Annotated in this window: 172 protein-coding genes, 2 tRNA genes and 2 pseudogenes (2 of these 176 running past the window's edge); 71 read left to right on the top strand and 105 right to left on the bottom strand. The window is 53.4% G+C overall.

Annotation, left to right across the window (positions count from 1 at the left end; translation table 11 throughout):
- Positions 1-646 carry the 3' end of a DUF349 domain-containing protein gene (locus tag HMPREF1323_RS05525; RefSeq protein WP_009432968.1) on the top strand. 1,151 nt of this gene lie to the left of the window's left edge, so 646 of the gene's 1,797 nt are visible here — the last part of the coding sequence; its start codon lies off the left edge, out of view; its stop codon occupies positions 644-646.
- Between the two features lie 81 nt (positions 647-727).
- Positions 728-1,069: a DUF6122 family protein gene (locus tag HMPREF1323_RS05520; protein ID WP_009432976.1), complete on the top strand. Its 342-nt coding sequence runs from the start codon at positions 728-730 to the stop codon at positions 1,067-1,069.
- An 80-nt stretch (positions 1,070-1,149) separates the two neighbouring features.
- Here the strand turns inward: HMPREF1323_RS05520 and HMPREF1323_RS05515 are convergent, their stop codons facing one another.
- From HMPREF1323_RS05515 to HMPREF1323_RS05455, 13 genes are all read right to left on the bottom strand, one after another.
- Entirely contained in the window at positions 1,150-2,571 is a 1,422-nt protein-coding gene (locus HMPREF1323_RS05515; RefSeq protein ID WP_009433065.1) for a Gfo/Idh/MocA family protein, read from the bottom strand.
- Between the two features lie 27 nt (positions 2,572-2,598).
- Entirely contained in the window at positions 2,599-4,185 is a 1,587-nt protein-coding gene (locus HMPREF1323_RS05510; protein ID WP_009433138.1) for a peptide chain release factor 3, read from the bottom strand.
- A gap of 10 nt (positions 4,186-4,195) precedes the next feature.
- The gene (locus tag HMPREF1323_RS05505; protein ID WP_009432879.1) at positions 4,196-4,753 is read right to left on the bottom strand and encodes a DUF4924 family protein; all 558 of its coding nucleotides are present in this window, start codon (positions 4,751-4,753) and stop codon (positions 4,196-4,198) included.
- Between the two features lie 12 nt (positions 4,754-4,765).
- Positions 4,766-6,022, bottom strand: a complete 1,257-nt coding sequence (locus HMPREF1323_RS05500) for an alkaline phosphatase family protein (protein WP_044124078.1) — start codon at positions 6,020-6,022, stop codon at positions 4,766-4,768.
- 1,010 nt (positions 6,023-7,032) lie between these two features.
- Complete coding sequence (locus tag HMPREF1323_RS05495; RefSeq protein WP_009433024.1) at positions 7,033-8,394, bottom strand: dihydroorotase; 1,362 nt, start codon at positions 8,392-8,394, stop codon at positions 7,033-7,035.
- A gap of 17 nt (positions 8,395-8,411) precedes the next feature.
- Positions 8,412-9,104, bottom strand: a complete 693-nt coding sequence (locus HMPREF1323_RS09000; RefSeq protein ID WP_009433188.1) for a CPBP family intramembrane glutamic endopeptidase — start codon at positions 9,102-9,104, stop codon at positions 8,412-8,414.
- The gene (locus tag HMPREF1323_RS05485) at positions 9,101-10,030 is read right to left on the bottom strand and encodes a helix-turn-helix transcriptional regulator (RefSeq protein ID WP_009433118.1); all 930 of its coding nucleotides are present in this window, start codon (positions 10,028-10,030) and stop codon (positions 9,101-9,103) included. Before HMPREF1323_RS05485 ends, HMPREF1323_RS09000 begins: the two co-directional genes overlap by 4 nt.
- Before the next feature lie 48 nt (positions 10,031-10,078).
- Complete coding sequence (locus HMPREF1323_RS05480; RefSeq protein WP_009751908.1) at positions 10,079-10,621, bottom strand: ribosome maturation factor RimM; 543 nt, start codon at positions 10,619-10,621, stop codon at positions 10,079-10,081.
- Positions 10,622-10,624: 3 nt separating this feature from the next.
- Positions 10,625-11,935, bottom strand: coding sequence for a UDP-N-acetylglucosamine 1-carboxyvinyltransferase (murA, locus tag HMPREF1323_RS05475; RefSeq protein WP_009433229.1), 1,311 nt, complete (start codon positions 11,933-11,935; stop codon positions 10,625-10,627).
- Between the two features lie 28 nt (positions 11,936-11,963).
- Positions 11,964-12,572, bottom strand: a complete 609-nt coding sequence (locus HMPREF1323_RS05470; RefSeq protein WP_044124076.1) for a DUF4290 domain-containing protein — start codon at positions 12,570-12,572, stop codon at positions 11,964-11,966.
- Positions 12,573-12,585: 13 nt separating this feature from the next.
- Positions 12,586-13,932: a glucose-6-phosphate isomerase gene (locus HMPREF1323_RS05465; RefSeq protein WP_009751915.1), complete on the bottom strand. Its 1,347-nt coding sequence runs from the start codon at positions 13,930-13,932 to the stop codon at positions 12,586-12,588.
- A gap of 269 nt (positions 13,933-14,201) precedes the next feature.
- Positions 14,202-15,872, bottom strand: coding sequence for an AMP-binding protein (locus HMPREF1323_RS05460; protein WP_009432977.1), 1,671 nt, complete (start codon positions 15,870-15,872; stop codon positions 14,202-14,204).
- Between the two features lie 190 nt (positions 15,873-16,062).
- Positions 16,063-17,529, bottom strand: a complete 1,467-nt coding sequence (locus tag HMPREF1323_RS05455) for a DUF3078 domain-containing protein (RefSeq protein ID WP_232203989.1) — start codon at positions 17,527-17,529, stop codon at positions 16,063-16,065.
- A gap of 489 nt (positions 17,530-18,018) precedes the next feature.
- Here HMPREF1323_RS05455 and HMPREF1323_RS05450 point away from each other — a divergent pair, with 489 nt between their 5' ends.
- Together HMPREF1323_RS05450 and HMPREF1323_RS05445 are read left to right on the top strand one after the other, a co-directional pair.
- Complete coding sequence (locus HMPREF1323_RS05450; RefSeq protein WP_009433152.1) at positions 18,019-18,546, top strand: gamma carbonic anhydrase family protein; 528 nt, start codon at positions 18,019-18,021, stop codon at positions 18,544-18,546.
- Positions 18,547-18,575: 29 nt separating this feature from the next.
- The gene (locus HMPREF1323_RS05445) at positions 18,576-19,994 is read left to right on the top strand and encodes a C1 family peptidase (protein WP_009433107.1); all 1,419 of its coding nucleotides are present in this window, start codon (positions 18,576-18,578) and stop codon (positions 19,992-19,994) included.
- A gap of 86 nt (positions 19,995-20,080) precedes the next feature.
- Here the strand turns inward: HMPREF1323_RS05445 and HMPREF1323_RS05440 are convergent, their stop codons facing one another.
- From HMPREF1323_RS05440 to HMPREF1323_RS05420, 5 genes are read right to left on the bottom strand one after another with little or no spacing between them, the layout of a single operon-like run.
- Positions 20,081-21,376, bottom strand: a complete 1,296-nt coding sequence (locus tag HMPREF1323_RS05440; protein ID WP_009433168.1) for a 3-phosphoshikimate 1-carboxyvinyltransferase — start codon at positions 21,374-21,376, stop codon at positions 20,081-20,083.
- Positions 21,373-21,873 (bottom strand): GAF domain-containing protein, encoded by a 501-nt coding sequence (locus HMPREF1323_RS05435; protein ID WP_009433180.1) that lies wholly within the window; start codon positions 21,871-21,873, stop codon positions 21,373-21,375. The genes HMPREF1323_RS05440 and HMPREF1323_RS05435 overlap by 4 nt, the downstream gene beginning before the upstream one ends.
- Positions 21,874-21,907: 34 nt before the next feature.
- On the bottom strand, positions 21,908-23,104 hold the full coding sequence (locus HMPREF1323_RS05430; RefSeq protein WP_009433125.1) for a sensor histidine kinase: 1,197 nt from the start codon (positions 23,102-23,104) through the stop codon (positions 21,908-21,910).
- A gap of 21 nt (positions 23,105-23,125) precedes the next feature.
- Positions 23,126-24,256, bottom strand: coding sequence for a DUF2891 domain-containing protein (locus HMPREF1323_RS05425; protein WP_009432991.1), 1,131 nt, complete (start codon positions 24,254-24,256; stop codon positions 23,126-23,128).
- Between the two features lie 13 nt (positions 24,257-24,269).
- Positions 24,270-25,028: a polyprenol monophosphomannose synthase gene (locus tag HMPREF1323_RS05420; protein ID WP_009433205.1), complete on the bottom strand. Its 759-nt coding sequence runs from the start codon at positions 25,026-25,028 to the stop codon at positions 24,270-24,272.
- A gap of 1,110 nt (positions 25,029-26,138) precedes the next feature.
- Here HMPREF1323_RS05420 and HMPREF1323_RS05415 point away from each other — a divergent pair.
- Positions 26,139-27,998, top strand: a complete 1,860-nt coding sequence (locus HMPREF1323_RS05415) for a 2-oxoacid:acceptor oxidoreductase subunit alpha (RefSeq protein ID WP_044124073.1) — start codon at positions 26,139-26,141, stop codon at positions 27,996-27,998.
- A 4-nt stretch (positions 27,999-28,002) separates the two neighbouring features.
- Complete coding sequence (locus tag HMPREF1323_RS05410; protein WP_009432890.1) at positions 28,003-29,037, top strand: 2-oxoacid:ferredoxin oxidoreductase subunit beta; 1,035 nt, start codon at positions 28,003-28,005, stop codon at positions 29,035-29,037.
- Between the two features lie 86 nt (positions 29,038-29,123).
- Here HMPREF1323_RS05410 and gldN read toward each other — a convergent pair whose 3' ends face one another.
- The 11 genes from gldN to HMPREF1323_RS05355 all read right to left on the bottom strand — a co-directional run bounded on the left by gldN (position 29,124) and on the right by HMPREF1323_RS05355 (position 41,775).
- Positions 29,124-30,140, bottom strand: coding sequence for a type IX secretion system ring protein PorN/GldN (gldN, locus tag HMPREF1323_RS05405; protein ID WP_009433172.1), 1,017 nt, complete (start codon positions 30,138-30,140; stop codon positions 29,124-29,126).
- Between the two features lie 27 nt (positions 30,141-30,167).
- Positions 30,168-31,715, bottom strand: coding sequence for a type IX secretion system motor protein PorM/GldM (gene gldM / locus HMPREF1323_RS05400; RefSeq protein ID WP_009433069.1), 1,548 nt, complete (start codon positions 31,713-31,715; stop codon positions 30,168-30,170).
- Positions 31,716-31,726: 11 nt separating this feature from the next.
- Positions 31,727-32,365, bottom strand: coding sequence for a type IX secretion system motor protein PorL/GldL (gene gldL, locus HMPREF1323_RS05395; protein ID WP_009433195.1), 639 nt, complete (start codon positions 32,363-32,365; stop codon positions 31,727-31,729).
- Between the two features lie 32 nt (positions 32,366-32,397).
- Positions 32,398-33,831 (bottom strand): type IX secretion system lipoprotein PorK/GldK, encoded by a 1,434-nt coding sequence (locus tag HMPREF1323_RS05390; protein WP_009433212.1) that lies wholly within the window; start codon positions 33,829-33,831, stop codon positions 32,398-32,400.
- Positions 33,832-33,848: 17 nt separating this feature from the next.
- Positions 33,849-34,796, bottom strand: coding sequence for a type IX secretion system membrane protein PorP/SprF (locus HMPREF1323_RS09105; RefSeq protein ID WP_083845362.1), 948 nt, complete (start codon positions 34,794-34,796; stop codon positions 33,849-33,851).
- Positions 34,797-34,825: 29 nt separating this feature from the next.
- A complete protein-coding gene (locus tag HMPREF1323_RS05380) occupies positions 34,826-35,047 on the bottom strand; it encodes a DUF2795 domain-containing protein (RefSeq protein WP_005467333.1) in 222 nt (73 codons plus the stop codon).
- Between the two features lie 465 nt (positions 35,048-35,512).
- On the bottom strand, positions 35,513-37,054 hold the full coding sequence (locus HMPREF1323_RS05375; protein ID WP_009751912.1) for a YifB family Mg chelatase-like AAA ATPase: 1,542 nt from the start codon (positions 37,052-37,054) through the stop codon (positions 35,513-35,515).
- A gap of 48 nt (positions 37,055-37,102) precedes the next feature.
- A complete protein-coding gene (locus HMPREF1323_RS05370; protein ID WP_009751909.1) occupies positions 37,103-37,804 on the bottom strand; it encodes a hypothetical protein in 702 nt (233 codons plus the stop codon).
- Positions 37,791-39,899 (bottom strand): GDSL-type esterase/lipase family protein, encoded by a 2,109-nt coding sequence (locus tag HMPREF1323_RS05365; RefSeq protein WP_009433139.1) that lies wholly within the window; start codon positions 39,897-39,899, stop codon positions 37,791-37,793. The genes HMPREF1323_RS05370 and HMPREF1323_RS05365 overlap by 14 nt, the downstream gene beginning before the upstream one ends.
- A 16-nt stretch (positions 39,900-39,915) precedes the next feature.
- Complete coding sequence (locus HMPREF1323_RS05360) at positions 39,916-40,524, bottom strand: DUF4294 domain-containing protein (RefSeq protein ID WP_009432901.1); 609 nt, start codon at positions 40,522-40,524, stop codon at positions 39,916-39,918.
- A gap of 24 nt (positions 40,525-40,548) precedes the next feature.
- Complete coding sequence (locus tag HMPREF1323_RS05355) at positions 40,549-41,775, bottom strand: L-serine ammonia-lyase, iron-sulfur-dependent, subunit alpha (protein WP_009432927.1); 1,227 nt, start codon at positions 41,773-41,775, stop codon at positions 40,549-40,551.
- Between the two features lie 1,124 nt (positions 41,776-42,899).
- On the opposite strand from HMPREF1323_RS05355, the gene htpG reads away from it, so the two are divergent.
- From htpG to dut, 6 genes are all read left to right on the top strand, one after another.
- The gene (htpG, locus tag HMPREF1323_RS05350; protein WP_009433224.1) at positions 42,900-44,957 is read left to right on the top strand and encodes a molecular chaperone HtpG; all 2,058 of its coding nucleotides are present in this window, start codon (positions 42,900-42,902) and stop codon (positions 44,955-44,957) included.
- Between the two features lie 139 nt (positions 44,958-45,096).
- Positions 45,097-45,807, top strand: coding sequence for a transporter (locus tag HMPREF1323_RS05345; protein WP_009433066.1), 711 nt, complete (start codon positions 45,097-45,099; stop codon positions 45,805-45,807).
- Between the two features lie 135 nt (positions 45,808-45,942).
- Complete coding sequence (gcvH, locus tag HMPREF1323_RS05340) at positions 45,943-46,323, top strand: glycine cleavage system protein GcvH (protein ID WP_009433119.1); 381 nt, start codon at positions 45,943-45,945, stop codon at positions 46,321-46,323.
- Positions 46,324-46,325: 2 nt separating this feature from the next.
- Positions 46,326-46,838: a 5-(carboxyamino)imidazole ribonucleotide mutase gene (purE, locus tag HMPREF1323_RS05335; RefSeq protein ID WP_009433103.1), complete on the top strand. Its 513-nt coding sequence runs from the start codon at positions 46,326-46,328 to the stop codon at positions 46,836-46,838.
- Between the two features lie 81 nt (positions 46,839-46,919).
- On the top strand, positions 46,920-48,716 hold the full coding sequence (gene ispG / locus HMPREF1323_RS05330; RefSeq protein ID WP_009433030.1) for a (E)-4-hydroxy-3-methylbut-2-enyl-diphosphate synthase: 1,797 nt from the start codon (positions 46,920-46,922) through the stop codon (positions 48,714-48,716).
- Positions 48,717-48,766: 50 nt separating this feature from the next.
- Complete coding sequence (dut, locus tag HMPREF1323_RS05325; RefSeq protein WP_009432908.1) at positions 48,767-49,204, top strand: dUTP diphosphatase; 438 nt, start codon at positions 48,767-48,769, stop codon at positions 49,202-49,204.
- 85 nt (positions 49,205-49,289) lie between these two features.
- Here dut and HMPREF1323_RS05320 read toward each other — a convergent pair whose 3' ends face one another.
- The 10 genes from HMPREF1323_RS05320 to argS all read right to left on the bottom strand — a co-directional run bounded on the left by HMPREF1323_RS05320 (position 49,290) and on the right by argS (position 65,705).
- A complete protein-coding gene (locus HMPREF1323_RS05320; protein WP_009432962.1) occupies positions 49,290-50,189 on the bottom strand; it encodes a DNA/RNA non-specific endonuclease in 900 nt (299 codons plus the stop codon).
- A 766-nt stretch (positions 50,190-50,955) separates the two neighbouring features.
- The gene (gene ppdK / locus HMPREF1323_RS05315; protein WP_009433174.1) at positions 50,956-53,676 is read right to left on the bottom strand and encodes a pyruvate, phosphate dikinase; all 2,721 of its coding nucleotides are present in this window, start codon (positions 53,674-53,676) and stop codon (positions 50,956-50,958) included.
- A 300-nt stretch (positions 53,677-53,976) separates the two neighbouring features.
- Positions 53,977-54,582: a riboflavin synthase gene (locus HMPREF1323_RS05310; RefSeq protein ID WP_009433081.1), complete on the bottom strand. Its 606-nt coding sequence runs from the start codon at positions 54,580-54,582 to the stop codon at positions 53,977-53,979.
- Between the two features lie 342 nt (positions 54,583-54,924).
- A tRNA-Pro gene (locus HMPREF1323_RS05305) sits at positions 54,925-54,997 on the bottom strand.
- Between the two features lie 74 nt (positions 54,998-55,071).
- Entirely contained in the window at positions 55,072-56,568 is a 1,497-nt protein-coding gene (gene gltA, locus HMPREF1323_RS05300; RefSeq protein ID WP_009433044.1) for an NADPH-dependent glutamate synthase, read from the bottom strand.
- Between the two features lie 204 nt (positions 56,569-56,772).
- Positions 56,773-58,026 carry an acetate/propionate family kinase gene (locus tag HMPREF1323_RS05295; RefSeq protein ID WP_009751910.1) on the bottom strand — a complete coding sequence of 418 codons (1,254 nt, stop codon included), beginning with the start codon at positions 58,024-58,026 and terminating at the stop codon, positions 56,773-56,775.
- Positions 58,027-58,057: 31 nt separating this feature from the next.
- Positions 58,058-59,074 (bottom strand): phosphate acetyltransferase, encoded by a 1,017-nt coding sequence (pta, locus tag HMPREF1323_RS05290; protein WP_009433101.1) that lies wholly within the window; start codon positions 59,072-59,074, stop codon positions 58,058-58,060.
- Between the two features lie 457 nt (positions 59,075-59,531).
- Complete coding sequence (locus HMPREF1323_RS05285; protein WP_009432993.1) at positions 59,532-61,505, bottom strand: fructose-1,6-bisphosphatase; 1,974 nt, start codon at positions 61,503-61,505, stop codon at positions 59,532-59,534.
- A 27-nt stretch (positions 61,506-61,532) separates the two neighbouring features.
- A complete protein-coding gene (locus HMPREF1323_RS05280; protein WP_009433207.1) occupies positions 61,533-63,779 on the bottom strand; it encodes a RelA/SpoT family protein in 2,247 nt (748 codons plus the stop codon).
- A 135-nt stretch (positions 63,780-63,914) separates the two neighbouring features.
- Complete coding sequence (gene argS, locus HMPREF1323_RS05275) at positions 63,915-65,705, bottom strand: arginine--tRNA ligase (RefSeq protein WP_009751900.1); 1,791 nt, start codon at positions 65,703-65,705, stop codon at positions 63,915-63,917.
- Between the two features lie 1,045 nt (positions 65,706-66,750).
- Between argS and HMPREF1323_RS05270 the strand changes: the two genes are divergently transcribed.
- The 6 genes from HMPREF1323_RS05270 (at position 66,751) to HMPREF1323_RS05245 (ending at position 73,092) form a co-directional block, all read left to right on the top strand.
- Positions 66,751-67,167 (top strand): DUF2141 domain-containing protein, encoded by a 417-nt coding sequence (locus HMPREF1323_RS05270; protein WP_009433234.1) that lies wholly within the window; start codon positions 66,751-66,753, stop codon positions 67,165-67,167.
- A gap of 36 nt (positions 67,168-67,203) precedes the next feature.
- Positions 67,204-69,336 (top strand): TonB-dependent receptor, encoded by a 2,133-nt coding sequence (locus HMPREF1323_RS05265; protein WP_009433011.1) that lies wholly within the window; start codon positions 67,204-67,206, stop codon positions 69,334-69,336.
- Positions 69,337-69,375: 39 nt separating this feature from the next.
- Positions 69,376-69,825, top strand: coding sequence for a DUF2141 domain-containing protein (locus HMPREF1323_RS05260; protein WP_198004370.1), 450 nt, complete (start codon positions 69,376-69,378; stop codon positions 69,823-69,825).
- A 496-nt stretch (positions 69,826-70,321) separates the two neighbouring features.
- Complete coding sequence (locus tag HMPREF1323_RS05255; protein WP_009432940.1) at positions 70,322-70,969, top strand: hypothetical protein; 648 nt, start codon at positions 70,322-70,324, stop codon at positions 70,967-70,969.
- A gap of 6 nt (positions 70,970-70,975) precedes the next feature.
- Positions 70,976-71,614 carry a hypothetical protein gene (locus HMPREF1323_RS05250; protein ID WP_009433215.1) on the top strand — a complete coding sequence of 213 codons (639 nt, stop codon included), beginning with the start codon at positions 70,976-70,978 and terminating at the stop codon, positions 71,612-71,614.
- Positions 71,615-71,652: 38 nt separating this feature from the next.
- The gene (locus HMPREF1323_RS05245; protein WP_009433086.1) at positions 71,653-73,092 is read left to right on the top strand and encodes a putative lipoprotein; all 1,440 of its coding nucleotides are present in this window, start codon (positions 71,653-71,655) and stop codon (positions 73,090-73,092) included.
- A gap of 77 nt (positions 73,093-73,169) precedes the next feature.
- Here the strand turns inward: HMPREF1323_RS05245 and HMPREF1323_RS05240 are convergent, their stop codons facing one another.
- Positions 73,170-74,354: a hypothetical protein gene (locus HMPREF1323_RS05240; RefSeq protein ID WP_044124065.1), complete on the bottom strand. Its 1,185-nt coding sequence runs from the start codon at positions 74,352-74,354 to the stop codon at positions 73,170-73,172.
- Positions 74,355-74,404: 50 nt separating this feature from the next.
- Entirely contained in the window at positions 74,405-76,342 is a 1,938-nt protein-coding gene (locus HMPREF1323_RS05235) for a TonB-dependent receptor plug domain-containing protein (RefSeq protein ID WP_009432875.1), read from the bottom strand.
- 602 nt (positions 76,343-76,944) lie between these two features.
- On the opposite strand from HMPREF1323_RS05235, the gene gnd reads away from it, so the two are divergent.
- From gnd to pgl, 3 genes are read left to right on the top strand one after another with little or no spacing between them, the layout of a single operon-like run.
- Positions 76,945-78,414 carry a decarboxylating NADP(+)-dependent phosphogluconate dehydrogenase gene (gene gnd, locus HMPREF1323_RS05230; protein ID WP_009433167.1) on the top strand — a complete coding sequence of 490 codons (1,470 nt, stop codon included), beginning with the start codon at positions 76,945-76,947 and terminating at the stop codon, positions 78,412-78,414.
- A 13-nt stretch (positions 78,415-78,427) separates the two neighbouring features.
- Positions 78,428-79,993 carry a glucose-6-phosphate dehydrogenase gene (gene zwf / locus HMPREF1323_RS05225; protein ID WP_232203988.1) on the top strand — a complete coding sequence of 522 codons (1,566 nt, stop codon included), beginning with the start codon at positions 78,428-78,430 and terminating at the stop codon, positions 79,991-79,993.
- Positions 79,990-80,700 carry a 6-phosphogluconolactonase gene (gene pgl, locus HMPREF1323_RS05220; RefSeq protein WP_009432947.1) on the top strand — a complete coding sequence of 237 codons (711 nt, stop codon included), beginning with the start codon at positions 79,990-79,992 and terminating at the stop codon, positions 80,698-80,700. The genes zwf and pgl overlap by 4 nt, the downstream gene beginning before the upstream one ends.
- Before the next feature lie 101 nt (positions 80,701-80,801).
- Here the strand turns inward: pgl and HMPREF1323_RS05215 are convergent, their stop codons facing one another.
- The 17 genes and pseudogenes from HMPREF1323_RS05215 to HMPREF1323_RS05135 all read right to left on the bottom strand — a co-directional run bounded on the left by HMPREF1323_RS05215 (position 80,802) and on the right by HMPREF1323_RS05135 (position 104,807).
- The gene (locus HMPREF1323_RS05215; RefSeq protein ID WP_009433085.1) at positions 80,802-82,058 is read right to left on the bottom strand and encodes an ABC transporter permease; all 1,257 of its coding nucleotides are present in this window, start codon (positions 82,056-82,058) and stop codon (positions 80,802-80,804) included.
- Positions 82,059-83,249 carry an AI-2E family transporter gene (locus HMPREF1323_RS05210; protein ID WP_044124063.1) on the bottom strand — a complete coding sequence of 397 codons (1,191 nt, stop codon included), beginning with the start codon at positions 83,247-83,249 and terminating at the stop codon, positions 82,059-82,061.
- Between the two features lie 51 nt (positions 83,250-83,300).
- A complete protein-coding gene (gene rpiB, locus HMPREF1323_RS05205) occupies positions 83,301-83,738 on the bottom strand; it encodes a ribose 5-phosphate isomerase B (RefSeq protein WP_009433071.1) in 438 nt (145 codons plus the stop codon).
- A 30-nt stretch (positions 83,739-83,768) separates the two neighbouring features.
- Entirely contained in the window at positions 83,769-85,805 is a 2,037-nt protein-coding gene (locus HMPREF1323_RS05200) for a transketolase family protein (protein WP_009433013.1), read from the bottom strand.
- Positions 85,806-86,579: 774 nt separating this feature from the next.
- Positions 86,580-88,493: a DNA mismatch repair endonuclease MutL gene (gene mutL, locus HMPREF1323_RS05195; RefSeq protein ID WP_009432904.1), complete on the bottom strand. Its 1,914-nt coding sequence runs from the start codon at positions 88,491-88,493 to the stop codon at positions 86,580-86,582.
- On the bottom strand, positions 88,490-88,741 hold the full coding sequence (locus HMPREF1323_RS08995) for a hypothetical protein (protein ID WP_009433228.1): 252 nt from the start codon (positions 88,739-88,741) through the stop codon (positions 88,490-88,492). The genes mutL and HMPREF1323_RS08995 overlap by 4 nt, the downstream gene beginning before the upstream one ends.
- A 29-nt stretch (positions 88,742-88,770) precedes the next feature.
- Positions 88,771-90,762, bottom strand: a complete 1,992-nt coding sequence (locus HMPREF1323_RS05185; protein ID WP_009433004.1) for an OstA-like protein — start codon at positions 90,760-90,762, stop codon at positions 88,771-88,773.
- The gene (locus tag HMPREF1323_RS05180) at positions 90,763-92,163 is read right to left on the bottom strand and encodes a peptidylprolyl isomerase (RefSeq protein WP_009433200.1); all 1,401 of its coding nucleotides are present in this window, start codon (positions 92,161-92,163) and stop codon (positions 90,763-90,765) included. It abuts the gene before it with no gap.
- Between the two features lie 42 nt (positions 92,164-92,205).
- Positions 92,206-94,388, bottom strand: a pseudogene (recQ, locus tag HMPREF1323_RS05175) (DNA helicase RecQ).
- Between the two features lie 116 nt (positions 94,389-94,504).
- The gene (gene clpX / locus HMPREF1323_RS05170; RefSeq protein ID WP_009433054.1) at positions 94,505-95,755 is read right to left on the bottom strand and encodes an ATP-dependent Clp protease ATP-binding subunit ClpX; all 1,251 of its coding nucleotides are present in this window, start codon (positions 95,753-95,755) and stop codon (positions 94,505-94,507) included.
- On the bottom strand, positions 95,756-96,424 hold the full coding sequence (gene clpP, locus HMPREF1323_RS05165; RefSeq protein WP_009433051.1) for an ATP-dependent Clp endopeptidase proteolytic subunit ClpP: 669 nt from the start codon (positions 96,422-96,424) through the stop codon (positions 95,756-95,758).
- Positions 96,425-97,325: 901 nt separating this feature from the next.
- Positions 97,326-98,777 carry a TrkH family potassium uptake protein gene (locus tag HMPREF1323_RS05160; protein WP_009433144.1) on the bottom strand — a complete coding sequence of 484 codons (1,452 nt, stop codon included), beginning with the start codon at positions 98,775-98,777 and terminating at the stop codon, positions 97,326-97,328.
- Between the two features lie 21 nt (positions 98,778-98,798).
- Positions 98,799-100,151 (bottom strand): Trk system potassium transporter TrkA, encoded by a 1,353-nt coding sequence (gene trkA / locus HMPREF1323_RS05155; RefSeq protein WP_044124061.1) that lies wholly within the window; start codon positions 100,149-100,151, stop codon positions 98,799-98,801.
- 7 nt (positions 100,152-100,158) lie between these two features.
- Entirely contained in the window at positions 100,159-102,087 is a 1,929-nt protein-coding gene (gene dxs, locus HMPREF1323_RS05150; protein WP_009432895.1) for a 1-deoxy-D-xylulose-5-phosphate synthase, read from the bottom strand.
- A 13-nt stretch (positions 102,088-102,100) separates the two neighbouring features.
- The gene (gene hisS / locus HMPREF1323_RS05145) at positions 102,101-103,468 is read right to left on the bottom strand and encodes a histidine--tRNA ligase (RefSeq protein ID WP_044124059.1); all 1,368 of its coding nucleotides are present in this window, start codon (positions 103,466-103,468) and stop codon (positions 102,101-102,103) included.
- 41 nt (positions 103,469-103,509) lie between these two features.
- Positions 103,510-103,998, bottom strand: coding sequence for a dihydrofolate reductase (locus HMPREF1323_RS05140; RefSeq protein ID WP_044114727.1), 489 nt, complete (start codon positions 103,996-103,998; stop codon positions 103,510-103,512).
- 14 nt (positions 103,999-104,012) lie between these two features.
- Positions 104,013-104,807: a thymidylate synthase gene (locus HMPREF1323_RS05135; RefSeq protein ID WP_009433199.1), complete on the bottom strand. Its 795-nt coding sequence runs from the start codon at positions 104,805-104,807 to the stop codon at positions 104,013-104,015.
- A gap of 979 nt (positions 104,808-105,786) precedes the next feature.
- Here HMPREF1323_RS05135 and HMPREF1323_RS05130 point away from each other — a divergent pair.
- Positions 105,787-106,476: an outer membrane beta-barrel protein gene (locus HMPREF1323_RS05130; RefSeq protein ID WP_009433177.1), complete on the top strand. Its 690-nt coding sequence runs from the start codon at positions 105,787-105,789 to the stop codon at positions 106,474-106,476.
- A 100-nt stretch (positions 106,477-106,576) separates the two neighbouring features.
- On the opposite strand, the gene HMPREF1323_RS05125 is transcribed toward HMPREF1323_RS05130, so the two are convergent.
- The 14 genes from HMPREF1323_RS05125 to HMPREF1323_RS05060 all read right to left on the bottom strand — a co-directional run bounded on the left by HMPREF1323_RS05125 (position 106,577) and on the right by HMPREF1323_RS05060 (position 123,152).
- On the bottom strand, positions 106,577-108,361 hold the full coding sequence (locus HMPREF1323_RS05125; RefSeq protein WP_009432944.1) for an aminopeptidase P family protein: 1,785 nt from the start codon (positions 108,359-108,361) through the stop codon (positions 106,577-106,579).
- 34 nt (positions 108,362-108,395) lie between these two features.
- On the bottom strand, positions 108,396-109,940 hold the full coding sequence (locus tag HMPREF1323_RS05120) for a DUF4301 family protein (RefSeq protein ID WP_009751907.1): 1,545 nt from the start codon (positions 109,938-109,940) through the stop codon (positions 108,396-108,398).
- Positions 109,941-109,966: 26 nt separating this feature from the next.
- Positions 109,967-110,299, bottom strand: coding sequence for a translation initiation factor (locus tag HMPREF1323_RS05115; RefSeq protein ID WP_009433102.1), 333 nt, complete (start codon positions 110,297-110,299; stop codon positions 109,967-109,969).
- 5 nt (positions 110,300-110,304) lie between these two features.
- Positions 110,305-110,778: a pantetheine-phosphate adenylyltransferase gene (coaD, locus tag HMPREF1323_RS05110; protein ID WP_044124120.1), complete on the bottom strand. Its 474-nt coding sequence runs from the start codon at positions 110,776-110,778 to the stop codon at positions 110,305-110,307.
- Between the two features lie 18 nt (positions 110,779-110,796).
- Positions 110,797-111,963, bottom strand: a complete 1,167-nt coding sequence (locus HMPREF1323_RS05105; protein ID WP_009433056.1) for a M24 family metallopeptidase — start codon at positions 111,961-111,963, stop codon at positions 110,797-110,799.
- 25 nt (positions 111,964-111,988) lie between these two features.
- Positions 111,989-113,572, bottom strand: a complete 1,584-nt coding sequence (gene dnaB / locus HMPREF1323_RS05100) for a replicative DNA helicase (protein ID WP_009433182.1) — start codon at positions 113,570-113,572, stop codon at positions 111,989-111,991.
- A gap of 17 nt (positions 113,573-113,589) precedes the next feature.
- On the bottom strand, positions 113,590-115,377 hold the full coding sequence (gene lepA / locus HMPREF1323_RS05095) for a translation elongation factor 4 (protein ID WP_009433093.1): 1,788 nt from the start codon (positions 115,375-115,377) through the stop codon (positions 113,590-113,592).
- 611 nt (positions 115,378-115,988) lie between these two features.
- Entirely contained in the window at positions 115,989-118,577 is a 2,589-nt protein-coding gene (locus HMPREF1323_RS05090) for an endonuclease MutS2 (protein ID WP_009433112.1), read from the bottom strand.
- 76 nt (positions 118,578-118,653) lie between these two features.
- Positions 118,654-119,235, bottom strand: a complete 582-nt coding sequence (locus HMPREF1323_RS05085) for a flavin reductase family protein (RefSeq protein WP_044124058.1) — start codon at positions 119,233-119,235, stop codon at positions 118,654-118,656.
- Positions 119,232-119,699 carry an aspartate carbamoyltransferase regulatory subunit gene (locus tag HMPREF1323_RS05080; RefSeq protein ID WP_044124056.1) on the bottom strand — a complete coding sequence of 156 codons (468 nt, stop codon included), beginning with the start codon at positions 119,697-119,699 and terminating at the stop codon, positions 119,232-119,234. Before HMPREF1323_RS05080 ends, HMPREF1323_RS05085 begins: the two co-directional genes overlap by 4 nt.
- 29 nt (positions 119,700-119,728) lie before the next feature.
- Positions 119,729-120,643 carry an aspartate carbamoyltransferase gene (gene pyrB / locus HMPREF1323_RS05075; protein ID WP_009433063.1) on the bottom strand — a complete coding sequence of 305 codons (915 nt, stop codon included), beginning with the start codon at positions 120,641-120,643 and terminating at the stop codon, positions 119,729-119,731.
- 295 nt (positions 120,644-120,938) lie between these two features.
- Positions 120,939-121,865: a dihydroorotate dehydrogenase gene (locus tag HMPREF1323_RS05070; protein WP_009433123.1), complete on the bottom strand. Its 927-nt coding sequence runs from the start codon at positions 121,863-121,865 to the stop codon at positions 120,939-120,941.
- A gap of 2 nt (positions 121,866-121,867) precedes the next feature.
- Positions 121,868-122,644, bottom strand: a complete 777-nt coding sequence (locus HMPREF1323_RS05065; protein ID WP_009432950.1) for a dihydroorotate dehydrogenase electron transfer subunit — start codon at positions 122,642-122,644, stop codon at positions 121,868-121,870.
- Between the two features lie 70 nt (positions 122,645-122,714).
- Entirely contained in the window at positions 122,715-123,152 is a 438-nt protein-coding gene (locus tag HMPREF1323_RS05060; protein WP_044124055.1) for a helix-turn-helix domain-containing protein, read from the bottom strand.
- 1,331 nt (positions 123,153-124,483) lie between these two features.
- Between HMPREF1323_RS05060 and HMPREF1323_RS05055 the strand changes: the two genes are divergently transcribed.
- Together HMPREF1323_RS05055 and HMPREF1323_RS05050 are read left to right on the top strand one after the other, a co-directional pair.
- Positions 124,484-125,200: a DUF4476 domain-containing protein gene (locus HMPREF1323_RS05055; protein WP_009432957.1), complete on the top strand. Its 717-nt coding sequence runs from the start codon at positions 124,484-124,486 to the stop codon at positions 125,198-125,200.
- 115 nt (positions 125,201-125,315) lie between these two features.
- Complete coding sequence (locus HMPREF1323_RS05050; RefSeq protein WP_009751922.1) at positions 125,316-126,740, top strand: DUF4476 domain-containing protein; 1,425 nt, start codon at positions 125,316-125,318, stop codon at positions 126,738-126,740.
- Positions 126,741-126,840: 100 nt separating this feature from the next.
- Here the strand turns inward: HMPREF1323_RS05050 and HMPREF1323_RS05045 are convergent, their stop codons facing one another.
- The 10 genes from HMPREF1323_RS05045 to HMPREF1323_RS05000 form a co-directional block, all read right to left on the bottom strand.
- A complete protein-coding gene (locus tag HMPREF1323_RS05045) occupies positions 126,841-127,335 on the bottom strand; it encodes a GNAT family acetyltransferase (RefSeq protein ID WP_009433074.1) in 495 nt (164 codons plus the stop codon).
- A gap of 85 nt (positions 127,336-127,420) precedes the next feature.
- Positions 127,421-127,879, bottom strand: a complete 459-nt coding sequence (locus HMPREF1323_RS05040; protein ID WP_009432996.1) for an ATP synthase subunit C — start codon at positions 127,877-127,879, stop codon at positions 127,421-127,423.
- A gap of 38 nt (positions 127,880-127,917) precedes the next feature.
- Positions 127,918-129,735 (bottom strand): V-type ATP synthase subunit I, encoded by a 1,818-nt coding sequence (locus tag HMPREF1323_RS05035; RefSeq protein WP_009433020.1) that lies wholly within the window; start codon positions 129,733-129,735, stop codon positions 127,918-127,920.
- An 8-nt stretch (positions 129,736-129,743) separates the two neighbouring features.
- On the bottom strand, positions 129,744-130,367 hold the full coding sequence (locus HMPREF1323_RS05030; RefSeq protein WP_009432881.1) for a V-type ATP synthase subunit D: 624 nt from the start codon (positions 130,365-130,367) through the stop codon (positions 129,744-129,746).
- A 22-nt stretch (positions 130,368-130,389) separates the two neighbouring features.
- Complete coding sequence (locus HMPREF1323_RS05025) at positions 130,390-131,019, bottom strand: Type 1 glutamine amidotransferase-like domain-containing protein (RefSeq protein WP_044114413.1); 630 nt, start codon at positions 131,017-131,019, stop codon at positions 130,390-130,392.
- A gap of 106 nt (positions 131,020-131,125) precedes the next feature.
- Positions 131,126-132,448: a V-type ATP synthase subunit B gene (locus HMPREF1323_RS05020; RefSeq protein ID WP_044124052.1), complete on the bottom strand. Its 1,323-nt coding sequence runs from the start codon at positions 132,446-132,448 to the stop codon at positions 131,126-131,128.
- A 7-nt stretch (positions 132,449-132,455) separates the two neighbouring features.
- Positions 132,456-134,213 (bottom strand): V-type ATP synthase subunit A, encoded by a 1,758-nt coding sequence (locus tag HMPREF1323_RS05015; RefSeq protein ID WP_009433218.1) that lies wholly within the window; start codon positions 134,211-134,213, stop codon positions 132,456-132,458.
- 83 nt (positions 134,214-134,296) lie between these two features.
- Positions 134,297-135,277: a DUF2764 family protein gene (locus HMPREF1323_RS05010; RefSeq protein ID WP_009433194.1), complete on the bottom strand. Its 981-nt coding sequence runs from the start codon at positions 135,275-135,277 to the stop codon at positions 134,297-134,299.
- Positions 135,278-135,305: 28 nt separating this feature from the next.
- Positions 135,306-135,896, bottom strand: a complete 591-nt coding sequence (locus HMPREF1323_RS05005) for a hypothetical protein (protein ID WP_009433042.1) — start codon at positions 135,894-135,896, stop codon at positions 135,306-135,308.
- A gap of 309 nt (positions 135,897-136,205) precedes the next feature.
- Positions 136,206-138,362 carry a S46 family peptidase gene (locus tag HMPREF1323_RS05000; RefSeq protein WP_009432933.1) on the bottom strand — a complete coding sequence of 719 codons (2,157 nt, stop codon included), beginning with the start codon at positions 138,360-138,362 and terminating at the stop codon, positions 136,206-136,208.
- A gap of 926 nt (positions 138,363-139,288) precedes the next feature.
- Between HMPREF1323_RS05000 and HMPREF1323_RS04995 the strand changes: the two genes are divergently transcribed.
- From HMPREF1323_RS04995 to tilS, 11 genes are all read left to right on the top strand, one after another.
- The gene (locus tag HMPREF1323_RS04995) at positions 139,289-141,346 is read left to right on the top strand and encodes a M13 family metallopeptidase (protein ID WP_009433221.1); all 2,058 of its coding nucleotides are present in this window, start codon (positions 139,289-139,291) and stop codon (positions 141,344-141,346) included.
- Positions 141,347-141,481: 135 nt separating this feature from the next.
- Positions 141,482-142,063, top strand: coding sequence for a chromate transporter (locus HMPREF1323_RS04990; protein WP_009433096.1), 582 nt, complete (start codon positions 141,482-141,484; stop codon positions 142,061-142,063).
- Entirely contained in the window at positions 142,060-142,647 is a 588-nt protein-coding gene (locus HMPREF1323_RS04985; protein ID WP_009433179.1) for a chromate transporter, read from the top strand. The genes HMPREF1323_RS04990 and HMPREF1323_RS04985 overlap by 4 nt, the downstream gene beginning before the upstream one ends.
- A gap of 25 nt (positions 142,648-142,672) precedes the next feature.
- The gene (murI, locus tag HMPREF1323_RS04980; protein WP_009433070.1) at positions 142,673-143,515 is read left to right on the top strand and encodes a glutamate racemase; all 843 of its coding nucleotides are present in this window, start codon (positions 142,673-142,675) and stop codon (positions 143,513-143,515) included.
- Positions 143,516-144,709 (top strand): exo-beta-N-acetylmuramidase NamZ family protein, encoded by a 1,194-nt coding sequence (locus tag HMPREF1323_RS04975; protein ID WP_009751920.1) that lies wholly within the window; start codon positions 143,516-143,518, stop codon positions 144,707-144,709. It abuts the gene before it with no gap.
- 422 nt (positions 144,710-145,131) lie between these two features.
- Positions 145,132-146,127, top strand: a complete 996-nt coding sequence (locus HMPREF1323_RS04970; protein WP_009432942.1) for a D-alanine--D-alanine ligase — start codon at positions 145,132-145,134, stop codon at positions 146,125-146,127.
- Positions 146,128-146,151: 24 nt separating this feature from the next.
- Positions 146,152-147,333 (top strand): 1-acyl-sn-glycerol-3-phosphate acyltransferase, encoded by a 1,182-nt coding sequence (locus tag HMPREF1323_RS04965; protein WP_009433043.1) that lies wholly within the window; start codon positions 146,152-146,154, stop codon positions 147,331-147,333.
- A 1-nt stretch (position 147,334) separates the two neighbouring features.
- Positions 147,335-148,894 carry a PepSY-associated TM helix domain-containing protein gene (locus HMPREF1323_RS04960; RefSeq protein ID WP_009433197.1) on the top strand — a complete coding sequence of 520 codons (1,560 nt, stop codon included), beginning with the start codon at positions 147,335-147,337 and terminating at the stop codon, positions 148,892-148,894.
- Complete coding sequence (locus HMPREF1323_RS04955) at positions 148,894-150,000, top strand: Nif3-like dinuclear metal center hexameric protein (protein WP_009432972.1); 1,107 nt, start codon at positions 148,894-148,896, stop codon at positions 149,998-150,000. The genes HMPREF1323_RS04960 and HMPREF1323_RS04955 overlap by 1 nt, the downstream gene beginning before the upstream one ends.
- Positions 150,000-150,863, top strand: a complete 864-nt coding sequence (locus HMPREF1323_RS04950; RefSeq protein WP_009432994.1) for a zinc ribbon domain-containing protein — start codon at positions 150,000-150,002, stop codon at positions 150,861-150,863. Before HMPREF1323_RS04955 ends, HMPREF1323_RS04950 begins: the two co-directional genes overlap by 1 nt.
- Before the next feature lie 8 nt (positions 150,864-150,871).
- A complete protein-coding gene (gene tilS, locus HMPREF1323_RS04945) occupies positions 150,872-152,233 on the top strand; it encodes a tRNA lysidine(34) synthetase TilS (protein ID WP_009432885.1) in 1,362 nt (453 codons plus the stop codon).
- A gap of 78 nt (positions 152,234-152,311) precedes the next feature.
- Here the strand turns inward: tilS and HMPREF1323_RS04940 are convergent, their stop codons facing one another.
- Together HMPREF1323_RS04940 and HMPREF1323_RS04935 are read right to left on the bottom strand one after the other, a co-directional pair.
- Positions 152,312-153,058 (bottom strand): WGR domain-containing protein, encoded by a 747-nt coding sequence (locus HMPREF1323_RS04940; RefSeq protein WP_188807462.1) that lies wholly within the window; start codon positions 153,056-153,058, stop codon positions 152,312-152,314.
- Positions 153,059-153,346: 288 nt separating this feature from the next.
- The gene (locus tag HMPREF1323_RS04935; RefSeq protein WP_009751906.1) at positions 153,347-154,651 is read right to left on the bottom strand and encodes an acetyl-CoA hydrolase/transferase family protein; all 1,305 of its coding nucleotides are present in this window, start codon (positions 154,649-154,651) and stop codon (positions 153,347-153,349) included.
- 425 nt (positions 154,652-155,076) lie between these two features.
- On the opposite strand from HMPREF1323_RS04935, the gene HMPREF1323_RS04930 reads away from it, so the two are divergent.
- The 9 genes from HMPREF1323_RS04930 (at position 155,077) to HMPREF1323_RS04890 (ending at position 167,704) form a co-directional block, all read left to right on the top strand.
- Positions 155,077-155,790, top strand: coding sequence for a hypothetical protein (locus HMPREF1323_RS04930; protein ID WP_009433037.1), 714 nt, complete (start codon positions 155,077-155,079; stop codon positions 155,788-155,790).
- Positions 155,787-158,102 carry a TonB-dependent receptor gene (locus HMPREF1323_RS04925; RefSeq protein WP_009433140.1) on the top strand — a complete coding sequence of 772 codons (2,316 nt, stop codon included), beginning with the start codon at positions 155,787-155,789 and terminating at the stop codon, positions 158,100-158,102. Before HMPREF1323_RS04930 ends, HMPREF1323_RS04925 begins: the two co-directional genes overlap by 4 nt.
- A 560-nt stretch (positions 158,103-158,662) precedes the next feature.
- Complete coding sequence (locus HMPREF1323_RS04920) at positions 158,663-161,413, top strand: TonB-dependent receptor (protein ID WP_044124048.1); 2,751 nt, start codon at positions 158,663-158,665, stop codon at positions 161,411-161,413.
- 190 nt (positions 161,414-161,603) lie between these two features.
- Positions 161,604-162,056, top strand: a complete 453-nt coding sequence (gene tsaE, locus HMPREF1323_RS04915) for a tRNA (adenosine(37)-N6)-threonylcarbamoyltransferase complex ATPase subunit type 1 TsaE (protein ID WP_009433075.1) — start codon at positions 161,604-161,606, stop codon at positions 162,054-162,056.
- Complete coding sequence (locus tag HMPREF1323_RS04910) at positions 162,056-162,646, top strand: thymidine kinase (protein ID WP_009433191.1); 591 nt, start codon at positions 162,056-162,058, stop codon at positions 162,644-162,646. The genes tsaE and HMPREF1323_RS04910 overlap by 1 nt, the downstream gene beginning before the upstream one ends.
- 13 nt (positions 162,647-162,659) lie before the next feature.
- On the top strand, positions 162,660-163,523 hold the full coding sequence (locus HMPREF1323_RS04905) for a 5'-nucleotidase, lipoprotein e(P4) family (RefSeq protein WP_009433016.1): 864 nt from the start codon (positions 162,660-162,662) through the stop codon (positions 163,521-163,523).
- Between the two features lie 44 nt (positions 163,524-163,567).
- Positions 163,568-164,893, top strand: a complete 1,326-nt coding sequence (locus tag HMPREF1323_RS04900) for an L-cysteine desulfidase family protein (protein ID WP_009432880.1) — start codon at positions 163,568-163,570, stop codon at positions 164,891-164,893.
- Positions 164,894-164,958: 65 nt separating this feature from the next.
- Positions 164,959-167,007, top strand: coding sequence for an Ig-like domain-containing protein (locus HMPREF1323_RS04895; protein ID WP_156795203.1), 2,049 nt, complete (start codon positions 164,959-164,961; stop codon positions 167,005-167,007).
- Positions 167,008-167,383: 376 nt separating this feature from the next.
- Positions 167,384-167,704 carry a hypothetical protein gene (locus HMPREF1323_RS04890; RefSeq protein ID WP_052312357.1) on the top strand — a complete coding sequence of 107 codons (321 nt, stop codon included), beginning with the start codon at positions 167,384-167,386 and terminating at the stop codon, positions 167,702-167,704.
- A 103-nt stretch (positions 167,705-167,807) separates the two neighbouring features.
- Here the strand turns inward: HMPREF1323_RS04890 and HMPREF1323_RS04885 are convergent, their stop codons facing one another.
- Positions 167,808-169,754 carry a DNA topoisomerase IV subunit B gene (locus HMPREF1323_RS04885; RefSeq protein ID WP_009432877.1) on the bottom strand — a complete coding sequence of 649 codons (1,947 nt, stop codon included), beginning with the start codon at positions 169,752-169,754 and terminating at the stop codon, positions 167,808-167,810.
- A 907-nt stretch (positions 169,755-170,661) separates the two neighbouring features.
- On the opposite strand from HMPREF1323_RS04885, the gene HMPREF1323_RS04880 reads away from it, so the two are divergent.
- Positions 170,662-170,734 (top strand) — tRNA-Lys (locus HMPREF1323_RS04880).
- Between the two features lie 105 nt (positions 170,735-170,839).
- Here the strand turns inward: HMPREF1323_RS04880 and HMPREF1323_RS04875 are convergent.
- The 5 genes from HMPREF1323_RS04875 to HMPREF1323_RS04860 form a co-directional block, all read right to left on the bottom strand.
- Positions 170,840-171,355 (bottom strand): pyridoxamine 5'-phosphate oxidase family protein, encoded by a 516-nt coding sequence (locus HMPREF1323_RS04875; RefSeq protein WP_044124112.1) that lies wholly within the window; start codon positions 171,353-171,355, stop codon positions 170,840-170,842.
- A 281-nt stretch (positions 171,356-171,636) separates the two neighbouring features.
- On the bottom strand, positions 171,637-172,107 hold the full coding sequence (locus HMPREF1323_RS09190) for a hypothetical protein (RefSeq protein ID WP_156795202.1): 471 nt from the start codon (positions 172,105-172,107) through the stop codon (positions 171,637-171,639).
- Positions 172,104-172,274, bottom strand: a complete 171-nt coding sequence (locus HMPREF1323_RS09185) for a hypothetical protein (RefSeq protein ID WP_156795201.1) — start codon at positions 172,272-172,274, stop codon at positions 172,104-172,106. Before HMPREF1323_RS09185 ends, HMPREF1323_RS09190 begins: the two co-directional genes overlap by 4 nt.
- Entirely contained in the window at positions 172,240-172,722 is a 483-nt protein-coding gene (locus HMPREF1323_RS04865) for a hypothetical protein (RefSeq protein WP_044124045.1), read from the bottom strand. Before HMPREF1323_RS04865 ends, HMPREF1323_RS09185 begins: the two co-directional genes overlap by 35 nt.
- Positions 172,723-172,730: 8 nt before the next feature.
- Positions 172,731-173,537 carry a hypothetical protein gene (locus HMPREF1323_RS04860; protein ID WP_044124043.1) on the bottom strand — a complete coding sequence of 269 codons (807 nt, stop codon included), beginning with the start codon at positions 173,535-173,537 and terminating at the stop codon, positions 172,731-172,733.
- Positions 173,538-173,739: 202 nt separating this feature from the next.
- Between HMPREF1323_RS04860 and HMPREF1323_RS04855 the strand changes: the two genes are divergently transcribed.
- Positions 173,740-173,934: a hypothetical protein gene (locus HMPREF1323_RS04855; protein ID WP_044124042.1), complete on the top strand. Its 195-nt coding sequence runs from the start codon at positions 173,740-173,742 to the stop codon at positions 173,932-173,934.
- A 92-nt stretch (positions 173,935-174,026) separates the two neighbouring features.
- On the opposite strand, the gene HMPREF1323_RS08990 is transcribed toward HMPREF1323_RS04855, so the two are convergent.
- Positions 174,027-174,425: a hypothetical protein gene (locus HMPREF1323_RS08990; RefSeq protein WP_009433120.1), complete on the bottom strand. Its 399-nt coding sequence runs from the start codon at positions 174,423-174,425 to the stop codon at positions 174,027-174,029.
- A gap of 332 nt (positions 174,426-174,757) precedes the next feature.
- Between HMPREF1323_RS08990 and HMPREF1323_RS09235 the strand changes: the two genes are divergently transcribed.
- Complete coding sequence (locus HMPREF1323_RS09235; protein ID WP_009433185.1) at positions 174,758-174,961, top strand: hypothetical protein; 204 nt, start codon at positions 174,758-174,760, stop codon at positions 174,959-174,961.
- Positions 174,962-175,007: 46 nt separating this feature from the next.
- On the opposite strand, the pseudogene HMPREF1323_RS09285 reads toward HMPREF1323_RS09235, so the two are convergent.
- The 13 genes and pseudogenes from HMPREF1323_RS09285 to pflB all read right to left on the bottom strand — a co-directional run.
- Positions 175,008-175,130, bottom strand: a pseudogene (locus tag HMPREF1323_RS09285) (pyridoxamine 5'-phosphate oxidase family protein); the annotation flags it as partial.
- Between the two features lie 84 nt (positions 175,131-175,214).
- Complete coding sequence (locus HMPREF1323_RS04840; RefSeq protein ID WP_009751914.1) at positions 175,215-180,911, bottom strand: DUF4011 domain-containing protein; 5,697 nt, start codon at positions 180,909-180,911, stop codon at positions 175,215-175,217.
- Positions 180,912-181,438: 527 nt separating this feature from the next.
- Positions 181,439-183,160: a dihydrolipoyl dehydrogenase gene (lpdA, locus tag HMPREF1323_RS04835; RefSeq protein WP_009432894.1), complete on the bottom strand. Its 1,722-nt coding sequence runs from the start codon at positions 183,158-183,160 to the stop codon at positions 181,439-181,441.
- A 39-nt stretch (positions 183,161-183,199) separates the two neighbouring features.
- Entirely contained in the window at positions 183,200-184,318 is a 1,119-nt protein-coding gene (locus HMPREF1323_RS04830) for a dihydrolipoamide acetyltransferase (RefSeq protein WP_009433010.1), read from the bottom strand.
- Positions 184,319-184,402: 84 nt separating this feature from the next.
- Positions 184,403-185,407, bottom strand: coding sequence for an alpha-ketoacid dehydrogenase subunit beta (locus HMPREF1323_RS04825; protein WP_009433142.1), 1,005 nt, complete (start codon positions 185,405-185,407; stop codon positions 184,403-184,405).
- Between the two features lie 42 nt (positions 185,408-185,449).
- Entirely contained in the window at positions 185,450-186,418 is a 969-nt protein-coding gene (locus HMPREF1323_RS04820; protein WP_009432961.1) for a thiamine pyrophosphate-dependent dehydrogenase E1 component subunit alpha, read from the bottom strand.
- A gap of 1,040 nt (positions 186,419-187,458) precedes the next feature.
- Positions 187,459-187,863: a DUF5606 family protein gene (locus tag HMPREF1323_RS04815; RefSeq protein WP_009432905.1), complete on the bottom strand. Its 405-nt coding sequence runs from the start codon at positions 187,861-187,863 to the stop codon at positions 187,459-187,461.
- An 87-nt stretch (positions 187,864-187,950) separates the two neighbouring features.
- On the bottom strand, positions 187,951-188,595 hold the full coding sequence (gene coaE, locus HMPREF1323_RS04810; RefSeq protein ID WP_009433133.1) for a dephospho-CoA kinase: 645 nt from the start codon (positions 188,593-188,595) through the stop codon (positions 187,951-187,953).
- Positions 188,573-189,595 (bottom strand): CdaR family protein, encoded by a 1,023-nt coding sequence (locus HMPREF1323_RS04805; RefSeq protein WP_009433036.1) that lies wholly within the window; start codon positions 189,593-189,595, stop codon positions 188,573-188,575. Before HMPREF1323_RS04805 ends, coaE begins: the two co-directional genes overlap by 23 nt.
- Positions 189,596-189,701: 106 nt before the next feature.
- Positions 189,702-190,016, bottom strand: a complete 315-nt coding sequence (gene yajC, locus HMPREF1323_RS04800; RefSeq protein WP_009432931.1) for a preprotein translocase subunit YajC — start codon at positions 190,014-190,016, stop codon at positions 189,702-189,704.
- 48 nt (positions 190,017-190,064) lie between these two features.
- Positions 190,065-191,117 (bottom strand): transcription antitermination factor NusB, encoded by a 1,053-nt coding sequence (gene nusB / locus HMPREF1323_RS04795; protein WP_009433105.1) that lies wholly within the window; start codon positions 191,115-191,117, stop codon positions 190,065-190,067.
- Between the two features lie 525 nt (positions 191,118-191,642).
- Positions 191,643-192,371 (bottom strand): pyruvate formate-lyase-activating protein, encoded by a 729-nt coding sequence (gene pflA / locus HMPREF1323_RS04790; RefSeq protein WP_009433190.1) that lies wholly within the window; start codon positions 192,369-192,371, stop codon positions 191,643-191,645.
- Between the two features lie 86 nt (positions 192,372-192,457).
- Positions 192,458-194,692 (bottom strand): formate C-acetyltransferase, encoded by a 2,235-nt coding sequence (pflB, locus tag HMPREF1323_RS04785; RefSeq protein WP_009432876.1) that lies wholly within the window; start codon positions 194,690-194,692, stop codon positions 192,458-192,460.
- 1,001 nt (positions 194,693-195,693) lie between these two features.
- On the opposite strand from pflB, the gene feoB reads away from it, so the two are divergent.
- Genes feoB through HMPREF1323_RS04765 form a run of 4 tightly spaced genes read left to right on the top strand, consistent with a single transcriptional unit; the run spans position 195,694 to position 201,708 of the window.
- Complete coding sequence (gene feoB / locus HMPREF1323_RS04780; RefSeq protein ID WP_009433012.1) at positions 195,694-198,228, top strand: ferrous iron transport protein B; 2,535 nt, start codon at positions 195,694-195,696, stop codon at positions 198,226-198,228.
- Positions 198,229-198,239: 11 nt separating this feature from the next.
- Positions 198,240-198,383, top strand: a complete 144-nt coding sequence (locus HMPREF1323_RS04775; RefSeq protein WP_009432997.1) for a FeoB-associated Cys-rich membrane protein — start codon at positions 198,240-198,242, stop codon at positions 198,381-198,383.
- Positions 198,384-198,424: 41 nt separating this feature from the next.
- Positions 198,425-199,399 carry a calcium/sodium antiporter gene (locus tag HMPREF1323_RS04770; RefSeq protein ID WP_009433114.1) on the top strand — a complete coding sequence of 325 codons (975 nt, stop codon included), beginning with the start codon at positions 198,425-198,427 and terminating at the stop codon, positions 199,397-199,399.
- 29 nt (positions 199,400-199,428) lie between these two features.
- A complete protein-coding gene (locus HMPREF1323_RS04765) occupies positions 199,429-201,708 on the top strand; it encodes a RelA/SpoT family protein (RefSeq protein WP_009433104.1) in 2,280 nt (759 codons plus the stop codon).
- 99 nt (positions 201,709-201,807) lie between these two features.
- On the opposite strand, the gene HMPREF1323_RS04760 is transcribed toward HMPREF1323_RS04765, so the two are convergent.
- The gene (locus HMPREF1323_RS04760; RefSeq protein WP_009433227.1) at positions 201,808-202,731 is read right to left on the bottom strand and encodes a magnesium transporter CorA family protein; all 924 of its coding nucleotides are present in this window, start codon (positions 202,729-202,731) and stop codon (positions 201,808-201,810) included.
- A gap of 1,408 nt (positions 202,732-204,139) precedes the next feature.
- On the opposite strand from HMPREF1323_RS04760, the gene HMPREF1323_RS04755 reads away from it, so the two are divergent.
- The 20 genes from HMPREF1323_RS04755 to HMPREF1323_RS04660 all read left to right on the top strand — a co-directional run.
- Positions 204,140-205,042, top strand: a complete 903-nt coding sequence (locus HMPREF1323_RS04755; protein WP_009432912.1) for a DUF4919 domain-containing protein — start codon at positions 204,140-204,142, stop codon at positions 205,040-205,042.
- Positions 205,043-205,138: 96 nt separating this feature from the next.
- On the top strand, positions 205,139-206,836 hold the full coding sequence (gene recJ, locus HMPREF1323_RS04750; protein WP_232203987.1) for a single-stranded-DNA-specific exonuclease RecJ: 1,698 nt from the start codon (positions 205,139-205,141) through the stop codon (positions 206,834-206,836).
- Between the two features lie 18 nt (positions 206,837-206,854).
- A complete protein-coding gene (locus HMPREF1323_RS04745) occupies positions 206,855-208,939 on the top strand; it encodes a RecQ family ATP-dependent DNA helicase (RefSeq protein ID WP_009432965.1) in 2,085 nt (694 codons plus the stop codon).
- Between the two features lie 47 nt (positions 208,940-208,986).
- Positions 208,987-209,640: an MBL fold metallo-hydrolase gene (locus HMPREF1323_RS04740; RefSeq protein WP_009751924.1), complete on the top strand. Its 654-nt coding sequence runs from the start codon at positions 208,987-208,989 to the stop codon at positions 209,638-209,640.
- A gap of 169 nt (positions 209,641-209,809) precedes the next feature.
- Entirely contained in the window at positions 209,810-211,024 is a 1,215-nt protein-coding gene (locus HMPREF1323_RS04735) for a C1 family peptidase (protein WP_009433116.1), read from the top strand.
- Positions 211,025-211,443: 419 nt separating this feature from the next.
- A complete protein-coding gene (locus tag HMPREF1323_RS04730; protein ID WP_009432953.1) occupies positions 211,444-212,337 on the top strand; it encodes a sirohydrochlorin cobaltochelatase in 894 nt (297 codons plus the stop codon).
- 44 nt (positions 212,338-212,381) lie between these two features.
- Positions 212,382-213,422, top strand: coding sequence for an energy-coupling factor ABC transporter permease (locus HMPREF1323_RS04725; protein WP_009432951.1), 1,041 nt, complete (start codon positions 212,382-212,384; stop codon positions 213,420-213,422).
- Complete coding sequence (locus HMPREF1323_RS08985) at positions 213,422-215,497, top strand: ATP-binding cassette domain-containing protein (RefSeq protein ID WP_009433079.1); 2,076 nt, start codon at positions 213,422-213,424, stop codon at positions 215,495-215,497. The genes HMPREF1323_RS04725 and HMPREF1323_RS08985 overlap by 1 nt, the downstream gene beginning before the upstream one ends.
- On the top strand, positions 215,481-216,752 hold the full coding sequence (hemA, locus tag HMPREF1323_RS04715; RefSeq protein ID WP_009432995.1) for a glutamyl-tRNA reductase: 1,272 nt from the start codon (positions 215,481-215,483) through the stop codon (positions 216,750-216,752). Before HMPREF1323_RS08985 ends, hemA begins: the two co-directional genes overlap by 17 nt.
- Positions 216,742-217,638 carry a hydroxymethylbilane synthase gene (gene hemC, locus HMPREF1323_RS04710; RefSeq protein ID WP_009432897.1) on the top strand — a complete coding sequence of 299 codons (897 nt, stop codon included), beginning with the start codon at positions 216,742-216,744 and terminating at the stop codon, positions 217,636-217,638. Before hemA ends, hemC begins: the two co-directional genes overlap by 11 nt.
- Positions 217,635-219,140, top strand: coding sequence for a uroporphyrinogen-III C-methyltransferase (gene cobA / locus HMPREF1323_RS04705; protein ID WP_009432939.1), 1,506 nt, complete (start codon positions 217,635-217,637; stop codon positions 219,138-219,140). Before hemC ends, cobA begins: the two co-directional genes overlap by 4 nt.
- A gap of 557 nt (positions 219,141-219,697) precedes the next feature.
- Positions 219,698-220,990, top strand: coding sequence for an adenylosuccinate synthase (locus HMPREF1323_RS04700; protein WP_009751905.1), 1,293 nt, complete (start codon positions 219,698-219,700; stop codon positions 220,988-220,990).
- A 10-nt stretch (positions 220,991-221,000) separates the two neighbouring features.
- Positions 221,001-222,308 (top strand): bifunctional folylpolyglutamate synthase/dihydrofolate synthase, encoded by a 1,308-nt coding sequence (locus tag HMPREF1323_RS04695; protein ID WP_009433151.1) that lies wholly within the window; start codon positions 221,001-221,003, stop codon positions 222,306-222,308.
- 17 nt (positions 222,309-222,325) lie between these two features.
- Positions 222,326-223,738 carry an MFS transporter gene (locus tag HMPREF1323_RS04690; RefSeq protein WP_009433059.1) on the top strand — a complete coding sequence of 471 codons (1,413 nt, stop codon included), beginning with the start codon at positions 222,326-222,328 and terminating at the stop codon, positions 223,736-223,738.
- Positions 223,739-224,663: 925 nt separating this feature from the next.
- Complete coding sequence (locus HMPREF1323_RS04685; protein ID WP_009432990.1) at positions 224,664-225,791, top strand: GNAT family N-acetyltransferase; 1,128 nt, start codon at positions 224,664-224,666, stop codon at positions 225,789-225,791.
- 5 nt (positions 225,792-225,796) lie between these two features.
- Positions 225,797-226,147 carry an aspartate 1-decarboxylase gene (panD, locus tag HMPREF1323_RS04680; protein ID WP_009432887.1) on the top strand — a complete coding sequence of 117 codons (351 nt, stop codon included), beginning with the start codon at positions 225,797-225,799 and terminating at the stop codon, positions 226,145-226,147.
- Between the two features lie 2 nt (positions 226,148-226,149).
- Positions 226,150-227,499 (top strand): signal recognition particle protein, encoded by a 1,350-nt coding sequence (gene ffh, locus HMPREF1323_RS04675; RefSeq protein WP_009433214.1) that lies wholly within the window; start codon positions 226,150-226,152, stop codon positions 227,497-227,499.
- Between the two features lie 152 nt (positions 227,500-227,651).
- Entirely contained in the window at positions 227,652-229,961 is a 2,310-nt protein-coding gene (locus HMPREF1323_RS04670) for a GH92 family glycosyl hydrolase (RefSeq protein ID WP_009433135.1), read from the top strand.
- Positions 229,962-230,141: 180 nt separating this feature from the next.
- Positions 230,142-230,435 carry an HU family DNA-binding protein gene (locus HMPREF1323_RS04665; protein WP_009433000.1) on the top strand — a complete coding sequence of 98 codons (294 nt, stop codon included), beginning with the start codon at positions 230,142-230,144 and terminating at the stop codon, positions 230,433-230,435.
- 98 nt (positions 230,436-230,533) lie between these two features.
- Positions 230,534-230,686 carry the 5' portion of a GNAT family N-acetyltransferase gene (locus HMPREF1323_RS04660; RefSeq protein ID WP_009433092.1) on the top strand. It continues 141 nt past the right edge of the window, so only the first 153 of its 294 coding nucleotides appear in the window; its start codon is at positions 230,534-230,536; its stop codon lies off the right edge, out of view.

Here is a 230,686-nt window from a genome sequence, read left to right as displayed (position 1 = left end):
GGCTCTCCAAAAGGAATGGCAGGAGCTCGGTGCCGTATCTCCTAAGTACAGCCAGAAGATCTGGGAAGAGTTCCGTGCCAGCTTCGACTATTTCTTCGATCGTAAGAAGAAGGAAGCTCCCCGCCGAGACAAGGCTTACAGCGAAGCTCGCAAGAGCCTGGCTGTAAAGCGTGAGATCATCAAGGAACTTACGGCTATCAATGAAGGCGAAGTACCAGAGAATCTCCGCGACCTGCTCAATAGCTACAACGAACGCTGGAAGCAGGCTGGCTTCGTCCCCAACAAGGATCGTGAGGCTATCAATGCAGCTTATCGTGAGCTGCTCGATGCTCTGCATGGCAAGCTACGCCGTCATCGTGAGGAGCGTCGTCTCTCGGGCTATAGCGCTTCGCTGAGTAATCTCGAGGGTAAGGGGGCCACGCTGCAGAGCGAGCACAGCCGTATGCAGCGTCATCTGGACCGTCTGCGTAGCGAGCTCCAGACCTATGAGAGTAACCTGACTCGCCTCAACATCAGTAGTAAGTCGGGCTCTTCGCTCCTCTCCGAGATAGAGCGTAAGCGCGATGCTCTCGTAGCAGACATCCATCTGACGGAGCAGAAGATTGCCCTCCTCGTAGAAAAGGAAAAGGCAGGCGAAGAGGCTTAGTCCCTTCCTCCTCTCGCTTCATAGCGACTCCCCAGGGACCCCATGATGGCGTGCCTGGGGAGTCTTTTATCTCCCACTCCTATGCTCGCTCGCACACTCGTGCACTATGGTCTGCACTTCGTCTTTCCGCTGGTGATAGCGCTGCTCTGGCCGCGTCGTCGCTGGACGGTGGTGTATCTCCTGCTTCTATCGACGATGCTGATCGACGTAGACCACCTCTTGGCACGCCCGATCTTTGACCCGAATCGCTGTAGTGTCGGGACACATCTCCTGCACTCCTATCCGATGGTAGGGCTCTATGTGGTGATGCTCTTCCTGCCCTATGAGCGCTGGGGATGGCCTTGGTGGCTACGTGTCCTGGCAGTCGGCTTGACCTTGCATATCCTCACTGACTGGCAGGACTTTTACCTGTGGTTGCACTGAGGTATTGATATAAAGAGAGCGCCCCGATAAGCGATAGGCTTATCGGGGCGCTCTGTCTTTAGGGGAAAGTATTCGAAGGACTACTTAGCGAAGTGCAGCTGAAGGCCCTTGATACGCTTCCAAGCTCCACGAGTGAAGTCGGGGAAGGCAACAGGTGCAGACTGGTGCTCCAGAGAGAGACGAGTCAGGTCACCGATGACAGACCATTCAGCGAGGTCATAGACGTCCATATCGAGGGGCAGACCATTGCGCATGCAGTAGATCAGACGATAGTCCATGATGAAGTCCATACCGCCGTGACCACCGACCTTCTTAGCCTTCTCAGCGATCTCCTTCTGGATGGGGTGCTGGTACTTCTTCATCAGCTCATCTCTGGTAGCATCGCTGACGTAGTCGTGGCTCTTGAGGTCTTCGTGGTTAGGTACAGCCTTGAGGTTCTGCTCCGTGGGGCGGAGAGCATAGCCTTCGTTGGGGTACTTGTTAGCGAAGCCGTCGGTACCGATGACTTGATACATACGGTCGTATGGGCGGTAAGAAGCTACGTTGTGCTCGAGGTAGATCGTCTTGCCAAGAGCTGTCTTGATGAGCGTCTGAGTCATCTCACCATTCTTGACTACGGGATTCTCTACTCCGAGTTCCTTCTTCATGAAGCGGGGGATAGAGGTGGCAGGTACGTCCATAGAGGTGAGGTACTCCATGCGGTCGCCACGGTGGATATTGAGTACCCAGCAAGCTGGGCCAAGGCCGTGTGTCGCATAGACATCACCGCGATTCTCCTGATTGAACTTCAGGCGCCAGTTGCCTTCGTAGTACTTCCAGAAGGGCTCGAGGTTGTGGATGTAGGCACCCTTGGCGCTGAGGACGTCACCGAAGAGGCCCTGCTGAGCCATGTTGAGCGTGGTGAGCTCGAAGAAGTCATAGACGCAGTTCTCGAGCATCATGCAGTGACGCTGCGTGCGCTCTGCCGTGTTGATGACGTCCCAAGCTTCCTTGAGGGTCGTCACAGCTGGTACTTCACAAGCGACGTGCTTGCCCTTCTGCATAGCATAGATCATCATAGGGGCGTGACGTGCCCAGTCGGTAGCGATGTAGACCAGGTCGATGTCGGGGCGGTCACAGAGCTGCTTCCATGCGTCTTCGCTGCCGCTGTAAGTAGCTGCTTCGGGTAAGCCAGCCTTCTTGAGGATGGCCTGGCTCTTCTCGACACGGTCGGGATGAAGGTCACAGAGCGCCTTGATCTCTACGCCCTCGATCTGGGTGAAGCGCTCGACGGCACCTGGGCCACGCATACCCAGCCCGATGAAGCCGACGCGAACGACGGGCATCGGAGCATGACGGAGTCCGAGTACATCTCGCTGCCCAGCGGGGCGCTTAGGGATAGCGGTCTCGAGTAGGTAGCTCTTAGCGGGCTGCTTACTCTTTGCCTTCCCCTGGGCGCTTACGGCACCCACCGAGAGGATCGTAGCCAGGAGTAGGGAGGCTACTTGCTTGATTGCTTTCATGTAATTGTGTAGAATTAAAATATGGTATTATTTACCGAATTCGGAGGTGAAGTGGAAGCGTATCTTGGGGAAGTCCTGCTGCGCCATCGTCAGTACATAGCCCGAGTCGGCCAGATAGACATCACGTCCGACGAGATCCTTCGCCATGAACTGTGACTTACGCTTCTTGAAGTTCTCCAGCTCTGCGGGATCATCGCTTTCGATCCAGCATGCCTTATAGAGGCTTATAGGCTCCCAGCGACAGGCGGCGCCATACTCGTGGAGGAGGCGGTACTGGATGACTTCGAACTGGAGCTGGCCGACCGTGCCAATGATCTTACGACCGTTGAACTGATTGACGAAGAGCTGTGCTACACCCTCGCCCATGAGCTGGTCGATACCCTTGGCCAGCTGCTTGGTCTTCATCGGATCTTGGTTCTCGATGTACTTGAAGAGCTCGGGGGAGAAGCTGGGGAGACCCTTGAAGTGAAGCTCCTCGCCAGCCGTGATGGTATCACCGATGCGGAAGTTCCCCGTGTCAGGTAGACCGATGATATCACCTGCGAAGGCCTCTTCTACCGTCTCCTTACGCTGGGCCATGAAGGCCGTTGGGCTACTGAACTTCAAACTCTTACCGAGGCGTACGTGCTTGTAGCTCGCATTACGCTCGAAGCGACCAGAGCAGATCTTGATGAAGGCGATACAGCTACGGTGGTTGGGGTCCATGTTTGCATGGATCTTGAAGACAAAGCCTGTGAAGGCAGGTTCGTAGGGCGATACCTCACGTTCCTCTGCCTTGACGGGGCGGGGAGATGGCGCGATCTCTACGAAGCAGTTGAGGAGCTCTTGCACCCCGAAGTTGTTGAGTGCCGAGCCAAAGAATACAGGAGCGATATCGCCCGACAGATATTCCTCGCGGTCAAACTCGGGGTATACGCCATCGACGAGCTCCAGATCCATACGGAGCTTCTCTGCCTGCTCGGGTGTGATGTGCTGCTCGAGTTCGGAGGAGTTGAGGTCCGTGATCGTGACGCTCTCGGTGATGCGCTGCTTGTCAGGCGTGAAGAGATTGAGTGCCCCCTCGTGGATGTTGTAGACGCCACGGAAGCGCTGACCCATGTCGATGGGCCAAGAGAGAGGGCGTACACGTATCTGCAGCTCCTTCTCGATCTCATCAAGTAGGTCAAAAGGATCCTGTCCCTCGCGGTCCATCTTATTGATGAAGACCATCACGGGCGTCTTGCGCATACGGCACACCTCCATGAGACGGCGGGTCTGGGTCTCTACCCCCTTAGCTCCGTCGATGACGATGATGACGCTATCGACAGCGGTGAGGGTACGGAAGGTATCTTCAGCGAAGTCCTGGTGACCAGGGGTATCCAAGATGTTGATCTTGTAGCCAGCGTACTCGAATCCCATAACGGAGGTCGCTACGGAGATACCACGCTGCTTCTCTATCTCCATCCAGTCACTCGTCGCGGTCTTCTTGATCTTGTTGCTCTTGACGGCACCTGCTACGTGGATAGCCCCCCCGAAGAGAAGGAGTTTCTCGGTGAGGGTCGTCTTACCGGCGTCAGGGTGACTGATGATAGCGAAGGTACGTCGCTGGTCGATCTCTTTCTTATATTCGTTCATGTAGGGGGATCTAATTATGAGTAGTGTCTTCGGCCTCGATGCCCTCTTGCTCCATCTTGTAGCGGTGGGCAAGCATAGCGAGGAAGGCGCTGATCTGCTTCATTGACTTCTTGGTCTCCTCGCTGACCTCCTTGTGCTGGAGGCTGAGGGTGATATAGCCGTAGAGGGCATTAAAGCAAGTCTCGAGGTCGCTCTCCTCTGCTCCGTTATTCTTGCCTCGGAGCTGGATGAGAGCTGGGAGTATCTGCAGGTGCAGTCCCGAGTAGACGATGTCATTGGGATTGCTGATGAGGCGGCGGTGAAGCTCCTCGAGCTGCATCAGTACGATACGGTTGACGTCAAGGTGACCCGCCTGTACCTTGCCCTCGGTGCGCATCATCTCGATGAGCTCAAGGTACCATGAGCGGATCTCAGCGCGCTTCTCCTCGTCGACGTCGTAGCGGGGGAGGAGGAGCTGCTCGACTCCCTCAGGGGAGACACCTGCAGCACGGATGAGATCCTCTACCTGCCACATATAGAGTAGGTATTCTGCGATATTCTCTTTGCGCTTCTTCTGTGCAATGATCATAGGGGAGAGCGGCTACTTCTTCTTGAGGAGTGATGAGGCGAGGGCTTCGTCTGCATCATGTGCGCCAGGCTGGAGGCCGAGGATACGGCAGACGAGGGGGTAGAGGGTGATATTGGGGATGGGCTTGGAGACCTTGCGACCAGGCTGGAAGTCTGGGCCGACAGCCTTGAAGATAGCATACATCTCAGGATTCTTATTGTCGAAGCCATGTCCAGCATGGAGGAAGTCCTTGGGGATGCCTTGAGGACGGAAGAAGATCTGCGTGCCGAGGTCTGCGATGAGTACCAGCTCACCGATGCGGGGGCTGCTACCGAAGTGCAGGCGAGCGGGTAGCTCACTCTTGCGGTAGACCGATATGTGGGGTACCTTCTTCAAGATCTTATATGCCGTCTCGGTATAGCCCTTCTTGGGATAGAGGTGAGTGAAGGGCCCCGTAGCGACATGCTCAAAGCTATCAATAGGGAGGTAGTCTGCGAGATTGACCGCCTTGCTGCGGTCGAAGAACTGCATCCCATGGTCAGAGACGAGGATGAAGTCTACCTGCTGATGGATGGGGAGCTTGGCGAGCCCCTTTCGGAAGTAGCCGATGACTGAGTCCATCTTCTCTACCATACGAAGGGTCTTAGGAGACTCAGGGCCGTTGTGGTGGCCTGTATGGTCGGGCTCTTCGATATACCACATGACCAGATGTGGACGCTCTGCCGTAGGGAGATTCAGCCAGCTAAGTACCGAGTCAGCACGATCTGTGTAGGGTACTTTGTCATTGAACTTCTTCCAGCGGTCGGGGTGATGTCCCCCGACGGGAGTCTCACTACCGACCCAGAAGAAGCTGGCGGACTTCACTCCGTGGCGACGCGCTACATTCCACAGTGGCTCGCCCTTGTAGAAGGCGGGATCTGCTACGGCCTTGCGGTCGCCGAGTCGATAGCGTGCACCACGCTCGTCCCAGAACTCATTGCCGACGAGTCCATGATTATTGGGATAAAGCCCCGTAGCCATCGAGTAGTGGTTGGGGAAGGTCAGTGTGGGATAGGAGGGGCGGAAGCGACCAGCAAGCCCTTCACGATCCATAGCATCGAGGTTGGGGGTAGCGCAACGCCCCTGGTAGTCGGGGCGGAAGCCATCAAGCGAGAGGATGACCACATAGCGGTCTTGGCGTGGGGTGCGTTGACTAAGAGCAGCGGTATGTTGTCTGGTCGTACCGCAGCCAGTGATGGCAGTAGCGGTAAGGGCCGTAGCGCAGAGGAGCGCACAGAGACTCGACTTCATCGGAGTGGGTAGATCTATTTCGTAAGCGTGAAAAATGCTCCTTGTCGACCGAGAAGGAGGGCAAGGAGACCTATCGTTGTCTTTACTACAAAGTTAATGAAAAAGCCCCTTTGTGCGATGCCTCTTCGTTACGTGAGTGTCGTGATTAAATATCAGGATGAGTCTCCTCCTATTTCTCTCGGTTATAGGGTCGTGATCCCCCTGGGCGGAGCAGTCGCTTAGTGCGACTTTGGCGGGGCTGTATAGGGTCCTGGAATATAGTCTATTAGAGTGGGGGAATGTGAAGAAGTACTGGTTGATATTCCCCTTTCAGAGACTGTTGCCGCGAGTCCTGTCCTCTATTTAGAGTTTAGAGTGCTAAGGTATCGCACACCCAGCTCCCCGATATGCCTCTCCGAAGTGATACACAAGCCCTTCGCCTTATCGCGAGTATTCCTCTTATCCAACGGAGGGAAAAGTGCCCTTCTCGTGAAGGAAGAAGCGCCTTCAAATAGTGGTTTTTCCGCATCTACGCACGTAGTCTTAAAGCCCAGGCACGTCAATCCAAATATCCACGTACGTAGATATTAGAGCCACGTACGTAGTCTACACTTATCTGCCACTCGTCCACAACTTTTATCTCTACGCGGAGCAACAACTCTAATATAGGTCACTTCACAAAGCTATATAGCTTCGCACCGAAAGCTATATAGGAATCAGTCCAAAGCTATATAGTTTTCTTCGCCATCCTATATAGCTCTGCCCACGCACCCATATACCTCTTATGAGACCATTGCACAAGCCCATCTCTTCATTACTCGTACCTTCTTGCCTCGAAAATCAGAGTCTTTAGGCTGAGAAGTTCGAAGGAGGAAAGTGCAAGCTGTGAAGAGATGGTCTTGCGCAATGGTCTCCTTTCAATCGTTTTTCTCTCAGTGTAGGTTAGGATCCATAAAGTATAGCCCCTTCCCCGAAGGCTGATGGCACTTCGGAGAAGGGGCTACACGTGTGGTAAAGAGAAGGGTGTCGGGCTATGGACGCGAGTAGAGGAGTGGAGCTACCGATGGGCGTACTTCGCTGAGTACTCCTGCGCGATAGGCACAGTCACCATTGATATAGGTAGCCTCCACTCGGTGACCGAAGGTATGCCCTTCGAAGGGGGACCAACCGCAGAGGGAGATGATGCTCTCGGTCTTGACGGGTGTCTTGCCCTCGGGATCGATGAGGACGAGGTCGGCATAGTAGCCTTCACGCAGGTAGCCACGCTTCTCGATAGCGAAGAGCTCGGCAGGGCGGTGGGCCATCTTCTCCACGACCAGTTCCTTTGTAAATACGCCTTCGCGGGCCATGTCAAGCATAGAGATGAGTGCATACTGCGTGAGCGGGCCGCCACTGGCTGCTGTGAGGCAGTTGCCTTCCTTCTCGGAGAGGAGGTGTGGCGCATGGTCGGTGGCTACGATGTCTACGAGTCCCGAGCGAACGGCTGCACGAAGCGCCTCACGATCTCTGAGGGTCTTGACAGCTGGATTCCACTTGATGCGGTTGCCTAAGCGATCGTAGTCGGCATCGGTGAAGATGAGGTGGTGCACACAGGCCTCGGCTGTGATCTTCTTTTCGGTAAGTGGGAGATCATTGCGGAAGAGAGAGAGCTCACGCTCCGTCGAGACGTGGAGGATGTGCAGGCGGCTATCAAGGCGTGTCGCCAGCTCGACGGCTTCACTCGAGGAGCGATAGCATGCCTCTTCGCTACGGATGAGAGGGTGGTAGTGTACATCGAGCTTCTCTTCGCCTACAGTGGCGAGGTAGTGCTCGCGGTTAGCACGGATGATCTCTTCCTTCTCGCAGTGCGTGGCGATGATGAGGTCGGTCTCAGAGAAGATACGCTCAAGGGTCTTCTTGTCATCGACAAGCATATTACCCGTCGATGAGCCGAGGAAAAGCTTGAGTCCAGGGGTACGACGTGCATCAATTCGCTGGATCTCATCGGCATTATCATTACTCCCCCCGAAGAAGAAGGAGTAGTTGGCCCACGAGGTCTCGGCGGCACGCTGCATCTTCCATTCCCAGGCCTCGAGGCTGGTCGTAGGAGGCTTGGTATTGGGCATCTCCATGAAGGAGGTCGTGCCACCAGCGACAGCGGCACGGCTCTCACTCTCTATCGTGGCCTTGTGTGTGAGCCCAGGCTCGCGGAAGTGCACCTGATCATCGATGCAGCCTGGTAGGAGCCAGAGGCCTTCTGCGGGGATTACTTCGTCGACTTCACTGAGGAGGCCTTCGGGGAAGCTGTTCTCTCCCTCGTATATGCGCTCGATGAGAGTCCCCGAGGTCAAGAGAGAAGCGGTGAAGGAGCGGCCTTCGTTGATGAGAGTAGCGTTGCGGAAGAGTCGTTTCATTGTAGTATTCTGTGAGATTAAAGGATGGAGAGGAGAGCTAATGTATTGTTGAGAAAGTGGAGGAGTATCGGGAGACGGAGGTTGTGTGAGTCCACTGCGAGGTAGCCGAGCATCAGTCCTAAGAGCATGCGGCTGGGAAAGCCCACGATAGCTCCATGGAAGAGGGCGAAGATCCCTGCTGAGAGGATGATCGGAAGCCAGCGCTTGTGCGGGAGGACACGCTGTAGTGTGCCCTGGAGAAGGCCTCGGAAGAAGAACTCTTCGGTGATGGCTGGGACAACTGCCATCGTGAGGAAGAGTAGGGGGCGAGATCCCTCTCCACTGCTGAGAAGCTGTAGTAGCCGAGCCTCGACAGCATCCTGTACAGGGTAGCCAAGCTTCTGAGCAAGGGCTATAATCCCCATATAGAGGAGCTGAGCAAGAAGAAGTACAAGGAGAGAGAGCCCGAGGATGGTGAAGCTATGCTTAGGCTTTCGGTACTTGGCTGGTCGCGGTTGGGAGATCCTGCTCCAAGCAGCTTTCCCCGAGGGAAGGAAGAAGGTAGGAAGCAAAAAGATGCACAGCGAGATCACAGTACTCGTGATCAGCTGTGCATCTACTGATGGGGTCGGGAGGAGTGTCCCCCCGAGAAGCATGAGTCCAGGAGTGAAGAGACCTAATGAGATGAGTATCCATGCAGCGAGTGCTGCAAGCTCAGTCTGTGGCTTCATTCCTCGAGATCTTCGGCAGTATCGTCTTGATGTAATCCTTGTCCTCGGCGAATCTTCAGCGGGGAGAGACCGAACATACGACGGCAGAACGCTGACAGGTAGCCAGGTGAGGAGAAGTAATAGCGCTCAGAGATCTCCGTCAGAGATAGGTTGCTATCGACTAGATCCTTGTACACATGGCGGGCGCGCTGCTGGAGAAGCCACTTCAGTGGAGAGACACCGAATTCATCGTCGAACATACGCGTCAGCGTCGCAGGGGGTACGCCGAGCTTGCTGGCGAGATCCTCCACATTGCGACACGAGAGGTGATGCTTGAAGACCTGACAGCTGAAGCCTGAGCGCTTGCAGTGGAAGCCTCGAAGGAATTCCTCTTGGACGCGGCGAGCATAGTTCATGCGTAGCAGGAGGAAGAGTTCTTGAAGCTTTACGTCAAAGAGGCGCAGGTCAGAGAGGGAGTATTGTAAGTACTCTATGATGGCACATGTCCAGAGGTCAATACCATGGGACATAGGGAGCACCGTGAGATCCTTCCCCTTATGCGAATCGGGGAGCTGGAAGCTCTTCTTCTTTGGACGCTCTGGGCACTGACGAGCACAGAGATGTACGCTGGGGAGGAAGTGGAAGGTAATGCATGAAGTCTCTCCCTCGGCCACGATATTGAGGAGGGTACCCATCGGGACGAAGATTATGCTCTTCGCTGCGAAGTGCTGAGACTCCTGCTCCCCATTCATGTAGGTAGTGATCTTCCCAGAGAGGAGGAAGATGAGGTAATAGTTGCCCTGACTCTTCAGATAGAGGTGCTCTCCATCGCCTAATTGCTTGTGCTGCGGGATGGAGATGAGGGCTGCTGACTGGTGCTTGAAGACCGAGTTGCCAGTGAATAAAGGCTCTTCGTCAAACCGAGGAGAGGCTACTGTCGGACGCATAAAATAATGGGTTGCAAAGGGTGCAAGGTAATGGATGCAGGGCTGATATTATAGCTCAAGTAGTCCTGCCGGGATATGTAGGTAGAGGCGGTGCCCCTGGAGGTCAAGGCGCTCAATGAGCTCCTCGGAGATAGGGAGGATAAGCTCCTCGCCAGCAGTCGTCTCGACTCGCAGTAGAGTATTGATTGTCGATTCGTCGATCTCTACAGCACGCCCTAGACAGCTTTGTGTAGAGGCATCGTAGAGGTCAAAGCCGACAAAGTGCTGGAGGTCGAAGATGTCCTCGACATCTTCCTCTCCAGAGAGGTAGTCACGATCCAGCCAAATGGGACGTCCTGTGAGGGCGTCTGCGTCGTCCTTCGTCGTGATACCAGAGAAGGTGATGAGGTCAATATCCTCCCCTTTGGTGCGACGCTTTAGCACACGGTAGGGGATGAGCAGACCTTGCTCCTCCAGCATTAAAAAGGGTGAGGTGTCAGCTCCCTCCCATAGACCTGAGAGGTCTACGGAGAGCTTGGCTGACACTTCACCTTGCGTACCATGGGCACGGCCCAAGGTACCTATATGCTCGAAGTCTTCCTTACGCAGCATAGATTAGAGGCGGGAGATACGGGCTCCAAGAGCATTCAGGCGGGCTGCGATGTCTTGATAGCCACGGTCGATCTGCTCAATATTATTGATCGTGCTGGTACCCTCTGCACTCATCGCTGCGATGAGCAGGGCGATACCTGCGCGGATGTCAGGAGAGGTCATCTTCGTAGCGCGTAGCTGGTGCGACTGACCGAGACCGATGACGACGGCACGGTGGGGGTCACAGAGCATAATCTGAGCGCCCATATCGATGAGCTTATCTACGAAGAAGAGGCGGCTCTCAAACATCTTCTGATGGATGAGTACGCTACCCTTGGCCTGGGTGGCTGTGACGAGGAAGACGCTCAGGAGGTCTGGCGTCAGCCCAGGCCATGGAGCATCTGCTATGGTCAGGATAGAGCCGTCCATGAAGGTGTCGATCTCGTAGCCGTTGGGGTGGCGGGGGACGAAGAGGTCATCGCCCTGCTCCTCGATCGTGATACCCAGACGGCGGAAGGACTGTGGGATAATGCCGAGGTCAGGGATGCTGACGTTGGTGATGCGCAGCTCCGAGTTCGTCATAGCTGCCATACCGATGAAGCTACCGATCTCGATCATGTCGGGGAGCATAGTATGCTCTGCGCCATGGAGCTCCTTCACGCCCTGGATCGTGAGGCGGTTGGAGCCGATACCTTCGATCTGTGCACCCATACGCACCAGGAGCTTGGAGAGCTGCTGGAGGTAAGGCTCGCAAGCTGCGTTGTAGATCGTCGTCGTCCCTTCGGCAAGAGCTGCTGCCATGAGGATGTTCGCCGTACCCGTGACGGAGGCTTCATCAAGGAGCATATACTTCCCCTGAAGCTTCTTAGCCTCGAGGATGTAGCTCTTCTTGTCGGAGTCATAGACACAGCTAGCACCGAGCTCCTGGAAGCCGATGAGATGCGTATCTAGACGGCGACGGCCGATCTTGTCGCCCCCAGGCTTGGGGAAGATAGCGTAGCCAAAGCGCCCAAGCAGAGCCCCAGCCATGAGGATGGATCCGCGCAGTGCTCGTGAGCGACTGAGGAACTCCTCACTGTGTAGATAGTCGATGTTGACTTCGTCAGCCTGGAAGGTATAGCTACCCTCGTCATTGAGGCGCGTCACCTTCACGCCGATGTGGCGCAGCAGGTCGATGAGGTTGTTTACATCGAGGATGTTGGGGATGTTGTGGATCGTCACGATCTCAGGGGTGAGGAGGACAGCGGAGATGATCTGGAGCGCTTCGTTCTTTGCGCCTTGGGGACGGATGCTACCCTGCAGGGAATAGCCGCCTTCAATTACGTAGGATGCCATGTAGTAGTGAGTGGTACCGGAGCTTGAATTATTTCTTCTTGGCCTTCTTGCTGTTGAGAGGCTTCTGGAGCTTACCTGGTTTGTCTATTGTGTTGGGGTTGATGTTGAGCTTGCAGTTCTCTGGAGTGAGGAGGATCTGACCATCGGAGAGCTCGAAGAGGTCCTTGAAGATCTTGATGTCCTCGACGTTCCCTTGATTCCACGTCATGTAGTCGCGCTTCATCTGCAGTGCGATGAAGTACTCCGCTGCAGCACGCTCGGGGCCCATCTCCATAGCGCATACACGCTGGATCATGCCCTCGATGAAGTGACCATAGTAGCGGTATTTGATGAAGTGGCCTGGGTACTCGGGCTTCTGTGTCTCGTGCTGGATCGCCTCCTTGGTGATGGTTCCCTCGGGGTAGTCGACGTCGAGCTCGAAGTCGGCCATGATAGCGAGGTGATCCCAGTAGATGGTCTCCTTATCGATGCCTGCACCCTTCTCGGGTACGATGGCCTCCATGGAGCGTATGATACTGCGGGCACAAGCATTCCGCTCCTCACGCTCCTTGATCGTCTTACAGTGGGCTACCATATTTTGGATATGGCGGCCGTATTCGGGCAGAATGATGGTGGGCAGTTGATTGTTATATTCCATGTAGTGTGGAGTGTTACTTCAGACGAGCCTTGATAGCCTCGGTCTCTGCCTCGAAGCCAGGCTTCTCAAGTAGAGCGAACATATTCTTCTTGTAGGCTTCGACACCGGGTTGGTTGAAGGGATTGACCTCAAGCATGTAGCCACTGATACCGACGGCCTTCTCGAAGAAGTAGAAGAGCTGCCCGATGTAGTAGGCATCCAGCTTGGGGAGTACGATGCGGATGTTGGGGACACCACCATCGATATGTGCTACGCGTACACCGAGCTCAGCCATCTTATTGACCTCATCGACACGCTTGCCGGCGAGGTAGTTCAGGCCATCAAGGTTGGCTTCGTCTGACTCGATGCGTAGGGTAGTGTTGGGCTCAGCGATGCTGACGATCGTCTCGAAGATAGAGCGCTCGCCCTCCTGGATCCACTGCCCCATGGAGTGCAGGTCAGCAGAGAAGTCTACCGAGGCATTGAATATACCCTTATGGTCCTTCCCTTCGCTCTCACCATAGAGCTGCTTCCACCATTCTCCGATGTAGTGAAGGCGGGGATGGAAGTTACCGAGGATCTCGATCTTCTTACCAGCCTGATAGAGGCTGTTGCGAGCTGCAGCGTAGAGTGCGGAGGGGTTCTCTGCAAAGGGGACGGACTCATCGACAAGTGCCTTCATCTCGCGAGCACCGCGGACGAGCTCACGGATATCGAAGCCAGCTACGGCGATGGGAAGCAGACCGACGGGGGTCAGTACAGAGAAGCGACCACCGATGTCGTCGGGGATGATGAAGGTCTTATAGCCCTCCTTGTCTGCGAGGGTACGCAGGGCGCCACGCGCCTTGTCGGTGACGGCGATGATGCGCTTGCGAGCTTCTTCGCGTCCTACCTGCTCTTCGAGGAGTGCCTTGAGGATGCGGAAGGCGATAGCGGGCTCAGTCGTCGTACCGCTCTTGGAGATATTGATCAGACCGAAGCGCTTGTCTCGGAGGAAGGCTACGAGCTCACTGAGGTAGTCCTCACCGATGTTGTGCCCAGCGAAGATCACCTGAGGAGCGGTGTGCTTCGTCTGATAGGCTTCAAAGGATGGGGTGAGTGCTTCGATGACAGCGCGTGCACCGAGGTAACTCCCACCGATGCCGATGCTCACGACATAGTCGCAGCGCTCTTGCAGTCCACGGGCAGCTTCTTCGATGGATGAGAGTTGCTCTTCGCTGATCTCACAGGGAAGGTTGATCCACCCTAAGAAGTCATTACCCAGCCCTGTGCCAGCGTGGAGCTGCTGTTGGTACTGGTTACTCTTTTCTTCCCATGCTTGGACACTCTGGGGTGTGACAGCGGTGTAGATCCCGGAGAGATCTAATGTAAGCGTCTTCATTGTCTCTATGCTTAATTCTATGTATTCACAATTTTGTGTATCGCCGAGGCCTACTTGACGTGAGCTCGCGATGTCTCCTTCTCGTTGTGCCCATGACCTAAGTGGCGGGGACAACATGGATTTATGCAAAGATATGAAAAAGCCACTAAATTACACAGTTGCGTGGTCTATTTCCTGCATGAAAGAAGCACCTCCCATGCCCAGTCCTTAGACCAAGTATGGGAGGGGCGATTATCTCACCTCCGAGGTGGGAGCGGTGGATGCTACTCCTACTTATATAGGTAGCGGCGAATGCTCTGCTTGGGAGTCTTCTCGAAGGGCTCGGTGCGCAGCTCGAAGCGCTGGATCTTCTCATAGCTACCGACCTGCTGGTTGAGAGCAGCACGCTGGCTCTGGATAGCCTCCCATGCTTCGTCCAGCGTGATGCCTGCCTGCTCGATGAGCTGCATATTGAGGACGATGAGTGCCTCCAGCTTCCCGTCGCGCATCAGTACGAGGCTTTCCTGCACGTAGGGAAGCATGCCGATCTTAGCCTCCAGCTCTTCGGGGTAGATATTCTGTCCGTTGCTTCCGAGGAGCATAGCCTTGGAGCGACCACGGATGTAGAGGAAGTGGTCGCTATCCATCGTCCCGAGGTCCCCCGTGCGCATCCAGCCATCTTCGGTGAAGAGTGCTGCCGTCTGCTCGGGGTTCTTGTAGTAGCCCATGCAGACATTCTCCCCACGCACCTGGATCTCACCGATCTCTGAGGCGGTGGCAGAGGGTGTCTGCTCGTCATTGAGAGGAGCGATACGTGCCTCCATATAGGGCTCGAGCACACGACCACAGGAGCGTAGACGCCATTCCTCAGCTTCGATGAAGGAGATGAGTGGAGCACACTCGGTCATACCATAGCCCACGGTGATGGGGAAGCCAATGCGCTTGAGGAATTCGCCGACCTCGGGGTTGAGGGCTGCACCCCCGACGATCACCTGGCGGAATGCTCCGCCAAGGCCTTCGGAGAGCTGCTCGCGGATCTTGCGATAGACCACATTGCGCAGGATGGGTAGGGAGAGCATGAAGCGTACCTTGCGGCTCTTGAGTATGGGCTGAAGCGTATTTTGATAGATCTTCTCCAGGACGAGCGGTACAGATATGATGACCGTGGGGCGCACCTTCTTGAAGGCTACACCGAGGATCTTGGGCGAAGGGATCTTACCCAGCACGACGACATGGGTACCCGAAGCCATTGCAAGGAAGAGGTTGATCATGCAGCTGTAGACGTGTGCCATCGGGAGGAAGCACAGCAGGGTCTCCTTAGCGCGGATGATATTTCGCTCGATGCAGAAGGCGAGGTTCCCTGCGAAGTTATTGCCCGAGAGCATAACCCCCTTGCTGAAGCCCGTCGTACCGGAGGTGTAGTTCAGTACGACAAGCTCTTCATTCGGGGTGTGGTAGTAGCTGACATCCTCGGGGCGCATACCTGTGGGGTACTGTGCCTTGTGGTTGGCCTTGGCATCGGCGAACTGCTGTACAGCTTGGGGTGTGCCGTGAAGGATATGCCCCTCTTGGAAGTCCAGGATCGTAGATACTAAGGGGATGCCCTCTAGGCGCATGTTGCTCCACAGATTGGCATTGATCGCTAAGAGCTTCGACTCGGAGTGGTCGATGATCTGCATCGCATCAGCAGGAGGGAAGTCCTGTAGGATGGGTACGATCACCGCTCCATAGGTGATGACGGCTATGAAGAAGATGGCCCATTCAGCAGAGTCCTTGCCCATGAGAGCGACCTTGTCGCCACGCTGTAGTCCTTGGAGTCGGAAGAATTGGTGCCACTCGTCTATGGCTTCGGTCATCTGTCCGTAGGTATAGGTCTGTCCTTCGTAATTGGACATCGCGGGCAGATCCCAGTGTTTCTGAAAGCTATCTTCGAAGAAGGATATTAAGTTCTTTGCTATCATTTTTTTGAGTGGGGTGAGTCCCCCTGTTCTGGTAAACCTTTGGGCAAAGGTACGGCTTTTTGCTTAGTCTTGCACACTTCTTCTTATTGTGAGCATGTATAAGAGAGTAGCCCTCCCCATCACTGCTAAGCAAGATGATGGGGAGGGCTACTTGGTATGGTGTGGAGGAAGTCTTGTGGAGGACTCCAGCTCAGAGGCGGTAGTTGAAGCCGAAGCTCAGGAGCTCATTGTACTGGAGGTGCTTATTCCATCCTGATGCGGGACGCACGGCATCGTCGTATCGGAGGTTGAGATTGAGGCGCGTGGAGAAGAAGCGCGTCAGCGCCATATCAAGCGTGTTCTCCCACTCGGCTTCGACCTGCTGGTAGGAGGTGTTGAAGTAGAGTCGTGAGGTCCAGGTGAGGTTCATATTCACGCGCCACTGCCAGTTCGCACGGATCGTGGAGCCGATGCGCTGATACCAGAGCTTGTCGGGGCTCAGGCCGTGACGCCCTAAGTCAATGTGGCTATCCTTTGTCGCGCGGAAGGTGTAGGAGAGTGGAGCGACGTTGATCGAGAGGTCGAAGGAGCGGCCATAGACTCTTGTGGACTTCATCGAGTAGTCATACTTCATCCCGAGCCCCACGTTGATCGTGTACGGAGCGAGGAAGTCGGACTGCAGGCTGCGCATATTCTCCAGATAGGAGTGGAGGAGCTGCGTGCGGAGCTCAGCGTCGATGGTATAGTACATCTTGTTCCAAGCCTTCAGACCGTAGTTGGAGCGCAGGCGCAAGAGGTCATCTGCGATGCGGTAGCGATGCACGCTATCCTTCTCGGCACTGTAGACGTTCAGCTTGCTCTCTATCTCGTTGGTCCACTGGACACGCTCGGTGACGTAGCGTAGCCCGAAGTACGTCCTCATAAAGAGGTTGAGGTTGGAGGCACCGCCCTTGTACCAGTTGTCCGATACGTGATTCTGTGAGAACTGTATGCTACTCTCCAGTGCGGGGATCCAGTGGCGCTGCTGTAGGACTGACAGGCTGAGATCCTGGGGCAGCTGTATACCCAGCGTGGGGGTCTCCTTGGTGTATTCGGAGAGGGCACGTTCGGCGGATTCGAAGCTGGGACGTGTCAGCACGAGGGTCTTGGGCTTCGAGCTGAACACTCGTCCACTGATACCATCTCCCGAGGGCAGGATATGCGCGAGCATACGCTGGCGGAGTCCGTAGCTGTAGCTATTGAGCCCCGAGAGGTCAATAGGAAGGTGCTCTAAGGTCGGGCCAGATGTCGAGGGGAGGAAGCTCAGCTCAGGGGCTGAAAGCTCAAGGCCGGTGCCCGAGACGGGAGAGAAGTCAAGCAGGCTCTTCGTCTTCTTCTTCCTCAGAGTGGGGCTGATGAAGGGGAGGGTAGACTGGTAGGGGTTGGTCCCTCCCGCCTGATAGTACTGCAGGAGCTGCTGAGAGAGACTGGGGGCTACGGCGAGAAGCTCCAGGAGGAGAGGCGAAGAGACGGGAGTAGGGGTATAGTAGTCCGTCCCTTGAGCCACGAGGCTGTCCAGGGCGAAGGCTTGGAGGGCGACCTCGTCGGTCGTAGGCTGTACCTGCTGTGCTGCCAGTCGGGGAGCCGCGAGGCTCATACTACTGAGGGTGAGGAGGAGTACGTGTCGTCGTATAAGCATTGTCTTCGTAGCATTGTCGCTCTTCATCGAGCGCTACAAAGGTAGTATAATAAGATGGGGTTATATTGCAGTGAGGGCATATCTCCTATGAGGGGCTCGCTATTCCCCTTGACGGAGCGTTACTTCTCTCCCTGGGTAAAGCTTTATCTCTTCTTGCTGGAAGCTCGCAAGCTATAGTTCAAGAGCTTTGTCTATGTACGAAGTCTTAAGAACTACGTGCATGGATAATAGGCATCTCGTGCGTAGACTTTAAGACTACGTACATGGATTGAAGTATTTCCTAGTACCTCCTATAGAATATCTCCCAGGGAGGGAGAGAACGCGCTGCGCAGTTGATACTCTTCCTTGCGGTGATAGTTAAAGGAATACTTCTCTGTAATTCCGTTGTGGCGGGTCGGGGATAAGGAGCCCTGTGTGAGCTTTGTGAGATCTATCCTTTGCCCCAGGGATTCATTATCTTTGCGTAGCTAAGCAATAACAATAAGCATCATGGCATTCATACAGACTGTACGAGGCATCGCGCCTCAGATCGGTGAGGACTGCTTCCTCGCTGTCAACGCTACCATCGTCGGAGATGTCGTCCTCGGGAAGGGCTGCAGTATCTGGTTCAACTCCGTCCTCCGCGGTGACGTCAATTCCATCCGCATCGGCAACAACGTCAATATCCAGGACGGCTCCGTCCTACACACCCTCTATCAGAAGTCCACCATCGAGATCGGCGACAATGTCTCTGTCGGGCACAATGTCACGCTCCACGGCTGCCATATCCGTGACTACGCCCTCATCGGTATGGGATCCGTCGTGATGGATGATGTCGTCGTCGGCGAAGGGGCTATCGTAGCTGCAGGCTCGGTCGTCCTATCCAAGACCATCATCGAGCCCTACACCCTGTGGGCTGGTGTACCAGCTAAGCTCGTCAAGAAGGTCTCCCCCGAGCAAGGGCGTGAGCTGAACGAGCGCATTGCCAACAATTACCAGATGTACGCCTCGTGGTTCGATAAGGAAGAGAACCCCTAACCTCGCATACTTCATATATAATAAGACCTATGAAATCAGTCCTAACGACTTCATTAGCGCTTCTCCTTAGCTTTGGTGCCTCTACGGCTGTGCTTCATGCCCAGAGTTCCAAGGACGGTGCTATCACCCCCAAGCTCCTCGAAGAGCTTCGTCAGAGTGAGCCTAAGTCCTCTACCGAGAAGGCACTCCACAACGCCATCGCCGTACAAGGGATGCAGGACTTCTTCATCAACAATCAGCGTCCACGCTCGATCGAAGATAAGTTCTCCGTCGAGGTCCAGAGCTCTGGTATCACCGACCAGAAACAGAGCGGACGCTGCTGGCTCTTCACGGGGCTCAATGTCCTGCGCGCTCAGCTGATGACTCGCGAGAAGTCGGGTACGTTCTTCTTCTCGCAGAGCTACTCCTTCTTCTGGGACCAGCTTGAGAAGTCCAATCTCTTCCTCGAGGGGATCATCGAGACACGTAAGCTCCCTATCAATGATGCGAAAGTAGAGTGGCTCTTCAAGAACCCCATCAATGACGGTGGCCAGTTCACGGGGATCTCCGACAACCTCTATAAGTATGGTGTCGTACCTGCTGAGGTCATGCCCGAGACCGCCTCGAGTAGCAATACCAAGCTGCTGGGTAAGATGCTCGCACGCACGCTCCGTCAGACGGGGATCCAGCTACGTAAGGCTTCCGAGAAGGGCGAATCACTCGCTCAGCTTCGCAAGCGTAAGGAGGACGGTCTGAAGAAGGTCTACCGCCTCCTGAGCCTCAACCTCGGCGTCCCTCCCACTTCCTTCACCTATACGCTGAAGGATAAGGACGGCAAGGCGATCTCTACCGAGACCTATACGCCTCAGTCCTTCTATGAGCGCTTCGTCGGTGCTGACCTCCGTGGCCAATTCGTCATGCTGATGAATGATCCCTCTCGCCCTTACTACAAGGTCTATGAGATCGAGTACGACCGTCACGCCTATGATGGGAAGAACTGGACGTATGTCAACCTCCCCATGGACGAGATCAAGCAGATGGCTATCGCTTCGCTCAAGGACAATACGATGATGTACTACTCCTGCGACGTCGGCCGTGAGCTGGATCGCTCTCAGGGTATCGCTGCTCTTGATAACTACGATTACGCTTCGCTCCTCGGCTATCCCTTCGACATGGACAAGGCTGAGCGCATCCAGACCTTCGACAGTGGCTCGACGCACGCCATGACTCTCAAGGCTGTTGACCTCGATGCTTCGGGTAAGCCCGTGAAGTGGAAGGTCGAGAATAGCTGGGGTGAGAAGACGGGTGTCAAGGGCCATATCATCATGACAGATGCGTGGTTCGATGCCTACACCTTCCGTCTTGTAGTGAACAAGAAGTACGCTACGCAGAAGGTGCTTGACCTCTTGAAGACGAAGCCCGTACAGCTCCCCGCTTGGGACCCTATGTTCGCTCCTGATGCTCCCTAAGCTCTCGCACGAACATAACATATAAAGCAGCGCCCCCTTAGCCACGAGCTAAGGGGGCGCTGCTTTGTTTGTCTTGCTCGCTTCCTCTATTCGGTCTGCTGTATGATGCAGGGAGCGACTTCCTGCCAAAAGCCTGGGAAGCTCTTGGCTACCACTTCGGGCTCTTGCATCCGAAGCTTAGGGACGCGAAGCGCAAGTAGTGTGAGTGCCATGGCTATACGATGGTCGCCATGTGGTGATAGCGTCGGTGTCGAGCCGTGAGCGATGAGCGGTGTCTTGCCGTCCCAGCTGAGGCTATCGGGGCCAAGGGTGAGCTTGACACCGAGCTTCGCCAGCTCGTCAGCAAGCGCTTGGAGGCGGTCGGACTCCTTGATACGAAGATGAGCTACTCCCGAGAGCGTGAAGGCTTCACCTCGACCGACGAGTGCAGCGACGACGGCAGGGACGAGATCGGGGCAGTCGCTCATGTGCGCTGTGAAGTGCGCACGCTTGGCTTCCTCTACGTTATGGGTGATGCGTATCCCTGCTTCGGTCTTCTCGGTATGAACACCCAGCTGCTCAAAGAGCTGTACAAGATAGGCCGCATCCCCTTGCAGGGAGGGGAGTGCGAGTCCCGAGAGTTCGATGGTAGAGCCTACGGGCAAGAGGCTGAGGAGTGCATAGGCATAGGATGCTGCACTCCAGTCTGCTTCGTAGCCTTGATCATGGGGCGATGTACTACAGCTATCCTCTTCCATCTTCCCTCGATAGCGGAAGAGCCCGCTGGACGCTTCCTCCCAGATGAAGCCTTGCTCTCGGAGCTGGGCTATGGTCATCAGCGCATAGGGGCGAGAGGCAAGGCCATAGCGCCGTGTGTCGACCTCAAAGCCTGTGGAAAGCCTTGGCGCAAGAAGTAGGAGGGCACTCAGATACTGAGAGCTGGAAGAAGCATCCAGCTCACAGCCCTGCCAAGCGAAGGTGCTGGACTCGATGAGTAGCGGGGGATAGCCTTCATAGTTTAGGTAGGTGATCTTCGCACCTTGGCTGCGTAGGGCTTCTACCAGAGGAGCGATCGGTCGCTCATGCTGGCGTCCCGTACCATAGAGCCTCACGGGGCGCTGGGCGGTGAGTGCAAGATAAGCGCAGACGAAGCGCATCGCCGTGCCTGACTCTGAGACATTGATCTCCTCCGCTCCCTCTTGGTAAGTACGGAGCGCAGCGTGAAGAGCTAAGATATCCAGTGGAGTACCTTCGGCAAAGTTGAAGTGCGGGAGCTTGCCACGAAGCGCGTCAAGTAGGAGGGCTCTTGCCCAAAGGCTCTTCGAGGGCGGTAGTGTCCAGCAAAGGTGTAGGGGGGCTGCTGGATCTCGGTAGGAGCGTGTGAGGGATGAAGTGGACTTCACTGCTTCGCCTTGGAGAATAGGGGAGCCAGGAGCAGAGCGATCTGCTCAAGGGCGGGGCGATCTACTTCCTCCGAGAAGTCCGAGAGCTGATCACTATCGATATCCAAGACGCCCACGATCTCTCCTGCGGTATCTCTCAGCGGTACGACGATCTCGGAGCGAGACGCAGAGGAGCAGGCGATATGCCCAGGGAAGGCATCTACATCGGGGACGACAAGCGTCTTCCCCGTCTGCCAGCTCGCACCACAGACCCCTCGACCTCGTGCGATACGTGTGCAAGCAATATCTCCTTGGAATGGCCCAAGCACCAGCTCATCTCCCTCCACCAAGTAGAAGCCGACCCAGAAGAAGTCGAAGGCCCAGCGCAGTGCTGCGGCTGTATTGGCAAGATTTGCGATGAGATTAGTCTCCCGACAAGTGAGGCTTTGTAGTTGGGGATAGAGCTCTTGATAGCGTTCTTCTCGAGAAGTTGCTTGGAGGTGGAGTTGCTCTGCCATCGTTGCTTCGTAATAATGGTGTCAGGGGTAGTGGCTACTCCATCTCGCGACGGAGCTCGATACGGAAGGTCGTGCCTACTCCCAGCTCAGAGTGCTTGACATAGATGTGCCCGCGGTGATAATCCTCGACGATACGGCGTGCCAGAGAGAGACCGAGCCCCCACCCACGCTGACGAGTCGTCACCCCAGGGCGGAAGATATTGCGGTGCATCCCTCTGGGGATGCCTCTACCCGTGTCGGTGACATCAATGTAGACCCACTGATCTTTGAGTATGTACTGGAGCGTGATCTTCCCCTTACCCTCCATAGCATCGACGGCGTTCTTGATGAGATTCTCGAAGACCCATGCCATCAGCGGCTCACTGAGCTTCACAACGATAGCTTCGTCCAGTGATGTAGGAGGGATGAGCTCTACCTGAGGAGAGATACGTGGCTGCATGTAGTGGATGGCACGCAAGACGACCTCTTGTAGGTCAGCCGACTTGAGGTTGGGAGACGAACCGATCTTCTGAAAGCGGTCAGCGATGATACCGAGGCGCTCGATATCCTTCTCCATTTCGTTGGTGACCATCTCTTCGGTCCCCGTGCTCTCAAGGTACTGCTTCCATGCCATGAGCGACGAGGTAGGAGTACCCAGCTGATGCGCTGTCTCACGAGCCAGTCCCTCCCAGATGCGGTTCTGGTCTGACTTCTTCAAGCTAACGAGAGCCACGATAGCGACACCAAGGAAGAGGAAGAAGACAGCGAGCTGAATGTAGGGGAAGATGTGTAGCTGCTGGAGGACCTTACTATCGGAATAGTAGAGGTAGAGCGGATCGGTAAGCCCCTCCATGACGATAGGAGGGTAGCCTGTGCGGAAGGCCGCCAGCTTCTGATAGAGGAATTTCTCCGTATCCTCCTTTGGTAGCTCAATATTATTGTAGCTGATGATGCGCCCCTCCTTGTCCGTGATGATGGTCGGGATAGAAGGGTTGGACTGGAGGATACGCGAGAGGTAGATGAGGGTGGTGTTGATATCGTTCGTCGTGGTGGCCTGAGTTGCATTAGCCCAGATCTCCATATTCAGACGCTCAGCCTCTGCCATACGAGTGACCAAGCGGTCTGATGCCCAGAGGGAGACGATGATGAAGATGATCGATGCGATGATCATCCCCGTGCGGACGTTGCTGTGTCTATTGAGCCATGCGCCTCCGCCGTGGGCCCACTGCTCTCCTATCTTACTGATGCGCATGGGTAGGGCGTATCCTTGAGCTTAGTGCTTGATCTTATTGGCCTTCATCACCTCCTCTGCATAGCGGGCAAAAGTCGCCAGCCAGTGGTCACCACCATAGTCAGAGCGGAAGATCTGATCCATCCCGTGGACATACATCTGAGCTGACGCACGAGCGAAGCGTGCCTTGAGAGGATGCCCCTGGGGCAGGTAGCCAGAGATGCGAGCCATCGTCCAAGCACGAGTATATGCAAGACCCACCAGATGCACGATGGTGTAGTCGGTGAGGTCGCTGACGACGGGCTTTTCGCAGAGGCGGTTGATGCCCTGTGGCGTGAAGTAAGTCGAGAGCCAGCGTACATACTCTCGCTGGGGGAGTACACGCGTCATCAGGTCTGCTACCATCAGCGTAGGGGAGAAGAAGTCAGTAGCATTAGGCTCCCATTCGGCTGGTGCCTTCTTGTCGCCGAGGTGGAGCTGACGCGCTTTGGCGATGAGGGCCTGCTCGAACTCCTTGTCGCCACGAGCACGGGCAAAGTCAATAGCAAAGGCGAGTGCAAAGGCGGAGTTGGAGTGTGTGCCGATGCGGTTGGGGTAGGTCATCTTAGTCAGGTAGGCCTTCCACTTTGCGACGATCTTGTCCGAGAGGATATCGACATGAGTAGCCCAGCTCTTAGCCTTCTCTTGCAGAGCCTTATCTGCACTATGCTCAGCGAGGTGATGTAGCTGTTCGCTGAGCTTTATAAGCCATGCCCAGCCATAGGTACGCTCATAGTTGCCCGAGAGCTTACGGTCAAAGTAAGCCGCTTCTCCACGCATCTTCTCCTCAGTGAAGTGCTCATCAAAGGCTGCGATGATCTCGCCTCGCGCAGAGATGTCGGGGTAAGTCGATAGGATCTCGGCGAGCATCCAATGGCTATGTACTGAGCTGTGCCAGTCAAAGGAGCCATAGAAAGCTGGGTGCAGGTCACGTGGAGTGAGGCGAGCATCGAGGCTGTCGAGGATATTGTGACTCGTCTTATTCGGATACTCCACGAAGATGTTCTTCAGGGGCATCTTGATGAGGCGGAGTAGCTGATCCTCGGGTGCCTGCTGTGCCATGCTGAGGGCGGGAAGGGCACAAGCCGTGAGGAGTACAAGCAGAGATCGCTTGCAAGCCTTGTGGAGCTGCATAGTGTATGGGGGGTTAGGCGTTGGTGCTGTGAGTATTCTTGTTGGGGAAGCCCTTGAAGCAGTGCCAGTAGCGGAGCTTGAAGACCCCGAGGAAAGCCTCCTTGAAGATCGAGGTATTCATCTTCGAAGTCCCCAGCACGCGATCCTCGAAGGTAATGGGTACCTCCTTGATCTTGAAGCCAAGACAGTAGGCGGTGTACTTCATCTCGATCTGGAAGGCATAGCCCTTGAAGTGTACTTCGGGAAGGACCATCGTCTCGAGTACTCGGCGACGATAGCAGACGAAGCCAGCCGTCGAGTCCTTGACAGGCATGAAGGTGATGAGGCGCACGTAGAGCGAAGCCCCATAGCTCATGAGGATGCGATCCAGCGGCCAGTTCTTCACACGGCCACCACGGGTATAGCGTGAACCAACGGCTACATCTGCTCCTCCTTCGGCACATGCCTTATAGAGCTCCAGTAGCTTCATCGGAGGGTGGCTGAAGTCACAGTCCATCTCGAAGACATACTCGTAGTCGTGCTGTAGTGACCACTGGAATCCAGCGATGTAGGCTGTGCCGAGCCCGAGCTTGCCCGAGCGCTCCAGGAGATGTACCCGCCCAGGATATTCTGCTTGCTTCTCTCTGACGATGGCTGCGGTGCCGTCGGGCGATCCATCATCGACGATGAGCAGGTGGAAGGGCTGGGGGAGTGCGAGTACGGTGTCGATCATCTGAGCGATGTTCTCCCGCTCGTTGTAGGTGGGTATAATGACTATGCTATCGCTATTCATATTAATATATGGGGATCGACTTCCTGCTGAGGTGGAGTCCAATTCCGAGCCTTTTGGTCGATGTCCAAGGCAAAGATACCAAGATTTGGTTAGTCTTGGACTGAAAAAGTACGATGGACTTGAGGTGATCCTATGATGAAGGCCGCTGTATTTGCGGAGGTCGTTTGATGCGTCGCTATTGAGTGGTGCTTCAAACCAATAGAGGTCTACGATCAAAGCAGTATTGGTGCAAGGGGCAAACCAATAGTGGTATGAGGGGTAAACCCGTATGAGACTGTTGCCGAGAGTACTGCCCTCTATTGTGTGTGCTACGACATCGCACGCCCAGCTCCCCGACATATCTCTCTGAAGTGCTACACAAGCCCTTCGCCTTATCGCGCGTATTCCTCTTATTCAGCGGAGGGAAAAGTGTCCTTCTCGTGAAGGAAAAAGTGCCTTCACGTAGTGGTTTCCCTCTGTCTATGCACGTAGTCTTAAAGACCAGGCACGTAAATCTAAATATCCCCGTACGTAGATATTAGATCCACGTACGTAGCCCAAACTTATCTGCCACTCGTCCACAACTTTTATCCCTACGTGGAGTAACGACCTAATATAGCTCTAGCCACGTACTCATATAGGTTCGCCCGCTGACCACTATTGGTTAGAAACAGACCTCAATAATAGGGGAGGGTATCCCTTATGAATCGGGGCTTAAAGCCTGAAGAAAAGAGGGATTTAATGAGCCAATGTATAGTGAGCTGTCGCTAATTTAATGACCTATTTTCCTCACTTACAGTCCCTGCTTTAAGGAGTTTAAGAACTATTGGAGGCTGCTTTCTAATAGGGATGCCCGAAGCTCTCTGCTGGCTACTCAGTCAGTAGCTGCTATCGCCTTGTGAAGGAGGGGATGCATCCCCTATGCTTATGAAAATAGTTAATTAAGTAGGGGTTTGGTGGGGTGTACTTTATTCGTTAGCTTTGCTTTGCATTTGCAGAACAAAATAAGCAATGGCAGCGCGGCATGTCCTCTATCACTAACGGTACTATTCCTCACCAGAAGACACAACCTCCCATGGGTGGCTTTGGCCGTGCTAACATACGTATTATATAATTTGTAGTAGTAAAGCTATGGACGAACAGAAAGCGGTCAAAACCCTTAAAGACATCGTGATCCGCTTCTCCGGTGACTCGGGGGACGGTATGCAGCTCACAGGGACGATCTTCTCTGACCTCTCCGCCATGACGGGGAACACCATCTCGACACTCCCCGACTTCCCCGCTGAGATCCGCGCCCCACAGGGTACCCTGAGTGGTGTATCTGGATATCAAGTCCAGATCGGCTCTCGCTCGGTACGTACTCCAGGTGAGAATGCGGATATTCTTGTGGCGATGAATCCTGCCGCTCTTAAGGTTAGTGTTAAATACCTTAAGAAGGACTCGATCATCATCATCGACACAGACTCCTTCTCCGCCAACGACCTGCGTAAGGCTGAGTTCCTGACTGAAGATCCCTTCGAAGAACTCGGACTGAAGACTCAGCAGGTCATCCCTGCTCCGATCTCTTCGATCGTGAAGGAAGGTCTTAAGGACTTTGGCCTCGACGCTAAGTCTGCCCTCCGATGCAAGAACATGTTTGCTCTTGGGCTCATCTGCTGGATCTGTGATCGTCCTCTTGGCCCCGCAGAGCAGTTCCTTGACCGTAAGTTCGGTAAGAAGCCTCAGCTCCGTGATGCTAACATCGCATCGCTGAACCACGGCTTTGACTTCGGTGCTAATACCCACGCTTCTGCCAGCATCTTCCGCATCGAAACGCAGAAGCCTGTACCAGGTCGCTACCTCGATATCAATGGTAACAAGGCTACAGCTTACGGGCTGATCGCCGCTTCTGAGCAAGCTGGTCTCGAACTCTTCCTCGGTAGCTATCCTATCACTCCTGCTACGGATATCCTGCATGAGCTCGCTAAGCACAAGGCTCTTGGGGTGAAGACCGTCCAGGCAGAAGACGAAATCGCTGGTATCTGTACCGCTATCGGTGCTTCGTTTGCTGGTGACCTCGCTGTGACGACTACCTCTGGTCCTGGTCTTGCCCTGAAGAGTGAAGCTATTGGTCTGGCTGTGATGGCTGAGCTTCCTCTGGTCATCATCGACGTACAGCGTGGTGGTCCTTCGACAGGTCTTCCTACGAAGAGTGAGCAGACCGACCTGATGCAGGCACTCTATGGCCGCAACGGTGAAGCTCCTATCCCCGTCCTCGCTGCGACGACACCTGATACTTGCTTCCTCTATGCCTACTGGGCTGCTAAGATCGCCGTTGAGCATATGACCCCAGTTATCCTACTTACGGATACCTTCGTCGCTAACGGTTCTTCTGCTTGGCGAATCCCCGACCTCCACGAGTTGCCTACTATCGAGCCTAACTACGTATCTAAGCTCCCCGAAGGTGCTGCTGAAGGCTGGCGTCCGTACTTCCGCAACCCCGAAACAAAGGTTCGCTACTGGGCTGTACCTGGTACCCCAGGCTTTGAGCACCGTCTCGGTGGTCTTGAAAAGAACTTCATAACCAGTGCTATCAGCACGGACGCTGCTAACCATGCCCTCATGGTCAAGACTCGTCAGGAGAAGATTGACTACATCTCTAATGAGCTCCCTCTCCTTGAGGTCGAAGGCGATCAGGATGCCGATACGCTGATCGTCGGTTGGGGCGGTACCTACGGGCACCTCTACGAAGCTTCCCATAAGGTACGTGAGCAGGGCTACAAGATCGCTCATGCCCACTTCGCTTTCATCAACCCTCTGCCTAAGAATACGGAGGAGGTACTGCGCCGTTACAAGAAGGTCATCGTCGCTGAGCAGAATACGGGTATGTTCGCTCGTCACCTGCGTGGTCTGATCGACAACTTCGTGCCTCATCAGTACAACGAGGTGACTGGCCAGCCCTTCAGCCTCTCTCACTTAGTCGAAGAATTCATCAAACTTATCGAAGAATAGCCCTATGGAAACGAATGTAAACCCAGTGAAGTTAGACGCTAAGAGCTTCAAGAGCGACCAGTACGTACGCTGGTGTCCTGGCTGTGGTGACCATGGTGTCTTGGCTACTCTCCAGAAGTCTATGGCCGAGGTGGGTATCTCGACCGAGCAGACGGCAGTCATCTCGGGTATCGGCTGCTCCTCACGTCTGCCCTACTATGTGAACGCCTACGGCTTCCACACGATCCACGGGCGTGCTGCAGCTATCGCTACCGGTCTGAAGACCGCTCGCCCCGACCTCTGTGTATGGATCGCTACGGGTGATGGTGATAGCCTCGCTATCGGTGGTAACCACTTCATCCACGCTATCCGTCGTAATGTAGACCTTAATTTTATCCTCTTCAACAACCGTATCTATGGTCTGACGAAGGGTCAGTATTCACCTACCTCTGAGCGTGGCTTCGTATCAAAGAGCTCGCCCTTCGGTACGGTCGAGGACCCCTTCATTCCGGCGGAGCTTTGCTTCGGTGCACGCGGTCGCTTCTTCGCTCGCTCACTGGATATCGATATGAAGCTCCTCGGGCAGTGTATGGTAGCAAGTGCTCAGCACAAGGGTGCCGCTGTCGTCGAAGTCCTGGTGAACTGTGTGATCTTCAATGACGGTGTGCATAAGGGCGTAGCTCAGCGTGATACGCGTGAAGATCGCTCCATCGTACTTCGCCATGGCGAGAAGATGATCTTCGGTAAGGAGAAGAATAAGGGTATTGTCCTTGATGGCCTTCGCCTAAAGGTCGTGACCATCGGCGAAGATGGCTACACGCTGGATGATGTCCTGACGCACGATGCTCACGAAGTCGATCCTACCCTCCACACGATGCTGGCGATGATGGGTACGAGCGATGATATGCCTGTGGCCTTCGGTATTATCCGTGACGTCGAGGATATTTGCTATGACCAGGCTGTCACGCAGCAGATCGAGGAGGTCCGTGCTCAGAAGCCCGGTATCCGTAAGCTTGAAGATGTCCTGATGAAGGACGCCTATTGGGAAGTAAAGGAATAAGCTACTAAGGCTTATCCTCCGCTATAAGACAGCGCCCCCTCTCCATCGTGGAGAGGGGGCGCTGTCGCTTTATATGTGGGATAGGCTTAGTAGCCTCTACCTCGCGCTGAGCGAGTGATAGGCGTCGAGGATGACTTACTGGTAGAGCTGGCACTGCTATCTGAGGTAGGCTGGCTCTTGGACTTAGGCTTGTTCCCCTTCTTGGGAGACTGCTTCGGCTGATGTAGCGTGCTGTCGGAGATATAGAGCTGCGCCTGGAAGTCTGATAGCTCTCGCTCGATGCGCTCTTGCGCTTTCTTCTGGGCTTCAGGGCTCTGGTACTCTTGGGATAGCGTACGCCCACGTAGGTTCTCCGTCTTGACTATCTCCCCCTTGTAGAGTCCCAAGCGTAAGAAATCAAAGAGCGTACCTCGATAGGCGCTGTTTCCCTCACTTAGTGGGATGAGCCCACTTTGTAGGTAAGGAGCCAGGTCACTGTACTTAACCCAGAATAGGGGGAGGCGTAGCTCTCCATAGTCGCCTACACCTGAGAGGATGGGGCATAGGGCTTCTACTTGCGTTGAGTAGGTAGAGGTCCCTTCATCGAAGATATGTGCTTCCTTGATGTAGTAGCCCTTGACTTCGCTGGATGGGATGCTTTGAGGATCCCCTTTGATATAGCTGATGTGGAAGCGCTCTATGAAATCTTCGAAACTTAGGCGATGTGCCTCATCGAAGCGCTCGGGACCATCAAGGTATTCATATACTGGGAGTCTGCCAGCAGTATAGAGCTGGAAGATCTGTGCGAAGAGGTTTGCCTCTCGCTCAGTAGCTATTTCGGGGCTATAAAGCGGAGCATTAGCAGGCTGCATAAGGTCAAGAGCTCGGTAGATCCCTCGGCGCCAGGCGACCTGATCTGTCGTGATGGTGTCGGAGGATAGGAAGTCCTTAGCGCGCTCAGTGAGCCCATGATTCGTGGCTTGCTCTACGGCTTTCTTTTTCTCTCGTCGCTCCGTCTGCTGAGTACCCTTGCGTACGATAGGGGTACGAGGTGTATCTTGAGCAGAGAGCCCAAGTGAGGAGAGAAGAAGGGATGAGAGGAATATAGTGGTTGTTCGCTTCATTGCTTTCGTAAGATAGGTGGCTTTGGTCTATGCGATGACAAGCTCAAGAGAGGGAAGACGACGCTCGATGCCATCAGGGCCTCGAGCGATGATGTCTGTGATGAAGAGACGACGTCCGTGGGGGGTATTTTGGATGAGGCGTATCTGTCGGTCGGAGAAGTTTGCCCCTTGAGAGGATTCGGGGAGCGCATTGCCCAGAGCATCGAAGGCTAAGAGCTGGAAGCGCAGTACGCTGTAGTTGATATCAAGGAAGGAGTCATCAAGGGCTGCGCGGACACCGCCTGAAGCAAGTAGGGAGCTCTTAGCTATTCGCCCTCCCTTGAATCGGGTGCTTCCGCTCCCCATGCTGATACTGAGATAGGGCATCGGGTCGGGGAGGCTACGTACTCGGAGCTTCGTCTGAGCTACGGGCTGGCTCTTCCCTCCGATGTTGGCTGTCACGGATATGATGACTTCGCTCCCCGCCTTTGTTGGATGAGCGATCCATAGATCTCCCTTTCGGATGAGGCTGCCCGAGGAGCTGGTCGCTGTGATATCTTGGAGTGGAATACCTGGTACAGCTATTTGAATGGGGTTGTCAATCCCTGCATAGAGGACGTTCATCATTGTAGGGGCGATGGTGGCTGTTGGCTCGATCACCGTGTAGCTACTCTCAAAGGGGCTGCGTACGATCGTCCCATCATTCAGCTCAGCCTCTATATGTCCTTTGATCGGGAAGGTGCCGGTCGATGGTGTCGCTAAGCTAACCCTTCCAGCTGAAGAGGAGGGCAAGGCATTCCCTTGGAGATAGATTTTTGGGTGCTTCGTCGTGTCAATGCTGCTGAGTACGATGGCGGCTTGGTAAGGGACGCCGCGTAGGATAATACGGCTGTCTGGGATGACTTGGGCAGTGAGTTTATTGGAGCGATAGTCCGAGGCTCCTATGTTGCGTAGCAGTTCGCTGAGTGTCTCGCCCTCGACATAGCGTAGACTATTCTGCAGCTGGGTTAGCTGAGTGATAGCGGCTATGGCTGGCATGCTCTCAAAGCACTCTTCTTCCCAAGTCTTCCCTTCTCGCCCCTCAGGAGTACTAAGGCGAGAGAGAATCTTACCCTCTGAGTTGGAAGACTTCAGTAGGCTCCCTACCCAGGAGGTATAGCTATTGAGATGCTTGCGGAGCTCCTTCCCCTTGGGATGAATAGGGGCAAGTAATACGACAGAGGCTGCTGATAGATTGTCTCGATGCTGTAGGGAATCGGGGTATGCACCGTGCCCATCAGCTTCGATGGCAATGGCTTCCTTCAACTGCTGGAGGTGCTGATAGAGTGAGTCCGTGCGTCGCTGTAGCTCTTGACTCTGCTCGTAGTACACGCTTGCCTTCGCGGGATTGGTGCTGAAGGCGGCTTGCATGTCCGAGGCCAAGCGCCCATTCTGAGCCTCACTGGCCTCTGTCGCTTGGCGCAGCTCTCCCTCCACTTTGCTGAAGCCATCGAGTACCTCAGGTGATACATTGAGTGCCATCATTGCGATGAAGACAATGTACATGAGGTTGATCATGCGCTGTCTATTAGGATTGCTACCTGTGCCTACTGCCATGCTGAGGAGGGTTACTTCGTGTGAGTCGGTTCGTCAGCCCCTGAGGAGAGTGAGCTGTTAGGGGTATTCATATTCACCGTCAAGGCCTGTAGCATGCGCGCATAGGCTGCATTGAGTTGCTCCAGCTGGCTGATGAGGCGCTCATTCTGTTGGCGGAAGGTCGAGCTATCCTTAGCACCAGCCTCGTACATGGCATGCATGTGCTGTAGGTCTGTGCTGATTCGTTCGATGGTCTCCAGCTGAGCTCTGAGTTCCTTGATTTGGCGCGCATAGACGGCATTGAGCTCAGTGATATTGCTTGTCAAGGTATCGGTATCTCCCTGCCCTTGCTGTGGAAGGTCTGTGGACGTGACTACCAGTTGGTGCTGCTGATGGAGTATAGCTGAAGATAGATATGCTTTGTCGGAAGATTCCGCCTCCTTGCTACCTGTCTCTGGGCGTTCAAATCCCGAGATGAAGAAGACTGCAAACTCAGTGAGCATGCTCACAAGGAGGATCTCATCACCATAGCGTATGTGAAGGAGCTTGAAGAGCGCGCCTAAGATGACGAAGGCAGCTCCCCAGGAGTAGAAGTAGTTGAGTATACGCTTCCCTCGCTGGCTGGCGAGGAAGCGCTCAAGACGACGTATAGGGCTAAGGCGCTTGGACATAGGTGGGTGACTTAACACAAAATAGGAGCTAACTACTTACTGAACTCGACAGCCGAGCGTACACAGCGGAAGCCTATGTAGGAGTGTGCTGCATTCTGTGGAGCCTTCGTGCGATTATTGGCGCGTATATAGCGGGCTATATCCTTCCACGAGCCGCCCTTGATGACCTTGAGGGTGCGGTCAATACTATCCTTATAGTCTGCTTGATAGGATAGCTCGGGGTTCACATCATTTATGAGCTTGAGTCCTGCAGGAGTCCAGGTCGTACTGGTCCATTCGGCCACATTACCAGCCATGTCAAAGAGCCCAAAGTCATTGGGTGGGTAGGAGGATACGCGTGCCGTGATCAGATGCTTGTCTGCCGTGTAGTCACCGTCGCCAGGCTTGAAGTTGCCCACGAAGCATCCGTCACATGAGCGTACCTCGGCATTGCCCCAGGGGTAGCTGATGCTTGAGTTACCCATTCGTGCGGCATATTCCCATTCGGCTTCGGTCGGGAGGCGGAATTCCTCTACGATCTGACCCTCGGGGAGCTTGAGGCCCTTCTTGTAGGAGATGGTGCGCCAAGCGCAGTAGGCCTGCGCTTGCTCCCAAGTAACTCCCACGACAGGATAGTCATTATACCCTGGATGGCTGAAGTACTTGGTGGTGTAAATGGCATTAGTTGACTGGGGAAAATCATTGACCCAGACGGTCTCGTCGGGAAGGACGGGTACGATATAGGTACTGAGAAAGTCGTACTCGCTACGCAGCGGACGGGTGAGCGTCTCGCGGACGATCTTGCCAGAGGTGTCTATGTAAGCCGTGTCCTTGGAGATGAGGACGGTCTCGGGTCGCTTCTTCTCCCATTGTGGATTGCCCTGTGCTTCGCGTAGCTGATTACGCCATAGGGCTGCCGCACGATGGTCATAGCGCTCGTAGCGGTAGTAGAGCTGCGTAGGATCCAGCTTCTTCTCTCCTGTGACAGGATTGGTGTAGTAGATACTTTGCAGGGCACGTAGCTCCTCCTCTGTAGCTCGCTTCTCCGAGGGAATAGGGCGGCTCCAGTCCAGATGAGGTGTGGTGGGCTCTCCGTCTTTGTCTTCTGTGATCTTGTAGCTCTCGTCACCACCATAGGCCGGGTCTGCTAAGCGCTCACGTAGTATCGAGTCTCGTACGTAATATACGAATTGGCGATACTGCGCATTCGTCACCTCGGTACGATCCATCCAAAAGGCTTCGACTGATATGCCTCGGCTCACGGCAGGCGTTCCCCAGAGACTGTCAGCCTTAGCTTCTCCAAGAAGTACATGTCCGCGGGGGATATGCACCATCCCATGCGGAGCTGGCTCATTCCACGATGCTAAGCGAGCGGTAGCTACTCCTCCCATGGATGTGGGATGTGAGGAGCCACAGGAGCAGACTGCAGAGCATAGGATGAAGGCGGTACTAAATTGGGTAAGTCGAAGTGGTAGGGGATGGGTCATGAGTATTGTGTCATTTCTCAGAGCAGCCGAATACTCTTGTATCGGGGCTCTGTGTGCTTAGTCCTCCCATGAGGGAGTGTATAGCCGAGGAGTAGCTCGTGGTAAAAGCTACTTGATCGGGTGGAACGCTCGACTTGATAGCCTAGGGATAGCTCTCCGAGGCGAAGGCGGGTGTGAAGACCAAGAGCTTCGCCTTGGCGATAGGAGCTACCGAGGGCAATGCGAGCGTGGTACCATAGCGTACCTCGTACCTCCGATCGCCACTTCTCATCTTGGCTATAAGAGCCCCAGATGGCAGGGATAAAGGCCCAAGCTACAGCGGAGCCTATGTGGTAGCTAAGTGTGGCACTGTAGAGCGGAGGCAGCTGCGCTATATAGCGTTCACCGATGCGAGTGTGCACTCCGAAGAGGTCAGTCACAGCAATACCCGCAGAGAGGCGCTCTCCATAGTACTGTAGGCCTAAGCTAAGACCGAGTGCCTTGCCCTCGCTCTTTGTCGTAGGGAGCTCACTATTGGTGATACCTTCTTCAAGGGCTTTCTTCCCATCGAAGGTAAGACGGTGCAGCGCACCTTCCACACCTAATTGTAGGCGCTTCCCCTCGGATAAGGGTAGGCAAGCGCTCCCTCGTAGGGAGAAGGTCGAATGCTCCCACAGGTCTTGCTGGTGGTGTAGGAGCTGAGCTCCCACTACATGGCGCCCACCGAGGAGTTCCAGAGGTAGGTCTGTAAGGAGTAGGTAGTAGCTGTGTCGATGGTCTTCTCTTCCCCACAGGCCTGCTATTTGTCCTGTACCCAGAGGGGCTAAGGCTGCAGGATTGTAGTAGCCTAAAGCTTCATCCCACTGGCGAACTAAAGGGCGTGACTGGGATGCGACTGGCTGCGCTAAGAATAAAAGAAGGGCAAGACAACCCACGAGACCGAGGTCTCTACCCCTACGACCATAGGTGAAGGTTGTCTTGCCCATCGGATTTATAGCCTCCGAAGTGAGGCTCACTAATATTCTTCTTCGTCGAAGAAGAAGTCTTCCTTACTTGGGTAGTCGGGCCAGATATCTTCGATGGATTCGTATAGCTCGCCCTCATCCTCCATTTCCTGGAGGTTCTCAATGACTTCGATGGGGGCGCCAGAGCGCTGGGCGTAGTCGATGAGTTCGTCACGGCTTGCGGGCCATGGTGCATCTTCGAGCTTGGATGCCAGTTCTAATGTCCAGTACATAGCTGATTGGTTTGTGTATAAGTCGTTATGTGCTTAGCGAATATCAGCCGCAAAAATACGAATTATTCATTAGGTAGCCTATGGATTAGGCTACGATACCAAAATACTAACTATTCCGCTGCTTCCCACCGTGATTTTACTCTACCTCCACTCACATTATCAGGTGTTTCGACCTCAGAGAGCACACGGTTGGGTACCCCTCTATATTGCGGTAAGTGAAGCTCGTCGGGAGTGATCTGATGAAGGGGGAAATCAACCAGTACTGGTCAGCGAGCGAACCAGTACTGGTCACCTATGCCTACCAGTACTGGTCGAAGTCGTGACCAGTACTGCTCCGCGCAGTGATCAGTACTACTTCGTTTTTATAGGTATAGAGCTTCGGAGTAGCTCTCTCTCTATGAGACTACTCTGATGGCTTGAGAGGAATGGCGGTAAAAGTTCGTGAGGGTGGAGGAGGTGCTGGAGCTACCGCTGCCCCCAAGAGGCGCGGTCAAGACTGCGGTAGTGAATGGCCTCGGCGATGTGCTCCTTGCGGATCTCTTCGGAGCCAGCAAGGTCAGCGATAGTACGAGCTACCTTGAGGATGCGGTCGTAGGCACGTGCCGACAGATCCAATCGCTCCATAGCGAGACGGAGCTTCTCCAGCCCTTCGGCATCGGGGCGAGCAAAGAGCTGCATAAGCCGTGGCGTCATCTGCGCATTGCAGTGTACCTCGGGATAGGGGGCGAAGCGGCGAGTCTGTATCTCACGTGCGGCTAAGACACGCTCTCGGATGCACTCACTACTCTCTGAGGGGCGGGCATCGGAGAGCTTCTCAAAGTCCACGGGGACGATCTCTACCTGCAGGTCGATACGGTCAAGCAGAGGGCCTGATACCTTCCCCAGATAGCGTTGCACTTGCTGTGGGGTGCATTCGCAGGCGTGGGTCGGGTGGTTGTAGTAGCCGCAAGGGCACGGATTCATCGCTGCTACCAGCATGAAGCTGGCGGGGTAGTCTACGGTATAGCGAGCTCGAGCTACTGTCACGACACGCTCCTCCAGTGGCTGACGCATGACCTCTAAGACATTGCGGCTGAACTCCGGAAGCTCGTCTAAGAAAAGCACTCCATTGTGTGCCAAGCTAATCTCTCCAGGCTGGGGATTGCTCCCACCACCGACCAGTGCGACGGGCGAAATGGAGTGGTGTGGGGCACGGAAGGGGCGTGTCGTCATCAAGGTGACGTCCTTACCCAGTTTCCCTGCTACCGAATAGATCTTCGTTGTCTCAAGGCTTTCACCGAGCGTGAAGGGCGGAAGGATGCTGGGCAGTCGCTTTGCCATCATAGACTTTCCGCTCCCTGGGGCACCAATCATCAGGAGGTTGTGACCGCCAGCTGCCGCGACTTCGAGTGCTCGCTTCACGGTTTCTTGTCCCTTGACCTCGGAGAAGTCAAAGGTCTCGCTCTCTATCCCTCGATAGAATTCTCCACGTGTGTCGACCTCGACGATGGGGAGAGTCGCCTCTCCTGTCAGCATCCCGATGACATCGCGCAGGGTGCGGGCAGCATGCACCTCAAGCTTATTGACGACGGCAGCCTCCCGAGCATTGGCTTCGGGAAGAATGAAGCCGCGGTAGCCTTCACTACGGGCTTGGATGGCTATGGGTAGGGCTCCATGGATAGGGCGAACCGCTCCATCGAGGGAGAGTTCGCCCATGATCATATAGTGCTCAAGTAGGTCGGAGGGGATCTGTCCGTCAGCAGCTAAGAGTCCGATCGCAAGAGGTAGGTCATAGGCTGCCCCCTCTTTGCGTAGGTCAGCAGGGCTCATATTGATGACAATGCGCTTCCCAGGGAACTTGTATCCGCTACTCTCGATGGCCGAGATGATGCGGTCTTGACTCTCCTTGATAGCCGTGTCGGGGAGGCCGACAAGCTGGAAGTAAGAGCCACGAGTACAGCTTACCTCTATCGTCACCGTACGAGCTTGGATGCTCTGTAGGGCTGCAGCGTAGGTCTTGACAAGCATGGTGGTATAGATGTTGGGTAGGGGAATGGTGTTTGTGTTGCGGTGAGGTCAGTGCCGCTTGATTCGCCCTAAGGTATCGATCTGGAAGCGCACGGGTCGGTCGTTCCCTTGTACGCCGTACTCCCTTCGCAGTCGAGAGACTAAGCCTAAGCTATCAGAGAAAGCGATACCTCGTAGACTGTCACGGCGGAATTGACCTCGGGCTGCGCTATCAGACGGCGTAGGGTAGAGGATGACGAACTGGAGGCTGTCGGGACGAGCCTTGGCTTGCAGCCCCTCCTGCTCTCGGCGGGTGAGGCTTTTCAATCCCTCAGGCGAAGCAAATACAAGCTCAACGCTGTGATGCGCATAGAGCTCGGAGATTCTGTGGGACTTTCCCTGCAGGTCAACCCCTTCAAAGGGAAGGACGCTCGTGAGCCTTGTCGTGTCGACCTGCATCGTCGTCACTTCCTTCCATGTCTTCCCCTGAAGCATATAGTAATGTACGCGCGTAGCACCGTCATGTGAGAAGATGACCGAGTGGAAGCGTGCGGTGTCGGGCGAGAGGTGGATCGTCGGATCGAAGTGAAGTAGAGTGTCGGTCTGCTGTCCCTCGTGTCCTAAGTAGGTTACCCAAGCGATGGTGTCGCTGGGGGCTAACTTATCCAGCTTGATCGTAAGCTCAGGGTTGGACGAAGAGCAGGAGTATAGACCAGCTAAGAGGCTGGTAGCCGTGAGGGCAAGTAGAGAGCGTAGCTTATTGAGCGTCATGAGCATTGGTCTTGAGGTCAATGGTGAAGGTGCTTACGGGGAGACCCGTAGCGCCCGTGAGGTTAGCATCTGAGTAAGGACGCCATGCGTAGCGTAGACGCCAGAGGTCTTTCCCTCGGAGTGTAGGAGGGAGCTGGAGCGTGACTGTTGCACCCTCCAGAGAGCCCGTGAGTGGATGAGTCTTCCCGTCGTAGGTGAGGACTTCGAAGCCTCTCAGCTCTTTCGCATCGGATGTGCGTAGCTCTGAGGTGCCTGCAAACGTGAGTTGAAGTACTTGCGCTTCCTGGCTTACACTGAGTAGCTCGGGGCTACGTGCTTCGAGGGAGCGGTAGCCGTATTGTCCAGAGAGAGCGAGCAGTGCCAAGCGATGTCCTATGGGATACTTAATGGTAGGGTGGACATCCGCCTTGTCTCCGTGGTCCATTGAGACAACCATATCTATTCCTTGACTTGGCCGAGCAAGGCGTCGCTGGCTATCGCGGAAGGCGGGCCAAGAAGGGCGGTTGATCGAGGAGAGCTGGACATAATAGAAGGGGAGGGTAGCACCGAAGGTCTTACGCCAACTATTGACAAGCAGAGGGAAGAGTTGCTGATGTGCCTCGATGTTATGAGCGTTGGACTCTCCTTGATACCAGATAACCCCTCGGAATGTGTAGCTGGAGAGTGGACGGATCCCCGTATCGTAGAGATAAGTCGGAGCGTAGGGGTGGCGCGCAAGAGGTGTGTCTCGTGCTTGGAGGTTCTGCCCAGCGCGCTCACGTACCCATGGCATGATGAAGTCATTCTTCCTCCATTGGCGCAGGATCGCAGGGAGCTCCTGCTCAAGCGTGGCGCGGTCAATCCACGCCTCCGTGGGAGAGCCACCGATGGCATTGACTACGATACCGATGGGTATCTGGAGGCTATCTCTCAGCTCACGAGCGAAGTGATAGGCGATCGCTGAGATGTTGGTCTTGGATGGACGGGCTCCTTCCCAGGTAGCAGGGCGGTAGTAGCGGAGCTGATCCAGTGAGTCTAAGAAGCTCACAGGCCAAGCTGTGGCAGTCGTCTCGTGGGCGGGCTGCATGTTGTAGATGCGCAGCATGCTGTCAGGCTGTATGGGACGATGCTCCTTATCCGTACTTTGACTGAGCATGAAAGCCATGTTGGACTGCCCAGAGCAGAGCCACACTTCCCCTACATAGACGTTGCTAAGCTTGATCTTTCGCTTACTCTGTGGTGTACTTACCTCAAGGCTATAGGGCCCGCCAGCTGATTGAGCTGGGAGTGTGATAGCCCAAGAGCCGAGATGATTAGCCTTCGCCTTCCCGCTCCAGCCATGGAAGGAGAGCGTGACAAGTTCCCCTGCATTAGCTTTCCCTCGGATGGTCAGTGGACGCTGGCGCTGCAGGACCATCCCATCAGAATAGATGGCTGGGAGCTGTAGTCCTCCGAAGTCACCCGAGATAGCTTGGTAGGCAGTCTCTGCGAGGAAGTGCATGCCAGCTGCTACGGGGTGCACTGCATCGGGGAAGTAATGAGGGTAGGGATAGAGTGGCGTGTGGAAGTCAATAAGCTCAACATCTGCACTCTTAGCCACCTGCTCAATGGCTTGCTGTATCTGCAGCTGCCAGTCTCGAGTACCCGACTCGAAGCGCGGGTGCTCCACACCAATGGGTGTCGTACGAGCGATGAGGATACGTACCTGTGGATTGACGGCGCGTAGGGTATCGATGAGATGGTGATAATCGGGGATGAACTCATCCTGATAGTTCGGCCAATTGCGAGGATCCGTGTCATTGACCCCGAGATGAATCACGGCGATGTCTGGGCGGAAAGCCAGAGCCTTCTTGTACTCCTCCTGCTGGAAGTAGGGGCGATGCCCCGGAGCGAGCAGTGTCGCTCCGGACTTTCCGAAGTTCTCTACCAGGTACTTTGCCCCCAGCTTCTGCTGCAGGAGGACGGGGTAGGCTTCGTGCTCACGGTCTGCGAGTCCATAGCCGTAGGTGATGCTATTGCCGATGCAGGCTACGCGGATAGGGCCTTTGGACTTCGCAGAAGTGGTGAAGCTGAGGCCTAAGAAGAGGGATAGGTAAAGGCCGTATTTAATTCTCATGCTGAATTGCTTGTCGTCAGAGTATGCGCTGATCGTAGAGGCGGACGATACGTTCGGTGAGTGCATCGTCGGGATCTGTCTGGGGACGGTAAGTGGCCTTCAGGCTGGCACCTGTGATACGGGCAAAGACCTGCCAAGTCCAAGCCTTGAAGCCCCCGAGGAAGGCTTGGACGAGCTCATAGCCCGTCATGCCGCACTGTCGGTTGATTAGCTTGATGAGGAGCTTCCCCTGGTTGAGGGTCAGGTCCTTCATCTTAGGTTCCATATCTTCCTTGAGTTCCTTCTCGACTCGCTTGAGGTGGGGCTCTTGCTCCTTCTCGGGCAGGGTCTGCATATATTCGTAGGTCTCGATGATCGTGGCCGCTACGTATTTGGCGTAGGGATAGACCTTCTTGACATCACGTATGCGCCGCCAGAGCTGCCGTCGCTCCTCGATGGTGAGGGGACGGACAGTACGATTGGCGGAGATATATACCTCGGTAAACTGGATCACCAAAAGGCTGTCATTGACAGCCCGACTCACTGAGTCTGTGCGAGGAGCTTGTCCATGAAGCTCCATACTCACTCCACCGAGAGCGAGGAGAAGTGAAGTTGATAGGCTGAGGATGACAGAGCGAGGCGACATAGTGAACTCTTTAGGTAGTGGTTATTACCAGGGGCGAGGAGGCTTCTTGGCTGAGTATTCAGTAGCGAGACCACCAGCAGAAGTCTCTCTGTAGAGGCTGGGAAGATCATGCCCCGTCTTGCGCATCACCTCGACGACCTGGTCGAAGCTCACGCGATGACGCCCATCGCTGAAGGTCCCATAGGTGTTGGCATCTAAGGCACGAGCAGCAGCGAAGGCATTACGCTCAATGCAGGGGATCTGGACGAGTCCGCATACAGGATCGCAGGTGAGGCCTAAGTGATGCTCCAGCGCCATCTCTGCAGAGTACTCGATCTGGAGGTTGGAGCCACCGAAGAGCTGGCTGGCGGCAGCGGCTCCCATAGCACAGGCTACGCCGATCTCACCCTGGCATCCGACTTCTGCGCCCGAGATGGAGGCATTGGTGCGTACTACATTTGCGAAGAGGCCTGCGGTAGCTAAGGCACGCAGGATACTTTGCTCGGGGAAGTTGCGGCTCGTCTTGAGGTGATAGAGTACCGCGGGGACTACACCACAGCTCCCACAAGTCGGCGCCGTAGCGACACGTCCGCCTGATGCATTGTGCTCGCTGACAGCGAGCGCATAGGCATAGACGAGGCCTCTATTCTTGATACTGGCAGAGCCGTAGCCCTCGGCCTTGACCTTGTAGAGAGCAGCTTTGCGTCGCAGACCCAAGCCTCCAGGGAGGACACCTTCTGCATTTAGTCCCGAATGGATGGCTTGCTGCATGACGTCCCAAATCTTGGCCAGATAGTCCCAGATCTCAGGGCCCTCGTAGTGCTCTACATACTCCCAGTAGGTCGTATCTTCCTCATGCAGGCGGTGCATGATATCTACGATACGGCTATCAGGATAGATGGTCGCAGAGCGCTGCTCGTTGAAGTCTTCATTGGCGAGCGTCCCACCACCGATGCTGAAGACTGTATAGGTGTCGAGGAGCTTGCCCGCATCATCAAAGCCCTCGAACTTCATCCCATTAGGGTGGAAGGGGAGGATGATATCAGGTTTCCACAGAATCTCCGTGGGGGCTACAGGCGTCAGTGTCTCGAGGATAGCAGCATCAGTCATGTGCCCCTTGCCTGTAGCCGCCAGGCTCCCATAGAGCGTGACGTCGTAGCGCTTGGCTTGAGGACAACGGTCTCTGAACTGCTCGGCGGCACGTCGCGGCCCCATGGTGTGGCTACTGCTGGGGCCACTCCCGATACGGAATATCTGCTTGATTGTCTCCATTAAAATTATAATCAGGCTCCACTGCGGAGCAGGGAGCTGGTGACGAGTGCTTAGTACGCACGCTATCCCAAAGATACAAAATCTTATACCTCGGCCTGTTTCACTCACCGGACTCCTATCATAACGCTCTAAATCGTCTATAGAGTCTACCCAGATTTGCTTCTAAGAATGAGCACCTTCCCAAGCAGATTGGGGTGGGCTTATCTAAGTTTTAGGTGCGTAGTGGTAAGTGGTTGGTAGATTGGATTGTATGGAGATGGAGTTTGTGCCACTATTAATGGTGGGTATGAAGCGTTATTGGTTCGTACCCAAACGAATAGTAGTTCGGTATACAAACCAATATTGCTTTGCATTCATTCCTATATTGGAGACGGTTGCCTATAGTCCCGCCCTCTATTTAGAGTGCTAAGGCATCGTATGCTAAGTCCCCCGATATACCTCTCCGAAGTGATACATGAGCCCTTCGCTTTATCGCGCCTATTCCTCTTATCCAGCGGAGGGAAAAGAACCATTCTCGTGAAGAAAAAAGCGCCTTCCTGTAGTGGCTTTTCCCCATCTACGTACGTAGTCTTAAAGACCAGGCATGTAAATCCAAATATCCACGTACGTAGATATTAGAGCCACGTATGTAGTCCAAACTTATCTGCCACTCGTCCACAATTTTTATCCCTATGCGGAGCAACAACCTAATATAGGTCTCTTCACAAAGCTATATAGGAATCAGTGCAAAGCTATATAGTAATCAGTATGAAGCTATATAGTAATCGGTGCAAAGCTATATAGTAATCAGTGCAAAGTTATATAGGAATTAGTACAAAGCTATATAGCTTTCTTCGCCATCCTATATAGCTCTACCCACGCACCCATATGCCTATATGTGAAATCATTGCGCAAGCTGTGAAGAGATGGACTTGCGCAATGGTTTCTTGAGGTGCCGTGCAATGGTCCCATATTGGATCATACTATGCGCATATCACAGAATGCCCCCTACACATGATTTGCATATCAATTCGTTTGTGAGGGAGAGCCTGCCATATTGGCGTAGAGTAGAGGTGTGGCATCCTCTTTGAATAAGGGAAGGCACTAACACGTATATCCATCATACAAGATAAACTATAGACTCTATGAGTAAGCAAGGTAAGATTGGGGTGACGAGTGAGAACATCTTCCCCGTCATCAAGAAGTTCCTCTACAGTGAACATGATATTTTCCTTCGTGAGCTGGTATCCAATGCCGTAGATGCTTCGCAGAAGCTGCGTGCGCTGGCCTCGGCAGGCGAGTTCAAGGGTGAGCTGGGCGACTTGAAGGTCTCCGTTAGCTTCGATGCTGATGCTAAGACGATCACTGTCAGTGACCGTGGTATCGGTATGACTGCTGAGGAGGTCGAGAAGTACATCAATCAGATAGCCTTCTCTGGGGCAGAGGAGTTCCTCGATAAGTATAAGGACGACAAGGTGGCTATCATTGGTCACTTTGGTTTGGGCTTCTACTCGTCCTTCATGGTGTCTTCGCGCGTCGAGATACAGTCGCTCTCTTATCGTGAGGGTGCAGAGCCTATCCACTGGAGCTGCGAAGGTAACCCAGAATACATCCTGGAGAAGGGGAGTCGTACGGAGCGAGGAACGGATATCATCCTGCATATTGACAGCGAGAGTGAAGAATTCCTCAGCAAGGATCGCCTCTCAACACTCCTCAATAAGTACTGCAAATTCCTCCCTGTGCCCATCGTCTTTGGGAAGAAGCAGGAGTGGAAGGATGGTGCCTATGTCGATACCGACGAGGATAACCAGATCAATGATGTACACCCCGCTTGGACCAAGAAGCCCTCGGAGCTAAAGGATGAGGACTATATTTCCTTCTACCACCAGCTCTATCCTCAGACCTTTGAAGAGCCTCTTTTCTGGATCCACCTCAATGTAGACTATCCCTTCAATCTTACGGGGATCCTCTACTTCCCCAAGGTGAAGAATCAGATGGAGCTGCAGCGCAATAAGATCCAGCTCTATGCTAACCAAGTCTTCGTCACGGAAGACGTAGAAGGGATCGTCCCTGAGTACTTGACTCTGCTGCATGGGGTCATCGACTCTCCAGATATCCCGCTGAACGTCTCGCGCTCTTATCTGCAGAGTGATGCTCAGGTCAAGAAGATCTCCAATCATATCTCCAAGAAAGTAGCTGATCGACTTGATGAACTCTTCCGTAATGAGCGTAGCCTATTCGAAGAGAAGTGGGAGAGCCTAAAGGTCTTCGTACAGTATGGGATGCTCTCCGATGAGAAGTTCTACGATAGAGCCGTGAAGTTTGACCTCGTCACTGATATCGACGGGAAGCACTTCACCCTTGACGAATACCGTACCCTTACCGAAGGGGAGCAAACTGATAAGGAAGGTCAGCTCGTATGGCTCTATACGAATGACCGCAACAGTCAATATACAGCTATCGAGCGTGCTAAGGCTAAGGGCTACTCTGTCCTCCTCTTAGATGGTCCTCTGGATGTCCATGCGGTATCTCAGCTGGAGCAGAAGCTCGAGAAGACACACTTCGTACGAGTAGACTCTGACTCTATCGATAAGCTTATCGCTAAGGATGAGCAGCGTGCTGTCAGTCTCTCCGATGTAGAGCAGAAGGCCTTGAAGGCTCTCTTTGAGGGGCGCCTGCCTCGTGAGGAGAAGCGCAACTATAGCGTGAGCCTCGAAGCCCTTGGCGCTGATGCTGATGCCGTGTTGATCACGCAAGGGGAGTTCATGCGCCGTATGCAGGAGATGGCTCGTCTGCAGCCAGGTATGAACTTCTATGGTGAGCTTCCCGAAGGCTACAATGTGGTACTCAATACTGAGCATCCATTGATCCAGCGTCTCCTTGCTTCGGAGAAGGAAGTTGTTGAGCCTAAGCTCTCGACACTGCGCGCTGAGCTTCAGGAGCAAAGTGAGCTTGTCGAAGCTGCTCGCACGGTGCAGTCAGCTAAGAAGCCCGAAGAGGTGAGTGTGGCCGAACGTGAGGAGCTTGATGCTCTGACGAGTAAGCAAGCCGAACTCGAAGGGAAGATTTCTGAGGAGATCAAAAAGTTCGGTGCAGAAGAGCTCCTCGTGGGGCAGCTCGTTGACCTTGCGCTCCTTGGTAATGGCCTACTCTCAGGTGAGGCACTTGCTGCCTTCATCCGCCGTAGTCAGCAGCTCCTGTAGTAGACGAAGGTATATCACAAGGTAATTAAGAGGCTGTGCCTCCGGTATTCAGACCACATTGAGGTCGGATGCTGGAGGCACAGCCTTCTTCATTATAGTAGTCGTATCTTTGCGCTCATACATTACTATTTTACATAATATGCGCTACCTCTATACATCACTCCGCCGCTGGAGTTTCTCTTTATTGACTTGCTCTCTACTGGCTGGCTCTCTCTCAGCACAGACGGATAATGAAGTGCAGCCCGACCGTCCTGACCATAGTGAAGGAACAAGTGTACTACGCCCACGAAGCTTGCAAATAGAGTGGGGGATAGGGGCTTCCTCAGGTCATCATAACATGGGGCTAATGCTTCGCTATGGACTTGTACCTGATCTTGAACTTCGCTTAGAAGGTCTACTGCAGCGTCCTCATCGCGGGGCAGTGCAGGTCTCAGATCTCACGCTCAGCTCCAAGCTCGCTCTCTTCTCTGGTGATGGCTGGATCCCAGCCATGACGCTTGTCGGCTATCTGAACTACGCCCCTCAAGAGGAGACCCGCAGAGTGACGGGAGATCTTACACTTGCTCTTGAGCAGGAACTGGTATCGGGCCTTTCCCTTACCTGTAATATTGGCTCAGCTGAGGGGATGCGTCGCCTCTCTATGACCGCAGAGTTAGGCTATAACTTCACAGATCGGCTAAGCTCCTTCGTGGAGTACTATGGGGTCTTTGGCCCTGCAGAGCATGGATGTGACTTAGGGCTAAGCTATGCCGTGACGAAGGATTTCCTTGTAGACCTCTCTTGCGGTAGGACTTTTTTCGCCAGCGGAGCGGTGAACTATGCCTCCCTCGGAGCCACCTACAGACTGTAGTTTGGAGCAAGTAAAAATGGGGTGAGTGAAAACTTTTCGGCACGTTTCGTAAGCTCCGATATGTTGATTATCTTTGCTCCATAAAGCAAATAAGCTATTTCGTATCAACTAACTTTATAACCCCCAAGAAAGAACATGAACATTCCACAGGAACTGCGGTACACCAAGGACCACGAATGGGCACGCCTCGAAGGTGATGTTGTCTATGTAGGTATCACGGACTACGCTCAGGGTGAGCTCGGCGAAATCGTCTATGTAGACGTCACGACCGAAGGTGAAAGCCTCAGCGCAGAAGAAGTCTTTGGTTCTATCGAAGCTGTAAAGACGGTATCTGACCTCCTCCTCCCTATCGAAGGGGAAATCCTCGAAGTCAACAGCGAGCTCGAAGACAGCCCTGAGCTAGTCAACAGCGATCCCTATGGTAAGGGGTGGCTCGTCAAGATCAAGCCCGCTAACGCTGACGACGTAGAAGGTCTGCTCAGCGCTGACGACTATAAGGCTCTCATCGCAGGATAAAGATGCAAGCATCCCCACTGGTCAGCATCATCATGGGCAGTACCTCCGATCTGCCCATCATGGAGAAAGCTGCCGCTCGTCTCGATGCCCTCGGCATTCCCTTTGAGATGCTCGCACTCTCTGCTCACCGCACACCTCGTGAGGTAGAGGAGTTCGCCACTACGGCTAAGGAGCGTGGCGTCAAGGTAATCATCGGTGCTGCTGGTATGGCTGCCCATCTCTGTGGTGTCATCGCTTCGATGACTTCCATTCCAGTGATCGGTGTGCCTATCAAGGCTTCCCTGGAGGGCGTTGATGCTCTCTACTCTATGGTGCAGATGCCTCCAGGTATCCCCGTAGCGACCGTGGGAATTAATGCGGCAGAGAATGCTGCACTCCTGGCCGTACAGATGATGGCTACCTCTGATGAAGAGCTCTATCGTAGACTCGAAGCCTACAAGGAGTCGCTCAAGGAGAAGGTCGTCAAGGCTAATCGAGAGCTTGCAGAGGTCAAGTTCGAGCACAAGACGAACTAACCCCCGCATACACATGTTGTAAACCCAGGAGGTGGAAGCACTTCCTGGGTTTACTTTTGCATTATTGTGTAAGACTTATTCATGGCAGAGAATCATCCCTCTCATACTACATCCGCTGAGCCTTGTCTCTATCACAGACGCCGTGCAGCGTTGGTTCATATTGGCGATACGCCTCTTGGCGGTGACTATCCTGTACGCGTCCAGTCAATGGCGACGGCTTCGACTCTGGATACGGAGGCTGCTGTCGCTCAAGCAGAGCGCATCATCTCCGCGGGTGCGGAGTACCTACGCTATACTGCACAGGACAAACGTGTGGCTACTAACCTCGGTGTGATCCATAAAGAGCTCCGCGCTCGTGGTATCACGACGCCCTTGGTAGCTGATATTCACTTCAACCCAACGGCAGCTGATACGGCACTGGAGTATGTAGAGAAGGTGCGCGTCAATCCTGGTAACTACGTCGATAGTAAGGGTACGACCGAGTGGAATGATGAGGTCTATCGTGCCATGCATGAGAAGGTACGCGAGCGATTCGGAGCATTCGTCGAGCGTGCCAAGACGCTGAAGCGTGCGATACGTATCGGTGTCAATCATGGCTCGCTCTCGGAGCGTATGGTGATGCTCTATGGCGATACGCCCGAGGGGATGGTACAGAGTTGCTTGGAATATCTGGATGTCTGTCGTGAGCATGACTTCCATGATATCGTCATCTCGATGAAGTCCTCCAATACTGTCGTGATGACTGCGGCAGTTCGTCTGCTTGTCGCTCGCCTTGATGAATTAGGTTACCCTGCTTATCCCTTGCACCTCGGTGTGACAGAGGCTGGTGAAGGCGAAGACGGTCGTATCAAAAGTGCTGTCGGTATCGGTTCGCTCCTGGCTGATGGTATCGGAGATACGATCCGTGTCTCCCTCAGCGAAGAGCCCGAGTGTGAGATCCCCGTGGCTCGTGCTCTTGTGGACTACATCGCACCTCGTGAGCATGTCGCGCTTTCAGTGGACGGATCGCTTCTTCCTTCATGGAAGGAGTACCGCGAGTTAGCTCAAGATGCTCGCAAGAATACGACTTCTCTCGGAGCCCTCGCTGGTGGGAGCAACCTGCCCTTAGTGCTCTATCCGACGGAGAAGCCTTTAGATCTCTCCACCTTTACTCAGCGTCCCGATGCCATTCTCTCGGGCGAAGGACAGCTTCAGCTCACAGGTGGCACGCCTATCGTAGGAGTCTCCGTGAAGAGCATTGCTACGGACGAACTTACAGCTGAGCGTCTTGCTGAGCTTGCTGCTGTGCCTCAGACACTGCTCCTCCTTGAGAGCCGTGGCGATAATCCCGTCGCGGACTGGCGCTGGGGCTTCACGCAGCTTCGCCGTGCAGGTGTCAATTGCCCCATTCTACTTCGTCGTCGCTACGAGACCACTGATCTGGAGCTCTTCCGCCTCTATGCAGCTGCCGACTGCGGTAGCATCTTCCTCGATGGCTGGGGTAATGGCCTTTGCCTCGAAGCTCCTCACCTCCCTGCCGAAGAGATCATCAAGACCGAGCTGGGCATCCTACAGGCAGCCCGCCTTCGTATGAGCAAGACGGAGTTCATCAGCTGTCCTGGCTGTGGCCGTACGCTCTACAATCTGCAGAATACCATCGCTGAGATCAAGGCCGCTACCTCACACCTCAAGGGGCTCAAGGTCGGTATCATGGGCTGTATCGTCAATGGCCCTGGCGAAATGGCCGATGCGGACTACGGATATGTAGGTGCTGCGCCTGGCAAGATCGACCTCTACAAGGGACAAGAATGTATCAAGAAGGGTGTACCTCAAGCTCAAGCCGTCGAGCATCTCATCGACCTCATCAAGGAAGGTGGCGACTGGAAGGACCCCGAATAAGGTAGTCCCCTTCGCCTTCATCTCTCATCCCCATCATTTATATCTCTCCTATGCGTGTCAAGCTGATCAATAAGTCTAAGCATCCTGCTCCTCACTACGCCACATCTGGTGCTGCAGGTATGGACATCCGTGCTAATCTCTCGGAGCCAATGGTATTGGAGCCTCTCGGGCGCTGCCTTATTCCCACGGGTCTTTTCCTTGAGATCCCTGACGGCTACGAAGCGCAGATCCGCCCTCGTAGTGGACTTGCGCTGAAGCATGGTATTACCCTGCCCAATAGCCCTGGGACTATCGACTCGGATTATCGTGGTGAGCTGAAGATCCTTATGATCAATCTCTCCAAGGAGCCCTTTACGTTCAACGACGGCGAGCGCATCGCTCAGATGGTCATAGTCCGTCATGAGGTCGTGGAGTGGGAGTTGGTCACGGAGCTTAATGAGAACACCGATCGCGGCACTGGCGGTTTTGGCCACACGGGCCGCGATTAGTTCGCCCGCCCTCACATCAAAGATCAAGCCCCGGCTTCCTAATGGAGGTCGGGGCTTTCTCGTACCAATTCAAAGAGGGTGGAGCTTATTGCTTCCACCACAAACGTCTCGAAGCTGCGGAATGTGGGTCCGTCGTCTCTACAGCTTGCTCGATGTCATCCGGCAGGTGATAGAAGAAATCCAGTCCAGTGAACTGCTCCAGCTCACGAATCGAGAGCGTCAGCCCGTCGATGCGCTCACCCTTGCCGTAGTTTCTGTGTTCGGTGAGGAAGGCAATGCCTTCGTACGTCTTACCCTTCTTCATCAGAAGCGCCATCCAGTAGTAGCGGGGGACGACCATCTTACCCTTGATGCGCTCGGCCTCGACCTGATCATCGCGGATCGTCCCACCCTTGGCGACGTAGAGCCTATCGCAGAAGGCGCGGTCACGTGCCCATTCTTGGACGCGATTCTCCAAGCGGTGCCAGATGCCGGCATTATGAGTCTGGAGCTGCGGGCTCATATTCGTGTAGTAGAAGGTCTGTTCGTTGGCTGCCTGCGAGAAGGTGCGGTCTTCAGAGGCTACCAAGTGTCCGCGGCTGTAGCCACTTCGGCGGAAGAAGTTGGACGTATCATACGCCGCGGGGATCTTAGGATCCCAGCTCCACGCGTCACTACGGCGCACGTTGTCTTCTGCCGTCGCAGCGTCGAAAGAGAATGCAACCCAGCGCGAGTGGAGCTTCGTGACGTCGTACTCGAGCGAGTAGTTTACCTTCCCCGAAGCTCGGTGCGTGACGAAGTAGTTATTGTTGCCCCCAGCCAATCTTGGTAGCTCAAGCAGGGTCGTATCCCCATTGATGATCTCGTCCTCGATAGCACCCTGAGGCGAATAGCTTGGGAGGGCTTGGGCTGAAGCCTGCTCTGCGGGCGCCGCTTCCTTGGTCATCTGCTTGTAGACCAAGATGCCTAAGGCGGCGACAGCGATGAGTAGGGTTAGTTTCTTCATTGAAGGGAGAGGTCTTGCTTTAAATCCGCTGCAAAGGTAGTGACTTCGTTCCTTTCCTTCCAAGCTTTCCCTGCTTCGGATCGGGGAGGAAGTCATGGAGCATCTGATGGGAGAAATAAAAGAAGCCTAACCGCAAGGGACCGTCGTCCACTTGATGTTAGGCTTCGACCGTTTAAGAGCTCGTCTGCTTCACAGCTTCGTGTCCCGTTGGCCTTCTCTCGAAGGCGCTCAGGCTATAGCCTGCGATGTGGACGAGAAATGGTGCTCTCTCTCCGAGATGGAGAGGTTGTTTGTCTGTACTGCAAAGGTACAAAAATGGCCTATATATACCTAATAGAGGGGAGAATTCCGTTGCTTTAGCTACCTACTTATTCCGATTCGGGAGCCTTGCTGGGTAGAATTGCTGGCGAAGTAGAGGGAGGTACCGTCGTGAGGAATATACCTTTCTGTCGTGAGGAATATACCTTTCTGCTGTGAGGAATATTCCTTTCTGTCGTGAGGAATATTCCTCGTCGTCGTAAGGTATATACCTTTTGATCGAAAGGTATATACTATTCGCCCGAAGGGTATATACCTTTTTGCCGAAGGGTATATACTATTTGCCTCAAGGGTATATACCCTTCTGCAGGATGGTATATTCCTTTTTCGCGGGGACTTCCTCCGAGCCCAGATCAAGATAGGGGAGAAGACGCAGAAAGGGCTCTCCCTTTCCTTTCGGAGGAGGGAGAGCCCTTGGTGTAAAGTGCAGTGAATGCGGGGCAGAAGCCTATTCGATAGCGGCTTGGGCTGCGGAGAGCCGCGCGATGGGGACACGGAAGGGCGAGCAGCTGACGTAGCTGAGGCCGATGTGATGACAGAACTTCACCGAGTGAGGATCGCCACCGTGTTCGCCGCAGATACCGCAGGGCAGGTCGGGGCGTGTGCTACGTCCGCGTTCGACAGCCATACGGATGAGCTGGCCCACACCTTCTTGGTCGAGCTCCTGGAAGGGGTCTACGCTCAGGATCTTCTTATCGAGATAGACGGGCAGGAAGCTGGCGATGTCGTCGCGGCTATAGCCGAAGGTCATCTGCGTGAGGTCATTGGTCCCGAAGCTGAAGTACTCGGCGTGGCGAGCGATCTGGTCTGCCGTGAGCGCTGCACGAGGGATCTCGATCATTGTACCGACGCGGAAGTGGAGTTCAACTCCCTCTTCGGCGAAGAGCTGACGAGCCGTGTCGCGGATGACCTTCTCCTGCTCATCAAATTCATTGACGATCCCGATCAGAGGGATCATGATCTCGGGCTGTGGGTCATAGCCTTCCTTCTTGAGCTGAATAGCGGCCGAGAGGATGGCACGCGTCTGCATCACCGTGATCTCAGGGTAGGTGTTGCCGAGACGACAGCCACGATGCCCGAGCATGGGGTTGTGTTCGCTCAGCGAATTGACGCGGCGCTGGATCTCTTGTACCGAGATACCCATCTCATCAGCCATAATCTGCTGACCAGCCAAATCGTGGGGGACGAACTCGTGAAGTGGTGGGTCAAGGAGACGCACGTTCACAGGGCAACCGTCCATTGACTTGAGGATGCCGTAGAAGTCTTGCTTCTGGTAGGGGAGGAGCTTAGCCAAGGCCTTTTCACGACCTTCCTTCGTGTCCGCCAAGATCATTTCGCGCATGGCTTTGATCTTCTCGTTCTCGAAGAACATGTGCTCTGTGCGGCAAAGACCAATACCAACGGCGCCGAAGCTACGGGCAATAGCGGCATCGTGTGGAGTATCTGCGTTCGTGCGGACGACGAGCTTCGTGTACTTTTCACAGAGGGTCATCAGCTCGGCAAAGTCACCTGTGAGCTCTGCAGGCTGTGTCTTGACCAGACCCTGATAGACTTCGCCAGTGCTACCATTGAGCGAGAGGTAGTCGCCTTCCTTGAGTACCACGCCGTCGATCTCTACCGTGCGGTGCTTGTAGTCAATGTTGATGGCGCCTGCTCCAGATACACAGCACTTCCCCATGCCGCGAGCCACGACGGCAGCATGCGAAGTCATCCCGCCACGTGCGGTAAGGATCCCTTCGGCGGCTGACATCCCAGCGAGGTCTTCGGGGGAAGTCTCGATGCGAACCATGATCACACGGCGACCATCGTCATGCCAGCGAGTAGCGTCGTCGGCGAAGAATACGATCTGACCAGAAGCTGCTCCTGGCGAAGCGGGAAGTCCATGCGTGAGGACCTTAGCTTGGCTCTTGGCGACGGGATCAAATACGGGGTGTAGGAGTTCATCGAGCTTGTGGGGCTCACAGCGCAGGAGAGCAGTCTTCTCATCAATGACTCCGTCGCGAAGGAGGTCCATAGCGATCTTGACCATCGCAGTACCGGTGCGCTTCCCATTACGGGTCTGCAGGAACCACAGCTTGCCGTCCTGTACGGTGAACTCCATGTCCTGCATGTCCTTGTAGTGGGCTTCGAGGCGCTGCTGTAGCATATCGAGCTCGGCATAGATCTCGGGCATAGCTTCTTCCATAGAGGGATAGAGGCTGGCACGCACCTCTTCGCTGATGCCCTGCTGGTGTGCCCAGTCGAGAGAGCCAGCCTTCGTGATCTGCTGAGGAGTACGGATACCGGCTACCACGTCTTCACCCTGAGCGTTGACGAGGTATTCGCCGTTGAAGACATTTTCACCCGTACCAGCATTTCGGCTAAAGCAAACCCCCGTAGCAGAGGTGTCGCCCATGTTGCCGAATACCATAGCTTGGACGTTGACAGCTGTCCCCCATTCAGCAGGGATACCTTCCATCTTGCGATAGAGGATAGCGCGCTCGTTCATCCAGCTATCGAAGACGGCGCAGATAGCACCCCAGAGCTGCTCCATAGGATCAGTGGGGAAGTCCTTGCCTGTGCGGCGCTTGATCTCTTGCTTGAAGAGTACGACCAGGCTCTTGAGTTCGTCGACGTTCAGCTCATTGTCCAGGCGGACGCCACGCTGAGCTTTGACGCGGTCGATGATTTCTTCGAAGGGGGCGATATCTTCCTTCGTCTCGGGCTTCATGCCGAGGACGACATCACCATACATCTGTACGAAGCGGCGGTAGCTATCGTAGGCGAAGCGGGGATTGCCTGTCTTCTTCGCAAGACCTTCGACGACGGTGTCATTGAGCCCAAGGTTGAGGATGGTATCCATCATACCTGGCATGGAGGCGCGAGCACCAGAGCGGACAGATACAAGGAGTGGGTTGGTGGGATCGCCAAAGGTAGCTCCCATGAGGCCTTCGATATGATGCACAGCGCGCATCACTTCGTCTGAGAGAAGGGAGATAAGTGTGTCCTTTCCACGGGCGAAATACTCATTACAGGTCTCGGTCGTGATCGTGAAGCCAGGAGGTACTGGTACCCCGATACGATTCATTTCGGCGAGGTTGGCGCCTTTGCCTCCGAGGAGGTTTCTCATGTCTGCAGCACCTTCGGCGAGGCCGTTCCCGAAGGTATAGACTCTTTTGTTGTCTCTCATTGTTAGCAAGTGTTATGCGTTGGTTATGCTAATCCATAGGCAAATGTATTGATTATTATGGATAATCCCAGCGGTGTGACTGAATTTCTTAAATGTAGATGCCGAATTGATTGCTCTTTTATTAAGTACGGGCTTGAGATAGGTGGTGTAATTGCTGGGTTTTGGTCGGATATGTGCTGTCTTTCATAAATAATATGATATGATGTAAAAGGAAGCACCCTCATCTTCTACCCAAGGAGGATAGAGGATGAGGGTGCTTATGGGATAGAGTGTAGCTCGGGCGGGGGAGCTATTGAGAGCTTATAGAGCGTATTCGTTCATCTTGCAGAGGTACTTCCCGACGATGTCGAACTCTAAGTTCACCACCGTGCCGACCTGTATGTGCTTGAAGTTCGTATGCTCGTGTGTGTAGGGGATGATAGCGACGCCGAAGGAGGTCTTCTCCGAGTTGCACACGGTGAGGCTCACGCCATTGACCGTTATTGAGCCCTTCTCAACCGTGATATAGCCCTTGCGAGCAAGCTCTGCATCCGTCTGGTGCTCGAAGCGATAGAGCCAGCTGCCATCAGCTTCTTCGACTGAGGTGCAGATGGCGGTCATATCGACGTGGCCCTGGACGATGTGCCCATCAAGGCGACCTCCGAGGAGCATGCTTCGCTCCAGGTTCACAAGGTCTCCGACAGAGAGCTTACCGAGGTTAGAGCGGTCCAGTGTCTCTTGGATGGCGGTCACGGTGTAGGTGTGCTCGTCATGAGCTACGACTGTGAGGCATACCCCGTTGTGAGCGACGCTTTGGTCGATCTTAAGTTCGCTGGCAAAGGGGCAGGAGAGTGTGAGATGAAGGTTTTCGCCTTCGCGTCGGAGAGCGACGACCTCGCCGCAAGCTTCTACGATACCTGAAAACATAGTCTGTATATGATGAGTGTTAGCTGTCGTGAGAATTGACGCTACAAAGATAAGACAACTCCCTTAGCCAGCCTCTCTATTGAGGTGATGACCTCTATATGTATAGGAGAGTGGTGTGATCCTATATTGGTCGTTGGGTAAACCTATATTGGTCGCCATGACAACCTATATTGGTCACGACGCTGACCAATATAGATTCACCTCGCGACCAATACTGCTTTTACGAGGTATCCTAAGAAAGCACCTGAATCCTTACCGTCAAGAGGCTGAGGAAGGCAATAGAGAGGAAACAATAAAGGCAGTAGTCACGACTGACCACTGCCTTTATCTTGATCTTCTTAGTCGGGATGAGAAGACTCGAACTTCCGACCTCCACGTCCCGAACGTGGCGCGCTACCAACTGTGCTACATCCCGAATACGCTCATCGACTTCCCGCTGAGGCGCTGCAAAGTTAGATAAATAATCAGTACGATGAACTGTGGAAAGGCCTATACAAGCGCTCCCTCCTCGATACGACCAGAGAGCTTCTGGTGCATTGCCGTAGCTGCTCGGCGACCGTCTCCCATGGCGAGGATGACCGTAGCGGCACCGCGGACGATATCACCACCTGCATAGACATCGGGCATCGAGGTCTTCTTTCCCTCGTCTACGACGATATTGCCCCACTTGTTGACCTCCAGCTCAGGCATTGACTTCGTGACTAAGGTACTTGCGGAGTAGCCGATACAGATGATGACCTCATCGACGGGGACTGTGATGATCTCCCCAGTGGCGACAGGGCGACGTCGGCCACTCTCGTCTGGTGCTCCCAGTTCCATACGCTCCAGGCGCATCGCAGTGACGTGACCAGACTCATCCCCAAGATACTCCACGGGATTGTGTAGGTTGAAGAACTCTGTACCTTCTTCACGTGCATGCTTGATCTCTTCTGCACGGGCGGGCATCTCTTCTTCGCTGCGACGATAGACGATGGTAGCCTGCTTGGCATCGAGACGAATGGCAGTACGTACGGCATCAATAGCGGTATTCCCACCGCCGATGACAGCCACACGCTTCCCACGTAGGGAGGGGAGTGCTTCGGCAAGCTCCTCGGGGGACATGAGATTGTACTTAGCCAGATACTCGCTGGCGGTATAGACCCCCTTGAGGTCTTCACCTGGTATACCCATGTAGTTGGCGACACCAACGCCAGTTGCGATGAAAATGCCATCCATTCCTTGGGCCTTGAGATCCTCATAGGTAATAGTCTTGCCTACGATCGTATCCGTCTGGAAGGTGACACCGAGGTCGCGCATCTTGTCCAGCTCATCCTCGATGATACTATTGGGCAGACAGAACTCTGGGATCCCATAGCGCAGGACGCCCCCGAGCTGGCTCTCGGCCTCGTAGACGGTCACATCATAGCCCCACTTAGCCATGTCGGTAGCGAAAGATAGACCAGCTGGGCCGCTACCAACGACAGCGATACGTCCCAGCTTGGGCTTATCTGAGTGCTTGGGCTTGGTAGAGTGATCTCGATGGATGCGCTCGTAGTCGGCGACATAGCGCTCCAGGTTGCCGATGGAGACAGCTTCTTTCTTGAGGCTGAGGGTGTAGATACACTGGCTCTCGCACTGCTTCTCCTGTGGACAGACACGACCACAGACTGCGGGGAGTGAGCTGGTCTCACGGATGATACCAACGGCCTCAAGCATCTCACCTTTCTCGATGAGCTTGATGAAGGAGGGGATATGAATACCGACAGGGCAACCCTCGACACAGCCAGGATTGGGGCAGTCTAAGCAACGGCGGGCCTCAGCCATCGCTTCTTCGCGTGTGTAGCCGAGGCTTACTTCTTCATGGAATGAGGTGATACGCTCCGCTATAGGGAGCTCGGACATCTTCGTACGCTCGTAGGCGATACGCTCTTTATTGGGATGGGCTTTGCGTAGCTCTGTGCGCCAGTCCTGACTACGCCGCTCCTTGATTAGCTCTTGCTTGGTCATTGTATCGGGTGATCTTGTACCGTGTTACCTCGCTATAAGTGATAAAATGTTGGAGCAAAGATAAGCAAAGATGAAGAGGAGGGAAAGAGCTTATCCATACGAAACAAGTGAGGCCAAGATCTCAGTCAGAGCATAGCTCCTCGAGATCTTGGCCTCATGATGTATGCGATCGGGTGGGGTAAAGCACCCGATGAAGGGTGTACTCTACTTATTGAGGATATCGTAGGTATCGCGAGCGATCATGTACTCTTCGTCGGTAGCGACGACGACGACCTTGACACGGCTGTCTGCAGCACTGATGACCTGGCTCTTGCCACCATAGGTGACTTCGTTGATAGACTCGTCAAGCTTGATGCCGAGGAATTCCAGCCCTTGGCAGACCTCGGTACGCATAGCAGCGCGGTTCTCACCGACACCAGCGGTGAAGACGAGGAGGTCGATGCCACCCAGAGCAGCAGCATAAGCCCCTACATACTTCTTGATGCGATAGGCATGCATAGAGAGAGCCAGGCGGTCACGCTCAGAGCCTTCTTCTGCAGCCTTGGCGACGTCACGCATGTCTGAGCCCTGCGTGCTGATACCAGCGACACCGCTCTTCTTCGTCAGCAGGAAGGTCAGGTCTTCCAGATCAAGGTGGGTCTTACCTGGGGTAGCCTTCTTGAGGAAGGGTGCGAGGAACTCAGGATCGTAGTCCTTCTTATTCATCAGGTACTCGATGACACCGCTGTCGATGTCACCAGCACGAGTACCCATCATAAGGCCTTCGCTGGGGGTCAAGCCCATCGAGGTGTCGATACTCTTCCCGTTGAGTACAGCTGCCATAGAAGCCCCACTGCCGATGTGAGCCGTGACGATCTTGCATGAAGCACGATCCAGCCCTGCGATCTCAGCCCCCTTTGCACTGACATAGTCGTGACTCGTGCCGTGGAAACCATAGCGGCGGATGCGGTACTTGTCATAGAATTCGTAGGGGAGCCCATACATATAGGCATGCTCGGGCATCGTCTGGTGGAAGGCCGTGTCAAATACCCCTACCTGAGGCGTATTGGGGAGTACCTTCGTCACAGCTTCGATACCGAGGATGTTGGCTGGGTTGTGAAGCGGAGCAAGCTGTGCGCACTCATGGAGCATATCTACTACCTCTGGGGTGATACGTACGCTCTGAGCAAAGCGCTCTGCACCGTGTACGAGGCGGTGACCGATGGCGTCGATCTCATCGAAGGACTCTACGAAGTGCTCTTCTTTGAGAATGTCGAGGATAATCTCTACGCCGCGTGTGTGGTTAGGAATGTCAAGGTGGCGCTCAATCTTCTTTCCTTCGGGGTTACGGAAGGTGATGAAGGAGTCGTTGATCCCTACGCGCTCTTCGTTCCCCGAGGTCAAGACCTTGTAGTTGGGGAGCTCAATGAGGGCGAACTTCAGGGAGGAGCTGCCACAGTTGAGGACCAGGATTTTCATAAGGTGTTGTATTATATGGTAAGGTGTGAGCTTATCCTTTCTTTGCCTTGAGGGCGATTGACTGGTTGGCTGTGATAGCTGCCATCTTATAGATATCATCTACCGAAGCCCCACGACTGAGGTCGTTGACTGGGGCAGCCATCCCCTGAAGGACAGGACCGACAGCTTCGGCACCAGCGAGGCGCTGGACGAGTTTGTAGCCAATGTTCCCAGCTTCGAGGGTGGGGAAGATGAGTACGTTAGCCTTACCTGCAACGGGGCTGTCTGGAGCCTTGAGCGAAGCCACCTTCGAGACGAGAGCAGCGTCAAGCTGGAGCTCACCATCAAGCTGGAGCTCAGGGGCCATCTCCTTGGCGATGCGCGTAGCTTCGACGACCTTGTCTACCAGCTCGTGCTTAGCGCTCCCCTTCGTCGAGAAGCTGAGCATAGCGATGCGAGGCTCTACGTTAGCGATAGCGCGAGCAGACTCAGCTGAGGATACAGCGATCTGAGCCAGCTCCTCAGCGGTAGGATTGGGCATGACAGCGCAGTCAGCAAAGAGCAGAAGCCCGTTTTCGCCATAGGTGTTGTTGGGGAGGAACATCATGAAGATACCGCTGACACAGCTGATGCCTGGGGTCGTCTTGACGATCTGCAGTGCTGGACGAAGCACGTCGCCAGTCGCATTGATAGCCCCTGCGAGTTCACCATCAGCATCCCCAGCCTTGATCATCAGACAGCCGAGGTAGAGAGGATCTTCGACGAGGACGGCAGCCTGCTCTTCGGTAAGGCCCTTCTTGCGGCGGAGGTCCAGCAGAAGGTCGATGTAGGCCTGCTTCTTTTCGTGGTTCTTAGGATCGAGGAGGTTTGCCTTATCGATGTTGTGCAGACCCAATTCTTGGGCGTGCGAACGGATGGCGCTGGGATCCCCGATGAGGGTTAGGCGGACAACACCTTCTGCGAGGAGGCGGTCAGCAGCCTTGAGTGTTCTTTCTTCGGTTCCTTCAGGGAAGACAATATGTTGAGGATTAGCCTTAGCCCTGCTGATAATGTCTTGGATCAAGTCCATAGTGATGGTAGATTTGATATTTGAGTATTCTGTATATCCCCAAAGTTACGGATTATCTTGCTTTATTGTGCAAGGCGCTCGAAGTCACGGCTCCACGCTTTGCTCTCCCAACTCTCAAGACACTCTTTCTAGCAGGACTGTTCGCTCTATTATGAATGCCAATATCGTCACCGCAATATGCTCTTTCTTAGTGGGAAAAGTGGGATTTGGCGACGCTTGTTTGGTAGCTCGATTTTGTGACCAGTACTGGTCCACATTCCAAGCAGTACTGGTACACACCTTCTACTTGTACTGGTTCGCGTTCTGACCAGTACTGCTTCGCTTGGTGACCAGTACTGGTTCGTTTTATGCTTCTCAAAGCCTTTGCAGGACCACTACCTGAAGAAAAAGAACTCCCCCGATAGATCGCTGGACCTATCGGGGGAGTTCCTTGTGGTAATGAGAGTGGGGCTGGATTTTACTCGCGCTCCTTGATCAGACCATGACGGTAGGCGTGGAGGAGCTTCTTGAGCTCTTCGATCTGATCTTCAAGGATGAGCCCCTGGTCAGTGTCTCGTACAAGGATGCGGTCTGTGGAGTAGGCCTTGACGACAGAGGTGCTGGAGATATCCTCCATGTGCTCAATGGCTTCGCGGGTCGAGCTGAAGGGCTCGTGCTTGACCAGATGAAGGCCCTGTGAATTGAAGATCAAGGTATAGCCTGCGATACCCGTGCTGGACTGGTAAGCTCGGCTGAAGCCGCCATCGATGAGCATAATCTTACCACCAGCCTGTACGGGATGCTCGCCCTTGACTTCGCGGACGGGGACATGACCATTGATGATATGAGACTCGGTGCTCTTTAGGTCGAACTCTTCGAGGATCATATCACAGACCTGCTCCTCAGTGCGGTAGACATAGTAGTAGCCCTTCTCTTCGTGGTGCGTAGCCTTATCGGCGATGAAGTAGCGCTCGAAGGTCGTCATCGCAGACTTATCAAAGAGAGGTGAATCGGGGCCACACCATAGGTACCACATATAGTCGACTGCCTCCTTGTGCTCGGGGTGATCGGCCGATGACCAGTGTGACTGGCGTACAAACTCATCGATGCGGTCGAGGAGAGCACGGCCAGAGAAGGCACGACCACGAATCTTGACCTTACGGAAGGTGCGGTCCTCATTGAGGGGGACGGAGGCATGGAAGAGGAGGTTATGGTTGCACGTGAGGTACATGCTCCCCTTCTTGAAGAGGAAGTTGATGTGGCGGAGAAGCTTCTCGCTGTGACGGAAGGAGTGCAGGAGCTTGGCTACGACATCAGCCTCAGCCTCGGTGAGCTTGTAGGGGTCGTTGGGATCAATAGTGGGGAAGAAGGTATCCTTGAGGGGATAGGTCTCTCCATTGGGGAGGGTAATCGTCCCTTCTGCTTGGTTGATGCGGTGCAGAAGGTCACGATCCTCCATCCCATACTCGGGGTGACGCGCAATGATCTGATGCTCGAGCTTGAACTGTATGATGGCGATCGCCTTGTGCATCTGCCCCATGAGGAGAATGCTCTTCTCATCATAGGTCTCATCAGCATCGCCGAGCTTTGGTGTGAAGGGTGTACAGGGGTCCTTGCCATAGACCTCCATAGCGAAGCGCGCCAGAGGAAGCATGTTGATCCCGTAGCCATTCTCCAGCGTGGAGAGGTTGGCATAGCGTAGGGCGATACGGATCGCGTTGGCCATGCTGGCGGTGTTCCCGACAGCTGCACCCATCCAGAGCATATCGTGGTTACCCCACTGGATGTCGACATTGTGGTAGGTCAGGAGCTTGTCCATGATGAACTGGGCACCAGGACCTCGGTCAAAGACGTCTCCGACGATATGCAGGCGGTCGATGGCCAAACGCTGGATCGTCTCGCAGATTGCGATGATGAAGTCGTCGGCCTGCCCCGTATCGATGATCGTGTCAAGGATAGCTCCCACGTAAGCTGACTTCTTGGGATTCATGCTATCCTCATGAGTGAGTTCCTGAGTGATGTAGCTGTACTGCGCGGGAAGAGCCTTGCGTACCTTGGAACGCGTGTACTTTTCGCTGACGCACTGCAGGACCTTGATGAGCTGATTGAGCGTGACCTTGTACCAGTCTTTACGGAGGTGATGCTGCTGACCGAGTCGCTCGAGACTTTCCTTAGGGTAGTAGATGAGCGTGCAGAGCTGACGGAGCTCCTGCTCACGGATTTGTCCGAGGAAGAGGTTCTCTACTTTGATGCGAATCGTACCCGAAGCGTTCTTCAGTACGTGGATGAAGGCTTCATATTCACCGTGGATGTCGGCGAGGAAGTGCTCGGTACCCTTAGGTAGGTTGAGGATAGCACTTAGGTTGATGATCTCAGCGGCGGCAGAGGCTGCACTGGGGTATTGCTTGGAGAGCAACCCGAGGTACTTGAGTTCACGTTCTGTGATATTCATAGTGATGATAAGTGTTGGGGGTGATTATTATAGGCGGGAGGCGAGCTCGGCATGCTTGACGCCAGAGGCACTGCGTATCTTCTTGATGAGTACGGTCAGGGCTTCACGACGCTCGACATAGAGTACAAAGGAGCCGTGGAAGAGGCCGTCCTTCGACTGGATCGAGTAGCTGCGGAGCTTGACTCCCGATTCTTTACGAATGAGAGATGTGATATTGGTGGCGATGGAGAGCTCGTCTCGTCCGACGACTTCGATGGAGGCGACCTGCGAGCTACCGCTTTCACCATTCCACTTAGCACAGATGATCTTGTGCGGAGAGTGGGCGAACATATCGGGTGCATTGGGGCAGTTCATACGGTGCACCTTGATGCCGCGGGTCGTCACAAGCCCGAAGACCTCGTCTCCATAGAGGGGACGGCAGCACTGGGCGAGGCTATAAGCAACTCCTGTGAGCCCTCTGTCGAGTATCAGTACCTCGGAGGTGTTGATCTGATTGGATTCGCTCTCGCTCTCTTGATAGGTGAAGTCTTCGGCAGAGCGAGCGGAGCCAATGGAGGGCTGCGCCTCAATGAGCGAAACGGCAGCCAGCTCCTGCTCATAGAGGTTGAGGAACTCCTGCACATCGACCTTACTGTGTGTTAGGTCGCGGTAGAAGTCGGAGAGCGTCTTGTAGCCTTTACGCAGGGTGATGCGTATGAAGGCGGCTTCATCGAAGGGGAGCTTTCGGTTCTTGATGCGGCGCTGGATCATCTCCTTGGCGACACCGATACCTGCTTCTTCCTCAGCACGGAGCAGCTGACGAATCTTAGCTTTTGCCTTGGGGCTTACGACGATGGAGAGCCACCCGGGCTTAGGGGACTGCTGTGGAGAGGTGAGGATCTCTACATTATCTCCATTCTTGAGCTGATGCCGTAGTGAGACGTTCTTCCCGTTGACCTTCCCAGATATCGCACGAGCTCCTACTCGGCTATGGATGGTGAAGGCGAAGTCAAGTAGGGTAGCACCTTGGGGGAGCTTCATGATCTCTCCCTTCGGGGTGAAGACATAGATCTCCTGTGCCTTGAGTGTAAGGAGGGAAGACTCCAGAGTTTGGCGCTTCTCCTCTTCGCCCGTAGCATCGTCACGTACGGTCTCCAGTGCTTCGCGTACGGAGGCGAGGAAGTCATCCAGACCACCTTCACTGCGGATGCCCTTGTAGCGCCAGTGGGCAGCGACGCCTTGCTCGGCGATGGCATCCATGCGCTTGGAGCGTATCTGTACCTCTACCCAGCGGTTCTCCGGTCCGAGTACGGTCGTATGCAGGCTCTCGTACCCATTGCTCTTGGGGATGGAGATCCAGTCCTTGAGTCGCTCGGGGTTCGGGCGATACATGTCGGTGACGATCGAGTAGATCTGCCAGCATACCTGACGCTCGCGCTCGGGTGGGACGTCCACGATGATGCGGATAGCAAAGACATCATAGATATCCTCGAAGGGGAGCTTCTTCAGCTTGTTGCTGATTGAGCTGACACTCTTCACGCGTCCCTTCATCTCAAATGAGACATCCTGGAGGTCTCTTAGCAAGGTCTCCCGTACGATGCGGATGAATTCGGCGATATAGGCATCACGTGCATCCTTCGTCTCACGTAGCTTGCGGGTGATGAAGCCGTAGATCTTCGGCTGCAGGTACATGAGGCAGAGGTCCTCCATCTCGCCCTTGATCTTATACAGCCCGAGGCGGTGGGCGATAGGGGCATAGAGGAAGGACACTTCGGATGCCAGCTCCTTACGATCCTCAGCTCGACGGATCATCGAGGCATGACGTAGGAGGTAGAGGCGGTAGGCGATGATGATGAGCACCACGCGCATATCCTCTGCCATCGAGATCAGCAGGTTGTGGAAGTTCTCCGAGCTGATGGTCTCCTTGCGCATATAGAGCTCGGAGGTGCGGACGAGTAGCTGCAATAAGCGCAGTACCTCTTCGCCGCAGACGCTCTTGATCTCATTGGGTGAGATGCGCCCAGCGGAGAAGGGTATATATAGGAGTACAGCGAGGATCGAATGGACATTGAGCCCGAGCTCTCGGTGGATGAGGCAGGCGACCTCCAGCTGTACGATGAAGTTGGGGATGGTGTGTATCTCCTCAGCCTCTGAGACAAAGGCTCCCTGCTCGAGGGCCTCGGCCAGCCACGTCCGTACCTGCAGGCGGCATGCTCTGTCCAGACGAGGCTGGAGGAGGCCGAGAAGGTAGCGGCTGGTACGGTAAATCTGTTGCTCTTGGGCGGGACTAAACATACGTTACTCTGCTGCGGAGTGTGATAAAAACTTCGTTTGCCGAAAGGTACGAAATAAACCTATACGAGTGGAGGCTACCCTGCTATGGCAAGATAGCCTCCATCAATGGTGGGACCCTTAGATGTGGATATGAGGCTACATACGCTCGGGCATCTCGATACCCAGGAGGGAGAAGCCAGAGGCGATCGTACGAGCGACGACTTCGGAGAGTGCGAGGCGGAAGGCACGCAGCTCTTTGTTCTCCTCCTTGAGGATGGAGAACTCGTGATAGAACTGATTATACTCCTTCACGAGGTCGTAGACGTAGTTCGCGATGACAGCAGGACTATAGGTGCGAGCTGCTTCCTCTACGACGTCTGCATATTCGGCGACCTTAGCAATGAGCTCCTGCTCCTTGGCGGAGATGGTAAGCCCAGCGAAGGTAGCGGGGAGAGCGATACCCAGCTCCTCTGCCTTACGAAGGAGGCTGCGAATACGAGCGTAGGTGTACTGGATAAAGGAGCCTGTGTTCCCGTTGAAGTCAATACTCTCCTTGGGGTTGAAGGTCATGTTCTTGCGAGGGTCAACCTTGAGGATGAAGTACTTCAGCGAGCCCAGGCCTACGCGGCGAGCGACTTCGGCAGCTTCTTCAGCGGGCATATCCTTGCCCTTACCTTGCTCTTCTGCGATGGCACGGGCCGTAGCGACCATCTCGTCCATGAGGTCATCGGCATCGACGACCGTACCTTCACGGCTCTTCATCTTGCCGTCGGGGAGCTCGACCATACCATAGCTGAAGTGCACGAGCCCCTTACCGAAGGCATAGCCCAGGCGATCAAGTAGGAGAGAGAGCACCTTGAAGTGATACTCCTGTTCATTACCTACGACATAGACCATCTTATCAATGGGGTGCCTGTCGAAGCGCATCTTCGCCGTACCGATATCCTGTGTGATGTATACCGAAGTACCATCAGAGCGGAGGAGGATCTTGCGGTCAAGGCCTTCGTCTGTGAAGTCAGCCCAAACGGAGCCGTCAGGGTCCTGGACGAACTTGCCTTCCTTCAGCCCACGCAAGACTTCTTCCTTACCGAGGAGGTAAGTCTCCGACTCGTAGTAGATCTCGTCGAAGCTAACGCCCATGCGCTTGTAGGTCTCGTCGAAGCCAGCATAGACCCAGGAGTTCATCGTGCTCCAGAGGCTGCGGATCTCTTCATCGCCATCCTCCCAGCGGCGGAGCATAGCGCGAGCGTCAGCCATCAGAGGAGAAGCTGCTTCAGCTTCTTCCTTGGTCTTGCCTTCGTTCATAAGAGCCGTAAGCTCGGCCTTGTAGTGCTTGTCAAAGAGAACGTAGAAGTCGCCGATCAAGTGGTCACCCTTTTTCCCCGTGCTCTCGGGCGTTGCGCCGTTACCCCAGCGCTGCCAAGCGAGCATGGACTTACAGATGTGGATCCCGCGGTCGTTGACGATATTGGTCTTGAAGACGCGGTTGCCTGATGCCTCAAGGATACGTGCGATGCTATACCCGAGGAGGTTGTTACGCACGTGCCCGAGGTGTAGAGGCTTATTCGTGTTGGGCGAGGAATACTCGACCATGACGAAGGGGGCATCTGCCGTAGCTTGCTTATGTCCAAAGGTCTTATCACTGCGGATCGCATTGAAGTCCTCGACCCAAGCAGCAGGTGCGATGCTTAGATTGAGGAAGCCCTTGACGATCTGAATGCCCTCAACGAGGCTGCAATGATCCTGAAGATAGGCACCGATTTCTTGTGCCGTAGCTTCGGGGTTCTTGCGGGAAATCTTGAGGAGGGGGAAGGCTACTAAGGTCCACTGACCCTCAAATTCACTGCGGGTCTTTTGGAATTGGAGTTGCTCGGGCGTAGGCATCTGCCCGTATAGAGCCTGCACAGCTTCAGCCGTCGCCTGCTGCAGGGACTGTATGATCGACATAAGCGGTAGATATATTTGTGATAAGTGGTGGGGATAGTCGCGAGAGGTGCGCCGGTAGATCCCCGCTTTATAGAGGTACAAAGGTAGTATTAATTAAGTGTTTGCTGATGGATAGAGCTTCTCCTTATTCAAAATCCAAGTGGCAGCTAAGGCTGGTGTGTATAGAGGAAGATATCTCCATTGCACTCCCCTCTGTGGAAGCTTATCCTCTTTTGCTGGGCTGGGGAGGTCATAGACATCCTGTCTACATTCTCTCTTTGTGGGGGCAAAAAGAATGCTGACGGAGGCTCAGGTAGGCTTGATAAACGAATATCTTAGAGGAATGGGGGAATCATGTGCAAACGGATACTTTATTATGAAGTGTGTTCAGAAGCCTTGCCATCTTTCTTAAGAAGATAGTATGAGCCTATATAGGTCCGCTATGTGACCTATATGGATGTGTGGGGAGAGCTATATAGGATGGTGAAGAAAGCTATATAGCTCTGCACTGATTACTATATAGCTCTGCACCGATTACTATATAGTTTTGCACTGATTACTATATAGCTTCGTGAAGTGATGACCTATATTAGGTTATTTCTCCGCGCAGGGATAAAAGTTGTGGACGAGTAGCAGATAAGTTTGGGCTACGTGCGTGGCTCTAGTATCTACGTACGTGGATATTTGGATTTACGTGCCTGGTCTTTAAGACTACGTGCGTAGATAGAGAAAAACCACTACGTAAAGGCACTTTTTCCTTCATGAGAATGACACTTTTTTCCTCCGCTGGCTAAGAGGAATATTCGCGATAAAGCGAAGGGCTTGTGTATCACTTCGGCGAGGTATATCGGGGCGCTGGGCGTGCGATACCTTATTGGTTTGTACACGGAACAGCTACTGCTCGGATGGCAACCGAATACTACTGTATATCTGACCTCTATAGCTTCACTCCACTGCTCTTAAAGAAGGAGATTACGTGCAGTGGTTTTTCTTTACCTTTGGATATGTGATAAGCTCTCTATCATTTTGATTTTATGAGGGCTGACTTCTCCTTAAAGCATCCTCTATGAACCGAACTTATATCGCGCTGCTCTTTACAATCTTCTTCTCGGTCACGGCACTCTGCGCTCAGTCCCATCGATTGACGCTCGATGTCGTGGGTATGAAGGAGAAGAAAGGCAACCTCCTTATCTCCGTATATGACTCTGCGGAGGACTACCTCAAGAAGCCTGTCAAGATGCTGACTACTCCTGCCGATGCCTTGACGAAGCGTGTTGTCCTCGAGCTGGAGTCTGGTACCTATGCTGTCGTCATCTATCAGGATCTGAATAGCAATGGGAAGGTGGATCGCAACTTCTTCCGTCTGCCGACTGAACCCTGTGGCTTCAGCCGTGATGCGCGACCTAAGATGGGGCCTCCCCGCTACAAGCCAGCTTCCTTCACTCTTAGCGAAGACACTGAGATGAGTATCAAGCTGAGGTAGTCATCAAGCCAGCAAGCTTCTTAATACCATCAGCACATGTATAGAAGCGTCATCCTACAGCTCCTCTTCCTTCTCGTCTGCAGTGTGCCTCTGCAAGCACAGGAGGCGCATGAACTCCAAGGGAGAGTCCTGAATAGCTCGGATAATCCAATCGCAAAGGTGCAGATCCTTGATCAAGCGACAGGGCTACTGCTCACCGAGACGGGGAAGGGTGGGGAATTTCAGCTCAGCCTCCCCGATAGTGTAGAGCGTGTCTCGCTGCTCTTCCTCGCCGAAGGCTATCAGTCGAAGGTGATGCTCCTTCGCCCTTCATCCCAGATCTATCGGATCATCCTCTTTGAGGCGCAGCGGTCGATCGAGGGAGTTACCGTCTCTCGCCGAAGGCTTCTGCCGATCTCGGGCTATGCTCCACTTACCTCCCGCTTCACGACCTTGGATATACTCATGACGCCACGAGCCCTCGGTGATATCCTCGGTGGGCTGATGGAGGATCCCGATGCTCAGAGCTCCGATACTGATGGGCGACTCAGTCTGCAGGGCGGTGCTCCCCATGAGAGCCAGGTCTATATCGATGGCTTGCGTCTACCTAACCCCTATAGCCTTAGCTCCAAGAATTCATCGGTGCGAAGCCTCCTCTCACCAAGCGAATGCAAGGAGATAAACCTACTCTCGGGTGGCTACTCTGCTTCGATGGGACAGGCGCTCTCAGGGGTGATCCAGATCCTCTCTCGAGATACGAAGGATGTCAAGCCTGGGAGCCTCATAAGTCTTAGTAATATAGGACCTAGCTTCACATGGGCTCTGGGAGCACCTTCCTCCTCTACGAAGGTGGAGCTCTCAGCCAGCTATACCGACCTCTCCCTCTATGATCGGATCATGCCGAGCGCCTATCCTTATACTCGGAGCTTCTATAGTCCTTCCCTCACCGCTTCCCTCTGGCATGATCTTCCTCAAGCGATGCTCAAGGCCCAGCTGAGCTATACAGGGATGGGCATCGACTATAGGCCTAATGCCTCTATGCCTACATTCAATAGCCGCCTTCGCGAAGATCGCTACTATGGGCGTCTGACCTATGTGCGAAGCCTAAGCACAGCGTGCCAGCTGGAGGTAGGTGCCCATACTCAGTACTCCGACTTCTCGGGCTCATCCCTGGTATCGCCACAGGACCAAGTCCTTGATCATGATCTCTATGCCGAAGCCCGCCTTGCTCTGAAGTACAGCGGTGAACCCTTCTCCATCCTCGGCGGACTTGACTACAGCTGGAGAGATTTCCGTGAGACCTACGAACTCACAGGAGATCGCCACCAGCTGAACTTCACCAATCATCTACCCGTGTCCTTCCTTGAGGTTAGCTACCTCCACCGTGGCCTAAGCGTCAGCGCAGGGCTTCGCGGTGAGTATGCGAGCGTCCTCAGTGTATGGAGTCTCTCCCCTCGCCTCTATGCAGGCTACAGACTTGGCAAACACGTCTTCTCCGCTTCGTGGGGGCGCTACACCCAGCTTCCCGAGAAGGAGATCCTCCGCTTTATGCCAGCGCTCAAGAGTAGCCGATCGGAGGTCTCCCAGCTCTCTTATAGCTATGGTGATAAGACGCCCCTTCTACAGTTCTCCCTCTTCTATAAGAGCTACCAACACCTCACCCGCACTCTGTCAGTGGGCTATCCCAAGCACTTCGATGACCAAGGGGGAGGGGAGAGCTATGGGCTTACCCTCTTTCATAAGGGGAGCCTTGGAGCTATCGCTTATTCGACCTCCTACTCCTATACCCAGGCTCGGATTAGCTATGATCGCTACCTCCATCCACTGGCCCCCAGCTACGTAAGTCCTCATACCTTCCGCCTCACGACTAAGTACTGGTCGGGGGCGCTGAGGAGTCTCTTTGGTTGTAGCTACTATATAGATGCGGGGACGAAGGGATATAGCTATGATCTCACACCTATTCAGCTCCCGAGGCGCTCTCGACTCGACCTCTCTTGGAGCTACCTCCCCTCCCAGAAAGTGCTTCTTCACATGGGCTGTACTAATGTCCTTGGGACGACAAACTACTGGGGTATCGAGCCTGATCCACTTACCCCTACAGAGGGGACACGTATCTCGACACCCTCCTCACGCTTCTTCTACATCGGTTGCTTCATCACCCTCTCGGGGAAGCAGAAGAAAACCCCTTAATGATCACCCTATCCACCTCACTTTAATTCTCTTATGATCATGCGACACCTTAGACACCTCCTGCCCCTCCTAACTCTTGCTCTGGGGCTCCTCTCTCCTTCGCTCAAGGCTCAAGACACAGCAGAGAAGAAGACTCCACCTACTCACCCTCTGACACTCACTGTCGACGGGATCACCGAGCCCAAGGGAGAGCTCCTCATCGCTATCTATAGTTCTGCGGAGAGCTATCCCCAGAATCCCTACAAGACGGCTATGGCAAAGGTCGACTCTCTCACTAAGACGGTCCTCATTGACCTCCCCGAGGGCTCCTATGGTATCAGTCTTTTCCAAGACGTCAATGGGAATAAGACCCTTGACTTCAATGGCTATATCCCCTCTGAGAAGTATGGCTTCAGCAATAATGCACCTGCTGACTATGGTCTCCCGAGCTTCAAGGATATTCTCTTCACCTTCAAGGTTGGAGATATCCAGTATATAACTCTGAGATAGCTTGAGCCTACACAAAAGAGCCCCCTTTGCCCGTGTGGTGAAGGGGGCTCTTTTCGTTTCAGCATACCAAGAGGGTGTGCTTTATCGTGAATCCTTTGGGCTTGTAGAATAGATGCTCCATATTCGTCTGGAGATAAGGCCTATATAGGGAGGGGAAACGAACCAGTACTGGTCACCAAAGCAAGCTGTACTGGTTGGCGCGCTGACCAGTACTCATTACATTATGCGACCAGTACTGGTTGATTTGAGGTGTCGCTATAAGTCCCAGCTATCCTCTATGGTAACTATCTTGTGTGTAGTGCGATAAGTGATGAGCATCTCCTGCTGCTCTATCAGTGATATTGCGAGAGAGCGATGGAGGGATGCTTATGTATGGTGAAGGTGCGGGCTGGGCGGTCGGGAAACGCCTCGGAATACGTATATTTGTTCCTCAAAGGACTGGCCGCTCAGAGGCTGGTCGCAGTATCTTGCTTCGCTTAGTACTACCATATTATATATGCAGTATCCTCTTCCCCACTTTGAGCATCTTGCCGCCCTGCGTCAGGCTTGGCAGCTCCTCAAGCAGAATAAGTCCCTCTATCGCTATCCCATCATCATCAGCCTTCTCACGCTGGGATCGCTGGGGTATATGCTCTTCTCTGGTCATACTTCATCCTCTTCTCTGGCTTCTTATCTTCCGCTGGTCGTCGGGACTTTGAATGGGATCTTGACTTACCTCTTCCTTATGCGGGTGGTGAAGTTCTTCGCAGGCGAAGCCTATCCCTCACATACTCGTGTTGCCCGCCTCAAGCACTTTGCAGGCTTCGTCCTTCTGGCGATACTCTTTGGCTTGGGGGCTGGTGTGGGCTTGCTGCTCTTCTTTGTGCCAGGCTTTTACTTCCTGAATCGCTGCTTCTTAGCACCTATGCTTTACCTCGATGGTAAGGCGGGTATCTTTGCCTCCTTCTGCGAGTCGTGGACGCGCACGAAGGGGCACTTCTACACGCTCCTCGGTGCACTTGGTATCGTGCTTCTTCTTGCAGCAGTGAATGCCGTGACACTGCAGCTGGCCACGGTCATCATCCTGCCTGTCGCGACTCTCTACCTCTTCATCCTCTACCGTTATCTGCAGGAGATCCCGCAGGATAAGATACCTGCTCTCTAAGCTGAGATGAAGTCTCCTATCACGCTTCGTGGGGTCGTCCGACGCCTACAATACTCCAAGCGCCTACTCATCAACCGCCGTGGGGACGGCGTTCATTCCCCTTTTGCCTTCCACTTCATCACTCGAGTCGTACGAAATCGTCGTCCGTACTACTGCTTTGAAGAGCTTCGTGGCGAGGTAAAGCGACGTAGAAAGGATGCGAAGACTTGTCCTCCTATCCATCGAGCGCGTACGCTGGAGCTACTCTTCCGTACGGCTCACGAGCTGGAGGCAAAGAACATCCTCGTCGTGACCTCTCAGCCTACGACGAGCCTATTACCCGATTATCTCCGCCATACGGGTTATACCGAAGCGATCTATGTGCTTTCGGTGGACGAACTGCAAGGCGTGAGCCTTCCCTACTGTGATCTTCTGATCTGCGAATACCTGCCCGAACGGGAAGTATTGGAGCAGCTTCTCAGTCAATGTATCTCCACCTCCCCGACACTTGCAGTCGCATTCTATACGCCCAGCCCTCGCTGGCGTCGCTTCGTCAGTGGCCTTGATAAGCAAGTCGCTCCACGCCTCATACTTGACCTGATGGATCTCTGCCTGTACTTCTATGACAAGCGCTTGACTCCATCTCGATACAAGGGGGTGTACTAAGCTGCCATCTACTCACACAACTTATCCTATTCACTTCGATGAAACAACTAACTTACCTCCTTTGCTTTGCTTTAGGGACGCTCTCCAGCTGTGGCGCTTCTGCTGCTCGTACAGCTCCTGAGCCCGAGAAGGCTCAGCCATCAGTTACTCCAAGTACTCCGACTGTACGCGCCAGCGATGAGACCGTGCAGAAGTACTTCGCCTCGACTCTCTCTGGCAGAGAGGAGGCTTTGCCTGTCTCTTCCCTCTCACTTGAGGATATCAAGAAGGCGCGTACGCAGGTATGGCGCCTCTGGGCTGAAGCGAATAAGTCTCTATCTGAGGATAAGCTACCAGCACTCACGCCCCTCTCTAAGCAGAGTGTAGCTCATAGCTGGTTACTAACTCCAGAGATGTATAATGGGGAAAGCTTTAAGGCCGTGATGCCTTTCTACTACGGCTCGAAGGGAGATAAGCCCGAAGCTGGCTATCCGCTCTATCTCTATCTACACGGATCGGGGGAGAAGAAGGGGGAATGGTCTACAGGTTTGGCGTTGGCTCTTTCTTTTCAGGACAGCCCCTCCGCCTACTTCATCCCACAGATACCTAATGGCGAAGGCGTAGCAGATGGTCAACTCTATCGCTGGTGGCAGAAGTCGAAGCTCGAAGCATGGGAGAAACTCCTGCGTCAAGCCTTCCTTTCTGATCAGATTGATCCGAAGCGCGTCTACTTCTTTGGGATATCTGAGGGGGGATATGGCTCACAGCGCTTAGCTTCATATTATCCCGATTACCTCGCTGCTGCTGGACCTATGGCCGGTGGTGAACCTCTTATCAATGCGCCGGTAGAGAACCTCCAGCACGTAGCTTTCTCACTTCGCACGGGATACAATGATACTCAGTTCCACCGCAGCGAATTGACGGGCTACACGCGTGATGCACTTCAAAGCTTAGCTGCACAATATCCTAGCTACTACAAGCACTTCATCGACATCATCCCGAAGTATGGTCACGCTATACCTTATCAGTATACGACGCCCTACCTCTCGCAGCACGTGCGCACTCCTCAGCCAAAGCAAGTGAACTGGGAAGACTATCCCATCGACGGGCTCTACCGTAAGGGATGCTATAATCTTGCACCACTCAAGCGCCCTAAAGATAAGGAGCGCATTTACTATCAGGAGACTATCATGGGGAATACCGTAGATCTGAAGATCAACACGGTGAAGTACGTAGAGAAGAAGGTCAGTGACTGGTATACAAGCTTCCATCTCGTCCTGCTTTATGATAAGGTCTATGAGCCAGCTAAGGGAGGGAAGCTTCGCATCTACCTCAGCCCCGAGCTTCTTGATCTTAGCAAGCCTGTCCGAGTCTTAGTCAATGGGCAGCAGGTCTATTCGGGGATGGTGAAGGCAGACTGGTCACATCTCGTGGAGAGCTGCTCACGCTTCTTTGATCCCGAGCGTCTCTTCCCTGCAGCTATCGACATAGCTTACTAAGGCGCACGCCGTAGCGCGCTACGTATATATACAGTGATCCCCCTTGGCTTATCTGCGGATGGCCAAGGGGGATCAGTTTATTTCTCCAGCTCGATATAGGCGGAGAAGTGGGCTTCACTACTTGTCAGTAGGAGCGGTATAATACTTTGGCTCGGCTGCTGGCGTGGTCCTCGCTCGAGACGGAAGACACCTTTGCGGCCATCTGGTACGTATTGCTCGTAGGCGAAGTACGCGAGTACGCCCATAGTCGTTCGGAGGTTGATCTCCACACAAGGATGAAGGCGCAGACGCTCCCCATCACGGTAGAAGAAGAGGTCAATACCGATATAGCCTGTGTACTGAGAGTCGGAGAGCTCTTCCTCGAGCCACGTACACTGGGAATTGATGAGTGTGAGCAGAGCTTCTTCGCCCATGAGCGAAGTAAGTCGCTCCCAGAGGTCTTCTGGCGATGTGAGTATGTTGCCAAGATAGGCACGTCCCGAGGGAAGTGTGTCGAAGTGGGATAGGGCGAAGAAGCTTACCTCGCCGCTTTCACTTCGTATGTACTCAAGCGCCCAATTATCTATGACCTCAAGGTAGGGCTCGATGCTGACACTTCCACTTCGCGTACAGCTCCCGATAAGCGCTTCAAGGTGCTTCTCCTGCAGAGGAAGAGGGAGCGGAAATACTCCACGACCCGAGGAACTGTAAGGACGCTTGATGAGGACTCGAGTAGGATCGCCCAAGGGACGGGATTTGACGCCCTCGATAGCGGCACGCAGTCGTAGCTCAGTAGCTGATCTATCTACTCCCGCTTCGATCCAACGGGGCAGGAGGTCACTGGGATAGCCGAGCTGATCCGTCAGATATGCCAGCAGATCATAGCTGGCACGTCGGTGACTTAGCCGTAGATAGCTCGGCGTGATGGGCGGAAAGAGTAGGGTAGTGGAGTCAAAGAGAGGGCATTCTCTCAGCTCTCTTACGATATGATCATCCAGCCCCCAGAGGACGACACTCAGCTCAGCGGGGAGATCGCATCCAGCGGGTAGGTTATCGCCCTCGGCATTCAGCAGGCGTGCAGGTATTCCTTCGGGCGAAGCAGGTGCATAGATGAGGTCTTCTCCAGAAGCTAAGAGGCGCAAGAGCGGTGAGAGCTCGTGGCGCATCCATCGGATTTCCTTGGAGAGTGTGTAGCGCTTCTCCCGAGAGAAGCTCAAGGCTTCTTCGTGACCAGGGTTAAAGACCCACAGACGTGGGGTAGATGCGGTAGGATAAGCGTTCATATCAGGAGCAAAGATATGCAAAGTGCTCCGTCTTCCTGCGCTTACATCCCTCAGAGGTTATAGGTCAGCGAGGAGAAGAAGGTGCGACCTGGTGAGAGACTCCCAGTGATATTGACCTGCGTCGGGTGATAGTCGAAGAGATTATCTGCTCCGACAGTGATCGTGAGTCGGTTCTTATAGCGTGCCGAGATACTCATGCGGGAGAGCAGATAGCCTTCGTGCTCAAAGTAGGAATACTTGCCCGTCGTCTCGTCCAGCTCGCTGAGCGTCACACTTCCTGCTCCACGTAGAGCGTAGGTCACAGTGAGATCGCAGTCGCTCCCCGTCTTGGTCTCGTAGGAAAGAGCTGCAGTGTAGTTGTGCGGACGAAGAGGAGCGAAGGGCTGACCATTGGCGCGGCTCTCAGCTCTGGAGAAGTCATAGATGTAGCTGTAGTCACCATTGAACGTCAGTCCAAGAGGAAGGCGCACGCGAAGGCTTGTCTGCAGGTTCAGTAGTCGGCTACGTTCGCTCACATTCGTATAATGATAGGTGTTCGTTCTCTTGGTCATCAGCGTGCCTATTTGGTTGGAGATGACATTGTACGAAGCGATACCCGTCAGGCTCAAGTGCGAGGTCTGCCACTCAGGGGAGAAGCTTAGCATCCGACTTACCTCGGGGCGCAGGTGATCTGAGCCCTTGATGAAGAACATACCGAAGTGATCCCAGTCCATGAACTGCTCCTTGATCGATGGTGCACGGAAGCCTTCTGCATAAGAAGTGCGGAGCCTTACGCGACCAAGCTGATAGAGTACCGAAGCGCGCGGCGAGAAGTGTGCGCCGAAGCTGGAGTGTCTATCGAGGCGAAATCCCGTGACAAACGAGAGCTTCGGCACCAGATGCCATTCGGCCTGCCCGTAGAGTGTGCCGGCAGTAGCTTGGTGCCGTGTGGCGGCTGTAGTGAATCGCTCGCTGCGGAGACGCTCGTGGTAGAGCTCGATACCTGCATTGACCAGGACGGGTGTCTTCTCTTCGGCGCCGAAGTTGTACTGCAGGCGCACGGTATTGCCTGTGAAGTGGAAGATAGGTGTTCGCTCCTTGCTTACGGAGAGGAAATTATCACGGTTGTAGAGCTCGTGATTGTAGTCGAGGCGCAAGTTGTGCAGCTCGCCAAATGCCTGATAAGCCTGCCCGCCCAGCGAATGACTGAGGTACTTATTACGTCTAAGTCCGTCGCCATCTTGGTCACGATAGCCGTAGCGAATATAGCCGGTCAGCTCGCGTCGTAAGTCTGATGTGCGGTAGCGTAGACGCTGAGAGAGATTGAGGCTCTTGCTGCCCATGACGGGAGTGGTCTCAGGCTGTGTGCCTTGTGTGGCTACGCTGTAGGCCGCTTGGTCGATGTAGCTGATGGAGGTCATCGAGCTGAAGGCGCCACGTACGATTTGTCCCGACGCGCTGTATCTCGTGACGCCCTCGCTACTGTGGTCGAAGGTCGCCGAGAGCTCCTCCTTGTGCCGAGCACGACGCGTGATGAAGTTGATGACGCCACCTATAGCGTTCGACCCGTACAGAGCCGAAGCTGCGCCACTGATCAGCTCGATACGCTCGATATTGGCCATATCGATGCGGTTAAGATCCACCACTCCATTGCCCTCCGAGGTCAGTCGCTCGCCGTCGACAAGGAAGAGGACGTGATCGCCTGAGAAGCCTTGGACCGAGACACGATACTGAGCGCCGTGTGCCGTGACGTTGATCCCGGGCAAACTCATTTGCAGGGCGTCGGCAGCAGAGCGTGGTGCGAGGCGATCCAGCTCAGTACGTGAGATGATGCGGGTGATGATGGGGAGCTTCTTCAGTGTGCGGGGCGTCTGAGTGCCTGTGACGACGACGTCTTCGACCCGATGATCTTGGACGAGACTATCGCTCACGCTTTGGGCAAAGCCTTGAGTGAAGCTACCCGCAAGGAGCATAGGGAGGAGGAAGATATAGGTGTGCTTACAGCGCATACGTGGATCTATAACTGAATGGGCTACAAAGATAGACCGATTGCGAAGGCCTATCCATCCCCCGAAGTAGTGATATTTCCCGCCATCTATACCCGAAAGTGATTAGGAAATAAGGGGCTTCGGGGAGACTTCTCTTTCCCTTTCGTAGTGCGGTATCTGGAGGGGCTGGAAAATGTTATATAACATTCGGTCAAATGTTATATTACTTTCAGTCGAATGTTATATTACTTTCGGTCAGAAGTTATATTACTTTTAGCTGAATGTTATATTACTTCTCTCCGAAAGTTCCTCTACTTCCTTTCAAAAATACCTCTACTTTTCACTGAAAATACCTCTACTTTTCAGAGGAAGTAGAGGTGTATCCGAAAGGAAGTGCAATTACTTCCTGAAAGTGAGCGAATTACATCCCGTACGAAGTGCAGTGATTTCCCGTGCAAAGTAGAGGTACTTCCGAAGCCGCCTCAAGGCAATCGCACTGGGAAGCTCCTTGGCTTTGGTGCGCCTAAACCTTCACTCTCGAGTGGGTGTTTTAGAGATACATCCATCGCCCCAAGTTAGGTCCGCGCGAGGCGGACTCACGGGGCCTTCCCAACACAAAGCAAATGAAACAGAAATCAGATATCGGCCTCATCGGCCTTGCAGTCATGGGCGAGAACCTCGCTCTCAACATGGAGCGCAATGGCTCTCAAGTCTCCGTCTACAACCGTGCAGAAGGCGCCGAAGCCACCGTCGTGGAGCGCTTCCTTCAAGGTCGAGGCGCGGGGAAGAACTTCCTTGGCTTCACCGAGATCAAGCCCTTCGTCGAGAGCATTGAGCGTCCACGTAAGATCATGATGATGATCAGAGCTGGCAAGCCCGTCGACTACGTCATCGAGTCACTCCTGCCACATCTCGAGCCAGGTGATATCGTCATCGACGGAGGAAACTCAAATTGGGAGGACTCTGAGCGTCGAGAAGCTGAGCTACGTAATCACGGGATCTACTTCGTCGGCTGTGGTATCTCGGGCGGTGAAGAGGGTGCTCTGAACGGTCCTGCTATCATGCCTGGCGGCGCAGAAGAAGCTTGGTCCAGCATCGAGCCGATCTTCTCCCGCATTGCAGCTAAGGCCGAGGACGGTACTCCTTGCTGCGCCTGGGTAGGTAAAGGTGGTGCCGGTCACTTCGTCAAGATGGTGCACAACGGTATCGAGTATGGCGACATGCAGCTCATAGCTGATGCCTACGCTTATCTCCGCCACATCGGAAGCAAGACCAACGATGAGATGAGCGAAATCTTCGCTCGCTGGAACGAAGGGAAGCTCCGTAGCTACCTCGTAGAGATCACAGCCGAGATCCTTCGTCATCGTGATGCCTCGGGCGAATACCTTATCGACAAGATCCTCGATGCTGCAGGGCAGAAGGGGACTGGCAAGTGGTCGGTCATCAACTCCCTCGAGTACGGCCAGCCTCTCGGGCTTATCGCGACGGCAGTCTATGAGAGAAGCCTCTCCTCCACAGTAGACCTGCGCCACGAAGCAGCTGCACTCTACGCCCCTTCGCAAGCAACAAGCCGCCCCGCCTTCGGTGCGAGCGACGTCGATGCTCTTGAGCAAAGCCTCTACGCATCAAAGATCGTCTCCTACGCACAAGGCTTCTCGCTCCTCTCCGAGGCATCAAAGGCACGCGGATGGGAGCTGAATCTGGCATCCATCGCACGTATTTGGCGCAACGGCTGTATCATCCGTTCGGCCTTCCTTAATGATATTGCCTCAGCATACCAAGCTGATCCCAGCCTGCAGAACCTGCTCTTAGCTCCGTACTTCCAGCAGGAGATCACGGCCGCTCGCCCTGCTTGGCGTGAGACCATCGCTAAGGCGCTACTCTCGGACTGCCCAGTTCCAGCCTTCTCTTCAGCCCTTAGCTACTTCACATCACTGACGACACGTCGCCTTCCTGCTTCGCTTGTGCAGGCACAGCGAGACTATTTCGGCGCACATACCTTTGAGCGCACCGACCGTCCACGTGGAGAATTCTTCCACGAAAATTGGACGGGCCACGGAAGTGATACCTCTTCGACCACGTATAATGTATAGTCCCCCCGAGAATATGCCACAGACCATGCAGCATCATCTGCCCGAGAGCCTCGTCCTTGTGATATTCGGCGGGTCAGGTGACTTGACAAAGCGTAAGCTCATCCCCTCGCTCTATCAGCTTTTCAAGCAAGATAAGCTCCCCATTCGCTTCAGTGTCCTCGGACTTGGGCGCACGGAGTACTCGGATGTAGCTTATCGCGAGCACCTCGATGAAGCTCTTCAGCGCTACCTCAGCGATGGAGAGTACGACGCTTCTCTTGCCGAGCAGTTCCTCTCTGGAGTGTATTACCTCCCGATGGACCCTGCTTCTGCCGAGGACTATCCTAAGCTCCGTGAGCAACTGAAGACACTTGACGAGCGAATCAATAATCCTGGGCACTACATCTATTATCTCTCTACGCCACCTTCTCTCTATGGCGTGGTCCCACAGCACTTGGCTTCTGTCGGGCTCAACGAAGAGGGCGAAGAGGATGCTAATGGTGAGCCTTCGGCGATCCGACGTATCGTCATCGAGAAGCCCTTCGGCTATGACCTCCAGTCAGCGAGAGAGCTGAACGAGATCTACCGCAAGTCCTTCCACGAACATCAGCTCTATCGTATCGATCACTTCCTCGGAAAGGAGACGGTACAGGATATCATGGCGCTGCGTTTTGCGAATGGTATCTTCGAGCCTCTCTGGAATCGCAACTACATCGAGCGTGTGGAGATCACGGCAGTAGAGAATATGGGCATCGAGAGTCGAGGAGGATTCTACGATCAGACCGGTGCTCTACGTGACATGGTGCAGAATCATCTGGCACAGCTCGTAGCTCTTACCACGATGGAACCGCCTGTGCAGTTCAACGCTGATCTATTTCGCAACGAGGTCGTGAAGGTATATCAGTCCTTCCGCCCAATGACTCCCGAGGAGATTCGTCGCCGTGTCGTCCGCGGACAATATACAGAGAGCGAGTGGAAGGGAGAGCATCAGCGTGCCTATCGTGAGGAAGATAAGATCGCTTCTGATAGCCGAACGGAGACCTTCGTCGCCATGAAGCTCTACATCGACAATTGGCGCTGGCAGGGAGTACCTTTTTATATCCGCACAGGTAAGATGATGCCGACCAAGGTCACCGAGATCGTCGTGCACTTTAAGCCTACACCTCACCGCGTATTTGCTACGGCTGACGGTAGCACCGTGCCTAATCAGCTGGTGATTCGCATTCAGCCGAATGAAGGGATCTCCTTGAAGTTCGCTGCGAAAGTCCCAGGCTCTGGCTTCGAAGTCAAGAAGGTCTCCATGGACTTTACCTACGACCAGCAGATGGGTGGCTTAGCTTCGGGCGATGCTTACTCACGTTTGCTCGAGGACTGTATGCTGGGTGACCCAACTCTCTTCACACGTAGCGACGCTGTCGAGATGAGTTGGCGCTTCTTTGATCCGATCCTCGACCTCTGGAAGGAGGAAGACTTCCCGCTTTATGGCTATCCTGCTGGCACATGGGGACCAAAGCAGAGCGACTTAATCATTGAGCGTGAGCACAGCTGGACGAATCCCTGCCGCAATCTTACTCACTCGGAGCTCTACTGCGAACTATGATCTACCATCATTATCCTTCCCCCGAGGCCGTCGCACGAGCTGTCGCTGAGACAGTCTTCGTGCAGCCTTCGCAGGCTGGCTGGGTACATATCGCGCTCTCTGGAGGCTCTACGCCCCGATTACTCTTTGAGTTGCTCGCCGAAGAGCCTTTACGTAGCGCCGTAGATTGGTCACGTGTCCATCTCTACTGGGTAGATGAGCGCTGCGTACCACCTACAGATCCCGATAGCAACTATGGTATGACCGAGGCGACACTCCTACGCCATGTACCCATTCCACAGGATCAGGTACATCGCATCGCAGGAGAGAAGCTCCCAGAACGCGAAGCAAAGGATTACTGCTGGCTTGTGGGCTCGGAGCTTCCATTTGATGGTGCTTTCCCCGTCTTTGATATTGTGCTCTTAGGCTTGGGAGAAGACGGTCATACGTCCTCTATCTTCCCGCACCAGATGGAGCTCCTCACGGAGGAAGCACCTTATGCTGTCGGGATAAGCCCAAAGGGACAGCCCCGCATCGCGATGACTGGGCCGACGATTCTTGCTGCAAAGCGCATCCTCTTCCATGCGACTGGCGAGAAGAAAGCTCCTATCTTGCAGCATATCGTAGAGCAAGCTCCCGAGGCAGAAGCTTATCCTGCCGCCTACATCTTCCGTCAGCGATCCGACGTCGAGCTCTATACCGACGTAGCTCTTCCTATTAAGCCGTAGCGCTCCGGCCTGCTAAGGCTGACGAAACAAAGTAAATCGCCCCGTCTGTAGCATCATACGTGCTACGGACGGGGCGATTGCTTTGTGGCATTCTCAAGGAGCTAATCCATACGCATACTTTCTGCGGGATGGATTCTACTTACTAAGCTGGCCGGGACTAATACCATGAGGAGAATCACGATGAGTGTCCCGACATTGATAGCGACCCAGAGTGGGAGGTCAAAGTGGATGGGCACGGAGTCGGTGAAGTAGTTCGCTGGGTTAAGCTTAATGATCTTGAACTGACACTGTGCGAGACTCAGCACGAGAGCAATGGCATTCCCCCAGAAGATCCCACGTAGGATGAGACGAGCTGCTATCTGAAGGAAAGTCTGTCTGAGCTGTCTATTCGTCGCTCCAAGGGCCTTTAGGATACCGATCTGCTTACTCTTATCAAGCACGATGATGATGAGTCCAGTGATCATAGCAAAGCCTCCGACGAGGACCATCAGCGAGAGGAGTGCATAGACATTCGTGTCGAGGAAGGCAAGCCAATTGAAGAGCTCGGGCTGTAGCTCTTGACCGAGGTTGAGACCATAGTTCTCTTCGCCGATAAGATCTGGACGTGCCTGAAGAGTGGAGATGATATGATCTAGCGTCGGATAGGCAGCATCGGGATCCTGCAGCATGATGATCAGTCGGCTGTAGGTATTCTCATCCCAGTGATTGAGACGTTGCAGGGAGGAAATTGGGCAGAGGGCGGGGGAAAGCTCTAAGCCCGTCGACTCATATATTGCCTGAAGCTCAAAGACGCGTACTCGCATCTTTTCTCCGAAGAAGTAGATACGCACGGCATCACCTACCTTGTAGTTCATGCGCCGTGCCACATGTGAGGGCAGGACGATGGGTGGGCGACTGTATTCGCTCTCAGAGAAAGAGGGAAGTGTCCCCGACTTTACTTGCTCAGTGAAGTAGCGACTACGGAAGGTGGAGTCAATACCATAGAGGAGAATGCCAGAGAAATCGCCCTCAGTCTTGAGAAGCCCTGCCTGCTGGATGAGAGGCGATACGGAAGAGATCCCCTTCTCTTCTCTTAGGAAGGAGAGAAGTTCCGGAGATACATATACAGGAGTCGTGGAGGTCTTCCAGTTGCTCCCATAGCCATTGAGGCTGATATGCCCTGTCTGACTAAAGGCGAACTCATGTATCTGTCGATGGAAGCCTAAGATGATGGTGACCGATAGGAGCATCACTGAGAGGCTTAGTGCTACTCCGATCGTCGTCAAACGAAGTAGGGCAGAGACACGTCGTGTCCCTGCCTTATCGCCTCGAGAGAGTCCTCGAGAGAGGAAGGTAGTAGCTGAAGAGAAGAGAGTCATCTACTTGTCTGACGTCGTTGATTCGCTATCTATCGCTCCACGCTTTTTACGGCGACTTTGCTTAGCCTTACGCTTTTCCTCTTGGAGGCGCATCTGCTCGATGTACTCTTCATCTTGGAGGACGTAGCGCATGTACAGCGAGTAGATGAACATAGTAATGGGCAGTGCGATGAGCATCCCGAAGAAGCCCAGGAGGTAGCCCCAGATAGACAGGACCAAGAGAATGAGTGAGGGGCGCATACCCATCGTCTGTCCCATGATGCGTGGGACGATGATCATATCCTGGATGATCTGTACGATCATCAAGACCCCATAGCCAAGGAGCATACAGACGAAGGCATTCTCACCCGTCTGTGCAGCCATCAGCAGGCTGGCCAATCCAAGTGGGATGATACCCAGTGCCTGCATATAGGGGATGAAGTTGAGGATCCCAATGAAGATCCCCATAGCTGTGGCCAAGGGAAGGCCAATGATGTTGAACCCTATCGTGAGGAGAATACCTACGCTCATGGCGACGAGAGCCTGACCACGGAAGTAGTTATTCATGTAGCGATCCAGATCCATGCTGATCGTACGGATCGTAGGGCGGAGTGTCTTTGGGAAGAGGCTGATGAAGCCACGACCAAGATTCTCGAAGTCCAGTAGGATGAATACGAAGTAGACAAAGCCGATGAGGAAGACAAGCCCCCAAGAGAATATGGAGAGGGTGCTATTGATGATCCCACCGACCTGATCGAGGAGAAGCTTAACGTTCTCCAAGATCTTCTCGAGAGACAGCTGCTGTGGGAAGTTCCCCCAGCGGAGTCCCCCATTGAGGTAGTTGCGGATATTGCGTGGTAGGATCATCGTCAGGATATCCTGTCCACTGCTATAGCCAGAGATCACTTGGAGGGTCTTCTCTATCTCCGCATTGATTGACGGTATGATAAAGATTATGGCAAGGTAAACGACTGCGCCCAAGAGGAGCAATGTCAGGATGACTGACAGCCCTCTTGAGCGCAGGCGCAGTGTATACTGGAAGAATCGTACCAGCGGCATCATCACATAGGCGAAGATACCAGCCAGTAGGAAGGGCAGGATAACACTCCAGATCGCTTGCACCGCCACATAAATCAAGAGTATAAGGACAGAGAGCACGAGCATCCGTGCTATACGGTCGAATGTGAACTCTCTACGGAAGAAATGTGACATAGGTAGTGGGAGCGATATACTGGAGAGATATACTGAAAAGGGATAAGATGACTAATGCTTGATGGGGATCTTGGCTACACGTGCTTCGTGGCGACCGCCCTCAAAGGGCGTATCAAGGAAAGCTGCGAGGATAGCCTTGACCTGCTCTTCGGTGACGAAGCGCGCGGGGATGGAGAGGACGTTCGCATCGTTATGCTCACGTGCGAGCTTTGCCAGCTCGACATCCCAGCAGAGAGCAGCACGTACCTTGGAGTACTTGTTCATGACCATTGAGATACCATTGCCTGATCCGCAAACGGATATGCCACGGGCAAGTTCTCCAGATTCAATAGCCTGCCCCATGGGGTGGGCATAGTCAGGATAGTCGCAGCGCTCGGGTGAAGGACAACCAAAGTCCTTCACCTCGAGGCCACGTGCGATGAGCAGTGACTTGACCAGCTCCTTGACCTCATAGCCTGCGTGGTCGGAGCAGATACCGATCTTATTCATTGTCTTTGTACTGTAGTCGTTGGGTAGTGATTACTTGCTAAGTAGTGTCTTGACCTCCTTGTAGACATGATCAGGAGTAAAGCCGAGCTTTTCGTCCAGCACCTTGTAGGGAGCGGAGAATCCGAAGGAGTTGAGCCCCCAGATGGCACCATTGTCACCGACGAGCCCCTGAAGGGTTACGGGGAGACCTGCGGTGAGACCGAAGCGACGAATACCTCGAGGGAGGACTTCATCCTGATACTCTTGGCTCTGGCGACGGAAGAGACCTTCGCTGGGTACAGCTACGATCTGCAGGCGGATACCATCCTTGCGAAGAAGGGCGGCACCCTCGACGAGCGTAGATACTTCACTACCGTTCGCGATGAGTACGACTTCAGGGTTCTCGTCACGAAGTACGATGTAGCCGCCGCGTGTAGCTGCTTCGGCAGCCTCCTTACGGCTCTTCCCTTCGGGAGCGGGCAGATCATTGATATTCTGGCGAGAGAGGATGAGCGCTGTGGGAGTGTGCGTGTTCTCCATAGCCATACGCCATGCGATGGTCGTTTCCTCGACATCGCTGGGGCGGAGTACACGTACGCTGTCAGCACCATGGTGGTTCTGGAGCTTCTCCATCAGACGGATCTGTGCTTCCTGTTCTACAGGCTCATGGGTAGGACCATCTTCACCGACACGGAAGGCATCATGCGACCAGACGAACTTCACTGGGAGCTCCATGAGGGCTGCCATACGGATAGCGGGCTTCATGTAGTCAGAGAAGACAAAGAAGGTACCGCAGGCAGCGATGACACCACCATGAAGAGCCATACCGATACAGAGGCAAGCCATAGTGAGCTCAGCTACACCTGGCTGTAAGAAAGCCCCACCGAAGTCACCTCGTGTCAGTGCACGGGTCTTCTTGAGGAAGCCATCGGTCTTATCGGAGTTCGACAGGTCTGCTGAAGCTACGATCATATTCTCTACCTGCTCAGCCAGTGCACTGAGGACGGTGGCAGAGGCGGCACGCGTAGCCTGATTAGGCTTCTGCTCGATGCTCTTCCAGTCTACAGCAGGGGCTTCGCCTGCAAACCAGCGATCGAGTTTGCCTGCACGATCGGGGTTTTCCTCACGCCAAGTCTTCTCTTCCTGCTTGCGAGCCTTAGCCAGCTCACGAAGCTCCTGAAGACGTGCTGCATAGAGCTCCTGTACGTCGGGGAAGATCTGGAAGGGAGCTTCGGGATCACCACCGAGGTTCTTGATCGTGGCTTCGATAGAGGCACCCGCAGCCGAGAGGGGCTGACCGTGTGTATTGACACGGTTTTCATAGTTCTCCCCATTAGGACCTACAGCACCACGACCCATGATGGTCTTGCCGATGATGAGGGTAGGCTGACCTACCGTAGCCTTGGCTTCGCAAAGAGCCTTACGGATCGCTTCGGGGCAGCAACCATCGATCTCGATGACGTGCCAGCCCCAAGCCTTGTACTTAGCAGCTACATCTTCGCTGTCAACCTCCTCGACGGTGGTAGAGAGCTGGATATTATTGGCATCATAGTACATGATGAGGTTGTCGAGCCCAAGGTGTCCAGCGATACGACCAGCCCCCTGAGAGATCTCTTCCTGTATCCCCCCGTCGGAGATATAGGCGTAGATCGTCTGACTCATGACCCAGCCAAGACGGTGAGCGAGGAACTTAGCTGCGATGGCAGCCCCTACAGCGAAGGTGTGACCTTGTCCGAGAGGACCCGAGGTATTCTCTACACCACGCAGGACATCGACCTCAGGGTGCCCAGGCGTAGGGCTACCCCACTGGCGGAACTGCTGCAGCTCCTCCATTGAATAGCGACCGAGGAGGGCCAGCTGGGCGTAGAGCATGGGGGACATGTGCCCAGGGTCCATGAAGAAACGGTCGCGGCCAGACCACGTAGGTGCATCGGGATCGAAGATGAGGAACTCCGAGAAGAGGACGTTGACGAAGTCTGCGCCGCCCATGGCTCCACCTGGGTGGCCGCTCTTAGCTCGCTCGACCATGCTGGCTGCCAAGATGCGGATGTTGTCAGCAGCACGGGTCATTAGTTGGTTGTTGTTCATTGAGGATGACGTGATTTGTAGCTTACAGCTTAGTTATATGTTGTGTAGATGTATCTGCTTTTAGACAGCTCAAAGATACAACAAATTGAGGGGTAGATAGCAGTGTCAAGCGCCTAATTATAGACTTGTACATTCTACTCATCGGGCCAGTCCCTCAGGTCGGAGTATAGACGATTTGTTAGTGCTCTGATAGTGTGGACTAAAGCGGGAATAGTGGATGGCCTTACGGACCTTACTAAAGAGAGCCGTACTGGTCACGAGTCGAAGCATTTATAGGTGTATGGGTACGTAGGTAGAGCTATATAGGATGGCGAAGAAAGCTACATAGCTTTGTGAAGCGACCTATATTAGGATGTTACTCCGCATAGGGATGAAAGTTGCGGACGAGTGGCAAATAAGTTTGGGCTACGTACGTGGCTCTAATGTCTACGTACGTGGATATTTGGGTTGACGTGCCTGGTCTTTAGGACTACGTGCATAGACAGAGGAAAACCACTACGTGAAGGCGCTTTTTCTTCATGAAAAGGACACTTTTTCCTCTGCAGGATAGGAGGAATACTCGCGATAAGGTGAAGGGCTTGTGTATCACTTCGGAGAGGTATATCGGGGTGCTGGGCGTCGATGCCTTAGCACTCTAAATAGAGGACAAGACTCGCGGCAACAGTCTCCTATTAGAGATAATGACACGAAAGTTCCCTCCCTTTCATACAAAGTATAAAGCCCCACTTAGTACGAGACTGAGTGGGGCTACTATGTGGAAGGTGAGGCTTCACTTTAGTTGAAGAAGTTGGCAACCATTGGCTCCGTGAGGCGCGTGATGATGGGCTTGCCAGAGGGCGTGAAGTAGGGATCGCTACTCTGGAAGAGGTCACGGATCAGCTGCTCGAGCCCTTCGTCATCCTGTGGTAGGGGACGTTGGAGAGCTTCAGATTCGGCCGCAGCTTCGGCTAAGAACGTCTGCACGTAGTCAGCCCCTTCACGATGCGTATCTAAGCTATCAGCTACGATCAGACGGACGAAGCCTGTGGCATCGCGTGAGATAAAGGAGGGGGCTTCTACGATGGAGAAGTGTCCATCACCTAAGTCTCCGAAGTCAAAGCCAGCATGACGTAGCTCTTCCATCAGAGTGAGTGCCGTCGGGAGCTCCTGAGGTGCAAACTCCAGTACCTCGGGGAAGAGAGGCTGCTCGACATGGTAGCTGTGCGCACTGAGGTCAGCTCGATATTGCTCGTAAGTGACACGCAGCAGAGCGCGTGTCAGGTCAATGAAGGCGAGTGCATCACCCAGCGTCGTGATGACATAGCGACTTTGATAGAGCAGCAGAGACGAGGGTAGTGTGGGTCGCGTACGTAGTGATCCTGCCTGTGAGAGTCGTATGCCATGGCTCTGTGGCTCCTCGGGCTCTTCCTCAAAGAGAGGCGTCTGCATTGTCGAGGGTGTCATGCTGTCGAAGTGCTCTCCGAGGTCATCCCAACTAATCTCGGGCTCCTTGGGGAGCGCACTTGTACGAGTGACACCGAGGCGTATCCCTCCAAGTCGTGTCCCGCCCGAGGGTAGGGATGCTCCACCTTCGGCTTGAAGGACAGCTTCTGCTCCCAGTGCCGTATCAAGGTCTGGAAGAATATCCTTGCGGCCAGAGTAGGCCGGTATCTCGATAGGCGAGGCGTTCTCAAAGTCAATGATAGGTGTCAGAGCGTGCGAGCTGAAGGCATCACGGATGAGGCTCTGCAGGACTTGGAAGATCGTTGACTCATCGAGGAAGCGGACATCCGTCTTCTGTGGATGGATGTTAACGTCTATATTCTCGGCTGGGATGGTGAAGTAAAGGAAGTACTGTGGCTGATTGCCTGCAGGGATGAAGTTCTCATAAGCCAGGCTAATGGCCTTATGGAAGTAGGGATGACGGATGAAGCGGTCATTGACGAAGAGATACTGCTGCGCTCCCTGCTTGAGAGAAGTAGTGGGAGTACCGATGAAGCCACGTATTGTGCAGAAGGCACTCTCGTAGCTCACAGGAATGAGGGCACGAGAAAGCTTTGCTCCCCCGATGTCGATGATGCGCTCCTTGAGAGAACTTGCTGGGAGTATCTTGTCGTACTTCCCTGCACCACGCAGCGTGAATGAGATCTGCGGATTAGCTAAGGCGACCTTAGCGAACTCGCGCCAGATCTCCATGAGCTCAGTGGACTCCTTACGGGCCTCAAGGTGCTTGCGACGGCCTGGAGTGTTGTAGAAGATATTCATTGCCTTGAGGCTCGTACCTGGAGAGCAAGCTACGGGCATCTGCGAGCGCACCTTTGCCCCTTCGATGATGAGCTCAGTGCCTAGCTCTTGGTCAGCCGTACGTGTGCGCAGCTCTACCTGGCATACAGCGGCAATAGCTGCGAGAGCCTCGCCACGAAATCCCATCGTAGAGAGGTGCTGTAGGTCATCAATCGTCTGAAGCTTAGAGGTGGCATGGCGCTCAAAAGCCATGCGTGCATCAGTGGGAGACATCCCCTTGCCGTCATCAGTGACGGAGATGGACTGGCGCCCTGCGCCGACGACCTCAATCTGTATCTGCTTGGCTCCAGCGTCGATAGAGTTCTCGACGAGCTCCTTGACGAGATAGGCAGGTGCAGGTACGACCTCACCAGCTGCTATCTGATTCGCAATGGACTCGGGGAGTAGGCGGATGATATCGCTCATCGCAGGAAGAAGAACCAGAAGACTAAGCCTAAGACCATGAGTGCCAGCATGAGCTTGATGATACGCTGGTCTCTATCGGAAGACGTGATACCGCGCTTATGCTGTCGGCTCAGATGGCGAGCCGAGTGAATGAAGGCACCACGGATCTGCTCGCTACTGTCATAGTTCGAACTACTACCAGCTCCCTCATCCTTCGTCAAGGCTTCGGGAAGCTCTGCATCGGGATCGAGTTCACCGGCCTCGATCATCTCCTGCCGGATACGTGCGACGCGCTTAGCTAGTTCTTCCTTTCGGGGATCCCAGTAGATGAGCTTGTGCTCAAATTGTCGAGGTCTTCTTTGCTTGAAAAAGGTCTGTATACCCATGAGTAGTCTAAATACGATTGAGGTGTGGAGGTAGCCCCGCTATCACTGGTGGGGCGAAGGACGCACTGGTATACCTGGCGGTACTCCTCGGGGCGAAGAGCACGATACTGAGTCAGCAGTGAGTCGGTGCGAAGCGCTTCTTCGCGAGCTGTTCGCTCGAATGGCTCGTAAGCAGCCAGTGCAGCCTTGGCCCCGCTGAAGCGCTTGAGGTCTGAGAGGGGACGTGAGCGTTGCTCGCTGGGGGGAAGGGAGTCCCCGACAGTCGTGATATCCTCCTTGCGCATGGGGCGACGATCCGCAGCCCACTGGAAGAGGGGGAGTCTATTGACCTCGGGACCCGAAGCCATCTCCAGAGGATAAGCCTTGCCCTCGACGGGGCCTCGCCAAATGGACTTCTTGACCTTGCCTGAGTCCAGGAGGACGTGCATCGTGGAGCTCGTCATGCGGTTGAGCCCATTGTAGTCATTGGTACCTTCCTCCTTCATGTAGTAGATCGATTCGACCTTGCCACTGACCAAGATCTCACGCACCGTACTATCCTGGACGTAGGCACGTAAGCTGTCGCCACTCATCTGGTTGTAGTAGTCGACGCTGTCAATGTACTCAACGACCAGAGCTTTTCCGAGGACATCTACGTAGTCAAGCTTCTTGCTTCGGAAGTAGAAGTGGGTAGTATCACCTGAAAGCTGGCGCTCCTCACTCCACAGAATAGGCTTTCCATAGAGCGATAGGGTAGAGTCCATAGAGATGTAGCTAAGCGAGTCGGCTATAGCTTGAGCATCTCGGCGGAAGACCCGTACGTTTCGATAGCCTCGCAGGTAACGCTGCATCGTGTCAGGCTTCGCTTTCCCTTCTTGAGCTGCTGCGGCACGAAGGCTATCGAGACGGAGACGATCTGGGATGGGAAGGCTTATGAGCTCTAATGTATCTGCTGACACATAGAGCGTGTCCTTCTGCGAATACTCTTCGGCGTGGGCACGCGAAGTCGCAAAGGCATAGTTACGCTTATCATCGAAGTACCCGTAGTCCCCATAGAGAATGGCCTTCTGTGCAGTATCGGAGAGCTCCATACGGCCGAAGGCTTCACCGAACTTACTCATGCCATCGTAATAGATGGAGTCTCCGATGAGAGTCTTCGCTCCAGAGGTTACCTCAGAGCGATCAAGAAGAATCCCTACATCTCGACCGACATCATAGATACCACGCTGCGAGACGATCTGCCCAGAGTCAGACTGGATGAGTGTCTGCCCCTCATAGCTACTGATACGCGTATGGGTATTATAGAAGAGATGCTCCGTCGTCATCGTCGTCTTGTCATTGACGAGCTTGACATTGTAGCGGAACTCAGCATCATTCGTAGCCGGGATAAACTGCCCATAGTCTGAGGTCAGTGTATTCTGCGCATCGGTGATCGTACCTCCCTCGAAATAGTAGGCTATATCCGCTATGCGGTCGTAGTCCAAGCTATCGGTATAGAGGTCTGTCGTCTTATTTGCCAGGTGTACATTATGGCGGAGACGCGCGAGCTTCGAAACGCCATCGTAGTACAGATAGCGCGAATACATGTGTACGGTGTCTCCCTGTACCATGTGCACCTCACCAAAGGCCTCGAAGATCTGGTCATCCTCATTGAGATAGGCGCTATCACAAGTCATGGTCGCATTGCCATGACGCAGGACGACACCTCCCTTAAGTCGCTGTACCCCGGGCTGTAGAGCCGCATCGTACGTCAGCAGATCAGCATGCTCAAGGATAATCCTCGTACCGGCCTTTGCTGGACGAGGTGACTGCATCGTCGGTGACACACCTCGGTAGGAGGCACGAGAAGTTAGGTAGCTCCCACCCATCACAATGAGGGCAAGAGCTACACATAGACTTAGACGTTGATTCTTCTCCTGAGGCATTTACTTCTTGTCCTCGTGGATCCAGTCTGGATATTGGAAGTGGCAGTTACGATAGCGCTCGTTGATCTCGATGTGGGTCTGCTTCTGACGAGCACGAATCCATTCGTCGATGACTCGGGCACGCTTCTTCCCCAGTGCCATCTCCTTGATACGACGGAAGTCGCTGTTCATATTGGCGATGTGCTCTGGATGAATCTCCTTGATACGAATGATCGCTACCTGCTCCAGTCCTTTATCGGTGTGCATGACGAAGGGCTTAGAGATTTCCCCTGGCTTGAGCTCATAGGCGATCTTCGCAATATCTTGAGGGAGATCCTCATAGCGGAAGTTGGGAGATCCAGAGAATTCGCTCTCGTTAGAGGTATTGGTCATCAGACCTCCATTGTTGAGCGTATTCTTATCATCCGAATAGAGCTGAGCGGCTACATCGAAGGTGATCTTCTCATCGCGGATGGCTGTAGCGATTGAGTCAATACGAGCTGTGGCTGCCTTGATGGCACTCTCCTCGACCGTTGGACGGAGGAGGATGTGGCGGAAGTTCACGAGCTCACCACGCTTCTCGATCAGCTGAGCGATGTGATAGCCTTCGTCCGTCTTGATGATAGGGGATACACGTGTCTTATCCATTAGATTGAATACCGCCGTAGCGAAGGCTGGGTCGAGATAAGCACGTCCGACGAAGCCATATTCACCACCTCGCGAAGCCGTACGCTTGTCCTCAGAGTACAGACGTGCGATCGTAGAGAACTCACGCTTACCCGAGTTCACGTCTTCGGCATATCCACGCAGGATACCCTTGACACGGTCCAGCTCAGAGAGGGGAACTTGAGGCTCCAGAGCGATGATCTGCAGCTCTACAGTCTTGGGGATGAAGGGAAGGCTGTCCTTAGGAAGTTGCTTGTAGAAGGTGCTGATCTCGGAAGGAGTGACCTGCACGCCCTGAGAGATCTTCGACTTCATCATCTCGACAATAGCTTCATTGCGAGCCTGTACAGTGCGCTCCTCGCGGATCTGAGAGAGCTTCTTATTGAAGTACTCCTCAAGCTTCTCCTTAGAGCCCAGCTCAGAGATCACATTCTGTACCCACATGTCGACCATGCGAGTGACCTGCGTGTCGTTAGCTTGGATACTATCGATCTTCGCTTGGTTGAGGAAGAGCTTCTGTACAGCTATCTGCTCGGGTATGATGCAGTCAGGGTCTCCCTCGAATGTGAGTCCCTGACTCCGCGCAAAGAGCTTCTGATACTCAATATCCGAGAGGAGGATCGGTTCGTCACCGACCATCCATACGACCTCATCCACGATGGTCTTCTTCTGAGGTTCGTCTCGCTTGGTTTGTGCAAGACTCAGAGAGCCAAGGGCAAGGAGGCTCAGGAGGACTATGGTTGTCTTTCTTTTCATCAAGGGAAAGGATCTGTTTATGAGTAGGGGAAGACCTAGTTCCTAGTTGGCAAGCTCCGAGAGGAACTTGATGCGTACTAAGCGGACTTCATCTTCGGAGTAATCGCTACCGAGTTCGGTGAGCGCCTCATTGATATCATCAGTCGTCGACTCCTTGAAGTATTCGTAGATATCTTCAATGCGATCTTCGTCAATGACCTCTTCGATGAAGTAGTTGATATTAATGCGGGTACCCGAGTAGACGATAGCCTCGACCTCACTGATGAGTACATCGAAGTCAAGACCAAGAGCAATCGCGATATCGTCCAGAGCCACCTTGCGGTCGATCTGCTGGATGATATTGATCTTGAGCTTGGACTTGTCGGGGCGAGTACGTACACGGATGTCAGCGGGGCGCTCAATGTCATTCTCCTCAACATGGCGGCGAATGACCTCTAGGAATTTCTGACCATAGCGCGCAGCCTTACCGGCACCGACACCAGGGATGTTCTGAAGCTCATCCATGGTGATGGGGTAGAAGGTTGCCATCGCTTCGAGTGAGGTGTCCTGGAAGATGACGTAGGGAGGGACATTATTCTGCTGCCCCATCTTCTTCCGAAGATCCTTCATGATAGCGAAGAGAACCGGGTCCGTTGACTCTCCAGAGCCACCAGTCCCTCCACTAGCTGGCTGATCCTCAGTCTCCTCATCTCATCGGAGTCCGTGATCTTGAAGCTCGTTGGCTTCTTGAGGAACTTCTTCCCTGCGGGAGTGAGCTTCAAGAGTCCATAGTTCTCTACATCCTTCTTCAGGTAACCTGCGATGAGTGCCTGGCGTATGACCGTCGTCCACGTGGATTCCTCATGATCTTGACCTGATCCGAAGCACTCGAGTTCCTCATGATGGAAGGACTCGATGTCAGAGTTGGTCTCTCCACGGAGTACTGCGATGACGTAGTCAGCATTGAACTTCTCCTTGAGGCTGCTGACGACCTCGAGAAGGTTTACAAGCAATTCTTTAGCTTCCACTTTGGTTTTAGGTACTAAACAATTATCACAGCTACCGCAGTTCTCTGCCTCATAGCGCTCGCCGAAGTAGTTGAGGAGGAAGGACCGACGACAGATGCTGGTCTCAGCATAGTCGGCAGTCTCGCGGAGAAGAGCTCGGGCGATCTCCTGATCAGCGACGGACTTGCCTTTGGTGAAGCGCTCAAGCTTCTCCAAATCATCGTGATCATAATAGGCGATACATACACCCTCACCTCCATCACGTCCGGCGCGCCCTGTCTCTTGGTAGTATCCCTCAAGACTCTTGGGCATGTCGAAGTGTATGACGTAGCGTACGTCTGGCTTATCTATCCCCATACCGAAAGCGATCGTGGCTACTATGACCTCTGCTCGCTCTTCGATAAAGGCATCTTGATTCTCTGCTCGCTCCTTGGCATCCAATCCTGCATGATAGGGAAGTGCCTTGATCCCATTGGCCTGAAGGACCTCGGTGAGATTCATCACCTGGGTACGGCGCATGCAATAAACGATCCCGCTTTTCTTCGGATTGGACAATATGTAGCGTACGATATCCCGCTCTGATTCCGCCGTCTTCGGGTGGATACGATAGAGTAGGTTAGGGCGATTGAAGGAGCTTTGGAAGACCGCTGCTGACTCCATCCCCAAGTTCTTCATGATGTCATGCTGTACCTTGGGGGTAGCTGTGGCTGTGAGGGCCATAATGGGGCGGTCAGCGATCTCGGTGACGATAGCGCGTATCCGACGATATTCGGGTCGGAAGTCATGCCCCCACTCAGATATACAGTGGGCTTCGTCTACGGCGTAGAACGAGATCGGGATCTCCTGCAGAAGCTTGATGTTCTCCTTCTTATGTAGAGACTCGGGAGCTACATAGAGTAGCTTGGTCCGGCCCTGACGTACATCCTCCTTCACCTCCTCCAGTCGAGTACGAGAGAGGGAAGAGTTGAGGAAGTGAGCGACGGTATCCTCTTCACAGAAGCCTCGCACGGCATCGACCTGATTCTTCATCAAGGCGATCAGTGGGGAGATAATCACTGCTGTCCCAGGCATGAGAAGGGCTGGGAGTTGATAACAGAGGCTCTTCCCGCCACCTGTAGGCATCAGGACAAAGGTATCTTGACCAGCGAGAATACTCTCGATGATCTCCTGCTGATTCCCTTTAAACTGGTCGAAGCCAAAGTGCTTCTTTAGTCCTTCCTTGAGGTTGATCCCGTCCATGGCGATACGCTTCGTGATTACTCGGAGTCTACTTGAGGGTAGAGATTAAGCTGCGACTGCGATATTCTATAACACGGAATGATATATCTTCTTAGTGTGCTCTCACGCTTCGGGGGTCAGTATACCTCCTTAGTGGGAGAGCCATCCTTGGCGAGCTGTTGCTCGACGAAGGTAGCATCGACGACGAACTCTGTCACACCCTGTGAGGGGAGCTCATACATCGGCTCGACCATTACCTGCTCCATGATGGCACGAAGCCCACGGGCACCGAGCTTCTGCTCCATGGTCTTTGATACCACCAGGTCAAGAGCTTCGTCGGTGAAGGTAAGGCGGATCCCATCAAGCTCGAAGATCTTGGTGTACTGGCGTACCAGTGCATTCTTCGGCTCGGTGAGGATCATACGTAGTGTGTCACGATGCAGAGGGTGCAGATAGGTGATGATCGGCAGTCGTCCGATGATCTCTGGGATGAGACCGAAGCTCTTGAGGTCACGAGCGTCTACATAGCGGAGAAGCTCCTCTTCTTCACGCTTAGAGAGCTTAGCGCCAGGGCTGTTATACCCGACGACGCGTGTATTGAGGCGATGAGCGATCTTACGCTCAATACCGTCAAAGGCTCCTGCACAGATGAAGAGAATCTGCTTGGTATCTACCTGAATCATCTTCTGATCTGGATGCTTACGACCACCTTGAGGGGGGACGTTCACGATAGATCCCTCGAGAAGCTTCAGAAGCCCCTGCTGGACTCCTTCGCCACTGACATCACGAGTAATGGAGGGATTGTCCCCCTTACGAGCGATCTTATCGATCTCATCAATGAAGACGATCCCACGCTCTGCGGCCGCGATATCATAGTCTGCGACCTGGAGGAGACGAGTGAGTAGGCTCTCGATATCCTCACCTACATAACCCGCCTGTGTCAATACCGTGGCATCAACGATGGTGAAAGGTACGTGAAGGAGGCGAGCAATGGTCTTTGCCAAGAGCGTCTTACCCGTCCCTGTGGGACCGAGCATGAGGATGTTACTCTTCTCGATCTCTACGCCATCCGTCTCGGCACTTGGCTGAGCGAGGCGCTTGTAGTGGTTGTATACGGCGACCGAGAGATAGCGCTTAGCCTCATCTTGGCCGACGACATAGCCGTCGAGGAACTCTTTTATCTCACGAGGCTTGGGGAGATCCTTGAGCTCCTTCTGAGCAGCTTCTTCGGATGCCTTTGCTTCGGCTCCAGAGAGCTCTTCGAGGAGCTGGTGTCCTCGGTAGATACACTCTGGGCAGATGTGAGAGTTGATCCCCTCGAGGAGGCCTCCAGTCTCTTCTTCTGTCCTACCGCAGAAGCTGCATTGTTTCTGTTGCTTCTTTGCCATCTACTTCTCTGTACGGGTGAGAACACGGTCGACCATCCCATAAGCCTGAGCTTCAGTGGCGGTCATCCAATAGTCGCGGTCGCTATCGCGCTGTATCGTTTCGAAGGGCTGTCCCGAGTGCTCGGAGAGGATCGTGTAGAGCTCCTCCTTGACCTTGAGGATCTCACGAGCTGCGATCTCAAGGTCGCTGGCTTGCCCTTGCATGCCCCCGAGGGGCTGATGGATCATCACGCGAGAGTGGGGAAGGGCAAAGCGCTTCCCCTTGGTCCCTGCGACGAGTAGCACAGAGGCCATTGAGGCAGCCATACCAGTGCAAATCGTAGAGACGTCACAGCCGATGTACTGCATCGTGTCGTATATCCCGTAGCCCGCATATACTGAGCCACCAGGGGAGTTGATATAGATGGATATATCCTTGCCTGGCTCGCTGCTATCGAGGAAGAGGAGCTGGGCTTGTATGACATTAGCCGTATAGTCGTTGATCTGCGTCCCGAGGAAGATGATGCGGTCCATCATCAGTCGAGAGAAGACGTCCATCTGTGCGACGTTCATAGGGCGTTCTTCAATGATCGTCGGAGAGATGTAGCTACTCTGCACTTGCATATAGCTATCAAGTGCAAGGGAATTCATCCCCAAGTGACCTACGGCAAACTTCTTGAATTCGTTCATTTCTATTCTAGTAGTAATAGGGCCTTCTATCCATATTACGGCTCTATATAACAAAGGTATAAATAATTCTGAAATAGCCTAAGGAAATATAAAGCTCTACTTAGCGGTAGAATATGCTGATCTTGTAGCTGAAAGTGCACTCTGCTGATAGCTCCAAGAAAATCGATACCTAATAGGAGACTGCCATCGCTATATAGCGAATATCCTGATACAAGAGGGAGCGATGTGCAGACTCACTTTCATCAAGACCTATTTCAATAGTGGTTGGTGCTATGAACCACTATTGGTCGTTATGCTGACCTCTATTGGTTGCTACTCCTCTCCTCTATAAGAGACCATATATAGGTACATGAGTGCGTAGGGTAGAGCTATATAGGATGGCGAAGAAAGCTATATAGCTTTGTGAAGTGACCTATATTAGGCTATTGCTCCGCGTAGGGGTAAAAAGCTGTGGACGAGTGGCAGATAAGTTTGGACTACGTACGTAGCTCTAATATCTACGTACGTGGATATTGGATTTACGTTCCTGGTCTTTAAGACTACGTACATAGACAGAGGAAAAGCACTACATGAAGGCGCTTGTTTCTTCACGCGAAGGGTACTTTTTCCTCCACTGGATAAGAGGAATACTCGCGATGGGGCGAAGGGCTTGCGTACCACTTCGGAGAGGCATGTCGGGGAGCTGGGCGTGCGATGCCTTAGCTCAATGAATAGAGACTCCTATAAGTCTACTTATGACTCGCCGTAAGTACTATTATTTCAGTGATTTATTATACAGGGAGAATGGATAAGTTTGTTGCGGCCTGTACGCTAATAGCCCCTCTCAAAACGACACCGTCCCGAGAGCAATGATTCTCGGGACGGTGATATAGGTAGCTGAAGAAGCGGGTTCTTTTAAGTGCTATCGCTTCCAGAAATGTGGGGTAAGGATGCCTATTACGGTAAAGACTTCAAGACGACCCGCCAGCATAAGGAAGCATAATACCCCTTTAGAAAAAGCCCCTGCGCCTGCGACACTATTGGCATATTCACCAATCCCTGGACCAGAGTTACTCACAGCTGAGCAGGCAATACTGATGCTCGAGACGAAGCCATTATTATCAAGCATCAGAAGCATGGATCCCACAAAGATTAAGCCTACATAGAGAACACAGAAGGCGAGAATCTGGTGTACCACGCTTACGCTAAGCTGACGACCATTCATCAAGACAGGGGTGAGCAGGTGGGGGTGTATTTGCTTCTTGAACTCATTATAGAGGTTCTTGATCAATACCAAGAAGCGTGAGGCCTTCAACCCACCCGAAGTAGATCCTGCACAGCCGTTGACGAACATCAAGAGTAGGGCAATCATCCAGAAGAAGGGCCCCCACAGTGTGATCTCCGCTGTGGAATATCCTGTACTTGATCCCAAGGTAAGCACCTCAAAGAGCGCATGACGGATATTTCCCTCCATGGTAGGATACTCTCCTTGTAGACTAATCCAAATGGTGGTAATGACTGTAGCGCCAAGAATGAAAATCGTGAAGAAGCGCATCTCCTCATCCTTGAATAAGCGCATTGGTTTGCCTGTCACTGCAAAGTAGACCAGAGTAAGATTGAGGCTACCGATATACATGAAAAGGGCGAGGACATACTCCGTATAGATGGAGTCAAAGGCTGCTACACTCTCATCTCGGGTCGAATAGCCCCCTGTCGAAATGCAAGTGAGCGCATGACAAACAGCATCAAAGAGATTCATCGGACCCACCCAAAGTAGGAGGATTAGCACAACGGTCTCTGCCAGATAGATAGCCCAAAGACGCTTAGCGACATCCGAGATACGTGGTAGGAAGCGGTCGTGTGTGATCCCTGTAGTCTCGGCATTGTAAATCTGACTTGCCCCACCGCCGAAGATGGGTAAGAGTGCTACTGTGAAGACCACAATACCGACACCTCCCTGCCACTGTGTGAGGCTACGCCAGAGGAGGACTGAGTGCGGTAATCCTTCCACCTTCGCAAAGATCGTGGCTCCCGTAGTTGTAAAGCCTGAGATCGTTTCAAAGAAGGCGTCCAAAGGAGAGGCCAATGCTCCCGTCAGTAAGAAGGGAAGCATCCCAATAGCAGAGAGGAGAAGCCACACCGATGTCACGGCAAGCATACCTTCACGGCGTGAGGCTCGCTTCTTATGTAACTTACGGCCTTGGTGCAGAAGGAGTGCACCGACGAAGAAGAATACTCCGATAGCGATGATCCATGGGGTGGGAGACTCTTGATAGAGCAGTGCTGCCATGAGGACAATGAGCATCACTGCCCCTTCGACGAAGCACATCATCCCGAGGATACGGCTAATGAATCGGAAGTTTATCGAGTGCATGGGATGGTCGGCTGGGGGCTACTAAAAGAGCTCCTTGAGCGTATTGATCGTGAGGTCGTGATAGAAGATCACGACATGGTCATAGGGCTCGAAGACGGTATTCCCATCGATCATACAGGGGCGGCCATTGCGCATCATCCCCCCGAAGGTCATGTTTGCGGGGAGCTTCAGGTCGCTAATGCGGCGCCCCACGATATGGGAGTCACGACGAGCGACGAGCTCAATAACTTCTGCATTATTGACCAAGGAGAGACAGGTCACTTGTCCCGTATCCTGACCAAGGAGGGTGCGGTAGATATAGCCTGCAGCAAGGAGCTTCTTGTTGATCAGTGTACCGACATCGAGACGATAGGCAAGCGGGATATAATCAATATTCTCCTCCTTAGCCACCGTCTTATAGACGTTGTAGCGCTTGGCTGCGAGACAAGCCAAGACGTTCGTCTCGGAGTTCTCTGTCAGCGCAATGAAGACTTGGGATTCCTCCAGATTTACTTCATCGACAATCTCTGGGTCACGACCATCGCCGTGGTAGATCTCGACGTTGTGAGGAAGCTCCTGCGAGAGACGTAGGCACTTATCCTTATCAATATCGATGAGTGCCACCTGAATGTCTTCCGAAATTTTCGAGATGGTACGTAGTGCTACGGGGCTGGCTCCCATGATGACAACACGCTCGATCTTCGGCGCTTTCTTACCCGAGAGCTTGCGAACGAGATCAATATGATCTACGTCACAGGTGAAGAAGACGAGGTCATTATGCTCAATGCGGGTATTCCCGCGTGGGATAAGCGTATCAAAATCGCGCTTTATAGCTACGACGTGGAAGTACTTCCCATCGTCACCCGGGAGAAGCGTCTTTAAGTCTTTCAGATAGTGCCCTACGATGGGGGCAGCATTGCGAACCTTCACACCGACGAGCGCCAGTGCACCATTGAAGAGCGTGACGTACTGACGTGCCCAGGGGTACTCGATGATCGAACCAATCTCGCGAGCAGCGAGCTCCTCAGGATAGATCATAGAGTCTACACCAAGCTCCTCCATGAGGATGTTGTATTCACTCTCGAGGTACTCTGGGTTGTTGATGCGAGCAATGGTATGACGAGCTCCTACTCGCTTAGCAAGCATACATGCCATGACGTTGGTCGCTTCGTCAGGAGTAACCCCGACGAAGAGGTCTGCTCCAGCTACATGAGCACGCTCGAGATCAGAGAGTAGGGTAGGACTCCCCTCGATAGGTAGGACCTCTAGATGGTGACTGGCTCGCTCAAGCTTCTTGCCATCTTGATCCATCAAGACGATGTTCTGCTCCTCGTTGGAGAGCATTTTTGCCAAGTGCGTACCGACTTCTCCGGCTCCTGCGATGACTATTCTCATGGCGTCGTTATCCTTCTATCGTAGTACCAAGGAGTGCCTTTGCGGCATCATAAATAGAGTCTTCATCTAAGCCACAGTAGCGCTTCTGCTCCGCCGGTGTACCATGAGAGATGAACTCATCGGGCAAACCAAGCGTCTTGATACGCCCCTTGTAGCCCGCTTCCATAGCCAGCTGTAATATAGCTGAGCCGACACCGCCACTGAGGCAACCTTCTTCTATGACAAGGAGATTAGGTACGGAAGCAAAGAGCTTACGCAGGCACTCTTCGTCAAGAGGCTTGGCAAAGACCAAGTCAACATGTGCTACACTGTGACCCTCTGCTTGTAGGCGCTCTACAACTGTCGCTGCTGAGACGCCGATGGGTCCCAGTGATAGGACGGCCAATGATGAGCCTTCTCGTAGTATGCGAGCCTTTGCAAAAGGATAGTGCTCCATAGGCTGCTTCCAGTCTACGACAGAGCCGGCACCACGAGGATAACGGATAGCAATAGGCCCCGACCAGTCGAAGCAAGCTGAATACATCAGGTGACGAAGCTGTATCTCATCATATGGGGAGCAGACAGCCATCCCTGGGATCGTACGCAGGTATGCTATGTCGAATGCCCCCTGATGCGTAGCACCATCTTCCCCAACTAAGCCTGCACGGTCTAAGCAAAAGACTACATGGCTTTCCGTCAAGGCAACGTCATGAATGAGCTGGTCATAAGCTCGCTGCATGAAGGTCGAGTAGATGTTACACACGGGGATGAAGCCCTCAGCAGCCATACCCGAGGAGAAGGTCACGGCGTGCTCCTCGGCAATCCCTACGTCAAAGGAGCGCTTGGGATACTTCTCCATCATGTAGGTCATGGAGCAGCCCGTAGGCATAGCAGGAGTTACCGAAACGATACGCTCATCCATATCTGCCAGCTCAACTAAGGTCTCGCCAAAGACATCTTGGAACTTTGGTGGCTGAGGCGTCGCTGAAGTCGAGCTGATGCGTTCGCCCGTCTTCGGGTCAAACTTCCCAGGAGCGTGCCAAATCGTGGGTTCTTTCTCTGCTGGAGCATAGCCCTTGCCTTTCATCGTGCTGATATGCAGTAGGCGAGGCCCCTTCATATCACGGATATCCTGGAGGATCTGTACAAGATGGACGACATCGTGCCCATCCGTTGGCCCTAGATAGCGAATACTGAAGCTATCGAAGAAGTTCGTCTGCCCAGAGAGTAGCGCCTTGATGCGGTTGTTAAAGCGCTGCAGGTCCTTATGCTGATCCTCATGAACTATATTGAGCTTGCGCAGCATGCGGTACATATCATAGCGCATGCTATTGTACGTGGGATTGGTCAGCAAGTTGACCATATGACGATTGAGCCCACCGACATTCTTGTCGATAGACATGTTGTTATCGTTCAGTATGATCAGCAGGTTGTTTGGGAAGGAAGAGGCATTGTTCAGCCCTTCAAATGCCATACCACCACTCATAGCGCCGTCTCCAATGAAGGCGACGACACGTCGACTCTCATCCTTGAGAGCTGCTGCTACAGCCATGCCCAGAGCTGCTGATATGGAGTTGGACGCATGCCCTGCAGCAAAGGTGTCGTACTCGCTCTCCGAGGGGATGGGGAAGCCAGCTAGACCTCCCCAAGTACGCAGCGTGTGGAAGTCACGACGACGTCCTGTGAGGATCTTGTGTACGTAGGCTTGGTGCCCGACGTCCCAGACGATGCGGTCTTCGGGAGTATCAAAGACGTAATGCATCGCCACGGTGATCTCTACGGCACCGAGATTGGCGCCGAGATGCCCTGGTATCACGGAGAGAGTAGAGAGCATGAAGCGACGGATCTCCTCACAGAGCTCTGGGAGCTGATCGGGGCGGAGCTGTCTTAGATCATGTGGAGTCTCTATCCCATCTAGAAGGTGGTAGGTCTGCTCTTGAGTGGTGCTATCTGGCATGATGATCGATGGGTTAGTGCTGAGCTGAGAGGTGGCTGATCAGCGCATCGAGCGTAAGCTTCTCTTGCTGTCCGCTCTGCATATCCTTGAGGGTAAAGGTACTCGTAGTACGTTCTTCTTCACCCACCAGTACGACGAAGGGGATCTTGAGGCTATCAGCATAGCTCATCTGCTTCTTCATCTTCACGGGCTCTGGATAGATCTCAGAGCGGATCCCCTCTCGGCGTAGGCGTGCTACGATAGGCATCAGGTAGGCAGCATCCTCTTCGCTGAAGTTCGCAAAGAGGACTTGGGTACCGACCTCTGCTTCGCTTGGGAAGAGTCCCAGTTCCAAGAGGACGTCATAGATACGGTCGGCGCCGAAGGAGATACCGACACCACTAAGGCCGTCAAGACCGAAGATACCGGTGAGGTTATCATAGCGTCCGCCACCTGAGATACTGCCCATAGCAGCATCAAGTGCCTTAACTTCGAGGATGGCTCCTGTATAGTAGGATAGACCGCGGGCTAAGCTTAGGTCCACCACAAGCTCAGCCTTGAGGTCAAGACGATCGATATGGTCGAGGATATACTCCAGCTCTTCGATACCCTTCTGCCCCTCTTCGGAGGTAGCTAAGAGCCCCTTAAGCTGTGTGAGCTTCTCACGATTGCTCCCTGAGAGAGCCAGGAAGGGGCGAAGCTTGGATAGCTCATCCTCCGTGAAGCCCTTACTGCGCAGCTCATCGAAGACCTTTTCTTCGCCGATCTTCTCAAGCTTATCAATGGCCGTCGTGATGTCAATTAGGCGATCACCTCGGCCCGTAGCCTCTGCGATCCCTGCGAGGATCTTACGATTATTAAGTAGGATGCGTACACGCAAGCCAAAGCGACGGAAGACCTCGTCGATGATCTCCAGGAGCTCGACTTCGTTAATCAGTGAGGTTGATCCGATGACGTCAGCATCACACTGATAGAACTCTCTATAGCGACCCTTCTGCGGGCGATCAGCACGCCATACCGGCTGTATCTGGTAGCGACGGAAGGGGAGTGTAAGCTCGGAGCGGTGCATGACGACATAGCGTGCGAAGGGTACGGTAAGATCATAGCGAAGGCCCTTCTCACAAGCCTTATTGGCAAAGTGAATAGCATTGCGCTCCAAGAGTTCCTCATCAGAGAGATCACGGAGAGCATCACCCGAATTGAGCACCTTGAAGAGGAGACGGTCACCCTCTTCTCCATACTTGCCGAGGAGGGTAGAGAGCTGCTCCATCGTAGGAGTCTCTATTTGGCGGTAGCCGTAGAGTGCATACACTTGGCGGATGGTGTCAAAGATATAATTGCGACGAGCCATCTCTACGGGGCCAAAGTCTCGCATGCCCTTCGGTATCGTTGGTTTCTGCATCTTCTTATGTAGATATTCTGTGATATTTCTTTACTGTGGCCTCACCCTCTGCGCTGCAGGAGGTGAAGCGTTGTGTCATATTCATTCTTCTCATCCCGTGGGAAAGTCTCGCTTGCTGTCTCGCTCCATTCTGAAGGATCAAGCTCGGGGAAGAAGACCTCGGCATCGGGGAAGGTAGCTTGGACACGAGTCAGGTAGATCCGATCGGTATGAGGTAGGAGCTGGCGGTAGATCTCTCCGCCTCCGATGATGAAGACCTCTTCATCTGATTCACAAGCCTTCAATGCCTCCTTTATCGTAGGATAAACCTCTACCCCCTCGCGAGCGGTTAGACTACGACTGACGACGATGTTACGTCGGTTGGGTAGCGGACCACGTGGCAGTGAGTCGAAGGTCTTACGCCCCATGAGAATAGTGTGCCCAGTCGTGAGCTCTTTGAAGCGCTTGAGGTCGGCAGGTAGATGCCAAAGGAGGTCATTCCCACGGCCGATAGCTCCGTCTAATGCAATGGCGACGACGATAGAGAGTATCATACTACGATGAATTATACCGAGACCTTACCTGCGATGTGGGGATGAGGATCGTAGTCAAGGAGCTCGAAGTCCTCGTAGCGGAAGTCCTCCAGTCGTGTGATCTCAGGATTGAGACGAAGTCGGGGAAGAGGGCGTGGCTCACGAGTGAGCTGAAGCTCCACCTGCTCCATGTGATCTCGGTAGATATGGACGTCACCGAAGCTATGGACGAAATCACCCACCTCAAGCCCTGTGACCTGAGCGATCATGTGGAGGAGGAGAGCATACGAAGCAATGTTGAATGGGACCCCGAGGAAGACGTCAGCACTACGCTGATAGAGCTGGAGGCTCAGGCGTCCATCAGCCACATAGAACTGCATCAAGCAGTGGCAAGGCGCCAACGCCATATCATCAATCTGCGCCACATTCCACGCTGAGACGATCATGCGACGGCTTGTCGGATCACGATGCAGCTGGTCAATGATCTGCTGGATCTGGTCAATATGCCCTCCTTGATAGTCAGGCCAGGAGCGCCACTGATAGCCGTAGATCGGCCCAAGAGAGCCATCTTCACGTGCCCACTCATTCCATATACGCACGCCATGCTCCTGCAGGTACTGAACATTAGTATCCCCACGTAGGAACCATAAGAGCTCGTATATGATGCTCTTCAGGTGTAGCTTTTTCGTCGTCAAAAGCGGGAAGCCCTGACTTAGATCAAAGCGCATCTGATAGCCGAAGGTGCTGAGCGTCCCCGTACCTGTACGGTCGCCCTTGAGATGTCCCTCGGAGAGGATATGACGGAGCAGATCCTGATATTGCTTCATATTCTATAATGATATAGGTGCACAAAGATACACAATAGACCTCAGTTAGCCTGCTTTCGAGCTGAGGGTTATAGAGCTTCCTTATTAAAATCACCTCCTATTTACGATCATTGCGCGAGGCCATCTCTTCACTGCTTACACTTTCCTACTTCGAACTTCTCAGCCTAAAGACTCCGATTGTCGAGGAAAGAAGGTACGAGCAATGAAGAGGTGGGCTTGCACAATGGCTCATAATAGGCACATGGGTGCGTGGGTAGAGCTATATAGCTTTGTAAAGTGACCTCTACTTAGGTTGTTGCTCTGCGTAGGGACAAAAGTTGCGGACGAGTGGCAGATAAGTTTGGGCTACGTACGTGGCTCTAACATCTACGTACGTGGATATTTGGATTTACGTACCTGGTCTTTAAATCTACATGCATAGACAGAGGAAAACCTCTATGCGAAGGCGCTTTTTCTTCACGAGAACCATGCTTTTCCCTCCGCAGAATAAGAGGAATACTCACGATAAGGCGAAGGGCTTATGTATCTCTTCGGAGAGGTATATAGGGGAGCTGGGCGTGCGATGCCTTAGCCCCCTAAGTAGAGGGCAGGACTTGCGGCAACAGTCTCCATTTGCAAGTCATATTGAAGTAGAGTCGACCAGCAAACGACTATTGCTTTTGGGGATAAACATCCATTGTTGCAGCTTGGTACTCACTACTGTTTCGCATACACGCACGCTCTGGTAGCAATGCTGTACTCAGTAGGGGAGAGTGCGACGAAGACACGTACACTTTGATGCGGTTGCCTTGGAAGAGGTTCCTCATCGATCAGTACGGGTAGCTTTTAGGAGCAATAGCAGGAGGATAAAAATCAGCAGCAAGTGCGTAACGAGCTCTCCTGCAAATATTATACGTTTTTTAGGTAATACTTTTTGCCTACCTTTGCCGACACCCCCTCGATATCACACTTGTGGGGGAATGCATAAATACTATTGAAAATGAAGAAGATTCTGATGACTGTAGCTCTCGCAGCTACCGCGCTTGTCTCCGCACAGGCTCAGTCGGAGTTCAAGCCCCTCGCAGGGAGCGTGACGACCGACTTCTCTCTCTTTGCTAATGGGATTTTCAACCAGACTAAATCACCCGTAGCTCTCGGCTCACACGATGGTATCAACGCTGGTCTCATCAAGGGCCGCTACTTCCTCCAGGACAACATCGCCCTGCGCCTTTCTCTGGGTCTGAACAACAGCTCCAGCACGGAGAAGACGACTGACCCCGTGACCGAAGCTACCACGAAGAGCAACGTCTTTACCTTCGGCCTTGGTCTCGAACACCACTTCGGTGGCACGGATCGCCTCTCTCCCTATATCGGTGCTGAGCTCTTCCTCGGTTCTGCTACGGGCTCTACGAAGAGCGTTAACAGCGCAGCAACTACCATCTCAAAGAATGCTCCTCGCTTCGTCTTCGGTGGTGACCTCCTCCTCGGTGCAGACTACTACGTCGCTCCTCACGTCTACCTCGGTGTAGAAGCTGGTCTGGAACTTCTCCATGCTTCTACCGGTAAGACCTCTACGACGGTAACGCCTGCAGGTGGTACAGCTACGACGAACGAATCTAAGTCAACGGCCTCTACTGGTGACTTCGCTACCGATGTCAAGGCTGGCTTCAAGGTAGGTTTCGTCTTCTAAGCGAACTTCCACACAAGCTCTTAGGGTAGCTCTTAAGAGCAAAAGAAAATCCCCCTAAGGTCGGTGAGACCTTAGGGGGATTTCTATTTAGCGCTCTTCTTTAGAGGGGGAGCGTCTTGGAGCGAAGCCAAGCTGCTTCGTCGCTGCTAAGTAGGGGAGCGATCGTCTGATAGACTCGTTCCTGATAAGCATCGTACCAAGCGATTTCTTCTGCTGTGAGGAGGTCCTTACGAACAAGCTGATTGTCAAGATAGCACAGAGTGACCGTCTCGAAGCCGAAGAAGCGACCAAACTCAGTCTCTTCACGTAGCTCGGTGATGACGAGATTCTCGATACGGATGCCATACTTACCCGAGCGGTAGAGCCCTGGCTCGTTGCTGGTGATCATACCGAGTTCAAGTGGCGTGGGGTTGACTTCCATGCGGATATTCTGTGGACCTTCGTGGACGTTGAGGAAGAAGCCTACACCATGCCCCGTACCATGCCCATAATTTAGGCCCTGCTGCCAGAGTGCATGGCGAGCGAGGATATCAAGCTGGCTACCACGCGTCCCTTCGAGGTACTGCACCAGAGCAAGCTGGATGTGGCCCTTCAAGACGAGCGTGTAGTCCGTACGTAGCTCTTCCGATGGAGCGCTGAGCGCTACCGTGCGCGTGATATCCGTAGTCCCATCGAGATATTGGCCGCCACTATCAAGAAGGAGCACACCCTCTGGACGTACTGTAGCAGCCGTGTCTTTCTGCGCGCTGTAGTGGACGATAGCACCATTGCCGAGGTAGCCACAGATCGTGCCGAAGCTGTCACCGTAGAACTTATCATCCTTAGCGCGGAACTCATTGAGACGGATACCCAGCTCGTACTCTGTATAAGTTTCACCACGTCCCAGAGCTTCCTCCAGCCACTTGAAGAAGCGGGTCAGAGAAGCGCCATCACGTGCCATGACCTTACGGAGGCAAGCGATCTCAGTCTCATTCTTGATAGCCTTGAGCTGAGTCAGAGCTGAGACTCCCTCGATCTTACGGCAGTACGCTGGGATCAGAGAATAGATGTGGTAGGTGATGCGCTTGGTATCGACCAAGAGGCGGACTTCAGAGGGGAGCGCTGCGATGAAGCTATCCAGTTCCGTATAGCCCTTAAGGGTCACACCATTGGCCGTGAGGTAAGAGCGAACTTCCTCTGGTACCTTAGCGGGGTCTACGAAGATGACTGCTTCCTTCTCGCCGATGTAGCCAAAGCCTACGGCTACGGGATTGAAGGAAACATCATTGCCTCGTACATTGAAGACCCACGCTAGCTCATCGATCATCGTGATGATCGTAGCATTGGCGCCCTGGGCACGGAGCTTACCACGGACTGCCTCGATGCGCTCCTTGGCACTAGCTCCTGAGTATTCCTCAGGGTGAAGGAAGAGTGGCTGATCGGGGAGAGCGGGACGGTCTGCCCAAACACGCTCGATAAGATCCTGCGTGAGACGATACTCGATACCGTAGACAGCGAGCTTACGCTCAGTGTCATCAGCTTCAGCGAAGGAGAGGCATGCGCCATCAGCTCCGACGACTGCACCAGCAGGAAGCTCAGCGGCGAGGAAGCCTTCGATAGTGGGGACACCAGGGACACCCATCTTGAAAAGCTCGATAGAAGAGTCCTTCAGCTGCTCGCCTGCCTGCAGGAAGTAGCGGGAGTCAGTCCATAGACCGGCCTTATCTAAGGTCACAACGACGGTGCCAGCAGAGCCATTGAAGCCGCTGATCCACGCACGACTCTTGAAACGATCAGGCGTGTATTCGCTGAGATGTGCGTCTGAAGAAGGGATGATGTAGGCCGAGAGACCTGCTGCCTTCATCTCCTTGCGGAGTAGCGCTAAGCGCTCGATGATTGTAGACATACGCTTATAGGTTTATGTGAGAAACAGGGTAGGGTTAGGCGGGATTCTGATGCTCTGTACGGAGGAGATCATTGACTTCCTTCACGGGATTGAAGGTATCGAGAGGTACTTCGACAAAGGCGGTATTCCAGTCATGCATAGCTCCATTCCATAGTCCAGGGAGCTCAAGAGCCAGGAGCTCACGACCGCTGAGGCTCTTATGTGAGATGAAGGCGGTCTTGGGATTGACAAACTTCGTCAAGTCAAATGGCTGCCCCTTATAGTCACGTATGGAGCAGACAAGGTCTACGGGATTGAAGTATCCTCCAGCCTCAAAGAAGGCACGTTGTCCAGCATCCTCCATATCGATCTGCGAGCTCTCAAGGATCTGCAGAGAACTGCTGCCGTCATGCTCACGGACGATGAAGGGGCCACCACCGGGCTCACCTTGGTTGCGCACCATACCGCAGACGCGTATGGGGCGATTGAGACGACCTTGGATCCATTTGATGGTACTACTATCCTCCTTATCCAAATCTTCAGGCACCGTAATGGATAATTGCCCCTCAAGAAAGCCGAGGATTTCCTCGATCTGTGCGTGTGATGGCTTGCCCTTTTCCAAGAGGGTGAGGTAGCTGAAGATCTGTCGTCTCAGTGCGATGAGTACGCCTCCGAGGAACTTCTTATACATGGTGGTTGTGCCCTTATAGGGATCGGGAACCACGTTGTCGATATTCTTGATGAAGACCACATCGGTAGGGAGCTTCCCAAGGTTATGGATCAAGGCACCATGCCCACCTGGGCGGAAGAGTAGGTGGCCTGTATCCGTACGAAAGAGCTCTCCATCAGGTGTCAATGCCAACGTGTCGGTAGAAGGGAGCTGTTCGCTGAAGCTGATATCATAGCGCACACCGTAGAGATCCTCATAGACAGGCTGGAGCGAGTGAACAAGAGCTTCAAAGTCTTTGCGGTGCTCGGGAGATACGGTGAAATGCAGGCGTACCATCCCCTCACGATCACGGGCATAGAGCGCTCCTTCGACGAGATGCTCCTCTGCCGAAGTACGCGGGGCTTCCTTATAGTTATGGAAGAGAAGTAGTGCCTTAGGTTTGCTACCATAGCCCAGCCCCTTAGGAAGTAGAAGGTTCTCTACAATAGTCTTATACTCCCCAGCTGCGATGAGCTTAGGGATGCTCTTCCAGTTATTACGGAGACAAGCTTCGTTGAGGCGCTCATAAAAAGCAAACTGATTGATGTGGCTGAAGAAGCGCTCTTCCTCAGGCTTCTCAGGAGCTGTATAAGGAGCTTCGAGAAAGTTGTAGAGCATCTTGAACATGCGTGAAGCAGCTCCTGATGCTGGCACCATCTTGTAGACCGAAGCCTTACCTGAGAGAAGATACTCTTCCCAGAGGTCCATATAGCGTGCTTCTTCACTGGCCTCTACGCGCAGGATACCCTGCTCAAGGGAAGCTGATGCCAAGATCTCCAAATAAGGGAATCCCTTGCGGATCTCCTCTACTTGATGAGCTGCCGCCTCAGGAGTAATGCCACGAGCTGAGAGTTCTTCGAGGTCTTGTGGGGTGAATAGTCCGTTGTCCATAGGTAGTAGTATGTGTAGTGTGTTAGTTACTTCGTCTTTGTATAGCCCAGAGAAGGAAGGATCGTGAGGAGCTTCTGTCGCTGATCTCCCTGGATGATGATCTCACCATCCTTGGCAGATCCACCGACACCACAGCGCTGACGCAGCGTTTTACCCAAGGCCTCAAGATCAGCTGAGCTACCTATAAAGCCTGTAATGAGCGTCACCTCCTTACCTCCACGCTGCTTCTTTGAGAGCGAGAGACGGAGGCGCTGCTCAGCGGCTGGTAGCGTCTCTGGTTCAGCTACCTCGGCTGTCGTGTATTCAAAGTCTGGGTTGGTGCTGTAGAGCACCCCCAAGCGATTCTTCCAGTCCGACATAGTTGCTATACCATGGGTGAGACATCAAGTGAGAAGCCTACGGGCAGGAAGGCTGACACATCCCCTCCATAGTGTAGGAGCTCACGTACAACAGTTGAGCTAATGTGTGTGAAGCGCTGAGAGGCTGGGAGAAGTACCGTCTCCATATCGGCAATGTGACGATTCAGGTCTGCCAGCGTACGCTCGTACTCCATATCCGTACTACTACGTACACCTCTAAGTAGCGCCCCGACCTGAAGCTCCTGAGCTAAAGATACAGTTAGTCCTGTGTAAGTCAAGACGCGCACACGAGGCTCATCTGCATAGTAGCGAGAGATCTGCAGCAGGCGCTCCTCTGCAGAGAAGAGGTTGCGCTTCGCATCGTTAGTCCCGATCCCCACGATGACTTCATCAAAGAGACATAGACCACGTGCCACGATGTCGGCGTGACCACGGGTAAAGGGATCAAAGGATCCTGCGTAGAGGGCAGTGCGTTTCATGTGCGTCATCGGGGAGGTCTATCGCTGTGTCAAATCGATGATTTCCTCAGGAGCAGGTGTGAGGTTCTCTATACCCGTCTCTGTAACAAGATAGGTATTCTCTATGCCAACAGCACCAACATGAGGGAGGACAAACTTGGGTTCAAAGGCGATGATCATACCTGGTTGCAAGGTATCCTTACTGCGCCCCATCAGTACGGGGAGCTCATTGATCTGTAGGCCCAAGCCATGACCAACGAACTGCGCTTGTAGCTCTGTCCCCATAAAGTAAGGCCCCGCACCAGCTTCCTCTACCATGCGCAGACTCTCATTGTAGAGATCGGCACACGACGTCCCAGGGGTTGCCTTCTGCATCACCTGACGATGGATCTCAAGGCTGAGCTCATGTAAGCGGTAGGCCTCATCTGATAGGCGGCCAATAGAATAGGTACGTGTCATGTCGGTGCAGTAGACCCCATAGTTCCCAGCCATGTCGACCATCACAGCTTGTCCCTCACGAAGGGGAGTACCATTAGAGCCTAAGGGGAGTGCCTGACTACCTGCTCCACCGAGAGCGAAGTCATAGGGGGAAGGAGCGCCTGCATTATCACCTGTAAGGAGGCTCCCCATATAGATCTCCATCGCTGAGCCGAAGCAGCGAAAGATACCAATAGATCCTCTACGACGCATCTCCCGCTCGATCTCGATCTGCAGATCTCGATCGGTCATCCCATCTCGGTAGAGAGAAGGGATCGTAGCATAGGTAGCGATATGATGACGCGCTCCCTCACGAATTTGCTCCAGCTCAAGTGGTGTCTTCACCATGCGAACCTCACGAAGGAGTGCCGTCGCATTATGTAGCTCAGCCTTAGGGAAGAGCTTACGCTGTCGCTGGATATCAGAGTAGCTCTGCTCATCGAGTTCTAAAGCCACCGAACGGAGGGCAGCAGTGTCTATATGCTCTGCGATCTGTTCGATTTTTCGCACATAGTGTACCGTGGCACTCTCTGGATGAAGCTGTGGACGGCGGATAAAGAACTGTGCTTCTCCCTCACGAGGGATGAAAGCAAGACCAGCGAATACCTCTCCGCAGACGTAGAGGAGGTTGACATTAGAGACCACAACGAGAGCCTCAATACCCTGACGCTGAAGAAGCGACTGGAGCTTAGCTACACGAAGACGATAGTCTGGCTGGAGAAATTCCATTGTGTATCGGAGAATAGAGGGCTAATTAAAATGGGGTTTCATTGGATGGGAGTGGTCCGCTCATAGGGTCAAAGCCTGCATCAAATCCAGAGCCTGAGGGTGCAAGGGGATCAGCTGAAGCATCGGCTCCACGGGTACCTCTACCGAGGCGTCCACCACGAGCATGCTTCTCATCAGCACCCAGCTGGGAGAGTTCGCCCTTCGGAGCAAAGCGAGCATAGTCCGCCTTGAAGGCTAGACGCACATCACCGACAGGACCATTACGGTGCTTGGCGATGATAAACTCACCTACCCCACGCAGGTCCTCCCCTGTCTCTGGATCGCTGTAGATCTTGTAGTACTCAGGGCGATGAATGAAGCATACGATGTCGGCATCCTGCTCGATAGCACCTGACTCACGAAGGTCTGAGAGCTGTGGACGCTTGCTATTGGCATCACCTCCCTGCAGACGATTCTCTACGCCACGGTTGAGCTGCGAAAGGGCGATGATGGGGATGTTCAGTTCCTTGGCCAGCATCTTCAGCGAACGTGAGATGGTACTGACCTCCTGCTCACGGTTGCCGAAGCTCATACCACTGGCATTCATCAGCTGGAGGTAGTCAATGATGATGATCTTGACCTGATGCTCACGGACAAGGCGACGCGCCTTGGTACGTAGCTCAAAGACCGAGAGTGATGGGGTATCATTGATGTAGAGTGGGGCGCCCTCAAGCGTACCGATACGGTTGTTGAGGCGTGTCCACTCTTCTTCATTGAGGCGACCACTCTTGATCTTCTGCCCATCGATCTCACAGACGTTGGAGAGGAAACGCTTGACGAGCTGTACGGCACTCATTTCGAGGTTGAAGAGCGCGACAGGTATCTTGTTATCAACTGCCATATACTTTGCCATAGATACGACGAAGGCCGTCTTACCCATAGCTGGACGGGCAGCGATAATGATAAGGTCAGAGTTCTGCCAGCCTGAAGTCATCTGGTCAATGTCTCCAAAACCAGTCGTCAACCCGCTGATCCCTTCCTCTCGGTTTGCCGCTATCTGCATTTCGTTGATAGCACCCTTGACGAGGGGATTGATAGGTACGAAGTCGCGAGTCGAATTCTGCTGAGCGATCTCGAAGAGCGAGCCTTCCGCCTGCTGGATCTGCTCCTGCACATCGATAACATCCTCATAGGCACCTTTAAGCGTAGAGGTTGCCATACCGATGAGGCGGCGACTGAGCGCCTTGTTGTAGAGCACCTCAGCGTGAGCCTCCAGGCTACCTGTAGACATCACCTTGGTTGTCAGACCTGCGATGTAGGCTGCATCACCGATCTCCTCGAGGACGCCCATACGACGTAGTTCCTCGGTTACGGTGAGCATATCGATGGGCTGCTGAGCCATAGCCAGCGTCACCATCGCAGTATAGATCAGCTCGTGAGCCTTGACGTAGAAGGTCTCAGGGCGGAGCTTCTCACTGACACGCGCATAGGCATCCTTCTCAAGGAGGATTGCTCCGAGGACAGCCTCTTCGAAGTCTGGAGCCTGAGGTGGGATGCGCCCATCCAGCTCCATCGGTACGACGAGGTTGGGCTTCTTGCTGCTACGCTTCTTTGCCGTTTCTGTGGCCATGGTTGTCTGTGATTGGCTTAGTCAAGCTTGAGGACTGCGAGGAAGGCCTTCTGAGGCACCTCGACCGTACCGATCTGCTTCATGCGCTTCTTACCCTCCTTCTGCTTCTCTAGGAGCTTACGCTTACGAGAGACGTCACCACCATAGCACTTAGCAGTCACGTCCTTACGCACAGCCTTGATGGTCTCACGAGCGATGACCTTAGCGCCGATAGCAGCCTGGATAGCGATGTCGAACTGCTGACGTGGGATGAGCTCCTTGAGCTTCTCACACATGCGGCGTCCGAAAGCTACGCTGTTATCGACGTGAGTCAGTGTCGAGAGAGCGTCCACAGGGTCTCCATTGAGTAGGATATCAAGCTTGGCGAGCTTCGAGGGACGGAAGTCGCTGATGTGGTAGTCGAAGGAAGCATAGCCCTTCGATACGCTCTTCAGCTTGTCGTAGAAGTCGATGACGATCTCACCCAAGGGCAGGTCAAAGAAGATCTCGATACGGTCGCCCGAGATGTACTCCTGCTTGATGAGCTGCCCACGCTTACCGAGGCAGAGCGTCATGATAGGCCCGATGTAGGCGGTATTTGTGATGACCGATGCACGGATATAGGGCTCCTCGATGTGGTCAATCGTCGTGATGTCGGGAAGCCCCGAGGGGTTATGTACCTCCTTGCAGACTCCCTTCTTGTCGTAGACCTTGTAGGATACGTTGGGGACGGTCGTGATGACGTTCATACCGAACTCTCGGTCGAGTCGCTCCTGAATGATCTCCATATGCAGGAGCCCAAGGAAGCCGCAACGGAAGCCGAAGCCAAGAGCGATGGAGCTCTCTGGCTGGAAGGTCAGCGAAGCATCATTCAGCTGGAGCTTCTCCAGGGAAGCACGGAGGTTCTCAAAGTCTTCGCTCTCGATAGGGTAGAGCCCTGCGAAGACCATAGGCTTCACTTCCTCGAAGCCAGCGATAGCTTCCGAAGCGCCGCCATCGACATGCGTGATGGTATCCCCGACCTTAACCTCGCGGCTCGTCTTGATACCCGAGATGATATAGCCGACGTCCCCCGTAGAGACCTCCTTGCGTGGCTCCATATCGAGGCGCAGTACGCCGACTTCATCAGCGTCATACTCCTTGCCCGTAGCGATGAACTTCACGTGGTCACCCTTACGGATCTTACCATTCACCACCTTAAAGTAAGCGATGATACCGCGGAAGGGGTTGAAGACAGAGTCGAAGATCAAGCACTGCAGCGGTCCTTCGGGATCGCCCTTAGGAGCAGGGATACGCTCGACGATCGCACGGAGGATGTCATCGACCCCCAAGCCCGTCTTACCGCTGGCCCGGATGATCTCCTCACGCTTGCAGCCAAGGAGCTCGATGATCTGATCCTCGACCTCTTCGGGCATAGCGCTTGGCAGGTCGACCTTATTGATGATAGGTATGATCTCGAGGTCATGCTCGAGAGCCATATAGAGATTAGAAATCGTCTGTGCCTGAATACCCTGAGCTGCGTCGACGATAAGCAGTGCGCCTTCGCATGCAGCGATGGAGCGGGAGACTTCGTAGGAGAAGTCCACGTGCCCTGGGGTATCAATCAGATTGAGTACGTAGTCCTCACCATCGAGCTTGTAGTTCATCTGGATGGCGTGGCTCTTAATGGTGATCCCGCGCTCGCGCTCGAGATCCATATTATCGAGTACCTGCTCCTGAAGGTCCTTCCCAGAGACGGTCTGTGTCGTCTCCAGCAGGCGGTCAGCCAGGGTACTCTTCCCATGGTCGATATGGGCTATAATGCAAAAGTTACGTATATGCTTCATCTTGATTACAAAGATACTACTAAGACGGGGAAATAGCCCCATACTTAGGCACATCCACAGAGCTTCCACGGCAAAATCCCCAAGTGACCTCCTACGGGGCTCCTGAGAACTCTTGCCGAAAGGGGAATTTTTCCACAAATCGCAACTCACAGCACAAAGGCTCAGAGGAGCTAACTCTCAAACGAGACTGTTGTCTTAGAGTCCTGCCCGCTATTTAGAGTGCCAAGGCATCGCACGCCCAGCTCCCCGATATGCCTCTCCAAAGAGGTCAAGCAAGCCCTTCGCCCTATCGCGAGTATTCCTCTTTATTCAGCGGAGAGAAAAGTGCCCTTCTCATAAAGAAAAAAGTGCCTTCACGTAGTGGATTTTCTCTATCTATGTACGTAGTCTTAAAGACCAGGCACGTCAGTCCAAATATCCACGTATGTAGACATTAGAGCCACGTACGTAGTCCAAACTTATCTGCCACTCGTCGCAGCTTTTATCCCTACGCGGAGCAACAACCTAATCGTTCCGAGCAGCAAACGTATACGTATTATGACAAGACCGAATACCAGCCATTTCAGCCAGCATTCGGTCTTGCACAAAAGGGAGAAGGGTAGGGATCCGAACTATTCCATTTCTACGACCGTGATCCCTGCTCCTCCGAAGCGAACATCCTCATCGTGGAAGTGCTGGACGCCTCGTACACCGCTCAGATACGTGCGAATAGACTCACGAAGAGCACCCGTACCCGTCCCGTGTAGGATGCGTACACTGCTCACACCGAGCTGGAGTGCTTCGTCGACGAAGTAAGCCACAGCATCGACAGCCTCATTGGCACGGAACCCTCTGACGTCGATCTCTTGGCGGAAGGTGAGGCGCTTCTGATGGATCTGATCAATGATCCCCGAGGAGCGAACGGCCTGAGTGGGCGAAATCTTCTTGCGATGGCGCTCCGCTTCGGCAGGGGAGACCGCATGAAGGCGCTTAACGGGAATGGTGGTCTTCAGCTCTCCAAGAGCCACCGTTGCCTCACGTCCCGAGAGGGAGATGATCGTACCAAGAGCTTTCTGTCCCTCGATACGCACGACACTGCCTTCGGTGAGTGGTGCGGTGGGTAGGGGAGTGGCGGAAGAAGGAGCTTCCTCAGAGGGCTGATGGGGCTTAGGTAGGGGTTCCTTCCCCTTGGCCTTGCGATCGGCATGGCGCTGACGGCGTGCAAGGAGACGCTCTACCTCACGCTGCGTCTTCTTAGCCCGTGCCAGAGCCTCGGCTTCCTCTTCTGCCGAGAGCCCTTCCTTATAATCAGCGAGGCGCTGACGAATGATACGCGTCTCATCCTTAGCAGCTTCGGCCTCACGGATCTCACGGATCGTGCGCTCAATCTGTCCGCCCGCCTCCTGGATAAGGCGCTGGGCTTCCTTCTTTGCTTCGGCGATGATACGCTTACGCTCCTCAGCGATGCACGTCATCTCCTCGGTGTACTTGCTCGAAGCCTCTTGGAGGAGCTTCTCTTCCTGACGGATGCTCTGACGCTTGCTTTCCCAGTAGCGCTTGTCACGTATGACGTCTTGCAGGTACTTGTCCATGTCGATGTAGTCTGCACCGACCGTCTCGCGGACTTCGCTGATGACCTCCTCGGGCAGACCGATCTTGCGGGCAATCTCAATGGCAAAGGAGCTACCAGGACGACCGATAGAGAGGCGGAAGAGCGGGCGCATCTCATGGCGGTCATAGAGCATCGCCCCATTGATAAGGCCAGCATGCTCCTCGGCATAAGTCTTGAGGTTCTGATAGTGCGTGGTGATGACACCGAAGGCGCCAGCATCATTGAAGCGATGTAGGAGGGCTTGTGCAATAGCCCCACCGATCGTAGGCTCCGTACCGCCACCAAATTCGTCGATGAGCAGCAGGCTTCGTGCTCCGCCCTCACGGACGAAGTGCTTCATGTTGCGCAGGTGCGAACTGTAGGTACTCAAGTCATCTTCTATGGACTGCTCATCCCCGATGTCGATGTAGAGACGGTCAAAGATACCAACCGAAGAGTGATCAGCCATAGGGACAGGTACGCCGCACTGTACGAGGTACTGCAGAAGACCTACCGTCTTGAGGCAAACGGACTTCCCCCCAGCATTAGGCCCTGATATCAGGAGGATACGAGCTTCGGGTGCTACCAGCCGGATATCCAAGGGCACGACATTACGTCCTTGAGCACGCAGCGAACGTAGGAGAAGCGGGTGCTTTGCTCCCCACCATTCGACAATCGGGCTGTCCGAGATGCGAGGACAGATACCGCCTATATCAGCCGCCCAGCGAGCCTTAGCACGGACAAAGTCATAGTGCGCAAGGAGGCTATAGGAGGTGAGGAGGTGAGGGATGTTGGGACGAAGACGGCTGGCCACTTCGGTGAGGATGCGGATAACCTCACGGCGCTCCTCACTCTCCAGCTCTCGGATATGATTGTTGGCTTCGACCAACTCAACAGGCTCGACATAGACCGTCTTCCCCGTCGCTGACTCGTCGTGGATGATACCACGGAGCTTGCGCTTGTGCATGGGACTCATGGGGATTACCAAGCGGCCATCACGCAGGGCAGGCTGTACGTCTTGCTCCACCCATCCCTCATGACGTGCCGTCGAGAGGATGCGCTGTAGCATACCCGAGAGGCTACGCTCTGTCTCACGAATAGTCTGACGGATGCGCAGAAGATCACGCGAAGCATTGTCTCGAAGCTTGCCTTCCTCGGTGAGCAGGGAGCGAAGGTGAGTCTCAATCTTAGGGAAGGAAGGCGTATCCTCAAGCAGCGAGGCAAGGCGGGGATATGTATAGGAGAAGGTCTCCACCGCACGCTCGCCCGTCGTATGCTCCTCGAGGAAGAAGTGCTGGAGGCTATGTAGCGTCTCCAGCATGCGCAGTAGGTCAAGGAGTTCCTCCTCTTCGATGAATGTACCCTGAGGACGGATGCGACGCAGTACGTCACGGCAGTCCACAAGTGCCAAGGAGGGTAGAGGGGATTCACCCGCCATGATGGTGATCATCTCACGAGTCTCATCCAGCGCCCTTACGATCTCTTCTTTATCTGCAGAGGCTTCAAGTGCCTGCATCTCTTCTCTTCCCAGAGAGGATGCACAGTATTCCTCCAGCAGGTGTCTGACCTCACTATAGCCGATCTTCTCAGAGAAGTTATGCGGGTAGACGTCTAATCTATTTATCTCCATGTAGTGTCCCAAAGATAGGGGACAGGTCGGCAGTGCGATCTACCCCCATAGTTGGTTGTATTGCTCTATTATTTAGTTAGCGTCGCTTGGTCTTCTTCTTACGTACGGACCAGCCGAAGTGGCCTATATATTCGCCCAAGCCAAAGTACTCGCCGTGGGCATAGACCAAGAGACCTGCGCGCTTCATATCAAAGGCTCCCGTCTCAGGATCAATGTACTGCTCGTCAGCTCGTACCCCGACGATATCCGCGAGGAAGAGATCATGACTCCCGAGAGAGGTAATCTCGCGCACACGGCACTCCAAGCTAATGGGTGACTCTTCGATAAGTGGCACTCCCAGCACTGTGCCTGCTTCCTTCGTGAAGCCACAGGCAGCGAACTTATCTTCGCGCCTTCCCGATACGACACCACACCAGTCCGTCTCTCGGGCCATCGACACCGTAGAGAGGTTGATACCAAAGGCACCTTGCTCCTTGATGATGCTGTGTGAGTGACGCTCTGGGCGTATCCCGACGACACACATCGGGGGATTGGTACATGCCGTACTAACCCATGAGGCGGTCAGGATATTAGCTCCGCCATACTCCATCGTGCCACAGCTGATGAGGACAGCGGGTAGGGGGTAGATAAGTGTTCCGGGCTTCCAATCTACTCTCATAGTAGCTCGACCTCCTCAGCACGCGTCTTTCGTCCACAGTAGTGACACTCTAAGAGGCACTTCTGATCTGAGTCCTCCTCGGTAGACACATGGAAGCGCGTCTGCATGGGCTCAGCGTTGGTGATGCACTTGGGGTTGGGGCAACGTACTAAACCCTTGACTTCGCTGGGAAGAGCTACCTGTCGCTTCTCCGTGACCTGGTAGTCACGGATGACATTGAGATGAACCTCGGGGGCGAGTAGGGCGATCTTGTCGATCTCTTGGGAGGAGACGAAGTGGTCAGCCATCTTGATGATCCCCTTACGCTTATGACGAGCACTCATGAGGTTATTACCAATCGTCACAGGAGTCGTCAGCGTGTCAAGACGTAGAAGTGCCACGATCTTGAAGAGCTTCTCTGCGGGTATGTGGTCTAAGACAATCCCATCACGGATCGCCTCGACGAGCATCTTGTCTTTGTTCATAGCTTATCTAAATAGGAGGCGTGGGAAGGTTAGTCATTGACCTCAAGGCCGAGGACTTCGCAGAGGATGGACTGACGGACATACAGGCCACCTTGTGCTTGCTCTACATAGTAAGCGTAGGGCGTGTCGTCCACATCTTGAGCGATCTCGCCGACACGAGGTAGGGGATGGAGGATGCGCAGGTGTTCTCGACAACCCTCCAGCATAGAGGCGGTAAGGACATACACGTTCTTCACACGCTCATATTCCTCAAGGTCAATGAAGCGCTCTCGCTGTACGCGTGTCATATAGAGGACGTCAACACTTCGGATAACCTCAGGTGTGAAGTCCGTCGTCTCTGTAAATGGAATACCTGCACAGCGACAGAAGTCCTTGCACTCCTCGGGCATCATAAGCTCTGGGGGAGAGACAAAGATGAAGCGAGGGCGGAAGGGTGCCATACCTACAATGAGCGAATGCACGGTACGGCCATACTTCAGGTCACCAACCAATGCAATGGTCTTATCGTAGAGAGTGCCCTGCGTCTTGCGTATCGCATAGAGGTCCAGCAGAGTCTGTGAGGGATGCTGGTTGGCTCCATCTCCAGCATTGACGATGGGTGCACGTCCAAGCTCTGAGGCATAGAGTGCAGCTCCTTCAAGGTAGTGACGCATCACGATGGCATCAGCATAGTTGCCGACCATAGAGATGGTATCCTTGAGGGATTCGCCCTTAGCCGAGCTGGAAGTCGCTGCATCAGAGAAGCCGATGACACGGCCTCCAAGGCGATTTACAGCGGTCTCGAAGCTTAGTCTGGTACGGGTAGAGGGCTCAAAAAAAAGGGTTGCGATGACACGCCCCTCAAGAAGCTTGCGATTGGGATTCTGCTCAAAGAGAGCTGCTCGATCAAGGAGCCGAAGGATATCCTCTGTGGAGAGTTGGTTGATCGATACTAAGTGCTTCATAACTCTGTCGTATAGTCCATGGTGCTAATCCTGATATGTCTTAGCACCATACAAAGATACTCAGATTATGAAGAAGCCTGCTCATGCTATGCTTGGAAGAGAGTAGAGACCTCCTTCATGGAGCTTTCCTCACAGAATAACCTCCCGTCCCAAACAAACTAAACATAACACATGGACTGGTGGTCGCGAGGAAATTCTACGGAGTAGCTTGAAACTTGGCCCGGGCTTAACTGATATACTATACCTTATATATAGAGGGAAATCCCTCTAAGTTGGCCGTATCCAAAAAGCGAGCTTATGACTTCTTGGGGATCTGCAAGGCACCGATAAGATCCTGAATATCCGTGAAGCCATGACGGTGCATGTAGTCCTCGATGCCATCGACGATCTGAGTGGTCACGGAAGGATCCACAAAGTTGTACGTACCGACTTCAACAGCTGAGGCCCCTGCAAGTAGGAATTCAATCGCATCCGTAGCCGAGGCAATGCCCCCCATACCGATGATGGGAACCTTCACCACCTGAGCCGTCTGCCAGACCATGCGCAGGGCTATGGGCTTCACCGCGGGGCCAGAGAGTCCGCCCGTAATAGTCGAAAGTACAGGACGACGCTTCTCTGCGTTGATGGCCATCCCCAGGAGCGTGTTGATCATTGAGATCGAGTCAGCCCCTTCGGCTTCGACTGCTCGTGCGATCTCCGTAATGTCGGTGACATTGGGCGACAGCTTCACGATGAGCGTCTTGTCATATACCGCACGCACCGCACGAACGACAGAGGCTGCACCGGCACACGTCACACCAAAGGCCATCCCCCCCTCCTTCACATTGGGGCATGATATATTGAGCTCAATAGCAGGTATCCCCTCCAGGGCGTTGATCTTCTCAGCAGTCTCGATATAGTCCTCGACCTGCGAGCCGCTAACATTGACGATCATCGCTGTGTCATAGCCAGATATCGTGGGATAGATATGCTCGCAGAAGTAGTCTACCCCTTTGTTCTGAAGTCCGACGGCATTGAGCATCCCCGAAGGAGTCTCTGCCATGCGGGGATAAGGGTTTCCCTGACGAGGATGTAGCGTCGTTCCCTTGACGAGTACCCCACCAAGGCGGTTGAGGTCGATGAAATCGCCGTACTCGAGCCCATAACCAAAGGTCCCAGAGGCGGTCATCACGGGGTTCTTAATCGTGAGCCCACGGCCGATATGTACTTGAGTCTTGAGCATGATTAGTCTTTCTTGACGAGCTTAGAATTAAAGACGGGACCTTCGGTGCACACACAAGTATTGCCCTTCCCTTCGAGATCTTCGACACAGCAGAGGCAAGCTCCTATACCGCATGCCATACTATTCTCCAGTGAGACTTCGCAGTCAATACCGCGCGCCTCAGCCACCTTTGCCACGGCTATCATCATGACCTTAGGGCCACAAGTAAAGACGCGGTCGAACGAGCCATCTTGAAGGATCGGATGATCCGTCACGCGACCCTCGACTCCCAGCTCGCCGTTGTCTGTCGTATAGTAGACATCGCCAAGAGCCGCAAACTCCTCACGGAGTACAATGTGTCCTGCGGTACGTCCTCCAAGAAGAATCGTAGGACGGACACCTCGCTCAGCGAAGGTACGAGCCAAGAAGAGCATAGGAGCTATACCGACACCGCCACCGACCAGCAGTGGACGCTCGACGCCCTCTACACTAAAAGTATTGCCCAGCGGAATAAGCAGATCCAGCTCTGTGCCGTCTGCAAGCCCTGTAAGGATTGATGTCCCTTGCCCAACTCGCCCGATAAGTAGCCAAAGCTCGCGGCGCTCAGGATACACATTACATATAGATATAGGACGACGCAGAAGGACGAAGCCCCCTGGGACCGCAACTTGGACGAACTGCCCAGCTGCCATAGCAGGGAAGGTGCCTGCGGCCTCGGGAAGTTGCAGCTTCAGCAGGTAATTACCCGCACCCAGAGCCTGAGTGGAGAGCAGCGTAAACCGAAGAGAATACTTTTTCATAGAGTGAGATACCGTGACTTAGATGCACAAAGATACGCAGAATCCTGTGCCCTACAGCTGTGCCCCACAGCTACTCCTCGGTGTCTTTGAAAGTCGCGAAACTATTGTCGTCGTAGAAGACAGTTATATGGGCAATTCCCTTCTCTCTACGCTCTCGCACTTCAGCCTTTAGGCGTGCTATCTCCTCTGCTTGAGCTTGAAGTATCGCGCGAAGGGTCTCTTTTTCCTCCCCCTTCACTCCCGTAGAAGCAAAGAGGTCCCGTCCCGAATCATTTGACACACCAGACACCCCAAAGACAAACTCCTCGGGACTCATAATGTCGGAGAAGTGATCAACGATCTTGTTTATTGTCGCCACATTGATCTGTTGCTTCTCATTGAGGTTGAGGGATAGCGTCGCAGGAGCAATTCCAGCCTTCATCGCAAAGTCTCTTGATGTAAGCCCGCTCCTATCAACGACCTCTTTAAGGCGTTTTGTTATGGCTGATAGGTCTATATACTCTGACATAATGACCGCTTGAATTATAATTTTAAATTACAAAACAAAGATAGTGATTTAAATTCAATCGTATGAATATCGCACGTTTTGGATTCAAAACCTTTCAGGCAAACCCAGCTTCATATCCTCAAAATCATGACCATCCTACGCCCAAAACAGCTATAAGCTTTGCTTTACAGAATAATACCAATCAGCTCTTTTACAGGTAGATATAATTACTAAAACAAAGTGTAATGGAGACAAAACATGGGCTATCCTCTCTATACCTACACCTACAACTTCACACATCAACATATAATCATTTGATTATTAGCACATAGGCGCACACAGCGCAAAGAGCAGCAGCAATCCGCTTTGCTTTCATGAAATACTAATTTGAATATCTGTAGCACCCCCCTACTCATCCCGCGAATTCGTATTTATAAATTAAAATCGAAGAGGGAATTCAACGTGTAGGCTTATCCGTACGAAGTGAATTTACACGCGCAAACATGGTGACATATTGACACCACCAAAATTCGTGCGCAGAGGCATGATCAAGGGGATGGTAAAGGCTGGGTATCATGGGAAGGAAGATCGCGGCTTAGAGGGCTTTTATGGAATTGGCGATTCATATCCAAAGAAACTTTGCTAGGTAAAGCATCCAAATGAGACTGTTGCTGAGAGTCCGGCCCTCTATTTAGAGAGGCTAAAGCATCACACGCCCAGCTCACACCGATATGCCTCTCCGAAGGGATACGCAAGCCCTTCGCATTATCGCGCGCATTCTTCTTATCCAGCGGAGGGAAAAGTGTCCTTCTCGTGAAGGGAAAAGCGCCTTCTCGTAGTGGTTTTCCTCTGTCTACGTACATAGTCTTAAAGACCAGGCACGTCAGTCCAAATATCCACGTAGGTAGATATTAGAGCCACGTACGTAGCCCAAACTTATCTGCTACTCGTCCATAATTTCTATCCCGACGCAGAGAAACAACCTAATAGAGGTCACGTCACAAAGCTATACGGAATCAGTCCAAAGCTATATAGCTTTCTTCGCCATCCTACATCCTATATAGCTCTACCCACGCACCCATATACCTATATATGGACCATTGCGCAAGACCACCTCTTCATTACTCGCACCTCCGTCCCTCGAAAATCGGAGGCGTTAGGCTGAGAAGTTCGAAGGGGGAATACGTGAAAAAGCAGCATTCACATCACCATAGACTTAACTTTTTAACATAGAACCATCCAAAGTATAGGATATTTGGTAAAGATGATTTAACTTTAGCGACAGATAGAGCACCCTTCGACAGAGGGATCTGCTCATATTTGATGTTTCACCTATATATATTGTATAGCGTATGAAGAAGATCATTGCATTGCTCGGCGCAGCATCACTTCTCACCCTCAGTTCATGTGACTTGGCTATGCTGGGTGAAGGAACTATGGGACGCCGTGATACACAGCGCATTGAGCGTGGCATGAGCCAAGAGCAAGTATATTCGCTCATGGGACGCCCCACTTACCGTCGATTCGGAGACAACGGCATCGAAGAATGGGAATATCATAAGTCAGGCCTCTTCGAAAAGCGAATCACTGTCATCAGCTTTTCCTCTGGGCGTGTCGTACGTATGAATACATACAATGGAGACTACAACGACTCCGATCGTGGACGCTATCCGAACCAACGGGGGAACTATCCCTACGGCAATGGTGATTATGGAGGCTACGGTGGCAATGGCGGCTATGGTGGATACGGAGACTATGATGACTATGGAGACTATCGCAGTGACCGCCAGAATGATCAGTGGTTTAGTCAGGTCTATCGCGAGGTCCAGCACAAGACATTCACGGATGACAAGATCCGATATATCCGTGATGTAGCCCGTAGGAACCGATTCACGACGCAGCAGACGATCAAGCTACTCCGTCTCTTCAGCTTCGATGAAGAGAAGCTCAAGGTCTTGGCTTGTGTAGCCTCTGGACTACGTGACCCGCGGAACTCCTATCGTATCGTTGATCAGTTCTCCTTCTCCAGTTCTCAGCAGGAGGCGCGTCGCCTCTTAGGGATTATTTGATGAGCCTATCTTGAGAGCTTCGCCTCTCTTACCCACGAGGAGCCTCCTCTTCAAGGGCTACCCCCATAGAGGAGGCTCCTCGCATATATACCGACACATCCACACATCATACACTATGAAGACCATTACAAGCCTCGCCGCGACTGTCGGCATCGTCATCACCATCAGCTCTTGTGGCCTCGGCAAAATACGCCAAGGAGTCAATAAGATCGAGCGTGGGATGACTAAGGAGCAAGTGACCTCACTCTTAGGTGCACCTCTCAATCGCAGTATCCAAGCCGATCAATCTGAGCTTTGGGAATACCGCTTCTCTGACTTCCCGGGCAATACAATCACGGCACATGTGACATTTGTCAATGATCGCGTGAGTCAGTTTGACAGCAAGGAGAATGCTCCTTCCCCTGCGAAGACTACCCCTTATCCAGAGACAGCGCCCGTCATCATTGCGTCCCCTCATCCTCAGCAATCCTATCCGTATCCCAGCGATAGGCAGTACCCCGACCCAGGGTACTATCCTGGACGAGGCTATAGCGACCCCTACGGAGAAGATGCTCGTGCCTTTGAGGTATTCTATCACGATGTACAAGAGCTAATCTTCACGGGAGATCAGATCCGCTTCATTGAAGAGGTCGCCCGACGAAGCTACTTCACTACAGAGCAAGCAGCACGCCTTATCAATCTATTCTCTGACACACAGCAGCGACTCAATGTCCTACGCACCTTGGCTCCTCGCTTACGAGACGGGTACAACTCCCCCTATCTACTCGATCTCTTCCGCTACGGAGGGCGTGAGCGAGCAGAGCGCATCCTTCGACAGTTCGCTCCAGTTATTCCTCGCCAGTATGACCCACGCTATGGGGGGCAGGTACCTCGAGAAGAGGACTTCGAAGAGTTCCTACGAGGGATCAATCGACTATCATTCCCGAAGGATCAGATCCGCTATGTACAAGATGCTGCGCGCTTCAATACCTTTACGGTACGCCAGACAGAGCGTATTCTGAAGCAGTTTAACTGGGATGAAGAGCGCTTACAGGTCCTCGAGGGCATAGCTCCACACCTACGTGACGGGTACAACGCCTACCGACTCATCGAATGCTTTGACTTCCTGGATGCGCAAGAGAAGGCACGACGTCTTCTCGGTCTCTCACAGAGTGGACGCTACCGAGGTTACCTCAGCTCATCTCGCAGTACAAGCAATGAGGATTATGGTGCAGGTATACTCGAGCGCATGCAGCAGAATCAGGATGCCATCATGGATAAGATGACGTGGTATCAGCCTCTGCACACTAAGCTGAGCTTGACCTACGAGCAGGGAGAGCGAATTCGCATCCTTCGCTCGGAGCTTACTGGTCACAAGATCAGTATAGAGCAAGGCGTCGAGCTTCTCTCGCGCTACTTCTCTGGGGATGAACTACGACTACAGGCGCTGGAGCTTATCGCTCCCCAACTCAATGAGAGCGAAGCCTCCCGAGCCCGCTTCTTGGATCTCTTCACTTATGCTGAAGCTAAGTCGCGTGCCAGCTATCTTCTAAGGCTATAAGGGAGCTACCCCATTCCCTAAAGTAAAGAAGCCTGCCTCACGATAGAATTCGTGAGGCAGGCTTCTTTATTTCAAAACCATCTAACGTAGAAGATGCGACCTATCCTTTAAGCGACTTCTGATAAGCTATACGCGGGCTACCGTCAGCTACATATATCGTTCCACAAGGGACGAAGCTCTCCGCCACGAGAAGCTGACGCATAGGAGCATTGTCTTCATGGGTATCAACTCTGATCTCAGAGCAATGCTTAGAAGCAAATGCAAGGCATTCACGAAAGAGGCCTCGCACACGTCCATCGGAGGCTAAGCGATGGATGACGCCATAGGGGTTATCATTGAGCCATCGTCCTTCGATATGCTGATAGCTTGGCTCCTCTTCGACAGCAAAGTAAAAGGTGCCGACGAGCCCCGCATACTCGGGAGCCACACAGACATAGCTATGACCACGAGCAATATCCGAGCTTAGCTGTTCAGCCGAAGGATACCCCTCAGGCCACTGAGAGGGATTGCCATGCTCAGTCATGAAGGCTCGCGCCACTGCGATAAGACGCAGTATCTCGGGCAGGTCCTCGGGAGTACTCTGACGTATCACCATAGTATAGCGATAAAAAGACCTCAGGGCTACCCCACAGCGAAGTCGGGTAGCCCTGAGGCAGATATTATAGTGCGATTTCGTTCCCTTAGAAGGAGCCTACGATGAGGATCGTCACCAGAAGGGCAAGGATCGCGTAAAGCTCAGGGAAGACGGCCATGACCATCGTAGCGCTGAAGACGTTCTCACCATTCCCAATAGCCTGGATCCCGTTAGCACAGACCTGAGCCTGACGGATCGCAGAGTAAGCACCTACGATACCGAGGATGATCCCAGCAGCGAGGATAGCCCAAGCGGCATAGATCGATACAGGGCCAGCAGCGACGAGCTTGTCGAGAGCAGCCTTAGCCATGAAGAAGCCTACGAAGCCGTACAGCCCCTGAGAGCTAGGGAGTGCGGAGAGCCCGATATACTGCCCGAGGGCATCTGGGTTCTTCTTCATCGCGCCGACAGCAGCGTTACCGCAGATCGTCACACCGATGCTACTACCGATACCCGTCAGACCAACCATCAGCACAATGCCGAGGAAAGATAACATCTCATTCATAATCGTTACTTGTGTTTAAGAGAATATTTAGTTTGTTTTTACTTACGTGTGAAAGGGGTGTAGGGCTTACCGCCACCTTCGAACTCACTGTTCTTGTAGTACTCTACGAAGGTCAGACGTAGTGGGTGTACAAAGGCACCGATCATAGCGATACCGAAGTTGATCCCATGCCCAAAGAGTAGGACGAGGAGTGCCATGAACCAGCCGATGATGTAGCTGAATACACTTGCACCGCTCCCCGCCTCAGGGACGCATGACATGGCGAGCTGATTGAAGACACTCCCGAGTATACCACCCGTCAGACCGATAGCGAAGAGACGGATGTATGAGAGCGAGTCCCCGAGAAGCCCTGAGGCTGTCTCATAGGTGCTCCAAAGCCCTGAGCCGAAGTTGATGAAGGGGTTCTTCCCAGGGCTATTGTAGAAGAAGACAACGAGTACCGAAAGACCAGCTATACCATAGAGGATATAGGTCACAGGCTGAGGAAGTGTGATCGATGCCTTTGGTAAAGCATAGATCAAGCCTACAGCTACGAGTAGGAGGACCCAAGCGTAGCCAGCCAAGGAGTGACGCCAGCCCTTCTGAAGGCCTTTCTTATAGGCTCCAATAGCCTTACCGAGGAGGATCTGCACCAAACCGATGATGACAGAGATCATCATCATATTATCCTGGTTGAAGATGTACGCCTTGTTGTGAGCCCAGGGAAGCTCGATACCGAAGATTCCCCCCATAAGCATACCGACAACGAAGGCACCACCACCCAGCCATTGGCCAAGGCCCAGGAGGCTTGTATCTCCTCCTTTGCTACGCAGGCGGAAGTAGGTACATACGGCGAAGAGTAGAAGACCATACCCAGCATCCCCGAAGCACATGCCAAAGAAGAGCATGAAGAAGGGAGCGATGAGATACGTCTGGTCAATCTCTTGGTAGTTCGGCAGTGAGAAGAGTCCTGTGATGAACTCGAAGCAGCGTGCGAATGCATTATTCTTCAGCTGGATGGGCACACGCTCCGTCTCGGGATCAAAGTCGACTTGACGGAAATAGTAGCCAGCTTCTTCCAGTGCAGCTTCAAAGGCTGGAGCATCGTCCGTAGGTACAAAGCCCTCCAGCAGAAGGAGCTTCTCATCAGCAAGGCGCTCCCCTTGGAGTCGCGTACGGCCGAAAGTAAAGCGGTTCTCCAGCAGCAGATCATAGCTGGCGAGCTGATCCTGCCAAAGCTTAGTCTGCTCGGTGAGCTTCTCCAGCTGCTGAGCTCGTGTAGCCTCAGCTTCAGCTACAAGCCCTTCGAGTTCTGTAATGCTACGTTTGGGAGTGGCAACATGCTCAGCCTCTGGTAGAGTCTGTGAAGCTCCAGCAGCATGTAGATGAACGAAATAGACTCGACCTGAGAGCGTGGCAACTGGCACAACATCATACTCCGCTTGGAATGCCTCGGTAAAGCGCGCTTGAGGAATCGTGAAGAAGCTCAGAGCGTAGCCTGCATTAGAGAGTTGACTAATTGCAGCTGCATCAAAAGCCCCCCAAGGACGAACTTCTGTTGCCTCAAGACGAAGAGCTACCAGCTCCTCATCTTGGACAGACAAGCGCTTCAGTTCACCCTCGATCTCTGATATCAGAGCCTCACCCTCCGCCTCATTTTTGATGGGCTGAGAAAGCTCGGTAGCCCCGTCTGTGATATAGGGACGCAGGGCACGCAAGGTATCCTTGATATGGGTACGCTCGGAGAGAATGCCACGCAACTCCTCGACCTCACGACTATCCTTCTGTTCATTGACATGTAGGACACCCAGGCTGCGTAGCTTGTGAAGGAAGCCTTCATAGTCCGAATGAAAGACCAGAAAGGCATATTTATTCATTGACCTAATCATTGTGCAGCCTCCTCCTCTTCTTCTTTCTGTTTACGCAGCTCGATGTTAGTGCGCATAATCTTCTGCGAGGCCTTAGATAAGCTCTCCTCATCTTCGAGGAAGCGCTTGATCTTACGGATCGCATCCTGATAACCAGGGATCTGAACCTTCTCGAAAAGATTTACCTTCTGTGTGGTCTTCTTTCGAGCATGCTCGAGGTACTCCATCTTCAGGCGGAGAAACTCCGCCTCGATCCCTGTAGTGGCAAGCGTCTTCAAGAGCTCAATCCCCTCGGCATACCAAGAGGGAGCATTGAAGATACTGAAGGGGCGTACCTCGTAGTGGATACCATCAAGCACTGGGAGTAGAACCCCAGCAATCTTCTTCATCGACAGATCCACGCGATCAACAGTGATGAGCGAAGCATCAAATTCGTCCCACAGGCTGACCATCCCCTGGTACCCCCGCAGTTCTTGCTCGAGCTTCTCCTCGAGGAGATCCACCTCACGCTTGGTCTGCTTGACCTGCTGACGTAGGGCGCTCTCCTTACTCTTGATAGTGGGTAAGGTACGCAGGCGCATCTTCAGCGCCTTCTCCTGTTGCTGCAGTGAGGTCTTATTGTATTGGAATCGTATCGCCATAAGACGTTTGATGGCTACCTAGTTATTCCTTAGTCACGATGGTGAGCTCTCGACCCCGGACAATTATAGCCTGGTGGTTCGTGATCGGTACGAGAGAGAGTCGGCCACCATACGTAGCGAGCACAGTCTCCGCCATCTCGACGAAGGGGAAGCACCGGTAGTGCGGCAAAGGATACTTCTCGATCAAGCCTAGTGCAGCGAAGGATGCCAGCTCGGGCGCCTTATGAGGCTCATCCATGAGCCGGATATACTCGATACTCGGAGCAAATATCACCGCCCCTGCTGACTCCCCGATGCAAGGCTTACCACCCTCGATCTCTGCCTGGATAAGCTTATCAGCGCCTTTGCGCTTCAGCTCCTGAAGGAGATAGAAGGTATTCCCCCCTGAGATATAGATCAGATCACCCTCTGAGAGTGTACTTCTGATCTCTTCAGATGAAGCCGTAGCGACATCAAGAGGTGTGACCTTTAGACCTAGTTCCTCCAGACTCTCTTGCCCCAGCTTTACGTACTCCTTGTAGGACTCTGGAGTACTAGCCGTAGGGATGAAGGTGACGACCTTCCCCTGTAGTTCCATTGGGCATGCTTGCTCAAATAGAGGAGCTACATCTGCAAATGAGGAGCAGAGGAAAAGAAATATACTTGTGTTCATTCTCTATACTATTACTATTACTATTACTATTACTATTGGGTTCTCCTAGCCTTGCCACACCTCAGGACTAATTCTCACTGAGGAGTAGTGGCGTCGTGCTAGGCTTTTAGGCCTCGGGCCAATACTTATCGACGAGTTGCTGCTTGATGTTGACTTCAGCGGGTCGGAAGTACTTACCGAAGAGTCCCCATGCGGTGTCAAGCATCCCTTCGATATCGACATTAACGTCGATCGCTAGGAGCTCACGCGAATAGTCCGCAGCAAAGCGAAGGGTACGCTCGTCGTAGTCGGTTAGGTCGAAACCATTCTCCATCTTCGTCTGTGCACCTGCAGCATCAGAGAAGAGTCGGACGGCGGCATTCATCACCTGAGGGTGGTCTTCACGGGTCTTCTTCCCGATGACAAGCTGCTTGAGACGGGAGAGCGAACGGAAGGGGTCGATGATGACCTTACCCACACTCGAGTCACGACGCAGGTAGAGCTGACCTTCGGTAATGTACCCCGTATTGTCAGGTACAGCATGTGTGATATCACCACCAGAGAGCGTCGTCACAGCAATGATTGTGATCGAACCTCCATCGGGGAACTGCACAGCCTTCTCATAAATCTTAGCAAGGTCTGAGTACAGCGAACCTGGCATTGAGTCCTTAGAGGGGATCTGGTCCATACGGTTGGAGACGATAGCCAAGGCGTCGGCATAGTTTGTCATGTCCGTCAGAAGTACCAGGACCTTCTCCTTCTTTTCAACCGAGAAGTACTCAGCAGCCGTCAGAGCCATATCAGGAATGAGGAGGCGCTCAACGGAGGGGTCTTCAGTCGTATTGATGAAGCTGATAATACGGTCCAAAGCACCTGCATTGCTGAAGGTATTCTTGAAGAAGAGGTAGTCGTCATTCGTCATACCCATCCCCCCGAGAATAATCTTATCGCTCTTAGCTCGGAGTGCCACCATCGCCATGACCTCATTAAAGGGCTGGTCAGGGTCAGCAAAGAAGGGGATCTTCTGACCGGTGACGAGAGTATTATTGAGGTCAATCCCTGCAATACCCGTAGCGATCAGCTCAGAGGGTTGCTCACGACGCACAGGGTTCACTGATGGACCACCAATTTCTACCTCACGCCCCGTGACGGCTGGACCTCCATCAATAGGCTCACCATAGGCATTGAAGAAGCGTCCTACGAGCTGCTCTCCGACCTGGAGCGAAGGTGCCTTTCCGAGGAAGATCACTTCAGCATTGGTAGGGATACCTTCGGTACCACCGAAAACCTGCAGTGTCACCTCATCACCCATGATGCGGACGACCTGTGCCAGACGGCCACCAATGGTAGCCAGCTCTTCATTACCTACTCCCGTAGCACGAAGCATACAGGTAGCCTTGGTGATGTTTTCTATCTTGGTATAAATCTTTTGAAATGCTTTTGCTGCCATAGCGCTGTTAGTTTTTAGCACGTTGGGATACCAGTTCATCGGCCTTAGCCTGCTGCTTGCGGAATTCGGCACTATCGAACTCAGCATAGTTCATCTGTCGGAAGGCATTGATCAGCTCCTTGAAGAAGTCACCAACCTCGACGAAGCCCTCGAATGAGAATTCTGTATGGCAGACCTGCATGACACGACGTACCATGAATTCCTGACGCTCAAGAGAGCAGTTGCAGTCAATGCTATCAAAGGCATCCTGTTGGCAGATGATGAAGTCGATAAGTTCAGACTTCCAGAAGGTCACGTGATAATCAAGAGGCACACCGTCGTCCCCAAGAATATTGATCTGCTCTGAGATCTCCTTACCGCGGATGAGCCACTGCTTGAGTTCGCTCACTTGATCAATCCATCCAGCCCCTACTCGCTCAGCAACATAGTCTGCGAACTCAGGGTATTCGAGATACTTTGAATAGCTATCAATTGGGTTGATCGCAGGATATCGCTTGCGGTCTGCACGCTCCTGCTCTAGTGCATAGAAGCAGCGTGCTACCTTCTTCGTGTTTTCCGTCACAGGCTCCTTGAGGTTACCCCCTGCAGGAGAAACTGTACCGATGAAGGTTACGGACCCCGTCTGACCGTTCTTCAGATGAACGAAGCCAGCACGTGCATAGAAGTTTGCGACGATTGCCGAAAGGTCCATTGGGAAGGCGTCAGGACCAGGAAGTTCTTCGAGGCGGTTGGACATTTCACGAAGAGCCTGTGCCCAACGGGAAGTTGAGTCAGCCATCAGAAGAACCTTAAGCCCCATGCTACGATAATACTCTGCGATAGTCATCGCCGTGTATACCGAAGCTTCACGGGCTGCCACAGGCATGTTAGAGGTATTAGCGATGATGATCGTACGCTCCATCAAAGGACGCCCTGTGTTGGGGTCAAGAAGCTCAGGGAACTCCTTGAAGACTTCTACAACCTCGTTAGCACGTTCACCACAAGCTGCGATGATCACGATGTCAGCTTCAGCCTGCTTACTGATGGCATGCTGTAGGACGGTCTTACCCGTACCGAAAGGACCAGGGATAAATCCCGTACCACCTTCGACGATAGGGTTCATCGTATCGATCATACGAACCCCTGTTTCGAGGAGCTTGTGAGGACGTGGCTTGTCTGCGTAGCAGGTGATAGGACGCTTGACGGGCCACTTCTGATTCATCGTGATGGGGTGCTCTACACCAGACTCATCGACGAGGACTGCGATATTGTCTTCGACAGTATACTTACCCGCAAGTTGTAGACTCTTAAGCGTGTAGATACCCTCAAAGGTAAAGGGTACCATGACCTTGATTGACTGGAAGTTCTCTTCGACTTCACCAAGCCAAGCTCCCGCAGTGACGCGATCACCAACCGTAGCTAAAGGCTTGAAGTCCCAGAGCTTCTCCTCATCCAAGGCATAAGTATAGGAGCCTCGCTTGAGGAAAACTCCATCCATCTTATCGAGGTCATTCTGCAGACCATCATAGTTCTTTGAGAGCATCCCTGGGCCGAGTGTAACCTCAAGCATGTGCCCCTCGAAGGTGACGGGGTCTCCGATGCGCATACCACGGGTCGACTCGAAGACCTGAGCATAAGCGTTCTTGCCATTGACACGGATGACTTCGCTCATCAATGGCACACCACCGACGGTGATGTAGCATATTTCGTTCTGGGCGACAGGACCGTCAGCCTCGATGGTCACGAGGTTCGAGACGATACCTTTTACACTACCTTTTGTTGCCATGTATCCCTTATTATTTTGCATGCGTCCCCCCACTGGTGAGGCAAGGCGCTTCATGTGATTATTCTGTTTTCTGAGTATGTAGCTTAGCGTCTCTGAGCCTTCTTGAAGTCCTGGAGTACTTGGGCGCTTTCACCCTTGAGCGAATGGACGATATTACGGAAAGTGGCTTCTCCCTTTGTCTCATTGAGGTTGGCCCAGCGCTCGAGGATCCCAAGGCGGAGATAGTAGCAGAGTACATTGTCGATATCAAAGACTCGGACAAAGGTCCACTCATCCATCCACTGCCACTTCAGTAGGTCGATCAAGCGTTCTCGGCGTGCGATATCTCGCTCTTCTGCGATCTGAAGGACCTTAGGCAGGTAGGGAAGCTTCTCCCCAAGATCAAAGTCCTTAGCCTTCGACTGCAAGAGCTGTGTTTCCACCTCACCCTTCCCGACAAGATAGCGCTGAGGATCCCAGCCTAATCGGCGGCAAGTGAAGACAGCCAAGATATTGCGGATATTCTTATTCAAGGCAAACCATTCTGTGAGGAAGGCGCTACTTGAATCAGCGACCGAATCATAGTAGTAGCTGGCGATCAAGTCTTCCAGCGCTAAGCGATCGCTACCGATCTCATCGAAGAGGCGTGGTGCTACTGCTTCAGAGCTATCTTGCTCATCGCTCTTCACCTCACGGTGATAGAGATCATAGACGAAGCGAGAGATATAGTCTGGGACCACCTTGGGTCGTGGATTACGCTTACCTTGGTTAGCCGCAGCAGACACAGTCTGTAGAGCTTGCAGGCGAATTATCTCTGGGCTCAATGCCTCCGCGGCCTCCCCTGAGTAGTCCACCTCATAGCTTTGCTCTGGCTCTTGCTCTGGGGGGGTAAGCTCTCCTTCAACGATCCAATTAAGAAGCTCTTTATTCAGTGCTTCTTGACGCAGGACTTCCAGCAACTGGAGATCTTGTTTCGTGAGGATGGGGAGGAGTTCTTCGTAGAAGCTTGCAGTAGTGAACGGAGGCTTGGGGCTATCTACCGTGATATTGGGTAGTCCAGCGATTAGTGCATAATACTTAGCCATGAATGCTCTCCTTTATTTATAGCGTAGGTTAGAAGAGCATCTGGTTCATCTCAGGGCGGAGGAAGCTCTTGAAAAGCTCAATAAATTCAGCCTCGCCAAACTGTACCTTGAAGCTACCATCCTTGGGGGCGATGGAGAAGTCTGTGGGCTTACCTGCGACAGAGCGAATCGAAACGCCCGACTCAAGCAGAGACTTAGCGTGGGAGGTGAAGTAGGAGCGGAGGCCTTCTGCATCAGCGGTGGAGATCTCTACGCCACGAGTGAGATCAAAGCGTTCTGCGATCTTAAGGATGAAGCTTCGGATGAAGGCGGGGTCAGATGACAGTGCCTGTACGCTACTCTTAGCGACCTCGCCTTGGATCTGATCGGAGATACTACTCTTGAGGGAATCGACGAGCTGTGCCGTATAGAGGCGAAGCTCAGACTCTGTGTTTTTCTTTAGCTCGCTGGCTCGGCGCTCAGCAGACTTGATGATTTCTTCGGCGCGGGCTGTGGCATCTGCCTCTATCTTTCCAGCGCGTGTCTCAGCCTCAGCGATAAGGCGATCTGCTTCGGCTTGGCCTTGCTTGACGCCTTCGTTGTAGATCTTCTCGGTCAGTTCTTGAATCTTAGCATCCATATCTGATTGTGTTTACTTTGTCTACTGGTGCTATGGGTGAAGGACTCTTCACTCGTGCATAGCAAAGTTAAGGAATTTATTTAGATAACAAAGGCCTTTTAAAGCCCGTGCAAAACAAAGATCAAACGCCCTAAATATGCGGGATCTCAACTCCATTTCTATACCTCTCTAATTACCACATTTTAGCCAATTAACCAGACATATTGCAAGGCTGCGAGATTAAAATGAGTTAAGTTCGCTAATACAGCAAAGAGGCACCCCTACCAAGTGGTAAGAGGCGCCTCTTTTATAGTTGTAGTACCCGTGGGACTATTTGATCGTCATCTCATCGATCAGGCGGGAGCACTTGCCCCACTTATCGATGGTGAAGAGGACGTAGCGAATGTCGACTACGATCGTACGCTGCAGGTTGGGCTCGAACTCAATATCACCGCTCATAGCTTCCCAGTTTCCGTCGAAGGCCAGACCGAATACGCGACCATTCTTGTCGAAGACAGGGCTACCGGAGTTACCGCCTGTGATGTCGTTCGTCGAGATAAAGGCTACGTGAAGCTTACCATCCTTCTTATCTGCCCAACGACCCCAATCACCCTTCTTGATCAGCTCAAGGAAGGAGGGGAAGACATTGAACTCCGTAGACTCGGGGTTATTCTTCTCGAGGATACCACGGCTGGTGGTAAAGTAGTCATACTCTACAGCGTCAGCGGGACTATAACCCTTGATCGTACCATAGCTCATACGCATCGTTGAGTTGGCGTCACTGGGCATAGGCTTGGAGGGGTTCTGCTCACGACGGCCAGCGAAGTAAAGACGGTTGCCACGATCAATAGGTTCGTAGAGAGGCTTCAGCTCGTTAGAGAAGGCCGTATAGATCTCCCACACCTTATTAGAAAGCAGGACAGCGGGATCCTTGCTTAGGATTTCGGCAGCATTGGGCTGCTGAAGGGTCGCAAGAAGCTTATCCTTGTAGGGGACGACGCTATTAGCGAAGAGCGCATCAGCATAGGCCTTCGTATCGCCACCATACTCCTTATTAATAAGGTCAAAGATCGGAGCTACGCGATTAGCATCGACGCGCTGACGGACGATGTCAAGCATAGCAGGCAGGACCTTCTGGTCAAGTGCAGGCACATAGTCCTTGTAGAGATCATTGACCATCTGAGCGAGCTGCTCCTTAGGCTGAGAAGCGAGCTTCTTGATCTTTGCGGGATCACCCAGACCACGTGCAGCGGAGACGATCTCTGTACCACCGATGAGGGCTTCGCGCAGGTACATAGACTGGCGCTCGATGTTGCCAAGCTTCTTGTATGCACCTTCCATTTCAGAGAGAATACCCTTGTAAGCCTGAGCCTTCTTGCCCGAAGCAGCTACCCACTCTTCGAAGGAAGCTTCTTCAGCGCGCTTCTGATCGAGGACGCCGAGCTTGACGAGCGCCTTATTCATCCCGATGGAGTTCTTCCAATAGTTGGAGCTACGGGCGTACTTAGAGGCATACTTGATGCGGGTAGCCTGATCAGCATTCATCGCTGCACGCCAGATATCCTGCTTGATGCCGCGTACCTCGATACGAGGATCGTTCTGATCCTTCATGCGGTTCTCTACAGCGAAGGAAGGGATGTAGCGCGAGGTCGATCCTGGGAAGCCGATAGTCATCGCGTAGTCATTCTTCTCGTAGCCTTCGGTAGATACGGTAGCGTGGTACTTGGGCTTGTAGGGGACGTTGTCCTTGCTGTAGTTGGCTGGAGCATTGTCCTTGTTAGCGTAGACGCGGAAGACAGAGAAGTCACCCGTATGTCGGGGCCACATCCAGTTGTCCGTATCACCGCCGAACTTACCTACAGATCCTGGAGGAGCGAAGACGAGACGTACGTCGCTGAAGACATCGTAGGTAATGAGGTAGTACTTGTTGTTGGCATAGTAGGGGCGTACCTGTACACGCTTGTGCTCGCTCTTGAGGCGCTTGCTCTCAGCAGCCTCAAGGCTCTGACAGATCTTCTGGATCTGCGAGAGGCGCTCGATTTCATTCTTAGGCTTCTTGAGCTGAGCAAGGATCTCCTTCGTGACGTCACGGATAGAGGAGAGGTAGCTCACGGTGAGCCCTTCGATGGGGAGCTCTTCAGAGAAGCTCTGCGAGACAAAGCCGTCACGGAGATAGTCGTGGTCGACGGTGCTCTGCGACTGGATAGCGTCGAAACCGCAGTGATGGTTGGTGAAGATAAGACCTTGGCTGGAGACAGTGACCCCGGTACAGCCACGACCGAAGATTACAACGGAGTTGGCCACGCTGGGCTTATCCAGGTTGTAAAGGGAGTCAATGGGGAGGCGGAAGCCCAGTTCCTTCATCTGAGCGACGTTCTCTCGCGTGAGCTCGTTGAGCAGCCACATCCCCTTATCAGCCTTTGCTTGGTAGCCGATAGAGAGGGCGGCGGTCGCCAGCACGAGCCCCTTCTTTAGAAATTGATTCATAGACTTACGATCTGTAATATCTGTAGGACTTTAATACTGCACGCTACAGGTGTGCGGTGTAAAGATACGAATTATAATGGGCGACCCTACATGGAAAGGCGCTCTCACAGCATGATGTACGGCCTTCACAAGGTCCAAGGGAAGTCCCTCCGTCCACCATAGGCAGAGTACCAAGCGCCCCACACGAAGGGCGGAAGCGAAGTAGCACCTTCGCCTCTTCTATTCAGTTAAAACAAAGCGACTAAGCTCCGTGCCCTGATGAGGCAAATTCGGCACCTTCCCAAGACGTATACGTCTTGACTGCGAAACGTATACGTTTTCATCACCAAACGTATGCCCTTTGCTCACCAAACGCATACGTTCTTCTCCAAGAGCCCATACCTTAGTCCTCCCTACCCTTGCCCCAAGCCCCTCCTTTGAGATGCCGTGCAATGGTTTCATATAGCTTTCTCTTGATTCCCATATAGCTTTGTGAAGCGACCTCTATTTAGGTAATTGCCCCGTGTAGGGATAAAAGTTGCAGACGAGTGGCAGATAAGTTTGGGCTACGTACGTGGATCTAATATCTACGTACGTGGATATTTGGATTTGCGTGCCTGGTCTTTAAGACTACGTGCATAGACAGAGCAAAACCACTACGTGAAGGCGCTTTTTTCTTCATAAGGACAGCACTTTTCCCTCCGCTAGACAAGAGGAATACGCGCAATAAGTAGAAGGGCTTTCCTGATCACTTCGGAGAGGAGTATCGGGGAGCTGGGCGTGCGATGCCTTAGCAGAATAAATAGAGAACAAGACTCTGCATACGAATACAGCAACAATCCCCGTATAACACGTAGTGAAAAGGTGTACCTTTGCAGAGGCACACAGCGGTGCTGCCCCTTCCCCACGGGGCTTCTCTCGCACGACCACTACAATTAATATCCATTATGCAGATCAAAAAGCAACTCATCACGCTTGGTCTCAGCGCGCTCTTGGCACAGGGAGTTCTTCCCGCCAGCCTCAGTGCTCAGCAGACCAAGACCGAGAAGGTCCCAGGCATCAGCCTCTCCGACATGGACCGAAAGGTACGCCCTCAGGACAACTTCTACCGCTACAGCAACGGAGGCTGGATACGCAAGAATCCCCTCAAGCCTGCCTACAGCCGCTTCGGCACCTTCGACATCCTTCAGGATACAGCTACTTCGCAGATCCGCCACATCGTAGAGAAGCTTATCGCTAAGCCTCAGACTAAGGGCACGAACGACTATCGTGTCGCCGTCCTCTACAAGCAGTCTCTGGATAGCGCTGAGCGCAATCGCCAGGGCTACAAGCCCCTTATCCCCGAGCTCCAAGCCCTTCAGGGAATCCAAACCAAGGAGGACCTCCTCAAGCACATCGCTCAGCAGGACCAGGTCTATGGTCAGGGTTGCCTCTTCGGCACGGGCGTCGCAGCTGACGAGAAGAATAGTACCATGAACATCTTCCTCTTCACGCAGACGTCTCTTGGCCTCGGTTCGCGCGACTACTACGTCGAGTCTACCCCCGAAGTCAAGCAGATCCTCGCCGGCTACGAAGCCTACCTCGTCCGCATCCTCAAGCTCTCGGGCTACTCCGATGCCGAAGCCAGCCGCATCGCCAAGGCTACCATTCGTATCGAGACGGAGCTGGCCCAGTTCTCTTACTCCAACACGGAGCTGCGCGACTCACAGAAGAACTACAACATCGTGACGATCGCGGACTTCGCTCGTGACAATAAGGGCTTCGACTGGAGCGGCTACCTTCGTCTGCGTGGCCTTGACGTCGCCACGGCGAACTTCATGCAGCTGAACTTCTTCAAGGCCTTCGACAAGTGGTACTCCTCAGCTAAGGTCGAGGATCTACGTGACTTCCTCACGGGGCGTACCATCAGCGGTGCTGCCAACTCGCTGAGTGATGACTTCGTCCAAGCTCACTTCGACTTCTTCGGCAAGCAGCTCAGCGGTCGCAAGGAGATGCACCCACGCTGGAGACGCAGCATAGGTGTCGTACAGAGCGTCCTCGGTGAAGCTCTCGGCGAAGTATACGTCAAGCGCTACTTCTCTCCCGAAGCTAAGGAGCGAATGATCGAGCTCGTACACAACCTGCAGAAGGCACTCGGTCAGCGCGTCGAAGCCCTCAGCTGGATGAGCCCTGAGACGAAGAAGCGTGCACAGGAGAAGCTGAGCAGCTTCGTCATCAAGATCGGTTACCCCGACAAGTGGATGGACTACAGCGCCCTCGACATCGATGAGAGCAAGACGTACTACCAGAACCTCGAGGCAGCTACACGCTTCATGCAGGCAGACAACCTCAAGGATCTCGGCAAGCCCGTTGACCGTACGAAGTGGCTCATGAGCCCTCAGGAGGTCAATGCCTACTACATGCCCACGACCAACGAGATCTGCTTCCCCGCAGGTATCCTGCAGCCTCCCTTCTTCAATATGGATGCTGATGACGCAGTGAACTATGGCGCGATCGGTGTCGTCATCGGTCACGAGATGACTCACGGATTCGACGACGAAGGATCTAACTTCGATAAGGATGGGAACATGAACAACTGGTGGACACCCGAAGACCGTAAGAAGTTCGAAGCCACCACGCAGCGCCTCGCCAAGCAGTTCTCCGCTGTCACCGTCGCTCCAGGTCTCAAGGCTAATGGGGAGCTCACGCTCGGGGAGAACATCGCTGACCAGGGCGGTCTCACCATCGCTTACCTCGCTCTGCAGATGGCCAACGAAGGCAAGCAGGTCGCCAAGATCGACGGCTTCACTCCCGCTCAGCGCTTCTACATCGCCTATGCTCGCCTTTGGGGGCAGAACATCACGGAGGCCGAAATCCGTCGCCTCACGAAGCTTGACCCTCACAGCCTCGGTCTGCTTCGCGTGAACCAGGCACTGAAGAATATTGATCCTTTCTACAAGGCATTCAATATCCGCCCAACTGACAAGATGTACATCGCTCCTAAGGATCGTGTCATCGTCTGGTAGCAGGGCTTAGGGAAGCTCGCTTCCCCACCCTACTATATAATAATGTAGTGCCCTCGCACGAGAGTGAATCTCTCCTGCGGGGGCACTTGTCTTAATATCCTCTTCCATCATAAGGTCGTATCTTTGTGCCGCAAAATGAGTACAACAAAGAATCTAACTCGCCAAGAGCTATCGCTGCTCTTCAGCATCTTCTTCAAGATAGGCATCACGACTATCGGTGGAGGGTACCCTATGATCCCGATGATGGAGCACGAGATCGTCAAGCGTACAGGATGGCTCACACAAGAGGAGTTCCTCGACATCCTGGCTGTAGCACAGGCTACCCCTGGGATCTTCGCTGTCGACATGGCTGGACATATCGGGCATAAGCTCGGTGGGCTACGTGGCGCCATCATCGCTTCGGTAGCTAACGTCCTCCCCTCATTCATCATCATCCTCATCCTCGCGACAGTCTTCCAGCAGTTCAAGGAGCTTCCACTCGTGCAATATGCCTTCCGTGCGATACGACCCGTAGTGGTAGCACTCATCGCGGCTCCCGTCTTCTCGATGGCACGCTCCGCATCACTCTCCCGCTATACGATATGGATCCCTCTCGTAGCGGCCATCCTCATCTATTTCTTCGACGTCTCTCCAGTCTACATCATCCTCATCGCGGGGATCGCAGGGTGGATCTATGGTTACCTGCAGAGACGACGCTCTAACACAGAGGCCCAATGATCTTCCTCGAGCTCTTCCTCATCTTCTCTAAGATCGGTATCGTCGGCTTCGGTGGCGGATATGCTATGCTCTCCCTCATACAGGACGACGTCGTCACGAAAGAAGGTTGGCTAAGCGCAGCTGAGTTCACCGACATCGTCGCCGTGAGCCAGATGACCCCTGGGCCTCTGGGCATCAATATGGCTACCTACGTAGGCTATACCTCGGTACTCAACGCAGGGTATCCACCCGCTATGGCTTTCTTAGGCTCGCTCCTCGCGACCTTCTCCATCCTCTGGCTGCCCTTCATCCTGATGATACTCGTCAGCCGCTTCCTTCTGAAGCATAAGGATAGCCCCCTGCTGAAGAGCGTCTTCGGTGCACTCCGCCCTACAGTCGTTGGGCTCGTCGCAGCAGCGGCTATGGTGCTGATGACAGCGGAGAACTTCGGTACGCCCGATACATCGCTCACACAGTTCATCGTCAGTCTCTCGCTCTTCGCTGTGGCCTTCATCGCCGTCTTCCGCTTCCGTGTCAGTCCCTTGCTGATCTTGGCTCTGGCAGGATGCTTCGGCATGGTCTTCTATAGCTTCGTCCCAGCTTAACCCCTAACACCCGATACCTCTCTATATGTCTCATCCTACGACACCCGCCCCTATCGGAGTCTTTGACTCGGGCTACGGCGGGCTCACCATACTCTCTGAGATCTGCCGACAGCTCCCTCAGTACGACTACATCTACCTCGGTGACAATGCACGATCGCCCTACGGCACACGCTCCTTCGATGTCATCAATGACTTCACGCTCCAGGCCGTGAAGTATCTCTTCGACGCTGGCTGTCCGCTGGTCATCTTAGCTTGCAACACGGCTTCGGCCAAGGCACTTCGTGAGATCCAGCAGCACTACCTGCCCTACTCCGAAGATCCTACCCGTCGTGTCCTCGGTGTCATCCGCCCCACCGTGGAGGCGATCTCTCGCTTCACGAAGAGTCGTCATGTAGGTGTCGTAGCCACACCAGGTACCGTCTCCTCACACTCTTATGCGACCGAGATCGGGAAGCTCTTCCCCGAAGTCACCGTAGAGGAGCAAGCCTGCCCCATGTGGGTACCCCTGGTCGAGTACGGAGAGAGCAATGCGCCTGGTGCAGACTACTTCGTAGAGAAGTACACCAGCGAACTTATGCAGCGTGACCCGAGGATCGATACCATCATCTTAGGCTGCACGCACTACCCGCTCCTTCGTCCGAAGATCAGAGAAGCCCTGCCCGAGTCCATCAAGCTCATCTCGCAGGGCGAACTCGTAGCCTCTTCGCTGGCAGACTACCTCCTCCGACATCCCGAGATGGAGCATCGTCTGAGTCAAGGTGGTGAGATATCCTACCGCACGACCGAGTGCCCCGAGAAGTTCGAAGAATTAGCCTCCATCTTCACGGGAACGGAGGTCCGTGCCACCCGCGTCAAGATCACTGGATAGATGATGACAAAGAAGACCTTTGCTCTCCTCCTCGTAGGTGCCCTCTCTTGGGCAGCCTCTGCTCATGCACAAAAGCTCCCCACACCCGTCACCGTAGGTGCTGAGCGCATGGAGCTCCTCCTCCCCACTCTCCAGGGTAAGCGCGTCGCGCTGATGGTCAATCAGAGTTCGCTCGTCGGCAGTACGGGTACACATCTTGTAGATACCCTCCTCTCCCAAGGCATCAATATCGTACGTCTCTTCGTCCCTGAGCATGGTCTTCGTGGTAAGGTCGATGCAGGGAAGAATGTACGTAGCGGCGTGGACGAGAAGACGGGACTTCCCGTGGTGAGCCTCTACGGACAGCGCAAGCGCCCGACCCCCGAGATGCTCGCCGATATTGACCTCCTCGTTTTCGATCTGCAGGATGTCGGTACGCGCTTCTATACCTATATCTCCTCGATGCACTACCTCATGGAGGCGTGCGCCGAAGAGGGGAAGACCTTCGTCGTCTGTGATCGCCCTAACCCCAATGACTTCATTGATGGGCCGATACTGGAGCCAGATTGTCGCTCCTTCATTGGAGTAGATCCACTGCCTGTAGCCCATGGGATGACCGTCGGAGAGCTGGCTCTGATGATCGATGGGGAGCGCTGGCTAAGAGGAGGGAATACCTGCCACGTGAAGGTCATCCCTATGACTGGCTGGTCTCATGGCGATCCTTACGAACTGCCCGTGCGCCCGAGCCCCAACCTCCCCAATAGTCGCTCCATCGAGCTCTACCCTTCACTCTGCTTCTTTGAGGCCACTATCATGAGTGTGGGACGTGGCACATCGAAGCCCTTCCAAGCTATCGGCTACCCCGACAAGCGCTTCGGTAACATCGTCTATACCCCTCAGATCAAGCTCGGCGAGGACAGCAACCCTCGGCACAAGGGCAAGCTCTGCTACGGCACTGACTATACTTCGGTCAGCCTACCCAAGCGACAGATCGCACTCGGGCCGCTCCTGGACTACTATCGCAAGGCAGATAGTCTGGGGCTTCAATTGATCAATCAGCGCCAACTCTTCGACCTCTTAGCTGGGACAAAGAAGCTCCGACAGCAGCTAAGTTCTGGTCTTAGCGAAGAGGAAATACGTGCCTCATGGCAAGCTGGCCTCAAGGCTTTCCAAGCCAAGCGAGCTCGCTACCTTCTCTACACCGATTACCGCTAAGGCATTTCCTCCTGAATTAATAGCCCCGACATACAGCACGTATGTCGGGGCTTTCTCATGAAGTAAAACGCCATCTACGAGCGATTTAGAGTAAGACGTATACCCTCCACGAGTGAAACGTATACGTTTCGCGGACAAAACGTATACTTCTTACGGTGAAAACGTATACGTTTCGAGCTTAAAACGTATACGTCTTGGGCATGAAACGTATACGTTTTGCCCAGACAAGGTATACGTATCACTCATCCCTATAGCCTCACGCATGCTTAAAGCCATACTGCTTCCCCGTAGAAACCCAGAGCATCATTAAGCAGAGAAGAGCTACGTCACCACGCCACGAGGTGGGTTTTCAGCTGTGAAAGCTGTATTTTTGTCTTAGCATAATTATTCATTCATATACGACCAAGTTACCCATACACCCTATGGAACGATATAATATCGCCGTTATCGCTGGTGGCTTCTCTGGCGAATACGCCGTATCTCTGCGCAGTGCTGCAGGCCTTCTCTCGTGGATTGATCGCAGCCGATTTACCCCACACCTCATCGTTATCGAGCGCGATGGATGGTATGTACGCCCCGATGGCGAAGAGACGAAGGAACCTATCCTAGTTGATAAGTGCGACTTCAGCTTTACCCTCCGAGGTGAGCATATCAAGCTTGACTATGCCCTGATCACCGTGCACGGAACGCCCGGAGAAAACGGTCTCCTGCAGGGTTACCTTGACCTCGTCGGCGTCCCCTACAATACGGGTGGCACGCTCACCGAAGCACTGACCTTCAATAAATACTACTGCAACCGCTACCTCTCCACCTACCCGAACCTGCGTGTAGCAGACTCCGTACGTCTACTGCGCGATGGTGCTCGCCCCTCCTCTGAAGAGCTTATCAAGCGCCTCGGCCTTCCTCTCTTTGCGAAGCCCAATGCTGGAGGCTCCAGCGTAGCGACCTCAAAGGTTGAGAGCCTTGAGGCACTGGACAAGGCCGTTACCCTCGCCTTTGACGAATGCGACGAGGTCCTCCTCGAGCGCTTCATTGCGGGCACCGAGGTGACCTGCGGATGCTACCGCATCGGCGACACCATCACGGCTCTCCCCGTGACAGAAGTCGTGCCCAAGAATAGCTTCTTTGACTTCGAGGCTAAGTACAACGGCGCAGTCGAGGAGATTACCCCCGCACGCATTAGCCCCGAGCTCACGGCGCTGATACAAGAGCTCACCCGTGAGATCTATCAGCACATCGATGCCCGCGGTATCATCCGTGTCGACTACATCATCGAAGCCGATGGACGCCCAACCCTCCTCGAGGTCAATACCACCCCAGGTATGACCCCCACGAGCTTCATCCCCCAGCAGGTCAAGGCTGCAGGACTGACGATGCAGGACCTGCTGACCGACCTTATCCAGGATCATCTCTCCTAACCCTCACCAAGCACACCATCCACTATGGATCTCAAGAAATACGAAAGCATCCGTCCACTGGCACCCGAAGAGGTGCAGACGGCTATCCAGCACCTGACGAGTCTCGAGCCCCTTCGTGCCGTCTACGAGAGCCTACAGCTCGAGCAGTCGTGGGATGCATTAGTCAAGACGCTCAGCACCTGCCGTAGCGTCGAAGACTTCAAGCGCGCAGTGAGCTACCACTGGGTCAAACACATCATGCGCAAGTGCTGTAGCTCCGTCGAGCTCACGGGTACCGACCACATCACGAAGGATGGCACCTACACCTATATCTCCAATCACCGAGATATCATCCTCGACTCAGCTTTCCTCAATGTCCTTGTAGCAGATATAGAGGCGAAGTTCCCCGAGATCGCTATCGGCGACAACCTCATGCTCTATCCCTGGATCGAGACCTTGGTTAAGCTCAATGGGAGCTTCCTCGTGCGACGCAACCTCCAAGGGCGCGAAGTCCTGCTGGCTGCTCGCCTACTCTCCGAGTACATGCACGATGCCATCGCCGAAGGGAAGAGCCTTTGGATCGCACAGCGTGAAGGGCGCTCAAAGGACTCCACCGACAAGACGCAGCCCGCACTGCTGAAGATGCTTGCCCTCGGTGCAAAGAGCCGCCAGCCTCTTGAAGCCCTTGCGCCACTGAACATTGTCCCCGTGACCTGCAGCTATGAGTATGACCCTTGCGACTACCTCAAGGCGCAGGAGATGCAGCTCAAGCGAGACGTCGAGGGCTTCAAGAAGAGTCCAGCTGACGACGGCATCAATATGCGTACAGGGATCTTCGGCTGGAAGGGTGAGGTATCCTTCCACATCGCCCGTCCTCTCAATGAACTGATCGCCTCACGAGGCGAGACGGCAGAGAAGTACAGCACCCCCGAAGCCATCGCTCTGCTCATCGACTCAGAGATCCACAGCCACTACAAGCTCTACCCCATCAACTACATCGCCCTCGATACCCTCGAGGGAGGTAAGCGTAGCCTCTATGACTATAGTGCTGAGGACGAAGCTAAGGCTCTCAAGTATATCGAGAGCCGCATCGATCTGGTCAAGCTCCCTGATGGACTTGCTCCCGACCGCACCTTCCTACGGCACTGCCTACTCACCATGTACGCTAACCCCGTGCGAAGCATGCTTCAGGCACGACAGGGTAGCATAGCAAACTCAGGAGCATAGGATGAAGGCAAAGAAGATACACAAATATCTGGGGATCCCACTCTGCTTTCTTCTCTTCTTGGCAGCCCTCTCTGGGATCATCCTCAACCACCGAGACCTACTACAGAGCATAGACATTCCCCGTGCAGTCCTCCCCAGCGACTATAAGTTCGAGAAGTGGAATAATGGGGCTGTACGAGGTGTACTCCGCGCCGACAGCTTGGCTTATATCTATGGGAGCGTAGGCGTGTGGGTGACCGACAGTAGCCTACGACGTGAGGCACGACCACTGCATGCGGGCTTTGTCCGTGGCGGCGACGAAGCTAAGATCATGTCTATGGCGCGAGATACAACGGGCGGGATATGGGTCGCTTCGCAGTATCGCCTCTATCGCCTCGCCCCTCAGCGTGACCGATGGATCGAGCAACCCTTACCGAGCTCTGTACGTGGGCGCTTGGCTGATCTACAGATCACGGACGACTCCGTACTACTCCTGAGCCGCTCCCTACTCTACCGCCGTTCGCTTAGCGATCCCAGCTGGACTACCTACGAGCTGAAGAAGCCCGATGGATATACGGGGAAGATCCTACTCTTCCAGATCCTGTGGATGCTCCACAGTGGAGAGTACTTCGGCCTCACGGGACGAATCATCGTTGACATCATCGGGCTCTTCGTCATACTCCTCTCCATCACGGGGATCTTCTACACTATCTTCAGCCACCGTCTGATGGCGAAGAAGAACAAGCACGGGACCAAGGAAGCCACCGAGAAGAAGCGACAACTCTCGCGCAAGCTCTCCATGCACTTCAAGTGGCATAAGGTCATCGGCCTTCACCTCTACTATATCCTCCTCTTCGTCTTCATCACGGGATGGGTGCTTCGTCCTCCGCTGATGATTCCCTTCATCCTCACAAAGGCGCGTCCGAATACTTTCAGTACACTCTATAGCGAGAACCCTTGGTTCGACCGTCTGCGTGGTATTCGTGAGGATCACCAGAATGGAGGGTGGCTGCTCTCGACGAGCGAGGGGTTCTTCAAGCTCCATGACTTCGCGGCTAAGCCGGAAAAGTGGGAGCTCCAGCCCGAGGTCAGCCCGATGGGAGTCAATGGCTTTGCCCAGCGCCCTGATGGAAGCTGGCTCATCGGCTCCTTTACTGGGCTCTTTGAGGTCTACCCTGATCAGAAGGATCCTATACGCAACTACTTCACGGGTGAAGTCATCCGTGAGGTAAAGATGGGGCCTCCTATAAGTGACTACATGATCTCGGGACTTCTCGCAGGAGACACTCCCAGTGAGGACTACGTCTTCCTTCACTACCGAGGTGCCGTACGTAGAGCCTCTGACCACAAGACAGGAGCACAGGAGCTCCCCTTCGTTCACCAGCCTGAGGCACTCAATGAAATGCCTTACTCCCTCTGGCAAGCTGCTCTCGAGCTCCATGCCGGACGCCTCTATCGTCCTTTCCTCGGCAAGTGGGGGACAGACCTATTCATCTTCTTCCTCGGCCTCGCCTCTGTCATCGTCCTCATCACAGGGCAGAGGAACCGACGTAAGAAAAAGAAACAAGCTAAGCACGACTGATGACACCTATATATAAGGTATGGGAAGTCCTCACTGAGAAGCTCCCTACAGCACTACAAGAGAGCTACGACAACTGTGGCTTGCAGGTCGGCGACCCTTCGCAGATAGCTACGGGCGTACTCTGCTGCGTTGACATCACCGAGGCGGTCCTCCAAGAGGCTATCGCCAAGGGGTGCAACATGATCATCGCCCACCACCCCCTCCTCTTCAAGGGGCTAAAGCAGGTCGGCACCTCCAGCTATATCGAGCGCTGCGTACGCCTGGCTATACGTCACGACCTCACGATCTATGCTGCTCACACCAATGCTGACAATGCGGACGGCGGGCTTAACTATCTCTTAGCCGAGGAGCTGGGACTGCAGGCTGTCACAGCCCTAGCCCCCATGTCCGACACACTCATGGAGCTAGTGACCTTTGTCCCAGCGAAGAAGCTGAACCAAGTGGCCGAAGCACTTTGGACTGCTGGTGCAGGCACGATCGGAGCATACGACAGCTGTAGCTATCGCAGCTCTGGGCAAGGGACGTTCCGTGCTCTTGACGGAGCTCATCCCTTCGTAGGCGAGATCGGGCAGCTGCATGTAGAGCCTGAAGAGCGACTAAGCCTCACCTTCCCTGCCTACCGACAGCGTCAGGTGGAGCAAGCCTTGCTAGCCAGCCATCCTTATGAGACGCCCGCCTACAGCATCACCCGACTGCAGAACGTCCATCCACGTATCGGTGCGGGCGTCATCGGGGAGCTCCCCGAAGCAGAGCCCGTAGATAGCTTCTTACGCAGAGTAGCAGTCTACTTCAAGACCGAGCAGCTTCGTTACAGCGTGACGGAGAAGACAGCCATCAAGCGTGTCGCTATCTGTGGCGGAGCTGGTGCCTTTCTCTGGAAGCAGGCCAAGCGAGCAGGTGCCGATATCCTCATTACAGGCGAAGCCAAGTACAACGATTACTTCGACTGCGAAGGGGCTCCCATCCTCTGTACGGTGGGGCACTACGAGAGCGAATGCATTGCGGCACAGCTCTTCGCACAGATCATCTCAGATAAAATGCCTAACTTTGCGGTCTATCAAAGCGAGTTAGACTCCAATCCTATAAAAGCGTTACAGCATCCATAATGGCGAAAGAAACAACGACAAAGAAGACGACCACCAAGAAGTCAACCAAGGCTAAAGAAGTAGCTACCCCAGAGGTGGCCACGACAGTAGCAAGCCCTGAAGCTAACGTTAGCTCTGCCGACCGGACGGTAGCAGACAAGCTCATCGCCCTGAGTCGCCTACAGGAGACCTTCACCAAGATCGACCATATCAAGACCCTCCGTGGTGAACTCCCCCTTGAAGTACAGGACCTCGAAGATGAGATCGAAGGTATGGAGACGCGTCTCAAGCACCTCGAAGAGGACAACAAGCGCCAGGTGCAGGCTGTAGCTACAGAGAAGGCTAAGATCCAGAAGGCTGAAGAGCGCATCGAGGAATATAAGGAGCAGCTCAACAACGTCAAGAACAACCGCGAGTACGACAACCTCTCCAAGGAAATCGAATTCCAAGGCCTTGAGATCGAACTCTCTCAGAAGCGTATCGCCGAAGGGACGATCGAGATCCAGCACCGCAAGGAGCGTATCGCTACTCTCAAGGAAACTATCGGTGAGCGCCGTGTAGACCTGGAGGCTAAGCAGGAGGAGCTGGCACGTATCAAGGGAGAAACAAAGCAGGAAGAAGAATCTCTCCGTGCTGAAGCTATCCGTCTGGAGGAAGGTATCGAGGAGCGTCTTCTCCACGCCTTCACTCGTATCCGTGAAGGAGCCCGCAATGGTCTTGCTGTCGTGCCCATTGATCGTGATGCTTGCGGTGGTTGCTTCAACAAGATCCCACCCCAGCGCCAGGTAGATCTGAAGCTTCATAAGAAGATCATCGTCTGCGAATACTGCGGTCGTATCCTCGTCGATCCTGAACTCGTAGAGGAAGCTCACCAGCACAACTAAGAAGGGAGATGCGCTCTCTTCTCGAAGCTCAGGTCGCCACGACCATCCAAGAGCATCGACTCATAGATAGCGCCACCCAGCGTATATACATAGCCATCAGCGGAGGGGCCGACTCGGTCGCTCTGCTGATGGCTATGCTTGCTTTAGACTATGGCGAAAGACTCGAAGCACTCCACTGCAACTTCACACTACGTGGCGAAGAGAGTGAATGCGATGAAGCCTTCGTGCGGGAGCTATGCACGAAGCTCAGCGTTCCCTTGCAAATCAAGCGCTTCGATACTCGAAGATATGCCGAGGAGAAGGGCATATCTATCGAGATGGCAGCACGTGAGCTACGCTACCAGTGGTTTTGCTCCTTTACTGAAGGTAGTGAAGGCAGGAAGGTCGTAGCCGTTGCCCACAATGCAGATGACCAAGTAGAGACCCTACTACTCAACCTCTCTATGGGTACAGGCATCCGTGGGCTCAGTGGTATGCCGTTCATCAAGCAGGCAGAAGGTATCATCCGCCCCCTACAAGCAACTCCCCGTGCACTTATACTTGACTATCTGAGCGCTCTTGGGCAAAGCTATCGTGAGGATAGCTCAAATAGCGATACCCGCTATAAGCGCAATCTGATTCGCCATCAGCTCATCCCCCTCTTTGAGGAGCTTAATCCTTCCTTTCGAGCGACGACCTACCGCACGATAGAGCACCTGCGCTCGACGGAGGCCCTCTATATGGAGACGATCGAGTGCTACCGAGCCGAACTACTATCCCCCAATGGCTTGGAGTATAAGCCCCTTGCCACTCATCCCGAGCGAACGACCATTCTCTTCGAGCTCTTACGCCCCTATGGCTTCCAGCGCTCCCTCGTCGAGGAACTCAGTAAGCATCTCGCAGAGGGGACGGCCGGAGCAAAGTTCTACTCCCCTACCCACCTGCTCATCCATGGTGTGCAGCTGCTGGAGCTACTCTCACGTGAGGAGGGAGCAGCCGTATCCCTATCCATTGACATCAGCCAAGACGGGCAGTGCGCACTTCCCTTCGGAGGAGAACTACACTGGGAGCTCCTTTCCCTTAGTGCTCTAAAGGGTGGCTACCGCACACCTCGAGAGGTCGCAGTCTTTGACTACGATAGGTTAGAGTCCCAAAGGCTTACCATCCGCTCACGGCGTGAGGGCGACACCCTCCGCCCCTTCGGTATGTCGGGGAAGAAGCTCCTCAGACGCATACTCATTGACGGGAAGTTCTCTCACCGCGCACGCCGTGAAGCCCTTTTGTTATGTCGAGAGGAAGCCCCCATCTGGCTCATCGGTCATGTGGCTGACCGCACCTTCGCACTCTCAGATACGACGCAGACTGTACTACGCTTCACCTATCACAAGTAGCTTCCATACAAATGAAGTCGCCCGCTTGGCATGAGGACCAAGCGGGCGACTTCTTTATTTATGAACGATTATGAGCAACTAATTAAGACCGACTTCACGAGCATAGATCTCCAGATCATCACGCTCTTGCAGGAGGAGCTCGACTGAGCAGCGGACAGGTGCTCCGAGACTCTTGAGCTTGACGAGGCGATCGAGAGAGCGTAGTGCCAAAGCATAGAGTGCCTTGGAGAGGCTACCCGTGATCTTCACCTGCGCAAGAGCCAGCGCTACGATGACACGATCCGTACGGCGGAGCTGCTCCAGCAGTGGGCGTCCCTCCAGAGTGAGGTTGCGCTGGGCTTCCAGTTCCTCATAGGTCTCTCCCTTAGGCGGGCAAAAGGGTAGATGATAGAGCTTGGATATCAATGAGGCTGGGTAATGTGTAAGGTCTGCCTTTGGTCGACGACGTAGGAGGTCACTGAGCTCCCATAGGGCATCACTCCCCTCATCATTTCCAAAGGGTGCTGCATCTTGGATACTGGAATAATAGACCTCCGAGCCGAAGTACTTGCGGAAGGTCGGGTGGCTGGTCAGGGGATGTAGCCCCATCTCATCATCGTCATAGTAGAAGGACTGCATCGGATCAAAGCCAGGGAAGTCCTGGAAGCCTGCCTTTAGCTTTGCGTCGACCAACTGCTGGGCGCGCTCTTCGCACTCCGCTGCGTCGGCAAACGACTTGACCTCATAGCGCCCTGATGTAGATACCTTACCCCAGTTCGTCATAAGGTCCCCCCCCAGCGTCTCTACACGCCAGTAGCGGTCGGCCTGATGATCTGACAAACGCATTACTCTATTCATACTCATGCGATCAATTGATTGGTAGGAGCGCGCTGTATTGTAGGGTTATGATGTAAGGCTTCCGGCGACGATGCTCCCTCATGTGGTAGACAAATGTAGTCATTTATAATATGAAAACCTATTTTACCACAAATTTGATCTCTTCCCTTTAAAAACATGGGTAGCAACACCCTACACTTCCTAAAGCGGGCGAGAGCAAGGAGACCCTTCGTAGGGAGGTTCCTTGCTCTCTTCTATATTATCCAGAGGCATTCTTCAGCCTGCTTTATCAAGCTGCTACTCGCCGAAGCGCTCACGGATGACCTCCATGAGCCCAGAGCGGAAGTCGGGGTGAGCGATGCTTGTCAAGGCCAGGGCACGCTCACGAAGCGTCAGACCACGGAGACGCACCACGCCGTATTCGGTAGCGATGTAGTCTACCTCATTGCGCCCTGAGGTCACGGTGGCTCCCGACGGCAAGACTGGGACAATGCGCGAGCAAGTGCCATCCTTTGCCGTAGAGGTGAAGGCTAAGATGGAGCGACCGCCACGCGAGCGCTTTGCCCCACGCAGGTAGTCGACCTGCCCACCCGTGCCACTATATTGGTTGAGTCCGATAGCTTCGGATGCTACCTGCCCATAGAGGTCTATCTCCAGGCAGGAGTTGATAGAGACCATGTTGTCATTCTGCCCGACCATATAGGGGTCATTCGTATGATCGACGGGGTACATCTCGATCATATCATTCTTATTGACGAAGTCATAAAGTGCCTTCGTACCCATGATGATGGAGCTGACGACCTTACGTGGATGCAGGGTCTTCTTCTCACCCGTCACATTGCCAGAGTTGATCATGTGCATGACGCCGTCGGTGAACATCTCCGTGTGCAAGCCCAGATCTTTCCGCTCTCGTAGGCTCTGAAGTACGGCATCGGGGATCGCCCCGATACCGATCTGAAGCGTATCTCCGTCGTGGATGAGTTCGGCACACAGCTCACCGATGCGCTGCTCGACAGGCCCGATAGGAGCAAGAGGGAGCTCCACCAAGGGGCGGTCAACGGGGACGATATAGTCCAGCTTCGTCACATGGATGAGGTTGTCCCCTCCGATGAAGGGCATCTGCTTATTGATCTCTGCGATGACGATCCGCGCAGCCTCTGCGGCGGGCTTGGTATAGTCACACGATACCCCGAAGGAGCAATAGCCCTCTTCATTGGGCTCGCTCACCGAGATCAATGCGACATCGACAGGATAGATACCATTCCTAAAGAAGTCTGGGAGTTCATGGAAGTGACAAGGGAGATAGTCGACACGCTTATCCAGGTAAGCGGGGCGGCTATTCTTGTCAAGGAAGTTAAGGACGGGATGTACATGCCCCACCATCTCTGGGCGGAGGTGCCAAGGCTCGGCAAAGTACAGCATGTGGAAGGCTTTCACGTCCGTGAGGCGCTCGCGATCATCGTAGAGGGCTTTGGAGAGGCTGCTGGGGGCTGCCACAGCATGGCCAAAGACCAAGAAGTCCCCGCTCTTTACTGCCGATCGCACGGCTTCGAGGGCGGTCGTAGTATGGCGAGCAATGTGCTCTTGCCAGGTAGTGCTCATTGATTTAGCTCTTATATGAAAAAGGGCTCCTGTGTAGTATTAGGAGGGCCATCTTCCCAAGAGACGTAGGCTAACGACCCCAACATCCTGGGGTACAAAGCTGCGACTCCGATGAAGAAGCCTACCAAAGGTAAGTATTCTACTTTTTCCCAACAATACCCCCCTCCACTCCTCACCAAAGCTGGCACACAACCGCATACCTTAGTTGGAGTCGAGCATGCTTCATCCGTCACATTTTGACGATAAGTTGAATACATCTAACTTTATTGCAGAAATAAGCATAGCGCATTCCATCCGTAAGTGCTATAAGGAGCTTAACATCTCCAAGAGAAAACGCATCACCATCCACCCAACGCAGGGAAGCTACCCAAGGATCGCTTCAAAGAACGAACACAGATACCCCACCCATCTTAATTCAAATCAATATGAAATCACTAACGACCCTACTTATTGCCGTGAGCATGCTACTCTCGAGCTTTGCCCTGCAAGCTCAGCGAACCACGGAGTTCTTTTACCTCGGCAACGTGTACTGCAAGACTAAGGCCGGAGTCGAGCAGCGCTTCCCTTATCTACCGGTCTACCTCTCCCTCCAAGAGAAGCCCAATGACATCATCGCAGTCACGATGACTAATGCTAGCGGGACAGCTTCATTCAAGGGTGTCCCTATAGACCCCTACAAGCACCATATCCTCACGGTACATCTCCCAAGTGGTACGTACCGCTTTCGTGAAACTGCTATAGAGAAGAATCCTGGCTTCACTGGTAATATCAGCACGCATATTCGGCTCGATGCCATGGAGAAGTACCTCACAGTCTCTACGATTGTTCCCAAGAAGGAGGATAGTGATAAGCTGGCACTTGACCTGGCGACGAACGCCATCAAGGGCGCCAAGCGGAAGGGCGTAACGATCTCCGATGCAGAAGGGCTTAACTACAAGCTCTTTATATCAGGTCGTATGGTGCAAACTAAGAAGCAAGCAGATGCACTCCTCAAGATAACGGGTGAGATGCTCGATAAGATCGTCATCACACACCCAATACAGGCTAATGACTACTTTGCTGGATCAATAGACTTCTTCCTCATAGATTTCCCTGCAGAGAAGCTTGTTCCCATGGACTTTAGCTTAGAGCGTCTATGAATAAGTCCTGCCTGATAGCACTCCTCCTCATGCTCGCCCCCCTTAACCTCCTCGCTCAGATCGAGGTGCGGGGGCAGGTAGAGGATATGAAGACTAAGGCGCCGATCGCTCTTGCCTCCGTTACGCTGGTGAGTGAGCGAGACTCAACGCTCGTCCTCAGAGGGGCTACAGACCTGCAAGGTGGCTATCTCTTTAGTGACGTCAAGGTCGGGCGCTATCTTCTACGTATTAGCTTCCTCGGCTACAAGCCTCTGGAGCGACGACTTCGTATAGTGATGCCCAGCCAAGGCTTCACGGTGGAGCTTCTCGATCAGCTACAGCAGGATAGTCAGGTGCTGGAGGATGTGGTGGTACAGGCTAAGGCTACGCATCAGCGAGCCGACCGTAGGGTGATCACCTTTGCACCGAAGGATGTCCGAAAGGCCCTACACAGCTATGACCTGCTCAAGACCCTACCCTCAGTCAGCTTCGATGTGATGAACGACCGCCTCAAGGGAGCTATGGGCGGAGAGGTGCAGCTCCTGATCAATGGGATACGCTCCACAAAGACGGATGTACTTATGCTGCCCAAAGAGAAGATCAAGCGAGTAGAGGTCTACGACATTCCCCCAGCTCGATATCGAGCTGTGGAGTGTGTGATCAATATCATCGTCTCCGGACTAGACGACGGCTACATCGCAGGTGGCTCGCTCAATCATGCCTTCACTACAGGCTTCGGAAATGATGAGGCCTATGCCTCCCTGATCAGTGGACGGCATAAGCTGAGCCTTGAGTACACACTGAACTATCGTGACTATCGTGACCGAGAGTCGCTTGCACAGTATAGCTATAACCTCAATCAGCAGGCACTACAGCTCACCTACTCAGACCATGATGCTTTCGGCTATACGACACACAGCCCCGCCCTCAAGTACGCCTATGTAGTGGATGAGCGCTATCTATGGGAGGCTCGCCTACAGCCGAGAGCTGAGCGACGCTTCTCTGACAATATTGAATCGGGGCTCTACACCGCAGACGGGGTCGCTGGAGAGAAGCTGACTACCACGGGTAGGGATAGGACCCAGCAGTTCAATCCTTCGCTTGACCTCTACCATTGGCGTAAGCTTGGGGAGAAGGACGAACTGAGCCTTAACCTCGTGGGGACGCTCTTCTCCACCAAGAGAGACACTAAGACCCGAGAGCAGGGCGTCGCTACAGGGGTCACGAGCTACGAGGACTTCATGAAGCTCGACAATAGTAAGCGCTCCCTCATCCTGGAGGCTACTCACACCCGAGAGACGGGACGCTTACGCATCAGTTCGGGCTACAGGGGAGAGGTCTCCTTCTTACATTCACAGGTAGACAATCACTTCGGCATCCTCGACTATACCAGCCGTACATGGCAGCACTATGGCTACAGTGAGATCTCGGGGCTTCAAGGGAGGTTTTTGTATCGACTGAGCCTTGGCTTGACCCACACGCACAATCGCTCCAGCTATCGCTCCTATAGCACTCTCGCCTTCACTCCGAAGGTCGTACTTGGCTATACCCTCGGTGGAGGTAGTGACCTGCGCTTGATGTACGACGACAAGCCCATCCTACCGTCTCTGGAGCAACTCAGTAGCAACCGCAGACGAACTACTCGTGATATCACAGAGGTAGGTAATCCCCAGCTAGAGAATGCACATATGCGCCAGCTGACTGCTATGTATTCGCATGCCAAGGGGATCTTTGATATTAAGTTGGTAGGTCTCTATAGCCACACACATCGCCCGCATATCCAGGCTATGAAGCGTGAGGGGGCAGGGATCACGTTCGCTCCGATCAATGGAGCATGGGATGACGAACTTGCTGCGGCTGCGAAGGTAGCCGTCAAGCCCTTTGGGGACAATACCCTACTTATAGATACGTACCTTATAGCTGCGCATAGTAGACTTCGCTCATCAGAGATTAGTTATGATCGTGGCTCGCTCTATGGTCAGTTTTCGCTGACTGCCCAGCATAAGGGGCTACAGCTCTACTACAAGTACGCCCTCCCAGCCTATGGCTATGATTCGGGCTATGCCTCTCGTATGGAGCCAGAGCATACGGCTTCACTCTCCTATCGCTTAGGGAATTGGAAGTTCTCTGCCTCCATGCTATTCATCGGGACGCCGGCCTATTATCATGACTATACGCTCGGAGAGCGCCTCGTCCAATGGAGTAGTGAGACGTGGATAGACGATAATAAGAATATGATCCTGCTTGGGGTGGCCTATCACTTCTCGCGAGGCAAGGACAAGACCTACTCAAAGAACCTTCAGAACGAAGATACTTCATCCCCCACGCTATAGGTAGCCGAGACACCCTCCCCCCCTGCGGGCCCATCTTGATAGAGTCCCCCCTGTATGCTCCTTTTAAGGCACATGCAGGGGGGCTTTCTTTTCAGCAAATGCTACGAAGCATAGCGAAAGCACTCCCGATCCTATGCACACCATAAGATCAAAGAGCTATTGTAAGCAGCTGTATATGCATACAGATAGAGTCGCAGATCTGCAGAAAAGAAGACCTGCACCAGTAGCTGTAATCCGCTATCTACGTGGGTAGTCCTAAAGTCTACGTGCATAGATGATAAGTTCTCTGTACATAGATTTTAAATCCACGTACGTAGATATAACTTTTCTCGTAGAGCTATGAAGGAAAAGCAGCTTGAGTATGGAGGAAATGCACCTCGACGTGATATGATTAATCAATGCTCCAGCACCCATTATAAGATATATAATAGAGGCACTTACCTCTACCCTATACCTACATCTATGTATTTTGCAGAGGAGTAAGAGAAGGGGGATATGAATGGCGTATTTTTGCCCATGCGATATAGCAACTTTACTCACTATAAATCATAGTAATAACCATGCGTAAGCTTTACGCCCTCATGCTCTCACTGCAGATCCTTCTGGTCTCGGCCATCGGTCTCAGCAGTGAGCTGGCAGCACAAGAGCGGCCGACTGATGCCAACATTATTGGGCACGTCACAGATGCGAAGACTGGCGAACATCTCTCAGGTGTCACCATCGCTATCAAGGGTACGACCTTCGGTACGGCTACCGATGCCACAGGGCACTACTTCCTCAAGAACCTCAAGCAGAAGAGCGTGACACTCGTCATGCGCGGTCTCGGTTATCTCAGCCAAGAGCGCACCGTGGAGATCATCCCTGATAAGGTCGTCGAAGTGAACTTCGATGCAGAGCCAGACAACATCCGTATCGATGAGGTCGTCGTCTCCTCCAACCGTCAGGCTACCCTACGCCGTCTCGCTCCGACGCTCGTCACCGTGCTTGACACCAAGCTCTTCGAGAGCACCAATGCTACTAACCTCGCCCAAGGGCTGATCTTCCAGCCAGGTGTGCGTGTCGAGAATAACTGCCAGAACTGCGGCTTCAATCAAGTACGTATCAATGGCCTCGACGGGCGCTACTCACAGATCCTCATCGACAGCCGTCCCATCATGAGTGCACTGGCAGGGGTCTATGGTCTGGAGCAGATCCCCACGAACATGATTGAGCGTGTTGAGGTCGTACGTGGCGGTGGCTCTGCCCTCTTCGGCTCGTCTGCTATCGCAGGGGTGATCAACATCATCACCAAGGAGCCTCAGCGCAATAGCTTCTCTTTCAATGAGAGCCTTGGCTTCTCGGGCTTCAAGGATCTGGACAATAACCTGAGCTTCAACGGCTCACTCGTCAGCGACGACAACCGTGCTGGAGCTATGGTCTTCGCACAGGCTCGCTACCGCAAGGAGCACGATGTCAATGGCGATGGCTACAGCGAGCTTGGTCGTCTTGACTCCCGCTCGCTCGGCTTCCGTGGCTACCTCCGCCCCACGGACTACACGCGTCTGACCGGCGAAGTCCATACCTTCAGCGAAGCCCGTCGCGGTGGTGACCACATCGACTGGCCCGAGCAGGTAGCCGGTGTAGCTGAGTCCATTCGCCACTCCGTATATAGCGGGAACCTGAAGTTCGACGGCTACAGCGAAGACTACAAGCACCACTTCCAGCTCTACGGCTCCGCTCAGCACGTCACCCGTAACAGCTACTACGGTGGTATCGGTGAGACGAAGCTCCGCAACAAGGCAGGCGACAAGTACATTGATAAGGATGGCAACGAGACGACAGATGAGGGCAAGGCAGTGAAGGCAGGCTCTATCGGTCGCCCCATCCACACCTCTGACTACGGGAAGAACTTCGGTATCACCCGTGGGATGACGTGGGTCGGTGGTGCACAGTACACCTATGACTTCGACCACTTCATCTTCATGCCTGCTCAGCTCCTCGCTGGCGCTGAATACAGCTATGACCGCCTCGAGGACAAGATGCCTCTGAGAGAATGGGAGACCGAGAAGACCGTCAGCGATGGCTTCGACCTCAGCGCTAACCCCATCTCCCTCTCCCCTGCCCTGCGTCAGGTCATCCGCAACGCCAGCCAGTTCGCCCAGATCGAATGGAAGAACGACCGCTGGAGCGTCTTGCTCGGCACGCGTCTCGATGAGAACTCCGCCGTCAAGAAGGCTATCTTCAGCCCCCGCGCTACCCTGCGCTACAACCCCACGAAGAATATCAACATCCGCGCTACCTATGCCAAGGGCTTCCGTGCACCTCAGGTCTTTGACGAAGACCTTCACGTCGGGGTCGTCGGTGGTGAGGCACAGCGCGTGACCAATGCTGAGGACCTTCGTCCTGAGATCTCCCACTCCTTCAGCCTGAGCAACGACATGTACTTCACCCTCGGTGGTGCACAGGTCAACGTCCTCGTCGAAGGCTTCTATACCCGTCTGCTTGACGTCTTCACGAACTATAAGGACAAGTCTGAGAACGGTATCTCCTACTACACGCGCCACAACTACGGGATCGATGACAATGGTCAGCAGGTCTCCTCGGGCGCCAAGGTCCTCGGGCTGAACCTCGAGGGTAAGATCGCCTATCGCTGGCTCTCCCTCCAGGCCGGCCTCACGCTCACCAGCAACAAGTACGACGTCAACCAGGAATGGGGCGTACGTCAAAAGGTCCAGGGTGACCACGATGCTGCCTACTACGAGTCCTTCGTGCCTAAGGCTGACGGCTCTGACTTCGACAACGTCGCTGTAGACAATGAGCCTCAGACCATCTCGATGACCTCTAAGGAGATCACTCGCACGCCCTCTACCTACGGCTACTTCACGATCGGCATCAACCCGATCCGCCCACTGAACATTGCTCTCACAGGTACCTTCACGGGCTCAATGTACGTACCTCACGTAGTCAAGTGGGGGCAGAACTCCGCAGTCACCGACCGCACGGCTATCGCTACTGGTCTTCGCAAGGAAGGTTATAAGCTTCCTCTCGTAGATGCTACGGGTGCTGCTATCCTCGAAGATGGCGCACAGAAGGAGGTCGATGTCGAGTGGAACGAGCTGGTCAAGACCAAGAGCTTCTTTGATCTCGGCGCTAAGATCACCTATGATCTGCGTCTCTTCTCCAAGAGCAACGTCCAGCTCTACTGCGGTATCAATAACCTCTTCAACGCCTTCCAGAGCGACTACGACTTCGGTCCAGACCGTGACAGCGGCTATATCTACGGCCCCACAATCCCTCGCTCAGGCTACTTCGGGATGAAGTTTACCTTCTAATCCCACCCCTATCGCCCGAGGACAAGACGTCCCGAGTGCGACACGATTTAGAGGCTGCCCCTACCTTCTCCACAGAAGTGTAGGGGCAGCCTCTATATGTAGGTATATAGACTATGCACCGAATATCTTAAATTTGCGGGTGAGTATATGCTGGGGCACACATAGGCTCTGGCACAATCAAGACAAGCGAATGGACACTGAGACCACCTACCTCTTAGCCTCTCCCGACACGCTGGAGCCCGTAGCGCGCCAGTTCATCGAGGAGGTCCTCCCCTGGGGGGATATCTTTGCCTTCTATGCCCCGATGGGGACGGGCAAGACGACCTTCATCAAGACCCTCTGCGAAGCCCTCGGCGTGCAGGATGTCATCAATAGCCCGACCTTCTCTATTATCAATGAATATCGCGCTGAACCCTCGGGAGAACTCATCTACCACTTTGACTGCTATCGCCTGGAGAAGCTCAATGATGCGCTGAACCTCGGAGCCGAAGACTACCTCCAGAGCGGCGCACTCTGCTTCATTGAGTGGCCAGAGGTCATGGAGGATATCCTACCAGCCGACACGGTACGCGTTACTATAGAGGAGATCGAAGGCGGGGCACGACGCCTCACCGCACGCTATAATAAGACGGAGGACAAGTAATGCTTAATCCATTTGAGACGGGTCAGGCTCGTGTACGCGGTAGCATCGAGGTGATCTGCGGCTCAATGTTCAGCGGTAAGACAGAGGAGCTCCTTCGTCGCCTGCGCCGCGCCAAGATCGCAGGGCTACGCGTAGAGATCTTCAAGCCCTCGGTAGACACCCGCTACGATGAGACCGAGGTCGTCTCCCACGACCGCAATGCTATCGCCTCTACGCCGATAGATAATTCGTCGAACCTTCTCCTCTTAGCTTCGGACGTCGATGTCATCGGCATCGACGAGGCACAGTTCTTCGATGAGCACCTCCCCGAGGTCGTCGAGCAGCTGGCAGACCAGGGGATCCGCATCATCCTCGCTGGACTGGATATGGACTTCCGTCGCCAGCCTTTCGGCCCTATGGCGCAGCTCTGTGCTATAGCTGACTCGGTAGACAAGATCCACGCGATCTGCGTGGGCTGTGGGAGCTGGGCGAACTACTCCTACCGCCTTGTCTCTGGTGAGCAGCAGGTCATGCTCGGCGAAGCCAAGGAGTACAGCCCGCTATGCCGTACCTGCTACCTCAAGCACACACAAACCAACAAGGAATCCTAACCCCACAACGATAATGAATACCAATAAACTCCTCACTCTCGGAGCTTCTACCGCACTATCACTCACGCTCCTCTCGAGCTGCGTCATCGCTATTGGCTCAAACAAAGAGCAGAGTACGACCTACTCTCCAAGTGGGAAGGTAGCTTATGCGATGAGCCCTACCCTCGGTGGTAAGCTCTTCACGGCAGCCTGGATCCAGCGCTCTGCCGAGTACAAGGCACTCTGCCAGCAGGCCTACAATGTCGCTACGGAGCGCCTTCTTGCAGCCACTCAAAAGCCGTTGGCCGCAGGTGAAAAGCGCTGGGCTATCGTCACCGACATCGATGAGACCATCGTTGACAACACGGCGAACTCCGTCTACCAAGCACTCAAGGGCGAGGACTACTCTCAGCCTTCGTGGGATCGCTGGTGTGATCAGGCTGATGCTATAGCCCTGCAGGGTGCTGTCGAGTTCTTCCGCAAGGCCGATGCACTCGGTGTAGACATCTACTACATCTCCAACCGCGATGAGGTCAATCGTACTGGTACGAAGAAGAACCTCCGTGATCTGGGCTTCCCACAGGTAGAGGATAGCCACTTTATGTTCAAGGACAAGTCCTCCGACAAGAGCTCCCGTCGCAATGAGGTGCTCAAGACACACAACATCCTGATGCTCCTCGGTGACAACCTCGGTGACTTCGACCACTTATTTGATGTACGTGACGAGGCCGTGCGTGATCAGGGCGTCTCACGCTTCGCTGCTGAATTCGGCAAGCGCTTCATCGTCCTACCCAACCCCAACTATGGTGCTTGGGAGCCTGCGATGAACGGAGGCTATCCAGACCTCAAGACCAAGGACGCCAAGCTCACTACGATCCTTCGCACTCAGCGTAAATAACACACTCCCCTACTACACTACTTACCTTAGACCATCAGAAACCCATGCTTACACCCACACAGATACGGCAGATCACTGCTCTCATGCACCGTGAAGTCGTACCCGCTACAGGCTGTACCGAACCGGCAGCCGTAGCCCTCGCCGTAGCCTATGCTGCGGCACAGACGACCGCTGAACCCCGCTCAATAGAAGTCCTGCTCAGCGGCAATATGCTCAAGAACGCTATGGGCGTCGGGATCCCCGGCACGGGGACCTTCGGCATCCCCATCGCGATCGCTCTCGGTGCCATCTTAGCAGCACCCGAGAAGCAGCTGGAGCTCCTCGACACCTTCACTGATGAGGAGCTTCACAAGGCCCAGAAGCTTGTAGCAAGCGGCTGCATCCAGATCGGGCTGAAGGAAGGTGACAACGTCGACCGCCTCTACGTCGAAGTCCTACTGACCGATACGGAGGGGCATCTATCGACTGCTATCATCCAGGCTACTCATACAGGCCTCACAGCACTCACCTATGATGGTGAAGACCGCTTCGTGCCACGCACCGCCGATACGCCCTGCACGAAGTGTCCGGAGACTAAGGACGAAGAGGAGACGATCGCCTTGAACTTCGACCTCGTCTATGAGTACGCTCTGTATGGACCGCTGGAGGAGCTGGACTTCATCTACGAGGCTGCACTGCAGAACAAGCGTGCCAGCGAGTACTCCTTCACTCACAGCTATGGGCATAGCCTCGGTAAGCTCATCAATAGCGATATGGGACGTCGCTATCTCGGCAATACGCCCCTTACGCAGATGCTGGCCTATACCAGCTCTGCCTGCGACGCCCGTATGGACGGTGCTCCCATCACGGTGATGAGCAACTCGGGTAGCGGCAATCAGGGGATCTCCTCGATGCTCCCAGTCCTGACCTTCGCCGAAGAGCAGGGCGCAAGTCGTGAGGTCACCACTCGGGCGATCATGCTCAGTAGCCTCCTCGTCGTCTACATCAAGCAGCTCTTGGGGCGCCTCTCCTGCCTCTGCGGGATGGTCGTCTCAGGGATTGGCTCCGCCTGTGCTATCACCTACCTCATGGGTGGTACGAAGGAGCAGTCTATCGGAGCTGTGAAGAATATGATCGGCAACGTCTCGGGGATGATCTGTGACGGTGCTAAGCCTAGCTGTAGCCTCAAGGCTTCGACGGGCGTGAGCTCTGCACTCATCTCCGCTATGCTCTCTATGCAGGGACACGTCGTCACCGCTACCGAAGGTATCGTAGACGATGATATCGACGTCTGCATCCGCAACCTCGCAGACCTTGGTCGTGATGGCATGGCCCAGACCGACCTCAAGGTCCTCAAGATCATGACGAGCAAGGGCAAGCGTAATGCTTAGCCCCCGCTATTGGGGTTCACCGATAGTGTCCCGCTCGTCTCACATATGTAATCAGCTACTATTGGATGAATCCAAATAGAACGATGCACTTTGCGCTCAGCTTCCTGGCAGGATCCCTCCTGCTATGGGGCTGTGCGAACCAAGGTACACCCGAAGGTGGCCCCTTTGACACGGAGCCACCTCGTCTCCTACAGGCCTCACCAGCAGTGAAGGCTACGGGGGTCAATACGCGCCACTTCACCCTGACCTTCGATGAGAACGTCAAGCTCTCGAGCCAGACGGACAAGATCATCGTATCCCCTCCCCAGCGTGAGGCGGCACGTATCACAGCCAACGGGCGCCACGTCTCCATCGTACTCTCCGATACCCTGCGCCCCAATACGACCTACAGCTTCTACTTCGATGATGTCATCGTAGACAACAACGAGGACAACCCACTCGAGGGCTTCAGCTACCTCATCTCCACAGGTGGGCAGATCGACTCGATGCAGCTGGCGGGTCGGGTCATTGATGCCTTGACCTTCGAGCCTGTCGAAGGGCTCATCGTAGGGGCTTATCCCGCCACAGATATCAACGATAGCACGCTCCGTAAGCGTCCCTTCCCCTTTGTCAGTAAGACCAATAAGCTGGGATTCTTCACTATGCGTGGACTCCCCAACAGCACCTACAAGGTCTTTGCGACGAAGGACAACGATGCCAACTATCAGTACAGCGACCGCAGTGAAGGTCTTGCCTTCTCTCGCGAGAGCTTCCAGACGACGCTACGTGATAGCATGCGTACCGACACGATACGCATCGACTCCATCGTGCGCCGTGACACGCTTCACCGCGACTCACTCGTCACCTATCCCTTCACCTACTACTTCCCTCGCGACATCGCCCTACGCTATTCGGTAGCGAAGGTGCAGCAGTATGGCCTCGAGCGCCACAGCCGTCCCGATAGCTTGATCTGCCGACTGGAATTCCTCGCTGAGCCCAAGAAGCTCCCTCGCCTCCGCTCGCTGGACAAGCCAACCGCACCAGCCGAATCCCTCTACTGGGCTACGGCTAAAGGCAAGGTCGTCGACCTATGGCTACGAGACAAGGTGCTTCTTGCGCGCGACTCAGTGCGCTTCGCTCTCACCTACGAGAAGACCGACTCACTACTCCGCCTGCAAGAGAAGACCGACACGCTCGTCTTCATCAAGCCTCAGGTACGAGCTAAGAAACACGACAAGACGCACGAAGCAGAGAAGTCTCCTCTACAGATCACCCTCACCGGAGCTTCGGGGGCTTTTGCTGGCACCCCAAGTGACAGCCTCTATGTGACGGCTTCACGTCCCCTTGCAACCCTCCCCTCCTCTGCGATTCGCCTGGAGATACAGGAGGATTCACTCTACAAGCCTCAGGACTTCACCATCGTGCAGGACTCACTGGATCACCTACGCTATACGCTCCGCTTCCCACGAGCCTATGGCAAGAGCTATCGGGCGCGCATTGATTCGGCTGCCGTACGCGATATCTATGGTGCTGCCTGCGACTCTGTCGCCTTCACGCAGCAGATACAGAAGGAGGACGAGTTCGGTCAGCTCACCATCACCCTGCAGGGTATCCGCTCTCACGCCCTCGTCCAACTCATAGACAAGAGCGAGGCTGTCCTCCAGCAGTTCTATGGACATGAGGTCAAGGTGGACACGACGCAGAAAGCACAGCCCACAGCTCCATCCCCCGAAGGCGACAAGGTGCTCGCCGAGCTACTCTCTAAGCAAGCTCCTCAAGCCGCTAAGGCCGATAGTCTCCCCGAAGCAAAGACGCCCGTAGAGTCCTGCCAAGTCTCCTTCCACGACCTGAAGCCTGGTGAGTACTTCGTCCGACTCATCGTCGATACGGACGACAATGCCGCCTTCACACCTGGAGACTACCCTGATCGTGCCCCCGAGGAGGTCTATTACTACCCGCAGGAGATCTCCATCAAGAAGGGCTTCACCTCCGAAGAGCGCTGGGACATCCGCACGCAGTCACCTCTGGGCAGCAAGCCCGATGCCCTGCGCAAGGTCAAGCCCGACGAGGCGAAGAAGAAGCGCGAGGATAAGAACATCGAGTACTACAAGCGCTGGGGACGCAAGCGTCGCTAATCCCTCACCTCTCCATCCAAAGCAGAAGCGGTACAACTCCCATCGGGAGCTGCACCGCTTCTGCTATTATACCACTATACCATGGTAGACTGTTCGCGTCTATCGCCTTGGGAACATATCCGAGTTGATCGCCACGAAGATCCGAGCATCATGAGACTATTGCGCAAGCCCATCTCTTCACAGCTTGCGCAATGGTCTCTTGTATGTGAGTATTGTGTGAAGAGAACACTACTGAAGCCGATTTTGATGCGGAAGCCCTGACGGCAAAGCGCTGGCAGTATGATTCCAATTACCTTTTATTACCTTGCTCACAAGAAGTCGATCCCGAGACCACTCCAATAGTCTTTATTTACTATCTCTAAACTGTAAAGCGAATATGAAGAAGTTCATCCTCGCCGCAGCGTGCCTCTTAGCGCTCGGTGCAAATATCTCGGCTCAGAACCCCGAAAAGAAGGAACCCGTAAAAAAGGAATGTTCCAAGAACGATGCTAAGTCCTGCGATAAGAAGGACGCCAAGACTTGCGATAAGAAAGATGGCAAGGCTTGCGACCAGAAGGCAGACAAGTCCGCTCAGGAAGCAGGCAAGAAGGACTGCTGTAAGAAGGACGCCAAGTCTAAGGACAGTGCAAAGAAGGACTGCTGCAAGAAGGACGCCAAGGATAAGCAGCAGGATTGCTGCAAGAAGCAGAAGAAGTAATCCCTCCTCTAACCTATAGCAAAGGCCCCGCTACTCAATGATTGAGTAGCGGGGCCTTTCCTTTTTATACAGCCGTATTACTAACGGCATCTATAGTGCGTGATCATTCATCGACGACGAGATTATCGATGATGAAGTTCTGACGCTCGGGGGTATTCTTACCCATATAGAACATAAGGAGGTTGCTTAGATTGTCCTCCTTGCGGATACGGATAGGATCCAGCTTGATATTCTCCTCGCTGATCCAATCCTTGAACTGCTCTGGAGAGATCTCTCCAAGCCCCTTGAATCGCGTGACCAGTGCTCGCTTGCCCAGCTTCTTCAGTGCAGCCTGCTTCTGAGCCTCATTGTAGCAGTAGATGTTTGTCACAAGTTCTTCGGCAGGTGCCTCCTCTGCAGTCTTCTTGGTACGGCCCTTCTTCTTAGCAGGAGTGCTTGTCATAAAGTTGTCTGACTTCTTGTGCTCCTTGGGCAAGAAGACGCGGAAGAGCGGAGTCTCGAGGATGAAGACATGCCCACGACGCACCAGCTCGGGGAAGAACTGCAGGAAGAAAGTAATCAGCAGTAGACGGATATGCATCCCGTCGTCATCAGCATCGGTCGCGATGATGATACGATTGTAGCGTAGCCCGTCGAGACCATCCTCGATATTGAGAGCAGCCTGAAGGAGGTTGAACTCTTCATTCTCATACACCACCTTCTTACTCTGGCCATAGCAGTTGAGGGGCTTACCTCGGAGGCTGAAGACGGCTTGATACTTGGGGTCACGACACGTGGTGATGGAGCCACTCGCCGAGTTACCCTCCGTGATGAAGAGGCTGGTACGCTCAGGCTCCTTCGCCTTAGGGTCATTGAAGTGGATCGTACAGTCGCGAAGCTTCTTGTTGTGCAGGCTGGCCTTCTTAGCCCGCTCGCGTGCAAGCTTTGCTACACCACTGAGAGACTTACGCTCACGCTCACTTTCCTGGATCTTCTGCAGCATGATGGCAGCATCCTCGGGGTGGATATGGAGGTAGTTATCCAGCTCCTTACCAAGGAAGTCATTGAGGAACTTCTGAATACTTCGCCCATCAGGCTCCATATCCTTTGACCCAAGCTTGGTCTTAGTCTGGCTCTCGAAGACGGGCTCCTCGATCTTAATGCTGATGGCAGCTGCCATCCCATAGCGGATGTCGCGGTAGTCGAAGTTCTTCCCAAAGAAGTCCTTGATGACACGAGCTACGGCCTCCTTGAAGGCCGAGAGGTGCGTACCTCCCTGTGTAGTATTCTGTCCGTTGACAAAGCTATAGAAGTCCTCCCCTACCTGCGAGGTATGGGTCAGGACGATCTCGACGTCGTCCTCCTTGAGATGGATGATAGGATACAGAGGCTCCTCGGTGATGTTCTCCTCAAGGAGGTCTGCTAAGCCACGCTTCGAGAGATAGCGCTTGCCATTATAGATGAGAGCAAGACCTGCATTGAGGAAGGAGTAGTTCTTCACCATCGTCTCGACGAACTCATCCTTGTACTCGTAGTCGCGGAAGAGGTCAGCATCGGGACGGAAGACGACTCGCGTCCCCGACGGCTCATCGGAGGGAACGGCCTCGGTCTCCTCTAAAAGCTTGGCGTGGGAGTAGCGAACAGTCTTCGTCAGACCTTCACGCCAGACGGTGATCTCACAGTGAATGGAGAGAGCATTAACAGCTTTGATACCGACACCATTAAGCCCGACAGACTTCTTGAAGGCCTTAGAATCAATCTTCCCCCCAGTGTTCATCTTGCTCGTGGCATCGATGAGCTTACCGAGAGGGATACCACGCCCGTAGTCACGCACCGTCACCTGACCCTCACGGATAGTGATCTCAACCTTCTTACCAGCCCCCATGACATACTCGTCGATCGAGTTGTCAAGGACTTCCTTCAGCAGGACATAGATACCATCATCGGAATGGGAGCCATCTCCAAGCTTCCCGATATACATCCCCGGGCGGCGACGAATATGCTCGTCCCACTCCAAGGTCTTGATATCACTGTCGTTGTAGTCTACTGTCGTCTGTTCTAAAAGAGTCATGTGGTTGTAACGTCCGTCGTTGTTTTGCAGGTCAAAGATAGCAAAAAGCCCGCAGGAAACCGCCTGTGAGCCTATATAATGCCCTCTAATATAGCTCTATGTCAATATACTCTCCACGGCCTACCCCATAGCTTACCCATTCAAGGTAACTGCGCTACGTATAGCCTTGGAAGGCTGGTGCTACTTCGCAGACCTACCGCACGCTCTATCCGATCCTGACGGACGATATCCAGGCGAATCCCGAGCAACTCAAGCAGAACACGGGTACTAATCCTGAGTAGGACGCACTTCGCACCATCCGGATCTATCACCCCACTAGGGCGATCCATATAGAAGGCTTCCCTTGAGCTCCCACTGTGGAGCTCGAGGGCAAGCGGTTCTATATCATCTTCTTGTATGCCGATGTGTGGTTGCCTATGGAAGGGAGTGGTATGAACCTATATTGGTCATCGGGCTGACCTATATAGGTTGCTCTTCCGACCAATATAGGTCACGACGCGAACCTATATAGGTTGACTCAGTGACCAATATAGGTCGGTAGCACCTCCCCTCTCTCGTATATGCCATACAGGGTAAGACTGCCCTCTCTTAGTGAAGCGAGATCCAAACGACTACTGGTCTGTATGCGAAACAACTATTCGTTTGGGGGTCAAACTACTATTGGTTCACTATCCAAACTACTATTGGTTCGAGCGCGGAGCACTACTGATTTGAGTGCGAACAACTATTGCTCTATGCTTGACATCTCTATTGCTTTGCTCCTCGGTCTTGAGGAAGTAAGGCTTGCGCCTTGGTGTGGGAGCGCTACACACCCACGGCATAGATATTGGATGTATCACCGATATTGCTTACCTTTGCAACGCTTTAGAGTGCCTCCTGCAATATGGACACGCTAAAAGCTTAGGTAGAATCAGTAGCTCAGTCGGTAGAGCACATCCCTTTTAAGGATGGGGTCCTGGGTTCGAACCCCAGCTGATTCACGGTGGGGATGTCGCAAGGCATCCCCACACTCTTTTATAAAGCATGTGTCCCGCAAGACCTCAGTAGAGGTCTTGCGGGACATATGCTTCATCGGGGAGGGGGTATCAGTCTCCGGCATGTGAAGCTCCTGTCTGTGGGACGTACTTACGCTTGCCACTATACTCCGTAATGTCAATACGAATGATCTCCGTCCGATGGAAGGACTTCTCCACATATACCTTTCCCAGCTCCATATCATTAGGCGAAAGCTTCTCCAAGAGAAGATGAAGCGCATGCCGGCGCTCCTCCTCGCTGAGATCAATATGTGCAGTCCCTCGGAGGATGACGCTCTCATACTCGGTAGTAAACTTACTCGGAAGGAGATTCACGCGCCCGACAATACAGAGGGAAACCTCAGGATGACCAGCACGTATAGCACGAAGCTTCTTTCCCTCAGGGGCACAGTGGACATAGATGCAGTCTCCACCATCCCAGATATGATTGATGGGGAAGCCGTAGGGCTTACCCTCTTCATCGATCATCGAGAGGACACAGTACTCGCTCTCACGGAGTAGCTCCAGAGCACGCTCTTCATTAAGCAGGCGATCACGACGCCGCACATCAGCATTATTATACTTCATCATCAGACATATAAATAGTTGGTGGCAGATTATAGAGATGACTTCAAAGCTAACCAACTTCGATCAGCTGGAAGAAACATCATGCGTCAGCCCTGAACCAACGATACCGAGAAGCCCATCCCTCAGTCCTTGTGAAGCTGCAAAGAGAAGGTGCTATAGACGATAGATGAGACGGAGCCAATAGAGCAGTTGTATAGATTCCCGACCGGGTATTTGTTATATAGCGGCACCCGGACCTCTACTCGGTTGGGGCTTCGTCTTTTATGCGGTGTGGATAGGGGCTATCCCTTCCTCTTTTCGCCTTCGGATATGATACGCTCCTCTAGGTCTGCTTTGAACTTGTATATCGCGTAGATGTTGCGGAGGTTATATACGTGCGAAAGAGCTATGATTATGGATGAGAGTAGGCTTATACTTAGAGATAGGGATATGCCTGAAAGTGTTATCGTAAAAGACTCGTTGGTTATCGATGCAAGCAAGGCGAAGGAGGCGATACTAAAGTCACAGACTAAGCTATCTAGGAGCGTCCGGATATCTTTCTTGAGCTTGCTCCGGTATCTGGGCTCTCTCACCTCCTTGAGGTCAATGGAAATAGCCATGCTTATTGAGAGAGAGGATGCAACTCCCACAACGGTATACAGCGCTCCTGTGACTGACGATGATGCAGGGATAGAAGTCCAAGATGATAGTAGTAAAGCGAGTATTACTGCTATCACCATCTGTCCAACTAGTCTTCTTACGATGGGCTTCATGTAGTGGTGTCCTCTATGAGATTTGGGATGCTCCCGAGGAATCCTTCCATCTCTTGTTTAAGAGCTTCTTCATCTACCAGACGGGAGTGTTCGTCTACTACCTCGATACTGACTTCCTTAATAATAGCTATATCACTCCCTATGCTTCCTTCTCCTTTCTTCTTCATCAAGCTTATCTTCAATATCTTCTCGTAGCTTTTGAGTGCTGGTGAAGGTTATGGTCATGTATAGAATAGATTCACAGATGATCAGGGTGACCACGAGAGGAATGTTGACTGAAATGAAGCCAATGATACTAGGCTCAATGGTACCTCCTCCATCAGGGATAAGGTAGATAGTTATCAAGCCTATCATGGCCATGATGAAGTGGAAACAGAGACCATTCCGCTGATCTCTCAGGTTGCGCCTAATCTCTCTTCTTGCTTCGGTATTCTTAACTCTGTAGAGATCCATCGAAGTGATGACCGCTAGTGATACGGGGAAGAAGATTCCAGCCACACCAAACAGAAGCTTTGCTATTTCGATATTAACGGTTAGCCTTGGGAGTAGACTTGAAAAGACTATTCCTAGCACAATAACGAAAAGGTAGCGAAGTAAATTTGCCTGGAGCTTCATCTGAGTTACTATCCTTGTGTGAGTTCGAGAAGATATCGCTCCATCTCCTGCTTGAGCTGCTCCTCGGAAAGATGTCCATTTTCTGTTAATTCTATCTTGACGCTCTTCTCTCGTTGCATGTCAGAGCCTACTACATATTTCTTTCCCTTCTTGCCCCTAAATTGGACTTGATCTAAGCCAGATATAACCCTTAGACTCTGACCGAGCAGTCGCTCATAGTTCTGAGGAGTCATATTCTTAGGCCGTGTGAACTTTATATTAAGTTCAGCTTCAAGAATGTTGTTTGCTTTGAGCTCGTCTAGGTTCAAACTGTCACCGAAAAGGCTCTTGATCCTGTTCCAGTTTATCTTGTAAGCCCTTGATGCTTCCTCTGTATCTGCCTGACTATCCTCCGTCTCGACTGACCTCGTTCTGGGAGGGAGTATTGTCATCTCTTTAATGTCCTTAGGCTTGATTGGAAGTTCCGTTGAAATCATAGGGGTAAAGTTGAATAGGGTCTCCCCACGGATTTCTTCTATCAACCAATTCAAATAAGTCTCTACTCTGCTGATAGAGGAGCTCTTTCCAAGAGTCGTCACGAGGGTTCTACTACTAAGAGCGAAATAGTAGCAGTGCTTATAGATGGATGAATTAGCATTAGCCTCCAAGCCTCCAAGCTCATCTATGCTTATCATCGGCTGCGCAAACATCTCTGGGCGGATCTCCCCCATCTGAGTGCCTGGGGCAATGCATAGTATGACACCAAACAAGCAGTTGTTAGAGTCTGCATAGGCGGAAAGTACATCTTCATCATCACTTGTAGGATTTAGAGGCATGCGTCGATCTCCAGCACATGTTGCGGGGAGACGTTGCCGGAGCAAATCTAAAAGGCTCAATGGTTCGCTTTCGCTCAAGGACATACCACTCATTCTTTCAACTGAGAATGCGCGCAATGTTAAGTCTTTCCTCCTCATAATCTAGCTGTTTTTATCTCCGTGAAGGTACAGAATATCTCGGAATGGATAATGTAATATCTCAATGGTGGCCCATAGGCTGTCTTTAGAAGGAGAAGAGGGGCTCGACCTCGATGCGGGCAACGACCGCCGAGAGATGGCAGATGTCCGAGACCGATACCTCGAAGTCGTCGTAGTCGGGATTGATGCTACGGGCAATGTAGGTAGTACGCTCCTTCGCCTTGTCGGGGTGACGATGCAGGCGCTTGATGAAGTGTAGGGGAGGGTAGCCGTCCCCTTGGCGTACCGCTACCGCGTAGACTTCCCCAAACTGGATGCCTAGGGGATTGGCTGGGCTAAACGGGTAGCGCTTCAGAGCGACACGACACCCTCTAGGTACTTCGGGGACATAGAGTTGCCATGGATGATCATCTCCCCCTCGAGGTTGGGGATGCCCCAATAGGTGTCTATTATCTGAAGCTCGCCGGCCTCCCCTTGATTGCCTCCACGGAAGGCCTCGGTGTACTCGGGGATGAGGCGTACTCCCTCAGACTGAGCTCGCTGTAGATCCTCTTCGTGACCAACCTGAAGCGCCTCCGTCCAATACACACGATTATCCGTACCGACCCAAACATCCGTACGACGACCTACGTCAAGCAGGCTCGCTCCGGGATTTGGCTCGGTCAGTAGCATCTCCCCCTCGCCTGTACGCACCCAATCAATATTTAGGTCTTGATAAGAGTTAGCTATTTTTCTAAGAGAGGCTTCCATTATTTCGGCCTCTTTGTCTTGGAATCCACTAGACAAGCCGGTGGACTTATAGAAGGATAGCCTGCTTAGCCTCTTTAATTCTAAAAATTTAAGTATCCTTTTTCTCATACCAGGATAGCGTAGTTTAGCTTATTGGAAATCTTTCTATACCCTTGTACTGCAGACCAACGATCCCCCCGCAATGGGGCAGCGTACACGAAGGGAGCGGCACACCAAAGGAAGTGCCTACTGATCTTAGCATTCATCACTATTCACCCGCTAAGTTAGCCAATCCCTAGTGTATCGCCAAACCACGTAACCAGCTGGCACAGACTAGCAGAGTTAAGAGGATAATGATGAAGGCAACACCTCAAGCAGGCCATTCCACGACGCTCTACACGTCTCAGGAAGATCCCGAGGAGCTCTACCACAGCCTTCGAGCTAAGGCTATGGTATTCCTAGCGAATGAAGATGAAGAGTTAGCTCGAGGGGGCTATGTTCCCAACCTCGGGGCGGAGGCAGCGGGGCAGCGATTTTCGGTCGATCCTTCCTGGTAGCTGGATAGCGGTACGCCACGATATGCTCGCCAATGCTCGACGCTCGGGGCTTACCCTCTTCATCGATCATCGAGAGGACACAGTACTCGCTCTCACGGAGTAGCTCCAGAGCACGCTCTTCATTAAGCAGGCGATCGTGACGCCGTACATCAGCATTATTATACTTCATCATCAGATATATCACTGGGCACAGATTGTAAAGACGACTGGAGAGTGGAGGTACCCTACTCTACCCTCTCAGATTTGCGAAAAACTATCTCGACAGTATCAGCTTTCCTTCATTCTCCAAGAGCAAACCACTCTGCTGTAATTGCTCAAGAGCGTAGGAGAAGGCAGCATCAACATTAGCTCCACGGCGAGAGAATCCCATGCGCTTTGCAGCAATAAGGGTCGCTGCATCAGGGGCGATCGACACATTCTGCTTCACCACTTCAAGGAGGACCTCCATCAGTTCGACCGAAGGGATCTCTTCTATCGAACGCTTTGCGATCGCAGTATTGGGGCGGTACCCCTTCCACTGCTCACCATCTTTCTGTGTAAGCCAAAGAGTCCGACCATCACGGTCAGAGACAGTGAAGAACATGGGCAGGAGGGCATCCACGATCCCCGTAATCGTCGAGCTAACTCGCGCAAAAGACTTGAAGGCCGCCACACGCTTCAAGAGGAGCAAATAGGTAATAGGCTGCTCTCGGTCTACGACCTCACGGACGAAGTCCTCCAGCGAAGTGCTGGTATAGCTATCGGTAGCGGGGTACTCCAGCGCCTCAGAAGAGCTTATCGGCTCAGCGATCAGATCTGCCTCAGTGATAGCGAAGGGAGAAGATACTGCTGTAGACTGCTGCTTCAGAGGGCGCTCTGGGAGCGACTTCAGTCGGGCAAGGATGCGCTCTATGACGAGGTCAGGCTGGCGGAACCAGTCCGGACTCCATACACGCATCACCTCCCAGTCGAGGCTCCCGAGTACGCTCGGCTGCACGACCTCACGATCTCGAGTCGTCTGAGTACGTCGGTAGGCTTCTCCATCGATCAAGATCCCTAAGCGATAGCAATCTGGTGCACTGGGCAAGGCTACAGCAAGGTTGACCTTGAAGTTCGAGCGTCCCAGTTGAGTCATCGCAGGATAGCCAGCCTTCTGTAAGCGATTAGCTATCTGCTCGGCGATGATGCGGTCGGCAGAGTCCATATCAGGCTGAGGGCGACGTACGAGCGTCTGTCGCTCAGCATACTCGAGGAAGTGCTTCAAGCCCTCTACGCCCTTAGCCTTCGTGCGGCGCAGATCAATCTGATCACTGGTCATCGTCGAGAAGACCAGCATTTCACAGCGAGCGCGACTGACGGCTACATTGAGGCGACGCTCACCCCCTGCCTTATTCAACGGGCCAAAGTTCATACTGACCTGCCCCGTAGCATCTGCACCATAGCCGATAGAGAAGAGGATGACATCACGCTCATCACCCTGCACATTCTCAAGGTTCTTGATGAAGATAGGCTCATAGAGCTGGTCGGCAAACTCTTGTAGCGAGGTATCACGAGCCATACGCTCGGTCAGCGTATCTTCAATAAGATTCTGCTGTGCGGCACTGAAAGCCACTATACCCATACTCTCCCCTCTCAAGCTATCATCACGCAGACGACGGCATACCTCATGGACGATCGCCTCAGCTTCGGCCTTATTCTGTCGGGTCTTCCCCTTATCATAGGTCCCCTTGATGTGAATGAATCGCACCTTCGTCGCTTGGTCATCTACTGAGGGGAAGGTAATGAGCTCCCCATCATAGTACTCATGGTTACTGAAGGCGATAAGGCTCTCGTGGCGAGAGCGGTAGTGCCAATTCAGCTGTAGCGAAGGTAGACTGAGAGCCTGGCAGTCCTGCAGGATGCTCTCCAAGTCATCGATACTCTCCTCTTCTTCCTCGACGGAGTTCGTACTGAAGAAGCTCGTTGGAGGCATCTGCTTGGGGTCTCCTACCACGATGAGGGCATTCCCTCGAGCTATAGCTCCTACAGCTTCACTGGTCGGCATCTGAGAGGCTTCATCAAAGACCACTAAGTCGAACTTCTCCGCCCCTAAGTCTATGTACTGTGCCACCGACATAGGGCTCATCAGCATACAAGGGCAGAGGCGCGGTAGAAGGTTAGGGATATCATCCAGCAGCTGGCGAATTGAAGTACCTCGCCCTCCATTGGCTATATTACGATTGAGGCGCCCGATCTCCGAGCTATTATCTATGTCCTCGTAGACATGGGGAAGCTGATTGGACAAGCGAGCATAGAGCATCTTCTTCGACAGCTCTTGGAACTCTGCAGTCAACTCCTTGTAGCGCTGCACCTGCTGATCAAAAAGCTCACCCTCAAACGTGCAGAGAAGCTCGCTCCGAGCTATCTTCTGCTCGGCTAAGGCACGATAGAGCCCCTTGAAGAAGGCTTGCATAAGCTGCGCTGCATCTACTCGCTTCGCCTCCACCTCGCGAATCACGATGTCAAGGCCCTGCGAGGAAAGTTCTCTACGCAGCTGTATCCAGCTATACCACTTCCCGACCAGCCCCTGATGAGTCTGCCAGCGAGAGAAGCACGAAGAAAGCGCCACAGAGAAGGAGCTATCGGAAGGGAACTTATACGATACCCAGGGCTCTGCCACCTTTATATACTGCGACCACTCACCGGAGAGAGCATCGAGCCCTCGGAGCTGATGCTTTAGCTCTTCAGTGAAAGCAGGCTTAATGGACTCTCGGATAGTGGAGACTGAGAGCTGTAGCCCCTCAGCAAAAGCCTCTACAGCCTTCACCAAACGAGGGAGGTAATCCAAGAGGCTTCCCAGCTCCGTAGTAGAAAGGCTACGTCCCAAAAGCTGGTGTATCCCTCCACTCTCTCCCGCACAGTGCTTAACTTCCTTCTGATACTCAAGCACACGCTCCAGATACCCTGCTACTGTCTGAGCTTGCAGCTTCTCACTGTAGAAGCGTATCTTCTTGAGGTAGCTACGGGAGGCAAAGAAGCGAGGTAAGAACCAAGAGTCTTCAATAGCCTTCCACTCTTGTAGGAGGCTCAGTGCATCTATCTCTAAGAACTCCTCACGGCAGTCAGCCGTGAGCATAGCACGGAGTTCATCACGATGCTTCAGATGCTCCCAGATCGAGCGCAGCTGGGCTCTCTGATGCTCATCAAAAGCAATAGCGGTGACAGATGAGTGCATCAGTGGAGAGGCTGAGATCTCTGAGAGGAGGTCTATACCAAGACGTAGACTTCGCTCACTATCCTCCAGATCTGCGCCAAAGATCTCCGTAAGGAGAATACGCGCACGCTGTATGCGTCCTGCGAGAGTCACACCTTCGTCAAGGAGACGTGCTAAGGTCTGCGGCTCTTGGATGCAGGCAAGTGTGGGCCACAAGCCAACCAGAGGATGCTCCGAGGGCTGCCCTGCAACATTGGGTACTGCGGGGAGCTTGCTACCAAGCAGCTCTTCGCAGTGTGTGATAAATCCCCCATCAAGATGTGCCAGCTGCTCATTCAATGCGACCTCAAGAGGCTCTACCTCATACGACTCATAGCGCGATATACATTCGTAGAGGGAGAGCTTGGCTCCCTCGCGATCCTTATGAAGACTCTCCATATACTGGATCAGCAGCGTACGACGCTCGTAGAGCTTCTGAGCTATGGAGTCATATTCCTCTGGCTCTCGGATCTTCGCCGCATGCAGAGCTTTATCCAGCTGCTCCAAGACATGCTTCTTCGTCACCTTGTTGGAGTGAAGCTCGAGGCAGAAGGGATCAAGGCCGATCTTCTCAAGTCGGCTCTGCACCACGCTGAGAGCAGCCATCTTCTCTGCGACGAAGAGCACTCGCCGCCCCTGGTACAGCGCATTGGCGATGAGGTTCGTGATCGTCTGTGACTTCCCCGTACCCGGAGGACCATAGAGTATGAAAGAGGAGCCACGCCCTGCCTCCAAGACAGCAGATAGCTGTGACGAGTCTACGGGGACAGGTAGAGCAATGCTCCCAGGAGTCAGATGTTTATCCTCCTCTGCCAAGTTCGTCTGCAGAGACTGAGGTTGCCACTGGAGCGAACCACTGACGAGGCTGGCGACGACAGGATGCGAGAGAAGCTCCTCACGGTGATTATGAATATCGTGCCACATCAGGTACTTATTGAAGGAGAACGTCCCAAGGACACACTCCTCCTCGACATCCCACTTACTCTGCTCTCGGAGAGCGTCTCGGACTTGCGCAAAGATGAGGAGTACATCGACACCATGCTCATCACGGGGAAGGGGATCAATCCCCTTGATGCGTATGCCGTAGGTCTGGCGGATATATTCGATGAGGGTGATATTGAGTGAGATCTCCTCATCTCGCTTGCGGATATAGTAGCGCCCACGCTTATAGACAAGATCTACGGGTAGGAGAAGAAGCGGAGCATAGCGTGCTCGAGGGCTATTCTTCTTCTCATACCAGCGAAGGAGTCCAATAGCAAGATAGAGCGGATTAGCCCCCGTCTCTTCCCTCGTCGTACTAGCATGACGATAGATATTCTTGAGGATCAGCTGTGTCTCATCCTCAGCGTAGTAGGTATGTAAGAGCTTCTGCCTCGTGATATCATTTAGAATCAGTGGCTCCAGAGAGCTAATCATACTGGAGCGAAGTAAGCGCTCTTCTCTATCTACTCGTACGACTCCCTCAGGAATAGGATGGATGCAGTACTCCGTATTCTCCTGCAAGTAGTCCTCTATCGAAGCGACATCGAAGGAGATGAACTGTATGGCACGGCTACGAACAGAGAGATTGAGGAAATTGTTGCGCAGGGAGAAGTCCAAGAGCTTCCGCTCCCAGATATCAAGCTTATTGACCTCCGTCTTATCGTCATAGGCACGATCCAAATCATATCGAGTGCGATGGGTAGCCTCGATGGCACAAGCCGTATGCTTAGGAGCTTCCTCGGGAGCCAACTTCCACGTACCACCCTCACTGAGGCGAGTTGGTAGCGAGATAATACCCTCCAAACGGCAGCGAGCTATGTCAATGAACATCTGAAACTCATTATCCCTCTTGAGATGCTGCCGAGCGATCTCCTGTGCATGCTCAAAGGAAGCATAGTCCTTAGTAAGATCCGTACACTCAAGTACAAGCATCTCGGAGATCCCGTCAGAGCATGCCTTCTCCAAGAAAGATGCATCATCACAGATGCTCTGACGGTAGCACACTTCGCTGAGCCACACACCGAGGAAGGCATGCCCACGCATGATCACGACCCCACTATTGATCCCAACCGCCTCCAGTACAGAGGCCATCAAGAGGGTCAGCTCAATACAGTTCCCCTGATGACTCTCAAGGACCTGATCTGCTAGCGTGATGCGCTGCCCGATAGCCTCATAGCTGGCAGGCACTGCGCGGTAGATAATCCCTTCTTGATGGAGCGCAGCAAAGATGGCGCTAACTTGCTCAACGACCGTATTGGGATCTCCATCTTGATACTCGACAAAGGCACTTGCCCCTGTCATCTGCTTGAGGAGAGCTGATGCCTTGACGACCATCCGCCCTACAGCAGGCTGATTGGGCACCACAAAAGAGGCCAGACACTGTGGAAGGATCTGCGTCCCCAGCCATTGATCAAATGCCATCAACTCCAGGTCATACTCCCGCGAAAGCAAGACTTCTTCCCCACTATAGATCTGTACAGTGAAGGAGGAGATGACACGCTCTGAGAGCTCAAGCAAAGCATCAGCCTTGGGGAGAACAGCGACATCAGAGATACGTACCGTGCTCCCACGATCAATACGACTATATAGAGCAGAGCGCTGCTCTTGGACAAAGCGCCCACCAATAGAGACACTGATATCCAGCAGGTCTTCCTCACCGACATTCGCGAGCTCTATACTGCTGCAGACTGGGATATGGTTGTGTAGGAGTGCGTAATTGACATTCTTGATATAGTCAATATGTAGCTCTATCATCATCGTAGGGGTCGTTAGTCAGGTAGATATGGGAAGGCAAAAGATAATGCCTCTCACCGCTATAACACTCAAAGATAGCTATATTTCAGAAGGTAGCTACATAGAGAAATCTCCACCTTTCCTCCAAGAAGAAGCCTTCCCTAAGAAGTGCAGTAGCTAAGAGAAATACCTCAGCAGAAAGCACTCTTATGAAGTCGGGAAAGTAACCAGTACTGATCCGAGAGGTGACCAGTACTGCTCCACTCGCTGACCAGTACTGGTCGATATACCCAACCAGTACTGCTCACTTCAGCGACCAGTACTGGTCGCAAAAGAAACTAGCTGAGGGAGGGTCATCGCACGGTCTTACATCTCCTATTTATCCATCAGATAATCAGCCAGCTATCTCTATAGCTCACTTCATAGCATCGCCTGAGAAAGATGCTTTTCCCTACCCTCGATAAAAAAGAAGCCTCCCCACCGCTTCGTGCAAAAGCAGTGGGGAGGCTTATCTTATCAGAGCATAGAGCTACAAAGAGCTCTACGAGAAGTTACTTCTTCTTAGCGGGAAGGTGAATAGCAAGACCCAGGGCGTCAGCGATAGCTTCATAGAGAGCTTCGGAGTAGGTGGGGTGCCCGTAGATCGTAGCGATGACTTCCTCAGCGGTAGCTTCCATCTCCATGATCAGCGAAGCCTGGCTGATCATTTCAGCAGCCATAGCACCGATGATGTGGATACCAAGGATCTCACCGTACTTGTTGTCGAGGACAACCTTGACGAAGCCTTCCGTTTCACCTGAAGCAAGTGCACGGCCGTTAGCAGCGAAGGCGAACTTACCGATGCGGACATCTCCGTACTTCTCACGTGCCTGGTCTTCGGTCAGACCGACCATAGCGACCTCGGGGCGCGTATAGACTACAGAAGGAGCGGAGAGCATCTTCAGGCCACGTTCGTTGCCATGGAGAGCGTTCTCAGCAGCGACTTCTCCCATGCGGAATGCCGTGTGAGCAAGCATCTTCAGACCGTTGACGTCACCAGGAGCATAGATACCCTTTACGCTGGTCTCCATGAACTTGTCGACCTTGATGCGACCGCGCTCAATCTCGAATTCGATCTCACCGACCCCTTCGAGATCAGGTACACGACCGATAGAGAGCAGAGCCTTTTCAGCTTCGATAGCCGTACCATCCTTGAGGATAGCAGCGAGCTTGCCCGAGCGGTCTTCGATCTTTTCGATAGCAGCACCGGTCAGGATCTTGATACCGCGCTTTTCGAGTTCGCTACGGAGCGTCTTAGAGACTTCCTTATCAAGAGCAGGGATGATGTAGTCAGCCATCTCGATGATCGTCACCTTCGTACCGAGGGATACGAGGGCTTCAGCCATTTCGACACCGATGACACCACCGCCGATGACGACGAGGCTTTCGGGACGCTCTTCGAGGCTGAGGATATCGTCACTGGTCAGGACTGCAGGATGATCGAGACCAGGGATAGGCAGACGACCTACCTTAGAGCCACCAGCGAGGATGATCTTGTCAGCCTTGATGATGTCCTTACCATCGACGACGACGTCCTTGTCACGGTTGATCTTACCGACACCGCGGAAGACTTCTACACCGTTGCTCTTGAGGAGTGAGTAGACACCGCCCGTGAGCTTCTTCACTACGCTGTTCTTGTAAGAGACGAGCTTCTTCATATCGACAGAGAAGCTGGTGTCAGCGAAGTTGATACCACGAGCTGCAGCCTGTGCTACACCGTCGAGGATTTCAGCGTTGCGAAGGAACGTCTTGGTAGGGATACAACCCTTGTTGAGGCAGGTACCACCGAACTCAGCCTTCTCAACGATAGCGACCTTAGCACCGAGCTGTGCAGCACGGATAGCAGCTACGTAGCCAGCAGGGCCACCACCGATGACGCAAAGGTGGTAAGAGCCTTCGAGGTGTACCAGAGGAAGTGCAGCACCTTCGTGCTTAGGACCTTCCTGCTTTTCAGGTACGATCTCATCCTTTGTGCGGACGGTCTCAAGGCTTTCGCCAGCTTCACCGATGTAACCAATAACTTCGGCGATGGGTACCGTCTCACCAGCCTGGTGAGTGATCTTGAGGAGCACACCCGAAGCTTCAGCTTCGAGCTCCATGCTCGTCTTGTCGGTCATGATTTCGAGGAGGACTTCACCAGCCTGTACGGGGTCTCCCTCGTTCTTGCGCCAGCTGACGATCTCACCTTCGGTCATATCTAAGCCCGTCTTGGGCATGATGATCTCTGTTGCCATATCTATTTAGGATCTTCTTTTGTGGTTCGAGTGGTTGATTTAAACGAGGAGAGGGAGTGGAGACTCCAGGGTAGCCTTCAGCTCCTGCATGAACTTAGCTGCACCAAGACCGTTTATGACACGGTGGTCGCTGGTCAAGCTCATCTTCATGATGGGGCGGATGACGACCTCACCGTTGCGTACGACGGGCATTTCCTTCGTCCCTGCGATGGAGAGAATAGCGGAGTTAGGCTGGTTGATGATCGAGGTAAAGGACTCAACACCATACATCCCCAGGTTGGAGATGGTGAAGGTGCTACCTTCCTGATCCTGCGGCGTAAGCTTCTTGCTAACAGCACGCTCGGTGATGTCCTTGAGACGGAGCATCAGGTCTACGAGACCAAGCTTCTCTGCCCCATGAACGACAGGCACCAGAAGGCCTTCATCCATACCGACCGCCATAGCGAGGTTCACATAGTTGTGAAGCTCGATCTGTGAGCCATCAGCAGAGAGTGAAGCATTGATATAGGGGTGATTCATCAGCGTGCGCACGACAGCGATGGAGATGATATCCGTGACAGTGAGCTTCTTGCCCGTCTTCTCCTTGATAGGCTCGAGGAGCTGCTTGCGGAGCTTCGTAGCTTCGTACATATCGACCTCATAGTTCAGGACGAAGGTAGGAGCTGAGAAGTAGCTATCTGCCATACGCTTAGCGATGACGCGACGCATCATGTTCATCGGTACGATCTCGACTTCACCTGGAGCGGCGGCGATTGCAGAGGCAGCAGGTGCAGGAGCTTGAGCTGAAGCAGCGGGAGTGGCTGCCGATGCTGCAGCTGGAGCGGCGGCAGGAGCAGCAGGCTTATCCTGCGTGAAGGGATCGATGATCCCCTCGAGGTTGGGGTAATAGCGATCTCCAAGGACAGCAGCTACATCAGATCGCGTGATCTTCCCACGGAAGCCCGTCCCCTTAATCGTAGAGGTATCGATGCCAAAGGCATCAGCGATCTTCTTAGCCAGAGGAGTGATGCCACCTGCCTTCTCGTAGCTGAATTCAGCTACGTCCTCAGCGTGGATACGCCCCTTGTAGCCAGAGCCTGCGATCGCATTCAGGTCGACTCCCATGCGGTGAGCCAATGAGCGAGCTGCAGGTGTGGCTCTTAGTTTATCATTTCCCATATTCAGATTATTCTTATGACGTATAGCCCTCACCTGTGATTGGGGTAGAGGGCTATACGCGGATAGTATCTTCGTGTGCGACGATTAACGCTTGTCGTAGAGGCGCTCGATATACTTCAGGATGCGGTCAACATCGGGGAGCATAGCGACCTCGAGAGAGTGGTTGTAAGGCGTAGGGATATCCTCAGCGGCCAGACGCAGGATGCGGCTATCGAGATAGTCGAAGGCACCGCTCTCAGCGATAGAAGCTGCGATCTCACCGAGGAAACCACCCGTCTTGTGAGCATCGTTTACGAGGAGTACACGACCTGTCTTGCGGACAGACTCAATGATCGTCTCACGATCCAGCGGAGCCAGCGTCATGAGGTCAACCACTTCGACCTCGATACCCTTCTCTGCAGCCTTGTCAGCAGCGTTGAGGACGCGCTCCAGCATACGGCCGTAGGTAACCACGGTGACATCCTTACCGACACGCTTGATATCAGCCTTGCCAATAGGCAGGACAAAGTCAGGAGAGGTAGGTACCTCACCCTTCATGTTGTACTGAGCCTTGTACTCAAGGAAGATCACAGGGTTGTTGTCACGGATAGCGGCCTTCAGCAGCCCCTTGACATCTGCAGGGGTACCTGGAGCTACGACCTTGAGACCAGGGATGTGGCAGAACCATGATTCGAGACTCTGAGAGTGCTGAGCAGCAGAGCCCAGACCCGAACCAGCAGCACAGCGGAAGACAACGGGCACAGAACCCTTACCACCGTACATATAGCGGGTCTTAGCAGCCTGGTTTACGATGTTGTCCATCATGTACACGATGAAGTCCATAAAGGTCACGTCGACGATAGGACGCATCCCCGTCAGAGCAGCACCGACAGCACAACCCGAGATAGCGTTCTCGGAGATAGGCGTGTCACGTACACGCTCACTACCGAATTCCTCCAGCATACCGACTGAGGTACCGAAGTCACCACCATAGACGCCGACATCTTCACCGATAAGGAAGACGTTCTCATCGCGACGCATCTCTTCGCTCATCGCTTCGATGATGGCGTCACGTACGGACATCACCTTTGTTTCTTGTCCTTCTATCATAATAGTCTATTCTTTTTCTTAGGGTTAGTGAAGAGCAGTGGCCTATTCAGTGAAGATATCTTCGAAGGCCGACTCGGGAGCGGGCTCAGGTCCCTTACGACCATACTCGACAGCGGCATCAATAGCCTTGTGGCTCGCGGATTCGATAGCATCGAGCTCCTCGGCCTTAGCCAGCTTCTTATCAAGCAGGTAGTTGCGGTACTTGAGGATAGGATCCTTCTTCTTCCACTCATCTACCTCTTCCTTAGTACGATACTTACCAGGGTCAGAGGTTGAGTGACCGTACCAGCGATAGGAGATGGCTTCGACCAGGACAGGACCCTTACCAGCACGTACATCCTTGATCACCTTGTCCATCGTCTCACGTACAGCTAAGAGGTCATTACCATCTTCGATGAAGACGCCTGGGATACCATAGGCGGCAGCACGCTCATAGACATGCTTCGTACGCATCACAGAGCTGATAGGCGTAGAGATGCCATAGCCGTTATTGATGCAATAGAAGATCACAGGGAGATTCCAGATGGCTGCCATATTCAGCGTTTCATGGAAAGATCCTTCGTTGGTAGCGCCGTCTCCGAAGCAGCATACGACGATCTTACCCGTGTTCTTCATTTTCTGAGTGAGGGCTGCACCGATAGCGATACCCATACCGCCACCGACGATCCCATTGGCGCCGAGGTTGCCGGCGTCGACATCAGCGATGTGCATCGAGCCGCCCTTCCCCTTACAGACACCATTTGCCTTACCCATGATCTCAGCCATCATACCATTCAGGTCAATGCCCATAGCGATACTCTGACCGTGGCCACGGTGATTGGAGGTAATGAGGTCGCCCTTCTCCAGACCAGCGATAGCACCGACGTTAGCAGCTTCTTCGCCCACGGAGAAGTGCGTCATACCAGGGACTTCCCCACGACGCACCAGCTGGTTGACCTTGTTGTCGAAGTTGCGGATATCCTCCATCATGCGGTACATATCCAGCAGTTCTTCTTTCTTGAGTTTAGCCATAACTGTATTCTATTTAGATACTTATTTGATCTTCTATTTCTGCAGCGCCTCGGCAGCACTTCCATCTTAGCATTCAGGAGGAGCACTACTACAGGCTTATGCGTCGTGATTCAGGAGCATCTCCATGCTCCAATAAGGGAAAATAATCCGCATTAACCCTCCGTATTGTCATATTGACTATGCAAAGATATGCATTACGCATAAATCCCATCACACCGCAGCCTCTTCAGATGAGTTTTCACCGCTCCTCAGCCCCAATTCTAAGAGAATTTGTATCTCATTTTGAGCCTAAAATGCGGCTTTTAGCAAGTCAACCAAGAATCCGAAAAGTGACTTTCAGTTAGAAAACAGCAAGAGAATCAGATGGTTCACTCATTAGCCACTCATTTTAATAAGCTTGAGCTATTCCTTCATTCACCCTATCAATAGCTGCTACTTTAAATAGAGACTGTTGCCGCGAGTCCTGCCCTCTTTTTAGCGTGCTAAGGCATCGCGCGCCCAGCTCCCCGATATGCCCCTCCGAAGAGATACACAAGCCCTTCGCCTTATCGCGCGTATTCCTCTGATCCAGCGGAGGGAAAAGTGTCCTTCACGTGAAGAAAAAGCGCCTTCCCATAGTGGGTTTCATTTATCTATGCACGTAGTCTTAAAGACCAGGTACGCAAATCCAAAGATCCACGTACGTAGATATTAGAGCTACGTATGTAGTCCAAACTTATCTGCCACTCGTCCACAACTTTTATCCCTATGCGGAGCAACAACCTGGTATAGGTCACTTCACAAAGCTATATAGGAATCAGTCCAAAGCTATATAGCTTTCTTCCCCATCCTATATAGCTCTACCCACGTACTCAATAGGTGATTTAGTGAGAATCGCACTCCTCTGAGAGGGAAAATGAATAGATTCCCCTACCCTATTTATCTATCTTAGATATATCAAGTAGAGCATGATGCCGCTAAGGGTGGATATAAAAAGCCACCGCACACAGCTGGGATAGCTGCGTGCGGTGGCACAATGATTCTTTTAGATAGCCGAGAGCTTACTCTGCTTCGTCTTGGTCTGCAAAGTCCGTGATACCGGCCTCGATGAGGATGTTGTACCAAGTGTAAAGCTTCTTGATGTCCGAGGTGTAGACACGCTCGCGGTCAAAGTTAGGAATCACTTCACCAAACGAGTTGCGTAGCGCATCGCTATCCTTGAGGAGTTCTTCAGACACTGCTACACCAGCCTGCTTCTCATGGAGACGCGTGAGGACTTCCGAGAGAGCAATATCTTCGCCGTCAGTGAACATGGAGATATCACCAAGCGATACCACACGGTCCTTGGGCAGAACGGGGATACGCTTCTGAGTCTGGAGCGACTCGACGATGAGCGTATTCTTGCCGGAGGAGAGGAGACGATAGAGTCCAGGCTTGCCTGAGATAGAGAGAATAGTCTTCAACATATAGGATCTTATTTGAGCGGAAGGCTGGCTGCCTCCCTTGATGGGTGCAAAAATAGGGATATTTGAGTGAATAGCCACTGAGAAAGCTCAGTCGAGGAGCTTATCAAAGAGACTATCAAGCTGGGGGATGAGAGGATGAGCCTCATCATTATATATCAGGAAGTCTGCACGCTGAGCTAATTCCACCTGAGACATCTGATGCTGCATGCGAGCACGGACAGCGTCCTCACCTACACCATCACGCATCATAGCTCGCCGCAAACGAAGCGTATCATCAGCAAGGACAGCCAAGACACCATCGGCATAGGCATCAAGACCAGCATCCAGAAGCAAGGCACTCTCTAAGGCACACAAGCGTTTCCCTTCTGCGCTGAGCCCTTCGCGCCAAGTGACAAAGTCGCGACGCACAGCAGGATGCACGAGGGCATTGACTTGCTCCAAAAGAGAGCGATCGGCGAAGATCAGTGATGCCAGCGCCTTCCGATCCAGTAATCCCGAAGGAGCATAGATACCTGCACCACAAAGGCTAATCATCGCTTCTCGGAGCTCTCCATCAGTATCGTAGAGGGCCTTAGCACGGCTATCGGTATCATAGACGGGGATGCCACGCTCCTCAAGTAGACGAGCTATGTAACTTTTTCCGCTACCTATCCCCCCTGTGACCCCCAGCGTGTAGATACCATGAGAGGTACGAGCCGAATGCAGAGGACTACTTGCGCTCTTCGATGACATACTGCACACGGTCAGGAGTCAAGCGATAGTGCTTGAGCCAATCAGGCTTCTGCACAAGAGTGATGGGGAGCTGACGAGGAGTTTCCCCAGAAGCATTGCCAGCCGTCACGAGATCGGGATAAGCTACAGCTATCTTCAGCTCCTCAGGCTTAATATCCTTGTAGCGTGAGCGAGGTAGCGTGAGCTGGATCGTAGCTACTCGAGGTAAGGGCAGAAGAACGAATCCCTCTGGAGCACCTGTCACCTCGACGGGAAGTGTGAAGGTCTGCTCCGTAAGCTGCTCTACGGGGACATGGACCTGCACCACATTGGTCGAGGCATATACTCCATCTGGGAGGAGAAGGCGCACCTTCGTCGTCGTCGTCGCCTTCAGCACATGCTCCTCGAAGGGAGCTGTAAGAATCGTAGTCAACGTATCTAAGGCCTTCCCCGAAGCAAATACGGTGATCTCCGTTGGAGTAAGCTCAATATCACCGATGGCATAGCCCGTAGCGACCTGCGGCAAACTTCCCAACGTGATCGGAAGCACCTTACGATGACGACGGTAAGCCGTCACATTAATTGAAGCGGGTGAGATGGAGATGACACGAGCTGATGTAGCGAGTCGGCTCCGCACTTCTCCCGAGAGGGCAGAAGCCGAAAGCGAGAAGCCCGCGATGATCTGATGATCACGCTGCAGGCGAAGGCGGATAGGAGCCAGTCCACGAGTCGTATACTCCAAGAGATGCCCCCCTTCATCCTCTAAGCTGACCTCAATATACTCAGGTAGCTTCGTCTGCATACCCACCTCGGGTGGGATGGAATCATACACCACGGGGATATGCAGCGTATAGGTAAAGCGACGCTGAAGGCTCTGCACGAACCAGAAGGTAGCAGAGAGCAAGACAAAGACGAGGAAGATAAAGAGCTCCCTACTCCTACGACGCTTGGGCGGGGAGGAGTTCAGCTTTCGGGCTGATAATGGGACTCTCGGAGGGGAGTTCTTCAGATCTAATCGCATAGCTCGTAGACATTGATCCGCACGATCATACGGCGGATATGAAGAGAGGCTGCCCGCACACTTGTAGCAGGCAGCCTCTTATATATGTGAGACCGTAGGCTGTAGGCTACTTGGCAGCTGCCTCGGGATCCCCTGCTGGGAAGACAGAGCCCTTATCAACGCGGACACGTACTCCATCAGCAATCTCGACGACGAACTCGGTCTGCTTGATATCCTTGATCACCCCATAGAGGCCACCAGAGGTCACGATACGATCGTTGATGCCGAGTGCATCACGCTTCTTCTGCAGCTCCTTCTGACGCTTCTGCTGAGGGCGAATCATGAAGAGCCAAAGAATCAAGCCGATCGCAACCACCATGATGATAGAAGAGAAGGGGCTGCCACCATTTTGTCCTGCGGCCTGGAGGAGAATCATTTCCATTCGTTATATGTATTAAGTATTGGGTAAATATGCTATGCTTGTGCTATACTACTTGAGTATCTTCCCCTCCTCCTTCAACTTTCGTGCCAAGGCGTCGAGGACACCATTGACGAAGGAGGCGCTATGGTTCGTCGAGTAGTGCTTTGCCAACTCGACATACTCATTGATCGTGATCTGAGTAGGGATAAGAGGGAAATAGAGGAACTCCGTCACAGCGAGATTGAGCAGCAGGGCATCAATATCTGCCAGACGCTCACTACTCCACCCTGCACTCAGCACAGGCTCGATGAGCTTCATCTGATCATTGTACTTCAGCAGAGTCTGACGGAAGAGCAGACGAGCAAAGCGCTCATCATCCTCGTCCTTGAAGGCCGGACGGATATCATCGTCGATGGCAGTATCCTCTTCGCTCTTGCGCAGAGTCTTCTCGACGAAGTCCTTCACGACTTCTACAGGACCATTCTCCAAGCGTGCACTCTGATAAGTGCCTGCTTCTCGAGCCTCCGTAAGGGCAACTTCTAGATCCTCTTCTTCGGTAGCAGGGCGGTCTTCGACTTCAGCCTTCTCGACTTCTCTCAAGTCATCCTGCCAGTAGATCGAATGCTGCTCCAGCCATTCGGCAAGTACATCATCAGTCGCAATGATCTGTGTAAAGACATCGACCCAGAAAGCACGATCCTCTTCAAAGCCTACCTCAGTAGCCTTGAGATAATTTACATAGATATCCGAAGCTTCGATGCGACGGAGGAGGTGGCGCAGGAGTGCTTCATCTTCCTCCCAGCGGAGGCTGAAACCCTCATACCAGGTATTCAGCTTCTCTGACGCCGCAAGCTTAACAGCCAAGCGATTCTCCAGAAGGCGCAGATTGGGGCTACGCTCTGCCCTAGTCGCAAGATGCTTATTCTTACGGATCTCAAGCACCTCACGGTAGAACTCCGTGAAGGAAGGGATAAGCTGCAGGAGGAAGAGGTAAAGGTCGTACGTACGATGGAGACTGAGCAAGAGATCCTGCTCAGCAGCGGTCAGCTTTAGCTCACCACGATGTAGGTGAGCATAAGCCACCTGAAGTACACGGGTGCGTATTAGTACTCTATTGATCATAATTTCAAGTCGCTTACTCCTCTTCTGTGGCCTTACTAACATGCCCAGAGGACTCAGGGAAGTAGGACAAAGAACGCACAGATACTCAAGAAGTAGTACACAAAGATACGAGGATTTCGCCAAATACCGACTCCATACCCAAACAACTACTCATGATCCGCCACCTCCACAAACAAAGCCTTATAGGAAGGAATATAATGCTGCTGCCTTTCTATGCTAGCGCCCCCATCTGATGAATAGCTTTAGTTACACTGAAAAGGAGGCAATACATACCCACTGATGAGGGTGGCACCAACCTATATTGGTCGCTGGGTGAACCTATATTGGTCATGAAAGCAACCTATATTGGTCACGAAGCCAACCAATATAGGTTCACCCAGCGACCAATATAGCTTGATGAAGTGCCTCCAAGAGGTCGCCCTTGAGACGATCGTTTTCTCCCAAAACCGAAACAGCAATAGGGAGGATAAACCTCTATCGGCTCATCCTCCCTATCCTATTCTGATGACAATACCTACTGGCCTACTACTGAGTCCAGACTACAGGGAAATACTGCTCAAGGATCTCTCGAGCAGCATCGACCTCCTCAGGTGTAGGCTCATGGATATGCTCTAATGGGTACTCTCGTCCAAGCGTCTCATACTTGTGCTTACCATAGGTATGGTAGGGCAAGAGCTCCAGACGCTCGATATTCTCATAGCTACCGAAGCGCTCTCCAAGAGCATGGAGCGCCTCGGGCTGATCGCTATAGCCTGGCACAAGCACATAGCGCATGCGCACGGGCTTCCCCATCTGTCGGAGCTGCTCTGCCGTAGCAAATGTATTCGCGTTGGACTGAGTCGTCAGGCGACGATGCCCTTCGGGTAAGACGTGCTTGCAGTCAAGCAAGACCATATCGACGATCGAGAGGAGCTCGTCCACATAAGCATTGCGGATGCTACCCTGAGTATCGAGGCAGATATGTATCCCCTCTTCCTTGAGTTGGCGACAGAGAGGGATGAGCGCCTGCGCCTGCACGGTAGGTTCTCCTCCGCTGAAGGTAATCCCCCCACGCTTTCCGAAGAAAGGGCGCTCACTAATAGCCCGTCGTAGGACCTCAGCCTCCTCAATGAGCTTCCCGCCCTTCCCAATAGGGATGGTATCGGGATTGGCACAATAGAGGCACTGGAAGTTGCATCCCTGGAGGAATACCACTAAGCGAAGCCCTGGACCATCGAAGGTCCCCATGGATTCAAAGGAGTGGATACGTAGCATAGCGAGCTATAAAAAGAGCGGGCGAAGGGTCGACACTGATCCTTCGCCCGCTACTATACTAATAGGTATTCGGAGAACTCCCCGCCTTAGCGCATGCGCTTGTGGAAGGAGCGCGAGATGACCTCGAGCTGGTGCTCACGGCTGAGCTTGACGAAGTTCACGGCATAGCCGGAGACACGGATCGTCAGCTGAGGATAGTTCTCAGGGTGTACCATAGCATCCTCGAGCATCTCACGATTCAGGACATTCACATTGAGGTGGTGTGCACCCTTGGAGAAGTAGCCGTCCATCATCGAGATGAGGTTCTCATTCTGCTCGCTCTTGCTGGAGCCGAGAGAGTGAGGGATGATGCTGAAGGTGTTACTAATACCGTCGGCAGCATCGGTGTAGTCGAGCTTAGCTACTGAGCTGAGCGAAGCGATAGCACCGTGGTTGTCACGACCGTGCATAGGGTTAGCACCTGGAGCGAAGGCAACACCCTTACCACGACCGTCAGGCGTAGCACCCGTCTTCTTACCGTACATCACGTTAGAGGTGATTGTCAGGACAGAGAGCGTAGGCTCAGCGTTCTTGTACACGGGCAGCTCCTTGAGGAGGCCAGAGAAGATGTGGGTGATATCGTAAGCGATCATATCGGCGCGGTCGTCGTCATTACCATAGCAGGGGAACTCACCTTCGATCTTGAAGTCTTCGGTCAGGCCCTGTTCATTACGGATAGGCGTCACCTTAGCATAGCGGATAGCCGAGAGTGAGTCTGCTGCGATCGAGAGACCAGCGACACCATAAGCGAGGTTGATCTTAGGATCGGTATCGATGAATGCCATCTGTGCAGCCTCGTAGTAATACTTATCGTGCATGTAGTGGATGATATTCATCGAGTCGTTGTAGACGCGAGCGATGACCTTGAGGACCTTGAGGTAGTTATCCCAGACCTGGTTGAAGTCGAGGACGTCACCCTTAAGCTCGGGGATCCCTTCGACCATGAGCGTACCAGAGATTTCGCAGCGACCACCATTGACAGCCAGGAGGAGAGCCTTAGCGAGGTTGGTTCGTGCGCCGAAGAACTGGATCTGCTTACCGATCTCCTGATAAGATACACAGCAAGCGATACCGTAGTCATCAGAGTGGCGGGTAGAGCGCATTAGGTCGTCATTCTCGTACTGGATAGAAGACGTATCAATAGATACCTGAGCAGCGAACTCCTTGAAGCCTTCGGGGAGTGAGGGGCTCCAGAGGACCGTGAGGTTAGGCTCAGGGCTTGGACCGAGGTTGTAGAGAGTCTGGAGGAAGCGGAAGCTCGTCTTCGTGACCTTATGACGACCGTCGAAGAGGCGACCACCGATAGACTCAGTTACCCACGTGGGGTCACCAGCGAAGATCTCGTTGTATGAGTCCATACGCAGGTGGCGAACCATACGGAGCTTGATGACGAACTGGTCGATCAGCTCCTGAGCGAGCTCTTCGGTCAGCGTGCCGTGGTCGAGGTCATACTGGAGGTAGATGTCGAGGAAGCTTGATACGTTCCCAAGAGACATAGCAGCACCATCCTGATCCTTAATAGCAGCGAGGTAAGCGAAGTAAACCCACTGTACAGCTTCAGCAGCTGTGTAGGCGGGACGACGGACGTCGAAGCCATAGCCAGCAGCCATCTCTACGATCTTCTTCAGAGCGCGGATCTGCTCAGCGACTTCTTCGCGCAGACGGATTGTGTGCTCGGTCATAGGACCATGGATGCCAGCGAGGTCTTCCGTCTTCCAAGCGATGAGACGATCAGCCCCATAGAGAGCCAGACGGCGGTAGTCACCGATGATACGGCCACGCGCATAGTTGTCAGGCAGCCCCGTGAGGAAGCTGTTGCTACGGAAGGAGCGGATCTCGTCGGTATATACATCAAAGACACCATCATTGTGGGTCTTGCGGTAGTGGGTGAAGATATCGGTAACGCGAGGGTCAACTTCGAGACCATTCTCATGGACTGCCTTCTCGACGACCTTGTACCCACCGAAGGGCTTCATGGCACGACGAAGGACCTGGTCAGTCTGCAGACCGACGATAACTTCGTTATCCTTATCAATATAGCCTGGAGCATACGCCGTAATACCAGAAATCGTGCTGGTATCGATTGAGCGTACGCCATGTGGGTTTTCGCGCTCTTCCTTAAGAGCCTGGAGGCAGTGCTCCCAGACGCGCTTGGTCTTCTCCGTAGGACCAGAGAGGAAGGAGGAGTCACCATCATAAGGGGTAACATTCTGAGAAACGAAGTCGCGGACGTTGAGTTCGACTTCCCACACGCCAGACTTAAATTGGGGCTGTTCTTGCATAACGCTAAAGAGGTTAGTTAAATGTAGTCTATATTACTATGGTGCAGGCTAAAGAGAGTGATAGTGCATCGCCTTAGACCACTCATCTCATCGCTTTCGGCACAAAGATATAATAAACATTCGAATTGCAAACTACTAAGCGCAATATACACACTTAGCACACTCTCCGCGCACCTGTGCAACCTTTAGCATTCTCCACCAAGAGACACAAGCATCTCCTACATATATGATATAAGGTATAGGGAACTTCCCATCACTACATACCACTCCTGAAAGAAACAACTCCAAGGAATTCGCTCACCTTAGCCCAAGCACCAGGCTGATGATATCAAACCGATACATATAGTTTCAGAGATGCGGTATATACAGTGACTTTCAGAGGCCATGAAATGAACTACTATTGGTCGGACGAGCGACCAGTACTGGTTCACATCACCCACCGATAGAGCAATCCCTGCAACCCCTATATTAGGTCGCTGCTCTGCGTATGGATAAAAGTTGTGAACGAGTGACAGATAAGTTTGGGCTACGTACGTGGCTCTAATATCTACGTACATGGATATTTAGATTTACGTACCTGGTCTTTAAGACTACGTGCAGAGACAGAGGAAAACCACTATGTGAAGGTGCTTTTTTCTTCACCGGAATGACACTTTCCCCTCCGCTGGATAAGAGGAATACGCGCGATAAGGAGAAAGGCTTGTGTATCACTTCGGAGGGGCATATCGGGGAACTGTGTACGATGTCTTAGCAGAATAAATAGATGGCAGGACTCGCGGCAACAGTCTCATATATATTATATAGAATATCACTCACGCCCCAAGCCCCATCAGTCCCCATCATGCTCTGCCCAACGAAGGTATAACGGCGAACACTCTCCGAAGAGAAAGAGCGATCTATAATCGAGGTAAAGCTGAGGGGGAGCAGAGAGCAAAGCTAAGACCTTTTCTTCGGCAGGTCCTTCGCGAGGCGAGTACGGCTTTTTGCATAACTTTGTAGACATGAACTTAGCTCAACTACAGACCGGCCAGAAGGCCGTCATCGTGCGGGTCGGTGGATCTGGTGCTTTCCGCAAGCGCATCCTTGAGATGGGTTTCGTGCAAGGCAAGGAGATTATGGCCGTGCACAATGCGCCCCTCCGAGATCCTATATACTACAAGATCCTGGACTATAATGTCTCGCTCCGACACCGCGATGCTGAGCGCATCGAGGTACGGCTTCTTGAGCCCTTCGAGGAGCAGACAGATGTCATCGAGGCTCCGCAAGAGCTACTTCCCGACCCTGAGCTACACAGCCTCCAACGCATGGAGCTGGGACATATCAAAACCCGCGAGCTCCCCACCCTTCGCATTGCCCTACTCGGCAACCCTAACTGTGGGAAGACTTCCCTCTTCAACCAAGCCAGTGGGGCCCACGAGCACGTAGGGAACTACAGTGGCGTAACCATTGAGGCCAAGAGTGGGTACATATATTATGGAGGCTACCGTATCGAGCTCATCGACCTACCAGGCTCCTACTCCCTCTCCCCTTATAGTCCCGAAGAGGTCTACATCCGTAACTATCTTACGGGTAAGGAGCGCCCCGATCTGGTGCTCAACGTCGTAGACACCTGCAATATCGAGCGCAACCTTTACCTGACGCTCCAGATCAAGGAGCTCGGGCTACCTGTCGTCGTCGCACTGAATATGTTCGACGAGTTCATGCAGCGCAAGGAGTACTTCGACTACCCTCGCCTCTCGCGCCTTCTCGGTATCCCGATGATCCCGACGATCTGTCGCACAGGGCTGGGGCTGGAAGCTCTATTTGATGAGATCATTAGCTTGGCAAAGGGACTGAAGGAAGGTGATGAGCAGCTGGTTGACATAGAGACTGGTAAGCTCCGACCCCTACGCATCCCCTATGGCTCACTCCTCGAGCCTCTCATCAGCGAGCAGGAGAAGAAGATCAGAGAGCATACCGATATCACTGATCCTATCGTCGCACGCTCCACTGCCGTCAAGCTCCTTGAGCGCGACAGCGAGGTCGAGAAGCAACTCCTCTCACGCTACCCTCGTGGGGGCTTCCTCCTATCCGCTCGAGACTTTGCCCTGCGCAAGCTCCATGAGCAGACAGAGGAAGAGGCTGAATCACTGATCACAGATGCCCGCTATGGCTTCATCTCGGGCGCACTTAAGGAGACCTACTTCCCTAAGCATACCGGCAAGCGAACACTCACCGACCACATTGATGACATCGTCACCAGCCGTCTGTGGGGCTTTCCACTCTTCCTTTTATTGATGGGGCTGATGTTCTTCTTCACCTTCACCCTCGGGCAGTACCCGATGGACCTGATTGATGCCGGGGTAAATGCCCTCGGTGAATGGGTCGGTGGAGTAATGAGTGAAGGTCCGCTGCGCGATCTCATCGTCGATGGTATCATCGCTGGGGTCGGGGGCGTAATCGTCTTCCTCCCGCAGATCGTCATCCTCTACCTCTTCATTTCGCTCCTTGAGGATAGTGGGTACATGGCACGTGCCGCCTTCATCATGGACAAGCTCATGCACCGTATGGGCCTACATGGCAAGTCCTTCATCCCGCTGATCATGGGCTTTGGCTGTAATGTACCAGCCGTGATGAGTACCCGTATGATCGAGAGTCGCAAGAGCAGACTGATCACGATGCTCGTCCTCCCATTCATGAGTTGCTCGGCACGCCTACCAGTCTATCTGCTCTTAGCTGGCGCCTTCTTCCCCATCCCGTGGCAGGCTACCTTGGTACTCTTCTCCCTCTACCTCATCGGTGTACTGATGGCGGTCATATCAGCCCGACTACTAAAGAGCGCTGTCTTCAAGGGAGAGGACATCCCCTTCGTCATGGAGCTTCCTCCCTACCGTCGCCCGACAGTGCGCTCGGTAGCCATCCACGTGTGGATGCGCTCCAAGCAGTACCTTCAGAAGATGGGTACGGTGATCTTGGCAGCCTCCATCATCGTATGGTTCATGAGCTACTATCCTCGTCAGAATGAGCTACGCGAGCAGAAGGACCAGCAGGTCGAAGCACTCACCCAGTCTACCCTCCCCGAGGAGATCAAGCAGTCTCGCATTGATTCACTTGAGCATAGCTTCGCCACCTACCACCAGGAGCAGTCTATCATCGGGCGTATCGGGCACCTCAGTGAACCCGTGATCCGCCCCTTGGGCTTCGACTGGAAGATGGGTGTAAGCATCGTATCAGGCCTCATGGCTAAGGAGGTCGTCGTCAGCACAATGGGTGTCATCTATACGGGTAATGGAGCGGATGGCGACGAAGCTCTCTCTCAGCTCTCCACGCGCATGAAGCAGGAGGTCCGTGCTGATGGCTCGCCCTCCTTCACCCCCATTATTGCCTATACCTTCATGCTCTTTGTCCTACTTTACTTCCCTTGTGTCGCGACGCTCATCGCAATCGGCCGTGAGGCTGGTCACTGGAAGTGGGGACTCTTCTCCGCGCTCTACTCCTGCGGGATAGCGTGGCTCATCTGCTTCATCGTCTACCAGACCGCTCACCTCTTAGGCTAAGCAATATCCCTATGGCTCAAGAAATAGCTGTACTCATCATCCTTGCTATCGTGGCCTTCTTCATCGGACGCGCACTCTACCGCATGCTTCGCCCGAAGAAGGAAGACGACAAGAACAATGGTGGCTGCTCGGGTTGCTCGGGCTGCTGCCACTAACTCCCCTATCTTCACGTCCACACCACTCTATCTCTGTATATATGCTTGTAGATATCCTACTCTTCCTACTTGGGATCGTCCTGATTATAGTCGGGGCTAACTACCTCACCGAAGGAGCTTCGACCTTAGCACGTCGTATGGGGCTCTCGCCTCTGGTCGTGGGGCTCACGATCGTAGCCTTCGGCACCTCTGCACCTGAGCTCATCGTCAGCCTCATGTCCGCACTTAAGGGCAACGCCGATATCGCTATGGGGAACGTCGTTGGCTCCAACATCTTCAACCTCCTCGCTATCGGTGGGGTGACAGCAGTAGTAGCTCCGATCACCATTACCCAGAGTACGATTCGCCGTGAGATACCGCTGATGCTCCTCTCCTTCTTGGTGCTCTTCTTCCTCTCCTACGATACGATCTTTGCGGGCACGGGAGCGACGGAGAACATCCTCTCACGAGGAGAAGGGCTTACCCTGCTGGGCTTCTTCCTCATCTTCCTTACCTACACCTTCGCCATCGCCAAGGATAGCCCCAATGACCCCCACGCAGACAACACACCCCTCAAGCCTTACCCCATCTGGCTCCTCATCGTCTTCATCGTCGGTGGGCTCGCTGCGCTGGTCTATGGTGGTGACCTCTTCGTCACCTCAGCATCAAGCATTGCACGCACCTTCGGCATGAGTGAGAGCTTCATCGGCCTAACTATCGTAGCTGCTGGCACATCACTCCCCGAGCTGGCTACGTCCGTAGCTGCTGCCCTCAAGAAGCAGCCCGAGATAGCCGTAGGAAATATCGTCGGGTCAAATATCTTCAACGTCTTCCTTATCCTCGGTGTCAGCTCCAGCATCACCCCGATCCGCATCGGTGGCGTCACACCTCTGGACTTCCTCGTCATGATAGCTGCAGGCATCATGCTCTACATCTTCGCAGTCCTCTTCGGTCAGCGGGTAGTCAAGCGTGGCGAAGGTGCGATCCTTGCCCTTGGCTTCATCGCCTACACCGTCTACTTGATCATGCAGCTCTAATCCACTAATCTTCTGGTATACCTCTACCCATGGCACAGATTAGCCTCAGCTTTTCCCCCGAGGAAGAAGCCCTCATCGACCAAGAGTATCAAGCCCTCATAGCGGACTATATAGCATCGCCTCACCGACAGAAGACTGAGATCATCGACCAGGCCTTTCGCCTGGCTCGTCATGCACACGGATTGGTACGCCGACGTAGTGGTGAGCCCTACATCCTGCATCCCATCGCAGTGGCTCGTATCGTATGCAAGGAGATCGGCCTCGGGTCTACCTCGATCTGCTGCGCCCTCCTACACGATGTCGTAGAGGATACCGAGTACACCGTAGAGGATATCCGTCGAGGCTTCGGCGATAAGATCGCACAGATCGTCGAAGGCCTTACGAAGATCTCCACCGAGCAGGTACCGCAGAACATCGACAGCCTGCAGGCACAGAATATCCGTAAGCTCCTACTAACTATCGGTGATGATGCCCGTGTGATCCTCATCAAGATCGCTGACCGCCTGCACAACATGCGCACACTCGGCTCGATGAAGCCCGACAAGCAGCTTAAGATCGCAGGCGAAACCTCCTTCTTCTACGCACCGCTGGCCGACCGCCTCGGGCTCTTCTCCATCAAAACCGAACTGGAGGACCTCAGCTTCCGCTACGAGCACCCCGAGGCCTACGCAGAGATCAAGCGCAAGGTCGAGGAGAGCGAAGCTGGTCGTGAGGATCTCTTCCATCGCTTCGCTGCGCCACTGAAGGCACGCTTTGACTCTATGGGCCTCAGCTACGAGATGAAGACACGTGTCAAGGGATGTTTCTCTATCTGGCGTAAGATGCAGATTAAGGGTATTCCCTTTGAGGAAGTCTATGACCTCTTCGCCGTGCGTATCATCTTTGACAGCCAAGATGGGTACCCAGAGAAGAACCGCTGCTGGGACATCTACACGGCTATTACAGAGATCTACCGCAATCGCCCCGACCGCCTGCGTGACTGGCTCTCCACACCTAAGGGGAACGGTTACCAAGCCCTGCACCTCACGGTACTGGGCCCTGATGCGCAGTGGGTCGAAGTACAGATCCGTAGTCGTCGGATGGATGAGATCGCCGAGCAGGGGCTCGCTGCCCACTGGCGCTACAAGAGAGACGTAGTCGAAGAAGACCACGAGCTGGAGATCTGGCTGGATACCATCCGCGAAGTCCTCAATCACCCCGACTCGAAGGGGATGGAGTTCCTCGACACGGTACATCTCAGTCTCTACGCCCACGACATCACCGTCTTCACGCCTAAGGGGCGCCCCATCACCCTACCACTTGATGCCTCTGTCCTGGACTTCGCCTATGCTGTCCACACCGATCTTGGAGACACCTGTATCGGGGCGAAGGTCAATCACAAGGTACTCCCTCTCTCCTACCGCCTCTCCAATGGAGATCAAGTCGAGATCTTGACGAGTAAGATGGTACAGCCCGAGCCTGGATGGCTCAACTTCGTGGCGACCGCTTATGCGAAGGTCAAGATCGAGACAGCACTTCGTAGACGCCAACGCGAAGCCATCGCACAGGGTGAAGCCCTCCTCACAGAGCGCCTCAAGAGCCAGGGAGAGCAGCTTACCTCCTCGCTCCTCAACCGCCTCACCCACCTCTACCGCTACGACAAGCCTGATACCTTCCTCCGACACATCGGTGATGGGACCTTCGAGTTCCCCGAAGACTTTGATCGAGTCGTCCAAGGGAAGACACCAAAGAGTGGCGGTAATCGCGTCACGCGTGTCTTCTCTTCGCTCTTCTCCAGCAAGGAACGCGAAGGTCAGACCCTTAGCGGTACGATCGTACAACGTCCTACAATTGATAAGTCTCATCCCTATGAGCTCATCGAGCAAGACGGCTTACTCAACTATAAGATAGCGCCCTGCTGCCATCCCATCCCTGGCGATGACGCCCTCGGTATCATCAGCGACGAGAGTGAAGTCATCGTACATAAATGCTCCTGCCCCGAGGCGACACGATACAAGACCGTACAGGGCGATCGCCTGCTCTCGGTACACTGGAGCACGCATCACACTCCACTCTTCGAGACGACACTCGTCATCCGTGGGATCGACTCCAAAGGACTGCTCAACGCTATATCGCAGATCTTCTTAGAAGACTTCAAGGTCAGCATCACAGCCATCGACTTGAAGGCACACGACGGAGTCTTCCAAGGGACGATCTCAGTGAAGGTATTAGACACACGTCAGGTCGAGGCTATCTGCCAGATCCTACGACGCAACCCTGCCATCCACGAGGTCTACCGCCTCTCAGAGTTGGAGGCAGGGCGTAGCTAATCACCAGCCGCAACACTCTCTAAATACAAAGCAACCGCCCCCTCGCATGTGATCATGCGAGGAGGCGGTTGCTTTTATTCAAAGTCTATTTGAGCAGACTTAGAACCACTTAATCTTACGGAAGAGATAGAAGGCTAAGCCTGAGATCGCCACTGATACGCCGAAGATCGCGAGGAATGCCCAGTACCATTCGCCAAGGTAGACGTTGACGTTCATCCCGAAGAAGCTCGAGATCATCGTCGGCACCGTCAGCACAATGGAGATACTCGTCATACGCTTCATGATCGTATTCACATTGTTGGAGATGATATTGGCCGAGGCATCCATCATACTCGTGACGATATCGGTGTAGATATTGATCGTATTATAAGCCTGACGAAGCTCAATGCTCACGTCTTCGAAGAGATCTGGATCGACACTCGAAGCACGTGAGGTCGTACGCAGACGCCCAAGCATAGCTTCATTCCCTCGTATAGAGGTACTGAAGTAAACGAGTGATCGCTGCAGACGCATGATGCGGAGGAGGTCCTCATTACGGATACTAAGCTCCAGCTCTTTCTCTGCACGATTGATCTCGAGATACATCAGCTTCAGGTACTTCAGGAACCATACCGCTGACGAGTAAATCATACGTGTGACGAACTCGGTCTGGTTGGCAATACCGATATTCTTTCGTCGGATATGATTGATGAAGTCGGGTAAGAGCTGCGTACGTCTGTAGCAAACAGAGACCGTAGCGCGATGCCCTGTGATGATCCCCAGAGGGACGGTCTGATAAGGCATACCTGGTCCGCCTCCGTCCATCGGTATGCGGAGAATCGTTAGGAGCCAATCATCCTCGCGCTCTGCACGTGGACGCTCATCAATATCGGCGATGTCGGATAGGAATTCTCTTGGTATCCCCAGCTCCTTCGTCAGGAACATGAAGTCATCTTCATCTGGGCACTCGACGTGCACCCAGCAGTGGGGGGCGAACTCTTCCAGCTCGGGTACACCCGGCTCGAAGGTGAGGTAGCTCTTCATTATATCGCTTAGCTGTATATGGTGGGACTATTGCACTCCGAGCACTTCAGTACTTACGGAGTGGATCCTGTCGGCTCACCTCATACAGCTCCCACCTCAGAGGCGGGGAAGTCCGTAGGGTAAGACGACGGAGCGAGAGGCGCTTACACAGCGCTCATTCGGCGGGAGGGAATCGTCCATCTGTCTTATTTTCCTTAGCGGTTACACTTAACAATGAAGCTATCTATAGGTGTTATTCGCAGCACCTTCACTAAAAAGCTTCGTGCAAAGGTAAGAAAAAGCGCCCAGCTGAAGCACCGGCCCAGCGAGAAGGCGAGGGAATCACACCAAAGGATAAGTAGCTGATGCTCAATATAGCTCCACAATCGCATCCCCCGTTTGAGGGCTATCGAGAGGATAATCGCTTAGTAATCAGATGGCCTTTGCGAAAGGCCATCTCTTCACAGCTTGCACTTTCCTCCTTCGAACTTCTCAGCCTAAAGCCTCCGATTTCCGTGGGAAGAAGGTACGAGTAATGAAGAGGTAATCTCGCACAATGTCTCATAGTATGTTATATGGGTGCGTGGGTAGAGCTATATAGGATGGCGAAGAAAGCTATATAGCTTTGGATCGATTCCTATATAGCTTTGCTGGGATTCCTATATAGCTTTCGGTGTGAAGCTATATAGCTTTGTGAAGTGACCTCTATTAGGATGTTGCTCCGCGTAGGGATAAAAGTTGTGGACGAGTGGCCGATAAGCTTAGACTACGTACGTGGATCTAATATCTACGTACGTGGATATTAGGATTTACGTACCTGGTCTTTAAGACTACGTACATAGATGCGGAAATGCCACTATGGGAAGGCGCTTTTTCTTTGCGAGAAAGACACTTTACCCTCCGCTGGATAAGAAGAATACTCGCAATAAAGCGAAGAGCTCTCTGATGTGAGCGGTACTGGTTCATTTATTCCTCCTTATACGGATCCCAATGAATAGCCATTACAGGACCGCACCTTGTCCCCCACAATAATCTAATTTACAAACAGATAACAAGACACCCCATGCGATCATCATAGGACCTCTGACATTCCACTCTTGTTGTGCTCCCCATCAAGACTGTAGCAGGAGTACCCTATGCTTAAACCTCTGCACAAGGAAGTCGTCATTAATTATGAGTTAGCCCCTGGAATGTGGCTTTTTGTAGGCCTTTTCTTAGGAAAGAAGAGCGGATAGGCATAGGTAATCCGAGCCGTTTCCGCTATCTTTGTCTAAGTGACGCGGGCCCCCTCCCCTATACTGAGGCACAGATTGACCTCGTTCCTTCTAGGCGACACTCAGTGATCACCCTCCGAGCTTGCCGTGGGGCAGTAGCGAAGAGCTTCTCTCCTACCTCAATGAGCATCGGAGACGACTAACAAGAAACAACTATGCGACCTATCCATTCGAAGATAACCCTCCTGCTGGCTGCCCTCAGCCTCTCCCTATCCGTCCCATCGATAGGAGAAGCACGTAGCCGCAAGAAGCCTACGACCTCTACGAGCAAGAAGGCCTCCTCCTCCAAGTCATCCAAGAGTAAGAGCTCGGCGAAGAGCAGTCACAGCTCCTCACGTCGTGGCCGCCACTCCTATAATATACGTTCGCGTGCACGGGGCCGCTACTATGCAGCTCAAGCTCCCAGTGAGGAGCAACTTGAGAAGATACGTCAGGACAGCATTCGCCTGCGTACGGGAGGGACAGCACCTGTACAGAAGGTAAGCGAAAAGGGTGCACAGTCCAATGAGCTCTTGACGACACGCTTCCGTCGCGCAGACTCTACGCTCAGTCGCGCAGATATCAGAGAGCTATACTTCTCAGTAGATGGACGTGAAGACACAGCTCCCTTCCTCAGCAAGATAGAGGCTGAGGCCGATCGCCTTATCGAGGGGAAGAACTTCACGGAGGCACTCAAGACCGTCCAACAAGGGCTGTGGCGTACCCCCACGCATATTGGGCTCATCAAGCGCGCCTGTGACCTCTCGCTTCACCTCAAGAGCTCACGATTCAATACCTACATGTACCAGCTCGTCGAGCTTCTCAGCATGATCGCCCACACGGGTGATGGCTCGAGCTTTGATAAGGCCATTCAGGTGCGCTCGCTCGACGATGCTCTTCTCTTTGAGCAGCATTGGAATGAAACACCTCGCGAGGAAATCCTCGCCAGCCGTGAGCAAACGAACAAAGGCAAGGACTATGTCGTTGTAGAGATACAAGGCTCTGGGAAGGGTAAGACACAGCAACATTACTATCTGATCCAGCCTACGCTGACGCCCAGCGCCACCACAAAGAAGTAGTAGCACTAGCAAGGAGATATAAGCATGTCCCAAAGCTGGGAGATAAGAAAATATACCACGGATGAGGAGACCCAAGCTTGTGAATTAGCCACACGCTTGGGACTCTTCCCTGCTATGGGGCGCCTCCTTGTAGCAAGGGGTATACATACTTATGAGGAGGCACAGAGCTTCTTCTCTCCACGTCTTGAGGAGCTACATGATCCCTTCGCTATGGAGGATATGCAGATCGCTGTCGAGCGGCTGAATAGAGCTATTGAGCAGCGGGAGCATATCTTGATCTACGGAGACTATGATGTCGATGGCACCACTGCCGTAGCACTACTCTATCGCTATCTGCGAGCACAATGCTTACCCGAGGAATACCTCCACTACTATATCCCAGATCGCTATGACGATGGCTATGGCATCACCCTGCAGGGCATAGATTATGCACGGCTGTTAGGTGTCAGCCTCATCATATCGGTAGATACGGGGATCAAGGCGTTTGAGGAAATCACCTATGCTCGAGAGCATGGGATGGATTTCATCGTCTGCGACCACCACACGCCCGATGATAGCCTTCCCCCAGCTACTGCTATCCTCAACCCCAAGCGTCGTGACAACCACTACCCCTTCACCGAGCTCTCGGGCTGTGGGGTAGCTTTCAAGCTTGTACAAGGGCTTGCCTCCCATCGAGACCTTCCTTTTGAATCCCTTCTCCCCCTGCTGGAGCTTCTCGTCCTAAGTATCGCCCAGGACCGAGTTTCCATACTTGGGGAGAACCGTATCTTCATATCTCACGGCCTGCAGCTGATCAATAGCCACCCCTCGGTAGCTATCACCTATCTCATGCGCTTAGGGAAGATCCAGCCTGGTCGCGTCGACATGGCGAGCATCTACTACGAGCTCGGACCACGTATCAATGCCGCAGGGCGTATGGCACACGGCGCTGAGTCTGTCAAGCTCCTCATTGCCGAGGATGCGGCTACAGCAGAGGTACAGAGCCAGATACTCGACGAATACAATCGCCAGCGTCAGGAGCTCGATCAGCAGGTCACACGTGAGGCCATTGCCCTCGTCGAGAGTGACCCTCAGCTCCAGAAGCAACGACTCATCATCCTCTACCGTCCAGAGTGGAACAAGGGAGTGATGGGTATCGTAGCAGCGCGACTGGCCGACCGCTTCCACCGCCCTGTGCTCATCCTCTCCCATAGTACAGGTGACTTCCTCGCCGGATCAGGACGCTCTGCAGGAGGCTTTGACTTATACCAAGCCATCCAAGCTTGCAGTGACTGCTTAGAAAACTTCGGCGGACACATCTTTGCTGCAGGACTGACGATCCGTGAGGACTGCCTCCCTGAGTTTATGCGACGCATACAGGAGTATGCAGATAGTGTGGAGCAAACCACCTCGCAACCATTCACTCCGACCCTCCAAATCGATGCAGAGCTCAAGCCCTCCGAGGTATCGCGTACCCTACTCCGTCAGGTAGAGATGCTCTATCCCTTCGGCACGGACAACGAGCGTCCCATTTTCATGACTCGTAGTATGCGGGATGCTGGTGGCACACGTGCTGTAGGCAAGGCACTTCAGCATCTGAGCCTACGTATGACCGACAGCTATCAGCGCATCCGTCCTCTTCATGGCTTCGCACTGGGTCTGGCTCGCTATGCTCCCGAGATCACACGACACAACGCCTTTGCCCTGTGCTTTGAGCTCGAGGAAAACAACTTCTATCCGCAAAGCTTCCTACAGCTACGTGTCAAGGATCTCTGCCTTGAGAGCGAGCTATCAGAGCGGCTCAAGGATCGATAGATCACGCTGGATGCCTCCATGAGACCGACCTCTACCGAAGACTTTGAGGAGCTCTTAGGTCCAGATCCAAGTGCTGATGATCCGATCATTGAGCATCACGAACTCTGGCCCGAAGACCTATTCGATGAAGATCCCCTCTCCATCTCTCCCGTCACACCTGGGCATGATCCTCGACCAGGAGTAGCCGACAGCGACCTCTCTCCCGAAGAGGTACTGGAGCGCTACTGGGGCTACTCTACCTTCCGACCTCTACAAAGAGAGATCGTACAAGCAGCACTGGACGGACGAGACACCTTAGGACTTATGCCGACTGGAGGAGGAAAGAGCATCACCTTCCAAGTACCAGGGCTCATACTCCCAGGGCTGACACTTGTCATCACGCCCCTCATCTCTCTGATGAAGGATCAGGTAGACCACCTACGAGCTCGGGGGATACGTGCTACAGCGATCCACTCGGGCATGTCGCAAGAGAAGGTACAGACGGCTCTGGATAATTGCCTCTTCGGAAAGTACAAGTTCCTCTATGTCTCTCCTGAGCGTGTAGGTAGTGAGCGCTTCCAAGCATGGCTCCATGCCCTGACCGTCTCACTCATTGTCATCGACGAATGTCACTGCGTGTGTCAGTGGGGGTATGACTTCCGCCCCTCCTACCTTGAGCTACCGAAGCTCCGTGAGCAGCTTCCCGAGGTACCCATCTTGGCTCTTACAGCTACAGCAACGAGCGAGGTCGTCGAGGATATCAAGCGCGTCCTTCACTTCCGCCCAGGCTATGCCTTCTATCAGAAGAGCTTCCTTCGCCCCAACATCTCCTATTCGATACGTCGCAGCGATGACAAGCCTGCGATGATGCGCTTCATACTCTCCCGAGTAGAAGGAGCTGCCATCATCTACTGCCGCAATAGACAGCTCTGTCAGACGGTCTCTGAAGCACTCCTTGCCGAAGGAATCAGTGCAACCTACTATCATGCAGGGCTAACCTATACCGAGCGTGAGATGCGCCAAGGGCGATGGATGCGAGGAGAGGTGCGTGTCATGGTCGCAACGAATGCCTTCGGTATGGGTATCGATAAGCCCGATGTACGCCTGGTCATCCATCTCACCATGCCCTCTTCCCTAGAGGAATACTATCAGGAGGCAGGGCGTGCAGGGCGTGATGGTGAGCACTCCTACGCTGTGGCTATCGTCGGGAGTCAGGACTCCAGGATGCTACATCGTCGCCTGCAGGATACCTTCCCCGAGAAGGAATACATCCGCGAGGTATATGATCAGATCTGCAACTTCCTCGCTATCGGAGAAGGAGAGGGGCTGGATCGCACGTATGACTTTGACATCGAGCTCTTCATACGACGCTTCCATATGCGTCCCGTGCAGACCCGTCACGCTATCGAGATCATGCAGCTGGCGAAGTGGCTGGAGTACCACGATGATGACAGCCGCTCAATGCTCCGCTTCCTCATCCCGAGCAAGGAGCTTTACCAACCCCATATCGGTCCCGACCGCCTCATTCGCACGATACTACGTAGCTATACGGGACTCTTCTCTGACTACGTGTGCATCAATGAGCGCGACCTATCTACCCTCTCGGGCTACAGCGAAGATGAGGTCTACACCTTCCTTGTGGCACTATCTCGCCAAGGCGTCCTGCACTACATTCCGAAAAAGGATATCCCTCGCCTACACTTCCTCATCCGACGTGAAGACAGCCAGTATCTCCGCATACCCTATGGCGCCTATCAGGAGCGTCGCGACAAGATGAGTGACCGCATCGGGGCTGTACGTACCTACATAGAAGAGGAAGAGACCTGCCGCTCTCGTATGCTTCTCGCTTACTTTGGAGAGACTGAGAGTACCCCCTGTGGAGCATGTGATGTTTGTCTTCGCAAGCACCCTTCGGGACTACATCAATACATCATCGATGCCGTAGGCGAGGAGCTTGAGCACTCCTTCCTTGACACCACCGCAGAGAGCTACCCCGTCGAGAAAATCATCGCAGCCCTCCCCTACCATCCTCTGGACACCATGGCTGCTATACGCTATTGGGCAGGAGAGCTCAGCGAAGGGCTGGAGATCGATGGCTCTCATCTACGACGCCAAATGCCTTAGAGGCTGATGGCACTATCCCCCACTAAGACTATCATCATTATCAACCTATGCTTAAGATTCACCAGTTTACCTTCGGGCCTGTACAAGAGAATACCTACGTCCTCTACGATGAAGAGAGCCGTGAGGCTGCCATCGTTGACCCAGGCTGCATGCGCCACTCTGAGGAAGAGAAGCTACATGACTTTATCACGGAGCAAGGACTTATACCGGCCCTTATGCTCTGCACCCATCAGCACTTCGATCATGTATGGGGAGCCGCATACGTCCTCAAGGAGTGGCCTCATATCACAGCCTATGCCAACGCTATTGACTTCGAGAAGCTCCCCCTCCCCTCTGAGCAACTCAAGGGCTATGCTATTCCCCTACCACTGGAAGATGTCCCAGCAGAGCGCTATACGATGGTTGGGCAAGATGATCTCATTCGCCTCGGCAGTGAAGAGCTTCGAGTTCTCTTTGTCCCTGGACATGCCCCCGGTCACCTCGCTTACTATGCACCTGAGTCTGGGATTCTACTCTCTGGGGACACCCTACTCCAGGGGACAATTGGTCGCACGGACTTCTGGTACGGGAGCTATGATCAGTTAGTTGAGTCAATACGCACCCAGTACCTTCCACTACCCGATGAGACGATTGTCTTCAGTGGTCACGGGCCAGAGACTACTATCGGATACGAGCGTCGCAAGAATCCTTTCCTCCAGTAGTTTCGCCCTTACCCCTAAAGGCAATCTACTTCCGAGCCACATCTTTGCAGCTGTCTGACTACGAGCCGACGAAGCGAATTATTGTGTATCTTTGGATACCCTTGTGGCAAATACCCATAGGGAATAGGCACTTGATGTAACTCGTAACTATTACATATACCCATCAAAGATGAAGAAACTTATCGCTATCATGGCCATCGCAGGGATGACTTCTTCCCTGGCACTGGCACAAGCACCCACTCAGTCTAAGGACGCTGGACAGCCTAACGTCTTCACGACCGTCAAGGACGCACGCATCACCTCAATCAAGAATCAGGCAAACTCAGGTACTTGCTGGGCTTACTCAGGTCAGAGCTTCCTGGAAGATGAGCTGATCCGCATCGGTAAGGGTGAGTATGACCTCTCTGAGATGTTCGTAGTCAGCCACTCCTACCGCGACAAGGGACGTAAGTATGTCCGTCTACATGGCAAGCTGAACTTCGCACAGGGTGGATCTTTCTACGATGTACTCTATGTACTCAAGGAGTATGGTGCTGTTCCCCAGTCAGTCCTCCCTGGTCTTAACTACGGAACGACTAAGAATCAGCACGGCGAAATGGAAGCTGCCCTCAAGGGCTTCCTTGATGCTATCGTCAGCAACCCTAACGGCAAGCTATCTCCAGCATGGTATCCCGCCTTTGAGTCTATCATTGACCAGTACCTCGGCAAGCTTCCCGAAAGCTTCACGTTCAATGGCAAGAAGTACACGCCCAAGAGCTATGCTCAGGAAATGGGTCTGAATGCAGATGACTATGTCTCACTGACCTCCTTCACCCATCACCCCTTCTACAGCAAGTTCGCCCTCGAAATCGAAGACAACTGGCGTTGGGCTGAGTCCTATAACCTCCCCATCGATGAATTCATGCGCACCATGGAGTATGCCATCAATAAGGGCTACACGATTGCTTGGGGCTCTGACGTGAGTGAAAAGGGCTTCACCCGTGACGGTATTGCTGTCCTTCCCGATGTGGAAGAAATCGAAACGAAGGGTTCTGACCAGGCTCGCTGGATCGGCCTTAACTCCTCAGATAAGCAGCGCCTGCTGAATCAGCTCATCCACACGGCTGATGTACCCGAAATTGAGCCTACCCAGGAATATCGTCAGAAGGGCTTCGACAACTACGAGCTCACCGACGACCATGGTATGGTCATCTACGGTATCGCAAAGAACCAGATTGGCCGCAAGTTCTTCATGGTAAAGAACTCATGGGGTGAAGCTGGTGCCTACAAGGGACACTGGTACGCTTCTTACAACTTCGTAAAGGGCAAGACGATGAACATCGTACTTCATCGCTCAGCTATCCCTGAAGACATCGCCAAGAAGCTCGGCATCAAGACCAAGTAAGAGTTTCTGGTCTCAAATATTTAATAGGTCCTCAGGATATCCTGAGGGCCTATTTTTATCCATTTGTCAGCAGCAAACAGATATTCCTCCCTTGTATGAAAGTTCTCTCATCGTAGGAATACTCTATCCAAAAGCGACATACGAATATAAAGTAATAAACATCAAGAAATATTTGGAGGACCCAAATTATTTAACGCATATCTGCAGTGTGTTTTTCATGGTACTAGATTTAAGGTTAACGAAGGGTGTTGGCTGTCGGGAGACAGTCAACACTCGTTTTATAGCCCCTGCTCATCTGATCGTACAGCATACCGATCTCCTCCTTTTCGTCCTTTAGAATCTGTTAGATAAAGAGTAACTTTGTGCAATCCTCATTAGGTGAAGTATCGCCATGAGGCCAATACACAGGAGTAATCACTATGGAACAGAGTAACCAAAACCCACTGATCGCCCGTGTCTGCGCAGAGAAGCGACATGAGCGAGCCCTGCTATTAGTCACTTTTGGGAGTACCTATGAAGGGCCACACAAAACCTTTGCAACATTGCGCAATGCCTTTGCTGAGAGTTTCCCCGATAGAGATATCTATATGGCCTTCACCTCCAAGTTCTGCATCCGCAAATGGCTTAAGAAGACAGGCGAAGAATACTATACCACAGATAAGTGGCTCGAAGCCATTGGTAAAGCTGGCTATAAGGCTGTAAGTATCCAGTCTCTACACGTCATTCCTGGTCTGGAGTACTCTTTCATTGATGACCGCTACATCCCACAGTTCCATCGTCTCTTTCCTCAGATACCGACTACAGTCGGTGTACCCCTACTTTGGAGTCAAGCTGATATTGAGCGTGTAGGAGATTGTATCTATTCACTCTTCCGCGAGTGCTTGGAGCGAGGGGAAGCTCTCATACTCATGGGACATGGCAACAATACAGATAAGCATCCCGAAGCCAATGGTCGCTATCGTCGACTACATGACTACCTACAGGGGCGCTGCTCGCGCATACTCATCGGGACGGTAGACTTTGAAGACATGCTCTTTGAGGACGTCGCTGAGCGATTAGCTGAGGTATGTCCAGTGGGCACGACGCTTAACCTCCTCCCCCTCATGTCTGTAGCGGGTGACCATGCTCTCAATGATATGGCGGGTGACGAAGAAGAGGATACCCCTTTGGATGAGCAAAGCTGGAAGATCCGCTTCAAGGCGCTTGGCTACAAGATCGAAGAAGAAAATTGCCACCTTCACGGGCTGGCAGACTATGCCTCCCTCCGTCAGGTATGGCTTGATCATCTGATGGCAGCAGAGCGCGAGCAGTAATTGTGACCAGCCCTGCATATTCATATATATCGACAACCTCAACTATGAATAAGCGTATCTATCTACTGCTCCTCACGCTCGCTTTGGGACTAGAGCCACTTGGGGCTATGCACATCATGGAAGGATTCATTCCTCTGAAGTGGTGCATCCTTTGGTATCTCATAGCTCTCCCCTTTGTGGTCTTCAGCTATCGCTTTGTAGCCCGTCAGATCAAGGCTTCTCCTCGCATGAAGAGTTCTTTCGCCTTGGCAGCTGCTTATACTTTCATTCTCTCTGCTCTAAAGATGCCCTCCGTCGCGGGGAGTAGCTCCCACCTTACTGGGACCACATTGGGTACGCTTACGATTGGTCCTATGGCAATGCCTTTAGTCGGAGCTATCGTGCTTCTCTTCCAAGCTCTGCTATTGGCTCATGGGGGGATCAGTACACTGGGGGCAAATATCTTCTCGCTATCTATTGCAGGCCCTTTTGTTGCCTACGCACTCTTTCGCCTTCTAACCTCTGCTCGCTTACCAAAGAGTCTAGTCATCTTCATCGCAACCTTCTGCGGATCGATGGCAACCTATATCGTCACCTCTTTTCAGCTTGCTGTTGTCTATCCCGATACCGTCACAGGTATTATGGGAGCTGCATGGAAATTCCTCGGGATCTTCGCTATCACACAGGTGCCACTCTCTATTATTGAAGGTATCTTGACAGTCATTGTACTCCGCCTCCTTGAAAAGAGCCAAGCAAAAACGGCTACCAGCGTGAAAGCATCCAGCACGCAGTCCTCTACAAAGAGTAGCCTACGCCCACAATTCATTGGGCTCTCAATTCTCGCTGTAGTATGCCTTGCATTACCCATCTTAGCAGGCCTTTTTGACATAGGAGCAGGTACAGACGACCAAGCCGGAGAAATGATTGGGCGACTAACCCCGGGCTTCAATCCAACTCCATTCCTTGAGAGCTTCGAGCCATCAGAGTTTGCAGAGCCTCTTCTCTTCGCACTTCAGGTAGCTATTGGTATTGCTCTATTCGCCTGGGGATACTACCAGCTCATTTATAAGAGACATCAATCCAAGCAGAAGGAGCAAGAAGCCTAATGTCCCACACGAAGCACTGCTCTCGACGCCCTACGCTCCGTGAGGAGCAGGGGTACTTATTCTTGTGTCTACTTCTCCTTGGGGTAGCACTTGTGCTGCAGCATACAGCTTATCTCCTCATGCTTGCAGCTGCTATCATTGGCTTGACTTTTGCTCGAAGCACGGGAAAAAGATGGCTTTTGACACGTAGGCTCCTCATCATATCGTTCTTCATCCTCCTCTCAATTCTACCGATTGCCTTAGGCCGTGGAGAAGGGAGCTCTCTATGGATAGACTTCGGTGGCTGGGGTGTCACGAAGGTAGGCAGTGTACTGGCTGTCAAAACGGGACTTCGCTGCTTAGCCTCCGCCTCCTCAATGATGCTCCTCCTACAGCTTCTTCCGCTCCATCGACTCTATACAGTGCTATGCAGCCTTGGTACTCCCAAGCTCTTCATTGAGCTCATTGAGCTCACCTACCGCTATATCTTTGTCCTGGAGGAAACAGCGGGGCAGATTCGGCTGGCACAGACGAGCCGTTTAGGTTACCAAGGGAGCTTGGGCGAGAAGCTACAGCACTTCGGCATGCTCCTCTCGCGCACTTTCATATTGAGCCAAGTGGAATCAGACAAACTTTACCTTGGGCTCCAATCTCGAGGATATGAAGATGAAGGGCTAAGAAGTAGCTCACACAACAGCACTGAGAGTATGAATCACTTTCCTCTACTGCAAGTCAAAGAGCTATCCTTCCACTATGAAGATGGATATGAGGCTATCCGCGGTGTCACCTGCACCATACAGCGAGGAGAGCGTATAGCTCTCATCGGGCATAACGGCGCGGGGAAGTCTACCCTCTTCCTTCTACTCTCAGGACTCCAATCCTTATGGAGCGGAGAAGTCTATCTCCATGGCCAACTTATTCGTCCCCAAGAGCGAGTCTCCCTAAGACAGCAAGTAGCACTCGTACTCCAAAACTCCAATTATCAGCTCTTCACTCCCTCTGTCGAAGATGAGATCGCCTTCGGACTTAAGAATATGGGTCTACGTGAGGAAGCCCTTCATAATCGACTTGAGGAACTCTTGACTCGCTATAATCTCGCCGAGCTCCGCCACAAGCCCCCCCATGAACTGAGTGAAGGCCAAAAAAAGTGGGTAGCTCTGGTAGCTGTCCTCGCTACCGATCCTGAAGTTCTAATCCTTGACGAACCTACGGCGGCACTTGACGCGCTGTACACGGAGCGTGTGTTGGACTTACTGGAGCAGCTACACCTTGCAGGGAAGACCATCATCATCTCCACCCACGACATGGAGCTGGCCAGCCGCTTCGCTGATCGAGTATTACTGATGGAGGCAGGCAAACTGATTTGTGATCGCAAGGCTCCTGATCTTTGGTCCGATAGTATCCTGCTAAAGGATAAGCACCTTCCACAACCCTGGGCATGGCGAACTCGTACGCATCAGCAGGCGCCTCCCCGCCCAATCCGTACGGAGCTACAGCAGTATCACCTCCCGCTCTTCCTATCATCGGAAGCACTTCCCATACTCCTCGTCGGAGGAGGAAAGGGAATTTGGCGCAAAGCCCAAGGACTTATTGAGCGTCGCATCCCATTCAAAGTCATGGCACCAGCTCTCTGTGATGAGCTCACAGAAGCAGCAGGAAAAGGTGACTTTGAGTGGATTCCTCGTGCTTACACTGGGATCTCCGATGTAGGTGAGGCACGTATCGCCATCTTAGGAATAGGAGACGCTGGTGAAGAGCTTCGCTTTGCGAAAGAGCTTGAGGCTGCAGGCTACCTCTTCTCTCTACTCAGCGATGCGACGCGAGGAAACTTACAGTTTGGCGCTACCGCTCACAAGGAGGGCATCACCCTAGCGGTGCACAGCGACTACCGCCTCCCCGAGATCACGCAGCAGCTCAAGACGGCATGGAGTGAAACACTTCCCGATGGCTTCAAAGCACGGTTACAAGCCCTCGCCCAATATCGTCAAGCACTGCAAGAGGCTACCGATGAGGCTGAGCGTGCTCGTCTGCGCCAGGCCTACGACGAACTAAAAGAATCACTACTACAGGATACGATCCATGATCGGACTCATTAGTATCAACCATAAGACCGCCTCCCTATCGAGACGTGAGCAGTTCGCCCTCGGAGAGGAAGAAGCAGTCCAACTTATCTCACAGTGGCAAGGGGAGCAAGGTCTACTTGGTGGCTTTGTTCTATCTACTTGCAACCGCCTGGAGATCTATTACGAAGCACCCAACCAAGTAACACAGGAGCTTGAGTCTACACTCATCCGCAGTCTCTATCGCTTCAAGCGCATACGCCACTCTGGGGACGAATCGATCTTCACAACTCTACATCACACAGAGGCCATACGCCACCTCTTTCGTTTGGCTTGTGGGCTGGAGTCGATGGTCCTTGGAGAAACCCAAATCCTCGGACAGCTGAAGGAAGCCTATCGTCGTGCTACGACTCACGAGCAGAGTACAGCCGTGATCTCTCGTCTCTGTCATCGAGCCTTTGAGACTGCTAAGAAAGTGCGCAGTGAGTACCTACTCTCGGCGACACCGATCTCTGCAGGGATAGCAGCCGTCGACTACCTCCGACAGCGTATCACGAACTTCTCTGAGCAGCCCGTACTCATCCTCGGAGCGGGACAGATGGCAGAAGTCATTGCCCGCCGCCTACAGGAACTCCAGCATCCTATGGTGAGCATCTACAATCGTACCCGTGAGAGAGCCATAGCCTTTGCTGAGAAGCACCAGATCCCCTCGGTGTACTCGGATGATCATCTTCCTCAGGCGCTCACAACCTCTCCTATCACCTTCGTCGCCACCTCTTCTCTTACTCCGATTATCACGGAGGAGCTCCTTGTACATATACCACAAGGGGAGCGCTACTTCTTCGATATGGCTGTGCCACGCAATGTCAATCCATCGCTAGACGAAGTCCCCCACCTCCACCTCTATACGATCGATGATCTGAGGAGTCAGCAGTATCTCTCGGGCGAAGAGATTCATCAGCGCGAGGAGATACGTAGCTACATCCAGTCGATGGTACAGGACTTCCTCCAGTGGTGCGATGCTGCGGAGGTAAGACAGACTATCGGTCTCATCCAGCAGGTATCCCATCAACTCCTCGACAAGGAACTCTCTGCCCTTCCCCACGACTTAAACGAAGAGAAACGTAAGCTCATCTCGCACTGGGACGAACATCTACGCACCACTTACACGACTGCGATCGTCTCAGCACTGCGAGAGCTGAGCGAGACGACAGGGCTTAAGACCTACTCCAAGACACTCCTCCAGCTCTTCACCCATATACAAGGTAAGCTTCCATCACATGACTCCTAAGACCTTCATCCTCGGGACGAGGGGAAGCCAGCTCGCACTGCGCCAGAGCGAGATGGTACGCGATGCCCTCCTCCAGCACTTCCCTACCCTTCAGATAGAGCTCAAGATCATCAAGACTAAGGGGGACAAGCTCCAGCATCTCTCCCTTGATGCCTCGGGAGACAAGGGACTCTTCACGGGAGCTCTTGAGGAAGCACTGCGAGCTGGAGAGATAGACTTCGCCGTGCACAGCCTCAAGGATCTTCCCGTTGATCCTGCTCCTGGCACCCGCATAGCAGCTTATCTGCCTCGTGCCGTCACACACGACACGCTCATAGGACCGATGCCTCTCGAGACTTTGCCCGAAGGTGCTCTCATCGGGACATCCAGCCGGCGCCGCGCCTATCAGATAGCTCTCCACTATCCTCATCTGCGTACCGAGCCTATCCGAGGGAATGTAGAGACCCGCATGGGGAAGGTCGACGCTGGACTCTTCGATGCTACCCTCCTCGCAGAAGCTGGTCTCACTCGTCTGGATATGAAGGACGTCACCCGCTATCCTATCAGTGAAGAGATCATCGTACCTGCTCCTGGGCAGGCAGCTATTGCCGTCCAGACGCGAGACGAAGATGGTGAGCTGCAGACCTTACTTCAGCAGATCCATGACGCGAAGACCGAGCGAGAGGTTACCATTGAACGAAGCCTCCTCAAGCGCTTAGGTGGCGGCTGTGCCCTCCCCTTGGGCTGCGTCTGCCATATCGAGGGCGAGACGGCAGAGCTTCGTGTCTTCTACGCGAACGCTTCGGGGACGGAGCACTATCTGGCTACACACCGCACCCCACTCTCTGATATTGACACCCTACTCTCGCAGCTCATCGAGCACCTTCAGCATATCACCACAGCATGAGTACCGTATATCTCGTCGGAGCTGGTCCTGGTGACCCCAAGCTCCTTACCCGTCGTGCCTACGAACTGATCACCTCAGCGGAGATCGTCGTCTATGACGCTCTCGTCTCTCCCCGCGTTATCGAGCTCATCCCCCCGGCTACCCGCCTCTACAATGTAGGGAAGCGCTATGGCGCGCACTCTATGAAGCAGCCCGAGATCAATGCGCTGCTCGTCGAGCTGGCTTCTGAAGGGGCGAGTAAGATCGTACGTCTCAAGGGCGGCGATCCCTTTGTCTTCGCTCACGGAGGAGAGGAGATGAACGTGCTCCGTGAAGCTGGTATCCGCTATGAGATTGTGCCAGGGATCACGGCGGGGCTTGCTGCTCCGGCCTACTTCGATATTCCCGTGACGCACCGAGCAGTCAGTCGTTCGTTCACTTGCCTTACTGCCCACTCGGAGTCAGGAGAGCTCCCTGCCTTCGACTGGCAAGCTCTTGCCAAGCTCGGCGGTACGCTGATCTTCTACATGGGTGTTCGCCAAATCGCTTCGATTAGCCAAGCTCTCATCGAGGCGGGATGCTCCGCAGCGACCCCAGCAGCTTTGGTTAGCCGAGGGACGACCCCACAGCAGGCACTTTTAGCACGCACCCTCGGGGAGTTCACTGATCCCGAAGAAGACTTCACGGCCTATACGCCCGCCCTCTTCGTCATTGGTGAGGTGATCCGTCTGAGTGAAGGTCGCACGTCACGCCCCTTGGCTGGGAAGAAGGTCATCGTTACGCGAGCACGTCATCAAGCCTCCTCACTGCAGGAAGCCCTCGAAAGTGAAGGCGCCGAGGCACTCCTTCTACCGACCATCGAACTATCATCCAACGAAGCCATCAACGCAGAAGTCGCCACACACCTCGGTCAGCTGGCGCGCTACGGCTGGATCTTCTTCACCTCGCCCAACGCCGTGGAGTTCTTCTTCGTAGCACTGCACCGAGCTGGACTTGATGCCCGTGCGCTCTCGCCCTGCCGTATTGCGTCGCTAGGACCGATGACCACGGCTGCGCTCGAAGCTCAAGGTATCAAGCCCGACTTTATGCCCAGCAAGTACCACGCTAAGGCCTTCGCCCGCGAATTTGTGGAGCAAGTCTCTGCCCCCCACGATAAGCCCCTGCTTCTACCTGCTTCGGCACTGGCGCATGACGACCTTGCTCATCTCCTGGAGGAATCAGGCTACCGCTGTGAGCGCCTTCCGCTCTACACCAATAGTCCGATTCATTACGAAGCGGAGGAGCTTCGGGCGACGCTGGCATCAGCTGACTACCTGACGGCATGCAGCTCATCGGCGATCCATCACCTTGTAGAGCTACTGGAGCAATATCAGCTGACCGACCTGCTACGTGAGCTTCCCATCGCAGTCCTTGGAGAGCAAACGGCAGGTGCCGTACGAAGCTACGGCCTTGATCCCCAGCTCATCGCACCGCAGGCGACCATCCCATCGCTCGTCGGAGCTCTCATAGAGCGCCTCGGCTAAGGCATTCTTCATTATCCATCACCAAGTAGTAGCGGGGTGTAGGGCATCAGGTCCTGCGCCCCGCTTTCGTATGCTGTGGAACGCCTTTCTGTAGGAAGCCGTAGCAAGCATATAGGGAGGAGAGAAGAAGGTATATACCTCGCTATCGTGAGGAATATACCTTACTGCCGTGAGGAATATACCTTACCGCCGCGAGGAATATACCTTTCTATCGTAGGGTATATACCTTTTGCTCGAAAGGTATATACTATTCAGCCGAAGGGTATATACTATTTGCTCCAAGGGTATATACCTTTTCATTCCACCTCAATAAAGCCGAGGACGAGAGGTCAAGAAGCCAGCACAAGCTCCTCCGGAGATTTGCGCTGTCAGTAGCGGACAATATTGCCTTAAAACGGGGGGAAAAGAGTATATTTGTACGTGAGCAAGCCAAGGATTTTACCCTCGATGACGCGACAAGCTACCACTGAGATGCCGATCCGCTAAGCACCGCTCATACGCTGGGCATAGAGCCACAGTGTAAGCTGACAACAAACAATACAGCAAATACACATACAATGGAACAAGTCGATGTGCTCCTCGGGCTGCAGTGGGGCGATGAAGGCAAAGGGAAGATCGTCGATGTACTGACGCCCTCCTATGATATTATTGCACGCTTCCAAGGCGGTCCCAACGCGGGGCATACGCTGGAATTCGAAGGAGAAAAGTACATCCTTCGCTCCATCCCCTCAGGTATCTTCCAGGGCGACAAGATCAACGTCATCGGTAATGGTGTAGTCCTTGACCCCATCCTCTTTGCCGAAGAAGCTCGCGCACTCTCCCGCAGCGGGCACGATCTGCGTAAGCGCCTCGTCATCTCTCGCAAGGCGCACCTGATCCTCCCCACGCACCGCATGATCGATGCAGCACAAGAGGCAGCCAAGGGCGGTGCCAAGATCGGGACGACAGGGAAGGGCATTGGCCCTACCTATACCGACAAGGTCAGCCGCACAGGGCTACGCGTCGGGGACATTCACTCCGACTTCCTCCGCAAGTACCAAGAAGCGAAGGAGCGTCACCTGACCCTTCTCCGCGCTTATCAGCACCCCACGGAGGGCCTCGAAGCTCTCGAAGCTCAGTGGATGGATGCGATCAAGTACCTCGAAGAGTTCACCTTCATCGATAGCGAAGAGTATATCAACGATGCACTTCGCTCCTCGCGTCGCGTCTTAGCAGAGGGTGCACAGGGCTCGCTCTTAGATATCGACTTCGGCTCCTATCCCTTCGTCACCTCAAGCAACACAGTCTGCGCAGGCTGCTGCACAGGTCTCGGCGTCGCTCCACGACAGATCGGTGAGGTCTACGGGATCTTCAAGGCTTACTGCACCCGTGTCGGCTCGGGTCCCTTCCCCACGGAGCTCTTCGACGAAACGGGTGAGCAGCTCTGCTCGCTGGGTCATGAGTTTGGCTCTGTGACAGGTCGCCGCCGCCGCTGTGGTTGGCTCGACCTCGTAGCTCTACGCTATACGGTGATGCTCAATGGGGTCAGCCGCCTGATCATGATGAAGAGCGACGTCCTCGATAGCTTCGCCACGATCCGCGTCTGCACAGACTACGAGATCGATGGTAAGAAGACGCGCAACTTCCCCTATGAGCTTACCGATGCGGTACGCCCTGTCTACACCGAGCTCAAGGGGTGGCAGTGCGACACGACTAAGCTCACCTCTGCAGCGGAGTTCCCTCAGGAGCTCAAGGACTACATTACCTTCGTAGAGCGTGAGATCGGTGTACCCATCACGATCATCTCCGTTGGGCCAGATAGAGATCAGACGATTACCCTCCATCCTGAGCTCCTGCCCCAGACTCACTGAATAGACTTCGATGACCTATCAAGAAGCTATTGAGTATCTCTATGCGGCTACGCCCGTCTTCCAGCAGGTAGGCACCACGGCATACAAGCCAGGCTTAGAGACAACACATACCCTGGACACACACTACGGCCATCCCCACCGCTGCTACCGCACGATACATGTCGGTGGCACGAATGGTAAGGGGTCGACCTCCCACACGATAGCAGCCGTCTTACAGGCCTCTGGCTATCGTGTGGGGCTCTTCACATCCCCCCACCTCTTAGACTTCCGTGAGCGCATCCGAGTGAATGGAGAGATGGTGAGCGAAGACTTCGTTTGTCGCTTCGTAGAGGAGGCTAAGCCCCTCATCGAAGAGCGCTCGCCCTCCTTCTTCGAGATCACGACGCTCATGACTTTCGACTACTTCCGTCAGGCACAGGTAGACTTCGCCGTCATCGAGGTTGGGCTGGGTGGACGACTTGACTGCACCAACATCATCTCGCCCATCGCCTCCGTCATCACCAGCATCAGCAAGGATCACACCCAGCTACTCGGAGATACGCTCGAGGCTATAGCTCGGGAGAAGGCGGGTATCATCAAGCCTCATACGCCTGTCATCATCGGGCGAGGCGAATCCTCTGAAGTGCGCGAGGTCTTCGTGAAGAAGGCAGCCGAAGAGGAGGCTCCCATCATCTTCGCCGAAGAAGCCGTACACATTAAGGCACAGACACCCGAGTTCCCAGGCCAGAGCTTTACGCTTGAAGGAGAGGAAGCTCTCCCCTACTACTTCGGCTTGGGTGGACTCGTACAGCGGGATAACTTCCGAGCGATCTACGCTACGATCCAAGAGCTACGTAGGCAAGGAATCGCCATCTCAGAGGAAGCATTCCGTGACGGACTACGTGATGTCGTTTCGCTCACTGGGCTGCGCGGACGCTGGGAAGTACTATCTCAGCACCCCACCCTCATCTGCGACACTGCACACAATGAAGATGGCGTCCGCTATATCGTAGAGCAACTCCGTAGCCTACAGCGTCCCCTACACATCATCTTCGGCATGGTCAATGACAAGGATATCCGCGGAGTACTACAACGTCTACCGAAAGAAGCGCGTTATTACTTCACCGCAGCCTCCGTGCCACGTGCTCTCGCACCAGAGGACTTACAAGCTCTAGCTGAGCAGTATGGACTACAAGGCAGCACTTATCCGAACGTCCACGAGGCACTCATCGCTGCTCGCAAGGCGGCAAACCCAGATACAGATGTCCTCTTCGTCGGGGGGAGCAACTTCCTCATCTCCGACCTCTTGGCGGACCTCTCTAACACAGATATCAACTAACTAATAATTCTATCAATATGGAACAAGCAAAGCTGTCACTGCGTGACAAGCCAGCCGCCCGCTGGGGTGCGCTGGCACTCCTCTCGCTGACGATGTTCTTCGCCTACATGTTCGTAGACGTACTCTCTCCAGTGAAAACACTCGTCGAGACCGAGCTCGGCTGGGACTCTACCATCTTCGGGCTCTATGGCGGGAGTGAATTCTTCCTCAACGTCTTCATTGGGTTCCTCATCCTCGCAGGTATCATCCTCGATAAGATGGGTGTACGCTTCACTGCACTACTCTCAGGTAGCTTCATGGTCATTGGGGCCCTTATCAAGGTCTATGCCCTGAGTGCAACCTTCCGCAATGGAGGCCCTGGCTATGATGCTATCAATAGCTTCAGCAGCTCCATCCATGGCATCACGGGGTGGAACCTCCCTCCCACGGCTCTCTGCGCCTGCCTCGGCTTCATGCTCTTCGGCTGTGGTACTGAGATGGCCGGTGTAACGGTATCCCGTGCTATCGTCAAGTGGTTCAAAGGCAGATCAATGGCACTCGCTATGGGCATCGAGATGGCTGTAGCACGCCTTGGGGTAGCTGGTGCCTTGTGGATCTCTCCTTGGCTATCTAAGAAGTTCGAAACAGTACAGGCTCCCGTAATCTTCTGCGCCCTGCTCCTTTGCATAGGTCTGATGCTGTATATCGTCTACTTCTTCATGGATAAGGCACTTGATAAGGATATCGAAGGTGAAGAAGAGGAAGAAGCAGAAGAACCCTTCAAGTTCTCTGACCTTGGGAAGGTCTTTGGCACAGGCGTCTTCTGGATTGTCGCTATCCTGTGTGCGCTCTACTACTCGGCTATTTTCCCCTTCCAGAAGTTCGCCACTGAGATGCTACAATACAAGGTAGGCTTTGATAACGAATTCGCATCGCGTATCTTCAGTGTCTTCCCATTTGGAGCTGCGCTCGTGACACCTTTACTAGGCTACTATCTTGACCGCAAGGGTAAGGGTGCAACGATGCTCATCGTTGGTTCTATTCTTATGATTGTCTGCCACCTGACCTTTGCTCTCTATCCCTTCGTATATGATAGTCTCGGCAGTGGGATTGTGGCTATGACTGCAATTGTCGTCCTTGGGATATCCTTCTCACTCGTACCAGCGACACTATGGCCTGCAGTTCCTAAGCTTATCGACAACAAGGTACTGGGATCCGCTTACTCAGCTATCTTCTGGATTCAGAATATAGGTTTGATGACTGTACCCATCATCGTAGGTAGTGTCCTTGACTCGTCTAATAAGGGTATACCCGAAGGTCAGCCCAAGGACTATACGCTTGCCATGCTTGTCTTCGCCAGCTTCGGTGTCATCGCTCTACTAATGAGCCTCCTCCTCAAGGCTATCGACAAGAAGAAGCAATACGGTCTCGAGCTGCCCAATGTGAAGTAGTAATCACCCCCTTCATCCTAATGCATCGCGAGGTGCCGCTCCCTTGGCTGGGGCGGCACCTCGCTGCTTTTAGATACACAAGCCCTTCGCCTTATCGCAAATACTCCTCTTATTCAGCGGAGGGAAAAGTGCCATTATCGTGAAGGAAAAAGTATCTTCACGTAGTGGTTTTCCTCTGTCTATGTACGTAGTCTTAAAGACCAGGCACGCAAATCCAAATATCCACGTACGTAGATATTAGAGCCACATACGTAGCCCAAACTTATCTGCCACTCGTCCACAACTTTTATCCATACGCGAAGCAACAACCCAATATAAGTCATTTCACAAAGCTATATAGCTTTGGACTGATTCCTATATAGCTCTACCCACGCACCCATATACCTATATATGAACCAGTATTGGTCACTAAATGTACCTATACTGATTCGCGAGCTGACCAGTACTGGTCAAATCGTCGACCAGTACTGGTTCATTTTCCATCCACCTTTGGCTTTCTACTTTTAGAGCAAGACAGGACAACCGCTCCAAGGTACTCACAGCTGGCACTCGATACTGCTTTACACCGAATAGCCTCGAGTAAGTAAATCGAAATGAGCGAGGTACAAGACTACAGCAATAGTCATTCCCTCTCAAAGCTGTAGTTGTTCCAAGTACGAACCAATAGTCGTTCATACCCCGAACGAGTAGTCGTTTGCCCTCGTAGCAATAGTAGTTAGTTCGAGCACAGAGCAGTAGTCGTTTACGAAGTGACTATCCACGGAGTACTATGATAATGGGACGACATACCACAAGGACAGCATTATGAGATAAGCTATAAGAAGCCTTATCTCCACGAAGCTCATTCCTCGGCATCTTAGCTTTTTACCGTATCTTTGTGCACATTGTGTAAGCCTCACCGAGGCACAAGAGACAACGATAATATATGGCAGTCGAAATAAGACAGATCACGGAGAAAGCCGACCTGAGGAAGTTCGTCAAGTTCAACCTCAAGCTCTACAAGGGCAATCCGTATCACGTACCTGGGCTCATCGAGGACGAACTCCTCACGCTGGACCCAGCACGCAACCCCGCCTTTAAGTTCTGCGAAGCCGCATACTTCCTTGCCTATCGCGATGGGCGTATCGTCGGGCGTATCGCAGGGATCATCAATCACCGCGCCAACGAGACGTGGAACCAAAACAACGTACGCTTCGGCTTCGTCGACTTCATCAATGACAATGAAGTCGTCGATGCGCTCTTCAAGGCTGTTGCCGACTGGGGCAAGGCCCGTGGCAAGGATATGCTCCAGGGGCCCATGGGCTTCTCTGACCTCGACCACGAAGGGATGCTCATCGAGGGCTTCGACCAGCTCGGTACGATGGCTACGATCTACAACTATGCATACTACCCCAAGCACATGCAGCGCATGGGCTTTGTCAAGGATCAGGACTGGCAGGAGTATAAGATCATGATCCCCGAGGAGATCCCCGAGAAGCACAAGCGTATCGCCGAGATCGTCCGCAAGAAGTACGGGCTCAAGACTCTGAAGTTCAAGAATCAACAGGAGATCCTCCCCTATGCACACCGCATCTTCGACACGCTGAACCAAGCCTACTCAGTCCTCTACGGGGTATCTGAGCTGTCACGTGAGCAGATCGACTACTATGTGCGTATGTACATCCCTATGCTACGCTACGACTTCGTGACCGTCATCGTCCGCGAGGAAGATGATAAGGTCATTGGCTTCGGCATCACGCTGCCCAACCTTAGCCGTGCGCTACAGAAAGCTAAGGGAAGCCTCTTCCCCTTCGGATGGGCACACCTACTACGTGCACTGAAGATGAAGAACCCCATCGTAGACCTCTACCTCATCGGGGTCATCCCAGAGTATCAGAACAAGGGCGTCAATGCACTTCTCTTCGACGACCTCATCCCTGTCTTCCAGAAGAACGGCGTACGCTATGCCGAGAGCAATCCAGAGCTCGAGACCAACGCTGCTGTACAGATGCAGTGGAACTACTTCGAGCGTAAGCACCACAAGACCCGTCGTGCCTGGATCAAAGAAATATAAGAGATATGCTTGTTGAATTACTGAAGTCCAAGATTCACCGCGTCACAGTCACCGAAGCGAACCTCTCCTACATCGGGAGTATCACTATCGATACCGACCTCATCGAGGCCGCTAATATCCTCCCAGGAGAGAAGGTACAGATCGTCAATAATAACAATGGGGCTCGCCTCGAGACCTACGTCATCGCTGGAGAGCGAGGATCAGGTGTCATCTGCCTCAACGGAGCTGCAGCCCGTCTGGTGCAGCCTGGCGATACCGTGATCATCATGGCCTATGCTTGGATGACCTACGAAGAAGCACAGGGCTTCAAGCCCGCAGTTATCTTCCCCGATACCGCAACCAATAGACTCGTATAGATATGTTCGAAAACCTGAGTGAGCGCCTCGAGCGGTCATTTAAGATCCTCAAGGGCGAAGGTAAGATCACCGAACTCAATGTAGCTGAGACGCTCAAGGATGTGCGCCGAGCACTCCTCGAAGCGGACGTCAACTATAACGTAGCTAAGAAATTCACCGAAGACGTCAAGGAGAAGGCCTTAGGTCAGGATGTCCTCACCGCTGTCCGCCCAGGCGAGCTGATGGTGAAGATCGTCCACGATGAGCTGGCTAACCTCATGGGAGGCAAGGCTGCAGAGCTGAACCTCACGGGCATGCCCGCCATCATCCTCATGTCGGGTCTTCAGGGCTCGGGGAAGACAACCTTCTCTGGGAAGCTGGCTAACCTCCTCAAGACCAAGCAAGGCAAGAAGCCCATGCTCGTAGCTGGTGACGTCTATCGTCCCGCTGCTATCGAGCAGCTTCGCGTGCTGGCAGGTCAGCTCGATGTCCCCGTATTCTTTGACCTCGACAGCAAGGATCCCGTGAGCATCGCTCGCCGTGGTGTCGCTGAAGCTATGGGTCAGGGCTGCGATGTCGTGATCATCGACACCGCTGGTCGTCTGGCTGTCGATGAAGAGATGATGCGTGAGATCGAAGAGATCAAGCGTGCTATCCGCCCCTCGGAGACGCTCTTCGTCGTCGACTCGATGACAGGGCAGGACGCTGTGAATACGGCCAAGACCTTCAACGAACGCCTTGACTTCGACGGCGTCGTCCTCACTAAGCTTGACGGGGATACCCGCGGTGGTGCTGCCCTCTCCATCCGTACCGTCGTCGATAAGCCGATCAAGTTCGTCGGGATGGGCGAGAAGATGGATGCACTGGATGTCTTCCACCCCGATCGTATGGCCGACCGTATCCTCGGCATGGGTGATATCGTCTCACTTGTCGAGCGTGCCCAGCAGCTCTACGATGAACGCGAAGCCAAGCGCCTTGAGGAACGTATCGCTAAGGATCAGTTTGACTTCAATGACTTCCTCGCCCAGATCCAGCAGATCAAGAAGATGGGTAACATCAAGGATCTTGCAGCGATGATCCCTGGTGTCGGGAAGGCACTGAAGGATATCGATATCAAGGACGATGCCTTCAAGAGCATCGAAGCTATGATCTACTCGATGACGCCCGAGGAGCGAGCTAAGCCTCATATCCTCGATGGTCATCGCCGTAAGCGCATCGCTCTTGGGAGTGGGACGAGCGTACAAGATGTCAATAAGCTCCTCACGCAGTTCACCCAGACCCGCAAGATGATGAAGACGCTTCAGGGCTTCAAGGGTGGAAAGATGCCCAAGATGCCGAAGATACCATTCATGGGTGGCGGTAAGCTCCGCTAATCCCTCCCCATACTCTGCCTCATAAAGAAGAGGCCTATATGAGATCATCCCTTGGATAATCATCATCCTCGCTTCACTACGACAGCGTCCATGATCCTTATCCAAGGGATGAACTCTGTTTCCCCTACCACTCTACTTATTATACGTACGATATGAAGCTAACAAAGCTGCCACTGGTCGCTGCTCTATCGCTCCTCGTGCTCTCGAGCAATGCATGGGCACAGAGCACCAAGCGACTCATCGATGAAGTCAATCCCTTCATCGGGACCTCTAACTTCGGTACGACTAACCCTGGAGCCGTCGTACCCAATGGCTTGATGAGTATCACGCCATTCAATGTATCGGGCTCCCCTAAGCTGAATAAGTTCGATAAGGACAAGCGCTGGTGGAGTACACCCTACACCGCTGACAACAAGTTCTTCTCGGGCTTCAGCCATGTCAATCTGAGCGGTGTCGGCTGCCCTGAGCTGGGGAGTATCATCGTATCGGCTTCTACTGGCGATCTCGATGTAGACTATACGCACTACGGCTCAGCCATGAGCCAAGAGAAGGCACACCCTGGCTACTACAGCGTACAGCTCGATAAGCATAAGATCAAGGCTGAGGTGACGGCTACTCAGCGTACAGCCGTCTCTGCCTTCACCTTTGAGCGCGGTGGTAAGAGCAACATCCTCGTAAATCTCGGTCTGGGTCTGACGAATGAGAGTGGTGCGACCGTGCGCTTCCTCAATGACTCGACCATCGTAGGGAGCAAGCTCATGGGGACCTTCTGCTATGCTCCCCAAGCTGTCTTTAATCAGTACTTCGCTATCCGCATCAGCCGCCGTGCTCCAGCCTCGGGCTACTGGAAGAAGCAGCCTCCTATGGAAGGCGTAGAAGCTGAATGGGACAAGGATCAAGGCAAGTACAAGATCTATCCTACCTACCGGAAGGAGATCAGTGGGAATGATATCGGGGTATGGTTCTCCTACGACACCAAGCCTGGTGAGACGATTTATGTCCAGACGGGTGTATCCTTCGTCAGCGAAGAGAATGCCCTGCTGAACCTCACTACTGAGCAGCCTAAGCTGGACTTCGCTGCCGTTCGTCGCGCTGCAGAGGATAGCTGGGAGAAGGCACTGCGTGTCGTCGAGGTCGAAGGTGGTACGACTGACCAGCGTAAGATCTTCTACACAGCACTCTACCATCTCTTGATCCACCCCAACATCCTACAGGATGTCAACGGTCAGTATCCTATGATGGGATCACTCCAGACGGCTACGACGAAGCACGACAGATATACCGTCTATTCGCTGTGGGATACCTACCGCAATGTCCATCCGCTCCTCTCGATCCTCTATCCACGCAAGCAGCTGGCTATGGTAGAGACGATGCTGGATATGTATAAGGAAGGGGGCTGGCTCCCCAAGTGGGAACTCTACGGGCAGGAGACCTTCACCATGGAAGGAGATCCCTCAATCATCGTCATCAATGACACGTGGCAGCGTGGTATCCGTGACTTTGACACGAAGCTTGCTTACGAAGCCATGATCAAGGGTGCTACGACGCCTGGTAAGGACAATAAGCTCCGTCCTGACTTCGATGACTACGCTTCACGAGGCTACGTCCCCTTGAGAGAGAAGTTCGACAACTCCGTCTCTCACGCGCTGGAGTACTACATCGCAGACTGGAATCTTAGCCAGTTCGCCTCTGCTATGGGCAAGAAGAAGGATGCACAGCTCTTCGCTCGCCGAGCTTCTGGCTACAAGCACTACTATGACAAGGAGACGGGGCTACTTCGTCCTATCCTCCCCGATGGGAAGTTCCTCACGCCCTTCCACCCCACCCTCGGTCGTGACTTCGAGCCTAACCCAGGCTTCCACGAAGGGAACTCTTGGAACTATAGCTTCTACGTCCCCCACGATATCCGTGGTCTCGCGAAGCTCATGGGAGGTGAACGCAAGTTCGTCGACAAGCTCCAGAGCGTCTTCGATAAGGAGAACTACGACCCAGCTAATGAGCCCGACATCGCTTATCCCTATCTCTTCACCTACTTCCCCAAGGAAGCATGGCGTACGCAGCGTATCACGAGCAAGCTTCTTAGCAAGTATTATCGCAACGAACCCAGCGGTATCCCAGGCAATGATGATACGGGTGCGATGAGCGCATGGGCTATCTTCTCGATGCTTGGCTTCTATCCCGACTGCCCTGGATCGATAAGCTACGGGCTTACTACGCCTACTTTTGACAAGGTCACCATACACCTTGACACGAAGTACTACAAGAATCCTACGCTGGTCATCGAGACGCGTCCTGTAGACGAACATACCAACCGTCAGCACATCTATTTCGACGAGTTCCAGATAGGTAACAAGCTCTATAAGAACACCTACCGCATCAATCACGACGAGCTGATGAATGCTGGCAAGATCACCTTCTTCACGAAGCTTGTAGGTGGTATGCCAGAGATTACGGTGGATTAATCAGAGTGAGGGTATCAATTTTTTTGCAGGAAAGGCCGTAGAGCCTTTGTATAAGCAAAAAAATCTGTACATTTGGAACAGAATCAAGAGGGAGTTACGGCACACAATCCCACCTGGATACCTCCAGAAGCTCCCCCTCCTCGATGCAATTAACTTTGTACAACCCATACAACAGAACTTATGAACAAGACAGAATTTATCGCACGTGTGGCTGAAGTAGCTGAGCTGACTAAGGTAGATGCTCGCAAGGCCGTTGAAGCTTTCGCTTCTATTGTAGCTGCAGAACTCAAGAAGGGTGAGAAGATCACGCTCCTCGGCTTCGGTACCTTCTCTGTAAATGAAAAGCCTGCTCGTCAGGGTATCAATCCTCAGACGAAGAAGAAGATCCAGATCCCTGCTCGCAAGGCTGTGAAGTTCAAGGCTGGTGCAGCTCTCGACCTCAACGTAGCTCCTGCTAAGAAGGGTAAGAAGTAAGCAAGCACGACACGTGTTTCATTAATGGCGTGAGGCCACTCCATCGACTTGGTGGGGTGGCCTTGCTCTTTTCATTCCCCCACCCTCACAGCTATCCGATGATCCAGCTTACTACAAGCGGCGAAGAGAGCCGCCTCACACTCCACGAAGGCAGCGGAGAGCTTGGCCACATTTCCTTTCGCGTGCTTCCCAAGACTTCCATTGCTGTGGCCGAACACACGCGTGTTTCGCCCGAGCATCAAGGCAAAGGC

The organism is Porphyromonas sp. oral taxon 279 str. F0450 (assembly GCF_000292995.1).
GTDB lineage: Bacteria > Bacteroidota > Bacteroidia > Bacteroidales > Porphyromonadaceae > Porphyromonas > Porphyromonas pasteri.
This window is presented reverse-complemented; position numbering and strand designations above follow the sequence as displayed.

What these genes read in the sequence shown, in the direction of transcription:
- HMPREF1323_RS05420 (WP_009433205.1), bottom strand. Translation starts at nt 25,028, where the DNA reads ATGAATAGCGATAGCATAGTCATTATACCCACCTACAACGAGCGGGAG.
- argS (WP_009751900.1), bottom strand. Translation starts at nt 65,705, where the DNA reads ATGTCGATCATACAGTCCCTGCAGCAGGCGACGGCTGAAGCTGTGCAG.
- clpP (WP_009433051.1), bottom strand. Translation starts at nt 96,424, where the DNA reads ATGAACGAATTCAAGAAGTTTGCCGTAGGTCACTTGGGGATGAATTCC.
- HMPREF1323_RS05010 (WP_009433194.1), bottom strand. Translation starts at nt 135,277, where the DNA reads ATGGCTAAGTATTATGCACTAATCGCTGGACTACCCAATATCACGGTA.
- HMPREF1323_RS04805 (WP_009433036.1), bottom strand. Translation starts at nt 189,595, where the DNA reads ATGCGATTAGATCTGAAGAACTCCCCTCCGAGAGTCCCATTATCAGCC.
- HMPREF1323_RS04825 (WP_009433142.1), bottom strand. Translation starts at nt 185,407, where the DNA reads ATGATAGAAGGACAAGAAACAAAGGTGATGTCCGTACGTGACGCCATC.
- HMPREF1323_RS05200 (WP_009433013.1), bottom strand. Translation starts at nt 85,805, where the DNA reads ATGAACAACAACCAACTAATGACCCGTGCTGCTGACAACATCCGCATC.
- HMPREF1323_RS05240 (WP_044124065.1), bottom strand. Translation starts at nt 74,354, where the DNA reads ATGAACGCTTATCCTACCGCATCTACCCCACGTCTGTGGGTCTTTAAC.
- HMPREF1323_RS04700 (WP_009751905.1), top strand. Translation starts at nt 219,698, where the DNA reads ATGGAACAAGTCGATGTGCTCCTCGGGCTGCAGTGGGGCGATGAAGGC.
- HMPREF1323_RS04755 (WP_009432912.1), top strand. Translation starts at nt 204,140, where the DNA reads ATGCGACCTATCCATTCGAAGATAACCCTCCTGCTGGCTGCCCTCAGC.
- HMPREF1323_RS04730 (WP_009432953.1), top strand. Translation starts at nt 211,444, where the DNA reads ATGGAACAGAGTAACCAAAACCCACTGATCGCCCGTGTCTGCGCAGAG.
- HMPREF1323_RS05255 (WP_009432940.1), top strand. Translation starts at nt 70,322, where the DNA reads ATGCAGTATCCTCTTCCCCACTTTGAGCATCTTGCCGCCCTGCGTCAG.
- HMPREF1323_RS09185 (WP_156795201.1), bottom strand. Translation starts at nt 172,274, where the DNA reads ATGAAGAAGAAAGGAGAAGGAAGCATAGGGAGTGATATAGCTATTATT.
- HMPREF1323_RS05015 (WP_009433218.1), bottom strand. Translation starts at nt 134,213, where the DNA reads ATGGCAACAAAAGGTAGTGTAAAAGGTATCGTCTCGAACCTCGTGACC.
- HMPREF1323_RS05460 (WP_009432977.1), bottom strand. Translation starts at nt 15,872, where the DNA reads ATGATAGCAAAGAACTTAATATCCTTCTTCGAAGATAGCTTTCAGAAA.
- pgl (WP_009432947.1), top strand. Translation starts at nt 79,990, where the DNA reads ATGATCTACCATCATTATCCTTCCCCCGAGGCCGTCGCACGAGCTGTC.
- feoB (WP_009433012.1), top strand. Translation starts at nt 195,694, where the DNA reads ATGAACTTAGCTCAACTACAGACCGGCCAGAAGGCCGTCATCGTGCGG.
- HMPREF1323_RS05125 (WP_009432944.1), bottom strand. Translation starts at nt 108,361, where the DNA reads ATGTCTACAATCATCGAGCGCTTAGCGCTACTCCGCAAGGAGATGAAG.
- HMPREF1323_RS05485 (WP_009433118.1), bottom strand. Translation starts at nt 10,030, where the DNA reads ATGCGTCCGACAGTAGCCTCTCCTCGGTTTGACGAAGAGCCTTTATTC.
- HMPREF1323_RS05410 (WP_009432890.1), top strand. Translation starts at nt 28,003, where the DNA reads ATGGAAACGAATGTAAACCCAGTGAAGTTAGACGCTAAGAGCTTCAAG.
- HMPREF1323_RS05065 (WP_009432950.1), bottom strand. Translation starts at nt 122,644, where the DNA reads ATGAAAAAGTATTCTCTTCGGTTTACGCTGCTCTCCACTCAGGCTCTG.
- HMPREF1323_RS04775 (WP_009432997.1), top strand. Translation starts at nt 198,240, where the DNA reads ATGGCTCAAGAAATAGCTGTACTCATCATCCTTGCTATCGTGGCCTTC.
- HMPREF1323_RS05090 (WP_009433112.1), bottom strand. Translation starts at nt 118,577, where the DNA reads ATGGAGATAAATAGATTAGACGTCTACCCGCATAACTTCTCTGAGAAG.
- HMPREF1323_RS05425 (WP_009432991.1), bottom strand. Translation starts at nt 24,256, where the DNA reads ATGCAGCTCCACAAGGCTTGCAAGCGATCTCTGCTTGTACTCCTCACG.
- HMPREF1323_RS05470 (WP_044124076.1), bottom strand. Translation starts at nt 12,572, where the DNA reads ATGGAATATAACAATCAACTGCCCACCATCATTCTGCCCGAATACGGC.
- HMPREF1323_RS04935 (WP_009751906.1), bottom strand. Translation starts at nt 154,651, where the DNA reads ATGAGCACTACCTGGCAAGAGCACATTGCTCGCCATACTACGACCGCC.
- HMPREF1323_RS04920 (WP_044124048.1), top strand. Translation starts at nt 158,663, where the DNA reads ATGCGTAAGCTTTACGCCCTCATGCTCTCACTGCAGATCCTTCTGGTC.
- HMPREF1323_RS05130 (WP_009433177.1), top strand. Translation starts at nt 105,787, where the DNA reads ATGAAGAAGATTCTGATGACTGTAGCTCTCGCAGCTACCGCGCTTGTC.
- gltA (WP_009433044.1), bottom strand. Translation starts at nt 56,568, where the DNA reads ATGACCAAGCAAGAGCTAATCAAGGAGCGGCGTAGTCAGGACTGGCGC.
- HMPREF1323_RS05270 (WP_009433234.1), top strand. Translation starts at nt 66,751, where the DNA reads ATGAACCGAACTTATATCGCGCTGCTCTTTACAATCTTCTTCTCGGTC.
- HMPREF1323_RS04745 (WP_009432965.1), top strand. Translation starts at nt 206,855, where the DNA reads ATGAGACCGACCTCTACCGAAGACTTTGAGGAGCTCTTAGGTCCAGAT.
- murA (WP_009433229.1), bottom strand. Translation starts at nt 11,935, where the DNA reads ATGGCATCCTACGTAATTGAAGGCGGCTATTCCCTGCAGGGTAGCATC.
- HMPREF1323_RS04990 (WP_009433096.1), top strand. Translation starts at nt 141,482, where the DNA reads ATGAGTACAACAAAGAATCTAACTCGCCAAGAGCTATCGCTGCTCTTC.
- purE (WP_009433103.1), top strand. Translation starts at nt 46,326, where the DNA reads ATGCAAGCATCCCCACTGGTCAGCATCATCATGGGCAGTACCTCCGAT.
- HMPREF1323_RS08985 (WP_009433079.1), top strand. Translation starts at nt 213,422, where the DNA reads ATGTCCCACACGAAGCACTGCTCTCGACGCCCTACGCTCCGTGAGGAG.
- HMPREF1323_RS09190 (WP_156795202.1), bottom strand. Translation starts at nt 172,107, where the DNA reads ATGAAGCCCATCGTAAGAAGACTAGTTGGACAGATGGTGATAGCAGTA.
- pyrB (WP_009433063.1), bottom strand. Translation starts at nt 120,643, where the DNA reads ATGAAGCACTTAGTATCGATCAACCAACTCTCCACAGAGGATATCCTT.
- lpdA (WP_009432894.1), bottom strand. Translation starts at nt 183,160, where the DNA reads ATGGCAACAGAGATCATCATGCCCAAGACGGGCTTAGATATGACCGAA.
- HMPREF1323_RS04670 (WP_009433135.1), top strand. Translation starts at nt 227,652, where the DNA reads ATGAAGCTAACAAAGCTGCCACTGGTCGCTGCTCTATCGCTCCTCGTG.
- HMPREF1323_RS04940 (WP_188807462.1), bottom strand. Translation starts at nt 153,058, where the DNA reads ATGCGTTTGTCAGATCATCAGGCCGACCGCTACTGGCGTGTAGAGACG.
- HMPREF1323_RS05415 (WP_044124073.1), top strand. Translation starts at nt 26,139, where the DNA reads ATGGACGAACAGAAAGCGGTCAAAACCCTTAAAGACATCGTGATCCGC.
- HMPREF1323_RS05105 (WP_009433056.1), bottom strand. Translation starts at nt 111,963, where the DNA reads ATGGAATTTCTCCAGCCAGACTATCGTCTTCGTGTAGCTAAGCTCCAG.
- HMPREF1323_RS05265 (WP_009433011.1), top strand. Translation starts at nt 67,204, where the DNA reads ATGTATAGAAGCGTCATCCTACAGCTCCTCTTCCTTCTCGTCTGCAGT.
- HMPREF1323_RS05180 (WP_009433200.1), bottom strand. Translation starts at nt 92,163, where the DNA reads ATGAAAAGAAAGACAACCATAGTCCTCCTGAGCCTCCTTGCCCTTGGC.
- HMPREF1323_RS04905 (WP_009433016.1), top strand. Translation starts at nt 162,660, where the DNA reads ATGAATACCAATAAACTCCTCACTCTCGGAGCTTCTACCGCACTATCA.
- HMPREF1323_RS05510 (WP_009433138.1), bottom strand. Translation starts at nt 4,185, where the DNA reads ATGAACGAATATAAGAAAGAGATCGACCAGCGACGTACCTTCGCTATC.
- HMPREF1323_RS05020 (WP_044124052.1), bottom strand. Translation starts at nt 132,448, where the DNA reads ATGGCAGCAAAAGCATTTCAAAAGATTTATACCAAGATAGAAAACATC.
- HMPREF1323_RS04895 (WP_156795203.1), top strand. Translation starts at nt 164,959, where the DNA reads ATGAATCCAAATAGAACGATGCACTTTGCGCTCAGCTTCCTGGCAGGA.
- HMPREF1323_RS05455 (WP_232203989.1), bottom strand. Translation starts at nt 17,529, where the DNA reads ATGCTTATACGACGACACGTACTCCTCCTCACCCTCAGTAGTATGAGC.
- HMPREF1323_RS04890 (WP_052312357.1), top strand. Translation starts at nt 167,384, where the DNA reads ATGAAGAAGTTCATCCTCGCCGCAGCGTGCCTCTTAGCGCTCGGTGCA.
- clpX (WP_009433054.1), bottom strand. Translation starts at nt 95,755, where the DNA reads ATGGCAAAGAAGCAACAGAAACAATGCAGCTTCTGCGGTAGGACAGAA.
- hemC (WP_009432897.1), top strand. Translation starts at nt 216,742, where the DNA reads ATGACTCCTAAGACCTTCATCCTCGGGACGAGGGGAAGCCAGCTCGCA.
- HMPREF1323_RS08990 (WP_009433120.1), bottom strand. Translation starts at nt 174,425, where the DNA reads ATGGAAGCCTCTCTTAGAAAAATAGCTAACTCTTATCAAGACCTAAAT.
- HMPREF1323_RS04885 (WP_009432877.1), bottom strand. Translation starts at nt 169,754, where the DNA reads ATGACTCTTTTAGAACAGACGACAGTAGACTACAACGACAGTGATATC.
- HMPREF1323_RS04830 (WP_009433010.1), bottom strand. Translation starts at nt 184,318, where the DNA reads ATGGGAAATGATAAACTAAGAGCCACACCTGCAGCTCGCTCATTGGCT.
- zwf (WP_232203988.1), top strand. Translation starts at nt 78,428, where the DNA reads ATGCCACAGACCATGCAGCATCATCTGCCCGAGAGCCTCGTCCTTGTG.
- HMPREF1323_RS05250 (WP_009433215.1), top strand. Translation starts at nt 70,976, where the DNA reads ATGAAGTCTCCTATCACGCTTCGTGGGGTCGTCCGACGCCTACAATAC.
- HMPREF1323_RS05355 (WP_009432927.1), bottom strand. Translation starts at nt 41,775, where the DNA reads ATGGAGACAATCAAGCAGATATTCCGTATCGGGAGTGGCCCCAGCAGT.
- HMPREF1323_RS04910 (WP_009433191.1), top strand. Translation starts at nt 162,056, where the DNA reads ATGCTTAATCCATTTGAGACGGGTCAGGCTCGTGTACGCGGTAGCATC.
- HMPREF1323_RS05285 (WP_009432993.1), bottom strand. Translation starts at nt 61,505, where the DNA reads ATGAATATCACAGAACGTGAACTCAAGTACCTCGGGTTGCTCTCCAAG.
- HMPREF1323_RS04815 (WP_009432905.1), bottom strand. Translation starts at nt 187,863, where the DNA reads ATGTTGAAGACTATTCTCTCTATCTCAGGCAAGCCTGGACTCTATCGT.
- HMPREF1323_RS05480 (WP_009751908.1), bottom strand. Translation starts at nt 10,621, where the DNA reads ATGCTGCGTAAGGAAGACTTCGAGCATATAGGTACCTTGGGCCGTGCC.
- HMPREF1323_RS04955 (WP_009432972.1), top strand. Translation starts at nt 148,894, where the DNA reads ATGACACCTATATATAAGGTATGGGAAGTCCTCACTGAGAAGCTCCCT.
- HMPREF1323_RS04820 (WP_009432961.1), bottom strand. Translation starts at nt 186,418, where the DNA reads ATGGCTAAACTCAAGAAAGAAGAACTGCTGGATATGTACCGCATGATG.
- HMPREF1323_RS04725 (WP_009432951.1), top strand. Translation starts at nt 212,382, where the DNA reads ATGAATAAGCGTATCTATCTACTGCTCCTCACGCTCGCTTTGGGACTA.
- HMPREF1323_RS05320 (WP_009432962.1), bottom strand. Translation starts at nt 50,189, where the DNA reads ATGAAGAAACTAACCCTACTCATCGCTGTCGCCGCCTTAGGCATCTTG.
- HMPREF1323_RS05495 (WP_009433024.1), bottom strand. Translation starts at nt 8,394, where the DNA reads ATGAAACGACTCTTCCGCAACGCTACTCTCATCAACGAAGGCCGCTCC.
- HMPREF1323_RS04860 (WP_044124043.1), bottom strand. Translation starts at nt 173,537, where the DNA reads ATGCCTCTAAATCCTACAAGTGATGATGAAGATGTACTTTCCGCCTAT.
- HMPREF1323_RS05375 (WP_009751912.1), bottom strand. Translation starts at nt 37,054, where the DNA reads ATGCTTGTCAAGACCTACGCTGCAGCCCTACAGAGCATCCAAGCTCGT.
- mutL (WP_009432904.1), bottom strand. Translation starts at nt 88,493, where the DNA reads ATGAGCGATATCATCCGCCTACTCCCCGAGTCCATTGCGAATCAGATA.
- HMPREF1323_RS04925 (WP_009433140.1), top strand. Translation starts at nt 155,787, where the DNA reads ATGAATAAGTCCTGCCTGATAGCACTCCTCCTCATGCTCGCCCCCCTT.
- yajC (WP_009432931.1), bottom strand. Translation starts at nt 190,016, where the DNA reads ATGGAAATGATTCTCCTCCAGGCCGCAGGACAAAATGGTGGCAGCCCC.
- HMPREF1323_RS05050 (WP_009751922.1), top strand. Translation starts at nt 125,316, where the DNA reads ATGAAGACCATTACAAGCCTCGCCGCGACTGTCGGCATCGTCATCACC.
- HMPREF1323_RS05505 (WP_009432879.1), bottom strand. Translation starts at nt 4,753, where the DNA reads ATGATCATTGCACAGAAGAAGCGCAAAGAGAATATCGCAGAATACCTA.
- HMPREF1323_RS05060 (WP_044124055.1), bottom strand. Translation starts at nt 123,152, where the DNA reads ATGTCAGAGTATATAGACCTATCAGCCATAACAAAACGCCTTAAAGAG.
- HMPREF1323_RS04930 (WP_009433037.1), top strand. Translation starts at nt 155,077, where the DNA reads ATGAAATCACTAACGACCCTACTTATTGCCGTGAGCATGCTACTCTCG.
- HMPREF1323_RS04695 (WP_009433151.1), top strand. Translation starts at nt 221,001, where the DNA reads ATGACCTATCAAGAAGCTATTGAGTATCTCTATGCGGCTACGCCCGTC.
- HMPREF1323_RS05520 (WP_009432976.1), top strand. Translation starts at nt 728, where the DNA reads ATGCTCGCTCGCACACTCGTGCACTATGGTCTGCACTTCGTCTTTCCG.
- HMPREF1323_RS05160 (WP_009433144.1), bottom strand. Translation starts at nt 98,777, where the DNA reads ATGCACTCGATAAACTTCCGATTCATTAGCCGTATCCTCGGGATGATG.
- HMPREF1323_RS05045 (WP_009433074.1), bottom strand. Translation starts at nt 127,335, where the DNA reads ATGGTGATACGTCAGAGTACTCCCGAGGACCTGCCCGAGATACTGCGT.
- HMPREF1323_RS05435 (WP_009433180.1), bottom strand. Translation starts at nt 21,873, where the DNA reads ATGGCAGAGCAACTCCACCTCCAAGCAACTTCTCGAGAAGAACGCTAT.
- HMPREF1323_RS09235 (WP_009433185.1), top strand. Translation starts at nt 174,758, where the DNA reads ATGATGAAGGCAACACCTCAAGCAGGCCATTCCACGACGCTCTACACG.
- dut (WP_009432908.1), top strand. Translation starts at nt 48,767, where the DNA reads ATGCGTGTCAAGCTGATCAATAAGTCTAAGCATCCTGCTCCTCACTAC.
- ffh (WP_009433214.1), top strand. Translation starts at nt 226,150, where the DNA reads ATGTTCGAAAACCTGAGTGAGCGCCTCGAGCGGTCATTTAAGATCCTC.
- HMPREF1323_RS08995 (WP_009433228.1), bottom strand. Translation starts at nt 88,741, where the DNA reads ATGATCGAGGCCGGTGAACTCGATCCCGATGCAGAGCTTCCCGAAGCC.
- murI (WP_009433070.1), top strand. Translation starts at nt 142,673, where the DNA reads ATGTCTCATCCTACGACACCCGCCCCTATCGGAGTCTTTGACTCGGGC.
- HMPREF1323_RS05365 (WP_009433139.1), bottom strand. Translation starts at nt 39,899, where the DNA reads ATGAGAATTAAATACGGCCTTTACCTATCCCTCTTCTTAGGCCTCAGC.
- HMPREF1323_RS04765 (WP_009433104.1), top strand. Translation starts at nt 199,429, where the DNA reads ATGGCACAGATTAGCCTCAGCTTTTCCCCCGAGGAAGAAGCCCTCATC.
- nusB (WP_009433105.1), bottom strand. Translation starts at nt 191,117, where the DNA reads ATGATCAATAGAGTACTAATACGCACCCGTGTACTTCAGGTGGCTTAT.
- HMPREF1323_RS05005 (WP_009433042.1), bottom strand. Translation starts at nt 135,896, where the DNA reads ATGGATGCTAAGATTCAAGAACTGACCGAGAAGATCTACAACGAAGGC.
- HMPREF1323_RS05035 (WP_009433020.1), bottom strand. Translation starts at nt 129,735, where the DNA reads ATGAATAAATATGCCTTTCTGGTCTTTCATTCGGACTATGAAGGCTTC.
- gnd (WP_009433167.1), top strand. Translation starts at nt 76,945, where the DNA reads ATGAAACAGAAATCAGATATCGGCCTCATCGGCCTTGCAGTCATGGGC.
- HMPREF1323_RS05085 (WP_044124058.1), bottom strand. Translation starts at nt 119,235, where the DNA reads ATGAGAGTAGATTGGAAGCCCGGAACACTTATCTACCCCCTACCCGCT.
- ispG (WP_009433030.1), top strand. Translation starts at nt 46,920, where the DNA reads ATGGCAGAGAATCATCCCTCTCATACTACATCCGCTGAGCCTTGTCTC.
- HMPREF1323_RS04950 (WP_009432994.1), top strand. Translation starts at nt 150,000, where the DNA reads ATGGCGAAAGAAACAACGACAAAGAAGACGACCACCAAGAAGTCAACC.
- HMPREF1323_RS05260 (WP_198004370.1), top strand. Translation starts at nt 69,376, where the DNA reads ATGCGACACCTTAGACACCTCCTGCCCCTCCTAACTCTTGCTCTGGGG.
- HMPREF1323_RS04970 (WP_009432942.1), top strand. Translation starts at nt 145,132, where the DNA reads ATGGAACGATATAATATCGCCGTTATCGCTGGTGGCTTCTCTGGCGAA.
- gldN (WP_009433172.1), bottom strand. Translation starts at nt 30,140, where the DNA reads ATGAAGCGAACAACCACTATATTCCTCTCATCCCTTCTTCTCTCCTCA.
- HMPREF1323_RS04760 (WP_009433227.1), bottom strand. Translation starts at nt 202,731, where the DNA reads ATGAAGAGCTACCTCACCTTCGAGCCGGGTGTACCCGAGCTGGAAGAG.
- HMPREF1323_RS05000 (WP_009432933.1), bottom strand. Translation starts at nt 138,362, where the DNA reads ATGAATCAATTTCTAAAGAAGGGGCTCGTGCTGGCGACCGCCGCCCTC.
- hemA (WP_009432995.1), top strand. Translation starts at nt 215,481, where the DNA reads ATGATCGGACTCATTAGTATCAACCATAAGACCGCCTCCCTATCGAGA.
- HMPREF1323_RS05360 (WP_009432901.1), bottom strand. Translation starts at nt 40,524, where the DNA reads ATGTCGCCTCGCTCTGTCATCCTCAGCCTATCAACTTCACTTCTCCTC.
- HMPREF1323_RS05345 (WP_009433066.1), top strand. Translation starts at nt 45,097, where the DNA reads ATGCGCTACCTCTATACATCACTCCGCCGCTGGAGTTTCTCTTTATTG.
- HMPREF1323_RS05380 (WP_005467333.1), bottom strand. Translation starts at nt 35,047, where the DNA reads ATGTACTGGACATTAGAACTGGCATCCAAGCTCGAAGATGCACCATGG.
- HMPREF1323_RS05235 (WP_009432875.1), bottom strand. Translation starts at nt 76,342, where the DNA reads ATGCGCTGTAAGCACACCTATATCTTCCTCCTCCCTATGCTCCTTGCG.
- HMPREF1323_RS05500 (WP_044124078.1), bottom strand. Translation starts at nt 6,022, where the DNA reads ATGAAGTCGAGTCTCTGTGCGCTCCTCTGCGCTACGGCCCTTACCGCT.
- HMPREF1323_RS04900 (WP_009432880.1), top strand. Translation starts at nt 163,568, where the DNA reads ATGCTTACACCCACACAGATACGGCAGATCACTGCTCTCATGCACCGT.
- pta (WP_009433101.1), bottom strand. Translation starts at nt 59,074, where the DNA reads ATGGACTTGATCCAAGACATTATCAGCAGGGCTAAGGCTAATCCTCAA.
- cobA (WP_009432939.1), top strand. Translation starts at nt 217,635, where the DNA reads ATGAGTACCGTATATCTCGTCGGAGCTGGTCCTGGTGACCCCAAGCTC.
- HMPREF1323_RS04770 (WP_009433114.1), top strand. Translation starts at nt 198,425, where the DNA reads ATGCTTGTAGATATCCTACTCTTCCTACTTGGGATCGTCCTGATTATA.
- panD (WP_009432887.1), top strand. Translation starts at nt 225,797, where the DNA reads ATGCTTGTTGAATTACTGAAGTCCAAGATTCACCGCGTCACAGTCACC.
- HMPREF1323_RS04960 (WP_009433197.1), top strand. Translation starts at nt 147,335, where the DNA reads ATGAAGGCAAAGAAGATACACAAATATCTGGGGATCCCACTCTGCTTT.
- dnaB (WP_009433182.1), bottom strand. Translation starts at nt 113,572, where the DNA reads ATGGCCACAGAAACGGCAAAGAAGCGTAGCAGCAAGAAGCCCAACCTC.
- pflA (WP_009433190.1), bottom strand. Translation starts at nt 192,371, where the DNA reads ATGCTACGTATCCACTCCTTTGAATCCATGGGGACCTTCGATGGTCCA.
- HMPREF1323_RS05210 (WP_044124063.1), bottom strand. Translation starts at nt 83,249, where the DNA reads ATGTCACATTTCTTCCGTAGAGAGTTCACATTCGACCGTATAGCACGG.
- HMPREF1323_RS04975 (WP_009751920.1), top strand. Translation starts at nt 143,516, where the DNA reads ATGATGACAAAGAAGACCTTTGCTCTCCTCCTCGTAGGTGCCCTCTCT.
- ppdK (WP_009433174.1), bottom strand. Translation starts at nt 53,676, where the DNA reads ATGAGAGACAACAAAAGAGTCTATACCTTCGGGAACGGCCTCGCCGAA.
- HMPREF1323_RS04665 (WP_009433000.1), top strand. Translation starts at nt 230,142, where the DNA reads ATGAACAAGACAGAATTTATCGCACGTGTGGCTGAAGTAGCTGAGCTG.
- gldL (WP_009433195.1), bottom strand. Translation starts at nt 32,365, where the DNA reads ATGTCCAAGCGCCTTAGCCCTATACGTCGTCTTGAGCGCTTCCTCGCC.
- HMPREF1323_RS05515 (WP_009433065.1), bottom strand. Translation starts at nt 2,571, where the DNA reads ATGAAAGCAATCAAGCAAGTAGCCTCCCTACTCCTGGCTACGATCCTC.
- HMPREF1323_RS05445 (WP_009433107.1), top strand. Translation starts at nt 18,576, where the DNA reads ATGAAATCAGTCCTAACGACTTCATTAGCGCTTCTCCTTAGCTTTGGT.
- trkA (WP_044124061.1), bottom strand. Translation starts at nt 100,151, where the DNA reads ATGAGAATAGTCATCGCAGGAGCCGGAGAAGTCGGTACGCACTTGGCA.
- HMPREF1323_RS04740 (WP_009751924.1), top strand. Translation starts at nt 208,987, where the DNA reads ATGCTTAAGATTCACCAGTTTACCTTCGGGCCTGTACAAGAGAATACC.
- coaD (WP_044124120.1), bottom strand. Translation starts at nt 110,778, where the DNA reads ATGAAACGCACTGCCCTCTACGCAGGATCCTTTGATCCCTTTACCCGT.
- HMPREF1323_RS05370 (WP_009751909.1), bottom strand. Translation starts at nt 37,804, where the DNA reads ATGACGCTCAATAAGCTACGCTCTCTACTTGCCCTCACGGCTACCAGC.
- HMPREF1323_RS04995 (WP_009433221.1), top strand. Translation starts at nt 139,289, where the DNA reads ATGCAGATCAAAAAGCAACTCATCACGCTTGGTCTCAGCGCGCTCTTG.
- rpiB (WP_009433071.1), bottom strand. Translation starts at nt 83,738, where the DNA reads ATGAATAAGATCGGTATCTGCTCCGACCACGCAGGCTATGAGGTCAAG.
- HMPREF1323_RS04840 (WP_009751914.1), bottom strand. Translation starts at nt 180,911, where the DNA reads ATGATGATAGAGCTACATATTGACTATATCAAGAATGTCAATTACGCA.
- HMPREF1323_RS04875 (WP_044124112.1), bottom strand. Translation starts at nt 171,355, where the DNA reads ATGAAGTATAATAATGCTGATGTGCGGCGTCGTGATCGCCTGCTTAAT.
- HMPREF1323_RS04735 (WP_009433116.1), top strand. Translation starts at nt 209,810, where the DNA reads ATGAAGAAACTTATCGCTATCATGGCCATCGCAGGGATGACTTCTTCC.
- coaE (WP_009433133.1), bottom strand. Translation starts at nt 188,595, where the DNA reads ATGTCATCGAAGAGCGCAAGTAGTCCTCTGCATTCGGCTCGTACCTCT.
- gcvH (WP_009433119.1), top strand. Translation starts at nt 45,943, where the DNA reads ATGAACATTCCACAGGAACTGCGGTACACCAAGGACCACGAATGGGCA.
- HMPREF1323_RS04855 (WP_044124042.1), top strand. Translation starts at nt 173,740, where the DNA reads ATGGTGGCCCATAGGCTGTCTTTAGAAGGAGAAGAGGGGCTCGACCTC.
- HMPREF1323_RS05465 (WP_009751915.1), bottom strand. Translation starts at nt 13,932, where the DNA reads ATGAAGACGCTTACATTAGATCTCTCCGGGATCTACACCGCTGTCACA.
- HMPREF1323_RS05055 (WP_009432957.1), top strand. Translation starts at nt 124,484, where the DNA reads ATGAAGAAGATCATTGCATTGCTCGGCGCAGCATCACTTCTCACCCTC.
- HMPREF1323_RS04965 (WP_009433043.1), top strand. Translation starts at nt 146,152, where the DNA reads ATGGATCTCAAGAAATACGAAAGCATCCGTCCACTGGCACCCGAAGAG.
- HMPREF1323_RS05080 (WP_044124056.1), bottom strand. Translation starts at nt 119,699, where the DNA reads ATGAACAAAGACAAGATGCTCGTCGAGGCGATCCGTGATGGGATTGTC.
- HMPREF1323_RS05070 (WP_009433123.1), bottom strand. Translation starts at nt 121,865, where the DNA reads ATGCTCAAGACTCAAGTACATATCGGCCGTGGGCTCACGATTAAGAAC.
- HMPREF1323_RS04865 (WP_044124045.1), bottom strand. Translation starts at nt 172,722, where the DNA reads ATGAAGCTCCAGGCAAATTTACTTCGCTACCTTTTCGTTATTGTGCTA.
- HMPREF1323_RS04685 (WP_009432990.1), top strand. Translation starts at nt 224,664, where the DNA reads ATGGCAGTCGAAATAAGACAGATCACGGAGAAAGCCGACCTGAGGAAG.
- HMPREF1323_RS05280 (WP_009433207.1), bottom strand. Translation starts at nt 63,779, where the DNA reads ATGTTTAGTCCCGCCCAAGAGCAACAGATTTACCGTACCAGCCGCTAC.
- lepA (WP_009433093.1), bottom strand. Translation starts at nt 115,377, where the DNA reads ATGAAGCATATACGTAACTTTTGCATTATAGCCCATATCGACCATGGG.
- htpG (WP_009433224.1), top strand. Translation starts at nt 42,900, where the DNA reads ATGAGTAAGCAAGGTAAGATTGGGGTGACGAGTGAGAACATCTTCCCC.
- HMPREF1323_RS05040 (WP_009432996.1), bottom strand. Translation starts at nt 127,879, where the DNA reads ATGAATGAGATGTTATCTTTCCTCGGCATTGTGCTGATGGTTGGTCTG.
- HMPREF1323_RS05215 (WP_009433085.1), bottom strand. Translation starts at nt 82,058, where the DNA reads ATGACTCTCTTCTCTTCAGCTACTACCTTCCTCTCTCGAGGACTCTCT.
- HMPREF1323_RS05185 (WP_009433004.1), bottom strand. Translation starts at nt 90,762, where the DNA reads ATGCCTCAGGAGAAGAATCAACGTCTAAGTCTATGTGTAGCTCTTGCC.
- HMPREF1323_RS05245 (WP_009433086.1), top strand. Translation starts at nt 71,653, where the DNA reads ATGAAACAACTAACTTACCTCCTTTGCTTTGCTTTAGGGACGCTCTCC.
- HMPREF1323_RS05390 (WP_009433212.1), bottom strand. Translation starts at nt 33,831, where the DNA reads ATGACCCATCCCCTACCACTTCGACTTACCCAATTTAGTACCGCCTTC.
- HMPREF1323_RS09105 (WP_083845362.1), bottom strand. Translation starts at nt 34,796, where the DNA reads ATGGGCAAGACAACCTTCACCTATGGTCGTAGGGGTAGAGACCTCGGT.
- HMPREF1323_RS05430 (WP_009433125.1), bottom strand. Translation starts at nt 23,104, where the DNA reads ATGCGCATCAGTAAGATAGGAGAGCAGTGGGCCCACGGCGGAGGCGCA.
- HMPREF1323_RS05030 (WP_009432881.1), bottom strand. Translation starts at nt 130,367, where the DNA reads ATGGCGATACGATTCCAATACAATAAGACCTCACTGCAGCAACAGGAG.
- HMPREF1323_RS05115 (WP_009433102.1), bottom strand. Translation starts at nt 110,299, where the DNA reads ATGTCGGACTGGAAGAATCGCTTGGGGGTGCTCTACAGCACCAACCCA.
- dxs (WP_009432895.1), bottom strand. Translation starts at nt 102,087, where the DNA reads ATGCCAGATAGCACCACTCAAGAGCAGACCTACCACCTTCTAGATGGG.
- tilS (WP_009432885.1), top strand. Translation starts at nt 150,872, where the DNA reads ATGCGCTCTCTTCTCGAAGCTCAGGTCGCCACGACCATCCAAGAGCAT.
- hisS (WP_044124059.1), bottom strand. Translation starts at nt 103,468, where the DNA reads ATGCAGAAACCAACGATACCGAAGGGCATGCGAGACTTTGGCCCCGTA.
- HMPREF1323_RS05135 (WP_009433199.1), bottom strand. Translation starts at nt 104,807, where the DNA reads ATGAAGCAATATCAGGATCTGCTCCGTCATATCCTCTCCGAGGGACAT.
- pflB (WP_009432876.1), bottom strand. Translation starts at nt 194,692, where the DNA reads ATGCAAGAACAGCCCCAATTTAAGTCTGGCGTGTGGGAAGTCGAACTC.
- HMPREF1323_RS05295 (WP_009751910.1), bottom strand. Translation starts at nt 58,026, where the DNA reads ATGAAAATCCTGGTCCTCAACTGTGGCAGCTCCTCCCTGAAGTTCGCC.
- HMPREF1323_RS05450 (WP_009433152.1), top strand. Translation starts at nt 18,019, where the DNA reads ATGGCATTCATACAGACTGTACGAGGCATCGCGCCTCAGATCGGTGAG.
- tsaE (WP_009433075.1), top strand. Translation starts at nt 161,604, where the DNA reads ATGGACACTGAGACCACCTACCTCTTAGCCTCTCCCGACACGCTGGAG.
- HMPREF1323_RS04690 (WP_009433059.1), top strand. Translation starts at nt 222,326, where the DNA reads ATGGAACAAGCAAAGCTGTCACTGCGTGACAAGCCAGCCGCCCGCTGG.
- gldM (WP_009433069.1), bottom strand. Translation starts at nt 31,715, where the DNA reads ATGGCAGTAGGCACAGGTAGCAATCCTAATAGACAGCGCATGATCAAC.
- HMPREF1323_RS05025 (WP_044114413.1), bottom strand. Translation starts at nt 131,019, where the DNA reads ATGAACACAAGTATATTTCTTTTCCTCTGCTCCTCATTTGCAGATGTA.
- HMPREF1323_RS05120 (WP_009751907.1), bottom strand. Translation starts at nt 109,940, where the DNA reads ATGGACAACGGACTATTCACCCCACAAGACCTCGAAGAACTCTCAGCT.
- HMPREF1323_RS04985 (WP_009433179.1), top strand. Translation starts at nt 142,060, where the DNA reads ATGATCTTCCTCGAGCTCTTCCTCATCTTCTCTAAGATCGGTATCGTC.
- HMPREF1323_RS09000 (WP_009433188.1), bottom strand. Translation starts at nt 9,104, where the DNA reads ATGAAGCCACAGACTGAGCTTGCAGCACTCGCTGCATGGATACTCATC.
- HMPREF1323_RS05310 (WP_009433081.1), bottom strand. Translation starts at nt 54,582, where the DNA reads ATGTTTTCAGGTATCGTAGAAGCTTGCGGCGAGGTCGTCGCTCTCCGA.